Raw genomic sequence first — 223,612 nt, 5'->3', positions numbered from 1 at the left:
TGAAAAGGGGCTCTTCAATAAGCTTTACCCGGTCGCTCCACTTGCGGTGGACCTTATTGAGCGGGCAATAGCTCTCGATCCCCTTTTGCAGGAGAAGCTGGTGTACCTTTTTTTCCCAGCGAGGCCTCGTATATATAGCGTACCATTTGGGGTTCATGTCAGCGGCTTAGGGCAAAGCTTCGCCACCTCAGTCCCATGTTTTTTTAAAAAAAGTGGGGTGGTTGAGGATGATTTCGCGCTGCAAATATAGGCGGGCGGGTGGGACTGACAAACTATTAAAAATTACAGATTATGAATTAGTTACTATTAGGAAACCGTTAAATCGGCCTTAAAAGCATAGCCCTTTGAAAATGAGCGCAATAGGTGAATTTTCGTAGTAAATCGGGCGACAGGGCCCTTGCCGGGCCGTACAGCCGTGGCCGGCAACCGGATTGCCCGGAAAAAACCGAACTTCCCCCCATGAAATCCCCGCGCTTTTATGCCCTCGACGTGTTCCGCGGCGCCACCGTCGCCCTGATGATCCTCGTCAACAACCCCGGCAGCTGGGGGCACATCTACAGCCCCCTCGAGCATGCCGAGTGGAACGGCCTCACCCCTACCGACCTCGTATTCCCCTTTTTCCTATTCGCGGTGGGTAACGCCATGGCCTTCGTAATGCCCCGCTTCGCCGCCGCCGGCGACGGCGCCTTCTGGCGCAAGGTGCTCAAGCGCACGGCCCTCATCTTCCTCATCGGCCTCTTTCTCAACTGGTGGCCCTTCGTGCGCTGGCAGGGCGACGCCCTCCTCCCCAACGGCTGGACCTGGTGGGCCCCCGCCATGGACAACGTGGCCGGGATCAAGACCGGCGGGCAGCAGCTCTTTGGCATCCGCATCCTCGGCGTGCTCCAGCGGATCGCCCTCTGCTACTTCGCCGCCTCCGTGATCGTGTACTACCTGAAGCCCCGCGGCGCCCTCTTCACCGGGCTGGTCATTCTCCTCGTTTACTGGGCGCTCTGCTTTTGCCTCGGCGACTATACCATGCCCGGCTTCTTCGGCAACGGCCTCGACCGCGCCGTGCTGGGCATCCCCCATATGTACAACCGCGAAACCTGGGAGGGCTTCCCGCAGATCTTCGACCCCGAAGGCCTCGCCTCCACCCTCCCGGCCATCACCCAGGTCATCTTCGGCTACCTCGTGGGCCACTATATCGTCAACAGCACGGCCGCCCCGACCACCGACAACGCCGCCGACCGCACGGCCCGCCTCTACCGCACGCTGACGGGCCTCTTCGTCACCGCCGTCGGCCTCCTCGTAGCCGGCTATATGTGGGACCTCGTGTTCCCCGTCAACAAGCGCATCTGGACCTCCTCCTACGTGCTCGCCACCACCGGGATGGCCATCCTCGTGCTTGGCACGCTGCTCTACGCCATCGAGCTCCGCGGCGTCCGTGGCGGCTGGACCCGCTTCTTCGACGTCTTCGGCAAGAACGCCCTCTTCGTGTTCGCCCTCAGCGCCTTCCTCCCCCGCGGCCTGCGCCTCCTCCGCATCCCCAACGGCGTCAACGAAAAGGGCGAGGCCGTCTATACCAACCCCTGGAACTTCCTCTACGACAAAGTATACAAGCTGATCCCCGGCGACCCGCGCATCGGCTCCCTGTTCTTCGCCCTCACCGTCATCCTCTTTATGTGGGCCATCTGCTATTGGATGGATAAGAAGCGGATTTATGTGAAAGTGTAAGGCGAATGGGATGATGAATAGCACACGTCATTGCGAGCGAAGCGAAGCAATCTCTTTCGGGCGGACACTGGTGCAGCAAAGCAACCGGCCTCAGCATACGTCATTGCGAGGAACGAAGCAATCTCTTTCGGGCGGACACCGCAGCTCCTGACAGGGCGGCCAAAGAGTCCGCAGAGTCAACGCGGGTAAGATTGCTTCGCTTCGCTCGCAATGACGCCCCGATGTGGCTATCTTCGTCACCATGAACGCCCCCCTTCAAACCGAGCAGGAAGCCTCCGTAGCGATATTGTTTTCCTGCCTCTTCAGCCAGCAGGCCCAGCCGGGCGAGGCACAGATCGAGCAGCTGTCGCGGATGCTGGTGCTCTGCTCGCGCTTCCGCGGCCACAACCTCAGCGACCTCTCGGCAACGGCCCTTTCCCTTTATACAAAAGAAGGCGCCAAGACCGTCATCGAAAGCGCCGCGCCCCTCGTGGAGCCCGAGTTTCGCGAAACCCTGTTCTGCATGATCTGCGAGCTGATGACGCAGGACGGCCTCCTCCCTGAGTCGAGCTCCGAGCTCCTGGGCCTCTGCGCCCTCAGCCTCGGCATCTCCGTCGAACTGATGCGCGGCATCCTCACCACGTACCTGCTCCGCAACCGGTTCAATGTGCAGATCATCGAGTAGCCCCCCTGCCCCCCGAAGGGGGCACATAGGCTGAAGATTTCTTATTTTATTTGATCGATCCCATCAATGTTGATACAAAAGCCCCGCCGATGGCGGGGCTTTCTACGTCAAATGTTCAATACTCAATGTTCAATAATCAATGCTCAAGTAGGGAGGGAAAAGGTGAAGCGGTACTCCGCTGCCCCTGAAAATTGAGCATTGAGCATTGAAAATTGAGCATTGCTGCTTCGGGACGTCGTCTACAGGTGAAATGCCCGGCCAAACGGGCCGTGCTGTCTCAAAAACGAGATGTCCGGCTGCAGAAACAGGATGTCCGGTTGCAGAAACAGCTTGCCCGGTTGCAGAAACGGCTTGTCCGGTTGCAAAAACGGCTTGTCACGTCGCAAAAACAGCCTGTCGTGTTGTAAAAACAGCCTGTCGTGTTGTAAAAACGGGTCGTCCCGTTGCAGAAACAGCCGGTGCTGTTGCAAAAACAGCTTGTCAGCTAACCAAAACAGCTCGCCTGGTTGGGGGAACGGATCGTCCTCAGACGATATCCATATCGCCGAAGAAGAACCGGTACCGCGTAGCCGCGAGCGTGGCCGTTTCTTCCGGGGTTTTGCCTTTTACGAGGAAGTTGAAGCGGTTTTTGATCCGCTTGTGCAGCCCGCCCGGCACGCCCGTACCCGGGTCATATAACAGCACAAAGGCAGCCAGCGCCTTCGCCCCGTAATAGGGCGCCGCCTTGACGGTTGCGGTGTAGGAGGCCTCGTCGGCGGCCACCACGTCCATCAGCAGCAGGAACGGGATACCCTTTTTCTTTTCTTTCTTGAAGATGAGGAAGCCAGTTACACGGCCGCCCTTTTTCACCTCCACCGCGTGGATGACACCCGGGGGGTAGTTGCTGTAGCGCCATTCGAGGTGCGCGCGGCTTTTTACCAGCGCGTTTTCGGCCTGGAACAGGGTTTCGGGGAAGGCGATATCGGCCACGCCGCCAAGCCTGCGGAAGCGGTAGCCCGAGAAGAGCACGCCGGCGCCGAAGGGATACAGCAGCACGTCGGGGCACTGGCCGCGCGTGTAGCCAAACTTGGCGAGGAAGATCGGGGTGCTGAGCTCGTTGGTGAAGGTCAGGAAGGCATCGACGCCGTGCGCGAGGTTGTCGGCCTCGGTGCGGAAATACAGCTTCCCGAACATCCCCTTGCCGCGCAGGGCCTCGGAAGTGAGCACGTTCTGCGGCATCGCCACCAGCTGCTCGCGGCCGCCGATGCGGAACCGGAAGTTGTTGGTGGTGGCGAATCCCTCGGGCTTGCCGTTGAGGCGCACCACCTGGAACGAAAAGGAGCCCGCCGGGTTGCCGAAATACCAGTGGCGGATAAAGGCGGGCGTCATCCGGTCGTTGCCGCCGTTGGCCAGGGCCAGCTCGTAGAGCGATTCGGCATCTGCCGGTTGTGCAGCCCCGAACTCGGGCTCGAAGCTATTGGGAGACGACATGGTCATTTTTTGTTTGGGGTGCTTGAATGCTGCGGGCGAGGTCGCTCATCGTGATCGACCCGAAGCCGTACTGCTGCTGCAGCGCGCGGTAGTGCTGGAGGATCTTTTCGAGGAAACCGAAGTTCTCGTCCTGGTGGATGCCGAAGTTGTGCGGGTGCCACCACAGGTGGTACACGAGGCCATTTTTGGCGGCGTGTGTCATGCTGTTCTTGATCCGCTTCAGCCGCAGGCCCTCGAGGGGCGCCAGCTTCGGCATAAAGGGCCGCAGGAAGGCCGAGGCAGGGATATTCACCGGGAGCACGGGCGACAGCTCTTTCGGGTCGAAGGCATGGTTGCCGCTCACCGGCAGGTACGAGTCGAGGAGGCGCAGGCTTCGGCGCAGCTTCGTCTGGCCCGAGGCGCTGTCGGCGGCGTAGATCCAGTGCTTTTCGTTGCCGCGGATGGTAATGATGCCGTGCTTTTTGCAGATCTGCAGGTACTCTTCGTTGTACTGGTTGCGCGGGAAGATGAGGCTCGTGATCGTCACGCCTTTTTCGGCGCCCACGCGGATGGCCATCTCGAGGTCGGCCTCGAACTGGGCGGCCGTTTGGCCGGGCTCCAGGCAGTAATAGTGGCAATAGGTATGCGTGCCCACCTCGTGCTCCGGGTGCTCGAGAATAAGGCGCACGAGGTGCGGGCTGAAGTGATACGGGTCCTCGGGGAAGCCGTTGCCGACGTTGTCGAGGTAAGCGCCGTAGGGCGACAGCCTGGGGTTGTCGTAGCCGGGAAGCAGGGCCGGCGTATGCGCCAGCAGGTCGGCCTTCGACTCGAGGAAGAGAAAGCCGACGATGCCCCAGGTGGCGCGGACCTCGTAGCGGCCAAAGAGGTCGAGCAGGCGCGGGATCACCGTCTGCACGCCCTTGATGTTGTTGCCATAGGTCGACAGGGGCAGCGTATCGTGTACGCCCCAGTTCAGTTCGAAGTCGAGAGAGATGACCAGTTTTCCGTTGCTCATAGCTGTGGGCCCTTCCGGGTGCGCTAAATTAGGCATTCCGGGGTAGGGCCGCGCACGGCGTGGCGCCCATTCTCCGCCCGCCAACGGGCTATTTTACAACTGATTCGCAGTCAGAAGCCGCGTATTGGGTTTTACCAATGTCTTAAGAGGTGGCTGGCAGATATTTGCCGCAACTTACCGAAACACTATGGCCGTCCGCCTGCTCGCCTTTCTCTTTGCCTGCCTGGGCTTCGTCCAGCTGCGGGCGCAAACCTGCTCGGCGCCCGGCCAGAATCCCGCCACGGCCTTCCCTGTTTGCGGCACCAGCACCTTCGCCCAAAGTACCGTGCCCCAGTGCGGTGGACGCTCGGTAGGCTACCAGCACTGCGGCGCCGACCTCAGCGACCTCAATCCCTTCTGGTACAAGTTTACCTGCTACCAGTCGGGCACGCTCGCCTTCGTCATCACCCCCGACAACATCTCCGACGACTACGACTGGGCCCTCTACGACGTCACGGGCCGCAACGTGGCCGATGTGTATACCGACGCGGGCCTCACCATCGCCGACAACTGGAGCGCCGACGGCGGCACCACGGGCTGCTCCCCCGCCGGCACGCAGCAGTACGTGTGCGACGGCCCCGGCAAGCCCCGCTTCAGCCGCATGCCCGACCTGGAGCAGGGCCACAACTACCTGCTGCTGGTGAGCCACTTTACGCGCACCACGGTGGGCTACGCGCTTTCCTTCGGAGGCGGCAGCGCTGTCATTACCGACACCACGCCCCCGCGGCTGAAGGCCATCGAGGCTTCCTGCGGCGGCGACGTGCTCCGGGTAAAGCTCAATAAGAAGATGAAATGCAGCTCGCTCACGGCCACGGGCTCCGAGTTCTTCATCACGCCCGCGGTGGCAACGGTTGTCTCCGCCCGCGGCTTCGGCTGCGACAGCGGCTTCGATACCGACTCGCTCGAGCTGCACCTCTCCACCTTCCTCAACCCCGGCAACTACAGCCTCGGCATCCGTGCCGGCAGCGACGGCAACAGCCTCCTCGACATCTGCGACCGCAGCATCCCCGATACCAACAAGCTCGCCTTCGTGCTGCTGCCCCGCGCCCCCACGCCGATGGACAGCCTCGCGCCCCCGACCTGCGCCCCGCAGGAACTGCGGCTCGTGTTCCGCCGCCCGATGCTCTGCTCCTCGGTGGCCGCCGACGGCAGCGACTTCCAGGTAACGGGCACCTACCCCGTAACCGTCACCGGCGCCCGCGGCGACTGCGCCAGCAGCGGCAGCACCGTCAGCAAGGAGATCATCGTCTCTCTGTCGGCGCCGCTCTACACCGAGGGCAGCTTCCGCATCACGCTCCGCCAGGGCTCCGACGGCAACACGGTCTTCGACGAATGCGGCGAGCAGACGCCCGCCGGCCACTTCGTCGACTTTGCCGTAAAGGATACCGTCAACGCGGACTTTAGCTACTCGATCGACTACGGCTGCCAGAAAGACTCGGTGCATTTCAGCCACCTCGGCGGCCACCGCGTGGACAGCTGGCGCTGGATACTCGGCGAAGGACAGACAAGCGCGCTACAGGCGCCGACGGCCTACTACAGCGTGTTCAACGCCCCCAAAGACGTGCAGCTGGCGGTAAGCAACGGCTTCTGCACCGATACGGCCCGTACGCAGGTAGCGCTGATCAACTACCTGAAGGCGGGCTTCAACGTGTTGGAAGACGAATGCCCCAACGAGTCGGTGTTGTTTACCAACAGCTCCATCGGCCGCCAGCTCCGCTACCAGTGGGACTTCGGCAACGGCGACCGCTCCACCGACGAGAACCCGGCGCCCATTTACAACACGCCGCCCCGCGAAATCACCTACACCGTGACGCTTACCGTCACCGACTCGTTCAACTGCACGTCGGTTGCCCGCAAGCGGATCATCCTGTATCAAAGCTGCTTTATCGACGTGCCCACGGCATTTACGCCCAACAACGACGGCCTCAACGACCGCTTCCACGTGCTCAATGCGGTGAAGGCGCTCGACTTCCAGTTCCTGGTGTACAACCGCTGGGGGCAGCTTGTCTTCGAATCGCGCAACTGGAAAGAAGGATGGAACGGCAAGCTCGGGGCGATCGAGCAGGCGTCGGGCGTCTATGTCTGGTACGCCCGCTACGTTGACCGCGATACCGGCAAGCCGGTGTTGCGCAAGGGCACGGTGCTGCTTATACGCTGACGGCGCCGGCAAAAAAAATCGCACGATATTTTTCCACAGGCCACCCGATTCCCCACTTTTTTCGGGGGAGCAGCGCCGGCAGCCATCCCCGGTTAGGCGTCGGGAGGAGGCACAACGTGCCTTCCGCAAGCGCGAAAAAGGGTCAGGATTGAGGGTGCGCCCACGGTCGGTGACAGAATGAGAAATCCCGCCAAAATGCAGGCGGGACGAGGGTTTGCGGCGAAAGCGCGGCCAAATGTTAAGGAAGTGTTAGGCCCTAAAAGAAAAAAGGCCTGCCCTAAAAAGAGCCGGCCGTTGCTAACCTATGAAAAACACCAATTCCAAATATAGAGGAAATTGTCTTTCTGTGCAACAACGGCCTAAAATCTTTTTCCGGTTCCGTCGTGATCGAGGCGATTCTGGAGACGCTCTTCCCGGATCCGCTTCACCTGGTCGACGAAGTCGTGCTCGTAGATGAAGATATCGTTGCTGCGTTTTTCACCCATGATCGGTTTGAACTGCTCGCGGTAGCGGAGGCGCAGGTCGACGATCTTTTGCTGCAGCACGAGGCGGTCGCCGCGGTATTGCTGGTTTACCTGGCGCAGCTCGTTGAAATAATTGATGAAGACGGGGGTAAAGCGCTCGGCCTCGGCGCTCGAAAGATTGAGCCGCTGCTGCAGGTATTCCTGCATCCGGGCGCGCATCTTCATACCGGGGCCTTTGTCGGCATCCTGCGCGCCGGCGCTCAGCGCGAAGCCGAGGAAAAGGGTGATTATGTAGAGAATTCGTTTCATGGTTCTTTCAGGTTTTCGGGTCACACAGGCCGTTCACACACCTATCTGCAAAACTAGTTCCTTTATTAATTGGCATTGGTCATGTCGTCGACGGGCACCTGGTCGAGGAAGGCATCCATCTCGGAGACGGGCATATCCTTCAGCAGCGTGCTGACGTCCTTGCGGGCGCTGTTGCCGGCGGCAACGCTGGCGGCGGGATCGGTCGTCTCGATGAATTCATCGAGGGTCTCGTCGGGTACCGACTTGAGGCCTTTTTCCACCCAGGCCTCGGGGTTGCTCGTCACGGTGCTGTGCCCGCCCTCGTAGAGCCATCCGCCCACAACGAGTACGGCGCCCACAACGGCAGCGGCGGCCAGCTGTACCCAGCGCGGGCGCATCCGAACCACTTTGGCTGCGGGCGGAGCCACGCGGGCGAGGAGCACCTGCGGCAGGGACTCGAAATAGCCGGCAGGAACGGCGTACGGCATTTCGCGGCCGATGCTGTCGAGCAGCGAAGGAAGCACGGCCGTCCGCTCAAAGTAGCCTTCCGGAACGGCAAAGGGCATTTCCTTGGGGATACCGGCCAGGAGCGGGAAGCTTTCCTCCAGCTCGGCGGCGGCCTCCTCGCGGCGGATGCGGGCCAATACCAGCGCGGCAAAACTGTCGAAATAGCCCTCCGGCACCGCGTAGGGCGGCACATGGAGGCCTGCCGGCAGCGTGAGGCCGGCTTCCTTCAGTTCCAATGCTATGTGGCTGCGCGTTTCCATTCGGTGTTTCAGACCGCCAGGCGGCCTCGAAGTTTAATGATTGCGGATATAATCCTCGATTTTGCGGGCGGCGTGGTGGTAGCTCGCCTTGAGCGCTCCCTCGCTGGTTTCGAGCACGCGGCTCATCTCCTCGTAGGGCATTTCGTCGTAGTACCGGAGCGTGAACACGATGCGCTGCTTTTCCGGCAGCTGCTGGATCGCCAGCTGGAGTTTCCACTCGAGCTTGTTGGCGTCGAAGCCTTCCTGGGCGCGGACCTTGTTCTCCAGCCCCGATTCGTCGTCGATGGGAACGGAGGAGCGCTTCTTCTGCCCTTCGAGGTAGGTGAGGCATTCGTTGGTGGCAATGCGGTAGAGCCAGGTGTACAGCTGCGACTCTTCCTTGAAGTTGGCCAGCGCGTTCCAGACGCGGATAAACACGTTCTGGAGCACGTCGTTGGCGTCCTCGTGGTGCAGCACCATCCGGCGCACATGCCAGTAGAGCCGCTCCTGGTACTTGCGGATCAGCGCCGTATAGGCGGCCTCCCGGGTGGCGGGCTCCCGGAACTGCCGCAGCAGCTCAGCATCCTCTTGTGCAGTCGTAGCCATTGGGACGAAGCTAAGGAACCGCAGAACAAGGAACAAGGAATTCTGAATTCGATCGGAAGGCCGTAAAGGAAAAAGGGACGCTCTTTCGAACCTCCCTTCTTAATTCCTTGTTTCTTGTTCCTTGTTCTACTGTTGAATCCTGGGAATCATCCCGCGAATCCCCATATCCTGCACGGTTTCGCCGATGCCGGGTTCCCAGCGGCCATCGCGTACGATCTCGTTCCATTCGAAGCTTTTGTTGGTGGAGAGCGACACTTCCACCACGATGTTGTGGGTTTCGTCGCCGCGCACCACGAGCTTGCCGGGCGCGAAGGAGGCCGTGACCACGCAGGAGCCGGCGGGGATGGGCGATGTGGCGAAGATCGGGTTGACCACGGTGGTGGCGCCGGCCGCCGCCGTGGCGGTATCGACAACGCGGAAGTTATAGCCCTGGTAGCGCACGAGCGACTCGAAGCCCCAGAAGCCCTGCGGGCGGTTCTTGCCGACGTTGATCGACGTATCCTTGATGCGGAAGGAAGAAATGTAGTTGTTGAACCCGAGGAAGCCGGCAACGGTGCCCATGAATTCCTGGCGGATCGGCATGCCGGCGATGGTATCGTTGACGTAATACTTGACGTCGAAGTTCTGGTAGGAGAGCGAGGTGCGGAGCCACTCGTATTCGCCCGGCGGAACTTCGCTCAGCGGCACCGAAAGGAAGACATCGCCGTTCGCCGTGACGCTGGCCTTGCTGAAGTCGATGGCGTTTGCACCGCCCTGCGCGGTTTCATCGGCGCGGTACAGTACCACCCCGCTGCCCAGCGGTGTGTGGGCGGTGGGCGCCAGCTCGAGGTAGTGGGCGCTCATGGCGTTCATCACCGGGCTCTGGGCCGCGTTGTTCATGGCGAGGCCGCTCGGCTGCCCGACGTTGTTGAGGCGAACCTGGGTGCTGTCGAAGCGGAATTTGAAAACGAGCTGGGCCCGCGATTCGGCCGTTTCATTCTTCTTGCAACTGCTGAACGCAACGATGCCGGCTAGCAGCATCCCGGAGAGAAAACGCATGTGGGATTGATGTTTTGGTAGGCTAAAGATAGGAATATCGAATAACGAATACCGGATATCGACTATCGAAGTGGGCGCCGGTGCTGCATTTGCGGCAGTTCACCCGCTTCCGGTATTCGATATTCATCTGGCCGATATCCGATATTCACAGACCTTTGCGGCCATGCGCACCATTCTTTCCTCGCTGGCGGCCATCCTCCTGCTCGTCGGCTGCTCCAGCAACAACGTTACGACCGACAACTCCCTGGAGAAATACTTCCGGGACAATAATGCCGAGGGCTGCTTCGCCCTGCTGAACAACGCCAACGGCGAGTTTACGATGTACAACCTCACGCGCTACCGCGACAGCGCGTTCTCGCCCGCCTCGACCTTCAAGATCGTCAACTCGCTGATCGGGCTGCAGACCGGCAAGATCAGCAACGACTCGATGGTGATCAAATGGAACGGCGTGACAACACCTCGGACCGAGTGCAACGAAGACATGAGCATGTACACGGCCTTCCGCCGTTCCTGCCCCAACTGGTACCAGGAGCTGGCCCGCCGCATCGGCCGCGATACGATGCAGCGCTGGCTCGACTCGCTCTCGTACGGCAACCACAGGATCTCCAGGATCGATACCTTCTGGCTCGACAACAGCCTTAAGGTGCGCCCCGACGAGGAGCTTGGCCTCGTGAAGCGCCTGTATTTCAACCAGCTTCCTTTCTTCAAAACCAACCAGGAGATCGTGAAGCGCGCCATGCTCTTCGAAAGCACCCCGGCCTACCGCCTCGGCTACAAGACCGGCTGGGGTAAAAAAGAGAACGGCCGCGACCTTGCCTGGATGGTCGGCTGGGTCGAGGAGAACAACCACCCCTTCTTCTTCGTGCTCAACTTCGAAACGACAAAGCCCGGTGTCGACATCCCCACGGTGCGCCTGAATATGCTGAAAGGTATATTGAAGCAGCTGGGATATTTGCAGGGGAAAATGTAAACGAGAGTCTGCTAGTCTGCTAATTGGGTAGTCTGCTAATACGTTATCTCTATCAACAAAGTAAAACCCGCTTCCGAGAAGCGGGTTTTACTATTAGCAGACTAGCAGACTACCCAATTAGCAGATTTCTTATTAGCAGACTAGCAGACTAACATATTAGCAGACTATTTATCTGGCCTGATATTTACATTTAGGCCCACAATGACCCTGCCATTCGACATACAGCTGGAGCGACCCGAGGCGCTCGTCCTGCTGGGACTGCTGCCCCTGCTGCTGCTGTTGTACATCATTTACCGGCGCCGGCGCCGCCGCGCGCTCGACCGGATCGCCCCGCCGGAAGCGCGGTACCGGCTCCTGCCCGACGTCGCCCCGGGCCGCGGCACGCTCCGCTTTACCCTCTTTGCGCTTGCCTTTACGCTCGGCGTACTGGCCCTCGCCAACCCGCGCCGCGCCGCCGCCGGCGACCTCGAAGCCCGCTCGGGTATCGACCAGGTATTCCTCCTCGACGTGAGCAACTCGATGCTCGCCACCGACCAGGCGCCCAACCGCCTCGACGCGGCCCGCAACCTGCTGAAGGCCGTGCTCAAGGCCCGCCCCAACGACCGCGTGGCCCTTATCGTCTTTGCCGGTCATGCCTACGCACAGCTTCCCCTCACCTACGACCACGGCGCCGCCACGCTCTTTATCGAAACGGCCAACCCCGACCAGGTGTCGGGACAGGGTACCGCCATCGGCGAGGCGCTGCAGCAGGCCATCCTCACCTTCGGCAACGAAGAGGGCCGCTACCGCACGGTGCTGCTGGTGACCGACGGTGAAACCCACGACGACGAAGCCCTCGACCGCGCCAAGGAGCTCGCCGACCACGGCGTGATGATCAATACCATCGGTATCGGGTCGGATGGCGGCACCAATATCATCGACCCCAAGACCCACGCGCCGCATAAAGACGAGAACGGCAACATCGTGCTCTCGAAGCTCAACGAGCCCCTGCTCCAGCAGCTGGCGGCCATCGGCAAAGGAAAATACCTGCACTTCGAATCCGCATCCAGCACAGCCCCGGCTCTCCTCGGGCAGCTTGCCACGGTGAAGAACACGACGCTGGTCGACAAGACGCAGCTTAGCTACGATACCTTCTATTACTGGCTCGTTGGGCCGATGGTTCTCCTGCTGCTGCTGGAGGCCTTCATCCCCGAACGCAAAAAGATACGCGCATGAAATTCATTCTCCTGATGGTCCTGCTGGCCACCGGCGGCTCCGTCTTCGGCCAGGAAGCCGCGATCCGCGAGGGCAACCGCGCCTACCGCGACGGCGACTGGACCTATGCCGAAACGCAGTACCGCAGCGCCGGCAACCACCCCGTGGCGCAGTATAACCTCGCCAGCGCCCTCATCCGCCAGAACCGCTTCGAGGAGGCCCTGGCCATCCTTTCCCCGCTCACCGCACCCGGCGTGGACCCGGCGCTCCGCTCGAAGGCCTGGTACAATATGGGCGTGGTGTACACGAAGCAAAAGGCACTGGAGCAGAGCATCGAAGCGTATAAATCGGCCCTCCGCCTCGCACCCTACGACAAGGAAGCCCGCGAGAACCTCCAGAAGGCGCTGCTCGAGCTGAAGCAGAACAGCGGCGGCGGTGGCAGCAGCGACAACGACAAGAACAACAGCGACGTCGACCGCAAGCTCAAGCAGCTCCAGGACAAGGAGCGCAAGCTCCAGCAAAGCAAGAAAGCACCCGGGGGCGGCAGCCAGCCGAATAAAGACTGGTAGGTCTTAAGATCGCGGATCTCGTGATCTCGGATCTGGGATTTCAGATTTTTGGGGTTTTTGATTCGGGATATCGGTGACCCCTGGTACCGGATCGGCGCATCGCGCCGGTATGTTTGAGCCCCGGACACCGTCCGGGGGGAAATGACGACGGTAACCCGCGCCGTGACCACCGCCAGCGCGCCCGAGACGACCGCCACCGGCGCCGGGACGATGTTCACCCGAGCAAAGACGACCGCCAGCGGCGCCGAGAAGACCGCCACCGGCGCGGAGACCACCGTCACCCCCACAAAGAGCACCGCCAGTTGGACAAAGAGTCAGGTCAGCGGAGCGGAGAGCGCCGCCAGCGGACCAAAGAGTCAGGTCAGCGGCTCCGGGACGACCGCCAGTGTCGCAAAGAACCCGATCAGGGCGTCGTGAGACGTGTCAGTGTCGCAAAGAACCCGGTCATCCCGCGTTTGCGTCCCCCTACCCATCCATCTCTATTGCCCGAATCCCCGATCCCCGGGTTGACACCCGGGGCCAGTGAACGCTGCCCCTACCGGGGCAGGTTTGGGCCAGTTAACAGAACGGCGCTCCGCAGTTTCCATATCCCCAACGCTCAAAACCAGCAGACCCCCCAAAACCTTCAGAACCTTCAAAACTTCTAGAACCTTCAGAACCCTGAGAACCTTAAGAACCCCAGAACTAAGAACCTTAAGAACCCCGAAGGTTTTCGCTCCGTACTTTTGCCCTGATGCAGTATTACACCGAATCGCTTACCTCTTATAAACGCCTCCGAACCCGCCCCGTGCGTATTGGCGACCTCTGGATCGGCGGCGATCATCCCATCCGCGTGCAGACGATGACCACCACCGATACGATGGACACGCTGGCCACCGTGGAGCAAACGATCCGCTGTATCGAGGCGGGCGCCGAGCTGGTACGCATCACCGCTCCCTCGAAGAAGGAAGCCGAGAACCTCCGGGCCATCCGCGACGAGCTCCGCCGCCGCGGCTATACCACACCGCTGGTTGCCGACATCCACTTCACCCCCAACGCCGCCGAGATCGCGGCCCGCATCGTGGAGAAGGTCCGCGTGAACCCCGGCAACTACGTCGACAAGAAAAAATTCGAGCTGATTGATTATACCGATGCAGAATATGCCGAGGAGATCGACCGCATTCGCGAGCGCTTCACCCCGCTCGTGCGCATCTGCAAGGAGCACGGCACCGCGATGCGCATCGGTACCAATCACGGCTCCCTCTCCGACCGCATCATGAGCCGCTACGGCGACACGCCCATGGGTATGGTGGAAAGCGCGATGGAGTTTCTCCGCATCGCCCGCGCCGAAGACTACCACCAGGTGGTGCTCAGCATGAAAAGCTCCAACCCGCAGGTGATGGTGCAGGCCTACCGCCTCCTCATCAAGCAGATGCACGAGGAGTTCGGCGAATGCTACCCGCTGCACCTGGGCGTAACCGAGGCCGGCGACGGCGAGGACGGACGCATCAAGAGCGCGATCGGTATCGGCGCCCTCCTCGAAGACGGCATCGGCGATACCATCCGCGTGTCGCTCACCGAAGACCCCGAGCTGGAGATACCGGTGTGCAAGGATCTGGTGAAACGCTACGGCCCATCCCCCCAGCCCCCTTCCCGAGGGGAAGGGGGAGAGGCTCCCCTCCCATCGGGAGGGGCCGGGGGTGGGCCTGCCGGGGATTTGCGCCTCAGCTACGACCCGTATTCCTACAAGCGCCGCAACTCCTTTGCCGTCGGCAATATCGGGGGCGGTCAGGTGCCGGTGGTCGTGGCCGACCTGAGCAAGCTGCCGTCGATCGCGCCGGCCGACCTGCAAAGCGTGGGCTACAGCTACAACGAGGCCACCGATAAATGGTCCATCGCCGACACCGCCGCCGACTACCTCTTCACCGGACATCTCACGATCGGTTTCGCGCTGCCGGGCACGCTCCGCGTGATCCAATACCCCGCTGCCTGGGAGCAGACCATCGAGCGGCATGCCATCGACGCGGAGAACGTGCTCGAAAAATACTTTCCCATTTTCGACGATGCGGGCTACGCCACGGCCGCCGCGAAAAGCACGACGCTGAATTTCGTGATGGTCGATGCCTATCCCGCGAAAAACCCTGAGCTGTCGCCCTACCTCGACGCGCTCGCCAACGATCCCGGCGTGGTGCTTTGCGTGAGCAGTACCAACAGAAACGCCGTGCAATCGGTGCGTCGCCTCGTAGTGGCGCTCGATGAAAAGGCCGTGCGCAACCCCATCGTGCTCATCACCGACAGCAACTGGCAAACCGCCGACGAGCACCTTGTGCACTTCGGCGTCGAGGCCGGCGCGCTGCTCCTCGACGGCATCGGCGATGGCCTGTGCCTCGGCATGAGCGCCGCCGCCTACGCCCAGTTCGACCAGTTCAACACGCTCTCGGGGCGCCGCTACAGCAGCGGCGACGACCGCGCCGAGCGCTTCCTCAACCACAGCGCTTTCAGCATCCTGCAGGCCACGCGCACGCGGATCTCCAAAACCGAATACATCTCCTGCCCCTCCTGCGGCCGCACCCTGTTCGACCTGCAGGAGACCACGGCCCGCATCCGCGCCGTGACGCACCACCTCAAGGGCGTCAAGATCGCCATCATGGGCTGCATCGTGAACGGTCCCGGCGAGATGGCCGACGCCGACTTCGGCTACGTAGGCTCCGGCCCCGGCAAGATCACGCTCTACAAAGGCAAGGAAGTGGTCAAGCGCAACGTGCCGAGCGAGGTGGCCGTGGAAGAACTCATCGTGCTGCTGAAGGAATCCGGCGCCTGGGTGGAACCGGCGGTGCCGGCGTAACCGTGTGAGCAGTGAGCGGTGAGCCCTCTTTGTCAACGCTCACTGCTCACCGATGACCGCTCACCTGAACTAAAGACTTTTTGCACATGAAACGACTCTACTGGATCCTCTTCTTCCTGCTGGCCCTCGTTACAGATTGCGTGTTCATTTACATGAACGACGACGGGTTGCGGGTATTCAGTAAACCGCTGCTCCTCCTGCTTCTTGCCGCTATGGTGGTCAGTACCACGCCGCGCTCGGGGAGCTACCTGAAGGGGCTGCTGCTGGCGGCCCTCGGCGCTTCCTGGCTGGGCGATTTACTACTGCTCCGCGACTCGGAGCTGTTCTTCCTGCTCGGCGTCGGCGCTTTCTTTCTCGCACAGGTGGGCTATGCGCTTGCCTTCGTGCAGCTGCGGCGGCAGAAGAACATGCGCTTCCGCCCGCTCATGCTGGTGCCCGTTGTCACGTATTACATCTGTCTCATCGCGCTTCTCTTCGATCACCTCAAGCCCGCGCTCCGCGTGCCGGTACTGGTATACGGCCTTGGCATCAGCGCGATGCTGGCGATGGCGCTGCAGCTGGTACGGCTCAAGAACCGCCGCAGCGCCGGTCTCATCTTCGGCGGCGCCCTGCTCTTCATCGCCTCCGATTCGGTGCTGGCCCTCTCGAAATTCTATTGGAAAGAAAGCAGCACGGGCTCCGGGCTCGTGGTGATGGCCACCTACGGTCTCGCGCAGCTGTTCCTATCTCTGGGACTGCTCAATCATATCAGCACGCCGCGCGTTGTGCGCAAAAGCCCCGAAGCGATGCGGCAGGAGCTGCTGAATTAAGCCCCAGCCCCCTGTCCCCCGAAGGGGAACTTAGGTGGAACCCTCTTTAATACCTGGAATACTCCAAACGTTGCTTGAAATAAAAGCCCCGCCGATGGCGGGGCTTTCTACTACAAATTTTCAATGTTCAATGCTCAATGCTCAATGCTCAGGGAGGGAGGAAGTGAAGCGGTACTCCACTGCCGTTAAACATTGAGTATTGAGCGTTGATTATTGAATATTATCCGGGTGTACGGATTCGCTACGCGGACCGTCGGTACTTTTGATCTACCTCAAGATGAAAGAACAAACAGCAAAGGACAGCCCCAACTTAAGTGTTCCGCCGGCTGGCGGGGGGCAGGAGGCCGACTTCCTCGTCATCGGCTCCGGGATCGCGGGGCTTACCTACGCACTCAAGGTGGCGCAGCAGTTTCCGCAGCGCAGCGTAACGATCATCACGAAGGCGGCGGCCGATGAGACGAACACCAAGTATGCCCAGGGCGGCATCGCGGTGGTGAACGACCTCGAAAACGATTCCTTCGAAAAGCATATCGAGGACACGCTCATCGCGGGCGACGGCCTCTGCAACCGCCATGTGGTGGAGATCGTGGTGAAGGAAGGTCCCGCGCGTGTGCAGGAGATCATCGACTGGGGCGCACAGTTCGACAAGGACTCAGAAGGATCGTACAAGCTGGGACGCGAGGGCGGGCACTCGGAGTACCGCATCCTCCACTACAAGGATGTTACGGGCCGCGAGATGGAGCGCGCGCTGCTCACTGCCGTGGAGAACACGCCCAACATCCGCATCATCAAGCATTGCATCGTCGTCGACATCATCACGCAGCACCACCTCGGCTACCTCGTTACCAAGAGCACGCCCGATATCTGCTGCTACGGCGTGTACCTGCTCAACATGAAAACGAACCGCATCGAGAAGATGCTGTCGAAGCTTACGCTGCTGGCCACCGGCGGCAACGGGCAGGTGTACCGCACCACGACCAATCCCTCTATCGCGACTGGCGATGGCGTGGCGATGGTGTACCGCGCCAAGGGCCGCATCGAAAACATGGAGTTCATCCAGTTTCACCCCACGGCGCTCTACGAGGCCGGCAAGCGTGGGCAGGCCTTTCTTATCACCGAGGCCGTGCGCGGCGATGGCGGCATCCTCCGCAACAGCAAGGGCGAGGCCTTTATGGAGCGCTACGACGACCGCAGGGATCTTGCGCCCCGCGACATCGTGGCCCGCGCCATCGACAACGAGATGAAGATCGGCGGTACCGAGCACGTGTGGCTCGACTGCCGGCATATGGACGGCGAAAAGTTCCGCGAGCACTTCCCCAACATCTACGAGAAATGCCTGTCGATCGGCATCGACGTGGCGAAGGATATGATCCCCGTATCACCGGCCGCGCACTACAGCTGCGGCGGCATCAAGACCGACGAGTGGGGCCATAGCTCCATCGCGAACCTGTATGCCTGCGGCGAATGCGCCTCCACCGGCCTGCACGGCGCCAACCGCCTCGCGAGCAACTCGCTGCTCGAGGCGATGGTGTTTGCGCACCGCTGCTACCTTGATGCCGCACGACGCATTGAAAGCCTTCCCGGGCTGCCCGCCATTCCCGACTGGAATGCCGAAGGCACCTCGGAGCCAAAGGAGATGATCCTCATCACGCAAAGCCTCAAGGAGCTGCAGCAGGTCATGAGCGACTACGTGGGCATCGTGCGCAACACGGTGCGTCTTGCGCGCGCCATGAAGCGCATCGACCTTCTTTTCGACGAGACCGAAGACCTGTACCGCAGCACCGCCGTGTCGCCGCAGCTGCTCGAGCTGCGCAACCTGATCACGGTGGGCTACCTCGTTACAAAGGGCGCCGCCTTCCGCAAGGAAAGCCGCGGGCTGCATTTCAATACCGACTACCCGCAGCACTCGGAGCTGGTGCAGAATATCATCTTGTAAGAAAGTTGCAAAGTTGAAAGTGGAAAGTGCTGTGCCCGAAAGAACGTCATTGCGAGCGAACGCAGTGAAGCGAAGCAATCGGCTCCGGGTAGAGGCCGGTTGCTTCGTTGCCCTCCGGGCGCCTCGCAATGACGGTTAAAACAAAGCATTCCTTCGAACTTCCGACTTCCTACTTCCGACTTTCCTACTTACTACCTTTGCGCCTCCATGTATTACCTCCTGTACGGCTTCCTCTACCTTGTATCGCTCCTGCCCCTGCGGCTGCTGTACCTGTTGTCGGATGCGGCCTATGGGCTTGTGTATTACGTGCTGGGGTACCGCAAGAAAGTGGTGCTCGATAACCTGCGGATCGCTTTCCCGCAAAAGACGGAGGCCGAGCGCATCGCCATCGCGAAGAAGTTTTACCACAACTTCACCGACACCTTCATCGAGACGATCAAATTCATCAGCGCGCCGCCCTCCTTTTTCCGCAAGCATTACCAGGCCGACTTCTCGATCGTGCACGAGATCTACAGGGACGGGCGCCCCGTGCACTTTCACATCGGCCACAACTTCAACTGGGAGCTCGTGAACCTGGCGATGCAGGCCCACCTGCCCGGTCCGCATATCGGCGTGTACCTGCCGCTTACCTCCAAGCCCGTTGACCGCCTTTTTTACAAGATCCGCTCGCGCTTCGGGGTGAAACTCGTGGCCGCCTTCCGGATGGCGCGCGAGATGATGCCCTTCCGCGGGCAGCAATACATCCTTGGACTCCTGGCCGACCAGAGCCCGGCGATCCCCTCGAAAGCCTACTGGACCAGCTTCTTCGGCAAGCCGACCGCCTTTCTGAAAACACCCGACGATGCGGCGCGGCGCAACGACCACCCGGTATTCTTTTACCACAGCACGCGCCCGCGCCGTGGCTATTATGTTGGGCATGTGCAGCTGGCATCGGCACACCCGTCGCAACTGGCGCCCGGCGAGCTCACGATACGCTACGCCGCCTACCTGGAGCGCGTCATGACCGAGCACCCCGAGCTATGGCTCTGGAGTCACCGCCGCTGGAAGCACGAGTGGAAGCCGGAGTATGGAGCGTTGCTCCAGTGACTGATGCCTATGGAACAGTGAATAAGTATCTGTGCCGTCCCTTATTCATTATGCGTTATTCAATAAACATTATTCAATGCCCGCGGCCACGCGGGCCATCCTTTCCCAGTCGCCGGCAGTGGGCACCTGCACCCATTCCTTCATCGGGCGGCCTTTGCCCGAAGGATCAAAGAGCCGGGCGCCGGCAACAGCCAGTGCCGCGGCATGTGCCGGGCCGGTAAGCTTGAAGACCATTTCGTTCTGGAAGAAGCAGGTGAAGGCCTTGCCATTCATCTTGAAGCAAGGCTTGCCGAAAAGCTGGCCTTTTTCGGCGCCGGGTATCGATGCGCCGATATGCTGGAAGCGGGTTTCCTCGGGAGTCATGGCGACGAAACTAAGACCGCCGGCGGTTCAAATGTTAAAAAAAATTGAAGGCAGGTATTGAAAAAGGAAGTATTCTTGTAAAAGAAAAGTCCCCTGTGGAAACAGCGGACGTAACGATTGCTTGCTATATGAAATTTTTGAATTAGGACGTAACGTGTTCAGCTTGCTACCTTGACTATTGCGATTGCTTGCTTTTCTTTTGCTAAAATAGACCTACCCTCTCTCCTCTTCCCACCAATTTACTGTTCGTTACACGATAGCTAACCATTAGGCTCAGCTGTAAAAGCCTTGCCCCTGCTGGCTTTGCGCAGTCCCATCCGCACTATCGCCAACGCCTTTTCCGCATAAAAAAAGCGGTCCGGAGACCGCAAGTTGATGTCAGATGTCAGATCCGAGATCTACAGATCCGAGATCCGAGATTAATAGATCCGGGATCAATTCAGCACACTGCTTTGCTTCTGCGTCGGGATCTTCGTGTCCTTGCGGATCGCGTTCCAGCCACCGACCACGTTGCGGAGGTTGTGAATTCCCTGGCGCTTCAGGAGCGAGGCCGCAATAACGCTGCGGTAGCCACCCTGGCAGTGTACATACAGGTTCTGCTCTTCCTCGAACCGCGCGAGGTGCAGCGGATCGATCATATCGTTGAGGGGCAGGCTGAGCGCATCTTTTACGTGTCCTTCGGCAAACTCGGCCGGCTTGCGCACATCCACCACCACGAGGTTTTCGTCGAAGGGAAGATCCATGGCCAGCTCGTCTGGCTCCACGTCGATGATCATATCGATGGCCTCGCCGGATTTTTTCCAGGCATCGAAGCCACCTTCGAGGTAACCGATCATATTCTGGAAGCCCACACGCGCGAGACGCACCAGCGCTTCGCGCTCCTTGCCGGGCTCGGTTACCAGGATCATCTCGCCTTCGTAAGAAAGCAGCGAGCCGGCCCACTCGGCAAAGCGGCCCTCGAGGCCCACGAATACGGACCCGGGTACGAAGCCCTGTGTGAACTCAGCTGCGGGACGGGTATCCAGAACAAGGGCACCAGCCTCGGAAGCGGCGGCCACTTCGGCTACCGTCAAGGCTTTGAGGCCCCGCTCCAGCACGCTGTCGAGGTCGTCGTAGCCTTCCTTATTGATCCGGGCGTTGATGGGAAAGTATTGCGGGGGCGCGGCGAGGCCGTCCGTTACGGCTTTCACGAACTCGGCTTTTGTTTGCGGCTGCAGGGCATAGTTGCTGGCCTTCTGCTCGCCGATCGTACTGAAGGTTTCGGGACCGAGGCTCTTGCCGCAGGCCGAGCCGGGACCGTGCGCAGGGTATACGATCACGTCGTCGGGGCGCGGGAGAATGTGCTTGTGCAGTGAGTCGTACATCATCGCCGCCAGGTCTTCCATGGTAAGGTCGGCGCCTTTCTGGGCCAGGTCGGGGCGGCCAACGTCGCCCACGAAGAGTGTGTCGCCGGTGAAGATGCAGTGCTCCTTACCGGTGGCGTCCTGCAGGAGGTAGCACGAAGACTCGAGCGTATGGCCCGGGGTGTGCAGCACGGTCATGGTAAGCTCGCCTACGCGGAAGGTTTCGCCGTCGCGGGCAATGTGCACGGGAAGCGGCGTTTCCGTTTGCGGTCCGTAGATGATGGTGGCGCCGGTGGCCTTCGCAAGGTCGATATGGCCCGACACGAAGTCGGCGTGGAAATGCGTTTCGAAAATGTATTTGATCCGCGCCTTACGCTCGGCGGCCAGTTGCAGGTAGGCGTCGATATCGCGAAGCGGGTCCACAATGGCAGCTTCGCCATTGCTCTCTATATAGTACGCGGCTTCGCTGAGGCAGCCCGTATAAAGTTGCTGGATATACATAAGGAGGCTTTGCGACAAAGGTAGGAAGGCAGGGCCGCTCGGTTTGTCACCGGTGCGTCGCAGATGGGTTTCCGGGGCGGCAGGAAGGCTTATTTTAACAATTGCTGGGCAAAGAGGTGGACCTGCGTGAGGCGTTCTTCGTTGACGGAGTAGTAGATGAACTTGCCGTCGCGGTTGGTTTGCACGAAACCGGCCTTGCGGAGGATGGCGAGGTGCTGGGAGGCCACCGACTGCTCCAGGCGGAGCTTTACATAGATCTCGGTGACGGTGATCTCACCCTTTTGCTGGATGAGTTTCAGGATCTGCTGGCGCAGTTTATGGTTGATGGCACGCAGCACGAGTGCGGCCTTTTTGAGGGTCAATACATCGATCTTAAGGTCTGCTTCCGATTTTGCCGGCTTATCCACTAAAAGTTCACTCATAAATATGAATCTTACTTTTTCTTATATATTATTTGGCAAATGTATTAATCACGGCGGTAAAAAACGTGGCTCATAAAAAAAGCCTCATTTCCCGGCCGCTTTTGGGGATACGGGTGTGTAGAACTCTTTTGCATAGAAGGGCTCGCAATAGGCGAGGTCGGCAAAGGTCCCGGCCCGGAACCTTGTAGCGGCGAGGGCCGGCATAAAGCGCGCGGACGCATCGGCCGCGACGAAGCGGGCGTTCGGATGTGTCGTTTGCGCCTGCCACTTGGGGCTGCCGTTACCGAAAAAAGTTAAGGGGCCGTAGGCAAGCTGCGCGGCAAAGGAGCTCTCGTCGAGCACGAGGCTGTGGGCGGGCTGCAGCTCGTCGAGCGCATCATTGTACAGGGCGGTGAACACTTCCTGGCGGCGGGCATCGATCATGGGGCAAAGCAGCCCGCCAGCGCCGGCGTACAGAGCAGCCGCGGCCATTACCTGGAGGGTGGGAAGCGTGATCAGTGGTTTTTGCAGGGCATAGCAAAGTCCTTTTGCCGAGGCCATCCCCACGCGGAGGCCTGTGTAGGAGCCGGGGCCGGCGGTAACCGATATGGCGTCGAGGCGGGAAAGCGGCCGTCCAAGCTCCCGCGTCGCATCACGGATCGCTACCTGCAGCCAGGCGGCACTGTCGCGGGCCTCGCCGGTGCTTTTAAAAAGCAGCAGGGTCCCGTCGTCGGAAAAAGCAATGGAAGCGCCGGTAACCGCGCTGTCGATATGAAGCAGGAAAGCCACGGCGCAAAGCTACGGGAACAGAAGAACAAGGAACAGACGAACAAGGAATAAGGAACAGGGAAGCTTGAAGCATTCAACCTTCCCTTCCTCATTCAACATTCCTTGTTCCTTGTTCTGCTGTTCTACACGTCTGTATCCGTGCGGTACGTTTTCGTTTCGCGGTGCACCACGTGATCGCGGCCGCCGCCCACGGGGTTGCGGGCGTCGTCGGCCGTCGTGCGGATAAGGCCGATGCCGGTAAAGAAGAAGATGGCGCCGAGCACGCCGTATACAATGAGGGTCTTGACCTGTGCGCTCGTTCCCTTGGCGTCCATGAATACCACGGCGGCATAGATAAGGCCGGCAATGCCGAGTATGGTGAGGATGACGCCGAATGTACGCTTGACGTTCATAACAGAGTTTAGGGTGCAGTAAACAAAACACCTGCCATCCTTCGACTTCGCCCAGGATGACAAGGCAGCATCGGAATTATTTTGGCATCTGTCGCCTATGCTCATCCTTCGGCACGCTCAGGAAAGTAGATACGTTTACTGCGTTGCACGCGCAATGACGTTCTCTCAGGGACAGCAGCTCCGACTTCGCTCTTCCCACTTGCCAACCTGATTACTGCAGGAACTTTCGGTAAAGGGTATACAGCACTTTTTTCTCGGGCTCGCTGAGCGAACCCTTTTCTTCACGGCCCAGGTACTTGCGGCGAAAGGTGGTAAAAACGGCGCTGCTGTCGCGCACGTCGTAGCCGATGATGCGCAGGGCGTCGAGCGTGTTGAAGCCGGCGGGCAGCTGCACGCCCGTAGTATCGCTCCACCACAGTCCGTAGCCCGCATCGGCAAAGCGCTTCCAGGGAAAGAGCACGCTGGGGTCGTTCTTGCGCGTCGGCGCCACATCGGCATGACCGATGAAGTTGGCGGCGGGGATATTGTACTTGCGCTTCAGCGTATCGAGCAGCTGCAGCGTGGCTACGATCTGCGCTTCGCTGAAGGGCTCGGTTCCGTTGTTGTCGATCTCGATACCAATCGAGGATGAGTTGACGTCCTGGATATTGCCCCAGCGACCGGCGCCCGCGTGCCAGGCGCGGAAGTAGTCGTTGAGCATGTGGTGCACGATACCCTCGCGGCAAACGACGTAGTGGGCGCTCACCTGCGTGCGCTCCGTGGTGAAGGTGTGGAGCGTGGTATCGCAGCTTCCCTGGGCCGTATGGTGCAGCACCACGATGTTGGGCTTGCGGAGGTTGAAGTTGATGGTGCCCACCCAGGGCTGCGCGGTCGCCATTGTTTGCCCGGCCGGGCTCGCCTGGAGCTCCTTTGCATATTTCTTCGCCGTGCCCCGGTATTGCTTGTTCGTGGCCGAGTAGGGACCCCGGTTGCAATACACAAACACGAGCAGCAGCGGCAGGAGCGACAGGAACAGCGGACGTTTCATGGGCAAATGTTGAAGGGGCCGCGGCCATAGGCACCGGGCGTCCGAAACAAAGATAGGGCGGCTGGCAGTGGCTCCGTTTTTGCGGCAGAAAGGCGGATCAAATTTTTGAGCTATGCCTAAGTTGAATGGAAAAAAAGTAGCCGTGCTTACCGAGAACGGCTTTGAAGAAGTGGAGCTCACGAGCCCTGTTCAGGCGCTCCGCGAGGCCGGCGCCGAAGTGCATATCGTGTCGCCGCAGAAAGGTCATGTGAAAGCCTGGGATACCGACCACTGGAGCATCGAGGTGCCGGTAGACCGTGTGCTCGACGAAACCAACCCCGAGGACTACGACGCCCTGCTGCTGCCTGGCGGCGTAATGAACCCCGACAAGCTGCGGACGAACCAGAAAGCAGTTGACTTTGCGCGACACTTCCTCGAATACGGCAAGCCGCTGGCCGCTATCTGCCACGGCCCGCAACTCCTTATCGAAACCGGTATGATCAGTACGCGCACCCTCACCTCCTATCCGTCCATCCGCACCGACCTGGTGAATGCGGGGGCCCTGTGGGAAGACAAGGAAGTGGTGAGCGATAACGGCCTCGTGAGCAGCCGCAGCCCGAAGGATCTCCCGGCCTTCAATAAAAAGCTGCTCGAAGAAGTGGGTGAAGGCAAGCACGCAACAACGGGGCAGTATACGCAGCACGACTGACCGTCGGTATTATTTCGGTAGCAGGGCGGCCCCGTGCACGCCCTCTTCTTTGCCGGTACAGTCAAATCGCTTACCTTAAGCCTCGCCAACCAAAACCCGCATGAACGATCTTTTCGAGCCCGGGAGTGCCCGCCTTATCCTGGAGCGCCTCAACAGTCTGGAAGCCGGCTGTATACCCCGCTGGGGCAAGATGAACGCTGCCCAAATGGTGGCGCACTGCCAGGCACCCTTCTCTGTCTACTTCGGTGAGCTGCAGCTGAGGCGCAATATCATGGGCCTGCTCTTTGGCCGCATGGCGAAGCGAAAGCTGCTTGCCGACAAGCCCTGGCCGCGCGGGCTTCCCACCGCCCCTGAATTTGTCGTCAGTGACGATCGTTCTTTCGATACGGAGCGCCGCAAGCTGACGAGCCTCATCGAGCGCTTCGCCGGCAGCAGCATCCTGCTGCATCCGCCCCGGCACCCGTTTTTCGGCAAGATGACCGCCCAGGACTGGAGCCGCCTCGCCTGGAAGCACCTCGATCATCACCTGCAGCAGTTTGGCGTGTAGCCCCCTGTCCCCCGAAGGGGCACCCAGGTTGGATCAGTATTTTTTGTCTTGAAGAGTTCTGAACATTTCAAGCAGAAAGCCCCGCTATCAGCGGGGCTTTCTACAATCAATTTTCAATATTCAATACTCAATTTTCAATGCTAAGCAACGAGGAAGTAAAGCGGTACTCGCCTGCACTTGAATATTATCCATCTGGGCAAACGTCGAACGAAAAACATACAGCCCGGCCTAGCTGCCCCCTTCGGGGGTGAGGGGGCCGAACTCGCCCGTGAGCTTGTTCTTGCGCACATTGCCGGCGCGGAAGGCGCGGCCATTCATGGCTACATATACGCCGGGCGGGAGCGTTTGCACAAAGGCAAAGGCGCTGCCGAGGTTGAACAGCCCGTCGGACGAGCCGAACTTGTAGGGAACCATGGCGCCCGTGAGCACGATCGTTTTGCCGGTGACGCGCTGCGCCAGCAGGTCGGCCGTTTCGGCCATGGTATCGGTGCCGTGGGTTATGATGATCTGCTGCTCGTCGGCCTCGATGCAATGGCGCGCCACGAGCTCGCGGTCAAGGTCGCCCATTTCCAGGCTGTCGATCATCATCAGGGTGCGGATATCTACCGGAACGCGGTTGCGCCCGAGCTGGAGCATCTCCGGCAGGTGCGAATCCTTGAAAAAAAGCTGGCCCGTGAGCTCATTGTACTCCTTGTCGAAGGTGCCGCCGGTTACGAGAATGCGAATGGACATGGTTGCGGGAATTGGCGGTAAAAATAAGGAATGCAGCGCCGCCGCTTCTTTTTTGTGGGTAGCGGCCTGGTGCTGATGAGGCCGCTGCCCGGTAGCTAATCCGCTCACTGTCAGCCCTCCGGATCCAATTCATCCGCCGATATGGGCGCGTTAACTGTGAATTAAGGGCTTTCCACAAAAAAAATAAGGATTTATAAAAGGGAATAGTGCACCTTCGTAGCTCTGCTCGAGAAACAGGATGCCTCCTGGCATCTTTCCTTTCTCAACATGCAGTTGGTTTAGGTGACGACTCCTGTTTTTACAGGAGTTTCTTTTTTTATCTATCATCGCGGATTTTTTGTTCCCGGATCCAGAATCCGGATCTGCTTTTCAACAGATCCGGGATCCCGAGATCAGAGATACATCGATCATTCCCCCAGCACTTCCTTCTTCTTCATCCAAGGCTTTGGCGGCGCGCCGTCCATCTGCACGATCCGCGGCTGGAAGGTGCCCACTACGTCTACCAGCGCCGTTTGCGCCTTCATCACCGAGTGGATATCCTTGTAGGCCATCGGCGCCTCGTCGAGCCCGCCACCCAGCAGCGTTACGCCCTGGAGCCGGAGCTGCTCCTGCAGTGCTGCCAGCGTGATCGACTGGAGGGCCGCCGTACGGCTCATCCGCCGGCCCGCGCCATGTGACGCCGAATTGACGGACGCCGACTCGCCTTTGCCCTTCACGATAAAGCCGGGCGCTGTCATCGACCCGGGAATAACACCGAGCACGCCGCTGCCCGCGGGGGTTGCGCCCTTACGGTGCACGATCAGCTCGCGGCCTTCCCACTGCTCCTTCCAGGCGAAGTTGTGGTGGTTCTCCACCATCCGCAGCGGCCGGCGGCCCAGCGCCCGCGCCACCTTGTCGTGGATCACGTGGTGACAGGCCGAGGCATAATCGCCCGCCAGGTTCATCGCGAGCCAGTACTCGGCGCCTTCCTCCTCGTCGAGGCCCAGCCAGGCCAGGTTCGACGCCTCGGAGGGCAAGCGCCGCTTTTGCTTCGCCAGCCTGGTGTAGTGGTTGGCGATATTGGCGCCCAGCGCCCGCGAGCCCGAGTGCGACAGGAGACCGAGGTACGAGCCGGCGGGAACGCCCAGTACCGGGTCGTATTCCGTAACCGTCACCACGCCGAACTCCACGAAGTGGTTGCCCGAGCCTGATGTACCGAGCTGTTTCCAGGCCCGCCCGTGCAGCCCTTTCAGCAGACCGATCTCACGGAACGTATCGCGGTGCAGCACTTCATGATCGGCCACCCGCGCGAACTGCGCGCCCGAGCCGAACAGCGTGTTCTCCTGGATGATCCGCGCGAAGAAACCCGACTTACCCTCCAGGTCTTTGGGTGGCAGGTCGAATACCGAGAGGCACATCCGGCACCCGATATCGACACCTACTCCGTAGGGAATCACGGCGTTGTCGGTAGCCAGCACGCCGCCGATCGGAAGTCCGTAGCCCGAGTGCGCATCCGGCATCAGGGCGCCGGCCACCGCTACGGGGAGCTTTGCGGCCGTATACATCTGGTGCAGCGCGCCGGCTTCGATGCCGTCGCTTCCGAATACCGAGAAGGAGATGCCGTTCTGGTTGAGCGACAATTCCGCGCCATCCGCCGCCGGCTTCGGCAGCAGTTGCGCCGCGATCTTCCCGAGCACCGGGTGCTCAAGGTAATCAGCCGGAGCTGCGCGGATATTCGAAAGGATGGCCAGCGCCTCATCGAGCGTGGAATGCTTGTAGTGCTTTTCCATCAGCCCCATCGCGAGCGAGATGACCGGCGACTCGGGGTAACCGATGCCGCGAAGATCCTTTCCATTGATTTTCAATTTTGCCATACATTCTTTTTTTGGCAGCCTTCCACTGGCTCAGGCTGACAGGCCATCGCTCTAAAACGATTTGTCAGTCCGAGCTTGTCGAGGACCACAATTATTGTACTATTTTATTGGCGCAGCAGGAGCCGGCGAAGGCCTGCGGCTTGGCCCGGAACACGAAGCCCATCCCCATGATATAGCCCATCGCTTCGCGGAAGGCCTCGTTGCTTTTGAACTTCGGATCCGGGTTGATGTCGGCGTGCACCTCGAGGGGAAGGCCGTGCCGCACAAAAATCGGGGCCAGCTCGTAGGCGACCTCGATACTCCGGGTCACCTCGTCGAGCATCCGCTCCTTCACGGTCACGCTTCGCTGCACCCGCTCACTCTGAATGAAGAAGAAGCCGCCCCGGCCCTTCCGTAGAAATACGATCACGGTGGCGAAGACGATCTCGCTCCCCCGCACCTGGCTGTCGGAGCCGATCGAAACCTGCAGCTCGTGGCCATCGGCAGCTTCCCGCAAAAGGGTGCGCCGCACTTCTTCCTCAATAGGCAGCCGGATGGGCCTGCCATCCAGCCGCCGCCATTTCTTTTGTGTCATGTCTTTCGTTTTTTTCGATAAGAAATTTGATGCATGAGGCGCGAGGAGAGAAAGAACGCAGATCTTTTATGATGATTAAGATTAGCGCAGATTGACTTTACCCTGTTTGATCGCTATGATTTTGGGGCCGGTCGATACGTAGCTTAACTCCCCAATATTTTCACGCCTCACGCCTCACGCCTCAGTTCTCCAGCGCCAACGTCCGGAACCCGATCACTTCCACGCGGCGCTCCGGTTGTGCCGGCTCGTGCTGCGCCGAGATCTCCGCCAGCGTCATCGGCTTCGTGATGCTGTTGTGAAACCCGAGGTGGTCGCTGAGGCGCTGCGCCCGCTCCACACCCAGCTTTCCGAACTCGTAGCGGGCAATGAGCCGTCCCTGGCGCAGCAGGGCCGGGTCGATGAGCGCGATCGGGCTGTTGAAGGTGCAAACAAGCTGCACGTTCAGGAAGTCGGCGAGCAGCCCATCGGAGATGTTCAACAGGTTTGACACCCCGGAGTGATTGTTCGCACGGCGATCCATCAGCACGTTCTCCGCGTCCTCGATCACCAGCACGGTATTCGGGTTGTCGACGAGGAGATCGATAAAGTCCGGATCCATCAAGTTGCCCGCAACCGTCGGCGAGAGAAAGAGCACGCGCTTTTTCGTGTTCCCCACGAGGTAACGCAGGTACGTCGTCTTTCCCGTGCCCGGCAAGCCGTGGAGCAGCACGATGCCTTTGTCGTCCTTCTGCGAAAGACGCTTGCGAATCACGGCATCCACCGCGGCAAAGTCTCCCTCGTAATAAAGGCCTACATCGAGCCGCGTACGCTTGATCTCCATCGACTTCAGCGTGAGGCCGTACTCGCCGCGCACAATGAGGTTGATCTCCTGCGGCTGCCGGCGCTGCCGCTCGCGAAAGCGGCCGGCCAGCTTCGTACACTCGTCTACGAATGACGCCTGGGTTCCGTTGTGAAGGATCTCGCAGTAATGCCCGATCTCCACGATGCAGCCGTTGCGGAGCACGAAAAGCGTTTTGTCGATCTCGTAGCGCTTGCGGCGGGCATCGTACCACTGGTTCTGAAACTCGTCGGCCAGCAGGTCCGCGAATCGCTCGCGGAAGGCCGCCAGCAGCTTCTCTCCCGCCAGGCAGGAAATGAAGTGCCGGCTCGGGACACGCCCGAAGTGCGACAGGTAAAATGCGCGGCTGTCGGGAAATATATCGCCGAGGGCCGCATTGGCGCTTACCGTCTTTTGATCAAATATGTTGTCCATCTTACTGTTATTAGGTCCGTATTTATACGGCGTGGAATAATTTGTTTCGTTACTCAATTCATTTTGCCGGACCGGGCAAAGCCGATCGGCGCTTCTTTCGGCGCGTTCCGGAAGGCGGCCAGTGCGCGAATCAGTCCGTTAGCCCAGGCATAGTCGCCGTCGTGGAACAGCTCTACGTAGTTGGGACCGATCTCAACAAGCCGCGCGCCACCAAGCTGCAGTATGCTGCGCGCGAAGGCCACTTCGCCATCCTCGTGGTCGAAAAAGCTGTGCTGCCAGGTTTTGATCACCTCGCCACGCAGTTGCTCCCAGAGCCAAACGGAGGCATTGCTGCCGTCGATATCGCCAATGGCGCTGACGCTTGGCAACCTGTCGAACTCAAGTACAAACAGCGTCCGCACGTCGAAGAACGGGCCGCTGAAGAGGCCTGCCGGTGCGTGAATCCGGCGGCCGAAAAATCTCCGGAACATAAAAACCTCTCTTTTTTTTAGAGGCCGGGGAGCGGGAATCGCCTCCCGGCCTGTTGTGATTATTTCGGAACGAACAGCGCTTTCAATTGCCCGAGCACGTGCCCGAAGCTTCTTTCGCCGCTCCGGCCAGTGCGGGAGCGGTCAGTTTCTTCGGTACTACGCTCCGGCAACAGTCGGCGAAAGAGCGCGGTAAGGGCTAATACGACCAGGAGAAATTTCATGGCTTCGGTTGTTTTGAGCGCGCACAAAAAAGCCCGGTTCCTTGCAGGGACCGGGCGCGCCGAAGCCGTCTGGAGGCTATCGGAATAGGTGCGCTCGTCCCGGGGAGGGGCATAGGTCGGCCGGCCGGCTGCTGCTAGCAGCAACCGTTGGCAGGCACAGGGCCCCAAGGGATATTCGTGTGCGTTGCGGGTTACACAAAATCATTTTTAGCGTTCAGTTGTTTATTTCTGCCGGGCAGGAAAGCGGTATAAAAAAACCCCGCTGGCATGCCGCGGGGTTGAGTATGTTGAATTCTGGTTTGCCTTACCAAAACGCACTACCGGCCCCGCCGAAAAGCTTGCCCAGGGGGCTGAAGCTGTTCATTTCGTTGATATGTAGCTGGTAGCGGCTCATGTTGTTTGCGTTATTTGAATTGCGCTGCAAAGTAGACGTTCTTTTTTCCAACGAGCAAACTATTTCGTGAAAATATTTTTGCAGCATTCCTGCAAAAGAAGATGCCAGACAGTATTTCTACGGTACGCCAATGATTTGCTAAAAACAGGGTATTCCTGGCGGCGCCCCTGTGACCCTCCGGCCGGAAACCCGTACCTTTAGCCAGCACCATGAAAAAGATCTTCTTCCTCCTCCTGCTCGTATCCGGCAGCGCCTCCGCACAGCGCCTTACACTCAGCGACCTGCTCAAGCTGACGGACAGCCGCAAGGACACCGCATCCGTATTTCGCTACATCCGTCAGCGCGGCTTTACCGTGCGTGGCCGCACCGACGACGGCAACGTAGTGCTGATGGGCGACCGCGACAAGACGAAGAAGCGCTTTACCGAAATGGTCTTCGTGAATCTCGCCGGCGACGAGGTGCTGATGATCCAATACGGCACGCGTCTTCCCGACAACTACACAGCTATCCGCCGCCAGATCGCCGAGGACGGTTCGTTCAACACGCTGCCGCCGCAGGCCGATAAGGAAGAAGTGATCGAGACGTACTCCTCGAAGCAATACCTCATTGCCATTGAAACGGTGGCCAACCAATCGCACTACGTCATCAGCATACGACCCAAGGTGCTGCCCCGACTGCGGCAGGGTGATTAATTGCCGGGAACATAACTATAACCGAAGTCAAAATTCAAAAGGCAAAAGCACGGACGCTCCTTTTTGAGTTTTGACTTTTTCATTTCGAGGTCAAAACAATTTCATCTGCTCGCCGGGCCTGCGGAATTGCGTGCAGTCGAGGCCGAGCCGCTCATGCGTCAGCCCGTACTTTTTCGTATACGCTTTGTACTGGTCGGCCACGAGCTGCGCGATATTGCCTTCGCCGCGCATGCGCCGTCCGAACTCGCTGTCGTTTACCTTCCCGTCATGCCCCGACTCGATCAGGTGCCACACCTTATCGGCGCGATCGGGAAAGGTCTTGTACAGCCAGTCGTGAAACAGGAGCTTGACAGCACCATTGAGCCTCACGAACGTGTAGGCCGAAAAGGTCGCGCCGGCCTCGCTGGCGGCCTTCAGGATCGCCGGCATTTCGTGCTCGTTTAGCCCGGGAATCATCGGCCCGAGCATCACACCGGCCTGCACGCCGGCCTTGCTCAGGGCGGCAATGGCGCGGATCCGCTGCGCGCCCGTAGTCGTGCGCGGCTCGAGCACCCGGCGGAGGTCCTCGTCGAGCGAGGTGATGGTCATGATCACCGAGGCGAGTCGTTTTTTCCCGAGCTCCTGCAACAGGTCGAGGTCGCGGAGCACGCCCGCGTTCTTGGTAATGATCCCTACGGGCTGGTTGAACTCGAGGCACACTTCGAGAAGACTGCGGGTAATGCCGAAGCGACGCTCGGCGGGCTGGTAGCAATCCGTATTTCCACTGAGGCTCAGCGGCACGCATTGCCACTTCGGATGCTGCAGAAACTGCCGGAGCAACTGGGCGGCGTTCTTCTTCACATGGATCTTGCTTTCGAAATCAAGGCCCGCGCTGAAGCCAAGGTACTCGAACGAGTTGCGCGCGTAGCAATAGATGCAGCCGTGCTCGCAGCCCTGGTAGGGATTCATACTGTAAAACATCCCCACGTCGGGCGAGTCGACCTTGTTGACCAACGACTTTGCCTGCACCTCGATGAACTGCGTGCGCACATCGGGCTCCACCCACTCATCGATGCCTTCGATATGATCGGTGCTTCGCCAGGTTTTGTCGAAGCGATTAGGCGTATTGAACTGTGCGCCACGGCCCCGCTGGAAAGTTTCTTCTGTCTCTTGCTGCCCGATGCTATGCAGGTTGCTCTTTGTTTTCCGGATGTTATTACTCACTTCGATTGATCTGGTTGACCGGCCGCAAGCGCTGCCGGCGTAATTTTGTTTTATGTGCTTCCGCTATTCGCTTACCCAAAAAGCCGAGCTACTCAACCAGGTTGCGAGCCTGCACTGGGCGCTCGATTTCGAGCCCGTGTACCACGCCAACGGGTTCGAGTTCCCGATCATGCCGGTGATCACCAGCCAGCAGCCCGGAGAGGTACAGGCCTACCACTGGGGACTCATCCCGCACTGGGCGGGCAGCCTGGAGGAAGCGAACAAGCTGCGGGCGCAAACGCTCAATGCGCGGGCGGAAACCGTGTATGAGAAGCCTGCTTTTCGCAGCTACATTCCCAGGCGGCGCTGTCTCGTGCTGGCCGACGGCTTTTTCGAGTGGATGGATTTCAACAAGAAAAAGTACCCGCACTATATCCGCGCCGCCGACAACAGCGTCTTTGCCTTCGCCGGTATCTACAGCCATTGGACCGAGCCGGAAACGGGCGAGCTGTTCCGCACCTTTGCCATCCTCACTACGGTCGCCAACCCGATGATGGCGCGGATCCACAACTCGAAGGAGCGGATGCCCGTCATACTCCAACCGCAGGACTGGACCACCTGGCTGGACCCCGAGCTTCCGAAGGAACGGGTGCAGGAACTGCTGCGGCCCTGCAGCGACGGCTTCCTGCAGGCGCATACGATCGACCGGGGTCTGGCGCGGCCGGGCGCGGATGCCAACCACCCGTCGACCCTGGCACCCGTGCACTACCCCGAGCTCGACTCAGCTTCCGAACAGGCTTCCCTGTTTGAAAGCTGACGGTTGCTGCAGCAACTCCAGGCGCTGCAGCTCCTGCCAAGGACCGCCCTCCTTGCGACGCAGCAGCACGAGCTTGTCGGCCAGGAAGCGCCCGCTGAATTCGCTGTGCTCGCACTCCATCCACATCCCGATAAACTGCATCGGCTTCAGCCGCTGCGCCAGCACCAGGTGTGGCTCGGGAATGAAGTGGGGCTCCTGCCCGGGCACATTCATCAGCCACTTGATCGTACGGAGCTCCTTCACCAGGTCGAGGAAAGGAGTGCGCGTGGACACATGGATATAGATGGTATGCGAAGGATAAGCCGCGAAATTTTCGAGCTCCACTTTGAAAGGCGTCATCGCCATCGTCAGCTGCTGCAGGCGCTCCACGAAGCGGGCCTCCGTGCGCTCGAAGGCATGGCATTGCAGCACCGTCAGCGCGGGCGCGGTCACGAAGAGCGGCTTTACGCGATGCCGCTCGTGGAGGCGATCGCGCAAGCCGCCCACGCGCTCCTGCAGCGCATCGGAGAGGGGCACAACGAGACGGTATTCATGAACACGGTAGCCGGGGAGGGCGGTTGCTGGGGTATCCATAGACGTTGGTTTGCTTTTTGCTAATTTAATTAGCATAAATTTACCCAAATTTTTAGCAAACCAAATTTTTTGTTATGGACGCCAACGATTACTTTCTGCCTTCCGGACACGGCATTGATCTCAACGAGCAACTGGTGCGCAACAAGGCGGCAACGTTCTACCTGCGTGTCAACAGCAATGCAATGAGCGGTGCGGGTATCCAGGAAGGCGATGTGGTGATCGTTGACCGGTCCATCGAGCCGGAGAGCGGGCAGGTGGTGATCGCGACCGTCAACGGCGAGTTGCTCATACGCCGGCTGGAGCGCGAGGGCGCACACAGGGCGCGCCTGCTGCCGGCGTCGAAGCTGGCGCCGATCGCGCTGGAAAACTATTCGGAGAAACTAATCTGGGGCGTGGTGACTTATGTCATCCACCATATGTGAGCGCCCGAAATGACGCTAGTGCGCCACTTCTTCCAGCATCAAGGCATTCGGTGCATAGCGTGGATTCTTACCGGCCAGCGCCTGCAGCAGCGTCGCTACGTTCTTTAATCCAATAATGGCCGCCCACTCGAAGGGACCATGCGGGTAGTTGGTGCCGAGCTTCATGGCCGTGTTGATCTCTTCCTTCGTGCTCACGCCTTCCGACAGGGCATGGTAGGCCTCGTTGATGATCATGGCAATGACCCGCGGGCTCACGAAGCCGGGTGTATCGGGAAGCCATTCGATCGTCTTGCCCAGCGCCGCGGCACCCGCTTCAGCTCCTGCGCGCAGCGATGCTGCGGCCGCGGCCTCGATCAGCGGAGCCGCTTCAAAGCCGCGCCAGCCGTTGATCCGCACGAAGGCATCCATGCCGGCCGTTGCACCGGCCACGTCGCTGACCCAAACGGGCCCCGTATGGGTGCGCAGCTGGCTGATGCGCAGCTCGGTGCCATCGAAGAGAAGGTCGAGCAGCAGAACGCCCGCGGGGGCTTCTTCGGGTGTCTGGATCCAGAGCACTGTGGCCGGGTCGGCCGCCGAAGCGGCCCAGGCGCCGTGGAGCGCGGCCTCGCCGATGATCGCAATTTGCATGGCGCAAACCTAGGCCATCGCCGCAAATTTCTACGCCGGCGGGCCTGATTTATCCGGATATTCGGCACATGGAAAAACAGATCCTTACTACCGGCAACGCGCCGGCGCCCATCGGGCCCTACAACCAGGCGGTGCGCTACGGCGACCTGCTCTTTATCTCAGGCCAGATCTGCCTCGACCCCGCCACCGGCGAGCTCCGCAACAGCACCCTCCAGGAAGAAACGCAGCAGGTGATGAGCAACCTGAAGGCCATCCTCCAGGAAGCGGGCCTCGGCTTCGGCAATGTGCTCAAAACGACGATTTTTCTTACCGACATGAACCGCTTCTCGGATGTCAACGAGATCTATGGCCGCTTTTTCGAAGACGCCTTCCCCGCCCGCGAAACGGTGCAGGTGTCGGCACTTCCGCGGTTTGTCAATGTGGAGATCTCGATGATCGCAGGCCAATAAAGAAGTTTGTAGTTTGTGGTTTGTAGTTTGAAGTTGACCTGCTCGTTCCTACCCCTTAACGACAAACCACAAACCACAAACTACAAACTTGACTCATGCGCTTCCTATTCACCCTTCTCCTTCTCCCTTTGTCTTTGATGGCCCAGAACCTGGAAACTCCCGATCGCCTTTACGGTGTTTTGTTTACCGACGTGCAGCAGAGCGGTCTCTTCCCCGACAGCAAGACCTTCGTGGACGCCATCCCGAAGCGCGACCCGGCGCTCATCGTCCAGGACTACGTGTCGATCAGGAACAACCCGGCGATCCGCTTCAGCCTCGAGCACTTCGTGGAAGAAAACTTCTTTCTCCCGCAGAAGCCCATCTCCGATTATGAATCGAATGAGCCGGATGTGGAAGCGCATATCAACCGACTGTGGCACGTGCTCCACCGGAAAGCCGACAGTGCCGCATCGGGCTCGTCGCTACTGCCCCTGCCCCACTCCTATATCGTGCCGGGCGGCCGCTTCCGCGAGATCTATTACTGGGATTCCTATTTCACGATGCTGGGTCTCCGCGAGAGCGGCGAAGACAGTACCATCGAAAACATGCTGCGCAACTTCGCCTGGCTGATCGACACCTATGGCCACATCCCGAACGGGAACCGCAACTACTACCTGAGCCGATCGCAACCGCCCTTCTTCAGCCTGATGGTGGAGCTGCTTGCCGGCATCAAGGGCGACCGTATTTATACGGAGTACCTTCCGCAGCTGCACAAGGAGTGGCGCTACTGGATGGACAGCAGCGGCGCCACGCAGCACGTGGTAACGATGCCCGACGGGAGCCTGCTCAACCGGTACTGGGACGAGCTCGACATCCCGCGGCAGGAAGCCTGGACCGAAGACATCGAAACGGCCAAGCACCTGGCAGAGCAACAGCGCCCGCGCGTATACCGCGAGCTCCGCTCCGCCGCCGAGAGCGGCTGGGATTTCAGCAGCCGCTGGTTCCGCGACGGCAGGACCATTGAGTCGATCCATACCACCGACCTCGTACCCGTAGACCTTAACTGCCTGCTGCAGCACCTCGAGCTGACCATCGCCAAAGCGGCACGGCTGAAGGGAATCACCGCTACGGCAAAGCGCTTCGAGGCGGCCGCGGCCGCACGAACACGCGCGATCCGCCGCTATTGCTGGTCGGCGCGGCGCGGCTGGTACATGGATTACGACTGCAACACGAAGCGCGCCGGCCATGTGCCCACGCTCGCCGGCCTCTACCCCTTCTTCCTCGGCATCGCCGAAAAGGGGCAGATGCGCGTGGCGAAGAAGCTCCTGCAAACACAGTTTCTAAAACCCGGCGGCGTTGTAACGACGCTGCGCTATACCGGTCAGCAGTGGGACGCGCCGAATGGCTGGGCCCCGCTGCAATGGGTTACGGTCGCCGGCCTCGAGCGCTACGGGGAGTCGGCGCTGGCCCGCAACATCGCCGGTCGCTGGGTGGCCCTCAATTTGCGTGTGTACCGCCAGAACGGCAAGCTTACCGAGAAGTATGACGTGGTGCATGCCAACAAGCCCGGTGGCGGCGGCGAATACCCGACGCAGGACGGCTTCGGCTGGACCAACGGTGTGCTGCTGGCGTTGATGAAAAAGTATCACATTCACTAACGTCATTGCGAGCGAAGCGAAGCAATCTGCTTCATAGCAGGAGATTGCTTCTCCGCCGCTGGCGGATCGCAATGACGATTAGCTCCGCCCTCTACACCCACACTCCAGACTTCAAACCACAAACCACAAACTCCAAACTCCAAACTACAAACCTCCCTATGAAGCAATTGCTTCGCCGAATCTTGTTGAAGCCCGTACTCAAGCTCTCCGCCCGGCTCTCGTCGGCGCCCGACAAGGCGCGCGTATTCGCCGCGCTGACGAAGCTGCTTGGCTGCCTGCGCGAAGGCAACTTCAAAAAGGGACTGGTGCTACCCTTTGCGCCGGCAAGCGGCAAATTCATCATCTTCTCCGACCAGCATAAGGGCACCCGCAACGGTGCCGACGACTTCGCCAACTGCGAGCCAGCCTACCTCGCGGCGCTCGCGCATTACAACAGCGAAGGCTTTCACTACATCGCCCTCGGCGACTGCGAAGAGCTCTGGGAAAACAGCTGGCTTGGCGTTAGCAAGGCACAGGCCCCGTCGTTTGCCGCGGAGCGTGCCTTCCTCGACCGGGGTGCATTTACCAAGATATTCGGCAACCACGACCTGCTCTGGGACAACGATCCACTGGCACCTGTATATCTACGGTCGGCCTTCGGAAGCTCCGTACCGATTTATGAAGGCGTGCTGCTCCGCACCGAAACACCGAAAGGTCCGCTCGAGATCTTCTGCACCCACGGACACCAGGGCGATGAGGTCAGCGACGGCAACTGGTTCAGCAAATTTTTCGTGGCCCGTGTGTGGGCGCCGTTTCAAAGCTGGCTCCAGATCAACCCGAACACACCGGCCTACGACACCACGCTTAAAACGCTCCACAACTCGATGATGTATGAATGGAGCGCCGCCCAGCCCAACCTGCTCCTCATCACCGGCCATACCCACCAGCCCGTGTTCGAATCGCTGACGCATATCGAGCGCCTCTACCGGCAGCTGCTGTACGCCCGCGCCGACAACGACCCGTCCGTTCCCGCGATCGAAGCGGAGATCAAAAAGCGGCAGTTCGAATACAGCCGCGTCTCCGAAGACTACCTGAAGCTGAAGCCTTCGTACTTCAACAGTGGCTGCTGCTGCTTCTCCGACGGCGAGATCACCGGTATCGAGATCAGCGAGGGGCAGCTCCGTCTCGTGAAATGGCGCCGCGAAGGCACGGAGATAAAACGGGATGTACTTGAAGAATCGCCGCTGGAGGAATTGCACCGGGGGTTATGACCGAATCTGCTAATGGGGGTAGTCTGCTAATAAATCTGCTAATGTGCTAGTCTGCTGGTCTGCTAATCGTTGTAGCTACCAATAAAATGATAAAGCCCCCGCCGAATGGCGGGGGCTTTGTGTAGTAGCAGATTAGCAGACTAGCACATTAGCAGACTGCTTACTGCTTGAATGTATTGTTTTTGCGATCTACGTCGGGAAGCTTCTTGTCGGGGTCGATGACAACCTCGGTGATGGGCGACGTGCTCGGAACCGTGAAGCTCCAGTAAGGACCGCGCTGCCATACTTCCACGGGAAGCGTAAGGCGGTAGGTCTTGCCGTTGCTTTCCTTCACCAGCACCGGCACCGGCATAGCCATCTGCTCGCGGTTGACGATCTCGATGGAGGCTCCTTTCTTCGGATCCTTGTCGTTGTACCGGACGCCGGTCACAGCCTGGTCGAGCTTCCAGTTGTCGAACACCCAGCCGCGCCAGAACCAGCCAAGGTCTTCGCCGCTTACGTTCTCCATTGTGTGGAAGAAATCCCAGGGTGTGGGGTGCTTGAAGGCCCAGCGCGCCACGTAGGTACGGAAGGCACGGTCGAAGCGCTCGGGGCCGAGCACCACATCGCGGAGGGCCGTGAGCATCATCCCGGGCTTGAAGTAGGCCGTGATACCCAGGTTCGACTGCTGCACCACGTCGGGGATCGTCCACAGCGGGTCCATATGGCCGCTGAAGATGTATTGATTCATCTCGTCGCCGGAGCCGATGGCCGAGGAGGCGAACTCACCCTTGTTGAAGGCTTTCGTGGAGCCGTCGTTGATGAAGGTGTTGAAGCCCTCGTCCATCCAGGCATACTTGCGCTCGTTGGAGCCCACGATCATCGGGAACCAGGTGTGGCCAAACTCGTGGTCGGTGACGCCCCAGAGATCGCCGCCCGAGTCGCTGGCGCTGCAGAAAACGATGCCCGGGTATTCCATGCCGGCCACGTTGCAGGCCACGTTGGTGGCAACGGGATAGGGAAACTCGAACCACTGCTTCGAGTAGTATTCGATGGATGCTTTGGTGAACTCGGTGCCACGCTGCCAGCCATCTTTCTTGATGCTTTCCACGGGGTAAACGCTTTGGGCGAGGGCCGTCTTGCCCGAAGGGAGGTTGATGCGGGCTGCGTCCCACACAAAGGCGCGGGAGGCGGTCCAGGCGGCGTCGCGGGCGTTGTCGATGCGGAAGCGCCAGGTGAGGTTGGCGCCGGCGGGGCGCGAGTTGCGGTTCGTCACTTCCTGCGCGGAGCGGATCGTAACGGTCTTGTCGGAAGTACGTGCCTGCGCGAGGCGTGCCCGCTGGTCGGCGGTGAGCACCTCGTTTTCGTTAAGCAGGCTGCCCGAGCCGGCGATGATCAGGTTGGCCGGTGCGGTGATGCTGTAGGTGATGTCGCCGTACTCGAGGTAGAACTCACCCGCCCCCAGGTAGGGCAGCGTGTTCCATCCATAAATATCATCGTACACGGCCATGCGCGGAAACCACTGGGCGATGGCGTAGATCCAGCCGTTGCGGGTACGCATCCGTCCCATGCGGTCGGTGCCGCGCTCGGGGATTGTGAAGTTGTAGGCAATGGTCAGCTGCAGCTTCGCGCCTGAAGCGAGGGCGGTGGGCAGGAATACCTGCATCCGCGTATCGGTGATGCGGTACTGCGGCGTTGAGGGCTGACCGTTCATGGTCACCGTAACGTTGAGCAGCGAGTCGCCCGACGTGAAGGCCGGGTTGGCCCAGCGGCCGCCGGCCTCGGTGGTGGTGGCGGTGGCGCGTGAGCCCGACTGGTAGATATTCTGATCGAGCTGCAGCCAGAGGAAGGTGAGCGCGTCGGGGCTGTTGTTGGTATAGGTGATCGTAACCGACCCGGCGACGCTGTGGCGCGCGGTATCCAGCGTTACGTCGACGTTGTAATCGGCGCGGTTCTGCCAGTATTTCGGGCCGGGGGCGCCGGATGCGCTCCGGAGCTCACTGCCGGGCCAGGGATAGAAGTGCGGGGTAAAGACGGCGTGATGGTCATAGTTGGATGGGACCTCAACGGTTGCCGACGTGTCTACCTGGGCCATTGCGGCGGCCGACCAGAGCAGGGCGGCCAGGGCGAGAAAGCGTTTCTTCATATCAAATAAATAGAAACGGAAGGTAGGGAGAAACCAAGCCGGAGATTCCAGATGCCCGATCCGGGCTGCCAGATTTAGCGTTTTCTGTGTGAGCGGTATTCGAGCAGCAACACGGTGGCCACACCGAGCGTGTAAGCCAGCAGGTCGAGCCATTCGAAGCCGGTGCCGATGACCGTGCGCGCAAGGACGTTGTGGGAAAGCCCAAGCCGCTGCACGATGCGGAAATACTGGAGCGTTTCGATGCCGTAGGCAAAGAGCAGCACGGCGAGGGCGATCTTCCAGGGCGCGGCATCGAGAAACGAGCGCACTCCGCAATAAAGAAGTATCACCACGAGGTAGTCGCCGCCATAAGGACGTATGAGCCAGTCGCGGACGTACAGGGCGATCAGTACTTCTACAATGAAGAGCAGGATGGCGAGGAGAAAGTAGCGGCGGTGGAAGCGGAGCATGAAACTGGAAAGTACGTAGGTTCGTTGAGGAAACGATAGTTGGCGGAGTGAGCCAATCCTTGCTATCGTACAACTACAAGTTTTGGTAAACACCGGCGCGCAGCACGAGCGTTTCATATTTCCCGGCAAACCCTTCATCGTCCGTTGCAACAGGAACCAGCAATTTCCTGCCGCCGTTCCTGATTTTGATCGTAGGAACCCGCTGCCGTTCGGTGAACTTGTTTGTATCAAATTCGACAAAGATGTTCGGCGCTTTTCCTGGGAAGAGGCGGGGGCTCAGGAGCCGGTTCCCGCTGATCGAAAAGGCGCGCAGTTCCTGCCAGGGCAACGCCGTAGACCCCTGTCCGAAACCCTGGGCAATGTAAAAGGTCTGCCGGCCATTTCGAACGGCGCACAGCGCGTCGTAATACATCATGGAGTTTGAGCTGGCAGCATCCGGTTCGCCAAGAAGCTTACTGCGTACCGCACCGGACAGCACCTTATAGAAGGCGATCGTGGCGTACTCGATCATCGTTCCACCCATCCGCGTATCCCAGGACAGGAGGCAAAGTTTCTTATCCGGCGACGTAACGATGTACAGCCAGTCGAAGTCGAAGCTGTCCTTCAGCGTAAATACAATGTTCCTGAACCGGTACAATGTCTGCTCCAGCTTTTTGTTTTCGGCGGCTATCAGCTCGGGGTCGATCCTGCGCACGCTGTCTATGTATTGGAAGTGGCGCCGGATAGCCCTCTTGAACTGTTTTAGTTGCTGCGATTTGCTGGTATTTGCTGCCGGGCCCTGTGCTTTTGCAAGGAGGCACGTAAAAACAAACAGCAACACGATTAGTGGCTTCATCGGTTCAGGTACAACAACCCGGATCGCGGGTCGCTGAAGGGAAAGTTAGGAATTCCGGGGCCCTTGGCGATAACATTTCTTTCGCCCAATTATACCGCCCGAATTATTTCTTTAGCTCGACGATCGATTCCATCAGCTCGTTCACGAAGAGGCCTGCCTTTGCAAAATCAGCATCTGCCATGATCGGCGCATTGATGGTAAGGATCTTTCCGCCGATCACGGTTGACGCGAACAGCTGGATGCGCACTGGCTGCTGCACACCGGCTGCCGTGTTGCCGACGCGGAAATACCAGAGGAACCAATAGCGGCCTTTCAGCGGCACCCATTGGTTGTTGGGATTAATGACCCCGATGCCCAGCTCGCTGGCAAAATAATCGAGCTCGTACTTCGAGTAGGCCGCCAGCAACTCCTTTTGCTCCGCTACGCTCAGCACGCGGATGTTCTTCCTCAGCCCGCCGACGGCAAGCGGCGCCACCTGGATCAGCTGCCCGTCAACCAGCGCCAGCTGTCCTTGTAGCGTCACCTCTTTGCGGGCGGTGCAAAGCCTGATATGAAACGAAGGACCATCGCAGAGAATATCAGATGACGTCTTTCCGTTCACTACGCGCAACGTACAGTGGGCGTTTGAAAAGGAGAGCTGGCAGTCGGCACCTGCAAATAGAAAGTTACAGAGTAGTGTAAGGAAGAATGTTCTCACCATAAGCTGTCTAAATATAGGGTTGAAATGGAGTTGGCAGTAACCCGCGAAAAGCGTTGGTAGCAACCTGCCCCGTTAGGTGCGAGGCCAACCGTATGAATGTGCTGCCTCGCGAAGGCGCAGGCCAGCTCATTCGTTGCCTTTTGAAGGAGGTAGCGGCGGGCGGAGCCAGCGCCAGATGATATAGCCGAGCAGCAGCAGCACGAGCACCCGAAGCCAGGGCACGGCGTGGCCGATCGCCGCTGCGGGCCCGGGAGCCGCTCCGGGCCGAATCTCCGCCGGAAGCTGCAGGCGTCCCGAAAGTGCCAGCAGGACGCCGCCGCAGAGACAGATGAACGCCGGGAAGTAGACCGGCATCCCGTGCAGCCTTCCCGCCTTCACGACGCCGAAGAGCAGCACGGCACCGAGGAGCGCGCAAAACGCCAGGAGCCAGTATTGACCGGTGGAAAGCATGCGGGCAAGTTAGGGCTGAAGCGGCGGGAAAAGAAGCAAGCTGCCCTATGAACGAGCCATACATAGCGTAACAGCCCGATACGTAGAAAGGCCGTCCGCAGGAAGCTCAACCATTCGAAATGCCCGTACGCAGCACGCTGCATAGTATGGTGCTGCCAGCCCTTGGCATAAAATTTACTGCCTTCCCACGCCGGCATCGACCGTCAAGGCAGAGCCGGCATTAAAAAAAGAAATATGAAAAAGATTTTCCTGGTTGCCGGCGTGGCACTCCTTGCCGCCTGCAACGACACGTCTACCTCATCTGAAAAGAACGTAGAGGGCAACTCCATGACGGATACGGCCAGAACGACCAACAACGCCATGGGCAATGGCACCGATACGGGAAGCACCTACTCGACCAACGGAACCGGCGCGACCAACACGACCACAACTACCACCAGCACTACGTCTACAAGCAGCAGCCAGGCCTACTCGCCCAGCGAGGGTGACGTTACCCGCCGCAATGGCAAGGTGATGGTGTACCGCAACCATAGCTGGGTTTCGGCCGACCGTGATATGAAGGGCGACAATGGCGTCACGATCACGCACACCGGCACCGTTACCCGCGAGGGCAAATCCGTAGATATACAGGAAGGCGAGACCGTTACCAAAACCGGTAACTTCTTCGACAAGGCCGGCAATGCCGTCTCGAATGCCTGGGATAAAACCAAGGAAGTGGGTAAAGATGTGGGCCATGCCGTGGGCAATGCCGCGAAAAAAGTGGGCAATAAAGTAAAAGACGCCGTCGACAAAGACGACGACAAACACTAGACTGATACGGAAACAACCATAAGAAAGCCGCTCAAAGGAGCGGCTTTCGCCTTTTACCGTATTAAGCTCCCAGTGACGGTTTGAAAGGAGCCAATGGGCCGGCCGGTCACGAAGAAGGGGAAAGACTTTCGAACCGCTCGCGTGTCATCAGCCAGCGCTTTACGGGCTGCTCGAAGTTGAGCGATCCGGGCACGGTGACGTATTCCCGGTCGAAGAGGAAGCCCGCTTTTTCGAGCGTCCGGTTCGGCGCATCGTTGTGCGCATAAGGCTGGCTCCAGAGCCGTTGCAACTGCAGCTTCCCGAAGAAATACGGGAGTGCGCCCCGGACCATCGCGGTGCCGAAGCCCTGCCCGCGCTGCGCCCCTTCCCATAGGTGCAGGTGCATAAATGCTTCGTTGCCGAACCGGGTTGGATTGGTATTGCAATGCCCGATGGGCCGCCCGTCGACCTCGCCGATGAGGCAATAAGCGATCTTCTCTTCGTAAGGTGTTTCGAGCTGGCGCTGCAGGTTGGCCGCGAACGCTTCCGGCGGCGGCACTTTGCTGAGATCGACACCCATCGCGAGCAGGTGCCCGGGCGACGATTCGGTCCAGTAGCGGACGATGAAGGGAATATCGGAAGCGAGCAACTCGCGGACGCGTAACATGCTGAATGTTTGAACAAACATAGGCTCTTTGTCCCAGCGCTGAGTGGTCCACCGTTACCGCGCATTTACTTCCGGGATCGTTCGACGCAACAGCTCAATGGCAGCAAAAAGTATTTTTTGTACCCGCTTTTACCGGGCTTACGCAAAGATCTTCTCGGCCTGCGCCACGCTGTCCGGCTTCCCTACGTCAAGCAGTTTGGAGCCGCTGTGGTCATAGCTGGAGATCTTGTTGTCGTGTGCGAGCTCGAGGTAAAGATCGATGAGCGAAAATTTGCCGGTCAGCTTCGTGAGCGAGAATACCTGCGGCTCAAAGAGGGCAATGCCGCTGTAGGCCTTTTCGAAATACTCCTTCGCGTCCAGCACAAGCTTCTCCTCACCGGTGCTCTTGTTGCGCCAGCCGCAAAGCCGGTCGTACTTGTTGAAGAGCAACTTGCGCGACGAGTCGCGGTCGGTAACAGCAAGGGTGATGACGGCATTGTCCTGCTGGTGCTCCACGAGGAAATCTTTCAGGTTGGCATCGGAGAGAATGTCTGCGTTGAGCGTAAGGAAGGTGCCCGACTCCAGCCACTGCTTCGCCTTCAGCATCCCGCCACCGGTGTCGAGCAGCTCGTCGCGCTCATCGGAGATGTGGATATGCGCGCCCCAGCCGCCGGCCTTGCTGATCGCACCCTCCACCTGGTCGGCAAAGTGATGCACGTTGACGACGATCTCGTTGATGCCGTACTGCTGCAGGTACTCCACGGAGCGCTGCAGGAGCGTCTTTCCGTTGACAACGGCCAGGGCTTTCGGCTGCGTATCGGTCCAGGGCTTGAAGCGTGTGCCGAGCCCGGCGGCGAAGATCATTCCTTTCATAGAATAGGTTTCAATTTATAAGCTGCAGGACTCGTGAATCGTCAATCGGCAATCGTGAAGGCCCTCCGCAGCGCTTCCCATAGGGAAGCGAAACCGTCCCCCCTAATGCTGTTCATTTGGTATACCGCATTACCGATTCACGATTGACGATTCCCGACCGCTAGAGTTCTTTTTTATTAATCCAGTTCTTGGCTTCCTGCACCGTGTGGCACAGTTCCACCTTGACGTTGTACTTGTTGCGCAAATGCCTTGCCAGCGCGTCGGCGGCATAGACGCTGCGGTGCTGGCCGCCCGTGCAGCCAAAGCTCACCGAGAGATGGGCAAAGCCGCGCTTGATATAATCTTCCACGGAAATATCGACGATGTCGAACACCGAGTTGAGAAACTCGGGCATTTTGGTGCGCTGCTCGAGAAACTCCATCACCGGCTTGTCGCGGCCATGGATCTCCTTGTACTCGTCGAAGCGGCCCGGGTTGAGAATGCCTCGGCAGTCAAACACGTAGCCGCCGCCATTGCCGCTGTTGTCGGCCGGGTAGCCTTTTTTGTACGAGAACGAGCAGACGCTGACCACGAGCGGGGTTTCGTCGGTTGCCCGCAGTGGCGTGAACTGCGCGAGCACGCTGTCGGCAACGCACAGGTCGAGCACCCGGCGCAGCTCGGGCAGCACGATCCCCGGTGACGAATCGCTAAGGAAGTCGCGCAGGTTTTGCAGCGCCAGTGGAATCGATGTAAGGAAGTGCGCCTTGCGCTCAAAGAGGCCGCGGAAGCCGTAGGCGCCGAGCACCTGGAGCAACCGTATTAATACGTATCCGTTGTACTGGCTGCGAAACATGGCGCGGTCGGGCTCCGTGGGCAACAGCGCGCCGAAGGCATCAAGGTAGTCCTCGAGCAGGCGATCCTTCCAGTCGGCCGGCAGCGCGGCTTTCGCCTGCCAGAGCAGCGAAGCCACGTCGTATTGCGGGGCACCCTTCATCCCGCCCTGGAAATCGATGAACCCGACACCGCCATCCTCACGTACAAGGATGTTGCGGCTCTGGAAGTCTCGGTACAGGAAGAAGCGGTACTCGGTATGCGTGAGGTAGTTGGCCAGCGCCTCGAAGTCGTCGATCAGCTGCTGCTTGTCGTAAGGCTGGCGGAGGGCATCGAGAAAATAGTATTTGAAATAAAGCAGGTCGGCCATGATCGCCTGCTTGCCGAACTCGCGGTTGGTGAGGCAGCGGCTGTAGTCGAGGCCTTCATCGCCCCGCACCTGCAGCCGTGCGAGCTGGCGGAGGCTTTCGCGGAAGAGGCTGTAGACGGCATCGCTGTAGCCTTCCTCCTCGAGCACCTGGAGCAGCGAGCGGTCGCCGAAATCCTGCTGGAGGTAGGTCGTTTTGTCCGCACTCATGTGCAGCAGCGCCGGCACGGCAATGCCCCGGTCGTGAAAATGCTCCGCGAAGTAGGCGAAGGTCTCGTTCTCGCGCACATTGGCGCCCCAGGTACCGATAACGCTGCGGTCGTCTTCGGCGGTGAGGCGGAAGTAGCGGCGCTCGGAACCGGCCTGCGGCAGCACGTCGACACGGGCCGGCGGCTTGCCCGCCCATTGCGTGTAGAGCTCGGTAATGGTATCGATCAGGGTTTGCATCAAACGAAGGTAAGAAGCGGTGACCGGCAATCGGCGACCGGCCCGTCAGGGAAGGGACCGTGACTTTCCGGATATGGTTTTTGGAATGAACGGATAGGGAAAAAAACTTCTGCGTCAATCACAGAATCCTGAAAGATCTGCGTTCTTTCGCTTCATGAACCCCGCCTCGATCGCCGACATCAAATCCGCGCTGAAGAACTGCGACAGCAAGGAGCTCACGGAGCTTGTGCTGCGCCTCGCCCGCTACAAGAAAGACAATAAGGAGCTCCTCTCCTACCTGATCTTTCATGGCGACGACCTGCCGGCCTACCTGCGCGAGGTAAAGGAGGAGATGGACGAGGGCTTTTCGGAGATGAGCAAAAGCAGCGTGTACCTCGCCAAGAAAACGATCCGCAAGGTGCTGCGCCTCGCCAACAAGCATATCCGCTATACGGGTTCTAAGGAGGCCGAGATCGAGCTGCTGCTGCACTTCTGCCTCTCGCTGAAGGGCTCCAAGCTGGCGCTCAACAAAAGCACCGTGCTGATGAACCTGTACAACGGGCAGCTGAAAAAGATCCGCGCCGCCATCGCATCGTTGCACGAAGACCTGCAGTATGAGTACCTGCGGGAGCTGGAACGGCTGGAATAATGGGGCGCTTCGGCCAGGCTCAGCGTGACAGCGAACAATGCAACATTTATCGGAGCCCGCAACCGAACCATACATTTGCGCCATGATCCAACCCGCAGAGATCCGCTGGGGCAACAGCCTGCTACATAAGCGCAACGGAAAGGTGCAGCAGGTAGCCTGCGGCGCCGACCAATTCAGCCTGATCGCGCAGGGCCGGCTGGCCGACCTCTACCCCGTGCTGCTGAAAGCCGAAGTGCTGCTGGCAAACGGCTTCACCGAAAACAAGGACTACGCGCTGTACCCGCAGGCCCGCGAGTTCCGACGCGTGCTGGTCGTCAAAAGCGGGGCGCAGCACGAGCTGCTGGCCTACGTCAAAAGCAACGGCGAATGCCTTGCCTGGGCGACCGCTAACGGCCTGCAATCTTCCAACGCGGTATTCCAGCTGCACCAGTTGCAGAACCTGCACTTCGCGCTAACTGGCTTGGAACTGTAAGAAAGGTTCAGGAGGTTCAGCAAGGTTTAGATAAGGTTAGAAGTAGCGAATAAGAAAGCCCCGCAAGTTTGCGGGGCTTTCGTTGATTTTGGTTGAGACCCGATCAGGGCTGTGCAAAAGCGGCGCGGGGGCCACCGGAGCTGAAGATCGCCAGCGAGCGGCTCTTCTGGCCACTGGTGAACAGGTACATGCACCGATCGTACGTATAGTCCATGTAGTTCATGGTCATTTCGTTGTGGGTACCGCCGGTGCTGCAGCTGCTTACTTTCGGGTAAGCGGGGCAACCGCCGTTCGACGTTTGTGCCGTGGGAGTATCGCCTACGAGGTCATCGCCGCAGGTAGCATCACCCCAGATGTGGCGCAGGTTGAGCCAGTGGCCGATCTCGTGGGTAGCCGTGCGGCCCAGGTCGTAGTTGGAGATGTAGGTTCCGCTGGGGCACTTCGTGCGCGAGCCGAAAGAGGAATACAGGATCACGACGCCGTCGGTAGCAGGGTTGCCACCGGGGAACTGGGCGTAACCAAGGAGGCTTTGACCCAGGTTGCAGGACCACATATTAAGCTTCGTAGCGGGGCTCGTGGGATCGATGCCACCGAGGCTGCTTTTCTTCACAGCATCGTTGGTGCCCCAGCTTTTCTTGTTGGATTTCTTGCGGTTCACGGCATCCAGCACGAAGCGGATACCGTAGTTGGCGCGGATACCATTCCACTCGGCGGGCGTCTGGCTTCCGTCGGCATTCGTGTTGTTATAGTCCTCGTTCAACACGTCGATCTGCGACTGGATCTGGGCGAGGGAAATGTTTTCGGCAGCAGCATTGTACACTACGTTCACCACTACCGGGATCTCGATCACCCCGTTCACGAGGCGACCCGTCTGGATCGTGGTTTCGGTAAAGCGCTCGATGTCGGCCATGCGCTGACGCATACCCGGATCTTCCTGCAACTGGCGGTCCAGCACTTCCTGTGCGCCGCAGTGGCGGATGCTGTTTTCTTCAATGATTTGCGAAGCCTGCGGCTCCGAAGCAATCTTTTTCTGGCAGGAGACGGCAAGCAATACGGCACAAAAGCCAAAGAGGAACTTCTTCATGTTGTCGAAATGGTTTGTGTGTGTTAAGAGGTTGACACCCGTAAGTTAACGAAATGTTATCGGAACCGGCGTGGCTTTTTTCGTCCCTGTACCGGTTTCCCTTTACAAGCCCGGCCGTACGGGGCGCGGGTTTCCGCTCAGAGGTTGCGCATCCGGATGGTCACCTGGAGCACTGTGTGGTTGGCCAGCGTGAGCTTGTTGTCGTCGAAGGTCGGGGCCGCGGCAAAGGGCAGGTTGTTGCGGGAAGCGCCATAGCCTTCGCGCGGGATGCCAAGAAAGTTCGTGTCGAATTTGCGGTTCCTGTTGGCATCGTGAAAGACAAACACCGCGTAGGTGCCCGGCTGAAGGTTGCTGAAGGTCGCCTGCGCCCTGCGTTTCGAAATGGCCACCTGCTGGCATTGCAGCGGCGCGCCTTCTTTGCCCCGGAAGGCTTCGGCCTTGTCGAACAGGCATACCTGGCAAACCCCGTTGTCGTTGCGCAGGTTCACGAGTTGCGCCACGATGCTGCTTTGCGCAGAGGCGCGCGCGGCAATGGCCAGGCACAGGAAAAGCGTCAGGAGTCGACTCATGGTGGTTCGCCTGCAAGTTAAGGTCCTCCTTTGACAAGCTCCCCCTCCGACAGGCCCAGGCTGACAATGAACTCCTGTCACTGACCATGGCCCCACTATCTTTGCGCCCCTATGTCGACAATGGAGCTCAACACCGCGGTGTTGAAAAAGATGGCCCTGCATTTTGTGGGGAGTAAGAATAACCTGGACCCGCTGCTGATCGCCGATAAAGAACTGCCGATCGAGGAAGGCGCAAAGGAGGTGCTCGAAAGCGGCCTGCTGGCGCGGTTCCGCAACGTGGGCGAGCAGTTTGCCTTTCACCACGATTCGTCGCTGCAATACAACGAGGTATATAATTACTGCCGCGGCATCTTTCACAATCCCGATGATTTCGTGGCGCTGTCGGGGCAGATCGCAAGGCACCTCTATGCCGCGTCGACGCACCCGCGCGTCAAGGGAGGCGAGCTGTATGTGACCCTCTTCGAAGGCCTGCCCATCGAGAGCCGCATGCACAAGGCCATCGGGCTGTTCAAGACGGAAAGCAAATCCTTCTTCCTCGATGCCCGCCAGGAAAGCCAGGAGCTGAGCCTCGACCTGCGCGAAGGCGTGGAGCTGGGCAAGATCGACAAGGGCTGCCTCATTATCAACCGCGGCGAAGACGAAGGCTACGACGTGCTGCTGTACGACAACCAGAACCGCGGCGAGGAAGCGCTGTACTGGAAGGAAAGCTTCCTGGGCGTGCAGCCGCAGCGCAACGAGTTTCACCACACGCAGCAATTCCTTTCGCTGACGAAGCAGTTCATCACCGAGCAACTCGAAGGCGAACACGGTGTGACAAAGCAGGGGCAGGTGGAGCTGCTGCACAAGTCGATCGGCTACTTCAAGGAGAAAGAATCCTTCGACATCGACGAGTTCCAGCAGGAAGTATTCGGCGAGGATGAAGGAGTGATCGAATCGTTCCGCAACTTCGGCTCGCGCTATACCGAGCAGCACGACTACGATATCGCCGCGCAGTTCGACATCGCCCACGACGCGGTAAAGAAGCAGGCCCGCATTTTCAAGAGCGTGCTGAAGCTGGATCGGAACTTTCACATCTACATCCACGGCCGCACCGACCTCATCGAAAAAGGCGTGGACCTTGACGGGCGCAAGTATTACAAGATCTATTACCAGGATGAAGCCTGAGCTTGCATTAAAATTTTACTATATTTGACCCCTCGAAAAACGACTACCGCCTTATGGATATGATGGACCCCATGCACACAACCGAAGAACAGGACCTTTTTACCGACATGCAGCCTGAGCTGGTGCAGGCCGATTCGGGCAAGCGCCTGCTCAACCTGATCATCGACCGCGTAGCTTTTTACGGGTTCCTCTTTGTCGTTGGTATGGTACTCGGCCTGATCACGCCGCGCGCCGTTGGATTTTTCCAATCGATCGCAGACAACCCCATCGTCGACGCGCTGCTGACGATGCTGCTCTACGCGCTGTATATGGGCGCGCAGGAGGCGCTTTTCAAAGGCAAGACACTGGGCAAGCTCATCACGGGTACACGCGCCGTGTACCAGGACGGAGGCAGCATCAATGCCAGCACTGCTTTCACGCGTGGCCTCAGCCGGATCGTTCCCTTTGAGCCCTTCAGCGCACTCGGTTCCCCCACGTACCCCTGGCACGACAAGTGGACCGACACCTTCGTCATCGATGAAAAGAAGTCGCGCTACTTCGCCGAAGAGCAGCCTTACTAATCAAAAAGACAACCTAACGATATGCCGGGCCCAGCGCCCGGCATTCTTTTTTCCGGGAAAGGTGCTATGGAGCTGCCTGCGCATACTGCTGCCTTTCAATTCCTGGGTCGCCTCAGCACTCTTCCCGGCTGCAGGGCTGAGCAGTTGTACCGCTTCAACGGGCAACCGTCGCTGAAAGACGCCATCGAGGCGCAGGGTGTGCCGCACGTAGAGGTTGGCCCGCTGCTGCTCAACGGCGCGGCGGCAACGCTGTCATCAGGACTGTTTCCCGGCAGCAGCGTCGTGGTCGGCCCCGACGAGCAGCCCTGGCCGGAGGCGCGCTTCGTGCTCGACGTACACCTCGGCAAGCTCGCCCGGGCCCTGCGTCTCCTCGGCTTCGACAGCGCCTACCAAAACGATTACAGCGACCCGCAGCTGGTGGCCATTGCCGTTGCCGACGACCGGGCGCTCCTTACCCGCGATGTGGGCCTCCTCAAGCACCGCGTACTGACGCGCGGCTACTGGCTCCGCTCGCAGCAGGCGGAGGAGCAGGTACACGAGTTGCTGCTGCGCTATGGGCTCCGCGGGCAGGTCCGGCCCTTTGCGCGCTGCCTCGCCTGCAACGGCGTCATCGCGCCTGTATCCGAAGCCGACGTACGCGATAAGATACCACCGAAGGTGCTCGGCTTCCGGCAGGAATTCTTTCGTTGCCCCGACTGCCTCCGTGTATACTGGAAGGGCACGCACTACGAACGAATGCAGCAGTTCATACAGCGCATCACAGGGCATCAATGATGTCTGATGTAGGATCTCGGATGTCTGATGTACTATCTTTATTGCGACTGATATCAGATGTAATTCCATTAAGAAAAAAAGCTTCCATCAGGAAGCTTTTCTCTACTAATTACATCCGGTCCGAGATCCTACATCCGAGATCTGAGATCTCCTACATATTCCTCCTGTATTGCCCGCCTACCTCGTACAGCGCATGCGTGATCTGTCCGAGCGAGCAGTACTTCACGGTTTCCATCAGCTCGGCGAAGAGGTTGCCGTTCTGCACGGCCACATCCTTCAGCCGTTGCAACGCTTCGGCGCTCCGGCTCTCGTTGCGCTTCCAGAAGGCCTGGACGTTCTGTATCTGCTGCTCTTTTTCTTCCTTGGTGGAGCGGATCACCTCGCCGGGCAGTACCGTGGGCGAGCCATTCTTGCCGAGGAACGTATTGACACCGATCAGCGGCAGCTCGCCGGTGTGCTTCAGGTGCTCGTAGTGGAGGCTTTCTTCCTGGATCTTGTTGCGCTGGTACATACGCTCCATGGCGCCGAGCACACCACCGCGCTCGGTGATGCGGTCGAACTCGCTGAGCACGGCTTCCTCCACGAGGCTGGTGAGCTCCTCGATCGCAAAAGAGCCCTGCGTGAAGTTCTCCACCTTGGCCGAGCCGAGCTCGCGGTTGATGATCAGCTGGATGGCCATCGCGCGGCGCACGCTTTCCTCGGTGGGCGTAGTGATCGCCTCATCGTAGGCATTTGTATGGAGCGAGTTGCAGTTGTCGTAAATGGCGTAGAGTGCCTGCAATGTCGTGCGGATATCGTTGAAGTCGATCTCCTGCGCATGCAGCGAGCGGCCCGAGGTCTGGATATGGTACTTCAGTTTCTGCGAGCGGTCGTTGCCCTTGTACTTGTTCTTCATGGCCTTCGCCCAGATACGGCGCGCCACGCGGCCGATAACGCTGTACTCGGGGTCCATGCCGTTGGAGAAGAAGAAGGAAAGATTGGGCGCGAAGTCGTCGATATGCATCCCGCGGCTCAGGTAATACTCCACGTAGGTAAAGCCGTTGGCCAGTGTGAACGCGAGCTGCGTGATGGGATTGGCACCGGCTTCGGCGATATGGTAGCCCGAGATCGATACGCTGTAGAAGTTGCGCACCTTCTGCTCGATGAAATACTGCTGCACGTCGCCCATCAGCTTGAGCGCAAACTCGGTGGAGAAGATGCAGGTGTTCTGCGCCTGGTCTTCTTTCAGGATGTCGGCCTGCACCGTGCCGCGCACCTGCGAGAGGGCGTAGGCTTTGATCTCTTCGTACACGTCTTTCGGCAGCACTTCCTCACCGCTCATGCCGAGCAGCTTGAGACCAAGACCGTTGTTGCCATGCGGCAGGCGCTCCGGCGATGAAGGGTTGTAGTAAACCGGTGCGTTACCGCTTTTGAATTTTGCTTGTTGCTTTTCGAGAACGGTATCCCACAGTCCGTTCTTCTCGATGTATTTCTCGCATTCCTGGTCGATGGCGGCATTCATGAAGAAAGCCAGCAGCATCGGCGCGGGACCGTTGATGGTCATCGAGACGGAGGTCTTCGGGTCGCAGAGGTCGAAGCCGGAATACAATTTCTTCGCATCATCTACGGTGGCGATGCTCACGCCGGAGTTGCCGATCTTGCCGTAGATGTCGGGGCGGTAGGCCGGGTCTTCGCCGTAAAGCGTTACCGAGTCGAAGGCCGTGGAGAGGCGCTTCGCGGGCTGCCCTTCGGACACGTAGTGAAAGCGCTTGTTGGTGCGCTCGGGGCCGCCCTCGCCGGCAAACATCCGCGTAGGATCCTCGCCCTGGCGCTTCAGCTCAAACACACCGGCGGTATAAGGGAACTCTCCCGGCAGGTTCTCCTGCAGCTGCCAGCGGAGGATGTCGCCCCAGTCGTTGTATTTGGGCAGCACCACCTTCGGGATGCGCGTGCCGCTGAGCGACTTCGTAGCCATCTCCTGGCGGATCACCTTGCCCCGAACCTCGTATTCAAAATAGTCGGCGCTGTACTTACGTACCACCTCGGGCCAGCCGGCCACCAGCTTTTTGCATTCGGGATGGAGGCTTTCCTCGTAGCGGGCCCTGAGCTGCTGCAGCTCGGGAACGCCGCTTACTTCTTTCTCACCAATGATGCCCGTGATCTTATAAAGCTGCGAGGCGATGGCGCACTGCTCGTCGACCCAGCTGTCGTAGCCGCGGTTGTTCTCGGAGATCTCGGAGAGATAGCGCACGCGCGCCGGCGGGATCACCTGGGTCTTCGAGCTCAGGGTTTCAGCGACTTCTCCTTCTTTTTGGGCGGGAGCCAGGGGATGAGCCTGGCCGGCTGCGGAAGTCTTGTTCACAACCGCTTCCATCAGCTTGCTGAAAAGCGTGTTGACACCGGGATCGTTGAACTGCGCGGCGATGGTGCCCACGATCGGCAGCTCGGCATCCTTTGCCATCCACAGCTGGTGGTTGCGCTTGTATTGCTTGCGTACATCGGCGAGCGCATCGAGCGCACCGGCCTTGTCGAATTTATTGATGGCGACCACGTCGGCGTAGTCGAGCATGTTGATCTTTTCGAGCTGCGAGGCGGCGCCGTACTCGGGCGTCATCACGTAGAGGCTTACATCGCAATAGTCGAGGATGGAGGCATCGCTCTGGCCCACACCGGCCGATTCGAGGATGATAAAGTCGAAGCCCGCGGCGCGGCAGATATCGAGCGCATCCTGCACGTGGGCGCTGAGCGCCACCTCGGAGTCGCGCGTGGCCAGCGAGCGCATGTAGGCGCGGGGCGAGGAAATACTGTTCATCCGGATACGGTCGCCGAGCAGGGCGCCGCCGGTTTTCTTTTTGGACGGATCGACGGAGATCACCGCGATCGTCTTGTCGGTATAGGTTGCGAGGTAGCGTCGTACGATCTCGTCGGTGACGGAGCTTTTGCCCGCACCTCCGGTACCCGTGATTCCAAGCACGGGAGCCTTTGCCGTTTCTGTGCTCACTGCTGACCGCTCACTGCTTACTCCATTCTCCGCATTGGTGATCAGCCGCGCTACCTGGCGCACATCCTTCAGCTCGCCAAGCGTCATCGGCTTTTTGTACTCACCGTTGCCATTCAGCGTAAAGTCGCACTGCCTGATAACGTCTTCGATCATCCCTTCGAGGCCCATCTTGCGGCCGTCGTCGGGGCTGTAGATGCGGGTGATGCCGTATTGCTGCAGCTCGGCGATCTCCTGCGGGAGGATGGTACCACCGCCGCCGCCGAAGATCTTGATATGGCCGCAGCCGTTCTCCTCGAGCAGGTCTTTCATGTATTTGAAAAACTCCACGTGCCCACCCTGGTACGAGGTGATGGCAATGCCCTGGGCATCTTCCTCGATGGCGCACTCCACGATCTCGTGCACGGAGCGGTTATGACCGAGGTGAATGATCTCCGCACCCTTGCTTTGCAGGATGCGGCGCATGATATTGATGGCTGCGTCGTGACCGTCGAAAAGAGAGGCGGCCGTAACGATACGGATCTTGTTGTTGGGTTGATAGCTCATAGATGCAAGTAATCAGGCGCAAAGGTACGACGGAAAAGGTGAGCGGTGAGCGGGTCAGCGGTGAGCAACTGCCACGAAAAAGGCGGATCGCATTGCGATCCGCCTTAGCTCACTTACTCACTGTTCACCCGCTCACCTTACCGGCTCAAGTACATGCTCCGGTCCTTATACAGCTGGCGGAAGTACGGGTCGCGGAGGTCCTTGATAAAGCGGATGGCCTCGCCGGTGCTTTTCATCTCGGGGCCGAGCTCCTTGTTCACGTTGGGGAACTTGTTGAACGAGAACACCGGCTCCTTGATGGCGTAGCCCTGGAGCTTTTTCTCGTACGTGAAGTCGGTGAGCTTGTTGGCGCCGAGCATGATGCGCGTGGCGATATTGAGGTAGGGAATTTCGTAGGCCTTCGCGATGAACGGCGTCGTGCGCGAGGCACGCGGGTTGGCTTCGATCACGAACACGTTGCCGTCCTTGATGGCAAACTGGATGTTGATGAGACCCTCGATGTTGAGAGCGCGCGCGATCTTCTCCGCGTAGCTTTCCATCGTGGCCACCGTCAGCGGTGTCAGGTTGAAGGCGGGCAGCACGGCGTTGGAGTCTCCGGAGTGGATCCCCGCGGGCTCGATGTGCTCCATCACGCCCATCACGTGGAAGTTCTCGCCGTCGAATAGGGCGTCGATCTCGGCTTCCTGGCAGCGGTCGAGGAAGTGGTCGATCAGGATCTTGTTGCCGGGGATATGCTTCAGCAGCGAGATCACCGCCTTTTCCACTTCCTCATCGTTGATCACGATCCGCATCCGCTGGCCGCCAAGCACGTAGCTGGGACGCACCAGAACGGGGTAGCCCACCTGGTTGGCCACGGCAATCGCCTCGTCAACATCTGTGGCGGTTCCGTACTGAGGGTAAGGGATCTCGAGCTCTTTCAGCAGGTCGGAGAAGCGGCCGCGGTCTTCAGCGATATCCATGTTGTCGTAGGAGGTGCCGATGATCGGGATGCCGTGTTCCTGCAGCTTCTTCGCGAGCTTGAGGGCCGTCTGTCCGCCAAGCTGCACGATAACGCCGACGGGCTTTTCGTACTCGATGATCTCGCGGAGGTGCTCCCAGAACACGGGCTCGAAGTAAAGTTTATCGGCGATGTCGAAGTCGGTGGACACGGTCTCGGGGTTGCAGTTGACCATGATCGATTCGTAGCCGCACTCGCGGATGGCGAGCAGGCCGTGGACGCAGCAGTAGTCGAACTCGATGCCCTGCCCGATGCGGTTGGGACCCGAGCCGAGCACGATCACCTTCTTCTTGTCGCTGCGCTTGCTTTCGTTGCTATGGCCTTCCTCGAAGGTGCTGTAGAAATACGGGGTCTGCGCCTCGAACTCGGCAGCGCAGGTATCGACCATCTTCCACACGCGGGTCATGCCGAGCTCCTTGCGGCGCTCGTACACTTCGTCTTCCGATCCGTCGGTGATGATCTTCGCGATCTGGTCGTCGGAGAAGCCGTGCGCCTTGGCGCGGCGCAGCAGGTCTTCGGGAAGCTCGTGGAGCCAGTAGTTCTCGAGCTCCTTTTCGATAGCCACGATCTTCTGGATCTCGTAGAGGAACCACTTGTCGATCCGCGTTGCCTTGGCGATGGTGTTGACCGACACGCCTAGCATCAGCGCGTCCTTGATGCGGAAGATGCGGTCCCACTTCGGGGTCTTGATGTATTCGAGGAGTTCCTCGGCGCGCATGCCGCTTTTGCCGTAGTAGCCAAGGCCGACGGCATTGTTCTCGAGGCTCTGGCAGGCCTTCTGGATGGCCTCGGTAAAGGAGCGGCCGATGGCCATCACCTCGCCTACCGATTTCATCTGCAGGCCGAGTGTGTCGTCGGCGCCCTTGAACTTGTCGAAGTTCCAGCGCGGGATCTTAACGATCACGTAGTCGAGCGCGGGCTCGAAGTAGGCGGACGTTGTTTTGATGATGGGGTTCTGCAGCTCGTCGAGCGTATAGCCGATGGCGAGCTTGGCGGCGATCTTGGCGATCGGGTAACCCGTGGCCTTGGAGGCAAGTGCCGACGATCGGCTCACACGCGGGTTGATCTCGATGGCGATGATGCTTTCGGTTTCGGGGTCGAGGGCAAACTGCACGTTGCAGCCGCCGGCGAAGTTGCCCAGGTCGCGCATCATCATGATGGCGGTATTGCGCATCAGCTGGAAGGCCGTATCAGAAAGGGTCATGGCCGGCGCCACGGTGATGGAGTCGCCGGTGTGCACGCCCATGGGGTCGAAGTTTTCGACGGTGCAGATGATCACGACGTTGTCGTTGGCGTCGCGGAGGAGCTCGAGCTCGTATTCTTTCCAACCGAGCACGGCCTGCTCCACGAGCACTTCGTGGATGGGCGAAGCCTGAAGGCCGCGCTGCAGGGCCTCGTCAAGGTCGTCGGGGCCGTGTACGAAGCCGCCACCGGTTCCGCCGAGTGTAAACGAGGGGCGGATGACGAGCGGGAAGCCGATCTGCTGGGCAAATTCTTTTCCTTCGAGGAAGGAGTTGGCCGTTTTGGCCGGCGCCACCGGTACACCGAGGCGCAGCATCCACTGGCGGAACTGCTCGCGGTCTTCGGCCTTGTCGATGGCCTTGATGTCGACACCGATCAGGCGCACGCCGTATTTTTCCCACACGCCGAGGTCTTCGGCTTCCTTCGCGAGGTTGAGGGCCGTTTGCCCGCCCATGGTGGGGAGCACGGCGTCGATCTCGTTTTCCTCGAGTATCTGCTCGAGGCTTTCCACAGTAAGGGGCAGGAGATACACCCGGTCGGCCATCATGGGGTCGGTCATGATGGTGGCGGGGTTCGAGTTGATTAGGATGACCCGGATGCCTTCTTCGGCGAGGCTGCGGGCGGCCTGGGTTCCGGAGTAATCGAATTCAGCGGCTTGTCCGATGATGATGGGGCCTGATCCGATGATCAGGACGGTTTTGATCGAGGGGTCCTTGGGCATTTTTTGTAATAGGCGGGACCGCCGTTTTCCGGCCCTTCGCTACGCCCGGCTCACTCAAAAAAAGTCATCCGGACGCTTAAAAGATCCCGCGATTGGCGCGGGATGACAACCGGGCGGCGGCCCGGGGGGCAAAACTAAAGCAATGCATGTTAGGGTACCCATAAAAAAACCGCCCGAAGGCGGTGAGGGAAATGTCTGATGTAGGATGTCGGATGTCGGATCTGATCACATCAGAGATCCGAGATCCTAAATCCGGGATTACAGTCCGGCTTTGCCGAGGGCACCCGTCATCTTATCGAGCGGGAGCTTGCTGGCGAGGGCGCGGCCCTTATCAACGAGCTGCTGCTTCTGCTCGGGGGTCAGTTTCGAATAAGCGTAATATCCGGCGGCAGCAAGGCCTGCCAGTGTGAGTAAGCGTACCATAGTTCTTATTTGAGTGTTTTACAAAATAGGTTACGCCCTACACTTCAAAATAGCATGCCAGAAAACAATCTGCTAATCTGCTGGTCTGCTAATCTGCTAATGATTTTTCTCTGCCAACAACGCAAATGCCTGTTTGAGAGAACGCATTCGTTACTTAGAAAACTATCTAATCAGCAGACTAGCAGACTATTTTATTAGCAGACTACTCACCCATGTTCCCCGTCTGGCCGCCCGCAGCGCCAGCGGCGCCGGAGGGGGAGGGCTGTGTACCGTCGACGCCCTTGCCTTTGCCAAAGAGGTTCTCGAAGAACTCCTCCACCTTGGGCATGTGCTCCTTGAAGGCGTCCACACCTTTCGTCTTGAGCTCGTTGAAGTAGTCAGCGGCCTTGTCTTCGGCATCGAGGGCCGTATCCTTAAGCATGTTGGCCTTCTCTTTCAGGGAAGCGGCGAGCTTCTCTTTTTCCTCGTCGGTCATGTTGGCGTACTTGTAGGCACCAAAGGCCGCGGCGGCGCCGAGCAGGAAGGTAGCGAGCTGCTTGTTGCTGAGTGACATAGTTGTTTTTTGGCAAAGCGCTGCAATAATTATTCCCTGATTCCCTGCAGTTTTGCCGGTACGAAGATTGTTTTACCGCAAGCCCAATAGTTTCTCCTGATGATCCGAACGACCCTGTCCGTACTCTCCTTGGCCTCCGCTCTTGTTGCCGGCGCCCAGGAATACCCGCAAGATTACTTCCGCAACCCGCTCGATATCCCGATGCAGCTCGTGGCCAACTTCGGCGAGATCCGGACCAACCACTGGCATATGGGTCTCGACATCCGCACGCAGCAGCGCGTGAACCTGCCCGTATACGCGGCCGCCGAGGGCTACGTGACCCGCGTCGTGGTGGAGCCCGGCGGCTTCGGGCAGGCCATCTACATCGCGCATCCCAACGGCTTCACAACCCTTTACGCGCACCTCAACGCCTTTTACCCCGAGTTGGCGCAATGGGTCAAAAGCGAGCAATATGCCCGCGAAAGCTGGGCCGGCGAGTTCATCCCGAAGGAAGGCCAGTTCCCCCTGAAGAAGGGACAGTACATCGCGCTGAGCGGCTCCACGGGCGGCTCGCAGGGGCCGCATGTGCACTTCGAGATCCGCGATACAAAGACGGAGGCCTGCCTCAACCCGCTGCTCTTCGGGATGCCCATCGCCGACGCCGTGCCGCCCACAGTAGGGCGGATCGCGCTGTACGACCGCACGCGGAGCACCTGGACACAGGCACCGCAGTTCGTCACCGCCGGCAGCACCGTGCGCGTCGGCGCGCGGCGCATCTCCTTTGCCGTGAGCGCCACCGATCGCTTCAGCGGCTCCAACAATCCCAACGGCATTTTCAGCGGCCGACTGCTGGTGGACGGTCAGCCCGTTTCCGGGTTCCGCCTCAACAACATCAGCTACGACGAAACCCGCGCCATCAACGCGCAGCTCGATTATCCCTACAAGCAGCGCGGCGGCGCCGACCTGCAACAACTTACGCCGCTTCCCGGCGCCACGCAGGTGGCCTACAAAGTGTACAACGGCGACGGCTCCGTGCACCTCGACGACGAAGCGCCGCACCAGGTGCTGATCGAGATCGCCGATGCGGCCGGGAATATTACGCGGCGAAGCCTGCAGGCGCAATACGATCCGGCGCTGGCGCGCCCGCGGGCCGACTACGGTGCCGAGCCCTTCCTTCCCAACAACGTCAACGTCTTCGAGCGGCCCGACTTTGAGCTCTATACCGGCGAGCATACGGTGTACGATACGGTGCCGGCTGCCTATTCGGTCAGCGAAGGCGCCGCGGGTCGCGTATATACGGTGCTCCCGTCCTCCATCCCGGCGCATGATTCGGTGACGGTACGGATTGCCGCCGGCGCCGGTATGGCCGCCGCCGACCGCGACCGCTGCATCATCCGCAACCGCTGCGGAAGCAAGACCTACGTGGAGCGCGCCCGCTGGAACGGCGCCTGGGCCATGGCCCGCTTCCGGCAGTTCGGAACCTACGAGCTCCTCGTCGACCGCGAGCCGCCGACCGTCAACGCGCCGCCCACGAACCTCCGCGGCCGTGGGGCGCTGGTCTTCATACCGCGCGACAACCACGAAACGATCCGCTCCTTCCGCCTCGAGGTCGACGGCCAGTGGCTCCGCTGCTCCAACGACAAAGGCAAAAGCTGGATCTACAGCTTCGACGAGCACTTCCCGGCAGGCACCCACCAGCTGAAGGCAACCGTGGAGGATGAGGCGGGGAATAAGACGGTCAGGGAGTGGACGGTGACGCGCTAGCGTCATTGCGAGCATAGCGAAGCAAACTCGTCGCTAGCAGGACAGTTTCACACAAAAGGAAAACTTCATCGGGTATCGTGCAGGGCTAAGCCTTCCGCGTAACGCACGGGCTTGCTTCGCTGCGCTCGCAATGACGGCCCCGGTTCGCTACGCGAACTGCGGCCGTGTTACCTTCGCCCGCGAACGTCAAACTCCAAACTCCAAACTACAAACTGTTCTCATGCCTACGCACCTCAAAGCCGGCGACAAAGCCCCCGCCTTTTCGGGTATCGACCAGGACGGCAATAAAGTTTCGCTTTCCGATTTCAAGGGCCAGAAGGTCGTGCTCTACTTCTACCCCGCCGACGACACGCCGGTATGCACGGTGCAAAGCTGCAACCTGCGCGACAACTACGGGCTATTGAAAAAAGCCGGCTACGTGGTGCTCGGCGTAAGCCCCGACGACAGCGCCTCGCACAAGAAGTTCGAGCAGAAATTCAGCCTGCCCTTCCCGCTCATTGCCGACCCGAAGCGGAGCATCATTGAAAAGTATGGTGTATGGGGCGAAAAGAATATGTACGGCAACAAGGTGATCGGCCTGCACCGCACCACGTTCGTGATCGATGAAAAAGGCAACATCAGCAAGATCTTCCTCCGCCCCCGCAACAAGCAGCACGCCGAGGAAATCCTTAAATCAGCGTAGTACAAAACCCCAGGACCCGCGCTCCTGCGGGCGCTGCAGCTCCTCGTGGAGGAATTCGCCGAAGTGCGCCCAGCTATTGGCAAGCGCGTAGGCTCGCAGCGTTTCCGGGTCGACTTGGCGCTCCTCCTGCTGCAGGCGGCCGGGCAGCGCGGCCAGCTCGGTGAGGTCGCGGTAGGTGTAGATCAATCCTTTCTGCGCCAGTGCGCGGAAGGCGCCGCGGTCGGGACCGATCACGGTCTTGCCGTAGGAAAGCGTTTTGCTCAGGGCACCCGAGCCCAGCACGGACGGCGAATGGTAGGCGAAGAGCACGTAGCGCGCCTCGGCCAGCAGCCCCGGCATTTCGGCTTCGGGGATCATCCGGTTCCGGATCGTTACGTTGGCGTCGGCGGCGGCCGTCACCGCTTCATACAACTCCTGCGACGCAAAGCGGCCGGCGATCAGCACCTTAAGCCGGCGTAGCTCCGGGCGCTCCGCATGGAGCCGCACAAATTCCAGCACCCCTTTGTAAGGACTTACGGAGCCCCAGAGCACCAGGTCGAAGGCCGGCTCGACTTCGGGCATCGGAACGGGCTCCGGCACCGGGTGATCGAAAATGGCCACCGGCCGGTCGCCGGCAACGGCTTCCGCGCCCGGCGCATGGGCCAGCACGGTATCGGCAAAGCGGCGCATCAGGGCCGTGGTGAGGCGCTTGGCCGCCCGGTTGCGGGGATAGTGCGAGAGCACATTGTGCACAAACCATACAACCTGCTTGCCCGTCAGCCGGCAATAAAGCAGGATGAATACGAGCAGCAGCAGCTGCACATAGCCGTGACGCTTGTCGGCCACGTCTTCGATCCAGTTGAAATAGACGATATCGGTATGCGGGAGCTTTCGCGCGAGGTCGAAAAGACCCAGCGTCGTGGGCTGGTTGATGACGTCAAAAGGCCCGCTCAGCGCGGCGCGGAGACGCTGCAGGTAATCGTTGGCGCCCTCCTGGCGCCCGAACGGGGTTTCTGGGTAGAGATATACGCGGTAAACGTCGGACATAAGGGGCTTCGGGCAATAGGCCGGGACCGTTGTTGCTGCAAAATCTGCGCCTCTTTTAAACAGGAAAACGGCGCAGCGCAGAGCTGGCGGCCATTTCTCACACAGTTTTTGTTTGGGGAAGGTTAGCTATAAACGTAATCCTATGCGTAAACTATTTTTCCCGGTCCTATTTGTGGCCGCAGTCGGGTGCTCGAAGAAATCGGCACTCAACGATATGAACGCCGCGCAGCCGGCAGAAACAACGACGAGCACAACCGTAAATACAACCGGCAGGGTCGGGGCGTACAGCCCGGTGGAAGGCTCCTGGCGCCGTATTGAAACCCGCTACAACCAGGGCGACGGCAACCACTACTGGGTGCAGCAACCCGCCGACCAACAGTTCGTCGTCACCTTCATGGAGGGCAAGCTGATTTCCGGCGGACATCCGTACCTCGGCCAGTTCAGCCAATACAGGGAGTCGCGCCCCGGCACCCTCACGTTCATGAACGATGGCGGTATGTCGGTCGACGCGCCCTACACCCTCAACGGTAACATCCTCGAGATCACCTATCGCCAGCGCGAGGAGGTGGTTGACCGCTTCGTGAAGCAATAAGCCGGTAGTTGGCGAAGGTTCAGACGGTTGGGTCTTTGTACAGCAGCTTCCGCGCTACCTCGGTAAGGCGGAGGCGCTGCCAGCCGCTGCGCTCCAGCAAGGAGCGGCGGCGTAGCGAGCTTACCAGCTTGCAGGCTCCGCTCTCGCTTAGGTGAAGGCTGCGGCTGATGTCGGCGTACGTGATGGGCTCGGGTCTTCCCGCTACCCAAAGCAGGAGCCGGGCCGCCCGGAGCACGCCGTCGTTGGGCACATTACCGAGGCCGGCCTTCTTCAGCGTTCGTACGAGGTCTTCCTCGGCGGGGAGCGGTGCCAGCAGCATCCGCCCCGGCGCAACCGCTTGTGCATCCATCCGCGCCGGTATTACCGTGGCTATATGAATGCGATCGATACGCCCATGCTGATTTTGCGCAGGAGCCTGGATCCGGTTTTTCCACCCGGCTGAATTTTGCAGCGGCGCAGGAATTTCATTTGTACGCCCCTCCAAATTGAACACAGGCGCAGGAACTCCGTTCGCACTCCCAGCCCAGATTTCCATCGGCGCCGGAACCGGTTCCGTACGCCTAGCTGCAATTCCGGGAGGCACCCCGCTGTCAATGGATGTGAGGGCCGCCAATTGCGACTCGAGCTCTAGGTTGCGGTCGGCCAGGATCCGAACGACAGCATTGAGCCGCCGGATCTCTTCGTGGAGTAGTTGGGTTTCAGTTGCCATGCGGATGGGTTCAGTGGGGTTAAGATACGAAAAGAGGCCCGGCCCCGGAAGGCCCATCCCCCCGCCCCCTTCCCGAGGGGAAGGGGGAGATGGTTTCAGTTACAGCCTTACTCGAAGGAAACTCCCCTCCCTTCGGGAGGGGCTGGGGGTGGGCCGGGGTGGGCCGGGAAAAATCCCGCAAAACCCTGAGGTTTTTCACCGGGAATTGAAGCGGGGCGCCGATAGGTTTGGTTCATGTACTTCAATCCCAACCGATTCGAATATTACCGGGCTGACCCCAAGGTATATGCCCGGTTGCAGGAGTTTGCCCGTCACAACCGGCAGCATCCCACCCCCGCCGAAAGGCGGCTCTGGAAGGCCCTGAGAGGGAAGCGGCTCGAAAGCTACAAGTTTCGCCGCCAATACATCATCCAGCGATACATCGTTGACTTTGCCTGCCTGCAGCACGCGCTGATCGTGGAAGTGGATGGCTCCATTCACCTGGAGCGCGATCAGCAGGAAACCGACGCCGAACGCAGCAAAAAGCTGGAAGCAATGGGCTTCCGGGTCATCCGCTTTTCAAATGAAGACGTGCTGCAGCGCCCCCGTTGGGTGGAGGAGCGGATCCTGGAGGCGTTGGGCGGTTAGGCCCGGCCCACCCCCGACCCCTCCCGAAGGAGGGGGGCTTCAGTGGAGTAAGTTGGGACCGACTCCATCTCCCCCTTCCCCTCGGGAAGGGGGCAGGGGGGATGGGCCTTCCTGGGCTGGGGCTGGGCCTTCCGGGGCTGAGCCCAGCACCCACTCCACCTCTCCTACCGCAAATTCTTCTTCAACACCATGCCGCACCCGGAGGCGGCCCGTGCTGGTAACGCCGAGCACCTCGGCCTCGAACACGCGCCCGCCCTTGCGGAAGCGCACGGTCTCCCCGAGCCGGTACAGCACACGGTGGTAGTCGCTGAGCACCGAGTCGCGGTCGAGGGCGAGCTGCTCGAGAGCCGCTTCGATCGAACCGCACAGCTCGAGGGCAAGGCTGCGGATGTCGCGTTCGCGGCCGGTGATCTGGCGCAGCGAAACCGCACGGCCGGCGAGGTCGCCGAAGTCGGCCTGGTTGATATTGATGCCGGTTCCGACGACGGCCCACTTCCAGTCGGAACCCGCGAAGATGTTCTCAATGAGGATACCGCCTGCCTTTCTGTCACGCCAGTAGAGGTCGTTGGGCCATTTAACAAAAGTTTCTTCGCCGGCGTACGCGGCAAAAAAGCGCTGTACGCCGAGGGCGGCGGCGGCGCTGAGGTAAAAGGCATCGCCGATCGACAGGGGTGCGCCGTCGGGTCCGGGCAGCAGAAAGGGCCGCAGCAGGAGGCTCATGGTGATGTTGGCTCCAGGCTCGGCAGTCCAGCCCTTGTGGCGCTGTCCCTTGCCTGCCGTCTGCGCCTTTGCCAGCACCGCCGTACCATGCTCCGCCAACCCCGCATGCGCCAGGGCGGTGGCATAGTTGTTGGTGCTGTCAACCTGTTGCAGTTCGATAAATGGAGCGCCGAGGCGTTTCGGAGCGGGTAGCAAATTGTACTTATTTTTGGCAAAACTATTCCACTTCACCGGCGTACCTTCCGGACAAGCAGCATTTTTATTAACACAAAAAGGATTCGTATTTGGAACAAATAGCAGCTCTGGCAAACCGGAAAAAGAACGTGACGCGACTGACCCGGAACTCGAAACTCTTTAAAACCATACTCAAGGCCATCCAGGAGAAGAAAGGTGAAAACATAGTATCCCTCGACCTGCGGAAGATCGACGAGGCCGTAGCTGATTTTTTCATCATCTGCGAAGCGCCCAGCGGTCCCCAGGTACGGGCTATCGCCGACAACGTGGAAGACCTCGTCAAGCGCGAGTGCGGTGAGAGCGTTTACCACCAGGAAGGCAAGCAGAACCTCCAATGGGTGCTGCTCGACTTCGTCAACATCGTGGTACACGTGATGCACCCCGAGTCGCGGAAGTTCTATCGCCTCGAAGAAATGTGGAGCGACGCCGTGCTGCAGGAGCACCAGGACTGAGGAAAGGGCCCGATGAGGGCCTTTGCTGCAGAAGATACCGATTCAACAGAAGATCTATTACAACCAACATGGCACAAGAACCGTACAACAAGGACAGCAAGAACCGCATTCCCCGGATTCCGGGTCGCCCGGGCGGCGATAACTCGCCCCGCAAAGGCCCCCGCTTCAGCATCTACTGGGTCTACGTGATCATTTTCGCCGTTATTATCGGCTTCCAGTTCTTCGGCCCCTCCTTCTCCACCAACGGGAAGATCTCGCTGGACCGCTTCAAGACGATGATCGCCGACGGGGAAGTATCGAAATACGTTATCGTCGACAACCGCGACATGGTCCGCGTGTACCTGCGTCCCGACGCGGTGCCCAAATACCAGAAGCTCAATAACAATCACCTCTCCGACGAGGGCCCGCAGTTTTACTTCAAGATCTCCTCCAACGAAGACGTGCGCAAGGAGCTCAACGACTACTACACGCAGGCCAAGATCCCCGCGCCCAACCAGCCCTCCTCCGACGTGGAGAACGAGACGAACTGGTTCCAGCCCCTTACCAGCATCGTTCTCCCGGTGCTTTTCTTCATCGCCATCTGGGTACTCCTGATGCGCAAGATGGGCGGCGGCGCCGGAGGCGGATCGGGGCCGGGCGGCATTTTCAACATCGGCAAATCCAAGGCAACGCTCTTCGATAAAGGCACCCGCGTCAACATCACCTTTGCCGACGTGGCCGGCCTCGACGAAGCCAAGGTGGAAGTGATGGAGATCGTCGACTTCCTCCGCAATCCCAAAAAATACACCTCCCTCGGCGGCAAGATCCCCAAGGGCGCCCTGCTGGTAGGCCCTCCGGGCACCGGTAAGACGCTGCTGGCAAAAGCCATGGCCGGCGAGGCACAGGTTCCCTTCTTCTCGCTGTCGGGCTCCGACTTCGTGGAAATGTTCGTCGGCGTGGGCGCTTCCCGCGTGCGTGACCTCTTCCGCCAGGCCCGTGAGAAAGCACCCTGCGTCATCTTCATCGACGAGATCGACGCCATCGGTCGCGCCCGTGGCAAGAACATGATGATGAGCAACGACGAGCGCGAGTCGACCCTCAACCAGCTGCTGGTGGAGATGGACGGCTTCGGTACCGACTCCGGCATCATCGTGCTGGCCGCCACCAACCGCCCCGACGTACTCGACACGGCCCTGCTCCGCCCCGGCCGCTTCGACCGCCAGATCACCATCGACAAGCCCGACCTGAAAGGCCGCGAGGCCATCTTCAAGGTGCACCTGAAGCCCATTAAAGTTTCGGAGAAAGTGGACATCCACAAGATCGCCGAGCAAACGCCGGGCTTCGCAGGCGCCGATATCGCCAACGTGTGCAACGAGGCCGCCCTCATTGCCGCCCGTAAAGGCAAGACTGCCGTCGACATGAGCGACTTCCAGGACGCCGTCGACCGCGTGATCGGTGGCCTCGAGAAAAAGAACAAGATCATCTCCCCCGAGGAAAAGAAAATCATCGCCTACCACGAGGCCGGCCACGCCATCTGCGGCTGGTACCTCGAGCACGCCTACCCGCTGCTGAAGGTGACGATCGTTCCCCGCGGCACCGCGGCCCTCGGCTACGCCCAGTATACCCCCAAGGAGCAGTATCTCTACAACACCGACCAGCTCGGCGACCAGATCTGCATGACCCTCGGCGGCCGCGCAGCCGAAGAGATCTTCTTCGGAAAGATCTCCACCGGCGCCCAGAACGACCTGCAACAGATCACCCGCATCGCCTACTCGATGGTGACGATCTACGGCATGAACGACAAGGTGGGCAACATCTCCTACTACGACCCGCAGGCCGACAACTCGTTCCAGAAGCCTTATTCGGATGAGACCGCCAAGATCATCGACGAGGAAGTGCGCAAGCTGATCGACGAGGCGTATGTCCGCACCAAGAAGCTTCTCACCGACAAGCGCGGCGACGTGGAAAAGCTCGCCGAGGCGCTGCTCGAGAAGGAAGTGCTCTTCCAGAGCGACGTGGAAGCCCTCATCGGCGCCCGCCCCTTCGGTACGCACAAGCCCCTTGCCGAAGACGGTATCGAAGCCACGCCCGATGGTGGCATTTCCGAAGGCGTTCCGCCCTACGATCCGGGTATTATGAACCAGCAACCGACCAGCAAATGAGTGGTTCCAAGAACAACATATTCAAGAAAATCAGGATGGCGTTGACACAATCAACGCCAATTCCTTTTCCGAAAAGCGAAGGATCGGACTCCGTGGTGCAGCCCCAGGCCGAAGACGACATCGTGGTTGTTTTCGCCGAGGAGTTCACCAAGCTCCAGGGAAAATTCGCCTTCTGCCTCAACGAGGAGGAGCTCGCAGCCGGCTTCGAAGCCCTGCGCGCCGGGCAGGAATGGACGAAGATCTATGTGCCCGAAGGAAGCTTCCCGGGTCTCGTGCCGGAGCGCTGGCGCAGCAGCGACATCGTCAGCTGCGACGCTTCGGTAACCAACTGCGAGGCCCTCGTGGCGCGTACCGGCTCCATCGTGCTCAGCGCGAAGAACGGCGGCCGCGTGGCCTCGGTGTATGCGCCGGTGCACGTGTGCGTGGCCTATGCCTCGCAGCTGGTGTACGACCTGGGCGATGCCCTCAAGCTCCTCCAGCAGCGCTACGGCGGCCGACTCCCCTCGCAGATATCCTTCGCCACCGGCCCGAGCCGCACCGCCGACATCGAGAAAACGCTCGTTACCGGCGTGCACGGCCCCAAGGAAGTGTACCTGTTTTTAGTTGACGATCTTACCGCAACAACGTAACCTTGCGCATGCAACTGCCCCCCGGAAAAAAAGTCTATTTTCTTTCCGATTTCCACCTGGGCGCGCCCAACCACGAGAAAAGCCTCGAACGTGAGCGCCTCATTGTGCGCTTCCTCGAGGAAGCCCGGAAAGACGCCGCCGCCATCTTCATCGTGGGCGATGTGTTCGACTTCTGGTACGAATACAGGCACGTGGTGCCGAAAGGCTATGTGCGCCTCCTCGGCAAATGGGCCGAGATCAGCGACAGCGGCATCCCCGTACACTTCTTCGTGGGCAACCACGACATGTGGATGAAGGACTACCTGCAGAAGGAGCTCAATACGCCGGTATACTACGAAGCCCAGGAGTTCACCTTCAACGGCAAGCTCTTTCACGTGGCCCACGGCGACGGCCTCGGCCCCGGCGACCACGGCTACAAGGCGCTCAAGAAGCTGTTCCGCAACCCGCTTGCCCGCTGGAGCTTCGGCGTACTGCCGCCCCGCATGGGCATCGGCCTCGCCGATTACTTCAGCCGCAAAAGCCGCGGCGGCGAGCACAGCGAGGAGGTCTTCCACGGCGCCGACAACGAATGGCTCATCACCTACTCGAAGGAAGTGCTGGCCCAGAAAAAAGTCGACTATTTCATCTTCGGGCATAGACACCTGCCCATCGATTTTCGTCTATCCGATGAGAGCCGCTACATCAACCTCGGCGACTGGGTGATCTACTTCACCTACGCCGTGTTCGACGGAACGGAGCTCGAGCTCAAATCGTATACGGGCATGGATGATAAAATTGTAAGAGGATGACGGGAATATCGAACAAGGAACAAGGAATCAGGAAAGCTGAAGCGAAGTCAGAATTCGAAATTCCCTTCGTGATTCCTTGTTCCTTGTTCCTTGTTCTGCTGTTCTGTTGTTCCCGCCTCAGCGCACAGGACTCAACATTCCAGCTTCTCCGCACTATCCGCGTCGAGGCAACCGACTTCGCCGTCGACGGGCTCGACAACCTGTACCTCGTAACGCCTACGGGGCTGCTGAAGAAATACGGTCCCGCCGGAGACTCCGTGGCCGTGTTCAACAACGTGCGGCGCTTCGGGCGGCTCCATGCCATCGACGTCAGCAACCCGCTGCGGCCCTTGCTGTTCTACAAGGATTTTTCGAGCATCGTGCTCCTCGACCGCCTGCTGGCGCAGAAGTCCGTGATCGACCTTCGCCGCGTGCGTATTGCGCAGGCCTCGGCGGCGGCCACCGCTTTCGACAACAATATCTGGGTCTTCGACGCCGTCGAAAGCAAGCTCCGGAAGATCGATGAGTCGGGGCGCTGGCTGCTCGAAACGCCCGACTTCCGCCAGCTGTTCAACTTCAGCTTCGTACCCGAGAAGATCGTGGACCAGGATAAATCCGTGTACCTCTTCGACCCGAAAGCCGGGGTGCTCGTGTTCGATTATTACGGGACGTTCCAGCGCAAGTACCCGGTGGAGAGCTGGGCCTACTTCGGCCTCCTCGACCGGCAGCTCGTGGGCGTGCAGGGCTCGGCGCTTGTGCTGCTCAATACCGGCACGCTGCTGCAGCGGCAATACCAGTTCCCCTCCTCCTTCGGTTCCTTCCGCCGCTACCTCGTGAGCAACAGCAAGCTCTTTGCGCTGGGCAAGGATTCGGTGTCGGTGTACCGGGTTGGGTTCTGATTTCTGAAGTTTTACGTTTTAGGTTTTACGTTTGGGGTTTTACGTTTTGTGTTATTGGAAGCGCCCCTGCACCGTCATTCCGACGGAGCGGAGCGGACGAAGCAATCTTTTGCGCTATCTGGGCACTGCCTGACCTGCCGCTTCACCCCCCAATGCTTCGTCAGCCGGCGCTGCACGCTGCCTCGCAACGACGGCGGCGCCGGGCTTCGCTTATCTTTGACGACCCATGCGCGAATTCTTTCACTACGTCATCGGAAACAATACGGTCGGCGCTTACCTCTGGGCCATCGGCATCATCCTGCTGGTCTTTTTCCTGAAGCGGGCACTTTCGCGGGGACTGGCGGCGATCGCCTGCCGGGCCTTCGGCCGCGTCTGGAAAAACTTCGACGCCCGCACCTTCGCCGACCTCGTGGTGCACCCGCTCGGCATCTTCCTGGTCATCACCGTATCGATCGTAACGCTGTACCGCCTGCACTTCCCGCAGGAGCTCAACGTCGAGATCTACAGGTACGACCTCAAGCAGGTGCTGCTTTCGCTCGGCATCCTCCTGCAGATCGGTGCGCTCGTGTGGCTCATCCTCCGCAGCATCGACTTCATCGCCGTTTTGCTCCAGCAACAGCGCGATGGAAAGCCCGCGCAGAGCGAGTACCAGCTGATCGTCTTTTTCCGCGACTTCCTCAAGGTGATCGTGGGGATAATCGGCGTTCTCCTTATTCTGCGTTTCGCCTTTGGCTACAACATCAGCACGCTGCTCACGGGCCTCAGCATCGTTGGCGCGGCCATCGCGCTCGCCCTTCGCGAAAGCCTCGAGAACCTTATCGCCTCCTTCGTCATCTTCTTCGACAAGCCCTTCACCATCGGCGACTTCGTGAAGGTTCAGACCGTATCGGGCAACGTGGAGAAGATCGGCCTCCGCAGCACGCGGATCCGCACCTCCGACAAAAGCTACGTGACGGTGCCCAACAAGCAGATGGTCGATTCGATCCTCGACAACGTATCGCGGCGCACCCAGCTCCGCGGCTTTCTCGAGCTGACCCTGCACGTACAAACGCCACCCGACCGAATAGAGCAATTGCTGCAGGAAGTGCGCGCATTCCTGAAAGAAAAGAAAGACATCCAGTCGACCACGGTTGCCCTCTCCGACATCCGTACCAACAGCATCGTGGTTACCATCGAATATTATACACGGAGCATCGAGAATGCGCTGTTCGTAGCGCTGAAGCAGGAGATCAACTTCTATGTGCTGCAGCGGATGGCGCAACTCGACATAAAGATCGCGGTCACGCCGTAAGCGCATCGCGCAGTAGCACATAAAAAAAGTCCCGGCAGGTTGCCGGGACTTTTTATGGTATTTGCAGTGATTAAAGCTTCACAAAACGGATCGTCGTTGCCTTGCCTTTGTCGCTATAGCCAAGCAACTGGTAAGCTCCGGGGGGAATTCCGTTCAGGGAGATGCGGAGGCTTCCGTTTCCGTTTGCCACTGCCTGCGTAAAGCGACGAAGGATGCGGCCGTTGCCATCAACCAGCGTCCAGCTGATGGTCATGGAGCGGTTAGCGCTGACGCGGATCGTTGCATTGTCGCGCACGGCTGTGGGCAGCAGGTTCGCTTCCGAAATACCCGCCTGCAGGTTGCTAACCGCAGTGGTGCAACCAATCGAAACCACCCTTGTAATGGTGTCGGAGCAGTTGAACGAACTGGTGCTGATCAGCTGCACGTTGTAGGTGCCTGCTGTGGCATAGGTGTTGGAAGGATTCTGTACCTGCGCCGTGTGTCCATCTCCGAACTGGTAGAAGTAAGAGCTAATGGTACCCGAAGAAATTGTGCTGGTGCCGGTGAAGGTTACCGTAGCGGGCGCACAGCCGGGAACCGAATTGCTGAAGTTGGAAACCGGTCGGGGGAAAACGGTCAGCGAACCGAGGGCGGAAGAGTCGATCCCGCAGGCGTTATACACGACGAGATAATAGTAGCCCGCATTGGCGGCCGTGATCGAGGGAAGGTCCAGGCCGTTCGTGGTTGCTCCGGCTATCGGACCCACGCCCTGCTTTTTCCACTGGTAAGTAAGGGGAGCCGTGCCGGTAACGTTGGCCAGGAAGGAAGCATTCGCGCCCGGGCAGCCAGCTTGGTCAACCTGCGTCAGGGTAACGCTGGGTGGGGTGCAGGCAGCGGCAGCAGTGAACTCGTCTGCGCCCATGTCCGGTGTAGTCGTGCTGCGGGTTTGCACATCAATGTCCGTTGTTACCGATGCGATGGCGACGCCTTTGTTATCGAGCGCGGAGTTAGCGGCAATCGGCTGCACGTGAAGGTCGGTTGCCGAAACGAAGGTCGGGTTGACGCTGATGGAGTTGGGATCGGCACCCGTGGCCTGCCAGTTGGCAAGAGTCAGGTAATCGGTTCCGCTGCCTGAATTCGATACACTCGCCACGTAGTTGTTGCTGTTGCCGGTGCTCACCAGGTTATTGTAGTTCGTACCGATCGCTACGTTAGTCGCGCCGCCCGAGGTATTCAGCAGCGCATATTGCCGGCCGGTGCCCGACGAAACGCGCGTATTGATGAACATGTTGTTGCGCACGTCGTCGGTGGTGCTGGTATAGTTCTTCAGGTAGGCAAACGAGGAGCCGTTGTTGGACGTGCTGCCGCTAAGCAGGATCGTGTTATAGTAGATCCGGATCGGGTTGCCTGCGGTTTCCTGCGCAATGCCGCGGAGCGAGGTTGCGCCCGAGTTGCTCAGCCGGATAAAGTTGTTCACCACGGTTGCGGAGACTGCATCATACAGGTCGATGCCCATGACGAACAGCGACGTGGAGCCTGCCGCCATTGTATTGTTCAGGTCATGAATGTTGTTTCGGCTGATCGTTACATTGCTGATACCCGTGGGATGATTGATGCGGATACCGATTACAGTACCGGTGGAAGCGACGACCTGGTACACCTCGTTGCTGTCAATGACGGAACCGCTGGTATAGCCTACCGTTCCGTTTCCTTCCATGATGCCATAGGTACTGAAGTTGAATACGCGGTTGCCGCGGTAGATATTGCCCGTGTTCGGCAGGTTGACCGTTCCGGTGCTGTAGATGCACACGATCGGAAGCTTCGCGACCTGGCTGTTACTGATGTCGTTGTTTTCGATCCGGTTATTGTTGTTGCCCGCTGCGCCCGCGCCGCCGAACCAGATTACGCCCGTCGTCTGCGGAGCGCCCTTGATGCTGCAGTTGCGGATGATGTTGTTGGACGCCCCGTTGCTGAAGCGGATCGTATTGGAAAGCGTGTCATTGTTGCTGATGGTCAGGTCTTTCGTAGTGCCGTTAACCGTGTTGGAGCCGTCGATGGTGACATTGCTGGCACCGGCCAGGTCGATCAGCGGCGTGGAAAAGGTAGCCGCCGAGGCGATCGTTGCCGTGACGCCGGTTGCTGGCTTCACCAGGACCGATGTATACGAAGCAGCACCGCTGCTGGGACCCAGGCTGTCTTTGGCGGACTCGGTCGTATTGCCGGTAATTCGTACGGTGATGGCTCCCTTGTGCGTTCCGGCGTTGATGGCATCGAAGGCCCCCTTGAGGGTCGTATAAGAGGTCGGCCCCAGGGTGCCGGCCGTTGCGGTCACCTGTACCTGCCCGGAAGCCGTAAAGCCGGCGGCGAGCAACAGAAGTCCAAAAATGAGTTTTGTGTAGAGACGGTTCATACGGTTGTTATTAGGATGATAAAATTCACCTTTTAATTTCAACTGTGGGCATTAAAAAAGCGTCCTTTCGAACGCTTCCTTCTAAAACCGGTATTTTCTAATTGCGGAATCCGTGCGTGACCAGCGCCCCGATCTCCCTCTCCGGGAGGCCCGTGGTTCCATACTCCACGATGCGACCTACTTCCTTGCCGTTGCGCAGCACGATGAAGGTGGGTACATTGGTGATATGAAAGGCCTCGGAAAGATGCTGGATGGTTTGCTTCTGGCGGTCAACACCAAGTATGGTCACATGGTCGGCGGGGATGCCCGCGGCCTGGAAGGTGGCCATCATCTTGGGAAGCACCTGCTTGGTATCGTCGCACCAGGTGCCGCCAAAAGCAAGGATGTATACGGAATCCTTATGGGCGCGCAGGGCGGCCAGCGCCTCGGCGTTGGGAGTAAAGTTTTTCAGGCCGGTTCCGTACCAGGCAAAGGCCGTATCGGTGGCGAGGGTTTGCGCCGGGATAAATCCCTTCAGCACCTTCGAGCCGTTCTCGGCATCACGGCTTACCTCGGGGTCCTGGGCAAAAACGGCCGTCGTGGCCAGCAGGGACAGGGCAAAGAATAGTTTCTTCATGGATCGTTCGCTGATTTTTTCAAATGTAGGACGGGAAAGCACTTCCCGCAGTTGCACTGCGTGAAGAATGTGGTAATGTGGTGATGGGGTGATGGGGTGATGCAAATACAGAACTACGTTCTTACGAATTACCACGTTACCATATTACCACATCCGCAAATTATAAATGCGCTTTCAGCTCCAGCATGAACTTCCGGAGCTTCTGCAGCGACTGTATCATCTCGTAGCGCTGGTCGGCGCCTTTGTTTTTCTTGAGGAAGTCGCGCGCGCCGTCGATGGTGAACTTGCGGCGGCGGAGCAGGTCGTGAATGAGTTGGACGGTCTTGATGTCCTGCGGGGTAAAGAAGCGGTCGCCCTTGCGGTTCTTGCGCAACTGCAGCCCGAATTCCCCTTCCCAGTGACGCAGCAGCGACGGGTTGACGGCAAACATTCCGCAGACCTCGCGGATGCCGTAGTACTGCTTCCGGAAAAGCTCCTCGTCGGGCGGCACCTGCACGAGGCCTACTTCTTCGGCCATTGCCTTCTGGCTCTTGCGGCCACGCTTGCTCTTGGGCTTTCCCGGTGGCGGCTCCAGGGGCGCGCCCGACAGGTATTCGCTCAGCCCCGTGCTGGGCTGAGGGGCGAGCGGATCGGGGAAGTATACCTCCAGCGGCTCGTCGTGGGCCGGAGCATCGGGCAGTACCTCCTCAGGGGCTTCATCCGGCTCGTCAGCCTGGGCTTCATCCGCCTTCAACTCCGGCGCAGCCTCTTTCGAAGCCTCATCGGGCTTTTCGGGCTCGCCGAAAAAATCAAAAGCAAACTGGAACTGCTCTTTGGACATGAGCGACAAAGCTACGGAAAGTGAGCGGTGAGCAAGTCAGCGCTGCGCATTGTGCTCTCATGGCTTCCGGTGCGCAAATCGCTCACCGGTCACCGCTCACTTGCCCACCTTAATCGAAGCTCTGGTTGCTCGCCTGGGCGCGCTTCAGCAGGGCGTCGAATTGCTGCGGGGTGAGGTCGGTATAGAAGAAGTAAACCGGGTCGAGCTTGCGGCCGTTCTTGTGCACCTCGTAGTGGCAGTGCGGGCCCGTGCTCTTGCCCGTGGAGCCCACGTAGCCGATGATCTCGCCGCGCTTCACCAGCTGGCCGCGGTGGGCCTTGACCCGCACCATGTGGCCATAGAGCGTTTCGTACCCGTAGCCGTGGTTGATCTCCACATGGTTACCGTAGCCGTCGTTCTCGTTGCCGGCAACCGTTACGCGGCCGTCGGCGGTGGCATAGATGGGTGTGCCCTGCGGCGCCGTGAAGTCGAGACCGGCGTGCATCTTGGGCGTTTTGTAGATGGGGTCGATCCGGACGCCGAAGCCGGAAGCGATGCGGTCGAGGTCCTTATTGCTTACGGGCTGGATCGCCGGGGTGGCCGCCAGTAGCTTTTCCTTGTTCTGCACCAGCACCTGCAGCTCGCTGTACGACTTGCCCTGCACGGCGATCCGGTGCCGGAGGCCCTCCATGCTCGAGCGGATGGAGGCCATCAGTTCGGCGTTGTCCATCTTCTCGACGCGGGCCACCTCCTGCTGCTGCTCCAGCGCCTGGGTGCGGGCGCTATCGTGGATGGGCGTTGCCTCGAAGATCGACCGGTATACATTGTTATCGCGCTTCTCGAGCTCCTTCATCTGGGCCCGCAGGTCGTCGAGCTGCTGGTCGACAGCGACAAAGCGGTCGCGGAGGCTGCGGTTCTCCGATTGCAGCAGCTTCTCCCCCGGTGAGCCGAGGAAGCGGAAGGCCGCCCAGGCCAGCAGGCCACCGGTAACGAGCGACACGCCCATGAAGCTGAACACACGAAGCAGCTTCACACGCAGGGGTGTTACGAGCTTCTCGTAGCGGAGGGTGTGGGTGTTATAGTAGTACTTAATCTTCTTCATGGAGCTGCAGGACCCGGGCATCGGTAATCGTCAATCGTCAATCCTGATCCCAAAATTTCAGCGTTTGCGGTCGCTCACCCTTCCCTCAGGGAAGGGCCGGGATGGGTCTTCGCGGCGGACGATTCATTACCTTTGGCCTCCCTTGTCACAAGGCAAGGCCAACAAATTTACCTTTCCGGCAGGAAAAACCTCAACAATCTTGTTTCGCTCATGATGACCAGTGCCCAGATACGCCAGGCCTTCCTGGATTTTTTTGCGCAGAAAGGCCACCAGATCGTGCCTTCTGCTCCCGTAGTTGTGAAGAATGACCCGACGCTCATGTTCACCAATGCGGGCATGAACCAGTTCAAGGATTACTTTCTCGGCAACAAGGTCGCGCCCCACCCGCGCGTGGCCGACACGCAGAAGTGCCTCCGCGTGAGCGGCAAGCACAACGACCTCGAGGAAGTGGGTGTCGATACCTATCACCACACGCTCTTCGAAATGCTGGGCAACTGGAGCTTTGGCGACTACTTCAAGAAAGAGGCGATCGAGTGGAGCTGGGAGCTGCTGACGAAGGTGCTCGGCATCCCCGAAGACCGCATGTACGTGACGGTGTTCGAAGGCGACGCTTCCGAAGGTCTGCCCAAAGACGAGGAGGCCGCCGCCGAGTGGCGCAAGTGGGTGGCCGAAGACCGCATCCTGCTGGGCAATAAGAAAGACAATTTCTGGGAGATGGGCGATACCGGCCCCTGCGGACCCTGCACCGAGATCCACGTCGACACGCGCCCTGATGCCGAACGCTCGGGCATCGACGGCAAGAGCCTGGTGAATGCCGACCACCCGCAGGTGATCGAGATCTGGAACAACGTATTCATCCAATACAACCGCACCAAGGACGGCTCGCTGCAGCCGCTTCCCGCCCGCCATGTGGATACGGGGATGGGCTTTGAGCGCCTCGTGCGCGTGCTCCAGGGCAAGCAGAGCAACTACGACACCGACGTGTTCACGGGCACTATCGCCGCTATCGAAAAGATCACGGGTAAGAAATATGAAGGCTCCGACGCCGGCAAGAGCGACATCGCCTTCCGGGTGTTGAGCGACCATATCCGCGCGGTTTCCTTTGCCATCGCCGACGGGCAGCTGCCCTCGAACACGGGCGCCGGCTACGTCATCCGCCGCATCCTGCGCCGCGCCGTACGCTACTACTTCTCCTACCTCGACTACAAGCAGCCGCTGCTCCACCAGCTGGTACCGGTCATCGCCGAGCAGTTCCGCACCGTATTCCCCGAGCTCGACGGGCAGCTGCAGTTTGTCGCCCGCGTTATCCGCGAGGAGGAAGAGTCTTTCCTCCGCACGCTCGACAAGGGCCTGCGCCGCATCGACGACCTGCTTGCAAAGGGCCATATATCGGGTGCAGAAGCCTTCGAGCTTTACGACACCTACGGCTTCCCGCTCGACCTTTCGCAGCTGATCGCTTCCGAGCGCAAGCTCTCCATCGACGAGGCCGAGTTCCGCGCCGAGATGGACAAGCAGCGCCAGCGCGGCCGCGAGGACCGCGTGGTGGATGCTTCCGATTGGGTAACCGTCAACGACGGCTTCAACAACTCGCTGTTTGTCGGCTATGACCAGCTCGAAACGCAAAGCAATATCCTCCGCTACCGCCACGTGAAGGCCAAGGGTAAGGAAAGCTACCAGATCGTGCTCGACCGCACACCCTTCTACGCCGAAAGTGGCGGCCAGGTGGGCGATACGGGCCTGCTTGTAATGGGCGACCAGCGCATCCGCATCCTCGACACCAAGAAAGAGAACGACCTCATTGTACACTACGCCGAGCGGCTTCCCGAGCAACTGTCGGGTGAGTTCACGGCAACGGTCGATAGCAAGCGCCGCACCCACACAGCGGTGCACCACAGCGCCACGCACCTGCTGCACGCGGCGCTGCGCGAGGTGCTGGGGCAGCACGTGGCCCAGAAAGGCTCGCTCGTCAACGCCGAGTACCTCCGCTTCGACTTCTCGCACTTTGCGAAGATGACCGACGAGGAGCTCGCCCGCGTGGAGCATATTGTCAACGAAAAGATCCGGGAGAATATTCCCGTTGTTATCAAACAGATGCCGAAGGAGGAAGCGCTCCAGCTGGGCGCCATGGCGCTTTTCGGCGAAAAGTACGGCGACACCGTTCGCGTGGTGACGATGGATCCCGGGTATTCCGTGGAGCTTTGCGGCGGTACGCACGTGGGCGCTACCGGCGAGCTCGGCTACTTCAAGATCACGTCGGAAGCCTCGTCGCAGGCCGGTGTGCGTCGTATCGAAGCCGTGTGCGGCTATGCGGCCGAGCTGTTCCTCAACGAGCAGCTGCGGCAGCTGCAGGCGATCAAAGAAGCGCTGCAGCCAGCCAAGGAGCCGCTGAAGGGAATCGCCACGCTGCGGGAAGAAAACGCATCGCTCGGAAAGCAGGTGGAGAAATTCCAGCAGGCGCAGGTCAACAGCCTCCGCGACAGCCTCCTGCAGAAGCAGGAACAGGTCAACGGGACAGCCTTTATCGGTGCTGTGGTATCGATCGGAACGGCCGATTCGCTGAAGAAGCTCGCCTTCGACCTCAAGACGCAACTGGCCAACGCGGCGCTCGTGCTCGCAGCGAATATCGACGGCAAGGCGTCCGTAGCGATTGCTTTCGACGACGCGCTCGTGAGCGGCAAAGGCCTCGATGCCGGCGCGCTGATCAAGCAGGTCGTTGCCCCGCTCATCAAAGGCGGTGGTGGTGGCCAGAAGGGCCTCGCTACAGCCGGCGGCCAGGAAACGGGTAATCTCCAGGCAGTGATCGATGCGGTAAAGGCAAAGATCTAGCACGCAGATAATAGTGAAAAGGCAAAAGGCGTCGCATTGCGACGCCTTTTGCGTCATTGCGAGCGCAGCGAAGCAACCTCCTCCACATGAGGACTTTTTGCGAATGAAAGCGACACTACGTTTACATGCCGTTGTCTACTGTTTGCCGGCAATTCGCTTAAGGCACGAGTTTGCTTCGCTGCGCTCGCAATGACGGCTTGCGCCGTTCCGTCCAACCACAAAAAACAGCCGCCCATAGCGCCTTTCAGCTCATTTACGAAGAATTTCGGGGATTAGGGGATTTTAACACTGCGAAAAGTTTCGTAATTCAAAATGCCATCCTATATTTGATCTACGAAATTCAACGTAGCCAAATAAAAAACTTATGAAACGGTATCTTCTTCAGGGACTAGTGGTGGCCGGGGCGCTGGTGGCGCTGCCCGCCTTTGCGCAGAAAGACAAAACGAAGGACAAGGACAAGCAGGTGCAGACGATCGTCATCACCCGCGATGGCAACATCGACGAAAAGACGGTGATCGAGATCAAGGGCAACCAGGTGCTCGTCAATGGCAAGGAAGCCGATAAAAGTCCTGATGTGAATGTGAACGTCACCACTGTAAAGCGGGGCGGCCATGTGAGCATCAACGGCATCGGCGGCCGCAATACCTGGGTATATAACGACAACGATGAAGGCCCCAACTTCTTCACCGAAGACGAGCACCGCGCCATGCTTGGTGTGGTAACCGACCTCGTGGAAAAAGGCGCGCAGATCTCCTCTGTCACGAAAGGCAGCGCCGCTGAAAAAGCCGGCCTGAAAAAAGACGATATCATCACGAGCATCGACAACGTGCAGATCAAGGAAGATGGCGACGTCAGCAAAGCCATCCGCTCGCACAAGCCCGGCGACAAGGTTAAGATCACGTTCCTCCGCGATGGCAAGGAGCAAACGGTCAACGCCGAGCTCAGCACCTGGAAAGGCCTCAACACCTTCAACCTGCGGGTTCCGAGCTTCCACATGGAAGTGCCTGTTCCCCCGGCAACACCCGGCGGCAGCTACTACTACCGCTCGGCCGACCGCCCGCGTCTCGGTGTTTCCATCCAGGATACCGAAGATGGCAAGGGTGTGAAGGTGACCGACGTCGATGAAGAGACACCTGCTGCCAAGGCCGGCATCCAGGAGAACGACATCATCATCAAGGTCGACGACCAGGCCATCGACGGCACCGACGACCTCCGCCGCATTACCCAGCGCGCGCGCCAGGGAAGCACCTTCACCTTTACCATCCTGCGTGGCGGCAAGGAGCAAAAGGTGGACGTGAAATATCCCCGCGAGCTGAAGAGCGCCAACCTCTGATAAGCGATCTTATGTGCATATGCCTCACGGCCCCGGCTTCTGCCGGGGCCTTTTCGTGCAGAGGCCGGCCGTACCTTTGCCGCATGAAACGAATGCTTCCCGGGGCCCTGGGCGCCCTGCTGTTGCTGGCAGCCTGCCAGTCGAAAAACACGGCGGGCTTTACCGTCGACGGCTCCTACAAGGGCGCGCATGGCGCCACCATCTACCTCGAAGAAACCAGCTTCAACAGCAGCAACCCGGTCATTGTCGACTCGGCAAAAGCCGATGCGAAGGACCGCTTTACGCTGCAGGGCAAACGCGGCGAGGAAGCCCTCTACCTGCTCCGCGTTGCCGGGAGCCCCGCCCCTTTTGCAACGCTTATCAACGATGCCGACGGCATCCGCGTTACCGCCGACCCGAATAACGCCGATCGTCCCTTTACGGTCGAAGGCTCGCAGGCGAGCCGCGCGCTGACCGACTATATCGACGCCAACAACAACCACCTGTCGACCCTCGTGGCCTTCGCCCGCCAGCGCGACAGCCTCGTGCGCACCGGAGTGGCCGACAGCCAGCTGCACGGATTATTCGCGCAACAACAAGCCGCGGCGGCCTCCTTCAAGACTTATACGCGCAACGTCATCCAACAAAGCAAAAGCGCCACCCTGTCGATCTTCGCCCTGGGCAGTTACCAGAGCTATGCCGCCAACCCGGCGCTCGGCGTGGACCCTTTTTCGCGCGAAGAATTCAACGGCCTCCTCAGCGAAACAGCTGCGCGCTTCCCCAAGAACAGCAGTCTCGCGCAGCTGAAGACCACCGTGACCCAACAGCAGCGTGAGCAGGACCAGCGCGCTGCCGCGCAACCGGCAACGCCCGAAGGCGTAAGCGCCGCATCCGCCGCGCTGCTCGGCAAACCCGCGCCGGACCTTGCCCTCAGCGACCCCTCCGGTAAAACCGTGTCGGTATCGTCCTTTCGGGGCAAATGGGTACTGGTTGATTTCTGGGCCTCCTGGTGCAACCCCTGCCGCCAGGAAAATCCCAACGTAGTCCGCGCCTACGAGAAATACAAGAACAAGAACTTCACGGTACTGGGTGTATCGCTCGACCGCGAAAAAAGCGCCTGGCTCGAAGCCATCCGCCAGGACGGTCTCGCCTGGACGCATATGAGCGACCTCCAGTTCTGGAACAGCAAGGCCGTCAGCACGTACGGTTTTGAAGGAATTCCTTTCAATGTGCTCATCAACCCGCAGGGAACGATCGTGGCAATGGGCCTCCGCGGCGAAGCGCTGGACGCCCGGCTTGCGCAGGAGCTCAAATAAATTTTCCGCACAACGCATAAAAAAAGTCCCGTCTTGCGACGGGACTTTTTTTTCGGTCGATAGTGAGTATTTAAGGTAATAACACACGGTCGATTACGTGCAGCACACCAGCGCGATAGAGGATATCGCTCATGCCGATATTGGCTGCCGTTGTGTTGCTCGTGCCTTTTACGGTGGTACCGCCGGCGCCGATCGTCACGTTGGTTCCCTGTACGGTAGCCACGCTCATCGTAGCGTAGCGGGCCAGGTCGGGCGAGAAGGCGATGCGGTTAGAGGCCACGAGCGAGCCGCCGGGAAGCGCGTGATACTTGAGCAGGTTGCCCAGTGTCGTGGGGTCGGCGGCGTTGATGGCGGCGAGGTCGGCATAGCCGGCAGCCTGGAAGGCGGCGTTGGTCGGTGCAAACACCGTCCAGCGGTTGCCTACGGCGTTAAACGTGTTGGCCAGGCCGGCACGGTTAACGGCAGCTACGAAGAAGCTCAGGTTGGGGATTGCGCCTGCGGTCGTCATGAAATTGCCCATTGCAGGAGCGAGCACACCGTTGATCTTGTGGATCACACCGTTGTTGGCGGTGATGTCGGTCTGGAGCACCTTACGTCCGTTGACGTAGAAGACGCCGTTCACACCGGTTACAAACAAGGAGTCGCGGTTCAGGTTCGTGTACACGGCGTTCGGGCCAGGCAGGAACGAAAGCTGGGTGGTGCGACCGGACAGGATGTGGTTGCGGAGGAGCGTGCGGAGTGTTTCCACGGGCACGCTGCTGACGGTCGATGCCGTGATACCGGCGGCGTTGAAGGCCGAATCGGTCGGGGCAAAGATCGTGTACTGGCCCAGGTAGGCGAAGGTCGAGTCCATACCAGCACGCTGCAGGGCGCTGGCGAAGATCGTCAGGCCGTTGCTGGCTGCTACGGTCGACACGTTGGCCGTGATACCGGGTTCGTAGGCGATGTTCTGCTCGCGCTTGTCGCAGCTGGCGAGACTAAGTCCCGCTACGGCCACGGCGGCGGCGAGGAAGAGTTTATTCAACTTCATTTTCATTGCTTTTGAGTGTCAAAGAATGGCGGGATCAGCGAATGTCGATATTCCAGCCGATGTACTGATAGTTTTCCGAGGCGGCGACTTCGCTGTTGCCATTGAGCTTGAACACCACGTTGACCGTCGGGATCGAACCCGCGACGAAGGCGCCGGGGTTGAGCACGCGCCAGCGAACATAGCCGAAGCTCGAGTTGGCGGGGATCGTGAAGGTGCGGTCGAGCAGCATGAAGTGCGTGCCTTCAACAGCGGTCGAGAAGTTGGGCTCCACGCCTACGCTGAAGGTCTGGGCATGGTCCATCTGGGGACCTACCAGGTTCACGCGCATCGTGATGGTGTCGCCCGAAGTGGCAGGTGCCGGCGGAACGTATGTACGCGTCAGCGCGGGATCGGCGGGGGCGCCGTAGGCCGTAGCAGAGGTAAAGACGTTGCGGCCGTAAGCCTGGGGCACACGGGTGAGCAGCGGGAAGGGATAGCCCGAAGTACGGGCGTTGTAGGTTGCCGCATCCCACTCTACCAGCGGCTGGGCGTCGTAAACTTTATCCTTGTTCTTGATGCAGGAGCTGAACGTGGCCAGAACCAGCAGCAAGGGAAGTAATGCTTTGATCTTTTTCATGAGAAATCAACTTTAGAGATTAATAACCGAAGTTTTGCACCAGGCCGGGGTTAATGTCCGTTTCACGCGTCGGGATGGGTGCCAGCACCTTGAAATCCGAGTAGCCCGTGTAGTTCGAACCGGCTTTCGGCATGGTCAGGCCGAGACGCTTGAAGTCGAACCAGCGGTGACCTTCAAAGGCGAACTCGAGACGACGCTGCTTCAGGATCTCGCCGTAGATCGTGTTGGCGGCCGGAGGATTCGGCAGCACGATGGGCAGACCGGTGCTGGTGAGACCGTTGTCGAAGGTCTGCTGCGTGGTAGCGTAGTTGGCGTAGCGGGCCTGCTTCACTTTCACGAGGTCGGCGAGGGCGCCGGCAGTGTTACCGAGGTTGAGGCGGGCTTCGGCGCGGATCAGGTATACTTCGGGGATGCGGATCACCGGAACGTTGTCCAGGTTGGCCACACCGTTCTTACCGATAAACTTGGTGCACTCGATGCGGGCCGTACCACGACCGGCAGTGCCGGACTCGAACAGCAGGTTACGGACATCGTCGGAGCGACCGGTGAAGGTGCCACCAGCGCCGTTGGCGTTGATGCCGGAGAAGCCGAGTGCCTGGAGCATGGCCGTGTTGGGAACGAGGTCGCCGAAGCCGGCGGTCAGCGAGGAGTTGCCACGGATCGACAGCGTCGTGTAGGAAGTCTGCAGCGACGTGTTCACACCGATGTTCTCGGCCTGGTTGGCAAAGCGTACTTCAAACAGCGATTCGGGGTTGGTCTGCGAAGTCCAGCTGGAAACGTAGCCGGATGTGTTTGCCAGGCGGTTTACGTTGGCAGCAACAGCCAGCACGGAGTCGGACCAGCGGGCGGCATTCGTCCAGTCGCCACGGTACAGGGCAACACGGGCGTAGAGCGCCTGTGCGGCTGCCTTGGTAGCAGTGAACGGAAGACCGCTGTTGCTGGAGGGCAGGCGCTTGTTGGCCGAGTCGAGGTCGGCGTAGATGCGGCGGTAAACGGAGTCGGCCGACTGGCGGTTCTGCAGGTTGGCCGTGGCGCCTTCTACGGTAAGAGGCGTCGACGTTACTACAGGAACACCACCGCGGTCCTGGCCCTGAACACCCATACCGGGCTCGTAAGCGTACGAGCGGGCGAGGTCATGGTAGTAGAGGGCGCGGAGGAAGTACAGTTGCCCTTCCCAGCTGTTGCGCTCCGACGTCGTAACGGCAGGCGAAGCGTTCACCGAAGGGATGGCAGCGAGCACCAGGTTGATCTGGGCGATCGCGTAGTAGCTGTTCTGCCAGTGGGCGAAGTGGGCGCCGGAAACGTTCAGGTTCTCGTTAACGAGGCGGCCCGACTTGTTGGTGTAGATCGAGTTGTCCGAAAGAGCCTCCGATACGGCGAGCATGTCGCGACCGTAGTTCGTGGTCGACTTCAGGCGGGAGTACACACCCGTGATGGCGGCGTTGATGCCTTCCCGCGACGTAAGGGCGTCTTCGGTGGCGATGGACTGGCGCGGATCGACCTCGAGTTGCTTCTTGCAGGAAGCGGCCGAAACCAGCAGTGCCAGGCCAAATGTTATTTTATAAAAAGAATGTTTCATGTTGTTCGTGCATTAAGAAGTTAGAAACCGAGTTGGATACCGATGTTGTAGTTCTTCGTCTGCGGGATGATACCGGTCGAGGTGCCTACGAATTCCGGATCGTAACCCCACCAGTCGCTCGAAGTCCACAGGTTCTGGCCCTGAACATACAGGCGGGCCTGGGACAGGTGCAGGCGGCGGGTCAGCGACTGCGACAGATCGTAGGAGATACGCAGGTCGCGGAGGCGGATGTAGTCCGCTTTGCGCCACAGGCGGTCCGAGGCCGAAGCATGGTTTACACCACCCGGCTCGATGCCACCGTCGAAGATGCGCGGGTACGACGTGATGTCGCCCGGCTTCTGCCAGCGGTTGTCATAAGCATACTGCCAGCTGTTGATGGTGCGGTTGGCGTCTTCGATCATGAAGTTCATCTGGCCGTCGGTAGCGAGGCGTCCGAACTCATAGGTCAGGAGGGCGTCCACCGTGAAGCCTTTGAACGAAACGCTCGGCGTCAGGCCACCCCAGTAGTCAGGCTCCTGGTCGCCGATGTAGCGGCGGTCGCGGGTCTGCGGCGAGTAGGTGATGTGACCGAAGGTGTCGAGGAACATCGGGCGGCCGGTAGCGGGGTTAACACCCATGTATACCTGCGTGAACACGCTGTTGATCGAGCGGCCGACACGTACCGTCGGATCGCCGGGAAGTACCTGGAAGCCGTTGTACAGTTTCGATACCTTGTTGTAGTTGTAGGCAAAGGTGAAGCCCAGGTTCACGCGGAGGCCATCGGGCGTACGCGGACGGAGGAGCTCACCATTGAGCGTAACCTCGGTACCCTTGATGCTGATCTCACCAACGTTAGCCTGGTAATCGGCAACGCCGTTTACGTAGGGAACCTGGGGCGACAGCAGCACGTCCTTGCTCTTACGGTCGTAGTATTCAACAGAACCCGTAATGCGGTTGCGGAAGAAGCCGAAGTCGATACCGTAGTTGGTCGTTTCGTTGGTCTCCCAGCTCAGGTTGGGGTTGCCCAGCTGCGCATACTGGATACCGGCGTTGCCGTTATACTGGATGGCGGAGCCGCTGAACAGGCTGCGGGAGGCGAAGTTGCCGATCTGGTCGTTACCGGTCTGGCCCCACGATACGCGGAGACGCAGCGAGGAGATCCAGTCAGCACGCTTCATGAAGCTTTCGCGGTCAACCACCCAGGTGCCGATCACACCGGGGAACATGCCGAAGCGCTTGTTCTCACCGAAGCGGGACGAACCGTCGCGGCGGGTGATGAGCGAGAGCAGGTAGCGCTGGTTGTAACCCAGGTTCACGCGGCCGAAGACCGACACGCGCTTGTAGCCCGTCCAGCTCGACGAAGCGTACACGGGGGTAGCGCCGGCGTCTACGGTCTGGAAGTAGGGCGAGGGGAAGCCGATGGCTTCGGTTCCGATCAGCTCGCGGTTGTCGCGGCGTGCTTCGTAACCAACAAAACCATCCAGCTTGAAGCGGTTGAACGCTTTGTCGAAGTTCAGCGTGTGCGTGGTGAGCAGGTTGGTGCCCCAGTTGCTTTCCACGGTTCCGCGGCCTTTAACGGCGAAGCCGTCGTTGGTGCGGGGATCGCGGTAGTTGTTACCCTGAACAAGGCGGTAGTCGAGGCTCACGAAGCCACGATAAGACAGCCAGCTCAGAAGCTTGTAATCGAGGTTGAACGAACCAACAAACTGGTTGGTGCGCTGCGTACCCGAGTTGTAGTCGTTAACGGCGATGATGTTCTGGTTCAGGGCACCAGCCAGCGACTGGCCGTTGCCAAGGAGACCGAAGTACGTGCCGTCGGCGTTGTACACGCGGTTGACGTTGAGGATGGTTGCGGCCGAGAAGGCGGGGTTGCCGAGGAAGGAACCGTTCGTAGCGAAAGGAACTTTCTGCTCGAAGGTGCTCAGGTTCAGCTTCACGCCAACCGTCATGCGGTCGGTTGCCTTGTGGCTGAAGTTGGCGTTGAGACCATAACGCTTGAAGTCCACCTTGTTGAAGATGGTGCTTTGGTACGTATAGCCGCCACCCAGGTAGAAGGTCGTCTTATCGTTACCACCCGACATGGAGAGGTCGTAGTTCTGGATCGAGCCTTTGCGCATCGATTCGTCCTGCCAGTCCACGTTGGGAAGCGTGGCGATCAGCGAATCAAGCTGCTTGTCGGTGTAGTTATAAACGCTGTTACCCAGGCCGGTAGCGTTGTTCAGCTCGGAGAGAGCATCACCGCGGGCGTCATGGAAGGTATAGCCACCGGGAGGGATCTGGGGGCTGTAGCGGTTGTAATACGCTTCGGCACGGGCGTTCACCCAGTCCTTCGTATCGAGGTTGTCGATCTTCTTCATACGCTCCGAGGTACCGGTGTAGGCGTTGAAGTTGAAGCGGGTTTTACCGGCGCGGCCACGCTTGGTAGTGATGATCACTACACCGTTGGAGGCCTGGGCACCGTAGATCGAGGCGGAGGCGGCATCTTTCAGCACGTCGATCGACTCGATGTCGTTGGGGTTGAGGAATGCGAGCGGGTTGGCTTCCGTGAAGCTGGCGAGACCCGAGGTGCTCATTTGCACACCGTCTACCACGTAGAGCGGCTGGTTGCCGGCGTTGATGGAGCCGGTACCGCGCACGCGCACGTTGATGCCGCCGCCCGGGATACCGCTGTTCGACTGCACCAGCACACCGGCGGCGCGGCCCTGGAGGGCGCGGTCAACGGATACGTTGGGCAGGTTGGCGATGGCCTTGCCGGACACGGAGGAAACGGCGCCGCCTTCTTCTTTCTTGCGGCGTACCTGGTAGCCGACCACCACTACTTCCTCCATGCTGCGGTCAGCATTGCGGAGGGAGATGTTGACGGTGGGAGCATTGCTGATCGCGCGGTCGGAAGCCTGGTACTCGGCAGACGAGAAGGTCAGGGCCTTCGTTCCGCTCGGTACTGTAATGGTGTAATTACCGTTGGCGTCGGTAACCGTACCGCGATTGGTGCCCTTGATCTGGACGGACACACTCGGTATCGGTTGCCCGTTTTCGTCAGTGACCCGGCCCGAAATGGTCCGGTCCTGAGCAAGCAGGGACAGGCTGAATAGCTGCATCCCTACTCCGAGGAGTAGCATTTTTCTCATGTGCATACGTATTTAAAAAAACAGTTTAAGCAGTCATCACCGGCGCGCCCCGCAACAGGTGCGGAGGGGACAGGGCGTCCAACAGTTAGTCAGTTAGTGTGGTCGATCCGTTCTATCGCGTCGGTATCGGATAAGACAATGCATGTCTCCCGAAAGTTGCACGAATTTAACCTTCTCGTTAAAAATTTGTTACACTGCTTCGTATTTTTTTTTCGGTTAGGTGTTTTTACCGGTTCAACGCCGCCCTTTACCCGTCAGGTCCAGCAGCAAAGCCGGCAGCAGTGTGAGGTTGGCCACGGTGGCCACTACGAGCGTCAGCGAGGTAAGCCAGCCAAGCGACTGCGTTCCGCCGAAACCGCTGAAGCAAAAGATCACGAAGCCGGCGATCAGCACGCCCGACGTATAGATGATCGAAAGACCCGTGGAATGGATGCTGCTCACGACGTTTTCCTCCACCGACAACCCGTTCTTCGCCTGCTGCTTGTAGTTGACCAGGAAGCGGATGGTGATGTCGATGGCGATGCCGAGCGTAACGCTGAAAACGAGTACCGTGGAGGGTTTCAGCGGAACGCCCACCCAGCCCATCACACCCGCCGTGATCACCAGCGGGATCACGTTGGGGAGCAGCGAGCAAAGCAGGATACGGAAGGAGCGGAACAGGTACAGCATGCACAGGGCGATGAGCAGGAAGGCCCAGAAGATGCTTTCCTTGAGGCCGTTGATGATGAAGCGGCTGCCCTCGAGGAAGGTCACCGAGCCGCCCGTGATCGTAACATGGTATTTGGAGCTGTCGAAGATCTGGCCGGCGCGCTGCTGCACCGAGTCGAGGATCGCGGGAAGGCGGGCCGAGCCGACGTCCATCATGGCGGAGGAGATCCGCGTTTGCTGGTTGGCCGAGTCCACGAGGCTCCGGCGAAGACGGTCAACGCCGGTAGCAGGCGCTGCCGCGCCGCCTTCTTTCTTCGCGGAGAGGTAGTCTTTGAGCGCCGGAAGCTCGTAGTCCGATGGCAGTGCGTACATGGCGCTGTCGCCCTCGTAGAAGGCCTGGCGGATAAACTTGGAGATCTCGGTGAGCGAGAGCGTGCGGCCCACGTAGGGTTTCGACTTGAGGTACTGCGTGAGCGAGTCGATCCGTTGGAGGTTGCCCGAGATATCGCGGCGGAGGCCCTGCGGCTTGCGCGTGTCGACGATAATCTCCAGTGGCATCACCCCGCGGAACTGGCTTTCGAACCATTTGAGGTCGGCGTAGATCTTATCGGTCTTCGGCAGGTCGTCGACGATGTAGCCGACGCTGCGGAGGCGCATCGTACCGGCAATGGCGCCCGCGAGGAGCACGAGCGTCACGAGGTAGATGATGCGGCGGTGGTGCAGCGACCAGCGCTCCAGACCCCCAAGGGAGCGTGCGAGCAAGCGGTTGTCGAGGTAGCGGAGGTGCCGCGGCTTCGGCGCGCCGCTGTAGGAAAGCGCCGGCGGAATGAGCAACAGCGAAATGATGAAGAGCAGGCCAATGGCGATACCGGCTACAGCGCCGAACTCGCGGAGTACCGTGCTGCGTGTGAGGGCGAACACCGCAAAGCCGATGGCGGCGGCGATGTTGCAGAACAGCGTTACGATCCCCATCTTGGCGATCATCTGCACCAGGGCCGTTTGCTTGTCGGCATACTCGCGCCAGGCCGTATGGTATTTGTTGAGGAAGTAGATACAGTTGGGAATACCGATCACCACCACCAGTGGGGGGATGAGCGCCGTGAGCAGCGTGATCTTGTAGCCAAGGAGCTGCAGGGTGCCGAAGCTCCACACAACGCCTACGGCAACCACCGCCAGCGAGAGCGCGGTGGCCGACAGCGAGCGGAAGAACAGCAGGAGGATCAGCGCCGACAGCGCGAAGGAGCCGATGGTGAACCAGCGCATCTCGCGCTGGATCTTGAGGGCCACCTGCGTGCGGATCAGCGGGAGGCCGCTCAGGTGCACGTCGCTGTGCTGGCGGCTGCCGAAGTCGTTGGCGAGCTTCGCGATGGCGCCGATGGCATCGGCGCGCTGCGGTGTCTGGAGCAGCGGCCCGTTGATCGTGACCCCGATCAGGTAGGCGTGCGTCGCTTCGTTATAAAGAAGTCCCTTGTAGAAGGGCAGGGTGCCGAAGCGGGCGGCGGCGGAATCAAGATCGGCCTGTGTGCGCATCGTATCGGGGAAAACGGGCAGGGCCTGTAGCGTGCCGAGCGAATCGTTCTTGACGAGGGCCACTGCGTTGGGTACCGAGAGAACGCCCTCGACGCCCTTTACCTTCTTCAGGTCCTGCTGCAGCTGGCGGAAGTCGTCGAAAAAGGATTTCTGGAAGAAGCGGTCGCTTTGTACGCCGATGACGAGCAGGTTGCCGTCTTCGCCGAACTGGCGCCGGAAGGCCTGGTAGGCGATGTACTTGGGGTTATCCGTGGGAATAGCATTGGCAAACTCGTAATTGATCCGCACCTTGCTGGCCTGCCAGCCCATTACGCCGGTGATGGCCAGCAGTAGCAGCAGGAAGAAGGCACGGTAGCGCAGAATGATCTTTCCCAGGGATTCCCACATGATCGGAAGGGTTTTGTGGGGCAAAGAAAGGAAAGAAGTGGGTTGGTCCCGGCGATGGGGCGGTTAACAGCCAATAACGCCGGTGACAGCAGCGAAAGGAAGAGCACGTGCCAGGACCTTCATTAACGAAAAAGAGTTCGCTACAAGAAGTAGCACCGCGCCCCTTCGGGGCGCCGTGTCCCCGGCCCCGGATGCAATCCGGGGTCATCGGAGTTTGCTGTGAAAAAACAAACCGCCCGAACAGGGCGCCGTATCACTGGCCCGGGAAATCCGGGGGCATCGGAGGTCGCTGTGCAAGAACAAACCGCCCGGACAGGGCGCCGTATCACTGGCCCGGATGCAATCCGGGGGCATCGGAGGTCGCTGTGCAAGAACAAACCGCCCGGACAGGGCGCCGTGTCACTGGCCCGGATGCAATCCGGGGGCATCGGAGGTCGCTGTGCAAGAACAAACCGCCCGGACAGGGCGCCGTGTCACTGGCCCCGGATGCAATCCGGGGTTACGTGTGCAAAGAGGCTGCTGATGCACCCCGAAGGGGTGCCGTGCGTGGCGTGGCCGGAAAAACAACAGAAACGCCGGGGAATAATACAGCGCTCGAATGAGGGAATACACCGGGCCGGGTGCCGGGGCTGCAGCAATTTGCGTCCATGTCTACTTACACCCAGATCTATTACCACATCATTTTCTCGGTGAAATACCGCCGCGCGCTGCTGGCCGATGCCTGGCGCGAGGAGCTGCATCGCTACGACACGGGGCTGGTGCAGGGCCGCGGTCACAAGGTGCTGGCCATTAACTCGGTGGAAGATCACCTGCACCTGCTCGCCGGCTGCAAGCCGCGCGACCCGCTGCCCGACCTGATGCGCGAGCTCAAAAGCAACTCGTCGGCCTGGATCAACGCACGCGGGTTTACCGAGCGTCCGTTTGCATGGCAGGAAGGCTATACGGCGATCAGTGTGAGTCCTTCAGTGGTTTCTGCTGTATGCGGCTACATAGCCCGGCAGCAGGAGCATCATCGCGGCCGAAGCCATCGCAACGAAATGATCGAGCTGCTGAACGCTTCAGGGATCGCCTGGGAACCCAAGTACCTGCTTACCGACCCGGTTGATTGATTGGGGGAATTCTTTTCGTCGCGGGCACGGCGCCCCGCCGGGGCGCATGGATTGTTCGTTAGCTTCCCAATCCCCCGGGCTTGCGCCCGGGGCCAGTCACACGGCGCCCCGAAAGGGGCGGTTCGCAGTTGCTTTTTATCGGGCATCCATGTTACGGAAATGACGATACGTCGCCCGAAGGGGGCGCAGGGATTGCTTCTTCACTCCGCGATCCCGAAGCTTTGCTCCCGGGGCTAATCACACGATGCCTCGAAGGGGCGCGGCAAATGCGTTTTCGTCGCCAAGTTCTCACATAGACGCTAAACACTGTCGCCGATTGACAGCGCCCCGAGTGCTGGAACCTGCCATTGAGGTCACACTTGGCATTTGACTGCAAAGAGGCACTACCCGTAGTACAAACTTGACTACAATAAATTACCGATGTAATTGGTCTTCTTTACCTACCTACAGCACGACTCACATGTATCCGACTCGGTGTTGCTGACGATAAAAAAGGGGCTGTGGGGCTACGACGTTTTCACGAATATTCGCCTGCAAAAGCGCTCCGCAACAAAACAAAACAAAGACCCGCAATAAGCGCGCAAAGCACTCCCTTGTATCTTAGTGCCCCGCAACACGCATGCACCGAAACAATCTGTCATGAAGAACTTTCTCCTCGCCCTGGCGGCCTCGCTCCTGTCGCTCCTGGCCAACGCTCAGGATAAGAATCAACAGCTCTATAAAGCCATCACGCAAAATGATTCGGCGGCGGTGGCGCAGCTGCTGGAGAATGGCGCCGACGCCAACTATACATTCGGTCCCGGCGGCTTTAAAATGAGCTTCCTGATCACGGCGATCAATGTTGCCAAAAGCAAGGGAATCGCGGAGCTGCTTCTCCGCCACAAAGCCGACGTCAACTGGAAGGATGGCTTCGGCAGCACGGCGCTGATGTATGCGGCCTCCGCCGGCAACGGCGCGCTGGTGGAACTCCTTCTTGCCAACGGCGCCGACGTTCGCGCGAGCGACGGCCAGGGAAATACGGTTCTTACCGCGGCGAAGGAAAGCAGGAACGCCGCGGTCATTGCACTCATCGAGCAAAAGCTTGCGAACCAGGCAACCCCGTCGAATTAACCTCTTACAAAAACGGCTAATCTTGGGTCTGCCGCCAACTTTCAAGTGCACCTTATGCGCCCCATTTCCACACGAGCCATTTTTTATGCAAGCGTCTTCCTGCTTGGCTGCCAGGAGGCAACGAAGAAACAACCGCAACACGCAGCGCAGTCCGACACACACCGGAAAGCCGCTTCGCGCCCGCCCCAACTGCCGGATAGCGGCGCCCTGCATGTGAGCGCGTACCTGCTTTACAACGACAGCAGCACATCGGCTTTCAACGTGCTCAATAATGATACGATCGCCCTTTGGAATACCATCATCGGCGCAGGCGATGCGGGCAAGCCCTCCGACCGCGTAAAGCTTGTTTTTTCGGGCAAGCTCGATGGAATGGCCGCGACGATTCAGAACGGCAAGCGGAAGTTGATTCACAAGAATCTTCCCGAGGGGCGCCACTATTACGAGCTTATCCTCGACGATACGGGCTGCGACGAAGTCGTGCTTCGTGTTACAAAAAGCGGCCACACTGCGTTCACCGGAACCATCGCATTTGCCTGCGGCGAATAAGGTGGATTCGCTTCCTTCTCTTGCGCGCCAAAAAACCTATCTTGGCTGCGCCGAAACGCTGCATGAAACGATTCCTGCCTACGCTGCTCTGGGGCGCCGCCCTGCTCGCGCTCTTCTTGCTCGACCCCACACAGGACGGCCCTTCGCTGTGCCTGTTCAGGTGGGTGGGGTTGCGTAGCTGCCCGGGCTGCGGGCTTGGACACGCCGTGCATTACGCGCTCCGCGGGCAGTGGAGCGAATCGCTCCGGGCCCACTGGCTCGGCATCCCCGTTGCAGCGGCACTCTTCTACCAGGCCATTCAACCACTCATTCCACATAACAGTCAAAACCACCTACAATGGACCAGCAACAAATGATGATGATGTTCCCGGGCATGCAGCCCGACGAGCTGATGATGATTCAATCGCTCACCAAGGACTTCAGCGAGCAGCAGCTCCGCCAGTTTTATTCCATCTATTCGGGCAAGCGCAAGGAGCCGCAGCAGCTCCTGATCATGACGCTCATCGGCTTTCTCGGCATCGCCGGCATCCAGCGCTTCGTGATCGGCGAAGCCGGCATGGGCATTCTCTACTTCCTCACCGCTGGCTTCTGCGGCATCGGCACCATCATCGACCTCGTGAACAACAACAAGCTCGCTTCCAACTATAACCAGCGGCAGGCGATCGAGTCGAGCCAGATGGTGAAGATGATGACGCGACAGTAAGCGATTCGTGTTTGTCGTTAGCAGGCAATATCTTGATGGCACTAAAACCTGCTTTTATGAACCAACGGCATTTATGCGCAGCGATCGCCTGCACCCTGGCCCTGTCGGCCTGCACCACGTACCAGGAGTACGAAAAGGAAACCAAATCAATGCGCGACAAAAGCTCCGAATACGTTGTGCAGCGCAGCGATGGCCAGCGACTGACGGGCTCGAAGCTGCACTGGTCGCGCGATAACGCGGGGCGCCAAATGATCGCAGTGGATGGCAAGGCAGTACCTGAAGACAGCGTATCGAGCTACCAGGACAAAGTAGCCGTATACGAGAAAATGGCCAGCGGGAAATGGGTGCGGCTCCTCCGCAGCGGCAGGATCCGCTTGTTTCACTACGACGAGCGTGTAACAACGGGCTACCACACCGGCGCGGGCGGCTCACGGATGGCCGATGAGACCGACAAGGACCATTATTGTTTCGCCAAGGGCGCCAACCCGCCCGCGGAACTCAACCGCCAACAGATCGCCGATCTCCTGCGCGACAACGCCGAGGCCTACAAGCTGTTCGTAGCTAACTGGCGCCCGAGCGACAAATACCTGCCAACCGCCTATGCGCTCCACCAGATCATCAAAGTGGTGGACCTGTATAATCGCTGACCGTATTTACCCAGGCACTATCCACTCACCCTGAGCGTGGATGGTGCCGGGTTCATACTTCCCTCCTTTAACAGATCGCCGCAGCGCCTGGGATCCCGGGATGGGTCAGCTTTTCCTAACTTCACCCCGTGAGACTCCTGGCCCCTTTCCTCCTGCTAACCGTTGCCGCCGCGGCGCAGAACAGCTTCCCCGCCATCGGCGGCTGGCGCGAGCACCTGCCCTACGGCAGCGCCATCGACCTCGCCGTAACGCCAGACCGTATTTATACGGCCACCCCCTACAGCCTCTTCAGCGTCGATCGCGCAACAGGCGAGATGACGCGCTTCAGCAAAGTGGGCGGTCTCTCCGAAACCGGCATTTCCACGATCGCTTACGACGGCGGCAGCGAAAAGCTTTTTGTCGGGTACAGCAACAGCAACATCGACGTACTTACCAACAATGGTATCCGCAACATCCCCGACCTGCTGCGCGAGCAGGTGTCGGGCGATAAGACGATCTACGACTTCTTCCCCTTCGGCACATCGTGCTACGTAAGTACCGGCCTCGGCGTATGGGTGCTCGATGCGGAGCGCTACGAAACAAAAGACTCCTGGTTCATCGGCGCCGGCGGCGCCTACGTGCCCACCTACATGGTCACGCGCGACAACAGCTACTTCTACGCCGCCACTGCCGAAGGTCTCAAGCGCACGCCCGTAACCAACCCGACGCCCTCCGACTTCAGGAGCTGGCAAAACCTCTCGGGAAGCGGCGGACTTTCTGCCTCCCCGTGCAAGGGCGTCGTCAATACCGGCGGCCGGATCGTGGCCTGGCAAAACGACTCGCTCTTCGTGCAGAACGGCAGCAGCTGGTCGCTCTTTTACAGCAACGGCTATCCCATCGTACACATCAACGGCACCGACGACAAGCTGGCGCTGACGCAATCCTTCCTGAATGGCGGTCCGACGCATGCCCTCGTGCTCAACCCCGACGGCAGCATCTTCCGCTCCGCCACGCAGGCGCCGCCCCTCTCCTTCCCGCAGCATGCCCGCCTCGCCGGCAGCACCCTCTGGGTGGCCGACCGCTACGCCGGCCTCTCCGCCTGGGGTGGCGGCGCGCCCGAATTCTTCAAGCCCAATGGCCCCGAAGGCCTCGCCAGCGGCAACCTCACAGCATACAACGGGGTCGTTTATGCCGCCGCGGGCACCGTCAACGCCTCCTGGAATTACCAGTACAACCGCGACGGCATCTACCAATTCAAAGACGGAAGCTGGACCAACTACAACCAGTTTCGCCTCCCGGCTCTCGACACCGTTCTCGACATGCTCGATGTGGCCGTCGACCCGCGTGATGAAAGCTTCTGGGGCGCTTCCTACGGTGGCGGCCTCGTGCACTATACCGGCGCCAACAGCTTTACGATCTACAAGCAGAATTCTCCTATCGGGCCCACCATCGGCGACCCGACAAGCTACCGCGTGTCGGGCCTCGCCTTCGATGCGTCGGGCAACCTGTGGATCGCCAACTACGGCGCGGCCAACTTCCTCCACGTACTCAAGGCCGACGGCAGCTGGGTTTCGTTTGCGCCGCCCTTTGCCCTCAACGAGAATGCCATTGCTTACCCTGTTGTCGACGATGAGGGCACGCTCTGGGCGATCTCTCCAAAAGGCAACGGGCTTATCGCCTTCAACCCCGGCAGCGACCTGGACAACCGCAACGACGACGCCTGGCGCCTCCTGCGAAGCGGCGCCGGCAACGGCAACCTCCCGCTCGGCGAGCCCCTCTGCCTGGCCAAAGACCGCAGCGGCTATATCTGGCTGGGCACTACCGACGGCATTGCCATAATCCAGTGCGGCAGCGGCGTGTTTCGCAACTGCGAGGCCGTGCTTCCCATCGTGAAGGGCGAGAACAACTTTGCCAACTACCTGTTCAAGGGTGAGGAGGTCCGCAGCATCGCCGTCGATGGTGCCGACCGCAAGTGGGTGGCCACGCGCAATGGCCTCTGGCTCATCTCACCCGACGGCGACGCGCGCCTCCAGCATTTCACGGAGGAGAACAGCCCGCTCCTGAGCAACGATGTGCAGCGGCTCGCCATTGATGGCGCCAGCGGCGAAGTGTTTGTTTCCACTGCGAAGGGAGTTTGCTCCTTTCGCGGCAGCGCCAGCAGCGGCGCCGACGATTACAGCAGCCTGCAGGTGTTTCCCAACCCGGTGCCGCCCGGCTATAGTGGCCCGATCGCCATCCGAGGCCTCAGGGAAGGCAGCATCGTCAAGATCACCGAGCTCAATGGCCGCCTCGTGTTCCAGGCCCGATCCCTCGGCGGGCATGCCGTCTGGAACGGCAGCGACTACCGCGGCAAAGGCATCTCCAGCGGCGTGTACCTCGTGCTCGTAACCGACGGAGGACAGCAGGAGCATGCGGCGGGTAAGATCGTCTTCATCGCCAGGTAGAGAAAGAACGCAGATCCACCTGCGGTGGATGCGCAGATTATTAAGATTAGTTATGATTGGCTGACGCACGGCCTTTGGCTGCGCTCGCCCGACGCCAAAGCTTTGGGCGTCGGCGTCAGGCCGGCAATTGTCATGGTGAGCTTGTCGAACCATACGTCCATCTTAACAATCCTAAAAAATCTGCGTTCTTTCTCTCCTTCCGAATGCCCGTTTTTAACCCGGGCACAACAGCAAAAACGCCCGTTTTTCGGTACCTTTATCGATGCTTCACAAGACAAAAGGCATCGTGCTCCGCACCGTGAAGTACGGGGAGACCAGCCTTATCGTAACGGCGTTTACGGAGCTGTTCGGACTGCAATCCTACATCGTCAACGGCGTGCGCCAGGCCTCTTCGAAGGGCACGGCCAAAGCCGCCTATTTTCAACCCGCCTCCCAGCTCGATCTCGTGGTGTACCATCAGCATGTGCGCAACCTGAACCGGATCCGCGAATACAAATGGAGCTTCCTGTACCAGTCGGTGCTGTCGGACGTTTTCAAGAACGCCGTTGCGCAGTTCATGATCGAGCTGCTTCAGCGAAGTCTCAAGGAGCCCGAGCCGAATAATGAATTGTATGATTTTACGGAAGACGCGCTGCAGCGTCTCGACGGAGCCTCCGCAACCGTGACGGCCAACTTCCCGCTATTCTTTGCCCTGCACCTGCCGGTGTTCTTCGGCTTCCGCATCCCCGACGAGTGGAGCCCCGAAACACCCTACCTCGACCTGAAAGAAGGCCTCTTCAGCGCGCATCACCCCGATCACCCGCACTACCTCGATGGCCGTGCCGCCGAAGCCGTGGCCCACATTCTCAAAGTGCTCCAGCCCGACGACCTTGCCGAAGTACGCCTCACCGGCGAGTTGCGCCGCGAGATCCTGCAACAGCTGGAGCACTACTATGCGCACCACCTCCCGGATTTCGGAACACTCCGCACGCTTCCGGTATTAAAGGAAATTACCGCCTAGCAGGAGGTATGGCGCAGCAAGTAGCCGAAGACTGCTATTTACTCTTTCAACAAAGATTAGAATGCCCTTTGTCAGCCTGAGCGTAGCCGAAGGCTGCGCTCTTTCTCCGCGGCAGGTCACACAATTCGCCGCACGCTCCAATCAGACTCCCGGAGCAGCACCACACCCGGCTTCTTCCCCTTTTCAAACGAGCCCAGCTCGTCGTCCATCTGGAGGGCTTTGGCGCCATTGAGCGTCGCCCACTGCAGCAGCTCTTCGAGCGGCACGTCGGGGAAGTGTGTATGCACGGCTTTCATTTCATCATGAATACCGAGCTGCCAGTTGGAGGCAAGCGAGTCGGTGCCCAGCACGATCGGTGCACGGAGACGGCGCAGCAGGTCAACGGGTGGCACGCGGTCTTCGATATACAGGTTGGCGTTGATGCAAAGGCAGAAGAACGTGCTGCCCGCGGGACTATTGCCAAGCGCGTAGCGCACATCGCTTTCGGTAGTGAACGTATTGTGGATGAGGAGCCGCCGCTCCGCGGCGGCGAGGCGGTCGAAATAGCTTTGCAGGCTGCTCCTGCCGGTTGGCTCGTGATGGCTGTTGTCGATCTTCATCTGCGCATACATTTCCGGGAAAAGACCGCCGCCCGAAAGAAAGAACTCGTCTTCGGAAGGCGTTTCCTGGTTGTGGATGGAGATCGTGCGGCCGGCAAAATGCGGCGCAATGCGTTGCCAGAGCTCGGAGGAAACGGTGTAGGAGGCATGCGGCACGATCGCAACGGGGCCGCAGTCGCGGAAGGACTCCTGCACGGCAAGAGCCCGTTCGAAGCTCCCCGATGCGCTTTGCGGCATCCAGCCCAGCACTTCCACGAAGTTGTAAAACCGCAGACGCCCACTACGCTTCTCATCGGCCGTATCGGCCGTGTTGGAGATGTCGCCGACGGCCACGATGCCGTTGCGCTCCATTTCAGCCGCGGCCTGTTCAATCGATTGGGCGATAAAGGCAGGGTCCTGCGCGCGCTGCGAAATAATGCGGAGCACGAAGTCGACTAGCCCCGTGCGCTCGGGGAGCTGCCCCTTCATATGCGACAGCTCGAGGTGGCAGTGGCAGTTGATAAAGCCGGGCGTGAGGATGCCCTCGAGCACTTCGGCATCGGGCGCTTCGGCGGTTGGAACAAGGGCTTCGACGGTACCGTCCTCTTCCAGGAGCAGCACATGATCTTCCAGGAAACGGGTGCCATCGAAAATGCGGGTGGCTTTGAGCTTACGGAGCGACATACAACGAAGATAGGTTGCAGCAGTACCTTGTTGCCGGTTTGGATAGAAGTCGACGGTTTGCTTCGCTGCGCTCGCAATGACGGCCTCCGGCCTTCGCTGGCGGAGCATTCACGATTGACGATTCACGATTCACGAGTACCTTTGCCGCCCTATGCTCGACAAACTCGAAGCCATCCACGCGCGCTTCCAGGACATCGGTGTCGCGCTGACCAACCCGGAGATCATTGCTGACGGCAGGAAGTTCGGGGCGCTCAGCAAGGAATACCGCAGCCTGGAAAAGATCGTCAACGCCTACAACGAGTACCGCAAGGTGCTGGAAGATATTTCCTTTTACCGCGAGGCCCTCAACGGCTCCGATGAGGAGCTGCGCGAGCTGGCCAAGGTGGAGCTCCCGGCCACCGAGGAGCGCCAGCAGCAGATGGAAACAGCCATCCGCCAGATGCTCATCCCCAAAGACCCGCAGGACGAGAAGAACGCCATCATCGAGATCCGCGCCGGCACCGGCGGCGACGAGGCCTCCCTCTTTGCCGGCGACCTCACCCGCATGTACCTCAAGTATTGCGAGCAGCGCGGCTTCAGGACGTCCATCCTCTCCGAAACGGAGGGCACGATGGGCGGCTACAAGGAAATCCAGATCGAAGTCACCGGCGACGATGTGTACGGCACCCTTAAGTTCGAGAGCGGCGTGCACCGCGTGCAGCGCGTGCCGGCCACCGAAACGCAGGGCCGCGTGCATACCTCGGCGGCTACCGTAGCGGTGATGCCCGAAGCCGAGGAGATTGACTTTGAGCTCCGCGAAAGCGATGTGAAGATGGAAACGGCCCGCTCGGGCGGCGCCGGTGGCCAGAACGTAAACAAGGTGGAGACCAAGGTGCTCCTGACACACGTTCCGACAGGAACGGTGGTGATCTGCCAGACCGAGCGTACACAGCTTGGCAACCGCGAGAAGGCGATGCAGATGCTCCGCACAAAGCTCTACGAAGAGCAGGTGCGCAAGCAGGAAGAAGAGATCGCGCGGCACCGGAAGAGCCTTGTCAGCAGCGGCGACCGGTCGGCCAAGATCCGCACCTATAATTTCCCGCAGGGCCGGGTTACCGACCACCGGATCGGGCTCACCCTGTACAACCTCCAGGAGGTGCTCAACGGCGGCATCCAGGAGCTCATCGACAAGCTCCAGTTTACCGAGAACGCCGAGAAGATGGTGAACAGTAATTAACCCCTAAGTAATTGTACTGAAGCACTCTATAAAGATGGGCTTTCGTGGAAACACGGGCCCATTTTTCGTTTTATTTGTAGAGCAGGGTACACAGGAAGCCTTTAACAATTCGATTGGAAATACCGGAAGATTCTGGCACCATATTTTCTTATATCCCGATGTCGGTTGATGAATGATTTCGATAGCTCATCCGGATTAGAAAGAGATTGGAATTAGCGGTTTTAGAAAGGATTAACACGAAAGAAAAAACAACTGGCAACAATTTTGCGTTAGATATCACGACGACTTTCTCACATAAGCAGTCAATTTTCTCATAAGCAGTTAGTTTTGGTTGCGACCCCGGTTTCTACCGGGGTTTATTTTTTTCCCCCAGCGCCACCAGCCATAGATACCGGCTCCCACGCCGAATGAATCTGCCAGAAAGTCCCAGGGATCTGCCGATCGGTTCGGCACCCAAAAGCCCTGCACTATTTCCACCAGCAATCCATAGACGATACAGGCCAGCCCGGCGCGCAGCAGTCCCTTCGGACCGGCAATGTTCCAGCTCCAGCACAGGAGCAGCACCAGCACGGCGAACAGGCCGATGTGTACCCACTTGTCAAAAAAGATCCGGTCGAGCCAGTCTTCCTTCGGCAGCTCGTCGCCGGGCAGGAGGAACAGGTAGCAGCACGCAAGAAAATACAGGAAGCTGAGGGTTAGACGTACCGGGCGGGAAGGGCGCATGGCCGCAAGCTAACAGAAAAGGGCTTTAGAAAAAGCCCTCGATTTAAACCAACTATGAGATCACTCCATTCGCCACAGAGGGATGATCAGGAGTAAATACGGGAAAGGAGAGGGATTGGTTTGCTCCGGAAGTAATTAAGTGGGAAGTCAGAATTCTGAAGCTGTTCGGGGCGTCATTAGGGGCGTTCTGGACTCCTCGCAATGACTGATACAGGGAAGATCTTACTTCCAGCTTCCCACTTCCGACTTAGTATTTTGATTAAAGCTCTCCGTACACATACATGTTCTGCAGCGTCGGGGAAGGGCTACCGCCCTTGGGCTCCAGGGTGATGGCGAAGGCCTGGGCGTTCTGCACGTTCTTCATCTTGACCATGAGGCGGTCCTGGCGGAGCTCGAACACACCGAGGTCGACGGGCTTTTTGTCGATAAGCGCCCAGAGCTGGTACTGCTGGTTTTGTGCGGGGGCCGGCAGGTTCTGGATCATGAGGTAAACGTCCTTGGAGGTGGTATCCCAGAAAACCGTCACGTGCGACTTGGTCGGCGCGCTGGGGACGCTCTGGAGCGCCGTCATTTTCATGTTGGGATTGCGCAGCGCCTCGGCTTCGTTCTGGATCCTGGCGAGCTGCGAGCGGGTATCGGCCAGCTGCTGCCGGAGGCTGTCGTTGCGGGCAATGGAGCGCTCGAGGCTGTTAAGGCGGCTGTTGTTGCTTAGCGCCCACCAGATGGCGCCGGCGGCGAGGAGGGCGCAGGCCGCGGCGGCCCACTTCCACGAGTTGATGGGGCGCACCTGTGCCGGGCGGGCCACGCCGTCGGCAGCGCTGGGTTCCGCCGGTGTGCTGAGCGCGCCCAGTACCCGCTCCTTCAGGAATACGGGCGGCGCCGGGGCGTCGGCCAGCATCTGCCCCTCGAGCTCCTGCTCGAAACGGTCGCGGGCCGCAACCAGCTCGGGGTATTGACGACACAGTGCTTCGAACTCCTGCCTTTCCGCGTCGGTGGCGAGTCCCAGCACGTAGCTTTCAATGATTCCGCTCGATATGTATTCCTTTATGTTCACGGTTCTTTTACTAGGTTGCGCAGTTGAGACAGCGCGCTGCGCAGGCGCGTTTTGACAGTGCCCAACGGGATGTTGAGCGCTTTGGCGATCTGGTCGTGGGTGAAGCCCTGGTAGTACGACAGGTCGATGAGCTGGCGCTGTTCGTCCTTCAGGCGGAGCAGCACCTTGCGGAGGCCGTAGTCGTCGGTTGCGGGCCGCACTACCGGGTGGTTGAGCCCTGCCTCGTCGATCGGCTGCTGCCGCAGGCTTTGCTGGTAGCCCTTGGACCGCACCTTGTCGATAGCGGCGTTCCGGGCTATGTTCAGCATCCAGGTAAAGAGCCGTCCTTTCTCCGCATCGTAGCTGTCGATCTTTCGCCAGATGCTTACGAACACTTCCTGAACCACATCCAGCGAAAGCTCCTCATCAGTGACAATCTGCTTGACGATACCCTGCAGGGCACCCGCATAATGGTCGTAGAGGTAGCTGAAACCCGCGTTGTCTTTCGCACGCAGCAGGCTTACCAGCTCACTTTCGGAGTATGTGGTCTTGACGCTCAAAAGTTGGTTACCGGGATGAATTGTGTGTGTTTGTAACAAGACACCCGGGTCATATACGAGCCCGGGTGTAATCTGGATTTATCAGTGAACGAGCGACTGGTACGCATTGGCGTCCATGAGGCTCGCAGCGGCCGCCGGATCGTCGAGACGGAGGCGCACCATCCAGCCTTCGCCGTAGGGGTCAGTGTTGACCAGCTCCGGGTTGGCAGCGAGTTTGGGGTTGAGCTCGAGAATGGTACCGTTCACGGGCAGGTAAAGGTCAGACACGGTCTTTACCGCTTCAACGGTTCCGAATACGGTGCCTTCCGTCATAGCCTGGCCTACCGTTTCCACTTCCACATACACGATGTCGCCCAGCTCACGCTGCGCAAAATCGGTGATGCCTACGGTCGCCTCGTCTCCTTCAATCCGGATCCACTCGTGGTCCTTCGTGTAACGTACATTCTCGGGAAAATTCATATGGAAAGATTATGGCTGCAAGATAACAGTTTACTGTTTACAGTTTGGCGTTTGCCGTTGAACAGCTACGCGTGTCCGTAAACCAGGATGAACACACAATCCGCTCAAAAGTTCAAGGACGCAGCACTTCCAAAAAACCGGAAACCGGAAACCCCAAACCGGAAACCCAAAACTGGAAACGCTATCTCCGCCGCACGAGCCGGGCCCGGATGATCCGGACGTCCTGGACGGGACGGTTGGGAGGGTCGGTGCTGACGGCCGCCGACGCAATGCGGTCGACGATGTCGAGGCCTTCGACGACCTCCCCGAAAACGGTGTAGTTGCCATCGAGCTGCGGCGTTCCGCCGACCGACTTGTAGATGGCGCGGCGCTCCGGGCTGATCTTCCGTCCCTGCAGGCGGGCCACCTCGATCGAATCGAGCTCCCGGTCGGTAAAGGTCCGGCCCTGCACGAGGTAAAATTGGCTCGCGCTCGAGTAGCGGAGCGGGTTGATGGCATCGCCCTCGCGGGCGGCAGCCAGTACGCCCTTCCGGTGAAACAGCGTGACACGCAACTCCGCGGGCACGCCGTAGCCCGGGCCACCTTCGCCCAGCTTCTGCCCGGCCACGGCCCGCCGGCTGTCGGGGTCGCCGCCCTGGATCATAAAGCCACGAATGACCCGGTGAAAAAGCGTGCTGTCGAAGTAGCCGGTCCTGACGAGGCGAAGAAAGTTGTCGCGGTGCAGGGGCGTGGAGTCACTGAGGCGGAGTCGGATGATGCCTTCGGTGGTCACGAGCTCAATGTCGCGGCGGTAGTCGCGCGGGCGCAGCTTCACCGGCCGCTGCGCGGCTGTTGCAACCGAAAGCAAAAGGAGGAGCAGGATTCGGGAAGCGTGAAGCGTCAATCGTGAATGCATCCCCCAATATATCAATGTTTGGGTTACGGCCGCCTTCCGTCGGGAAGCGGCCGGAGATAGCCTAATCGAGGATTCCCTGGGTCTGGAAATACAGCAGTATATGATCCTTGAGAAAGTTTTCCTGCTCGTGGGGCATCAGGTTGGGCATGGGTTTGAGCTGGCTGAAATGCGGCCAGCCCTCGGCATCGACGCCGGCAAGCTCAAAGTAGCCGCTCGGGCCCAGCACGGTGCAGATCGCTACGTGCATCAGGTCCTGTTTCTGCTCCTTCGAAAACTTCTTGCGGATGTCGCCCAGCTCCTGGATGCCGATCAGGAAGAGGATGCTCTCCACGTCGGGCTTTTTCTCAAAGCGGCTCATCAGCTTCTCCTCCAACTTCCACCAGCGTACCTGCAGGTCGTCTTTCATCTCCATGAAGCAAAGTTAAGTTAAGGGGCACAAGGTTCGGAACCGCGAAGAGAATAAGAAAAGAAGTTGATACGCGAAGCAATAGTCTTAGCGAATAGCTTATTCACTTCTTTCCTTAGCGGTTCCGAACCTTCTTTACCGCCCTCCACCTTTTTTCAGCCCTTATCTTTGGAGCCTTCAAAAAAACAGAACATGCTGCAACTGGCCGTACTGCGCAACGACCCGGCAAAGGTGAAAGAGCGCCTCGCCGTCAAACATTTTAAAGACCTCGACCTTGTCGACAGCGCCATCGCCCTCGACGACGAGCGCCGCCGTCTTACCGCCCAGTACGACGACACCAAATCCAAGGTGAACGCCGCCTCCAAGGAGATCGGCGCGCTCATGGCCAAGGGCCAGAAGGAGGAAGCCGACAGCCGGAAGAAGGACGTGGAGCAGTTCAAGGCAACACTCGGACCGATCGAGCAGCAACTGGCCGATACCGAGGCGCGGCTCAACGAGCTGATGCTCCGCTTTCCCAACCTGCCCTCCGAGCTGGTGCCGCCCGGCAAGACTCCCGAAGAAAACGTGACCGTGCGCGAAGGCGGCTCGAAGCCCGTGCTCCCCGCAGGCGCCCTGCCCCACTGGGAACTGACAAAGCGCTACGACCTCATCGACTTCGAGCTCGGGGTAAAGATCACCGGCTCCGGTTTTCCCGTCTATAAAGGCAAGGGTGCCAAGCTGCAGCGCGCGCTTATCCAGTATTTCCTCGACTTCAATACAGCCGCCGGCTACACCGAATACCTGCCGCCCCACATGGTGAACGAGGCTTCGGCGCTCGGCACCGGCCAGCTTCCCGACAAGGAAGGCCAGATGTACCATGCCACGGCCGACAACCTGTACCTCATTCCCACGGCCGAAGTGCCCGTGACCAATATCTACCGCGACACGATCCTCAAGGATTCCGACCTGCCGGTAAAGATGACAGCTTACACACCCTGCTTCCGCCGCGAGGCCGGCTCTTACGGTAAAGACGTCCGCGGTCTCAACCGCCTCCACCAGTTCGACAAGGTCGAAGTGGTGCAGCTCGCCCATCCCTCGAAAAGCTACGAGGTGCTCGACGAGATGGTCGCCCACGTGGAGCGGCTCGTGCAATCGCTCGGACTCCCCTACCGCATTCTCCGGCTTTGCGGTGGCGATATGAGCTTTGCTTCGGCCCTCACCTACGACTTCGAGGTATGGAGCGCGGCGCAGGAAAAATGGCTCGAGGTAAGCTCGGTATCGAATTTCGAAAGCTACCAGACGAACCGGATGAAGGCGCGCTTCAAGGAAGACGGCAAGACGCAGCTGCTCCACTCGCTCAACGGGTCGTCGCTGGCGCTGCCCCGCATCCTGGCGGCCCTGCTCGAAAACAACCAGGACGAGAACGGCATCAAGCTGCCACCCGTGCTGCATTCGTACTTCGGCGGCGAGATGATTTAGTCTGCTAATTAAGCAGTCTGCTAATGGGCTAGTCTGCTAGTCTGCTAATAAAGCAGTCTGCAAATTGGATAGTCTGCTAGTCTGCTAATTAAGCAGGCTGGAGATATGCTAGTGAGAAAGCGATGTTGGTATCAAACCTGCAATAGCAGACCAGCAGATCAGCAGACTCGCAGATTTCCTGGTATCGAACCTGGATTTGCAGACTATTTCTTTATATTTAATGCCACAACATTGATTTTATGAAGCAACTTCTTTTCGCCTGTACCCTTGCCGCTGTCCTGGCAGCCTGCGCCCATAAAGTAACCCCTACTTCGAGCACGCCTGCTTCCTCCTCGGGCAGCAGCACATCCGGCACTACTCCTGCCAGCAGCAGCACCGCTGCCGCGAAGGTCGAAGCCGGCCACCAGGTGTATACCGCCAAGTGCGGCCGCTGCCATGGGCTGAAAGAACCTTCCAACTATACGGCCGAACGCTGGGTACCGATCCTTGCCAGCATGGCTCCAAAGGCGCGCCTTTCCGAAGAAGAGACTGCGCAGGTGGCTGCCTACGTGCAGGCCAATGCGAAAAAATAAGCTACCGTAGTTCTACGGATAATGGAAGCCGGCCCTGCGCCGGCTTTTTTATTGCGGTGCCGTGCAAACGAAAAACGTCGTGTTAAGGCGAAGGCAATTATTTGTTAAGCCGCATTATCTTGGGCCGCGAAACCGGGAGACCGGTTGTCTGTTTACTCCTAAATCGACTACATGAAAAAACGGGTTTTACTGATCCCCCTCTTTCTCGCGGCCAGCAGTGGCTACGCGCAATGGACGAAAGGCCGCTACGTTGCCGGCGCCGGCGGCTCCTTCAACCAAACCGACAATGCGGGTGCTTCGTCGGGCAACACAGGCAGCAGCCATTATCATGGCGGCAGCATGGGCCTGAGCGTAGGCAAACTGCTGCGCGACAACCTGGCCGCCGGTGTCGAAATCAGCTATGGCTGGTCGAAAGGGAGCACCGACACCGATCGCGACCGCGGCTCCAATATCGGGGGCGGCTTCTTCCTGAAGCGCTATCTGCCGATCGCCGGACGATTCAGCTTCGACGTTGCCGGTGGGCTTCAATACAACCACGGCGCCGGCGACTCCTGGGTGAACGACGTAAAATTCAGCAGCTGGCGGAGCAACAATGTCGGCATCGCCGTGAGCCCCGGCCTGAACTTCCGGATGTCGCGGCACCTGTTCCTCTCCGGCAGGCTCGCGCAGCTATTCCGGCTGAACTATTCCGCGAGCCGCTACCACGATTTCGGGCCGATCGGCGGGACCAGCCGCAGCCGCGACTTCACAGCCGTGATCGGCGCGGGTGGCGCAATTCCTTTCCAGTTCGGCCTGACCGCACTTTTCTAACCGTATTCAGCATCTACAAAACACAATCATGAAACGAATTGTACTAGTCGCAATCGCACTCCTGTCACTGAACCTGTGCGAGGCACAGCTGCAAAAAGGCCGCGTGCTCCTCGGCGGCACCGTAAGCTTCAGCAACACCGAAAGTCGCTCGAGCATCCCCAACAACGCCTCGTATACAAAAGCATCTACTACCTATATTTCTCCCCTTGCCGGTGTATTTATCCGTCCCAACCTGCTGGCCGGCGTGTCGTTGCTATATGGAAAAAGCAAAACGACAAATGGCGATGCGGCCAATCCCCAATCGTACAACAGCGACACCTACGGCGGCGGCTTCCTGCTGCGCCGCTACTTTCCGCTCGGCGCCAATTTTTACTTCTACGTCGATGGCGGGCTCGGCTACCGCCAGAGCAACGCAACCTCCACGGTTAATTCCTTTCCCGTGAGCACAACGACAATGGAGCAGCATAACGGGTCGCTGTCCGTCAACCCCGGCGTGGCCTTCAATTTCGGCAAGCGCATCGTACTGGAAACGAGCCTGAGCAACTTTCTCAGCCTGAATTATTTCCGGTCGAGGAACCGCTCGGGCTCACAGGATTACCGGCAAAAAACATTCAGCGGCGGTATCGGCGCCGGCGGATCGATCCCGCTGAACATCGGCTTCAACATCCTGCTGGGCAAATAAGCTATCACCATCAATCGCTCCTCATGACTAAAATACTCATGCTCCTCGCCGGCATGCTCGCACTCGGAACGGCGCAGGCGCAGCTTACAAAAGGCCGCGTACTCCTCGGCGGAACCGTTGCCTTTACCGACTCCAGGTCATCGAATCACTACGCCACGCAGCAACTCGGACTGACGGCAGGCATCTTCCCTACGGACAACCTGCTCGTGGCCGCCACCGGTAGCTACTCGAACGCCCCGGGCTCGTACAGCATCGACAATGTCAATATATCGGTATCCAAAAGCTACTCGCTGGGCCTGCTGCTGCGTCGCTACTACCCGCTGGGCAAACAGTTTTACCTGACTCTCGAAGGGAGCGCCGTGTACGATCATAATTCGGGTTACTGGCAATCGGGAACATACGTGTTGCCACAGCGCAGCAACGGGTTCACGGTAGCGGCCGGGCCGGGCATCAGCTACAGCTTCGGCCGCAGGCTGCTGCTCGACCTCAACCTCGGCCAGCTGCTCTCGGTAACCAGCTACCGCCAGATTGCCCAGGATGCAACTGGCGTTGAGAAAGTACGCAGCACGCAGACAAGCGCGGGCTTCGGGCGGACGGGTACTATTCCCTTCAACATCGGCTTCAACTTTCTACTAGGACGGTAAGGTTTCAGGACGTTACGGTAGCCGGCTCTCGTGAGCCGGCTATTTTTTTGACCCGTGGGTTCATCACGGCAAACCAGGCCGGGGGCAGCAACGACAGAAGCATCATCCCGGGATAGCCCGTCGGCATCTGCGGTGCGTTCTCGTGGTGCCGCAGCACTTGATATTTGCGCGAGGCGAGGTAGTGGTGGTCGCTGTGGCGGCTAAGCTCAAAGAGCATCACGCGGCCGATAACATGGTTGGAGTTCCAGCTGTGTACCGGCTGCGCCCGCTCGTAGCCACCGGCGCTGGCGCGACGCTGCAGCCCGTAGTGCTCGATGTAGTTGACCGTTTCGAGAAGCAGTATGCCGAGCAGTGCGGCTGCGCAAAAAAGCAGCAGCGCCTTTGCGCCGAACAGCAGGCAAATGATTGCGAGCAGGCCTGCTTCGATTGCCAGGAACTGCAGCAGCTCATTGTGCACCGAAAGAGCCGCGAATCCCTTCCTGCGGGCTTCGCGCGCTGCGATCCCAGCGGCACTCCGAAGCGACCCCGTGATGGAGCGCACCCAGAAGGCATAGAGCGGCTCGCCGTAGCGGGCGCTGCTCGGGTCTTCGGGTGTGGCGACGCGCTTGTGGTGACCGCGGTTGTGCTCGATATAAAAGTGCATATAGAGCGATGACAGCAGCGAAGCCTTGGCGAGGAAGCGCTCGGCCCGGTTGCTCCGGTGCCCCAGCTCGTGGCCGACGTTGATACCGAAGGTGCCGCACAGGAGTTCCATCACGGCCGTCTTGCCCGCGATGTCGAATGCTGACCAGGGCAGACGCAGCTGCCAGAGAAACAGCAGCACGGCGCCCCATTGCAGCGGCACGATGATATAGAGCAGCGCGTCGTACAGGCGGTTGCGCCGCGCGAGTTCCTCCTCTGCGTCCGACAGGTTGCCGGCATCGGCGGGCAGCACGAGCTCGAGCAGCGGTATCAGCACCCACGCATAGAGCAGGGGCAGCAGCACCACGAAGCCGGAACCGAGGAAGGCTTGCAGCGCGCCGGCATACAGCAGCAGCGGCGAGGCATATTTGAAAGCACGGAGCGACATACTTTCTTAAAGTTACAAACGTTAACCGAGGGTGCCGGAACTTCGGGGCAACCCTTTCCGGCGGCACCACCGTCTCACTACCACGAAGCAACGCCAATGACCCTACAGCAAAAGAACCAGCACCTCCTGTGGCGCGCCGCCTTCGGCCCCGCGGGCCGCGATTGGGAAGCCCTCCTCCACCGACGCACCGAGGACTGGTACAGCAGCCTGCGCCACGACAGCGCCGCCGCGCCTGAGTACCTCAACGTGGTCGACGAGGAGCTGATGCGCTCCTATACGATCTCCGGCTGGTCGCGGTCGGTGGATGCTGCCACCCAGAAACGCGTGCAGGTAAAAAACAATAACGCCATCCGCGCCCTTAACCTTGGGTGGCTGCGCGAGATGGCCGAAAGCAAGGCGCAGCTGCGTGAGAAGATGGCCTTCTTCTGGCATGGCCACTTCTGCACCTACACGCTCAACATCCATTACGCGCAGCAGCTGCTCCATGTGCTGCGCACGAATGCGCTCGGCAACTTCCGCACACTGCTCGGCGCGGTATCGCGCTCGGCGGCGATGATGCTGTACCTCAGCGCGCAGAACAACCGAAAAGATCATCCCAACGAAAATTTCGCGCGCGAGCTGATGGAGCTGTTCACGCTCGGCCGCGGACATTACTCCGAAAACGATATCAAGGAAGCGGCCCGCGCCTTCACCGGCTGGTGGGTGGAAACCGACGGCACCTTTGCCGTACGCAACGCGGGGCATGATGGGGGTGAGAAAACCATTTTCGGGCATACGGGCAACTGGGACGGCGACGCCGTGCTCGACTTCCTGCTCGCGCAAAAGGAGACCGCCCGCCACATCAGCCGCAAGATCTACCGCTTTCTCGTAAGCGACAGTCCCGACGAAAAGCGCGTGGCCTGGCTCGCAGACCGCTTCTATAAAAACCGGTACGATATCGGCGCCCTCGTCGACGACATCTTTACCGCCACCTGGTTTTACGACAAGTCGGTGCCGGGTGCGCGGATCAAGAGCCCGGTGGAGCTGTTTACCGGCATCCGCCGCACGCTTTCCGTATCGCTCGAAAATGAAGAACAATACCTCATGCTGCAGCGGGTGCTGGGCCAGGTTCTTTTTTTTCCGCCCAACGTAGCCGGCTGGCCCGGTGGCCGCAGCTGGATCGACAGCACGACACTGATGCTCCGCATGCGCCTGCCGCAGATGCTCAACGAAAGGGATGCGCTCAACGTGCAGGTAAAACCCAATAACGACATGCAGCCGCAAAGCAACGTGGTGAACGCCGTGTTCTCCAACGCCAAGACGCATACGTTAGAAAAGGATACCCGCATCGATGCGCGTATCGACTGGGACACACAGCTGCGGCGCTTTGCGTCGGTACCGCGCGCGGAGCTCGTGCCGGCCATCGCGACGGCCCTGCTCCCTTCGGGCCTGCAGGTGCCGCCCGCGCTGATCACGTCATACGCCAGCGATGCCACGCGCGAGTCGTTCGTCAGGAGCGCCATCCTGCAGGTGATGAGCCTGCCGGAGTACCAGCTTTGTTGATGTCGGTAATTGACGGCTGACGGATTCGTGAATCGCGAATCGGCAATCGGCAATGACGACGAGTTCTTATCATCACGCCCGACCTTGCCCCCCTTCCCTTTGGGAAGGGGCCGGGGGATGGGTCCTCACTTGCTCACCGCTCACATTTTCTGCCATGCTCATCAAACGACGCACTTTTCTCCAGACCAGCTCTCTCGCCACGGCGGCGCTCTTTGTGCCCAAGTTCCTGAAAGCCTTCGAGGCGCCCAGGCGCGTGCCGGCGGGCAACAAGGTGCTCGTGGTGCTGCAGCTCACGGGCGGCAACGACGGCCTCAACACCATAGTGCCGCTGCGCAACGACCTGTATTACCGGGCCCGCCCGACGCTGGCGCTGCCGCGAGAAAAGACCATCGCCCTCCGCGACGACGTGGGCCTGCACCCGGCGCTTCCGGCTTTTGCCGATGCCTGGCACGACGGCTCGCTGGGTATCCTCAACAGCGTTGGGTATCCAAACCCCGACCGCTCGCACTTCCGCTCCATGGACATCTGGCACAGCGCATCCGACAGCAACGAATACCGCAACACGGGCTGGATCGGCCGCTACCTCGACAGCCGCGGCGATGGCTCTGCACAGGCCCTCGAGCTCGACGACACCCTGAGCCTTGCACTCAAGGGAGCACAGACGAACGGCATGGCGATGCGTGACCCCCGGCTCCTGTTTGGGCTGGCCAACGAAAAGTTTTTCCGCGATGCGTCTGCCAGCCACATCGGGCACCAGCACGAGCATGCCGACTATCTTTATAAAACGATGGCCGCCACGCTTTCGGGCGTCGACCATATTGCGCAGAAGACCGGCGTGCGCAGCAGTGCGCCGGCCTATCCCAACTCGCCGATGGGCAAAGCCTTCGGCACCATCGCCTCGCTTATCCTGGCCGACCTCGATACGAAAGTGTATTACGTGTCGCACTCCGGCTACGACACCCATGTAAACCAGGAGATGTACCAGCAGCGCGCGCTCAAGGAAGTGAACGATGCCGTGGCGGTTTTCTGCAAAGACCTCCGCGACAACCACCGCTTCGACGACGTGCTCCTCGTTACCTTCTCCGAGTTCGGGCGCCGCGTGGGCGAGAACGCATCCAAGGGCACCGACCATGGCTGCGCCAACAACCTCTTTGTACTGGGTGGCGCACTCAAGGAGAAGGGCCTGCTCAACGCGCTCCCCGACCTCGCCGACCTCGACGAGGGCGACATCCGCCACCGCGTCGACTTCCGGCAGGTGTATGCGACGCTGCTGCGCAACTGGCTCGGGAGCGATGCCACCGAGGTACTGGGCGGCCGCTTCGACACGCTCAAATTCATATGAGGCCCGGTTAAACGACCGGTGCCGCGGCCGGTCATACGTCGGCAAAACCGTCCCATGCCCCATCAGTTACGAAACCAGCACCTCCTCTGGCGCGCCGGCTTCGGCCCTTCCGCCGACCAGCTCGGGCGGCTCTCCGAGGCGGCTCCCGCCGATACCTACGCCGCCCTACGCGCCCTTTCGCAAAAGGAGCCGGCTTATATCGATGCCCTCGACGACAACCTCAAAAGCCTCATCGCTAGCAGCACCGAGGGAGGCACGATGGCGCCCCCTGCCGATCCCGAAACACGGCGGATGCTCCGCGAACAAAGCCGCATCGGTATCCGCACGCTCAACCTTACCTGGCTGGCGCAGCTCGTAGCGAGCCCGCAGCAACTCCGCGAGAAGATGGCCTTCTTCTGGCATGGCCATTTTGCTTCGCGCAACCTCAACGTAGTTTACCAGCAGCAGCTGCTTGATGTCATCCGCCGCAACGCGCTCGGCTCCTTCCGCAACCTGCTGCTCGAGGTGTCGAAGTCGGCCTCGATGCTCAACTTCCTCAACGCGCAGCAAAACCGCAAGGATCACCCCAACGAAAACTTCGCCCGCGAGCTGATGGAGCTCTTCACGCTCGGGCGCGGCCATTACACGGAGACGGATGTAAAGGAGGCCGCCCGCGCCTTCACCGGCTGGGGCGCAACTTTCCGCGGCGAGTACCAGTTCCGCCGCTTCCAGCACGATGACGGTGTCAAGACGGTCCTGTCCAAATCGGGCAACCTTTCCGGAGAGGACGTGCTCAACCTGCTGCTGGAGCAGAAGCAAACCGCGCGCTTCATCAGCCAGAAGATCTACCGCTTCCTGGTGAACGAAGACGTGGACACGAAAAAGACCGAGTGGCTCAGCGACCGGTTTTACAGGAGCGATTACAACATACAGGGTTTATTGGATGACATCTTTACATCGAGTTGGTTTTACGATCCGAAAAACATCGGCACGCGCATCAAGTCGCCGATCGAGTTGCTGGCGGGCATGCAGCGCCTGCTGCCGATGAAGCTGGCCAACGAGGAAGCCCTGTTGCTGGTACAACGCCTGCTGGGGCAGCAATTGTTTTACCCACCGAATGTAGCCGGCTGGCCCGGTGGCCGCAGCTGGATCGACTCGTCGACGCTCATGATGCGCATGCGGATCCCGATGCTGCTCAACGAGCAGGACGACCTCAACGTGCGCCCCAAGACCGACGACGACGTCAGCGGCGGAAAGACGGAAGCCCAGCCCGCGGCCCTGCGCAATGGCGGGCGCGTCCTCAATACCCATATCGAGTGGGACCGCTACACGAAGCAGTACGGCGACGTTCCGCGGGCGCAGCTCCTCGACGTCATTTCGGGTCACCTCCTGCAAACGCCCCTGCGCGTGCCGGCATCGGCCATCGCGGCCTTCGCCGACGACAGCAGCCGCGAGGCCTATGTGAAGAGCGCAACGCTCAAGCTGATGAGCCTGCCGGAGTACCAGCTTTGTTGATCGCAGTAATGGCCGACTGACGGGTTCGTGAATCGCGAATCGGCAATCGGCAATGACAAACGAGTTCTTATCATCACACCCGACCCTGCCCCCCTTCCCTTTGGGAAGGGGCCGGGGGATGGGTCCTCACCGCTCACATTTTTGCCATGCTTATCCAACGACGCACCTTCCTCCAGACCGGCTCGCTCGCCACCGCGGCGCTGTTCGTGCCCAAGTTCCTGAAAGCTTTCGAAGCGCCCAGGCGCGTGCCAGCGGGCAACAAAGTAGTTGTGGTGCTGCAACTAAGCGGCGGCAACGACGGCCTCAACACCGTGGTTCCGGTGCGCAACGATATCTATTACCGCACGCGGCCGAAGCTCGCGATCGACCGTGCGAAGGCCCTTTCGTTGAGCGATGACGCAGGCCTGCATCCCGCGCTCACGGCTTTTGCCGATGCCTGGCACGACGGCTCGCTCGGCATCCTCAACAGCGTCGGCTACCCAAATCCCGACCGCTCGCACTTCCGCTCGATGGACATCTGGCACAGCGCTTCCGCCGCAACCGACTACTGGAACAGCGGCTGGCTTGGCCGCTACCTCGATGCCCAGTGCCACGGCTGCGGGCAACCGACGCAGGCCCTCGAGATCGACGACACCCTCAGCCTCGCGCTGAAGGGCAAGGACTTCAACGGGCTTGCGCTGAAAGACCCGCGCCGCCTCTACGGCACCAGCAACGAGCGCTTCTTCCGCGAAGTGTCGAAGCAGTACACGCACGACGCACACGACGAGCAGCCCGTAGACTACCTCTATAAAACGATGTCGGGCACGCTGTCGTCGGCCGACTATATCTTCCAGCAGTCGCGGCTGCACCCCACGGGCGCCCAGTATCCCAACAGCAACCTGGGTAAGGACCTGAAGACGATCGCCTCGCTTATTTACTCCGAGATCAACACCAAGGTGTATTATGTGTCGCTCGGCTCGTTTGATACCCATGTGAACCAGGAGGCGCAGCAGCAGCGGCTTTTCCAGGAACTCAACGACGCCGTGGGCGCCTTCAGCAAAGACATGAAAGCGGGTGGACGCTGGAACGACGTGCTGCTCTTTACCTTCTCCGAATTCGGGCGCCGCGTGGCGCAGAACGCCTCGGGCGGCACCGACCACGGCACGGCCAACAGCATGTTTCTCCTCGGCGGCGGCCTGAAGCAACAAGGACTTCTCAACGCCCTCCCCGACCTCTCCGATCTCGACGACGGCGACCTGAAGCACAAGGTTGATTTCAAGCAGGTGTATGCCACCATCCTCAACAAGTGGCTCGGCGCGGATGATCAGGAGATACTGGCGAAGAAGTATGAGTACCTCGGGTTCCTTTAGCGGCACGCAGATCGCGCAGATAACGCAGATAATGAAAAGCCCCGTCGCATTGCGACGGGGCTTTTCAACGAAAAAATTCAATCTGCGTTATCCGCGTTATCTGCGTGCGGTTACTTCACGCCATGCATCATCTTCCGCAGCTTGAACGACAGCAGGAACAGGATGACGGCAGCAGCGCCGGCAAAGCCCACGAAGATCATGAAGTAGGTATGCAGGTTGTCGATGGTCACACCGAGGAATACGGGGCGCGGGCCGGTGGCCTTCGGATCGGGGTAGAGCGAGCTCATGGTGCCGGCCAGCTTGTTGCCGGTGGCGATCGCCAGGAACCAGATTCCCATCATCAGCGAGGTAAAGCGGCCGGGCGTCAGCTTGTTTACCATCGACAGGCCGATGGGGCTCAGGAACAGCTCACCAACGGTGTGCAGGAAGTAGAGACCGGTGAGCCACCAGATGCTCACTTTCACGAGCGGGTCGGCGGGTGTACCAAAGGAGATGTAGAGGAATCCGAGGGCCAGGAGGCCGAGGCCGATGGCCTGCTTCATCGGGGCGGGCGGGTTGATGCCGCGCTTGCCGAGGTAGCTCCACAGGGCTGCGAAAATGGGCGCCAGCAACACGATAAAGCCGGCGTTGAAGCTCTGGAAGTACGAGGCCGGCATTTCCCAGTTGCCCAGGTGGCGGTCGGTTTGCTCGGCGGCGAAGAACGTCAGCGAGGCACCTGCCTGCTCAAAACACATCCAGAAGAAGATCACGAAGATCATGATGATCACGATCACCCAGAGGCGGTCTTTTTCCACCTTCGTGAGCGAGCGATCGGTGAGGATCGCGAAAGGTCCGACGGCCGTCATCGCGTAGATGGCCGAGCCCCAGAAGTCGACACCCAGCACTTTCCAAATGATGAGGAAGGCGGCGATGATGGCGCCGATCAGCAGCATGATCTGCGTGTTGCTGAAGCCGGTAACGGCGGCTGTTTCCACCACGTCGCCTTTGGCGGGCGCCACGAGGTCGCGCGATTTGTTGGCGGTGACACCCAGCGGGCGACCGTCGTGCGACACCACGTATTTGTCTTTCGTAAAGTAGAATATCACGAGGCTCACGAGCATGCCCACGCCGGCGGCGAAGAAGCCCCACTTGAAGTCGACGTTCTCACCGAGGTAGCCGCAGATGAGCGGAGCAAAGAAGGCGCCCGCGTTGATACCCATGTAGAAGATGGTGTAGGCCGCGTCTTTCTTGCCGGCGCCGGCCTCGGTCTCGGGGTACAGCTGGCCAACCATCGTGGAGATGTTGGGCTTGAAGAAGCCGTTGCCGAAGATGAGGAAGGCAAGACCCGTCCACAGCAGCGTGGTGGTAAAGCCCGATGCGCCTTTATCGGTTGCGGAGGCGCAGAAGAAGAGGATGAACTGCCCGATGGCCATCAGCAGGCCTCCCGCGAAGATCGAGCGGCGGTTGCCCCAGTAGCGGTCGGCCACGTAGCCGCCGATAAGCGGCGTGAGGTACACAAGGCCCGTGTAGGAGCCGTAGATATTGGACGCATAAGCCTTGTCGAACAACAGCTTGTTGGTCATGAACAGTACGAAAATGGCGCGCATGCCATAGTAGCTGAAGCGCTCCCAGAACTCGGTGGCGAATAAAACATACAGGCCGGCAGGATGGCCTTTCTTATCGGCTACAGGCGGCTGCTCCATCAAGATCTGGTCTTCGGGTAAAACATTCATACGGACAGGTAATTAATGATAAACTGTGGTTTTTTGTTCGGGAATAGACTGCCTAAAATAGGGATTTTTTGATACCTCGTTTCGAAAGCAGTTCTTCTTTAACAAAGCCGGCAGCAGGCAGGGAGCAAAGTAGGTGGCCGCGTCGCTTCCTTCTTTATTCAACTGGTCCTTGTTCCTTGTTCCGCGGTTGCCTTTCTTTGTTGTCATGAACATCCTTCTCCTCGGATCGGGTGGCCGCGAGCACGCCCTCGCCTGGAAGCTGCGCCAGAGCACTCTTTGCGACCAGCTGTTTATCGCCCCCGGCAACCCCGGCACCGCCCGCGAAGGCGTCAACCTTTCCTTTGCCGCCAGCGACTTCGAAGCCGTCCGCGCCGCCTGCCTCGAGCGCGCCATCGACCTGCTCGTGATCGGCCCCGAGGAGCCGCTGGTAAAAGGCCTGGTTGATTTCCTGAAAGCGGATCCGAAGCTGTCTTCGCTGGCCATCATCGGCCCGTCGAAAGAAGCCGCGCAGCTCGAAGGCTCCAAGGCCTACGCCAAGTCGTTTATGGCGCGTCACGGGATCCCCACCGCCGGCTACCGCGAATTCACCATCGACAACCTCGACGAAGGCATCGCCTACGTGCGGCGCCACACGCTCCCCGTGGTGCTGAAGGCCGACGGCCTTGCCGCGGGCAAGGGCGTGCTGATCTGCACGTCGCACGAAGAGGCTGCCACCGAGCTCGAAGCCATGATCCGCGCGGCCAAGTTCGGCGCCGCATCCGCCAAAGTGGTGGTGGAGCAATTCCTCGATGGCATCGAGCTGTCGGTGTTCGTGCTTACCGACGGCCACAGCTACGTGCTGCTCCCCGAGGCCAAGGACTACAAGCGCGTGGGCACCGGCGACAGCGGGCTCAACACGGGCGGTATGGGCGCTGTATCGCCCGTTCCCTTTGCCGACGACGACTTTATGAAGAAGGTGCGCACGGAGATCATTGCACCCACGGTGCGCGGCTTCGAAGCCGAAGGCCTCGACTACAAAGGCTTTGTGTTCTTCGGACTCATCAAGGTCGACGACGACCCCTTTGTGATCGAATACAACTGCCGCCTCGGCGACCCCGAAACCGAGGTCGTACTCCCCCGCACCCGCGGCGACCTCGCCGCAGCGCTCCTCGCCACGGCGCAGGGCCGCCTCGCCGACGTGCAGCTGGGTGTCGACCCGCACGCGGCGGCCACCGTTATGGCAGTATCGGGTGGCTATCCCGGCGCCTACAAACAGGGCTTCGCCATCGAAGGCCTCGCGGCACGCCCCGCCGAAGGCAGCCACGTATTCCACGCCGGCACCGCCGAGCGCGACGGCCACATCGTTACCGCCGGCGGCCGCGTACTCTGCGCCACTACCCTGGCCCCCACCCTGGCCGAAGCCGTCGCTGGCGCGCAAAAAACGCTCGAAGGCATTTCGTTCGAAGGCATGTATTACCGGCCCGACATCGGCTACGAGTTTCTCTAACGAGGGCGGCCTGTTTACGTCCGGCTTGCCGGATGATGCCCCCGCGACGCAGCCGGCTTCGGATAACAACCTATCTCCACGGGGACCCTGAATCCCCGCGTGCCGCGGGGCCTATCCTCCTTTTTCCCGGGCGTGCCGCCCGGCTACCAAACGTGCATCCCTGCGGGATGCGGGTCCGATGAGGCATTTTGATAAAACACGGCGCATGCGTTAGGAATACCGAGCCGACGCGCCTTTTCTCCATCGCCGCATCCCGCAGGGATGCCCGCTCGGTTGTTCGCTATCCACCATCCCGCAACGATGCCTAACCAATTATCACATCATGCCCGCTGGGTTGTTCCATTTCCCCATACACCTTCCCTTATCGACGCCCAGCCAATTCCCATTTCACCCCACCGCATCCCGCAGGGATGCCCGCTTGGTGGCCCAATGGATGGACAACGAAAACCGGCACCCCGGAGGGGTGCTACCTCCGCGACCTGCCGCCCCGATGCTGCGGGAAGGGCTGCCAACGGCCCCGCTGACCAATGTCACCCCACCCTTCCGGAATGATTCGTTACTTCGCAGTTTAACGACTTGCCATGAACCCCAGCGAAACTTCCAACAGCGGCGGCTGCCCCTTCGGCGCGGGCGCCGGCTCCACCCCGGCGGCCTCCGGCGCACCCGATGCCGTTCACTACCACGATTACCTCCAGCTCGATAAGATCCTCTCGGCGCAAACCCTCGAGAGCGATAAAAAGGGCGCGACGGCCCACGACGAGATGCTCTTCATCGTCATCCACCAGACCTACGAGCTCTGGTTCAAGCAGCTCCATTGGGAGGCCGACTCCCTCGTCGACATCATGGCCCGCCCGGCCCTCAACGACAACTCGCCCGAACTGCAGACCGTCGTGCACCGCCTCGACCGCATGGCCGTCATCCTCCGCGTGCTCGTGCACCAGATCGACATCCTCGAAACGATGACGCCGATGGACTTCCTCGACTTCCGCGACCTGCTGCGCCCCGCATCGGGCTTTCAAAGCTGGCAGTTCAAACTCCTGGAAGCCAAGCTGGGCCTCAAATTCGAGCAACGCCACGGCAAGGAATACTACACCGCCTTCCTCCGCAGCGAGCACGTTAACCTGATCAAAGCGGCCGAAAACCAACACTCCTTCCTGCAGCTGGTGAACAGCTGGCTGGAGCGGATGCCTTTCTTCGACAGCCCCGAACTGTGGCAGGAATATGCAGCCTCCTACGGCGCCCCCGACTTCTGGGAAGCCTACAAGTCGGTGTACAGCGGCTCGCTCGCCGAGGCCGAAAAGAACAACCTCGACCTCTTCGAAGAAGTGTTTGGGCGGCAGCAGGAAACGCACTACACGCTGTCGGCCCGCGCCAACCGGGCGGCCCTCTTTATCATGCTCTACCGCGGCTACCCGCTGCTGCAGCAGCCGTTCCAGCTGCTCAACGGCCTCCTCGAGATCGACGAGCAACTGAGCACCTGGCGCCACCGGCACATGAACATGGTGCACCGCATGATCGGCACCCGCATCGGCACCGGCGGCTCCACCGGCAAAGAATACCTCAAAGCCGCTGCCGACAAGCATTACATCTTCAAGGAGATCGCCCAGCTCACGAGTTTCCTCATCGAGCGCCGGAAGCTCCCGGCCCTGCCCAAGGCTGTGGAGCGTAAGCTCGGCTTCTCGGCATAGCGCCCCCCTCCCGACGCAGCCCAGCCGTAACCCGACGGGCAAGACACCGCGTTCGGCGAGTTTGATGGTCCCCGGGCCCAAGCTGGCACCGAAGTTGTCGGCTTGGGCCCGTCCGTCTTTTGGCCCCGGAAGCGAAGCAGGGCCGTGGCGGGCGCAACGAAAGGATGGTTTGTAGTTTGCAGTTAAATGAAAAAGCAAGTAAAAACCGGTACAAACGATAAACTACAAACGACAAACACTCTTTCAGACACTACATTTGCAGCAACATTTCTTAATAACAGAGTAGCATGGGACTTTTTAACTGGTTTACCCAGGAAATAGCGATCGATCTGGGCACGGCGAATACACTGATCATCCATAACGACGAAGTGGTGGTGAACGAGCCCTCCATCGTTGCCCTTAACCGCAACAACCCCAAGGAAGTGCTGGCGGTCGGGAAGCGCGCTCTGATGATGCATGAAAAGACCCACGAGAGCATCAAGACGATCCGTCCCCTCAAGGATGGCGTGATCGCCGACTTCAACGCGGCCGAGCTGATGCTCCGCGAAATGATCAAGTTGGTTTATCCCAAGAAGCCCCTCTTCCCGCCCTCCTGGCGCATGATGATCTGCATTCCCTCCTCGATCACCGAGGTGGAGAAGCGTGCCGTGCGCGACTCCGCCGAGCAGGCCGGCGCCAAGGAAGTATACCTCATTCATGAGCCCATGGCCGCTGCCCTCGGTATCGGCATCGACGTCGAAGAGCCCGTCGGCAACATGATCATCGATATCGGCGGCGGTACCACCGGCATCACGGTGATCGCCCTGGCCGGTATCGTGTGCGACCAGTCGATCCGCATCGCCGGCGACGAATTCACCGCCGATATCATGGAAGCCCTCCGCCGCTACCACTCGCTGCTGATCGGTGAGCGCACCGCCGAGCAGATCAAGATCCAGATCGGCGCCGCCATGAAAGACCTCGACAACCCGCCCGACGACCTCCCGGTCAACGGCCGCGACCTCGTAACCGGTATCCCCAAGCAGATCTACGTGGGCTACCAGGAGATCGCCGAAGCACTCGACAAAAGCATCTTCAAAATAGAAGAGGCCATCCTGAAGGCACTCGAGCAAACGCCTCCCGAGCTTGCCGCCGATATCTACCGCCGCGGCATCTACATCACCGGCGGCGGCGCCCTGCTCCGCGGCCTCGACAAGCGCCTCTCCCAGAAGATCAAGCTCCCGGTTCATGTAGCCGACGACCCGCTGAAGAGCGTCGTGCGCGGCACCGGCCTGGCGCTGAAGAACTACGAGCGCTACCCCTTTGTCATGAGATAACATCTTAGGATCTCGGATCTCCGGATCTCGGATCTTAGGGCCCGGGAAACAGATCCGAGATTAAGAGATCCGAGATAACCAGATTTTCCCTTTGCGTAACATTTTCGCTTTCATCCGCCGCCACTTTGTCTTCCTGGCCTTTGTGCTCCTGGAGATCCTGTCGCTGTGGATGCTCTTTTCGTACAACAGCCACCACCGCACCGTCTTCCTAGGCGTCGCCAACGAAGTAACGGGCTCCATCAACAAGCAGGTAGACAAGGTCGACGACTACTTCCACCTCGTGGAGGAGAACCGTCGCGTGCACCGGATGAACGACTCGCTCCTCAACCTGCTCCGCGCCAACTACAATGTGCCCGACACCCTGCAGCAGGTGCGCACCGACTCGGTTCGCCAGGATTCGCTCTGGAAATACCGGCGCTGGGTGTACCGCGATGCCAAGGTGGTGTACAACTCCGTCAACTTCGACAACAACTACATCCAGCTGAACCGCGGCTCGGCCCAGGGCATCCGCGACAATATGGCCGTCATCTCCTCCGATGGCGCCGTGGTGGGCGTCGTGGTCAACACAAGTCCCAACTTCAGCCAGGTGCTGAGCCTCCTGCACAGCAAAAGCAATGTACCCGCGGCACTCAAGAAGACCGGCACCATCGGCACCGTGCGCTGGGATGGCAAAGACCCGCGCTTCGTGGTGCTCCAGGGCATCAGCAAGGATGTGGAGGTGACGCGCGGCGACTCCGTGCTCACCAGCCCCTATGCCTACAACTATCCCCCCGGGTTTTATATCGGCCGCGTGGCCTCCGTTGCCGTCAACAAGGCAACAGGCTTTTACGAGCTCCGCGTGCAGACCGCGGTTAACTTCGCCACCGTGCAGCAGGTGTTCGTGATCGAGAACCTCCAGCGCGCCGAGCAGCAGCAGCTGGAGCAGGACACCGAGAAAAAGATTGAACAGGAAAAACCCAAGACCCATTGAGCGACCTCGTCAAAAATATCTTCCGCCTTATCCTGTTCCTGCTGGTACAGGTGTACGTGTTCGATAAGATCCCGCACCTGCACCGCTACATCGTTCCCTATATCTACTTCCTGTTCCTGCTTTGGCTGCCTTTCAACATGCCCCGACTGGGCCTGCTGCTGACGGGCTTCGTTACGGGCCTGGCGCTCGACTACTTCACGATGTCGCCGGGCTGGCATGCCGCGGCCTGCGTGCTGATCGCCTATGTGCGCCCCTTCGTCATCTTCCTGCTGATCCCGAAGGAAAGCAGCGAGTTTACCTACCATGAGCCCTCGCCGCGCGGCATGGGCTGGGGCCCCTACATGGTGTACGCCCTTATCCTCACCGTGCTCCACCACGCCTTCCTCACGATCCTTAACTGGCTGCAAACCGGTCCCTTCCTCGATTTTCTCATCCGCACCGCCTCCTTCACCGCCATCAGCATGCTGCTGATCCTGATCGTGGAGCTGCTGTTTCCGCGAAAGCTCAAATACCGCACGAATACCGCATAGGATCTTTAGCTCCCGGATCTCGGATCCGGGAGCTCGATTCAGCGCCGTCATTGCGAGCGCAGCGAAGCAATCCCCCGACGTTTACTCAGGAGGTACATCAGTGCCAGCCATCATGAGATTGCTTCGGGACGCCCGCTTCCGGCGGTCGCCGCCTCGCAATGACGGTCCACCGGGGCTTCCGTCCTGCACTTCCGACTTCTCCACTTCCGACTTAGCAACTTCCACTTCTGCCACTATGTCTGTCATTCCGGCCCGGCCCTATTATTGACCTGTCCCGGGTTCCACCTCTAATAGCTTTTATGGAAATTGAAATCTTCACGCTGGCCGATCACGCGCAGGACGTAGGCGGCAAGCTCTTTATCAGCGGCACCTTCGACACGATCCAGGCACCGCAGTTCCCGCTCACCTACCCCGCGTTCTCGCTGGCGATGCGTCTTCGCTTCTCCGCCAAGGAAGCCGGCAACTACCAGCTTAAGCTCCGTGCCCTCGACCCGAAGGGCAACGACCTCATCAAGGCCATGGAAGGCGACCTGCCCGTGGCCGCACCGGTGGCGCCCGCTTCGTACAGCGCCATCAACTTCACCGTAAACCTGTACCAGATCCAGTTTCCCGAGCCGGGCATCTACACCTTCGAGCTGCTTCTCGACGGCGAATGGCGCACGGGTCTCAAGCTGAATGTGGTGCCGCGGACGGCATAGCGATAGCGAATATCGATTTTAACCTATCGAATAGCGATGGCAACGGCGCCGCCAAAAGAATAAGTCCGGTTTTTGCACTTTCCTTATTCGTTATTCGATATTCGATATTCGATATTTGCACTCTCTATGTCGGTATTCAACGGCTCTCGGAGCTATATCATACGGCTCATTTTCCTGGGTGTTTTCCTGCTGATCATCGCCCAGCTGCTCAACCTCCAGGTTTTTTCCACCAAGTACAACGAGCTCGCGCTGCAAAACGCGGTGTTCCGCAAGGTGGTGTACCCGCCGCGCGGGATCATCTTCGACCGGAAGAACCGCGCCATCCTGAACAACACCCTCATGTACGACCTGATGGTGGTTCCCTCGGAGGCGCGCGGCGTCGACACGGCCTACCTGTGCCAGCTGCTCGACATCGATACGGCGACGTTCCGCCAGCGGATGACGGAGGTGGTGGTGCGCAACGGCCGCTTCCGCCCCTCGGCATTTGAAGAGCTGCTGTCGCCCGAAAAATATGCGCGCCTCGAGGAAAACCTGTGGCGCTTCAATGCCGGCTTTTACCTGCAGCAGCGCCCCGTGCGCGGCTATCCCTACAACGCAGCGGCTCATATCATGGGCTATGTAGGCGAGGCCGACTCGGGTATCATCGCCCGCTCGGGAGGCTTCTACCAGCCCGGCGACTACGTGGGCCGCTCCGGCCTCGAGGCCTACTACGAGCGCGTGCTCATGGGACAGCGCGGTGTGAGCTTCCTCATCAAAGACAACAAGAACCGCCTCCAGGGATCGTATGAGAACGGTGCATTCGATACCGCCGCCGAAGCGGGCCGCGGGCTCCGCACCTACCTCGACATCGAGCTGCAGCAACTCGCCGAGAAGCTGCTGCGCAACAAAGTGGGCGCCATCGTGGCCATCGAGCCGCAAACCGGCGGCATCATCGCCATGGTGTCGTCGCCCGACTATAACCCCAACGACCTGACGGGCTCCAACAAGAAAAAGAATTATTCGCGGATGGTGCTCGATGTATCGGCGCCGCTGCTCAACCGCGCCATCAACGGCCGCTACCCCGCGGGCTCCACCTACAAGCCGCTCGGCGCGCTTATCGGCCTCGACGAGGGCGTGCTGACGCCCCGCTCGGGTATTGCCTGCACGGGCGCCTATTACGGCTGCAACCGCAAGGTGGGCTGCACGGAGAAGTGGCCCGGCCATGCCGCCAACCTGCGTCTCGCCATCGCCCACTCCTGCAACTCGTTTTTCTCGAACGCCTACCGGCTTGAAGTCGACAACCGTGCCTACGGCAACGTCAAGAAGGGATACGCCAAATGGCACGAATACCTCAATGCCTTCGGCCTCGGCAACCGCCTCGGTGTAGACCTTCCCAGCGAAAACCCGGGCCTCGTGGCCGACACGGGCTTCTACAACAAGATCTACAACGGCTCCTGGAATTCCTGCACCAACGTTTCGCTCGGCATCGGCCAGGGCGAGATGCTGGTGACGCCGCTGCAGATGGCCAACATGATGGCCATCATCGCCAACAAGGGCTGGTACTACACACCGCACGTGGTGCGCGCCATCGACAGCGAAACGAAGGAAGACACGCTGCTCAATAAGTTCCGCCGGAAGAACATGACCGAGATCCACATCCCCGACTCGCTTTACGAGGTCGTGATCAGCGGGATGCAGGACGTCGTGGATATCGGTACGGCGCAGGCCGCCGCCGTGCCCGGGATCAAGATCTGTGCAAAGACCGGTACGGCGGAGAACTTCCGCATCATCGACCACAAGCGGATCCAGCTGAAAGACAACTCGCTGTTTGCCGCCTTCGCGCCGCGCGAGAACCCGAAGATCGCCATCGCCGTGATCGTCGAGAACGGTGGCTTCGGTGCTACCTGGGCCGCGCCGATGGCGTCGCTGCTGATCGAAAAATACCTGAACGACTCGCTCCGTGCGGAGCGTGTTCCCGAGGTGGACCGCATTGCCAACGCCAACCTGATGCCGAGCTACCTTCCGCGCCTTCAATTCCTGGCCGACTCGGCACGGGGTGAATATTATTTCAACCTGACGAAGGACACCTCGTTCATCAGGAAATTCCGCCGCCGCAGCCAGCTGCCCGGCGCCCCCAACGACCCCGCCGACTCGAGCAACCGCGTCGACAACGGCCTGGCCACCCTCGACAGCGCACAGCGCCAGATGCGTAAACAACAACAGCGAAGAAAGCACTAATGAGCAAGACGAAAAGCAAAGGAACGATCTCCAAAGGCATAGACCCGCTGCTGCTGTGGCTGTACCTTATCCTGGTGGCCATCGGCATCACCGCCATCTTCGGCGTTACCTACCGCGAAGGCGACCCGGTCGTGTCGTCGTTCTTCGGGTTCAAAACCGACTACAGCAAGCAATTGTATTTCTTCGGGATCGCGATGATACTGGGCGTGTTCATCCTGCTCACCGACTCGAAGTTCTTCACCGCCACGGCCAACCTGTGGTATGCCGGAGGCATCGGGTTGCTGCTGCTCGTCTTTCCCTTCCACTCCAATGTAAAGGGCACCGAGTCGATCATACGCTTCGGGGGCTTCCAGTTTCAGCCCGCAGAATTCTGTAAGGTTTGCGTGTGCCTCGCGCTGGCGAAATACTTCTCGCAGGTGGACCTCAACTTCCAGCGGACGCGCTCGCAGCTTATCGCCGCGGCGATCGCCCTGTTGCCGGCGCTGATGTCGATCCTGCAGCACGAAACCGGGCTGGCGCTTGTTTACTTTTCCTTCTTCATCGTGATGTACCGCGAGGGCCTGCCGGCGACCATCCTGGTGGTGGGCTTTTCGTTTGCCGTGCTCGTAGTGGCCACGTTGCTGCTTGAGAAAAACACGCTGGCCATCATCCTGATTGCCATCACCGCGCTGGTGATTTACATCCTGCGCCGCCAGGTGCGCCGCGACCGCGGACTGATGATCAAGATCGCGCTCGTAGGCCTGCTGTGCGTCGGCATCCAGCGCTTTGCCGTTCCCTTTATCTTCAAGCATGTGCTCCAGGCCCACCAGGTGGAGCGCATCTTCAGCACCATTGGCCGCGACCTCCCCGAGGAATACAAGCGGCCCGTTGCAGCGGTCGAAGGCGTTGCGCCGAAGAAGAAAGACGTCGACTACAACGTGAAGCAGTCGAAGATCGCGATCGGCTCCGGCGGATTGCTGGGCAAAGGCCTCCTCCGCGGTACACAAACCCGCTTCGACTTCGTGCCCGAGCAGCGCACCGACTTTATCTTCTGCACCATCGGCGAAGGCTTTGGCTTTGCCGGCACGCTCACGCTGCTGGCCATTTACCTGCTGCTCCTGTTTCGCATCGTCGCCGTGGCCGAGCGGCAGCGGAGCACCTTCAGCCGCGTATATGCCTACGGCGTGGCCTCCGTGTTCTTCTTTCACATCGTGGTCAACGTTTGCATGACGGTGGGCCTCGCTCCCGTGATCGGCATCCCGCTGCCCTTTATCTCCTACGGCGGCACGGCGCTTATCACGTTCACGCTGCTGCTGTTCATCCTGATCCGCCTCGATGCCGACCGGCAGATGGTGCTGCGCTGAGGAGAGAGATTACTTGAGTAATTGAGTACATGATTACTTGAATACTTGAGGGAAGGTGAATGATGAAATAAGACCTGAAACTCACCTCTCCAATCAAGTACTCATGTATTCAAGTAATCTAGTATTCACCCTCATAACTTTGCCCTATGTTGATTTTCCCTCTCTCCGAAGGTTCTTTCACTATCGACCGTACGAAGCAGTTCGTTCCCTTCGACGAGGAGAAGGACATTCTTAACGACCGACCCATCGGCTCGCTGCTTGTAGAAATACAACCCTTTCTCGTTCAGACCTCGAAAGACCTGCTGCTCCTCGACTGCGGCCTTGGGTTTTCTGTTGACGGTGAATTGCAGCTTCATAAGAACATCAAGAACGCCGGCTTCCACCCGCAGCAGGTAACGAAAGTGCTGATGAGCCACCTGCATAAAGACCACGCGGGCGGTGTAGCCTTCGGCCCCGACAATGGCTGGCTCAGCCTTCCCAACGCGACGTACTACGTGCAGCAACGCGAGCTCGAATTTGCCCTCTCTAAAGACAATCCCTCCTACATCCAGGAAGACCTCGAAGCCCTGCGCGACAGCCCGCAGGTCGAGCTGCTCACGCAGGACGAAGGCAACATCGACGGCTATATCAGCTACCGCCACACAGGCGCGCACTCTCCTCATCACCAGGCATTCTGGATCCGCGAGGACGGCGAAACGATCTTCTTCGGCGGCGACGTTGCCCCACAGCTCCAGCAGATGAAGATCCGCTACAAGACGAAGTACGACTTCGATCCCGCGCTCGCCACCGAGCTGCGCCAGCAATGGTGGGAACAGGGCAACAACGAAGGCTGGACCTTTTTGTTTTACCACGACATCAAGACGCCCACGTACCGGCGCGCCTAGAGAAAGAACGCGGATTTTTATGAGCATTACGATTAGCGCAGATATACTTGCCTGCGTCAGCAATATCATAGTAAATCATAATGATCTGCGTGTGCCGCCAGCGGCACCTGCGTTCTTTCTCTCCGTCCGGCGGCTATCTTTAACGGGATGAAGATCATCAACCGAACCGTCCTGCTGCTGTCGCTCGTTTCGATGTTTGCCGACGTGGCGAGCGAGATGCTCTACCCCGTGATCCCGGTGTACCTGCGCGGGATCGGCTTCTCGGTGTTTGCCATCGGTGTGCTCGAAGGAGTCGCGGGCTTTACGGCCGGCCTTACCAAGGGCTACTTCGGCAAGTGGAGCGATGAGATCGGGCGACGCCTTCCCTTTGTACGTGGCGGCTATTTCCTGAGCGCGATCTCAAAGCCGATGATGGGCTTTTTTGTGCTGCCGCTGTGGGTCTTCTTCGTGCGCTGCGTCGACCGCCTCGGCAAGGGCCTGCGCACGGCCCCGCGCGACGCGCTCTTGGCGCAAAACGCCAGGCCCGGCACCAAGGCCCGCGTGTTCGGCTTTCACCGCTCGCTCGATACACTCGGTGCCGCCATCGGCCCCTGCCTCGCGCTCGTGCTGCTGTGGCGCTGGCCGGGGCATTACCAGCTTCTCTTCTGGCTCGCCTTTATACCCGGGCTCATATCCGTTGCCCTTGTATACTTCCTGCGCGAGCAACGCAGCAACCAGGCAACGCTCCGCAAGGGCGGCTTCTTCTCGTTTTTCAATTACTGGAAGATCGCAAAGCCCGAATACCGGCGCATTGTTCCGGCGCTGCTGTTCTTCATGCTGTTCAACAGCTCCGACGTATTTCTACTGCTCAAAACCCGCGAGGTTAGCGGCTCCGATACCACCACGATCACTGCCTACATCTTTTACAACATGGTGTTTGCCGGCGCCTCCTACCCGCTCGGCATCCTCGCCGACCGCATCGGCAAACGCAGCGTGCTCGCGGGCGGCCTGCTGCTGTTCGCGCTTGTCTACAGCCTCTTTGCCCTCGTGCAGGACTCGATCTCCATCCTTTTCCTGGGCTTCCTGCTGTATGGCATCTACGCGGCATCCACCGAGGGGGTGGCCAAGGCCTGGATCGCCTCCCTCGCCCCGACCGATACCGGCACCGCCATCGGGCTCTATACCTCGGGCGAGAGCCTCTGCACCCTTCTCGCCTCCGTACTGACGGGTTTCCTCTGGACGCGTTTTAGCCCTTTTTTAGCATTCGGCGCAACCGTTTTGGCAACGTTATTGGTATTAGGTTACCTGTTGATTATCAAGACAAAGGAAAAGTAGACAGGCTTCTGGCATGGAAATGGCTTTGATTCAAACAGCAAACAACTAACCTACTGATAGTCTAAGTTGTTCTTCGCTAACCTATGCATGAACACAAGGGCGATGATTTTTCATCGCCCTTATTTTTTTGTATCTTCCTTCCATGCGGGTACCACCCTTGCCAGCCTGGAAACACCGGCCCGCGCTGCGTCTTCTACTGCCTTTCGCAGCGGGCATACTTCTGCAGTGGTATGCAGCCCTGCCCCTATGGGCGGACGCCGGCACCTTGGTCGTTGCACTGCTTTTCCTCCTCCTCTTTCGCTTCATACCGCTACGACAGCGCTTCCGATGGCAGTCGTTGCAAGGCCTTGCGCTTCATGCCATGCTGATCGCGATCGGCGCGCTCGCCTGCTACCGCGCCGACGTGCGCAACGATGCCGCATGGGTCGGGCACGGAGGCAGAGGCAACGCCTTTATTGCCGAGATAAGGGGCGAGGTGGTTGCGAAAGCCAATAGCTGGAAAGCAGAAGCAAAGCTGCGCTACTGCTTTCGAAACGGGCGCTGGGAAGAGGTACATGGGGGCGCTGTCCTGTACTTCCGGAAAGACGGCAGCCCCGCGCCCCGGCCCGGTGATCGCATCCAGGCAACGGCCGCACTCCAGGAGATCCGCAACAGCGGCAACCCCGGCTCTTTCGACTACCAGCGCTGGAGCCTCTTCCAGGGCATCACGCACCAGGCGTACCTGCAGCAGTACCAGCTGTTGCCGGGCCGCGCCGTACAGCCACTGCAAACCCTTCTCGGCACAACGCGTGGCTGGGTGCTTCGCTGCCTCCGGCGCTACCTGCCCGACAGCAAGGCGCAGGGGCTTGCCGAGGCCCTGCTCATTGGCTACAAGAATGACCTCGACAAAGAGCTCAATAATACCTACGCGCGCACCGGCGTTGTACACATCATCGCCATCTCGGGTATGCACCTCGCGCTGGTGTACGTGCTGCTCCTCGGTGTTACGATTCCGTTGTCGGCCCCGCGCCGGCGCCTGCTCCGCCTGGTAGTAGTACTGGGCGGACTCTGGGCTTTCAGCCTGCTGGCGGGCGGCGGCCCTTCCGTGCTCCGCTCGGCACTGATGTTCAGCCTGCTGGCCATCGGCGGCCTCATCGGGCGGAAAGGAGATGCGCTCAACAGCCTTCTCCTCGCCGCGCTCCTGCTGCTGGTCATCGATCCGTTCTGGCTGTGGGATGTGGGTTTCCAGCTCTCCTTCACGGCCGTCGGTGGGATCATCCTTTTCTACCGGCCGATCTACCAGCGCTACAGCACCCACAACAAGCTGCTCGATGCCGTATGGAAAGGCGCCGCCGTTTCGCTCGCGGCACAGGTGCTGACCACGCCGCTGAGCCTTTACCAGTTTCACCAGTTCCCGCTTCTTTTTCTTCTCGCCAACCTCGTGGCCGTTCCGCTCTCCGGTATCATCGTGTACGGGTTGATCGCCGTTTGCGCGCTGAGCTTCTGGCCGGCTGCAGCGGCGCTTGCCGGCAGCATCTGCACGCTGCTGATCCGCGCCCTCAATGGCTGGATCGAGCGCATCGATGCGCTGCCTTTCGGACTGTGGGACGGGCTTTCCATAACCGCACTGCAGGCCCTTCTGCTTTATGGATTGATCGGAACCGTGGCCTGGGCACTGCTGCGGCAACGACCGCGGCTGCTGCGTGCCTCGCTGGGCTGCGGGCTGCTCGTCCTCGGATTGCGTGCCTGGTCGTTCTTCGACGCGGGGCGCCAGGAACGGCTGCTCGTGTACCAGGTGCCGCACCTGTCGGCCATCGAGCTGCAGCAGGGCCGACGGTTCTATTACCGTGGTGATGAAGCGCCGCTGACCAGCGCGGCGCTGTACAATTTCCACCTGAAGCCCGCCCATACGCTGGCAAGAAGCAGGGGCGAGGCGGGGGCGCTGCCGGGGCTCTTTCGCTTCGGTGGCCGCACGGTGGCACTCGTGAGCGGCCCGGCGCGGCCTGCCATCCCTATCGACCTGCTCATCGTATCGAAAGGAGCCCGCGCGGGGGAAGTATCGCTGGAAGGCTGCGGCGTAGCCACCGTGGTGCTGGATGCCTCCGTATCGCGTGGCGAAGCCCGGCGCTGGAAGACGCGCTGCGCGGAACTGCACCTTGCCTGTCACGATGTGTCGGAGCAGGGCGCATTCGTGCTCGGGCGGTGACGGTCAGCCAGTTACTTATGACCGAAAAATATATCAAACGACGGCCTCCCGACTTCAGGGGTACCTGCGCTACTTTTGGCGCGCCCAACCACGCAACTTATGGAAAAGAAGATCGCCTCCGCCCTCATCTCGGTATTTTACAAAGATGGCCTGGAGCCGCTCGTGCGGCAGCTGCACGCGCAGGGCTGCACCCTTTATTCCACCGGCGGCACGCAGCAATTCATCGAAGGCCTCGGGCTTCCCGTAGTGTCGGTTGAGCAGCTCACCTCGTACCCGTCGATCCTCGGCGGCCGCGTGAAAACCCTGCACCCACTGGTATTCGGAGGAATCCTCGGCCGTCGGAATGTCGACAGCGACCGCGCCGAAATGGCCCAGTACGGCATCCCCGAGCTCGACCTCGTGGTGGTGGACCTGTATCCCTTCGAGGAAACCGTGAAGCAAACGAGCGAGGAAGCGCTTATCATCGAAAAGGTCGACATCGGTGGGCCGTCGATGATCCGCGCGGCAGCCAAGAACTTCCGCGACGTGGCGGTGCTTGCTTCCAAAGACGACTATGCCGGGCTCGTGGAGCAGCTGCGGGCACAAGGCGGCGCGCTCACGCTGGAGCAACGCAAGGCCTACGCGGCAAAAGCCTTCCGCATCGTGGCCGGCTACGACATCGCGATCTCCAACTACTTCAACAGCGAGGACCCGATCAATACTACCGCCGGCGGCACGGGTACTCCTTTGCGCTACGGCGAGAACCCGCACCAGCAGGCCACCTTCTACGGCGACCTGGGCGCCGTGTTCACACAGCTGCACGGCAAAGAGCTGTCCTACAACAACCTCGTTGATGTGGATGCGGCCGTGGAATTGATCCGCGAATTCGGCGGCGGCGGGACTGATGTTGTGTTCGCCATCATCAAGCACACCAACGTTTGCGGTGTGGCACAGCGCCCCGACGTCTTCTCCGCCTGGACCTATGCCCATGCCGGCGATCCCGAAAGCGCCTTTGGCGGCGTGCTCGTATGCAATGCCCCGATCGACCGGGCGACGGCCGGTGCCATCAACGAGATCTTCTTCGAAGTACTCATCGCACCCGCGTTCGACGCCGATGCGCTGGAGCTGCTGCAGTCGAAGAAGAACCGCATCCTGCTGCAGCTGAAAGAAGCGCCACTGCCGCAGCGCCAGTTCAAAAGCGTGCTCAACGGAACGCTCACGCAGCAGAAAGACGCCGGCAACTTTGAAAAATGGGAGGAAGCGGGCGGCCGTAGTTCTACGGATGCCGAGCGCGCCGATCTTGAATTCGCCAACATCATCTGCAAGCACCTTAAGAGCAATGCCATCGCGCTGGTGAAAGACCGGCAGCTGATCGGCAAGGGCTGCGGGCAAACCAGCCGCATCGACGCCCTCCGGCAGGCCATCGCCAAAGCCCGCCAGTTCAACTTCACCCTCGACGGTGCTGTGCTGGCCTCCGACGCCTTCTTCCCCTTCAACGATTGCGTGCAGCTGGGCTACGAGGCCGGCATCCAGGCCTTTATCCAGCCCGGCGGCTCCATCCGCGACAAAGACAGCATCGCCTATTGCCAGGAGAAGGGGCTCGTGCTGGTGATGACGGGGCAGCGGCATTTCAAGCATTAGGCCCGCAAGCGGGCGGAGAGAAGGAACGAGGATTTATTATGATTGTTGAGATTGACGCGGATTTTCTTCTGGGTGCGTCAGCAAATCATAATGAATCATAATAATCTGCGTATCCACCGCAGGTGGATCTGCGTTCTTTCTCGCCGCCGCGGATCGCGAATTCCCGATTGCCGATTCACGAGTACAGATGTCGTCCCATTCTCCCCAAACTGTTCCGTCGCGGTCTCGTTTGCGGTTGCGACCTTTGTGCCCGACATGGAAAAACACCCCACCTACGATTCCTTTACGCCCGCCGACCCGCAGACGACGCAGGAGCTCGCCTGGTGGCACCCGGCGCGGCTCGATCCTTTCCAGCTGCGCAAGCGCGGACGGCGCTTCAAGGCGCTCTTTGCGCTGGCGCTCATCTGCTTCTTCTGGGGCACCACCTGGATCGCGGCACGACAGGGTGTGAAGTATATGCCGGCCCTGCAGATGGCAGGCCTGCGGCAGCTGTTTGCCGGACTTTGCCTCGTAGGCTACTTCATCGTGAAACGCGCTCCCTGGCCCACCAAAGCGCAGTGGCGCACTATCGCCATGCTCGGCTTCCTGAACTTCTTTTTAAGCAATGCCCTGTCGACCTGGGGCGTACGTTTTATACCGGGCGGCCTCGGCGCCATCATCGGTGCCATCTACCCGATCTGGCTCGTGCTCATCGGGCTCGCCACACGCAGCGCGCGACTGACGCTTCAAACAGGCCTCGGCATGCTGCTTGGCTTTGGCGGCATCTGCATCATTTTCTACGAGCACCTGCACGAGCTCGTCAACCCCGCCTTCCGCTTCGGCATCCTACTATCGGTGGCATCCACCTGGAGCTGGGCCTTCGGCACGCTGTACACCAAGAAGCACGCGGCGAACTTCAACCCCTATTTCAGCTTCGGGCTGCAACTCGTGTTGTCGGGCACCGTGCTGCTGGGCGGCATGCAGGCAACGGGCAACAGCATCCCGCTGGCCGATATTCCCTGGCAATCCTGGACAGCCATCTGGTACCTCGTGTTTTTCGGATCGGTGATCACGTTTGCAGCCTTTATCTACGCCCTGCAAAACCTGCCGACAACACAGGTAAGCCTGTATGCCTACATCAACCCCGTAGTGGCGGTGCTGCTCGGCGCGCTGCTGATCGGCGAGCCGCTGTCGCTGTTTATCGGTGCAGGAACGCTGGTCACGCTCTACGGCGTGTTCCTGGTCAACCGCTCGATCAGCCGGCCGAAGTGATCGTCTCGACGAACAGCTTGTAATAGCGTGCCCAGTTGGCAAACTCGGGCGAGCTTCCCAGCAGCGTGTTGTGCCAGATGCTGATCAAATTGCCGCCCCAGCGGTTTACTTCGTCTTCGTAGGCAAACAACTCACGCTCCATATCGTCGGCGCTTTTCCGCTCCTCGTAATAAGAGTTGGCATCCATAAAACAAAAGGGATGCAGGCGCAGGACCGTCTGCTCCTCGCGCTCAAGGTCGTACCAGTAAAAGGGCACGGCAACGGAAGCGCGGAAACCGTTGATCGATCCATAGCCCATCGAATATTCGTCACGTATGCCCGCTTCGATCAGGCGTCTGTAGGTGTCGGGGAGCGTGAGGCGGATGTAGTGTTGCCGCGAGGCCGTCACGGGGCGCTGCAACACGTCTTCCAGCGATCTTTTTTCTTCAGCAAGTAATGAAGGATCATCGCCGCTGGCCCAGGACGGGTGCAGGCCTATGACACCTTTGGCCGACAGCCGTTGCAGCAGTGCCGCCATCGCCGGATGCCCCGGTGCAATGTTCTTATCGTAGGCATTGCGCCGGTTGCCCGCATGAATGAAATAAAGCGGTTGAAGCCCGGTACGCTCGTGAAGCTCGTCGAGGAAATCGTAGCAATCAAACGGATCGCGGGCGCCGCGGAAGAGCACCGACAGACGCTCGCGGGCCTTGCCGTCGCGGGACAGCAGCGAGCGGAGCAGGCCGCCCGCATTGCGCGCAAAGCCCTTGTGGCGGTAGCTCCAGGCCATGTCGATATCGTAGGTGGGCACAAAGCGAAAGGGCGGCAGCAGCGCCTCTCCAAATAAACGCTCGGAGAAGAAAGCCAGCCATTCGTGGATCAGCGGCCGGTCGAGGAAGCCACCCCGCGCGGCGATGCTTGCGCGGTAGTCGTAGCGGCCATAGCTGTCCGTCGGCCGCTCCCCCCATTCTTCGTACCGCGACAGCAGGTAAAAGACCGCCGAGAAGAGGTCGAATCGGAAAGGGCTGTCGTTAGGAAAAAGAACCGGAAATCCTGCTTCGTGCTGCGCGATTTGCGGCTCAACCCCTTGCGACACGCCGCGTTCGTCCAGCAAGCCCGCGGGCTCGATGGTCACGCGCGCCCCGCCCGCCTTCCCATACACCACATCGGCGTCCGAAGGATCGTCCGTGCGCACAAATTCCCGCCCGAAAAACTCCGACAGAAAGTGCAGCACGTATGCCATGCGGGGCGAAGGGCTGGATGCGAACACGCGAACGGTCATCGGGCGAAAGGTACGAATCGGGATTCGTCAATCGTGAATCGTGCGTGGCTGCCCGAATTCAGTGAGATCCCGATGCACACAAGAAAGCCGCTGTACTCCAGCGGCCTCTTTCGCTATTCGTTATTCGATATTCGATATTCGTTATTCGATATTCGATATTCATTTGCCCTGCCGCTCCGCCCACTGCTGGCTAAAGCTCTTGGCCGGAAACTGGAGCGGGCTGCGGTGCTTCGTCCATTCCTTGACAAACGTATTCACCACCCAGCCCTTCACGCGGCCCGAGGCCATGTTCATCAGCGGGCGCTTCAGCATGGCCATCTTCCAGAACTTCCAGGCGGTGCGCTCGGCGAAGGACGAATTTCCCTCCTCAACGGCTTCGGCGCGGTTCTCGAGCAGCAGCTCGTGCAGGTTGATCTTGACGGCGCACACCTCGGTACAGTTGCCGCACAGCGAAGAGGCATAACTAAGGTGCTTGTACTCGCCGAGGTCTTTGAGGTGTGGCGTGATCACCGAGCCGATGGGACCGCTGTAGGTGGTACCGTAGGCATGGCCGCCGATGTTCTTGTATACGGGGCAGGCGTTGAGGCAGGCGCCGCAGCGGATGCAGTACAGGCTCTCGCGGGTCTTCGGGTTTTTCAGGAGGTTGGTGCGGCCGTTGTCGAGCAGGATCACGTACATCTCGTCGGGGCCGTCCTCTTCATCGCTGCGGCGCGGACCGCTGATGATGGAGTTGTATACGGTGAGGCGCTGCCCGGTACCGTAGGTAGACAGCAGCGGCCAGAAGAGCGCCAGGTCGTTGATCGAGGGAAGCACCTTTTCGATGCCCACGATGGCGATATGCGTTTTGGGCCAGGCACAGGACAGGCGGCCGTTTCCTTCGTTTTCGGTAACGGCGATGGAGCCCGTATCGGCAAGGAGGAAATTGGCTCCCGTGATGCCGACTTCGGCCTCGCGGTATTTTTCGCGGAGCTTCTCGCGGGCTACCTGCGTGAGCTCTTGCGGCGTGAGGTGCGGCGGTGTGCCGAGCTTGTCTGCAAAGAGCTTCGCAACGTCTTCCTTGCTCTTGTGCATCGCCGGTGTTACAATATGGTAGGGCGGCTCATCGTCGAGTTGCTGGATGTATTCGCCCAGGTCGGTCTCGATCGACTCGATGCCGTTCTTCACGAGAAATTTATTGAGGTGCAGCTCCTCGGTCACCATGCTCTTGCTCTTGACGATGGAGCGGCAGCTTTTTTCGCGGCAGATCCTGAGGATAAGCTCGTTGGCTTCGTCGGCGGTTTCGGCCCAGAGAACCTTGCAGCCGTTGCGCGTAGCGGCAGCCTCGAAGTTTTCGAGGGTCTTGTCGAGCTCCTCGATGGCGCGCCACTTGGCGTTCTTGGCGCGCTCGCGGGCGAGGTGCACATTGGTGAACTGCTGCTTGCCCGCGGGCACCACGGCATTGTACCGCGCGATATTGAAGTTGATCTTCCGGCGGTGTTCTTTATCGGCCGCCTTGATGGTGCTTTTGGCCTGGAAGGTGGTTGCTTGTTCGGACATTAGCGGGTTTTGGCGTCGAAGTGAGCGATGGCAATCTGGTGGAGGGTCTCGTAGAATTCTTTTCCGAAGCGGCGCTCGATGGGCTCCTGGAGAAACTGGTACACGGGCATCTTGGCTTTCTTGCCGAGGGCGCAGGCGGGGTTGCAGAGCGTTTCGCGCGGCTCGTAGTTGACCATCGTGTAGGTCTTGCCTTCGTTGATACGGATCGGGAAGAGGTGGCAGGAGATCGGCTTTTTCCACTCCAGCTTTCCTTCGAGGTAGGCCGCTTCGATACCGCACTTGATGATGCTCTGCTCGTCGCGGAAGCCGTAGGCGCAGAGGTTGCCGTCGATGGTCGGTGTTACCCAGCCAAACTCGCGGTCATACACGTAGCGGCCCTGGCGCTTCAGCTCTTCCTTCCCCTCGGGGGTCAGGTAGCTCTCAAAATCGCTGTAGTGCCGGTCGAGCAGGGCCTTTTCCTCCTCGGTCAGCGGCGCGCCGGCGTCGCCGTCTTCACAGCAGCCGCCCTTGCATTTGGCGAGGTCGCAGATAAACTTGGCTTCCACCACGTCGTCGCTCACCAGGATATTATCGATCGCTATCAAATCAGGAATTTTTGCAAAGTTAGTGAATGAGGGCGGCAAGCAGCGGAAGAGAAAGAACGCAGATCTTTTATGATTGTTAAGATGGACGCTGCTTTTTACGCTCATTACCATCGACGCAACGCCTTTGTTTGCTCCCACTTGCAGCGACCTTTCCGTCGGTATGGCTAACTACAACACCCCAGAACCTTCAGAACCGTCAAAACCCTTCTCTCAGCGCCACTGCAGCGTGTTGATGAGGTGCTCCACATCCTTCCGCAGAAAGTCATTCACGGGTTTCAGCGAGTCTTCGTTGGGTGTGGTGGCGAAGTAGAGGGCGCCGCGGAGAAAATGCTTCGTGCTGTCGGTGACGAAGAACTGCGTGGCCGTGGCGGTGTTGCCCCGCAACGAGATGAATACCCCCTCGATACCGTTGGGGGTGGTAAAGGGCTTACGGTCGATGGCGGAGGCCTTGTAGGTGTGCTGTTTGTAGCTCATCTCGTAGGCATCGGCGATGAGCGAGTCGAACTTGTTGCGGCGACCGATCTCCTTGTAGGAGATGTGGATGCGCCCGCCGAACTGCGGGAAGTCGATGTTGATCCAGTACGGGTTCTCGGCCCTGTCTTCGAAGAAGAGCGAATCCTGCAACACCTCGCCGTATACGGGATATTCGAAGGTGTAGGGGTAGCCCGGCCGGTCGAAGCGGCGGTATTCCTTCTTCGGCAGCGCGATGCGGAAGTACCCGCGCGGCTTCACGGTGTAGTCGCTGTTGCAGGCGACGAGGGAGAGCAGGGTCAGTAGGGAAATGAGGATGCGGTTCATCGACAGTGTTTCATTGGCAAGATACGGACTCGTGAATCGTCAATCGTCAATCGTGAAACCGCAATGCGCGGTAAAAAGAAAACGAAAGCTTAAAGCTCGTTTTTTTTGTAAAACGCTGCTGTTTGATGACGCCGGCAAAGCTTCAGGAATGGTGTCTGCGTTCACGATTGACGATTCACGATTGACGAGCCCTATTGCCGGTCGATCGTCACCTTCACACTGGTGATGCGGTTGCGGCTGATCTCGAGCACAGTGAAGAGGAAGTCGCCGGCGCGAACGGTGCTGTTGATCTCCGGGAAAGCCCCGGCAATCTCGAGCACGAGGCCGCCTACCGAGTCGCTTTCGCCTTTTACCGGGTCGAAGGTGTCGAGTGGGAGACGCATGTAGCGGCACATGTCGTGGAGCATCATCTTCGCATCCACGATCCAGGTGTTCTCGTCCACGGCCCGCACGCTTGTTTCTTCTTCATCGAACTCGTCGCGGATATCGCCGATAATTTCTTCCAGGATGTCTTCCATCGTTACGATCCCCGAGGTGCCGCCGAACTCATCGACCACGATGGCGAAGTGAATGCGGCGCGCTTGGAATTCTTTCAGCAGGTCTTTAATGAGCTTGCTCTCGGGTACAAAGTAGGGCGGGCGGATCAGCACATGCCAGTCGAAGTCGCCATCCTGCTTCAGGTGGGCCAGCAGGTCTTTCGTGTTGATGATGCCCACGATGCTGTCCAGGTTTGTCTGGTACACCGGCAGCCGCGAGTAGTGCAGTTCTTCCACGCGGCGCACCACGTCGTGGAATGGCAGCGTATGGTCGAGCCCGTTCACTTCCATCCGGAACTTCATGATCTGCCGCACCGTGATGTTGCCGAATTTGACGATTCCCTTCAGGATATTCTTTTCCTCGATGGTCGTCTCGTTGGCGTTGACGTCGATGGCCTCGTCGAGCTCGCGCATGGAGGCGCTTTGCCGCTCGTTGACACCGGAGCGCTGGTTGATGTTGTCGGCGATGCCCACCATCTGCAGCGATACGCGCCGCAGCAGCAGGTGCAGGGCTTCCACCACGGCGGCCGCGCCATAGGCAAAGCGCAGGTTGTTTTGCGTGGCCCACACCTTGGGCAGGATCTTGCCGATCAGCACGAGCACGAAGGCGATCGAGATGATCTTGATGCCCCACTGGAGCCATACAGGGCGCAGCGGGTCGAGCGGCGCGGTAAGCAGGTAGTTGGCCAGGATGATGATGCTGATATTGAAGAAGGTGCCGGCGATGAGCAGCGAGGTGTACACGGCCTTGCGCTCCTCGAGCAGGCTGATAATGCGGCGCGCGGCATCATGCTGCTTGGTGCGGAGGTTATTGAGCTCGCGGGTGTGCAGGGTAAACAGGGCCACCTCGGAACCCGAAATGATGAAGCTGAGCAGGAGCAGAACGATCAGCAGTATGACCAGGAAAACGGCGCTTTGCGGGATGGCCAGCAGCGTAAAGGCAGATACTTCGAGCAGTGTAGGTGCCGGGAGGTAATCCAAGACAAAGGTTTTGGTGAAAAATCGGCACCGCCGGGGCGGCACGTTTTGAAAGCTACAAAAATACCCGGAAAAACAGTTTTGAAAGGTTTTGGGAAGGTTTTGAGAAGGTTTTGAAGGTTTTGGAGGTTCTGAGGATTCTGGAAGTTGGGACGCCAGAAACTTCATTGCGAGCCGGCCGGCCGACGGGAGCCTAAGTTGCGGTTAGCACACACAGGAGGGCAAGGGCTCTTTTTCCCAAACCTTAAGAACCCTAAAACCATACGAACCTTAAGAACCTTTTCAGAAGGAAAGATCCTCATCATCCCCCACGCCATGATGCGGGGCGCCGCCGATGGGATCGATGCCGCTTTCGCCGCTGTAGCCCGGTCCGCCATGACCGTTGCCCTCGCTGCGCTTGTCGAGCATTATGAGGTTGTCGCCCACCACCTCGGTGGCGAACTTGCGGTTGTTGTCCTTGTCTTCCCAGCTGCGGGTGCGGAGACGCCCCTCGATGTACACGAGCGAGCCTTTGTGCAGGTACTTCTGCGCCAGCTCGGCGAGGCCGCGCCAGAGCACCACGGTATGCCATTCGGTTTGCGACACGAGCTTGCCCGATCTGTCTTTGAACGTTTCGGTGGTGGCGAGCGGGAACTTGGCTACGGCTATGTTCCCCTCCAGAAACTGGATATCAGGATCCTTGCCCAGATTGCCGATCAACATCACGCGGTTTACACCTCGCATACGGGACTGTTTTCAATGATTAATGGTTATCGCTTTCGATCAATACCTGCCTGTCTGAAAACAATCAAATTTGTTGCCAGTACCCTTCTACAGGTTTTTCCGGAGGAAGTCGCCGATGGTTTTCGGGTAGGCGTGGCGCTCGAGCCCGGCTGCGGGCACCCAGTGGAAGCCCGGCAATTCAGGGCGGCGGTTGAGCTCGAGCTGCAAAAAGGTAAAACGGATGTGCTGGTGCGACAGCCGCTGGCTGGCCTGTGCCGCCGCGCTGATGATGCTATAGTCGTTATCGGTAAGCCCGTACTCGCTGTGAAGGGTCTCAAGAAGCTCCGGCTTGCCCAGCGCCCCGCCGGCCTCGATGAGCAGCGGCTCCCAGAGCCCCTGCCAGATGTCTTTCGCGCCCCGCTCGTGCAGGGCCACGTCGCTGCCGTGCTGCAACAGCACGTAGTGGAAGTAACGGTCGCGCAAGGACGCCTTTTTTGCTTTCACCGGCAGCTCGGTCTGGCGGCCATGGCTATAGGCGCCGCAGTGGGTCTTGTAAAAGCAGCGCGCACACTCGGGCAGCGGCTTGCAGAGCGTGGCGCCGAAGTCCATGAGCGCCTGGTTGTATTCGGCTGCCTGTCCTTCGGGGAGAAGCTCCTGGGCTTTCTGTGCAAACCACTTCTTCCCTTCCGTGCTATCGATGGGCAGGTCGCAGTCGAAGATGCGCGCCAGCACGCGGTATACGTTGCCGTCGACCACGGCATGGGGCAGGTTGTAGGCAAAGGAGGCGATGGCCGCCGCGGTGTAGGGACCGACGCCTTTGAGCGACTGTATTTCTACAAGTGTGCGCGGGAACTCTCCGCCGAGCTCGCCGGCAACGCGCTGCGCCGTCGCCATGAGGTTGCGGGCGCGGCTGTAGTAGCCGAGGCCTTCCCAGAGCTTGAAGACATCGGCCTCGGCTGCGCGGGCCAGGTCGGCGACGGTAGGATAGGTGTCCACGAAGCGCTCGTAGTAGGCGCGGCCCTGCTCCACGCGCGTTTGCTGGAGGATGACCTCGCTGAGCCAGATGCGGTACGGATCTTTTTCCCCCTTCCAGGGCATGGCCCGGTCGTTGTCGGTGGCGTTCCAGTGCAGGAGCGCGCGGGCAAAGCGCCCGGCCCCGCCCGCCGCTTTCGGTTTCCGCTCGGCCATAGCTGCTTGATTTTTTGTCAAAATAATTTATATTTACTTGACAATCACAGCTTTTAGTTTTAAATTGACGTTACAAACAGAACCGCTATGAGAAAGGCAGATTTAGTCAACCAGATTTCTGAAAAGACAGGGATCCCAAAGGTGGACGTACTGATGACGCTCGAGGAGATGTTCCGCGAGATCAAGCACTCGCTTTCCAAGGGGGAGAACATCTACATCCGCGGCTTTGGCTCCTTCATTACCAAGAAGCGGGCAGCCAAGATCGGGCGCAACATCAAGAAGAACGTGGCCGTGCATATCCCGGAGCATTTCATCCCGGCCTTCAAGCCCGCCAAAGAATTTGTGGCGGAGGTGAAGAAAACCACCGTCGTGGAATAACTTTGCGCCTTCCCGGCATTTGCCGGGACGTCTTTGATGAAAAAACAGCAATGGACCGTCCTGGGCTTCGCCGCCCTGCTGACGCTCGGCCTCTACATACTTACCCAATCCCAGATCTTCGGCTCCCATGCCGCCAAGGGTGATACCGGCAGCACCGTCCACAGCCCCGATGACGGCCACAACCACGCCGAAGCCCTCAGCACCGATACCCTTCTTGCCCGTGCGCGGCAGCAGCTCACGCCGGAGCGACGCAGCCGCCTCGACCTGCTCGAGCACAGCATCTCGCGGGGCGATGTGCAGGCGCAGAAACTGCACCTTTATCATCAGCTCGCGGGCTTCTGGCGCGACACGGCGCGGCTCTTCGAGCCCTTTGCCTGGTACACGGCCGAAGCCGCCCGGTTGGAAAATTCAGAAAAATCCCTCACCTTTGCAGCCCATTTGTTCCTGAGCAGCCTGCGCGCGGAGGAAAATCCGGAGCTCCAGCAATGGAAAGCCCTCCAGGCAAAAGACCTGTTCGAACGCTCTTTGCAGATCAACCCGTCCAACGATTCCAGCCAGGTTGGCCTGGGCGCCACGATCCTTTTTGGCGGCCTCGGCTCGCCGATGGAAGGTGTCGGTAAGATCCGCTCGGTTGCCGAGCGCGACTCCACCAATGTGTATGCCCAGCAAACGCTTGGAGAGGCCGCCCTGCTTTCCGGGCAAACCGATCGCGCCCTCGGGCGTTTTGAAACGGTAGCCCGCCTGCAGCCCCGCGACCTCAATGCGCAGCTGCGCGCGGCCGACCTCAACGAACGCGCCGGCCACCGCGCCGAAGCCGCAGCCTGGTACCGCAAGTGCCTGCCGCTGCTGGAGCGCGCCGATCAACGCAAGGAAGTCGAAAGCCGGATAAAGGAACTGGAAAAAAAGTAACTAGTTAACCAAAATAATTAAACAATGCCCTGCGGTAAAAAAAGAAAGCGTCATAAGATCGCTACCCACAAGCGTAAAAAACGTCTGCGTAAAAATCGTCACAAGAAGCGTAAGTAAGCTTCGGTGACCCTCATAAACATGCCGGGAAAGCAGCTTGCCTGCCTTTCCCGGCATGTTATTTATCGATTGCTGATTGCTCTCCCGACGTCTCGGGACCGAAGCTTCGGCCCCTTTCCCGGGACGATACTCATACCGTTTGCCAATCGCCCTTATTGCCTTCTTCCGTTTAGATAAGGATCTGCAGCACCCGGCATCAGCGGCGCAATCAGCGTCAATTTCCCCTTTGCACCTAAAGCTGTAGTAATGTGAACAAAGAATTAATCATCAATGCTGCTCCGCATGGAGTGGACATTGCCTTGTTGGAAGACAAGAAGCTGGTAGAACTACACACCGAAAAGGTCGACGCGCGCTTTGCTGTTGGTGACCTGTACCTCGGCAAGGTCAAAAAGCTCATTCCCGGTCTCAATGCTGCCTTCGTAGATGTCGGCCACGAGAAGGACGCCTTCCTCCACTACACCGATCTCAGCCCCTACGCCCGCTCGCTTCTCAAATTCACCTCCGCCGCCATCGCCGACAAGTCGGCCGAAGGCATGGACTTCGCCTCCTTCCCCAATGAGCCCGAAATCGTCAAGACCGGAAAGATCTCCGAGGTCCTCAACGGCAAGCCCAACATCCTGGTGCAGATCCTCAAGGAGCCCATCGCCCAGAAGGGCCCGCGCCTTTCCTGCGAGATCTCCCTGCCGGGCCGCTTCGTGGTGATCACGCCCTTCAACGACATTGTAGCGGTATCCCGCAAGATCCACTCCTCCGAGGAGCGCAAGCGCCTCCAGCGGATCGTCGAATCGATCAAGCCGAAGAACTTCGGCGTCATCGTACGCACCGCCGCCGAAGGCAAGAACACCGCCGAGTTGCATGAAGACATTTCGGAGCTCGTAGCGACCTGGAAGACCATCCAGAAGAACCTGCGTGGCGCCACACCGCCCGCCAAGATCCTCAGCGAGCAGACAAAGACCACCTCGATGCTCCGCGACCTCCTCAGCGCCGACTTCAACAAAGTGGTGATCAACGAGAAGGGACTGTACCAGGAAACGAAGGCCTACATCCAGAAGATCGCGCCCGAAAAGGCCGACATCGTGACCTTCCACTCCAACGGCTCGTCGATCTTCGACACCTATGGCATCACCAAGCAGGTGAAATCCGGCTTCGGCAAGACCGTCAACCTGGAAAGCGGCGCCTACCTGATCATCGAGCACACCGAGGCACTGCACGTCATCGACGTCAACTCCGGCTATAAGAGCGTGAGCAACAACCAGGAGCAGAACGCCCTGGAGACGAACCTCGAGGCCGCCAAAGAAATTGCCCGCCAGCTGCGTCTTCGCGACATCGGCGGTATCATCGTGGTCGACTTCATCGACATGAAGCTTCCCGACAACAAGAAGAAGGTGATCGAGGCGATGGAGCAGCATATGGCCACCGACCGCGCCAAGCACGCCGTGCTGCCCATTTCGAAGTTTGGCCTGATGCAGATCACGCGCCAGCGGATGAAGCCAGAGATGAACATCAAGACCGAGGAAGTTTGCCCCACCTGCCAGGGTACCGGCAAGATCCAGAGCACGATGCTCATCGACGACGATATCGAGAAGAACCTCAACTACCTCATTACCCACAGCCACCGCGACCTGACGGTGGTAGTGGGCCCGATCCTCTACGCCTACCTCACCAAGGGCTTCTTCTGGAACTCGCGCGTGGCCAAGTGGAAGCGCAAGTTCGGCCAGAAGATCAACGTCCGCGAAGACTCGACGTACCACCTCACGGAGTACCATTTCTTTAATAAGGATGGCGAGGAGATCAAGATGTGATCTCGGATCTCTGATCTCGGATGTCTGATGTAACCGAAAGACAAACGGCTGAAGCTTCTCTTCAGCCGTTTGCATTATATCCGACATCCCACATCCGAGATCAGACATTTACTTACCTGCGGTCCCGGGATCCCATGAAGATGGAGATATACTGGAGGAGCATAACCACCGAAGCCAGTGCGGCGACCACGTAGGTCATTGCAGCCCAGGTAAGGGCGTTCTTGGCCTTCGGGTACTCATCGGCCGTGGCGACGTTGGTCTGGCCGAGCCAGGCAAGGGCACGGCGCGAGGCGTCGAACTCCACGGGCAGGGTGATCAGCGAGAAAATGACCGTCAGCGAGAAGAGCGCGATGCCGATGAGCAGCAGTGTTGAATTGCCCGAGGCCGCCAGCATGAGGCCCGCCAGCAGCACCCATTGAACGATGGTGGAGCTGAACTGTACGGCGGGTACCAGCCGGCTCCGGAGGCCCAGCCAGGGGTAGGCGGTAGCATGCTGCACGGCGTGGCCGGTTTCGTGGGCGGCAATGGCGGCGGCGGCTACCGTAGCCGAGTCGAATACGTCCGGGCTCAGGTTGATGGTACGGGAGGCCGGGTTGTAGTGGTCGGCCAGGAACCCTTCCACCGAAACCACCTTTACGTCCAAAATGCCGTTCTCGCGGAGCATCTTTTCCGCCACTTCCCGGCCTGTAAGCCGCGCCCGGAGCGGAATTTTGCTGTACGCCGCAAATCGGCTCTTCAGTATCCCCGACACCAGCATGCTGATCCCGAGGAAGAGCAGTGATAGGAGCATGATGGATGAGTTATGGTAGTAAAACATGGGGCGCGTTTGCCGGAAAGGGGGCAAAAGAAGCTCCAAAAGGCCTCTGCCGTACAGATGGTCGGGAAAATGGGTTTTTGCTAAATTTTTTGGCCAAAAAGGGGCCGATTTGTCGCTTTCTAACTGCCACTTTTACAGCCCGTTAGCGTTCCCGCATCGAAACTGCGCCGCTGTAAGTCGTTGATTTTCAAACGAAAAATGACCATTTGTCGCATGTATTCCCTTTCACAACGGCTTGCTAAAAGTTATACACAGGGTCAAAAAATAATTTTGTTATGTGCCCCCAATTTGTAATTTAGTGTCAGAATTTAATGGGTTAGTAAGTAAAGGGGTTGGTCGCAAGACTGACCCCTTTCTTCATTTTATTATAGCGGATCTCCTGATCCCGGATCTTGATTGCCGCGACAAAACAGAACCGCATTTCCCGACAAAATTTTCATAAGCAGATCGAAAAAAATACAAGCTGCTTCTAACCAGATCCGGGATCGGAAGATCCGCGATCAAAAGATTTTCAGAGCATGTCCAAAGTAAAGACCGCCTACTTCTGCCAGAACTGTGGTTATGAAAGCACCAAGTGGATCGGCAAGTGTCCCTCCTGCCAGCAATGGAACACCTTTGTAGAAGAACTCATTCAGAAGGACGACAAGAAAGCAAAGGGCAACGACTGGCAAGCCTACCATGAAGCGCCGACATCGTCGCGCAAGGTGCAGCCGCTGCATTCGGTGCAGACGCAGGCTACCGAGCGTGTGCTTACTGTTGATGCCGAACTGAACCGCGTGCTCGGTGGCGGCATTGTGCCGGGCTCCATCGTACTCGTTGCCGGCGAGCCGGGCATCGGCAAGTCAACGCTATTTCTGCAGATGGGATTGCAGCTGCAGGGAGTCACTGTCTTGTATATCTCCGGCGAGGAGAGCGAGCAGCAGGTGAAGATGCGCGCCGACCGTCTCGGTATGGCCAACGAGCACTTCTACCTCCTCACGGAGACAAGCACACAGGCCATCTTCAGCGAGATCAAGAAGCTCAAGCCCGAGCTGATTATCGTCGACTCCATCCAGACACTCGAGTCGCCCTTTATCGAGTCATCGCCCGGATCGGTGTCGCAGATCCGCGAATGCGCCGCCGAGTTCCAGCAGTTTGCCAAGGAAACCAACACGCCCGTGTTCCTCATCGGCCACATCACCAAGGAAGGCTCCATCGCCGGTCCGAAGATCCTCGAGCACATGGTCGATACGGTGCTGCAGTTCGAAGGCGACCGCCATTATGTATACCGCATACTCCGCACGCTGAAGAACCGCTTCGGCTCAACATCGGAGCTGGGCATCTACCAGATGAACGAGACGGGCATGGCGCCGGTGCGCAACCCGAGCGAGATCCTTATCACGCAGAAGGACGAGGCCCTCAGCGGCACCGCCATCGCGGCCACCATGGAAGGAGCGCGCCCCCTGCTCATCGAAGTGCAGGCGCTTGTGGCGCAGTCGGTATACGGCACCCCGCAGCGCACCGTCAGCGGCTTCGACCTGCGTCGCCTGCAGCTGCTGCTGGCCGTATTGGAAAAGCGCGGCGGCTTCCACTTCGGCGTGAAGGACGTCTTTCTCAACATGGCCGGCGGCCTCAAGGTCGACGACCCGTCGATCGACCTCGCCGTTCTTGTAGCGCTCCTGTCCTCTTACGAAGACGTGCCCGTGGGGCAGGACATCTGCTTTGCCGGCGAGGTGGGGCTGTCGGGTGAGATCCGCGCCGTGAACCGCATCGAGCAGCGCGTTGCCGAAGCGGAGAAGCTGGGCTTCTCGAAGATCATCGTATCGAAGTACAACCAGAAGGGATTGAATGCGAAGAAGCATGCGATCGAGGTAGTCCAGATGGGGCAGGTGGAGGAGGTGTATCGGTATTTGTTTCAGTAAGCGAGCTTCGGGATTCGTGAATCGTGAATCGTCAATCGTGAATGCACCGGATGATGGGAAAAGCAACAGTGCCGCTGGGGAAAAGCCCCCTGAAATCACGTTGAAAAACCCATGGCTCACTGATCGGGCGCCCATAGCTTCGGCTCAAAAACCATGTTTCTTGAACTGGACCACCAGAAGCTGGATATCTACAAGGCGGCGCGCGCTTTTGTACATGCCTGTTACCGACTCTCCAAGTCCTTTCCGCCCGACGAGAGATTTGCCATGTGCCAGCAATTACGGAGAGCCGCCTTATCAGTTCATCTGAACACGGCCGAAGGTGCCTCCCGTCGAACAGCGCCCGATCGCCGGAGATTTTATGAAATAGCCCGTGGCTCTGTCATTGAAATCGATGCCATCCTGGACATTGCTTCCGACCTGGGGTATTGCCGGAAAGAAGAACTCCCGGAGCTGGGGAGGCTGTTACTCCGATGCTTTCAGATGCTGACCAAACTAATAGGGAACGGCTGAACGTTTCGGAAAAGCATTCACGATTGACGATTCACGATTCACGACCACTGCTGCTCATGGGCATTCTGTACGACCTACGCGACGCGCTCCTCCACCTCGCCTACCCGCACCTCTGCGCCGGTTGCGGGAACGACGCCCTGCCCACCGACGTGCCGCTGTGCCTCCGCTGCCTGTCGGAGCTGCCGCGGACGGGCTTCGAGCGGTATGCGCACAACCCCGTTGATCGCCTCTTCTGGGGCCGGCTGCCGCTGCGGCAGGCAAGTGCCCAATTTTATTTCAGCAAAGACTCCATCATCCAGCGGCTCCTGCACCGCGTAAAGTACGGCGGCGGACAGGAGCTGGCGCAATACCTTGGCCGCCTCATGGGACGGCAGCTTGCCGACGCCCCGCGCTTTGCCGGCATCGACGCCCTCGTGCCCCTGCCCCTGCACCGGAGCCGCGAGAAGAAGCGGGGCTACAACCAGGCCGAGCTCCTGTGCCGCGGCATTACCGAAGCCTGGAACGTGCCCCTGTGGCCCGACGCGGCCCTGCGTCTCAGCGCGACCGAAACGCAAACCAAAATGGGCCGCCTCGCCCGCTGGCAAAACATGGAAGGCCGCTTCGCTCCCTCCGACCCGGCGCGTATCGAAGGCCGCCACCTGCTCCTCGTCGATGATGTCGTTACCACCGGCGCCACCCTTGAAGCCTGCGGGCGTGCCCTCCTCGCCGTCCCCGGCGTGACGCTCAGCATTGCCACCTTATGTATCGCCGCCGGGTAGTCTGCTACTTAAACGAGCACCCTGCAATTAGTTTAGCACCTTTCCGCATTAGCAGATTAGCACATTAGCAGACTAGCAGATTATTTATCTTTCCCCCATGAAACCCGCAGCCCTCCTGCTTTCGCTCCTGCTGCTCCTGGCGGCTTCCTCCTGCCGCAAAGACCGCTTCACCGGCAGCGCCGACGCGCAGCTGCGCACGGGTGCCGACACGCTGCACTTCGACACGGTGTTCGTGAGCGCAGGCTCCACCTCGGGAGTTGTCAAGATCTTCAACGACAACAAGGAAGGCATCCGTATTTCTTCGGTACACCTGGCGGGCGGTGCCTCCTCGCCTTTTCATATCAACGTGGATGGAATCCCAGGCCCCGAAGTGCGCGACCTTGAAGTGGCCGGCGGCGATAGCCTGTACGTTTTTGTCACCGTAACGGTCAACCCGAATGCGGCTACTCTTCCCTTTATCGTGCAGGACAGCTTCGCCGTCGAATGGAATGGCAACCGCCGCTGGGTGCAGCTCGATGCCTTCGGGCAGAACGCCCACTTCCTCCGCAATCATACCGTGCGGGGCAGCGAGACCTGGGACAATATACTGCCCTACGTCATCCTCGATGGGCTTACGGTCGACACAACGGCAACGCTCAATATTACCCAGGGCGCCCGCGTGTACTTCCACGCCAACGCGCCGATGATCGTGCACGGGCGCCTGCTCGCGAGCGGCGACCGCTACGACAGCACCCGCGTGCTTTTCACCGGTGACCGCCTCGATGCGCCCTACCGCGACTTCCCCGCTTCCTGGCCCGGGATCATCTTTTCGCGTGCCAGCAACAACAGCGCGCTCAGCTACAGCACGATCCGCAACGCTTACCAGGGACTCGTAATAAGTGGCCCCGCGGCAATCAGCCAGCTGACGCTCCGCCAATGCATCATCGACAACGCCTACGATGCCGGTATTTATGCCGTCAACGGTGGCATCGACAGCCGTAATCTCCTTGTCAGCAACTGCGGCGCCGGCATCGCGCTGACCGGTGGCGGCAACTACCAGTTTGTACACACAACGGCTGCCGGCTTCAGCAACGCCTTCCAGCAGCACAAGCAACCCGTGCTTTACCTGAGCAACGCCGATGTCTTTGGCGGTAGCGCGCCGCTCAATGCGGTGCTCCGCAACGGGATCTACTGGGGCGAGGCCAACGGTATCGTCAACGATGAAGTAGTGGTCTACAACCGCGCAGGAAGCACGTTCAACGTACATTTTGAAGGAGCCCTGTGGCGTGTGCGGACGGCACCCGCCGGCGTCAGTGCCATGGCGGTGCGCAACAACCTCGACCCGCTTTTCGATTCGGTGGATAATGCAAACCGTATTTATTCGTTCCGCCTGGCCGACGGCTCCCCGGCCATCGACGCGGGGGTTAACAGCGGCACGCCGATCGACCTCGATGGCAAGCCCCGGCCGGTGGGCACCGCGCCCGACCTGGGAGCGTATGAAAAGCAATAAGTAAGGAAGTCGGAAATGTGAAGTGAGAAGCAAAGGATCGGGCAGAGGCTGCAGCGTAGGCTCCATGGGATTGCTTCGAAGCGATTGGTCTTCGACCCCTCACTTCCCGCAATGAGGGACTCAATAGACTCACAATGACGACGCTCTTAACTACCGTCTTCCCACTTCACACTTCCGACTTCCGACTTTCCACTTTCCACTTCCAATTTAACTACTTGCCGTGGTGTATTGCCTTGATCAGCTCATGGTTCGACGGGCTGATGGCGGGATCGAAGTAATGCGTGAGCACGCCTTCTTCATTAACGAGGTATTTCGAGAAATTCCAGCTTGGGCTTTTGCTGTTCCAGCCGTTCAGCTTTTTATCGGTGAGCCAGCGGAACACGGGCTGCTGCCCATCGATGCAGGCAACGGTGGCCTTATGGGCCACAGGAAAGGTGACGCCGTAGTTGGTGGAGCAGAAGCCGGCGATGTCGGCATCGCTGCCCTTTTCCTGGTCCTTGAAATCGTTCGAGGGGAAAGCAATCACCTGGAGGCCATCACCGTAGTGGGCCATCAGCTGCTGCAGCTCCTTGTATTGATCCGTATAAATACAGTCGGAGGCCGTGTTGACCAGGAGCAGCTTGCGCCCGCGAAGCTGCGCGAGCGGCAGCGTACCGCCCGTGGCGAGTGGCACCTCGAGATCGTAGAGCGAGTGCTGCGGGGTTGCGCCGGGGTTGCGGAGCACCGTGCGGTGGCGGCCCGTAAGGCGCATCATCCACAGGTAGATCGGGTACAGGGCCCTGAGCAGGCGTTGGCGTGCGGTTAGCATGGGGCGAAGTTACCGGATGACCTTTTTAAATAGCCGAAGCTTCCCCTTGAAGGGCGGATACTTGAAATTGGGGTCAAACCAGGTGGGCGTTTTCAGCACGGCCTTGCGATGCGAAAACGTATCGAACGAGAAGCGCCCGTGGTAGGCGCCGATGCCGCTGTTGCCGCGGCCGCCGAAGGGCAGGTTGGGGTTGGTGAGGTGCCAGGATGCGTTGTTGACACAACCTCCTCCGAAGGGCAGTCCCTCGATCCAGCGGCGCTCGGCTTCCGCGCTCGATGTAAACACGTAAAAGGCCAGCGGGTCGGCATGGCGGCGGATGAGGTCGCGGGCTTCCTCGAAGCGGCTCCAGGTTAGCACAGGCAGCAGCGGGCCGAAGATCTCCTCGCCCATGATGGCCGATTCCGGGCCGATGCCGCCAATGAGCGTCGGCTCGATATAGAGCGTAGCCGCGTCCGACTTCCCGCCGTACAAAATCTGCCCCTCGCGCAAATAAGCGCTGAGCCGGGTAAAGGCACGTTCGTTGACGATCTTACCATAGTGACCGCTGCCGGCCGCGTTGTCGGTAAAGAACCCGCGTATGGTTTTTCTGAGTTGCTCCAGGAAGGCGTCTTTGACCGATTCGTGCACGAGCAGGTAATCGGGCGCCACGCACATCTGGCCGGCATTGGAAAACTTGGTCATCGCAATTCGGCGGGCAGCCACCTTCAGGTCGGCATCGGGCTCGATCACGCAGGGGCTCTTGCCGCCGAGCTCGAGCGTTACGGGGACAAGCTTTTCGGCGGCGAGGGCGTATATCTTTTTACCGACCACGGTGCTGCCGGTATAAAACACATGGTCGAAGCGGAAGGACTGCATCAGCGGCGGGATCACGTCGGCACCATCGCCTTCAAGCAGCAGCACTTCATGGGGACGGAATGCCTGGCTGATGATCGAATGAATAACCGACGCCGTTGCGGGAGCAAATTCGCTCGGCTTCAGCAGTGCCGCATTGCCGGCAGCGAGCGCGCCCACGAGCGGCGCAAGGAGCAGCTGCAGCGGGTAGTTCCAGGGGCCGATGATCAGCACCACACCGAGCGGCTCGGTATAGATCCGGCTTTTCGAAGGAAGGTTGAGCAGGTTGGTGCGTACCTTCTGCGGGCGCATCCAGCTTTTGAGGTGCTTCAGCGCATGCGAGATCTCGGCAAGCAGGAAGCCCGTTTCCGTCACCCAGGTTTCTTCCACGCTTTTGCCAAGATCGGCCATCAGCGCGTCGTTGATCGCGGCTTCGTGCTGCAGCACGGCCGCCTTTAACCGCGTGAGCGCATCAACACGGGCCTCGTAGCTACGGAGGCCGCCGCCGTCGATGTGCCGGCGCATGGCATCCAGGGAGGAAAGAATTTCCATGCGGAAAAGGTACAAAAGGCGCGCGCAGATCGCGCCCGTAAGGCAAATCAATTTGCGCCCCAACAGAAAACCCATCGCAAGGCGATGGGTTTTCTTAGCTGCGTGATCCGGAAGCCGGGTGCGTTACTTTTCCGTATAGACCGCATAACCCCAGGGCTCGATGCCGAAGCCTTTGTCGACCGGCTCGGAAAGGAAGCCGAAGACGTTGTACCAGGTCTTCTGCGAAGGTCCTTTCGTCCAGTGGAATTTCTGGGGCGTGTTGCTCAGGTTAACGATCACCAGCACTTTGCTGGCACCCTTGCGGCGCTCGAAGGCATAGATGGCCGCATCGCTGTCGGTATGCAGGCGTACAAACTGCGCATCGGAGCCCAGGGCCGCATGGGTGCGGCGCAGCCCGGTAAGCGCCTGGTAGAAAGGCGCGCGGGCATATTGGTGGAAGTTGATGGTGTCCTTATAAAAGAAGCTCAGGCTGTCGAGGAAAGGCTCTTCCTGCCCGCTGTAAATAAGGGGGATGCCGCGCGGGAGCGTAAAGGTGAGCACGGCGAATGGTGCATGCACGGCTCCGGGCATCGTGCCGTAATCGGCCTTGTTCCAGCTGTTCTCGTCGTGGTTGGAGGTAAAGAGCATCCGCCGTGCGTTCTTCACAAACTTGTCGCTCACGCGGTTGAGGAACGTGTCGACATAGGTTGCGTTCTTCTGGCCCGCTGCAATGGACTTCATTGTGGCGAAGTCGTTCCAGCCGTAGGTGGCGTCGAAGCCGGCCTCGTGGAGCCAGGGCTCGTCGGCCTCGGCGAGCATGAACACGTTCTTCACGTTGTGCAGCTCCCTGATGCACCGGGTCCAGAATGCTTTCGGCACTTCCCCGGCCACGTCGCAGCGGTAGCCGTCGATACCGGTGGCCGTGATCCAGTATTTCAGCGTGGCGATCATGCTGTCCACAAGGCGCGGGTTGCTGTAGTCCAGCTTCCGCACATCCGTCCAATCGAATGGCGACAGCGGCTGGCCTGTCTTGGGATCCTTTACGTAGAAATCGGGGTTCGTGCGTAGCCAGTAGTGGTCGCCGCCGGTGTGGTTGGGCACCCAGTCGATGATGACCTTCATTCCGAGGCTGTGGGCCTGCGCCACGAGCCGCTTCCAGTCGGCAAGCGTGCCATAGTCGGGGTTGACGGCGCGGTAGTTGGCCACGGCATAATACGAACCGAGCGTGCCCTTGCGGTCTTTTTTAGAGATGGGATGGATGGGCATGAACCAGAGCGTTTGCACGCCCATGCGCCTGAGGCGCGGGAGGTGCGCGGCAAAGGCGTTGAAGGTGCCTTCGGGTGTGTATTGCCGTACGTTGACCTCGTAGATCGTTCCCTGGTTGATCCAGGCGGGATGACCATCGATGCTGGCGGAGGACTGGGCCGCTGCGCTCAGCGCGAAGAGACCCGAGAGGATAAGGGCGGTAAGGCGGGAAAGCATATGCAAGACTTTGCAGCTAATGTACTACAATGTGTCTGACATACACGATGAATATCGAATATAGAATAACGAATATCGAGGTGGCCTTGGCGTTATACGGCTTTCAGTTGAACGGGAGCGGTGGCCTTGCTGTAAAACCGGGAGATGGCCTCCTGCAGCTCTTCGGCCAGGAGTCGCTGCGTTTCCTCGTCCGAGCGGGTGCCCTCGATGCGGAGATCCTTGATGTTGATGACAAAGGAGGTGCCTTCGTAGCGGCTGAACACAGAGATAAGGGTTTCAAAAGTGGTGTCCTCCACCTGCACTTCGGAACAAAACAGCTTAACCATGGACGGGAAATTTAAGGCAACGTAAAAAGAATCGTGCCACCGGTACAAACCACGCGCAGAGCGGGTTTCCACGGATGTGCTATTTGCGGAGGAAACTGATCTTGCCGGATTTTTCCACAAATACCCGGTCCACCTGGCCCAGATCGTCGGTATTGAGCTGCACCCGCAGCTGCTCGCGGATATCCTGCTCCGTTACCGATGCGCGCCGCAGCTCCTGCTCGAGGAAGGCGCCCCCTGCGAAGAGCGTGCGGTTGCTGCCCTTTACAAGGCGCTCGAAGGCGGGGAAGTGCGACAGCTTGGCCAGCGCCTTGTTGGCCAGGAGGATGGAGATGGCACCGGCGATGCAGGAGAAGAACGGCGTAGCGCCGACCACGCCGCGGCTCAGGATGCCCCCGATCAGGAAGGTGATGATGGTGTCGAAGGTGTTCTCGCGGCCGAAGGGCCGCATCCCCGACAGGCGGAGCAGCACAAGCGATACCAGGAACATGACCAGCGCGCGCGCCGAGAGCTCCAGCGGCCCGATGTTCTCCTTGATCCCCCAGTAGTGATTCAGAAAGTTCATGGCGGTTGGGTACTTTTCGCGTGACCGGTGAGCGGGTGAGCGGTGAGCGCCTTCCTACCTGAAATGCGTTGCGAAGTATGCAGCATTCACCTGCTCACTTTTCACCGTTCACCTGTTTTACTGCTTCCGACGCATGGTATCGTTGCCCGGTGTCGTCGAGCGGGTAGCCGGGTTGGAAGGCGCCGATGAACGCACGTCGGTCTTGCCCGGCGGGTTGGTCGTGTCAGTGGGGTATTGACCGGTGTTCGTGTTCACATGGGCCGCCGTATCATTAACGGCATCCACGGCACCCGTGTCGACCATCAGGCGGGTGGTATCGGTACGTGCATCGCCATCCGTTGCATTGCCGCAGCTCCCCAGGGCCACGGCCAGCAGGGCGCAAAAAATCGTTGTTTTCATATCCGCTTCGTTTGTATTCGGCCATCACCCGTACAATAACTTTGCCGGGCAACTACAGCTCTTCAGGGTTGAGGTCCCGATCCTGCGGATCGGGATGACGAAGGCTTTGAAGGGTTTTGAAGGCCTCGGCTAACTTATTCGGAACAGCTATCAAACAGCCACGCGGCGCTTCATGAGCCAGTCGCGCTGCGTGTCGGTGCCGAGGAGGAAGTCGCACTCGCCGAATTTTTCGAAGCCCCAGCGCTGGTAGAAGCCGATGGCGCGGGCATTATGCTCCCACACACCCAGCCACACCCATTCCTTGCTGCGCTCGGCAGCGACGCGGATTCCTTCGGTCATGAGGGCGGCGCCGACACCTTTCCCGATAAACTCCTTTGCGGCATACAGGCGCGCGATCTCGAGTGCGCTGCCGCTGCCAAGCGCCGGCGGCGGCTTCGCTTCGCGGAGCTTCATGTAGCCGGCCACTTCGTTGCCGATATAGGCCAGCACAAACCGGAGCTCCGGGCGGCCCACTTCGAGCATGAGGCGGCCGCGCGTGAACTGCTGCGTCAGGAAGAGATCCATATCCTCCGTGCTGTTGTCGGCGGCGAAGGTGTCGTAAAAGGTTTTCCGGCTGATGTCGGCGATCAGCTCCGCATCGTGCACAGTAGCGGTACGCAGGCGCAGGGTCATGGCTGCAAGTTAGGATAAGCGGGCAAAGCCGCGGGCAGCGGTAATCGGGAATCGGGAATCGGCAATGGCTGCAACCGAACGCACAAAAATGCCCTATTGCTTGGGGCTTTCTTATTGCCGATTCCCGATTACCGATTCACGACCTACAGGCTGCCGATATTATCGGGATCGGGAGGCGGCACGCCGGCTTCCTGGAGCAGGTAGTCCTTGCGGCGCAGCTCGAAGTTCCGGCCCAGGTACAGACGCTTCACCTGGTCGTCGTCGGAGAGCTCTTCGGCCGTGCCGTGGCGGAAAATCTTTCCTTCGATCAGCAGGTAAGCGCGGTCGCAGATGGAGAGCGTTTCCGTTACGTTGTGGTCGGTGATGAGGATGCCGATGTTCTTGTATTTGAGCCGCGCCACCACCATCTGGATGTCTTCCACCGCGATGGGGTCGATACCGGCAAAGGGTTCATCGAGCAGGATGAACTTGGGGTCGACGGCAAGGGCGCGCGCGATCTCGGTGCGGCGGCGCTCACCGCCGCTCAGCACGTCGCCGTTGCTTTTGCGCACGTGCTGCAGGCGAAACTCCTCGAGCAGCATATCGAGCTTTTCCTTCTGCTCCTTCTTCGGGCGGCCGGTCATCTCGAGCACCGAGGTGATATTCTCTTCCACCGTGAGCTTGCGGAAGATCGAAGCCTCCTGCGGCAGGTAGCCGATGCCGAGCTGCGCACGCTTGTACATCGGCAGCTTGGTGATGTTGAGGTCGTCGAGAAACACCTCGCCTTCATCGGGCTTGATGAGGCCTACGGTCATGTAAAAGGTAGTGGTCTTGCCGGCGCCGTTGGGACCGAGCAGGCCCACGATCTCTCCCTGGCTTACTTCGATGGACACATGGTTCACCACCGTGCGGGTGCGGTAGCGCTTTACGAGGTCGTGGGTATGTATGCGAATGGACAAGCGGAAAGATTTGGCCAAAAGTACCCTAATGGCAACAATATCGCACTTTGTACAAGGGCCTTTTGCCAATCTATTAACGCGGAAACGCCCGGCGGCACTGGTTCGCAATCGTTCCCGCAGCTCGCTTCCCCGGATACATGTTGTAACCTTAGCTTTGCCGTCTAATGAAAGTGACCGAGCACCTGGCCAAAGCCGAAGGCCGCACCCTGGTATCCTTTGAGATCCTGCCGCCCCTGAAGGGCAAAGGCATCAACGCCCTCTGGGAGCACCTCGACCCGCTGATGGAGTATGCGCCTTCGTTCATCAACGTTACGTACCACCGCAGCGAAACGATGTTCAAGCGCACCGCGGCCGGCACCTTCGACAAGGTGGAGGTCCGCAAGCGCCCCGGCACCGTTGGTATCTGCGCGGCCCTGCAAAACCGCTACAAGGTGGACGCCGTCGCGCACCTGATCTGCGGCGGCTTCTCAAAGCAGGAAACCGAGGACGCCCTCATCGACCTGCACTTTCTCGGTATCGACAATGTGCTCGTGCTCCGCGGCGATGCCCCGAAGAACGAAGCGGTATTTGAGCCGGAGCCCGACGGTCATGCTTATGCCATCGAGCTGCTCCAGCAGGTGCAGCGGATGAACAGCGGCATCTACCTCGAGGAAGACCTGAAGAACGCCGTGAAGACCGACTTCTGCATCGGCGTCGCCGGCTACCCCGAAAAGCATTTCGAAGCCCCCAACCTGAAGGCCGATCTTTCCTGGCTGAAGGCCAAGGTCGACGCGGGCGCCTCCTATGTGACCACGCAGATGTTCTTCGACAACCAGAAGTATTTCGATTTCGTTGCCGCCTGCCGCGCCGCCGGGATCAACGTGCCCATCATCCCCGGCCTCAAGCCGCTCACCTCGCGCAAGCAACTCACGATCATCCCGCGCACCTTCCACGTCGACGTGCCGGAAGATCTCTCCAACGCGGTACTCGCCGCCAAAACTGACGCCGATGTGGAACGCGTCGGCACCGAGTGGCTGCTGCAGCAATCCAAAGACCTCAAGGCCGCGGGCGTGCCCGTGCTGCACTACTATACGCTCGGCAAGCCGAAGGTGATCGCGGATGTGTGCCGCGCCATCGGCTAACTCATTTTAAACGTCCTTGCGATCCGCCAGCAGGCGGAGAAGCAATCTGTTTCTTGCGAAGGGGAATGCCGCATTTACGCAAGCCCGTGTCAGATTGCTTCGTTGGCCCGCACTTCGGGACGGCCCGCCTCGCAATGACGGACACGCGTTTCCGCGGCATCAAAAAGTAAAGGCCGCCCTTTCGGACGGCCTTACTCACGTACGTATCATCGATTACTTCTTCTTCATCAGCTCCAGCAGCGCCGGCTGGTTGATGGTCACCGGGTAGCGGGCGCGGAGGCTGTTGACCCATTTTTCTTCCAGCTCCTTCTGGTAGTCGGTGATCACGAGGCCGCGGGCTTCGGCAAAGCTGCGCGGGCCCGAATCGGGCCGGAGGCGAAGCACCACCGCGAAGGTGGCCGAGCCGTCGCCGCTGTTGACCTGCACTGCCGTGACCGTGCCGGCCTTGAGGGGCAGCTTCGTGGGATTCGGGATCTGGTCCAGCTCGAAGCGCGCGGAATCGATGGCGATCCGCTCATCGTAGTTGCTGACGCTGTTGCGCCACGAGAAGGGCTTCTTCGCGACCATCGCCTGCGCCACGTGGGCACTGGCCGAATCGGGTGCGTAGAACAGCACCGCATCGGCGCTCGACTTCCATACATATTTGTCGCGGTGGGCGTTGAAGTAGTTCTGGAGGCCGGCGCTATCGCTCTGGCCGGGGCTCCACACCTCGCGCTGCATGATCTCGAAAAAGAGGTTGCCGTCGCGGAATTCCTCCATCTGTGCGCGGAACTTCGGGTTGTAGGTTTCGAGGTGCGCGCGGTAGAATTCGATGGCCGACGCATCGGTGAATTCGCGCCATAGCTGTGCAAAGGGCTTCGCACCGGTGCCGTCGCTCTTGTAGCGGTTGCTGCCGGCCCAGCGGGTCCAATCGGAGGCGGTAAACGTTTGCGTGCCGATGCGGAGCAGCGGCGTGCTGTCGTTTACGGAAAGGCGACGCGCAGGCTTCACATAATCGAGCAGCGAATCCGTATAAGCACGGAGGTCGGCCTCGGCCACCGGGAGTTCCTGGTAGCCTGCCTGCTTCTTGATGTTCTGCGCCAGCTGTGTTTGCACGATGCTCATGCGGTCGCTGCGCTCCACCTGCTCGCGGATCGCCTGGAGGGCGGCCGTGCTGTCTTTGCCGTAGCGGGGCGTGCGCTTGATGCGCTTTACGATATGCCAGCCGTGCGCCGTTTGAAAAGGTGCCGAAAGAGCGCCGTCCTTCGACAGGCCAAACAGCTTTTCCTCGAAAGCCGGATCGTACTGGCCTACGCCGATGTCGGGCAGCTCGCCGTTGTTGGCGGCCGAGATAACGTCGTTGCTGAATTTGGCCGCGAGCTTTCCGAAGTCATCGCCCTTGAGCAGGCGCGCATACAATGAGTCGGCGCGCTTTTTCAGGGCTGCCTTCTCAGCATCGCTCGCACCGGGCGGGAAGGCCAGGAGTATCTGCGCCGCCTTGACGGTGCCCGGGTCGGGGCGCTCGCCGAGGTTCCTGAAAATATGGTAGCCGGCCTTCGAGCGGTACACGAGCGCCGGTCCGCCGGGCTTTGTGCTCCAGGCGAGGTTCTCGAGCTCATAGGGGAGCACGAAAGGCGTGATCCAGCCGATGTCGCCGCCGTTGGTCTTCACCGAAGGATCCTCGGAGTAGGAACGTGCCACAGTGCTGAACGATTTGCCACCCTTGAGCTCGCCAAGGGCTGCCTTTACTTTGCTCCAGGCCATTGCCGTATCAACGCCTTTGGCGGCGATGAAGATGTGGGCGATGCGGATGTTCTTTTTGGAGCGCTCCGCGGCTTCGCGCACGAGCCCGTCAACACCGGCGAGATCATTGAGGTAGGTGGGCAACAGCTGCTCGCGGAGGTTCTGCAGGTCGGTCACCATCTGCGGCAGCGTGTCGTAGCCGAGGCGGCGAGCTTCCTTCACCTTGAGACGTGAGCTGATGTACAGGTCCAGGTAGTCGTTGATGCCACCGGGTCCTTTCGCGGCGCCGCTGTTCTTGTTGTAGGCAGCCAGGAATTCGGGCACCGATACGCTATCCGTTCCATACGTGAACAGCGTTTGCGCCCCGGCGCCGGCAGAAGCCAGCAATGCCGCGGCGAATAAAATTCGTTTCATCATAAGCACTATTTGGAAGCAGGAGTTTTGAGTTCCTTGAGACGCAGGTCGATGATCTCATCGGCCTGCTTCTCGCTGATCTTCTTCGCCACGATGCGCTTGTCGGCATCGAGGAGCAGGATGGTCGGGAACGATTGTACGTCGAAGAGCTGCGAGTAGCTCGGGATGTTGTTGCTGACGCGCTCTTTCTCGGCCTCCTTGGAGTAGTACACGTTCACCCAGCCGTGCAGACCACGCTTGTTGATGAAGTCGGTCCAGTCCTTGCGCGAGCCCTCGGTTTCCTTCGCCATCGAGAAGATCCGTACGCCCTGGGCCTTCCACTTCGACTGGTACATCGAGTCGATCTTGGGCAGCGTTTCCTTGCAGTGGCTGCAGGTGGGATCCCAGATCACGAGCAGCGTGAGCGGCCCTTTGACGTCGTAGAGGCGGGTCTTCTTTCCGCTCGAATCGGGGAGCTCGATATCGGAGGCCGGCTCGCCCAGCACGTTGCCGTAAAGGCTGTAGGCGCGGTCCTGTACGATCTTCTTGCCCTTGTCGGAGATCCACTCGTAGTCCTTGTCGCGGAAATATCTTTCATACAGGTGGATGAAGACCTTGTCTTCCCACATGTACTTCATGTTGAGGTAGCGGTTGACAAACTTGAGGAGGAAGAATTTTTCCATCTCCTTGTTCACCTGCGCAAAGGCCATGATGTTGTCGATCTCGCGGTTGACGGAGTCGGCGGCGGGGTACACGAGCTGGTCGAAGTAGCGGTCGACCTTGCTTTCGAAGAAGGGCGTGCGGGCGAGGCGCTCGTCGTAGAAGGCGATGCCGTCGAAGAAATGGTTCTTGTAGTAGCGGTAGTTGTAGAGGGAATCGTCTTTCGTTTTCGGCGCCTTGATGGGCATCTCGGGATCTTTCATCGCCTTGAGCAGGGTGGCGAGCAGGCTGTTGGCATCCTGCGTCATGATGCGCGTGCGGTAGGCCTGCACGTTGTTGTTGATGCCGGTGAGAAGACCCGTGAGGCGCACCGAGTCTTCGGGGTGCGCGCTGCGGAGGCGTACCAGCGAGTCGGCTTCGCGGCCGGCGGCGCTCATGGCGGCCTGGTAGGCATGGAAGGCTGTGTTCTCGGGCGAGCCGCCGAACACGAGGCCTGCGGGAACGGTCAGCGTATCGGCGCTGACGGAGAAGCGCTGGTTCTTGTCGATCAGTATCTCGAAGTTGTGGGCGCGGTCGGGGTAGCCGATCAGGTAGATGCCGCCGCCGAGGGTTTTGCTGCCCTTGAAGGTTCCCTCGCTGCGCTCATTGAGCTTCACGGAGTCGATGATGGGGAGCTGCTTGCCGTAGTAGTGACCCAGGTAGATCCACTGGTTCCGGAACGGCTTCAGGGTCACCTTGATCTCGTACCCGGCATCGCCGCTGCCGGTGGCTACGGCACCGCTGGCGGGCCGCTTTGCGGGCGCTTTTGCCGGGGCTTTCCCGGCGGGCTTCGACTGGGCACCGGCATTCAGGGCCAGCGCGAGAAAAAACAGGGAGGCGATACGCTTCATAATCGTTCGGTTCGTTTTCCGCAGTTAAGTCGTAAAAATAACCCAAAAGGGTTGGATGCCGCGGTTAAAAGGATGCAAAGAGAGGGAACAGTTTGGGGTTTGTAGTTTGGAGTTTGTAGTTCAAAAGCCCGAACGCGCATCGCGGATCCGGGATTTTAGATTCCGGATGTGCCGCTTCATTCACAGGTTGTGTAGACGACGCCGAACCGGATTGTATAGGAGGGCACATTCGGATCCGTTTCTTTGCGCCCGCCTGCTCCTAACCAGGCACCCGACCTGTAGTTGTACGTGGCGAGCGGACAGCCTCTCGTCCGCAGCCCTTCCAGCAGGACTCCATAGCGCATGATGACAGAGTCGGTCCCCAGGGTGCTGTCGCGGAAATGGACTGGGTAGCACTCTTTCGGATCCACGAGGTATTCGATTCCGACATACAGCCCGGTCGCGGGGATCGATAGCCGCAGGCTGTCCACGAACACAATCTGCTTACCGTTTTTTTTCGGGTAGTAGATGACCGATTGATCAGACAACGCCTCCCCCGGCAATTGCGTCGCGGGATCGATGGAATAGAAAGTAAAACGCAACGGCGATTTGGGAAATCGCTTGGGGGCGCCGAGGGCTCTCCCGAGCGCAAATTCAATCCGCGACAGGCGGGCGGAAGACGTTGTGAGGAAAACCGGCACGGCTACTTTCGCAGTCGCGATCCCATCCGCCCACCAAACCCCTCCAAAACCGCTGGCGGTGGAAACGGAATCGAAATTCGAATAATGATGCGACACCGGCGATGCGCAGGAGCGCACGACGACCGTCTTAAGTACGGATGCCTTTCGCGCTAGTGATATCGTTCCACCGGCGTTTCTCACTTGCATCACCCGATCCTGATAGCCAACATGCGTGATGCGGATCGAGTCGGCATCGTCCCAGGGAAGGTCGAGTGCGCCCTGTTCATCGGCAAACTGCACGGCCGGGTGCGTGATGTTCACGATCGTGGCAAAGGGCAGTGGCTGGCCGGAGGTTCCATCCACGACCCGGATCTTTCTCTGGGCCCGAACAGTCGGCGACAGCAGCAGTACGGCGACCGTGCAAATAAGGTTTATGCGTTTCATGTGGGATTGGTTGCGCGAAGCTGGTAACGGTTACATCGGCGTGCACAGCTCCACGAGGAAGCCATTGAGGTCGCGCACATAGGCCACCGTCTGCCCCCAGGGCTTCGTCTTCGCGGCGGCGGCCAGGGTCGCGCCGGCAGCGAGCGCGGCGTCGACGGCCGCCGGTACATCGGGCGTCGCAAAGCCGATCTCGATAGCAAAGGGTTTCTCCGCAGGATCGCTGGGCCGGAAGCCAGCAGGCAGGTTCGACTCCGCCAGCGTCAGCGCGGCAAAGGAAAGGGTGGTGCTGCCCGTTTCGAGCTCCCCATAGCTGCCGTCGGGCGCCACGAAGCGCCGGGCAAAGCCAAAAGCCTTTTCGTAAAAGGCGATCGCCCGCTCCACGTCGGGCACATACAGGATGCTGTAGGCGAAGGTCATAGCGATGTTTCGCTGAAGGTACAGATCGTTACTACCCAAACAGCTGCGTTACGCGATGCCGCTGCGGCGCTCCACTTTCTTACAGATGACGTCGTAGCTTCCTTCCGCCACGTCCACGCATTCGGGAAACCCGCGCTCGCTGCTCCAGTACTCGTAGCGTCGCACGCTCCGCGCCTCTTCGGAAGCCAGGAACCAGGCCCGCGCCGCTGTGCTTCCGGGACCGTCGCCGTCGCGGAAGCAGTACAGGAAGCCGCGCTTCATATCGCGCAGCTCGCAGACCGCAGCCGGCAGGCCCCAGCGATCGCGGTACTTCGCAAAAATGGCCTTGCCGTCGAAGCCGGCGCACTGGTCGCGGATAAAGGCCGCGCGCGCCTTGAACTCATGGCCGCTGAGGCGATCGAGCTCCGCGGCCACGGCTTTGTACCGATCGGGTGGCTCGGAGCCATCAGGAAGGCGGGCCGCCAGCAGTGCTTCGTAGGAAGGTATCTTTTCAAACATGGATCGGCAGATGCATAAACGCACCCGGCATCCAAGTTAGCGAATTGCCCTGCGAGGCCGTTCGCACGCTACCTTTAGCAGCAACCCGATACACAATGAACGATAACCAGGCTACCCTGAAGGAACTGTTCGACCGCATCCCGCGACGCCACACGGCCGACAACGTCAAAGAGATCTACGGCATCCTCGATGCCTACGAAGACCTGCTGCAGACGCTCGAGGCCGACGCGCGCTACGAAACGGTCATCGCGCCCTATTTCGACGCACTCGATCCCATCCGCGCCACGGTGAAGAAATCCAACGACCCGAAGGCCTCCAAGAAGGGAAAGGACGTGCTGTTCGACGAGGCGTCGGGACTGCTCAAAGACAGCATGGAAGACCTGATGCGGCTGCTCGAAGGGAGCGCGGCGTAACATTAGTTTCTATTGTACCCAATCAGGCGTCGAGCCGGTAGATGTATTCTTCGATTTCCGCCTGCCGCGCATTGGCAAATCCTTTGTCGCTGCCGATCCGCTGGAATCCGCATTTCTCCAGCACTTTCTGCGAGCCGTAATTGTCGAAGGCGACGTGGCCAAACAAGGGTCTTGTGCGCTCCGTTTCCAGGAACTGTTTGAGCGCGGCGGTCGCGATTCCCCGGCCCCAAAATTTCCGGTCGATCCAGTAGGTGATCCCGGCTTCGTTCCCGATCATAAATTTCGCCAGGCTCCCGGCGATGACCTTGTTCACCCGGATAGTACGCATCCGGATCGTCGGGTCGGAAAGAAAGGGCGTATACTTTTCCAGGTACGCGGCCTTATCAGCCGGGTCTTTCGCAATGAAGGCGGCGAGGTAGCCCGCTTCTTCGTCGCACTGAAATTGAAAAAGCGTTTCGAGGTCCCCGGCTGTTGTTTTGGTTAACGTGATGCCTGGTTGCTGCATGGCGAATCCTGTTGCCGGTTGCTGTTGAAGGTTTCTATTTGGTCGTCTTCGCACCCATTTGGACGCCCATCTTTTCGTAAACGGCATCGTTGGGTTCCCACAGCTCGATCTTGTTTCCCTCGACATCGAGGATGTGTACAAACTTCCCGTAGTCATAGGCCTGGATGGTATCGGTGATGGTCACGCCCTCGCTTCGCAGCGCCGCCACGAGCCGATCGAGGTCGGCTACGCGGTAGTTGATCATGAAGTCTTTCCCGGAAGGCTCGAAGTAGGTCGTTTTCTCGTTGAAGGGGCTCCATTGCGTGAAGCCTTTCTTCGTCGTATCGGCACCCTGCCGCCACTCGAACACGGCGCCGTATTGGTTGGTATTGAGCCCGAGGTGCTCCTGGTACCAGGCGCGGACTTTCTTCGGGTCCTTGCATTTGAAAAAGATGCCGCCGATCCCGGTGACGCGCTTCAGGGCCGGGTCCGGCGACTTCGGGGCCGTTACGGCCTTTACGGCAAAGCCAAGGCAGAAGGAGCTGGCGACGAGCAGGGCCAGCAGGGCCGGCTGCTTCCATCTTCGGGAAAAGTGCTGCTGCATGATTGTTGTTTGAGCTGTTAGCGCAAGCTACGACGGCGGGAGCAAGCCATCAACCGAAACAGGATTTTACTGAAGGAAAGAGGACGCAATGCTACAAGCGCTGAGCCGGCGTACAGGAAAGGCTTTTGAGGGTCCGGCAGTTTTCGTCGAGGTTCCCGAAGGATAGTCGTCCACGCACTAAAACCCCTGTATTGTGCTAGCGGCCGGCAGTGCGGCGCAGCTCCCACAGCCGCTTCGAGCTGCTGTCTACAAACCACAGGTTCCCGGTGGCGGGGTCAGCAACGCAGCGGTCGGATATAAAATAATGAACGCGGCCTGGTGCAGTTCCCAGCCAATCGAGGCGCAGCGTATCGCCGCGCTGGCTGTAGCGACCGGCGTACGTACCCTTCTTCAGCGTCAGTACCAGCCATATCTTTTCGTAATAGGTAAAGTAGCCGTTCTCGCGCAGCTGCAGGTAGCCGTCCTCGAACTCACTTACCATCCCGCTATAGGTGGCCAGCACTTTGGATTTCCGGTACGCGCGCCGGTCCACTCCCCTGGGCGCAGCGCAGGAAAGAAGCAGGATCGAGGCAAGGAAGCAGCATACAGTGCGTCTCAACGGCGATACGTTTTCTTTTTTGTAACCGGCTCATCGCCGTATTCATATTCGATCGTAAATGTTTTCTCCGTCACCCCTAGCAGGCGGATGCGGTTCAGCACCTGCGGCCCATCGAAGATTTCTTTGGGAAACGGGTAGCTCCGCTGCGCCCTGCTTCGCGTATCAAACAAAGTCATGCTGTCGCCCGGTTCGGGCACATCGACGGGAGAATAAAGCAACAGCTGTCGCACCGTATCCACGTCGATCCAGGCGCTGCCATCGGGGATGAGGTTGCGCAACGTTTCCTTTTCGAGGAGCTGGATGTAGTGCGGGTTGCCGCTGCCGAAGGAGTGCGCGAACACAAACGTGTGGTCGAAGTCTTCGGCAACATAGCCCAGGTTTTTGTAGATGAGGCCGAGGGATCCGCCACCGATCGTATCGAGCACACGCTCGCCCTTTTTGTACAGGAGATATTGATCCTCTGTATTGAATCCGTAAGCGATCGAAAAGCCGCCCTTCAGCTTCGTTGGGTAAACCGACTCGTACGGGTTGTCGCGCACGCGCTCGAGCTGCCTGTAGTAGGCCGTGCTGTCGGTGAAGCGCTCAAGGCTGTCGGCAACAGGTGCAGCGCCAACAACAGGCGTGTCGCGCGCAGCAGGCGGCATATGCGAGGGGTGACCCGCACAGCCAACCGCAAAGCCCAGAAGAAGAAGGTGTACCATTCGCATGGAGCCGCGCGTTGCTGTCAGGATTGCTTGCGGATCATCACGCTGCCTGCGGCGAGGTCGTGGATCGCGCGGCGCTCCCTGTTGCTGTGCATCGTAAGAAAGGAGATCCAACCGAGACACATCTTCAGCACATAGCGCAGGAGCGCCGCAAAGAAGTTGATCCGCTTCGAAGGATCGGAGGCGCGGCGCACGCGGATGCCTTTTACGAGGTTGCCGACGGTGAAGCCGAGCGTTGTACAGAGCGGCTCGTAAATGCCCCAGATGCCGAAGAAGAGCGCCATCCGCAACCAGTCGTGGCCATCGTCCTCGAAGCGCTCAAGCGCGTTGGCGGATCCCGACATGAGCACGACGATAAGCACGCCGTCGATGAAGGAGGATTGAATACGGTCGGAGAGGCTCGGGTATTCAACCCGTGGCGCTGCGGCTACTGTTTCCATATGCAGAGGTTTGACCCGGAAGATACGAAACCGGTCCTATCCGCGGAGCGGCCCTGATCAGCGGTCGGCGGCAAGTGGCTGCGCCAGCGCGGTCTGCACCTGGCGCAGGTGATGGGTGGCGTGGTACGTCATCAGGTACAGCAGCTCGCGGATCGACAGGAGCCCGAGGAAGGGATGCGGGAGGGCGAGGCTGTCGAGCTCTGCGTCGGTATAGCCCGCCACATGGCCGCTGATGCTTCGAAGCTCGCTGCGGAGGGCGTCGAGCCATGCTGCCTTGTCCGCAGACGCAACGGGCGGCGGCAGGAAGCGCTCCGGCGCCGTACCGCCGGCTGCGAGGCCGGCCCTGTAGCGGGCCAGCACTTCTTCCTGCGTCCATGTTGTGCGGTCGAGGCGACCGAACTTCTGGTCGATATATTCTTTGGAGGCAAGGGCGGCGGCGATCGGCTTCAGGCAAAGCACGAGGTGCGCGAGCTGCTGCCCCGGGGTCCATTTGCCGGGCGGCGCCGCTTCGAAGGACGCGGGCGGGAGCGCATCGACAAAAGCGGCAAACTCCTCGTGCGTGGCGCCCAGGGCGCCGGTCAGGAAAGGTTGATTCATGGCAATCGTTGTGCCGCCAAGGTACAACAGGCCACCGGTTCGTAGCCGTTAGTCGCGCACGCGGCGCTGGAACAGCAGCCCCACAAAGACCGCCAGCAGCACAAAGCCGGCGGCCACGACCCACAGCAGCCCGAAGCGGTGTCGCGACTGGGCCGCGGCCACGCCGGCCTGCATCGTGTCGGCGGCGGGAATGGCCGAAGCGGAAGCGCTGCCGGCAGTGGGGGCCTGCGTCCGCCGTGCCAGCAGGGGGTCGCGGAAGCCGTAGCGGCCTGCGGCTTCATAGGCTTCGCGGGCTAGCCCGCTGTCGCGCTCCAGAAAGGCAATGTTGCCATAGTCGAAAAGCAGGCGCGCAACGATCGGGTCTTCGTTCCGGATAAAGGTCATGCGCTCATTGAGCTGGAAGAAGAGGGCGGCGGCAAGCTCGTAGCGGGGCATGCCACCTGCCTGCACGGGCAGCGGACCGCTGCCGAAATCGGTGCCGGTGAGCTCCCGGCTCGAAGGATTGCTGCTGCCGGCTACTTTGGCTTCGAGAATGTGCACGTGAATGAACTCTGAGCCGTTGTGCGATGCGGGGTTGATGGCCACGGCGCGGCGGATCCAATACAGGGCCGAGTCGTTGCGGCCCATGAGCTCGTACACGGTGCCGAGGTTGGAGGCCGTGGCGTAGCGCCCCGGCTTCTCGCGCTCGATGCGCCGGTACAGATCGCGGGCCTCGGCGTAGCGCCCCTGGTACACGAGCAGCACGCCGATGTCGGAGAGGTAGGCATAGTCGTGGGTACGATCGAACTCCCGCTGCAGGCTGCGCGCCACCGGTTCGAAGTTGGCGGGCAGGATATGGTGACCCACCGGCAGGCTGCGCCCCGCGATCGTGCTGTCTTCGTAAAGCAATGTGCCGTCTTTAAGCCGGCGGCTTTCCGCGTTGATGCAGGCGTGTACCAGCGTGGAAGCCAGGAGCGCGAGGGGAAGCAGGAGCTTTTTCATGGAGCGGGTTTATTAGGGCGATAAGATGCTGTAGCGCTCCCCGATCCATACGGGGATGAACGCGCCGTTGACGTGATCGATGCGCATGCGGCAGTGGCGGATCTCGGGCCCCGAAAGCAGTCCGCCCATCAGGCCGAAGGCAAGGCCGTTGGCGATCGCCTCACCGGCTTTCAGCGAGGTGCGGGTGAGGCCGGCGAAGAAGTAGTCATCTCCCTGCTTCTCGAGCGCAAAATACCCGAACTCGGTGGAGATCCAGGCGCGTCCCTGGTGCACCACGGCGAAATAATCGGTCGTCTTGATCACCTCGTCCACCTCGCCCATATGGATCTTCACTTCCTTCAGGCTGCCCTTCCGGTTGTAGCGCGGCATCAATTCCAGGATATCCGGCACCTGCTGCGCGAAGGAGGCATAGGTGTAATAAACGCCGTCGCGGTACTGCGTAGTATTATACAGGGGCAGGCGCCGCTTTTCGATCGAGTCGATCCGTGTGATGGACTCAAGGTCGAGCAGCACACTGTCGGCCGCGGGCGTGGCCATATGGAGTTGCACGAAATCGACGAGCGCCTTGCTGCAGCGACGGAACAAGCCGCGGGTAACATCCATGGAGCGGAAATAAATGCTGCTGTCGAGCGTACCGAGCCACGCATAGCGTCCGCCGGTCTCTGCATAAAGGTTGGCCCGCAGCACGCACCAGCCTTCCTCGGTGAAGCCGCCGCCGGTGAGCTCGGCGAAGCGTAAGTCGCGGAGCTGGAAGAGGAGGCTGCCCGCTGCACCGGCGCCGCCCAGCGAGTCGACGACCGACTGCAGCTGCACCGCCAGTGCGGGCTGCGCCTGCACCTGCGCTATTTTGTTGAATGCGCCCAGCTGCACCCGTCCGAAGCCCGATGTATCGGGCCGGCTGTCGAGCAACCGGAGGCGGCCATAGCGAGCGCCGGCCACAGGCGCCGTTTTCGATGGGAAGGCTATCGTGAAATACTCGGTGCGCTGACTATGAGCCGCGACAACCAGCAACAGGAAGGCAAAGAGGTGGAGGGCTCTCATGCAATTGGTTTTGGAAGGCGGAAAATACAACTGTTAAACCCAACCACAAACTCCAAACTCCGTCCGGCAAACTGTTACGGGCCTCGTACTTTTGTGCGGTGAGAAGAAAACAAAAGCCGCGCATCCTCGAAGGCGTTGCCGTGGAGGCCTACGCCGCCGAGGGAAAGAGCCTCGCGCGCATCGAAGGGAAAGTGATCTTTATCGAAGGGGCCGTGCCCGGCGACGTTGTGGACGTCCGCCTCGGCAAGAGCAAGAAGGACTGGGCCGAAGGCGTCGCGGTGCATTTCCATCAATACGCCGCCGAGCGGGTAACGCCCTTCTGCCAGCACTTTGGCGTTTGTGGTGGCTGCCAGTGGCAAATGCTTCCGTATGCAAAACAGCTTCAATACAAGCAACAGCAGGTGGTCGACAACCTGACGCGCATCGGCAAGGTGGCGCTGCCGCCCTTCGAGCCGATCGTGGGCGCTCCGGAAGACCGCTTCTACCGGAATAAATTAGAGTTTACATTCTCGACAAAGGAATTTACGCCCGGGAAGCCCGCTCCGAAGGAACAATCCGCCGAGCACTCTTCCCAAGCGGAAGCGCTCCCTCCCGCCGGCGAATCCTACGACGACCCGCAGCCCGGTGCTGCCGGCTTCCACGCCCGCGGCTTCTTCGACAAGGTGGTCGCCATCGAAAAGTGCTGGCTGCAGGACGATATCTCCAACCGCATCCGCAACGGCATCCGCGACTGGGCCCGCGCCCATGGCATGTCGTTCTACGATATCCGCGCCCATGTGGGCATGCTCCGCACGATGCAGGTACGTCTGTGTACCACGGGCGAGTTGATGGTCAACATCGTCTTTGGCGAGGAGCGCGAAAAGCAGCGGATCGCCCTGCTCGAGTGGGTGAAGGCTTCCTTCCCCGAGATCACGACACTGCTGTATACCATCAACCTGAAATGGAACGACTCGATGTTCGACCTCGAGCCGCAGGTATATACCGGCCCGGGCTATGCCATCGAGGCGCTGGAAGACTTCCGCTTCAAGATCGGTCCCAAGAGCTTTTTCCAGACGAATACAAAACAAGGTGAGCGCCTTTACCAGGTCACGCGCGAGTTCGCTGAGCTCGACGGATCGCAGGTGCTGTATGACCTCTACTGCGGCACCGGTTCCATCGGCATCTTCTGCAGCCGCGGCGCCAAAAAGATCGTGGGCGTGGAGCTCCTCGAAGCCGCCATTGCCGATGCGAAGGAGAATGCCGCGCTCAACAACATCAGCCACAGCTTCTTCACCGCCGGCGATGTGATCGACGTGTGCAACGACGCGTTCTTTGCCGAGCACGGCCGGCCCGATGTGCTCATCACCGACCCGCCGCGCGCGGGGATGCACGAGAAGCTGGTGCACAAGATCCTCGAGATGGAAGCGCCCACGATCGTGTATGTGAGCTGCAACCCCGCCACGCAGGCCCGCGACCTCGCCCTGCTCGATGCGAAGTATGCCGTAACGCGCGTACGCCCCGTCGACATGTTTCCCCACACGCACCACATCGAGAACGTAGTGCAACTGAAACGCCGCAACTCATGAGCCGATTCGATTACTACCGACCCAACCAGATGCCGCCGGTGGTTCGGGGCCTTATCATTGCGAACGCCGTTGTGTTCATCCTCCAGCTGCTCGGCGACAGCTACGGAACTACGGCGCCGATCCCGTTTTCGCTTACCCAGAAGCTCGCGCTCTGGCCCATCGGCGCCGGCTTCGAGGTGTACCAGATCGCCACGCACATGTTTGCCCACGGGAGCTTCCCGCATATCCTGTTCAACATGTTTGCCCTGTGGACCTTCGGCAAGATGCTCGAGTCGATATGGGGACCGAAGCGCTTTCTCAATTTCTACCTGATGTGCGGCGTCGGGGCGGCGCTGGTGCACCTGCTTCTGCAATACCTCACGGGCGGCTACAGCTTCGCGGTGGGCGCCTCGGGTGCCATCATGGGCCTGTTCGCGGCCTTTGCGTTCCTGTTTCCAAACACGCAGCTCTACATCATGTTCCTGCCCTTCCCGATAAAAGCAAAATGGATCGTGCTGCTGCTGACGGCCTATGATCTTTTCGGCGGCCTTGGCTACCTCGGGGGCGACAATATTGCGCACTTCGCCCACCTGGGCGGCGCGCTCACTGGCTTTATAATTGTACTAATCTGGCAGAAGTCGAACCGCCGGAGATTCTACTGACGCGAGCGGTCAGCGGGTGAGCGGTGAACAAGGCCGCTGACCGCTCACCCGCTCACCCGTTCACCGTCCTAACTTTGTACCGCTATGGCCTATTATCCTTCCTCAAACCGAAAAAAGCTCTCCGTGGGCGCCGACGGCAATGCGCTGATGAACCTCATTGCCCTCCTGCTCATCGTGTTCGTCGTGTTTGCCTTCATTCAAGTCATTTATACCTTTTCTTACTATAAAGACGGTTCGGCGCGCTACCACAGCGAGGTGTTCCCGTGGGTGGTGCTACCCGCCGACCTCGGCGCCCTTGCCCGCCGCCCCTGGACCCTGCTGACGCACTTCTTCGTTCACGACGGCGTGTGGGGCATCGTGGCCAACCTGCTCTGGCTCTGGGCCTTTGGCTACATCTACCAGGACCTCACCGGCTACCGCAAGCTGATCCCGCTGTTCCTCTACGGCTCGCTGGCTGGAGCCCTTGTCTTTCTCGCTGCCTATAACCTTATCCCCGGGCTGCGCCCCGACGCGGCCTCCGCGCATCTCTGGGGCGCCGGTCCCGGCGTGATGGCCATCGCCATCGGCACGACCGTGCTTGCTCCCGACTACCGCATTTTCCCGATGCTCAACGGCGGTATCCCGCTGTGGGTGGTGACGCTGCTCTTTGCCATCGTTAACCTCGCGATGATTCCGTTTGGCCACCCGGGCGAGCACCTCGCGCAGCTGGCGGGCGCCGGCATGGGTCTTCTCTTCCAGGTGCAGCAGAACCGCAACCGCGATATGGCCGCCTGGATGAATGCAGTCTGGGACTGGTGGACCAACCTGTTCAACCCCGACCGGCCCGGCAAAGGTCCGTCACCGAAAGAGCAGCTCTATTACAAGGCGACCGTGCCGCCGTTCAAGAAGACCTCCAATTTCACCCAGCAGCGCGTTGACGAGATCCTCGACAAGATTAACCAGAAAGGCTTCAAGAGTCTCACCGAGGAAGAACGGGATATACTGAGAAGAGCGAGCAACGACAAGGATGTCTGATCCCGGATGTAGGATCTCGGATGTAGGATGTAGAATCTCCTGATCCCGGATCTTTTCTTGCCGATCGGTTACCTGTCCGCTCGCCGTATATCAGACATCAGCGATCAGACATCAGACATCTGTCGTATTTTGCGGCCATGGCAGGCAAGGCGCGTCGATTCGTACGGCGGTTCTACCTGGCGCTGAATGGCGTCGTGGTAGCGCTCTTCCTGCTGTCGTGCCTGGCACCCTACATGCACCCGGCGCGCTGGTGGTTCTTCGCGGTGCTGGGTCTTGGCTTCGCCGCCACGCTGGGCACCCTCATCCTCTTCTTCTTTTTCTCGCTTGTCATCAAGCCGCGCTATGCGCTTCTCTCGGCCGCGGCCCTGCTGCTCGGGTTCAAGAGCATTTCGGTGTTTTTCGCCTTCAGCGGCGGCGGCAGCAGCGGCTCCAGTGCCGAAAAAGGAGTGCATAGCCTGCGTGTCGTGCACTGGAACGTGGCGCGCTTTATCGAGCAACGCCGCAACAACAACGAGGGAAGCCAGACCCGCCAGAAAATGCTGGCCCAGCTGCGCCGCACCAACGCCGACATCCTTTGCTTCCAGGAATTCATCCAGGCCAGCGGCGAGGAGTTTTACGACAACATCGGGTACATCCGCGGCGAGCTTGGCTATCCCTATGTGTACTTCCCGCGCGGCAATGGCTTCAAGGAATGGTATGGGCAGGCGATCTTCTCGCGCTACCCGCTGATGGACACAGGCTACGTCACCTTTCCGCAGCCGGGCACGCCTGAGAAGCTGATCTGGGGCGACATCGTACTCGGCAAAAGCATTATCCGTATTTATACAGGACACCTGCAATCGTACAAGCTGCGGCCCGAAGACTACGAGCGGATCGAAAAGATCAAGAATAACGACGATAGCCTGATCAGCAACTCGAGGAGCATCTGGAGCAAGCTGCGGCGCGCCACCACCATCCGCGGCACGCAGGCGGGCATCGTTCGCGGTGAGCTGGAGCGCTGCGCCTACCCGGTCGTCTTCACCGCCGATCTCAACGACGTACCCAACTCCTACGCCTACCACACCGTGCGCGGTCCCTTGCAGGACGCCTTTCTCGAAAAAGGCTTCGGCGTCGGCCGCACGTACAACGCCCTTGCCCCCACGCTCCGCATCGACTACATCTTCACCACGCCCGATTTCGAAGTGCTGCAATTCCAGCGCATCGCCCGCGACCTGAGCGACCACTATATGCTCGTTGCCGACCTGCAGTGGAAGCGGTAAAATAGTTTGGGGTTTGGAGTTTGTGGTTTGTGGTTAGACTTCGCCCACCGAAGGTCATTCGAAGGCTGGAGTTCTTACCTGGCTGACGCCAGGAAGCGTCATTCCGGGCGAGATGAAATGACGTCCCGCCGCCCCTTTTTCAAAACCTCCAAAACCTTCCAAAACCACCCGCCCTAAACCTTTCTAAACCTCCCTAAACCTTATTGCCCCTATCTTTGACCCACATGATCGCCCGGTACCCCCATATCGCCTGTTGTTGTTGCTGAGCCCCGCTCCCCGACCGGTACCGTATTTTCGTATGATCATTCCCCCTCCTGTTATCATGAGCACCCTCAAGGTTTATAATTCGTATACACGCGAGAAAGAAGAATTTCAATCCATAACACCCGGCCACGTGGGCATGTACGTGTGCGGACCCACGGTGAGCGGTGAAAGCCACCTTGGCCACGCGCGCCCCTACATCACGTTCGACGTGGTGTACCGCTACCTCACGCACCTCGGTTATAAAGTGCGCTACGTGCGCAACATCACCGATGCCGGCCACTTCGAAGAGGAAGGCCGCGCTGCCGAAGACAAGATCTCCAAGAAAGCCATCCTCGAAAAGCTCGAGCCGATGGAGCTGGTGCAGAAATACACCAACCTCTTTCATTGGGCGATGGCGCGTTTCAACAACATACCGCCTTCCATCGAGCCGACCGCTACCGGCCATATCGTGGAGCAGATCGGGATGATCCAGGAGTTGATCCGCCAGGGCTACGCCTACGAGGCCAACGGCTCGGTGTATTTCGATGTGAAGAAATACGCTGCGGGCCACGACTACGGCAAGCTCTCGGGCCGCGTGCTCGACGAGTTGCTCAATACCACGCGCGACCTCGAGGGCCAGGAAGAAAAACGCAACAAGGAAGACTTCGCGCTCTGGAAGTCCGCGCCTCCCGAACACATCATGCGCTGGCAAAGCCCCTGGGGCGAAGGGTTCCCGGGCTGGCATATCGAGTGCTCCGCCATGGCGACGAAGTACCTCGGTGCCCGCTTCGACATCCACGGCGGCGGCATGGACCTGCAGTTCCCGCACCACGAGAGCGAGATCGCGCAGAGCACCATCTGCAACCACGTGCCGCCGGTGCGCTACTGGATGCACAACAACATGATCACCATCAACGGGCGGAAGATGGGCAAGAGCTACAACAACGTGATCAAGCTCACCGAGCTGTTCAGCGGCAACCACCCCGAGCTCGAGAAAGCCTATGCGCCGATGACGGTGCGCTTCTTCATCCTGCAAACGCACTACCGCAGCACACTCGACTTTTCGAACGAGGCGCTGCAGGCGGCGGAGAAAGGACTGAAGCGTCTCATGGAGCCCTATAGCTGGTTTCAGCAGCAAACGCTGCCGACCTCAGGCGAAGGCACCGATCCCGACCTCGATAAAAAGATCCGCGGCCTCCTCGTGGAGCTCGACGACTTCATGAACGACGACCTCAACACGGCGCGCGTGCTCGCCAACCTTTTCGAGATCGTACCGGTGCTCAATTCGCTCAAGGATAAGACCATCCCCCTCCAAAGCCTTTCCTATGAAACGCTTCAGTGGATGCAGACAAAGCTGCGGCTCTACGTGGAAGATATCCTCGGGCTCAAAAACGAGGAAGAGGCCGGCTCGGGCAAGCTGAAAAGCGTGCTCGACATCCTCATTGAATTGCGCCAGGATGCCCGCGCCAACAAAGACTGGAAAACATCCGACCGCATCCGCAACCAGCTTGCCGAAGCCGGCATCCAGCTGAAAGATGAAAAGGACGGCGGCATGAGCTGGACGCTCGCGTAGCCGCGAGCTGAACCGCAGAACAAGGAACAAAAAATATTGAATGAGGAAGGAGGTCTGTGGCGGCCTCCTTTCTTATTCAAACATTCTTCTTCAGATGAGCATTCTAAGCTCCTTGTTCCTTGTTCTACTGTTCGCGCTTTTTTAAAGCGCGCACCATCTCCCTCTTCCCCCAGGGCCCCGGCGGCTTCGTTACGCTGAAGCCCGCCTCCATCATCGCTTTGCGCACAACGCTCTTGGAGCAATACGTTACCAGCGCGCCGCCCGGCAGAAGGCGCTCATAGAGCTTGCGAAAGCTGTCCGCTGTCCAGAGCTCGGGCTGCGAGGAAGGCGCGAAGGCATCGTAATAAACGAGGTGATAAAGTCCCGTGATCCCGAGTTCCTGGAGCGCCCCTTCTTCCTTACGGATCGTGAAGTACTCAGACAGCTTCGTCTCCATCTCCCAGGGCGCCGCGTGGAGCTGCTGAAAAAGCTCGCGCGCGGCGAGCAGGGCACCGTAATTCAGTTTCAGCGCTTCCGATGCCGGCACCGGGAACGCTTCGATCGTAACGTATTGAATGAAGCGCTTTCGCTGCTCCGCCTCGATCGCGGTGAGCAGCGCATTCAAACCGCTGCCGAAACCCATCTCGAAAATGGATAGCGGCTCGGCCGGGAACTGCTCCAACGCGTAATAAAGACCCGCCTCGATAAACACGTGCCGCGACTCGCCGAGCGCGCCGTGGCGGGAATGGTAGGTGCCGCGCATGTCGGGGTACTCGAACGTATGTGATCCATCCTTCGTGACCGTGATCTTCCGCTCCATACTGCGAATTTCGGATTTGGCGGCCGCAACTGCCCGACCATCGATGTACAAAATGTTTCTTTGCACAAATGCCCGCATCCATGATCCAGGAACAATTTGCCCGCCACGCCGCCTCCGTTGTTGCGCAGGACGAATCCGCGCTGGGCCTTGCCGTTGCGGGCTCCTGGCTCAGCGGCGAGCTCGACGAGTGGTCCGACCTGGACCTTGTACTCGTAACGCGCGACAAGGTCGCGCCGGACCGGGGCGCCATGCTCCGCTGGGCCGCCCGCTTCGGCAACCTGCTGAGCGGCTTTACCGGCGAGCATGTGGGCGAGCCGCGGCTGCTCATCTGCCTCTATGACGCCCCCCTGCTGCATGTCGACATCAAGTTTGTAACGCTGGAGGAATTCGGAACGGGCCGCATCGAAACACCGGTGCTGCATTTCGACCGCGATAATGTGCTGCAGGCTGCGATCAACAATTCCGACGCACGCTTTCCCGCAGCCAACCTGCAATGGATCGAAGACCGCTTCTGGACCTGGGTACACTATGGCCTGCTCAAGATCGGGCGTGGCGAATATTTCGAAGCACTCGATTTTCTTTCGAGCCTTCGCTTCCTGGCGCTTGGCCCGCTGCTGCAGCAGCGCCGCGGCAAGCTTCCGCGCGGTGTGCGCCGCGTGGAGGAAAGCCTTCCTGCTGAGGACCTCGACAAATTGAAAGAAACGATCGGCAGCCACGACCGCGACACGCTGCTTGCCGCCGTACTCGCCTGCATCCGCCTCTACCGGGAGCTTCGCCGCGAGCTCGAAGGCCCCGGCTTCAACCCGCAAAGCCGCGCCGAGGAAGCCGTGATGCGCTACCTGCACCGCTTTCGCTACGGCGCCTCCTGATTCTTATCTTCACGGAATGGAATACATCGAGCACCTTTCCAAAGACCGCAAGCTCGCCACCGTGCTGCGCGAGCAGGATCCTGTCGAGCTGGCGCCGCGCAAGAACGTTTGCCTGCGTCTTTGCGCATCCATCATGAGCCAGCAGCTGTCGACCAAGGTGGCGAAGGTGCTCTTTCACCGCTTCCTCGACCTGTATGGCGGCAAGGAACCAAAGCCGGAACAGATCGCGGCTACACCCTTCGAGCAACTGCGCGGCATAGGGCTCAGCAACGCCAAAGCCCAGTACGTGCTCAACGTGGCGGAATTCTTTATCGGGCAGAAGATCGACGAGAAGAAGCTACGGAAGATGAGCGATGAGGAAGTGATCGACCTGCTCACGCAGATCAAGGGCGTCGGCCGCTGGACCGTAGAAATGCTGCTCATGTTCACCCTCGGCCGCGGCGATGTGTTTGCCGTCGACGACTACGGCATCCAGGTCGCAATGAAAAAACTTTATAAGCTCGACGACAGCAACAAGAAAGAGTTCAAACTCCGCATGCAACAGATCGCACAGAAATGGTCGCCTTACCGCACCTATGCGTGCCGCCACCTGTGGGATTGGAAAGACGGGGAATAGTCTGCTAATGGGTTAGTCTGCTAGTCTGCTAATGATCGATCGCCCAGCCATTGGCTGGGCGATCCCAATTTGCTGGTAAAGAAATAGTATTAGCAGACTATCCCATTAGCAGACTAGCAGATTAAACTCCCGCTCAGCCATTCTTGTTTCGGCCTCGCACCTAACCCGGGCGTATCACTTACTTCGATCACTCCTTTCGGCGCATAATGGATCCCGCCTTCGATGGGATCTTCGGTAAACATCAGTGGTGTATCGAAATCGCAATACCTGATCGCGTCGTTGGCAAGCGCCAGGTGCGCCGCGGCCGTCATGCCGAGACGGCTCTCCATGAAGCCACCAACCTGCAGCGTGATACCGGCGGCTTCGCCAAGGCGCGCAACTTTCAGTGCCTTGTGCAGGCCACCGGCTTTACCCAGCTTGATGTTGAATTCGGGACAGGCCTTCAGGCGGATGAGTCGCTCCGCGTCGTGCTCGTCGCCGCAGCTTTCGTCGGCCATGATGGGGATAGGGCTTTGCGCGGAGAGTTGCGGAAGATCCAAAAACTGCCAGCGTGGGATCGGCTCCTCGCAGTGCTGGATACCGAAGGGTGCGAGGGCCTTCAATACCTCGAGTGCATAGCCCGCATTGCGCCAGCCCTGGTTGGCATCGGTGCGCAGCGGGTGCGCGTTGCCGATTGCCGCGCGGATGGCGCGGATCCGGGCCACGTCGAGCTCCAGCTCCTGGCCCAGCTTCACCTTGATGGCCGGGAAGCCTTCCGCCACAAAGCGCGCTGCGTCGGCCGCCATCTTTTCGGGCGTACCAATCGATACGGTCATATCGGTTTCGAGCACCTTGTTCTTATGCCCTGCAAGCCAGGCGTAAAGCGGCAGCCCGGCGGCCTGGGCGCAGAGATCGTGCAGCGCCATATCAAAGGCGCTCTTGATGCTGCTGTTGCCGTAGATGAGTCCATCCATCGCCGAAAGCGCGCCGGGTATATCCGTATAAGTACGGCCCTTCAGCAGCTTCGCGAAATATTGGCCAACCACCATGCACGTGTCGAGGCTTTCGCCGTTGATGGTCATATAAGGCGAGCACTCACCCCAGCCCGTTAGGCCGTCTTCTGTTACAAGGCAGACGACAAGATTCTGCACCGCATCGATGGGACCCAGCGAGATCACGAAGGGCTCGGTGAGCGGTACGAGCATACGGTGCAGCGTTACAGATCGGATGGCAGGCATGACTTAAGGTTTTGTGAAACAAACTGGGGAAACAGCTCTTGCGCACGGTTTTGGCTAACCAGCGGCAAATTAGAAATCCAACCATGAAAAACCTAATCGTCCTCGGCGGAGGCCTCTTCTTCCTGGCCAGCTGCAGCAAGAAGCCGGGCGACCTGCCCGAAGCCTCCGCTACCGGTGCCAACACGTTCGGCGCCCGCGTCAACGGCGAGTTATGGGCGCCGCAGGCCAAAGGCATCATACCTCATGCCCCGCTGCTCGAAGCCTCCTTTACCGGCACCGACAGCTACATCATCCATGCCCGCAACTTCAGCAAGAGCCCCACGGAAACCGAATTCGAGATCTACCTCCAAGGAGTAACCGCGCCGGGCACCTACCAACTCAATAGCAACACGGCTCTCTACCCGGGCCCAACGGCTTCTTATGCCTATTTCGTTGAGCGTACAGTGATGCCTGCACACGAATGGATGACGACAACCCAAACCGGCGGCACCGTTGTGATCACGAAGGTGGACAAGGTGAATCACATTCTTGCCGGAACCTTTTCGTTTCGTGGCACTGATAAAAGCAGCAGCGGCGGCGTGCTCGACGTTACCGAAGGCCGTTTCGACGTGGCGATCCAGTAAGAGCTGAGCCTGCATCGCTACGACCACTGGTGCACTCTTGTATTTCTACGGTTATCTATAGACAAACCCTCCATCCGGAGGGTTTATTCGTCGGCACATGCGCGGTTCATGACGGGGGATAGTGCTGCGTGCTGCAACGTTTCAGGCGCCGGCTTTTCGCTTTTGAAGGAGCTCGTCGAGATTGCCGTGCGCCATCGTGAAGCCGCCTTTAAAGCCCATGGCCACGATGCGCTCGAGCGATTCAACATTCGGGAAATCGATAACGATGGTCACCAGGGTGCCGTCGCCCTCGGCGCTGAAGCGGTTGTTCCAGTGCATGTTCGGGAAAGGCTCGGGAGCAAGGCCATGCTCGTCGGTAAAGGCGTCGCGGGCGGTAAAGCTTTCACCGGGTACGATCGTTTCGAAGTCTACGCGGCAGTAGTGACGATCGCCTTCGGGGCTTTCCATGTAATAGCGCCAGGCACCACCGGGACGGAAGTCCATCGCCACGGTGACCGCTTTCCAGGGACGCGGTGCCCACCACTGCTCGAGCAATTCCGGTTCGGTCCAGGCTTTCCATACTTCCTCCGGGGAGGCATCAAAGCGGCGCGTGATGTGGAGCTGGCGATCGCCAGTTTGCGTGATCTCTGTTTGCATGTTATTTCTTTTTGGTTTGCTTCAGCAATTGATCGAGCTGGCCGAACCGGCCTTCCCACAGCGCCCGGAAGGGCTGCAGCCAGCGCTCTACTTCCTTGAGCTTTTTCGGCTCGAGCCGGTAGTACACTTCCCGGCCGCTGGGCTCTGCGCGCAGCAGGCCGCACTCCGACAGGATGCCGAGGTGCTTGGATATCGCCTGCCGGCTGCTGTCGAAGTGGGCGGCGAGCGCGTTGGGCGTCAGCGCACCCAGCGCGAGCAGCGCAAGAATGGCGCGGCGGGTGGGATCAGCAATGGCCTGGAAAACATCACGGCGGGCATCGGGCATCGGGCAACCTTTTGGTAGCACGAATATAGGCAACCTTCTAGTTGCGCTATTTTTATTTTCTGAAACCCTGCCGCCGGTCGCCGCAGCTCATCGTAGCTGCAGGCAGGCGCCGGGAACGGGACCATAAGAATATGGGCGCTGCTCCCGACATTTGCTTTATGCAGCCCGCAGCCGGCCTCTTTCTCGAATGCAGCGATCCAAGCGACCCACAGTTTGGCGGAACGCTTCTGTACCTCGTCGAATACAACGCGGAGGGTGCCGTGGGCGTCATCGTTAACCGCCGCTTCGGACGCGCTCTAAACGAGCTCGAGGAATTCCGCCACAGCCCCTCCTTCCCGCTATATGCGGGCGGCCCGGTGGATAGCGGACACCTGTTCTTTTTACACAAGCGGTCAGACGTTATCCAAGGCGGACAACCGGTGAGCGGCAATATCTTTTGGGGCGGACAATTTGCCGATGCCCTGCGGGGTATCAACAACGGCACACTGACGCAGGACGACCTGAAGATCTTTGTCGGCTATTGCGGCTGGAACAGCGGCGATCTCGAACGCGAGCTCAACGCAGGAGACTGGCTGTTGCGCCCCGGCGATGCAGCGGAAGTATTCGGCACGGGCGGTTAATCGTCAAGACCCTTGCCTGCCAGTATCTGGGGCACATATTTCGCCACCCGCGCCTCGCGCGTTTTTGACTGCTTTGCCCCGGCGAAATAAAGCAGGTAGGCCCGCTGCCGGCCAGGGGTCAGGGCGGCAAATGCTTTTTTCAGGGCCTTGTCCGCCTTCAGCCTCCGCGCAAATTCTTCCGGAACACTGTATTCTTCGGTCTTCTTTTTCGGCACCTTCAGCCCGGCGCGCTCCACTTCGATGGCCTGGTAGATATAGGCTTTGATCGACGCCTCGCGCGAGGTAACTTCACGCACGCTGGTAAAACGCAGCTGCCGCATCGCCTGCACGCGCTCCGTTTGCTGCACCAGCATTCCATCGGCATCTTCCAGCAAGGTTCCTTTGAAAAACAGGATGGCGCAATACTCTTTGAACGTGTGCACGAGGAGCACGTTGCGCCCCTCAAACGTATAGCAGGGTGTGCCCCACTTGAGCTCCTCGGTTAGGCCGCATTCGAGAATAATGCGGCGCAGCTGCGCGATCGCTTCGGTCCATTGGTTCTCGCGGGCGAAATAAAAATCAACCTTGGGATTCATTCCGGCTTCTTTTGGGAAAAGTAAAAACTTTCCGCAAAAGAGCAACGACATTACGGACAACCCGACAACTGTTCATGTACATACTGCAACGCAGCCTTTGTACACCAGGCCTGGTAAGGCACAGTTACCAACGGCCCCAACAGCTTTGTGAGAAAGTTACCAGGCTCCGAGAACGTATGGATCACAAAACGTGCGCGGCCATTCTGCGCCTCTACCGTGAAGATTGATCGCCCTCTTTCGGCGTGACCCTCGAGTGTCTCGTAGGAAAACCCAAGGCGACTTTCTTCACGGATGATGCTGTCGATCCGGACTCCGAAGATCAGCTTCTGCGAGAAGCTGCCGAACGGCGGGATATAGGCCTGCTGCACGATCGTATCGCCCGGCTGCATCGGGCGCCCAGATGCCGTCCACTCACCGTAGCAGCGTAGTATTCGTGACGGAAAGATCCGGTACGAAAACAAAACGTCGGCGGCACGTTGCAGAAGATCGGGTGTAACTGGCAGGTGGATGCTGCTCCGCTTTTCCACGAGGCCGGCGCTGCGATAGGGCGCCACCGGCACTTTCGCAAGCTGTTCCAGGTGCTGCCGGAAACGGGCCTGCTGGTCGGTGAGGAATAGCTTCATGAGAGAAGCAATTATTTCCGGTCTTTCAAAACACCAGCCGCAACATACATCATTCCCTTGTTGTCGACCATCCAGAACCGCTCTACTAGTTTCGCCTCGAACATTTCAAAGCCCCAGATCGCACACCTTTTTGTATCGTACATGGGATCGCAAACCTTTTCAAAGCCCTTCACCCTGCTGAGTCGCCCCGTCTTCTGATCGATGAGGTATAGGTAGTAGTGACGGTTATAACCTTCCACGTTGCGAAATACCAGCAGGTCGCGGATACCGTCACCATTCATGTCAGCAAGCCTGAAGCGGATGTCGGTTATATAGATCGAATCCTTGAGCAGCAGCCCCCCGATCCCGGCCTTGCCGTTGCGCAGGGTCAGCACGGCGTTCTTCTTCGTGTCGTCCTCCTCATCGGGGCGCAGCAGCTGCACGCGCAGCTTCAGGTCGGGATACCAGAAGATGGAGACCGTGCTGTCCAGAACCTTCGCAGGTACAGCAGCGCTTTGCGCATCTGCCTTCATCGCAAAGACAGCCAGCGAAAGAAGGAGGAAAGGGGTGATTGGTTTAGGCATGGGTCCAAGATAAAAAAAGGCCCGCACTAAAAGTGCGGGCCTGAATAGGAAGTGGCAGGAATGTCCTGTCCGGGTGCTTATTTGCGAAGCGTCAGCTCTTTGATGATGTTGCTGGCGCCGCCCACTTTATCAACACACCACAGCACAAAGCGAACGTCCACGCAGATAGTGCGGTTCAGGTCCTTGTCGAAAGCAAGCTTGTGGCTGAGGGCTTCGTAGTTGCCGTCGAAGGCCAGGCCGATCAGCTCGCCGTTGCCGTTGATCACAGGCGAGCCCGAGTTGCCGCCGGTGATGTCGTTGGTGGTGATGAAGCAGGTAACGAGAGAGCCGGTGCGGGCGTCCTTGTATTGACCGAAGTCCTTCGCGCGCGCCTTGTCGAGCACGTTCTGGGGGAGGTCAAACTCGTAGTCGCCGGCCTTGTATTTCTCCAGCATGCCCTTCATCGTGGTCACGTAGTCGTAGTGCACGGCGTCGCGGGGGTTGTAGGCCGCTACCTTGCCGTACGAAACGCGCATCGTGAAGGTGGCGTCGGGATACATCATCTTCGCCTTGGCGGGATTCTGTTCCATGATGCCTTTCAGGTACAGGCGGCCCCACTCGTTGTTCTTCGTGGTGAACTGCTGGTACAGCGGGAGGTATTTCGCCTGCCAGTTGCGCAGGAACGCGTTGGCGAGGCTGTAGGCGAGATCCGTCTGCAGCGTCTGCGCATCGGGGTTCTTCGTAAAGGCAGCCCACTTCTGGTTGTCAAGGAGCATCGTTCCGGAGAAAACGGCGTCGGTATACTTCTCCCAGGTTGAGGCCTTGTCGAGCGAGCCATACTCGTTGCGGATGGCTTCGAACAGGCCCTGCGGCTGCTGGTCTTTCGGAACGTCCTTATAGTACATCTGCAGCACGGTGGCTACGATATTGCGGTCGGAGGGCGTGTTGTGCGCCTCGAGGAAGGCTTTGCGGGCGCGGTCGGCAGCACCTACGAGGCGGCTGATATCGGACGTCGATGTGCCGGGCTTCACCATCGTGTTCTCGAGGTTCTGCAGCGATGCGGCAAAGGCCAGCAGCGGCGAGCCGAGAATACCCTCGTTGATGTACACGCGGTGCAGCGCGTAGGGGCGCCAGGCGTTGTAGGCGGCGTCGAGGTTGCTGAAGATGTCCTTGTACTCCGGCTTGGCAGCGGCCCACTTCGCGAAGTCGGCTTCGGCCTTTTGCTTTTGTCCGTACACGTCATACTTCAGGAGCTGCTTGGTTTCGCCGTCGTAGAACTTCCAGTAGTTGGCGATGGAAGCGTAGTCGGAAGCGAGCTGCAGCTTGATGGCCGGGTCGGTCTTCATCTGCTCGAACATGTAGCGGAGGCGCATGTCGCGCAGCTTCACCAGCGTCGGGTTGTTGATGTCGGTGGCAAGCTTGATACCCTGTGCCGACTCGTAGCGGTTGGTAGAGCCCGGGTAGCCCCAGATCATCGTGAAGTCGCCTTCCTTGATGCCCTTCAGCGATACCGGGAGGTACCACTTGGGTTTCATCGGCATGTTGTCTTTGCTGTAGCGGGCCGCCTTGTTGTCTTTACCGGTGTACACGCGGAAGATCGAGTAGTCGGCGGTGTGGCGGGGCCACTCCCAGTTGTCGGTGTCGCCACCGAACTTGCCAAGGGCCTCGGGCGGGGCGCCTACGAGGCGGATGTCGTTGTAGCGCTGGTAGCGGAAGGCCAGGAACTGGTTGTTCTTGAACATCGGGGAGATGCGCGTTTCAATGAAGTTCGCCGTGTCGCTCATTTCGCGGTTGATGTTGGCGAGAACGGCGGCCTGGCGCGTGAGGCGCTCCTGGCCGCTCAGGCCTTTGAGCGAATCCTGTACGCGGGCGGTAACGTCGTCGATACGCAGCAGGAACTGCACCGACAGGTTTTGCGTAGCCCCGGGGATCTCTTCGCCCATATTCTTGGCGTAGAACCCGTCGCGGAGGTAGTTGTGCTCAACGGTCGAAGCGCCGGCGATGACGCTGTAGCCGCAGTGGTGGTTGGTGAAAATGAGGCCCTGCGAGGAAACGATCTCGCCGGTGCACCCGTTGCCGAAAATCACGATGGCATCTTTGAGGGAGGCCTTGTTGACGTTGTACAGCTGGTCTTTCGAAAGCTTCAGGCCTTTCTTCACCATGTCGTTGTACACTTGCTGGCCCAGCAGCATGGGGAGCCACATTCCTTCGTCGGCAGAAGCTTTGAGGCAAGCTGTGGCCAGGAAGAAAATGGCTAATAGGGTTCTCTTCATATAGAAACGTTTAAGGTGGGCAAACCTACTTAAAGTTCCTTTCAAACCCGTCCGGAAATAAAGCGAGTTAGCCGAGCATCCGGTTGATCCAGAAAAAGAGAAGGGTCAGGATGTTGACGAGGAAAAGGATCGAGGTGAAATAGCGGAAACCGCGGCTGCGGTCGCGGAAGGCGGGGTGCTGTTCCAGCCAGGATTGTACTTCTTTGGTGCTCATACCTCTTCCTGTAAAAATATAGGGCCCGCCCCGATCTGCCAAGAGAAGCTCTGCTTTATTCTATTAGAATCTTCTTAAAATAATTAAGCGTTTCCCTTTAGCGGAATTTTCTGTTGAAGGGATTGACCATCCTTAGCCACTGAATCTCCACGGGTTACATGGATGGGCATAATTGGCAGCGGGGCATATTTTCCCCAAACGGGTATCCGATCAAAAGCCGGAGTCGACACAGCTCAGCGGCAGCCGTCGAAGCTTTTACCGCGTTGGACGATAATGCGGGGCGCGCGGGCGTTTACGGCCCAGCCGGCCCTGTAGGGATGGGGTTGGGGTACAGCCTTTGCCTTTACCCTATTGAACAACGCAGCCATGAACAGCCGAATCCAACGCCTCGAGTTTTTCACGCTCTACGACCTTTACCTGAAAAAGACCGAGGAGTTCCGCCGCGCGGTCCAGGCCCGCCGCGATGAGGCCGAGCTCGACAACCTCCGCGCCAGCCTAGAGGATATCTACCGGCAATTGGCGGAAAAACGCGGCACTACCGGGGGCGAGCGCCATGCAGAGGTGGAGTAGCTTATTCAGACGTCAGTTCCTTCCAGAGTAAATCTTTCAGTTCCTGCAGCCCGCTATGTGTTACCGATGATATGAACAGCTGCGGGATTTCGCCGGGCAGCTCGGCGCGGATCGCTTCCTTCAGCTCGTCGTCGAGCATGTCGCTTTTGCTCACCGCGATCACGAAGCGCTTGTGCAGCAGCTCCGGGTTGTATTCTTCCAGTTCTTTTTTCAGGATCTCGAATTCCTTGCGGTGGTCCTTGCTATCCGCGGGGATGAGGAACAGCAGGATCGAGTTGCGCTCGATATGACGGAGGAACCGGTGCCCGAGGCCCTTTCCTTCCGCAGCGCCCTCAATGATCCCCGGCAGGTCGGCGATGCAGAAGCTTTTACCGTCGCGGTATTCCACCATGCCCAGGTTGGGCGTAAGCGTGGTGAAGGCGTAGTCGGCGATCTTGGGCTTCGCAGCGGTGATCACCGATAGCAGCGTGCTTTTGCCCGCGTTGGGGAAACCTACGAGCCCCACGTCGGCCAGCACCTTCAGCTCCAGCACTTTCCAGCCTTCGAGGCCGGGAAGACCGGGCTGTGCGTATTCGGGCACCTGGTTGGTCGGGCTCTTGAATGCCGCATTGCCCAAACCACCCTTGCCGCCGGGCAGCCACACCACTTCCTGGCCGTCTTCCAGTATTTCCACTTCCTTCTGACCCGTTTCGCCGTCGCGGGCGATGGTACCGAGGGGCACCTCGATGATGATGTCGTTGCCGTCGGCGCCGGTGCTGTTGTTGTCGCCGCCGCGCTCCCCGTTTTCGGCAAGCACGTTCTTGTAGTAGCGCAGGTGCAGGAGCGTCCAGAGGTTGCTGTTGCCCTTGAGGATGATATGGCCGCCGCGGCCGCCGTCGCCGCCGTCGGGGCCGCCCATGGCCGTGAGCTTGTCGCGGCGAAAGTGCTTATAGCCCGCGCCGCCGTGGCCGCTGCGCGCGAAAATCCGTATCTGGTCTACAAAGTTGCTCTTCTCCAATCGTGGGGGTTTGAACGGGCAAAAGTACCGAATTCGCGCTTGCCGGGCAGCGCGGGCCTGTCAGCGCAACAAAAAGGCCGCCCTTTGGGACGGCCTTACTATCGTGGGCTGTGTTGTTACTGAACGAGGATCTTCTGCTCATATACGCCTTTGCCCGTGTTGTCGAGCAGGCGAACGAGGTAGAAGCCTTTACCGCTCACGCGGCCGAGGGCCACCTGCTGCACCTGGCTGTCCATCGTCACCGTGATGCGGCGGGTCTGGATCGTTTTGCCGTTGGCATCGGTCACCTGCAGGCTATAATCGCCGGCGGGCACCTTGGTGAACTGCATCGTGAACACGTTGTTGGTAACCGGGTTGGGGTATACCTGGATGCGGTCGTTGTAGTTCGATACCGGCTTGTTGATCAGGTCGATCGTGTTGGGATTCTTGCGGGTAGCGAGGTAGTTGCTGTTGGCGAGGTCGGAGCTGTGGAACGAGCCGCCCTTGAGCAGCTGGGCGCTCCAGTCTTTGGGGTTCACCACGTAGGAGCCTGAGCCATCGACGGCGCTGCACACTACGAGGTTGCCTTCGTCGTTGACCACGGCACCATTGGTGGTGAAGGAAGCGGGCAGGCCCTGGATGCTGCCTACGAGCGTAGCCACGCGGTTTTCGGGCGACACGCGGAAGATGTAGTTGCGGGCCGAGATCACGAACAGGTTGCCCTCGTTGTCGGCGATCATATCGCCACCAAACGAGCTGCAGCGGTTGTGCACCGACACCGTGCCGTTGGCCGGATCGTCGACCAGCGCGCCGAGCACAGTTACCTGTGTGTTCTTGCCGGTTGTGAAGCGGATGAGGGTATTGCCGTCATTGGAGATGGCGTAGCCCGTACCGTCGGGGGTGATCACCATGCGGGTGATGCACTTGCCTTCCTGGTTGTGCATGTTGCCCAGGCCGGTGAATGCTTTATCAGCCACGTAGTACACCTTCATCGTCTTCAGGTCGATGTAGCGCAGCTGGTCGATGAACATCGGGGTGAAGTAGAGTCGGTCGTGCGTGGGGTCGTAGGCGGCCGCGGCAACGCCGGTGCTGAAGGGAATGTTCAGCGTGTTGCCGAAACGGCTGTCGGGCGAGAGGCTCAGTTGCTTCTTACTAACGGCGTCGAACACGGGCGCGCTGGCATCCACGCCGTTGAACAGCACAGGGCTATACTCACCGGTGTTGAGGTCGATCTTGCGCAGCACGCTCCAGTTGAAGCCTTCCTTCGTGGCATCGGTGATGGCGTAGGCAAAGCGCTCGCTCTGTGCGCTTGCGGAGAAAAAGCTGCCGGCGAGGATGGCAGCGAATACGCCGGTGCGTAAATTTTTGTTCATTTCAGCGGGTTTTAGGTAATGAGTTGAATCAGGTGTTTCGACTCCCTAAATTATAAAGAATTTCTGCGTAGCCACCTACCGATTTCTAACTATTTTTTAAACGGTCGGTAATCGGCGCGTACGAGAGGCTGCTGCTCAACGGGCTCGCGCAGCGGATCGCAGGGCTTCAGCGTATCGGCACACCAGCGGGGCAATTGCTGGTAAAGCCGCGTCCCCTCTGTCTTCCAGGCGATCTGCTCATCGGTCACTTCCCGGATGATCCGGGCCGGGTTGCCCGCTACGAGCGACCGCGCCGGTATACGCTCACCCTGCCGGATAAACGAAAGCGCGCCGACGATACATTCATCGCCGAGCTCCACTTCATCCATCAGCACGGCATTCATACCCACCAAACAATTGCGGCCCACCGTAGCGCCGTGGATGATGGCGCCGTGACCGATATGGGCGCCCGCCCTGAGCAGTACCGTTACCCCTGGAAACATATGCACGGTGCAGTTCTCCTGCACGTTGCAGCCGTCTTCGATCACGATGCGGCCCCAGTCGCCACGCAGCGCGGCGCCGGGCCCGATATACACGTCGCGGCCGATGATCACCTCACCGGTGACGACAGCCTGCGGATGCACAAACGAGCTTTCGTGAACTACGGGGCGGATGCCGTTGAATTCATAGATCATGGCGCAAAGATGCGAACCGGCGCGTTAGCCGCCCGCAGGCGACGGGGCCGGTGCCGGCTTTTTCCGCGGCCCGTTTACGATGCGGCGGATGACGGCCATCACGCCAAACACGATCCCGGCGAGACCAAGGAGCCCGACGATGATGGCCAGCAGCTCGGCGCCGGAGCAGGCCACGTTGCAGGCAAGCGCCACCACGAGCACGGCCAGCAGCAGGCCCAGCACGATCGTCAGCACAATGAGCGCGGCCTTGCCATTGTCGTTCGAGCTCCGGTAGTGGGCACGAAGGCGGCGCGCGAGCCGGCGCAGCAGCTTGCGGCTTTTGGGAGGAGCCGATACCGATGCCGATACCGATGCGGCCTGTGCCGCTGTTGCGGCCAGGGGCAGCGGCCCTTCCTCCGGGCCTGCGCTGAGCAGCAGCACAAGCAGGCAGGTGCAGCCCATGAGCGCACTGTCGAAGCGCTTTCGCACGCGGTACGTTGCGCGCCCGGCCGGGTACGCGAGCAGGAGCAGCGCGGAAAGAAGTGCGACCGGGAAGAGGAGTTCGCCCGGGGCCTCGGCGCCCGCGGCCGCGAGCCAGTTGCCGGCGATCCAGGCGGTGCCGTTGAGCGCGGCAAGCGCTACAAACAGGAGGATGCGGGCGGCAGCCTTGTGGCCCCTGGCCCAGACGCTGATCGAATACATAAGGGTTGCTATTGGTTCCGGTAAGGTACGCCGTTACCGGGGGCGCCGCAACCGCTGCAGTAGCACGGCAAGGAGCGCCAGCGCCACCACGGCCAGAATGATCTTGCCGACAACACCAAAGCGCGTGACCTCGTACACCGACCAGGCTTCGAGCAGCAGCGCCGGCACCTTGCCAAGGCTGCTTGCCCAGAAAAAGGTGATCGTGCGTACCCGTCCGACGGCAGCCGCAAAAGTCACGAGGCCCGAGGGAACGAAAGGCAGCAGCCGCAGCGAGAAGACGAGCCCGAAAGCTTCGGCTCCATCGGCTTCAAGCAGGCGCTGCAGGCGCGGATGGCGCGCGATGCCACCCGACACGCGGCGGCGGAAGCCCTTGCGGTACAGCACAAACGAAACCAGCGCTCCGAGTGCCTCGCCGGCAAAGGAAACGGCGGTCCCTTCCCAGAATCCGAAGAAGGCTATGTTGGCGGCCGTCACAAAAACGCTGGGCACAAGACCGAGCACCGCAACGAGCACGCTCACGGCAAGGCTGATAAAGAGGGCGAGCCCTGCGTGTTGCTCGAAGAAACGGAGCAGTACCTCCTGCATGTCAGAGCGAATTGGGCGGCGTAACGAGCGGCTTGTTGGTGCGGAAGCAGGTGCCTTTGAAGTGGGCCACCGTTTCGCCCGCGTCGTTGCTGATAAGAATGTGGTAGAGGCCCGTGCTGCGCCCGTTGTGCAATTCCTTCGCCTCGGCGCTGATGGTTTCGCCCGGCTTCAGCGGCTTGGTGAAGGTGATGCTCGTGTCGAGCGCCACGGAGAGGTTGTTGCGGTTGTTGCAGGCAAAGGCAAAGGCGCTGTCGGCGAGCGAGAAGGCGATACCGCCGTGGATGATCCCGAAGCCGTTGAGCATATCGTCGCGAAGCGTCGCACGGATGCGGCTGTAGCCCTCGCGCACTTCCAGTATTTCTACACCCAGCCACTGGCTGAAGCGGTCGTTCAGCATCATATGGTCCACTACCTGCCGGGCGAATTCGTCGTTCATAGCGTGTGCTTATTTTCCGGTGAAGTTCGGCTTTCGTTTTTCGAGAAACGCCTGTACGCCTTCCTTGTAGTCGGAAGTGGCGCCGGCGCGCTGCTGGAGGATCTCTTCGTCCTGCAGCTGGTCTTCGAAGTGGTGGCCTACCGACAGGTTGAGCGCCATCTTGGTGAGGGCGAGACCGCGGGTCGGCAGCGCGGCCAGCGTGGCTGCGAGTTGCTTTGATTCGTCGGCGAAGCTTGCGTCGGGAAGAACCTTGTAGATCATCCCGAGGCGCTCCGCTTCTTCGGCCGGCACCTTGTCGCCAAGCATGAACAGCGCGGATGCTTTCTGGAAGCCCACCAGCCGCGGGAGCACGTAGGTGCCGCCGCTGTCGGGGATGAGGCCGATCTTCGAGAAGGCCTGGATAAAGGACGCGCCCTGCGCTGCCACAACCACATCGCAGCAGAGGGCAATATTGGCGCCCGCGCCCGCGGCCACGCCATTGACAGCCGCCACAACCGGCTTCTCAAGCCGGCGGATCCGCACCACGATAGGATTGTAGTGCACGGCAAGAATGGCGTCGATCTTGGGACCTTCGGGGTCGACCACTTCATCGAGGTCCTGCCCGGCGCTGAAGGCCTTGCCTGCGCCCGTGAGGTACACGCAGCGGATCGATTCATCGGCGGCGCATTCGTCGAGGCGCTCCTGCAGCAGCAGGGCCATCTCGCGGTTGAAGGCGTTGTATTTCTCCGGCCGGTTGAGGGTGATATACGCGATGGCGTCGCGCACTTCGAAGAGAATGGAAGACATCGGGGATGATTGTGGGGTCAAATATCGGGCATTCAGGAACGGCAATCGGGAATCGGGAATCGGAAAAAGAGAAAGAACGCAGATCCGCCAGCTGGCGGATACGCAGATTGTTAAGATCTGTTATGATGTTGCTGACGCCCCAGCTATATCGGCGCTAATCTTAACAATCATAATAAATCTGCGTTCTTTCTCTCCGGCCGATTGCCGCCCTTAATGACACTTGAAATGATCGAACGCTTCCTTGCAATCAAGGCAGCGGTACATGCTCTTGCAGGCCGTGGAAGCAAATTGCGAGATGAGCTCCGTGTGCCAGGAGCCGCAGCGGGGGCATTGCACGGCCTCTTCCACGAAGGGATCGGTGCTGCAGAACTGCTGCCTGGGGTTGGGCGGCGCGATGCCGAAGGCGCGGAGCTTTTCCTTACCGGCTTCGGTCATCCAGTCGGTGGTCCAGGCCGGCGACAGCTGCATCGTCACCTTCAGCTTCCGGATGCCGGCCTCGATCAGCTTGAGCCGTATGTCCATCGCGATGACGTCCATCGCGGGGCAGCCCGTGTACGTCGGTGTGATCACGATCTCCACCTCCTCCCCGTCCACCTTCACGGAGCGCACGATGCCCAGGTCGAGCACCGAAAGCACCGGTACTTCCGGGTCTTTCACGGCTTCGAGGAGGGACCAGATCGTTCTTTCATCGAGCATCTGCGTTCAGTTTGGAGTTTGGAGTTTGTGGTTTGTAGTTCCGCGATGCGCGGTAAGTGGTTTCGACAATAACAGCTTGCGCGTGCCAGCCAACCACAAACACCAAACTACAAACCACAAACTTGTTTTCTCCTACCAGGTCATATTCGGGTACGTGCGCTGCAGGTATTGCATTTCGGCAAGCAGGTAGCCGATGTATTCGGTATGGATGCCGCGCTTGCCGCCGCTCTGGTGCCAGGTGGCGGTGGCGGGCACGTCGAGGCCGGCTTCGGCGAAGATGGCGGCCACGCGCGTATCCCAGGCAGCACGGAGCGTGGCGGGGTTGACGGCAGCGCCGATCGTTTCGAAAGGAGCGGTCTCAAAGAGCTCGCCGGTAAAGGGCCACAGCGCCTCGAGGGCCGTGGAGATGCGGCGGCGGCTTTCGCCGGTTCCGTCGGCGAGGCGGATCACCCACTCGCTGCTCCAGCGCAGGTGGTAGGCCGACTCCTTGGCCGACTTTTCGGCGATGGCCGCGAGCGTTGTGTCACTGCTTTGCTGCAGCGCCGTGTATTGTAAGTATTGAAAAGCCGAGAAGAAAAACTGGCGCAGCACGGTCACCGCCCAGTCGCCCTTGGGGAGCTCGGCGAGCAGCACGTTGCGGAATTGCTGCTCCTCGCGGAGAAAGGCCAGGTCGTCTTCCTGGAGCTCGCGGTTGTAGGCTTTCCAGGGGCGCGGCAGCAGCGCATCGACTTCCTGCCGCAGCGCGCCGTCGAAGCCGTTGTATTGCGTCGCGACGTACTCAAAAAAGTTGCGGGCGGCGCCGATCTGGTCGAGCGAGATGTTGGTGATGGCGATGTCCTGCTCCAGCACGGGGCCGTGGCCGCACCACTCGGCGTTGCGTTGCCCGAGGAGAAGTGCGTTGTCGGCGAGGTGGAGGCTGTATTCGAAAAGCTGGATCATGTGAGTAGTAAGATGCATTCCCGGGAAAAAGAACGCAGATTTATTATGATTTTTAAGATTAGCGCAGATAGAACTTTAAAACATCATTTACTATCGTATAGATCTTATAAAATCTGCGTTCTTCCCCTCCTTACATGTGCGTCAGTTCATCCGGCAGGTCGTAGAACGTGGGATGGCGGTATACTTTATCATTCGCGGGCTCGTAGAACGATTCGGCGTCGTCGGGGTTGGAGGCGTGGATGTGGCTGCTTTCCACCACCCAGATCGACACGCCTTCCTGGCGGCGGGTGTAAACGTCGCGGGCGTTCTCGATGGCCATGGCCGCATCGGCGGCATGGAGCGAGCCCACGTGCTTGTGGTCGAGGCCCTGCTTGGAGCGGATGAAGATCTCCCAGAGAGGCCATTCGCGGCTCCCCGACGACCCGCTTTCCGCAGACCCATCTCCCGACCCCTTTCCTACCGGAACGGGAGCGCCGGAACCGGCTTTCTGGATGGCATCATAATCACCGTAGAAATACTTTCGGAATAACTGCATAAGTCAAATTCAAAAGTCAAAAATCAAAAGTCAAAATCCGTACGCGGTAAAAAGCGGCGGCAAAAGCGTTTTTGAATTTTGCCTTTTGCCTTCGCCGCATCACGCAGCCTGCATCTCTTTACGCGTTTTGCGCTTTTCGGCATGCGCCACAGCGGCCTCACGTACCCAGGCGCCTTCATCCCAGGCCTTCTGGCGGGCTTCGAGGCGCTGCTTGTTGCAGGGACCATTGCCGCTCACCACGTTCCAGAATTCCTCCCAGTTGATGGGACCGAAGTCGTAATGCTTGCGCTCGTCGTTCCACTTGAGATCGGGGTCGGGGAGCGTCATGCCCAGCAGCTTTACCTGCTCGGCGATCATGTCTACGAAGCGCTGGCGCAGCTCGTCGTTGGAGAAGCGCTTGATCTTCCACTTCATCGACTGCTGCGAGTGCGGCGAGGCATCGTCGGTGGGACCGAACATCATCAGCGAAGGCCACCACCAGCGGTCGATAGCGTCCTGCACCATCGCGCGCTGCTCGGGTGTGCCCTTGCTCAGCACCAGCAGGCTTTCGAATCCCTGGCGCTGGTGAAAGCTTTCCTCCTTGCACACGCGGATCATGGCGCGGCTGTAGGGGCCGTAGGAGGTGCGGCATAGCGGCACCTGGTTCATGATGGCCGCGCCGTCGACGAGCCAGCCGATGGCGCCCATATCGGCCCAGTTGAGCGTGGGGTAGTTGAAGATGGAGGAGTACTTGGCCTTGCCGCTGAGGAGCTGCTCCGTCATCTCGTCGCGCGAGATGCCGAGGGTTTCGGCGGCGCTGTACAGGTAGAGCCCGTGGCCGGCCTCGTCCTGCACCTTGGCGATGAGGATCAGCTTGCGCTTCAGCGAGGGGGCGCGGGAGATCCAGTTGCCCTCGGGCAGCATGCCCACGATCTCGCTGTGCGCGTGCTGCGAGATCTGGCGGATCAAATTCTGCCGGTACTTCTCCGGCATCCAGTCTTTCGGCTCGATGCGCACTTCGGCGTCGACTTTATCCTGGAAGATCTTCTCTAATTCGGCTACGCTCATATCGAAAGAGTTATATACAAATTTACGTTTTAAAAGGCGGCGGGGCGGGGTTTTAAGGGTCTGTTTGGAGTTTGGGGTTTGGGGTTCTTACCAGCGTCCTTCTCGTGCGCAAGCCAACTTCAAACTACAAACTCCAAACTGTTTTATTTCGCGTCAAAGTCAACAACGATCCGCTCCGTCCTCGGGTGCGACTGGCAGGTGAGGATATAACCCGCGGCGACCTCGTCTGGTTCAAGACCCCAGTTTTCGTCCATAACCACTTCGCCTTCCAGCAGTTTGGCCTTGCAGGTGCAGCAGACGCCTCCCTTGCAGGCATAAGGCAGGTCGGCGCCCTGCTTCAGGGCTGCGTCGAGCACGCTGTGGCCGTCGTAGGCAAGGTCGAAGTCGAAGGCGATGCCATCGAGCTTGACCTGCACCTGGCTCCGCGGTCCGGAGTCGGACACGGCGGCCTTCTCCGTTTCGACATTGGACTTCTTCTGCCCCGGCACGGTAAACAGCTCGAAGTGGATCTTCTTCGGCGCCACGCTCCGCTCCTGGAGGAAGTCGCGGACGCAGAAGATCATCTCCTCGGGGCCGCACACGAAGAAGTGGTCGCAGGAGGCAAGGTCGATCACCTTGTCGAACAGGAGGGCGCACTTGTCGCGGTCGATGCGGCCGTTGTTGAGGGGCGCGTCGCTCTGTTCGCGACTCAGCACATGGTACAGGCGAAAGCGGTCGATGTACCGGTCCTTGAGGCCCTCGAGCTCCTCCTTGAAAATGATCGAGCCCTTGCTGCGGTTGCCGAACACGAGCGTGCAGCGGCTGCGGGGCTCGGTAGCGAGGATCGTCTTGAGCAGCGAGAGCACGGGCGTGATTCCCGAGCCGGCGGCAAAGAACACGTAGTGCTGTTGCTGCGTGCTGTTGATGTCGACGGTGAAGGTGCCCGTGGGCGGCAGCACTTCGAGCACGTCGCCGGCCTTCAGCGACTCGTTGGCCCAGGTGGAAAAGAGGCCGCCCTCAACTTTCTTCACGGCCACGCGCAGCTCCCCGTCGAGGGGCGAGCTGCACAGCGAGTAGTTGCGGCGCAGCTCTTCGCCATTGTGCACGGTGCGGATGGTGAGGTTCTGGCCGGCGCGGAAGCGGAAGGTTTCCTGCAATTCGGCCGGCACGTCAAACGTGATGGAAACACAGTCGTCGGTCTCGCGCTGCACTTTCTTCACGGTCAGGGGATGGAAATGGATCATAGCAAGGGCGCAAAGATAACCTTCCGGGAAGGTTTTGGAGGTTTTGAAGGTTTTGAAGGTTCTGGGGGTTCTTAAGGTTCTTAAGGTTCTGATGGTTTTTAAGGTTCTGGGGGTTCTGAGGGTTCTGAGGGTTCTGAAGGTTGGATGGAGCGAAGTTTGGGGCGATTGAGCATCACGGGTGGGCGCAGGTGGCCGCTGGTAGCTGCGCGTATAGTTCCAGGCAATAGGCAGCCCCCGCATCCTGAAATGTCGTTGGGACAATCCGGGTTTTTCAAGGGGCCCCATTCCCGGATGAAGCCATGGCAGGCAAAGGCCCATATGGGATAATGCGGAGGATGTGCCCGCACGCGTTATCCCGGCCCCGGGAAGCTGCCCGCGTGGGATCCGGGCTGCGTTACGCACAATTCCCGCAACGCAGCGCCGCAGGAGCTCCGGGGCACGGAGCAAACGCTGGTTTACCGGCAACGTTCCATCCCGGCGGGACGGTAAATCTGTAGCCCGGCTGGCAACCCGCGGTCGGCGTTGTGCGGAAAGCTGCGCCCCTTCGGGGCGCCGTGCCAGTGGCCCCGGGTCGAGCCCGGCGGGGCGATGGCCCGGGGAAAAGAGCGCAACTAGCGAAAGCTGCGCCCCTTCGGGGCGCCGTGCCAGTGGCCCCGGGTCGAGCCCGGCGGGGCGATGGCCCGGGGAAAAGAGCGCAACTAGCGAAAGCTGCGCCCCTTCGGGGCGCCGTGCCAGTGGCCCCGGGTCGAGCCCCGGCGGGGCGATGGCCCGGGGAAAATGGCGCAACTAGCGAAAGCAGCGCCCCGAAGGGGCGCCGTGCAGGCTCCGGGGGCCAAGGCCCCCACGATTGATTGCCTGTCCCAGATGGGAGGGCCAGTACGCCAACGGCGCCGCTCGCGCGGCGCCGTTGGTTTGTAAGAACATGGCAAGCGGTCAGGCCTGGGGATTCGCCGTTGCCGCGGCGCGGGCCTGGGCCTGCGTTTGCCGGCTGGCAAGGAGGGCGGCGAATTCCTCGGTGATCGCGTTGGCCGCTGCGATCGCATTGAGCCAGGGGGCGCGGTCCTGCTGCTGGCGGCGGCTGCTGACCTCCCCGGCGTTGAGGAGGGTGGCCACTTCGTCGTAAAGCGGCCGCGCCTCGGTGAGCTTGTCTTTTACGGTATAATCGACCGCCAGCGACTGGGCGGCGCGTTCCTGGCCGCGGGCCACGGACAGCGTATCGTATTCGCTGTTGACCGTTTGCAGGCGGTCGACCCAGCGCTGCAGGCCGAGGCTAGCCACGGCGGCGGCAAGCTCCGGCTTGTCGCGCCAGTCGCGTAGGAACGAGTTGATGCTCGTGGTTTCGGCCTTGACGGTGAGCTTGCTGATCGCCCGCGCCCCGCCATATAAAGACAGGTTGGCGTGCAGCTTCCGGCCGGCGGCCGCGCAGGCCGGGTCGGGATCATTCTGAAAGCCGTCGCAGACCTTGCCGACGCCGATCACAAGGCTGTCGCGTTCTGCCTCAAGACGCTGCAGGGAGGCCGTTTGCGAGGAGCCGGTTGCCTGGCGGAAAGCCAGCGCCGCTTCCTGCAGGCGCGCTTCCAAATCGCCGAGGGTTTCGCTGAGCGCCCCGGAAAGGTTGCCGGCCGCGCGGATCACGCGGATCAATTGTTCCAGGTAACGGATGGCTTCGGCTTGCGGGAGCCGTTCAAAATAGAGGGTTTGCAACATAACAGAGGGTTTTGGTTATCCTAATTTACTCTTTTCCGGAAAAAAAGAAAACCAAGGGCCTTTTTTTTCGCGAAGCTTCCCGCCAAATGGAAACTGCCCTCCGCGGCTGGACGAAGCCAGTTTTCCGATTGGCGGGCGCCTCTTCGACAGGTGCAAACCCCCTTTTCCATTTGGCGGGACCCGGTCTCACTCCGCGAATGCCCTTTTCCGTTTGGCAGCCCGCATTTCCGTTGCGCGGAGGCCGGATTCCATTTGGCGAACCGTATTCCGGTGCTTGCAGAAGCCTCCGCTGGTTGGCGGGCTGCTTCCCGGGCGGCGAAAAGGCCGGTTTCGTTTCGGCCATCAGGCAACGTGCGCCTGCTTCGCGTTCGGCCGGTTAGAAGGGGGCGAGCGGAAGGCGTGGCAGGCAAAGGATGTTTGCCTGTTACCCGGATTGGCTGCGGAGAGTCGTCGATCTTTAAGTACAGGCACAACAGGGTCTCGGAGCAGGCAGGATACTTGCTAACTTCATTCCCGGCGACAGCGTAAAACCCTGGTCGTTCTGTGCGCCTTCGCAGCAGGCAAATGAAAAACTAATTTGATGAACGTTCCAGATGATCAAAGCCCGCAATTGCCAAAGGATGAAGTTGAGCACCTCCGCCCTGCCCCGCTTTATGGAGTTATTTTTTGTGCCCTTATCATCGTTCTTGTTGGTGTCGTGTATACCATAAGACACGAGCTTATCCTGGGCAACTTACCTTCTGGCCGTGGCGCGGGCGCAGGAAGACCGAGCGTCTTCAGCGGTCCTGCTGCGATTGTGTTGGGCGTGCTGTTCGGTGTGTATTCCGTATACCTTCTTTGGAAGCGGCAACGGCGTCGCGGTGACGGCGGTGCATAATAACGACTGTTGCACTGGCGCGGCTTGCCTAAGTGCGTATCTTCAAGTAAGGTCGGCCTGCGAACAGCTCTGAGCGTTGGCTGCATCCTGCATCCTGGCTGCACCCGGCATTTGGATTTTCCCGGCAGCCAAGGGCAGGATCCGGCTATATGAATTCTGGGGTGAGTATTATTACATGCAAAAGGATGCCGTACGCTCCACCTTGACCGGCCGTCGCCTGGCCCCTTCGTTGGAGGCCAAACGGGGAAGACCGATATTTGACACAACCGGTTACCACAAATGCCCACCCGAAACTTCACCGCTTTGCCCATCCTCACAACGGAACGACTTACCCTCCGTCGCCTGTCCATTCAGGACGCCCGGCAGATCTTCAGCCTGCGTTCCGACCGGGAGGTCAATAAATATCTCGACCGGCAAATGGCCGGCAGCCTTGACGATGCAAGGATCTTTATCGACAGGGTGAATGAGAACATGGAAAACAACGCCTCCTTGTATTGGGCGATTACCGTAAAAGAGCAAAACTCCCTGATCGGGACATTTGCCTTTACGGCTTTTCAGACGATTCTGCGGGCTGCGAGATTGGCTACGAGCTGTTGCCGGGTTTCCAGGGCAAGGGAATCATGCGGGAGGCGCTGGAGAAAGTTATCAATTACGCCTTCCATACACTGAACGTTCAAAAGATCGATGCTTTCTTTCACCGGGAGAATAAGCGTTCACAAAAGCTGCTGGAGACGTTTTCGTTTCGTGGCCCGGACAATACCGACGGCACTTCCGACGCAGACGTACTTCATTATCACCTGGACAAGCCAGCTAACCATTCATAGCCCCGGCCGCCGGCCCCGCGCATGAATTCAGCGAACGTTGAACCGCAAAAAAGAATAACCATCACCACAATGAGGCAAGAGATTTCGCCGCTGATACAAGCAAAAGAGCTTCTGGAATTATACGGCAAAGAGCATATCATCCTTGTCGATGCCACGAACGGACCCAATGCAAAAGCGGCCTACCAGCAGCGGCATTTGAAAGGAGCGCTGTTTGTTGACCTGAACGAGCAGCTGGCCGATATCAAAAGCGATGCGGCGCAGGGTGGACGGCACCCGTTGCCGACGCTGGAGCAATTTTCAAAAACACTGTCTGCGCTGGGTATTTCGAAAGAAAGCCACGTCGTGATCTACGACGACAAAAACGGGTCGAACGCGGCTGCCCGTTTTTGGTGGATGCTCCGGGCCGCGGGGCACGAAAAAGTGCAGGTGCTCAATGGCGGGTTCAGGGCGGCCGAAAAAGCGGGCTTCCCGGTAAGCGGCGAAATGGAAAAAGCCGAACCTGTTGGCCCCTACCCCATTGAAAACTGGAAGCTCCCGCTGGCCGATATGTCGGAAGTGGAAGCCGTAGCCAGGAACAGCAACCATCTGGTCATCGATGTTCGCGACAGCGACCGGTACAACGCGAAAACCGAGCCGATCGACCTGATCGCAGGGCATATCCCCGGGGCCGTCAATATTCCTTTTTCGGAAAACCTGGACGCCAATGACCACTTCCTGCCGGCACCGGAATTAAAGGAGAAATACGAAAAGGCTTTCGCGGAGCGAAGCGCGGAAAACATCATCGTTCATTGCGGATCGGGCGTAACGGCCTGCCATACGCTGCTTGCAATCGCGTATGCAGGATTAGCGATCCCGAAACTCTATGTGGGCTCCTGGAGCGAATGGTCGCGAAACGACAAGCCCCTGGCAACCGGGTTGTAAACATTGTTTTGCCAATTCGCGTCGCCCCCTATTTTTACAGCCTTCATCCTCACCTGTAAATCGACGTACATGAACAAAGCAGCAGCGCTCCTCCTGGCGCCCGTATTCCTCACGCTCAGCGCCGGGGCACAGCTCTCCGGAACCGGCAGCAGCGGCGACAGCAAGGAAAAAACCAAGATCAAAACAAACAGCGGCGACACAAAGTCCTGGGCCGTTAAGTGGAATCCCGAAAGCCTGGCCTTCGGCAAGATCGGCCTCAGCGGCGAGTACAGCCTCAAACGCAAGAAGAGCATCACCTTCGGTGTGGGCATCCCCGTGGAGCGCACCTGGACACGTAATACCAGCGATGAAAAGATCGACCTCCATACCAAGACCTTCTCGGTGATGGGCGGCTACCGGATGTACCTCGGCAAAAAGCCGATGACCGGCTTCTACTTCGAGCCCTACCTGAAATACGTCAACCTGAAGGCAAACGGCTTGTACGACAACAAAAGCGTTACCGACCCCGAGTTGTACCAGACCACCGTCAACTACTCGGGCGCGGGCGTCGGCGCGCAGCTGGGTGTGCAGTTCATGATCGCGCGCGTGGTGGTTTTCGACCTCTTCATCCTCGGCCCCGAGGCGAACATATCCAGGTTCGAGGGCGACTTCAAGGATATCAACTCCAACATTCCCTGGACGTTCATCCAGGAGCAGGACGCCCGCCGCGAGATCGAGGACGCCCTCAAAGACATCCCGATCGTGGGCGACAAGACCGAGATCAACGTATACCGCGACCAGCGCCGCGTCAATGCCAAATACAACGGCTTTTTGCCCGGACTCCGCTTTGGCCTTTCGGTAGGCGTTCACTTCTAGCAATCCCCTGGCCGTCCCGGAATATCGGGCCGGAGCGGTAGGGAATCGAAAACACCAGGGCAGAAACCCTGGTGTTTTTTATGGCCGATTGCCGATTCCCGATTGCCGATTCCCCGTATTGGCGTAGGTTTGCACGCCCCTCTATTCGGTCGGGCGATGGCCCCATTCCTGCCATCTTCATCAAACAGACCTTTTTTATGTCGTTAATGGTAGTAGGCTCCATGGCCTTCGACGCTATTGAAACCCCTTTTGGCAAGAGCGACCGCATCATCGGCGGTGCCGCCACCTATATCGCCTGGAGCGCCTCCAATTTCTGCCGCCCCATCAAGCAGCTCTCCGTAGTCGGCTATGACTTCCCCAAGGAAGAACTGCAGGCCCTCGAGAACCGCGGTGTCATCCTCCAGGGTGTGCAGGTAAAAGAAAATGAAAAGACCTTCTTCTGGAGCGGCCGCTACCATATGGATATGAACACGCGCGACACGCTGGATACCCAGCTCAACGTGCTGGCCAACTTCGAGCCCGTAGTGCCCGAATCGTACCAGGGCAGCGAGTTCCTGATGCTCGGCAACCTCGTGCCGGCCGTGCAGCATGCCGTGATCAAGCAAATGAAGCAACGCCCCCGCCTCATCGTGATGGACACGATGAACTTCTGGATGGAAACCGCCCACGCCGACCTCCTCGAGGTACTCAAGGAAGTGGATGTGCTGCTGGTGAACGACTCCGAAGCCCGCGAGCTGAGCCACGAGTTCTCGCTGGTGAAGGCTGCGCGCAAGATCCTCACCATGGGTCCCAAGTACCTTATCATCAAGAAAGGCGAGCACGGCGCGCTCCTCTTTCACGGCGACAACGTGTTCTTCGCCCCGGCACTGCCGCTCGAAGACGTGTTTGACCCCACCGGCGCCGGCGACACCTTTGCCGGCGGCTTTATCGGCCATATCGCCCGCACCAAGGATATCTCCTACGAGAACATGAAGACCGCCATCATTGTCGGCTCGGCCATGGCCTCGTTCTGCGTGGAGAAGTTCGGTACCGAGCGCCTCCGCGAGCTGAAGAAAGAAGACATCGAGGCCCGCATCCGCCAGTTCCAGGAGCTCGTAAACTTCGATATCGAGCTGGTCTGATCGCGTTGATCGGTAATCAGTTTATTAGCCTATTTGTAAAGGGTCGCTTTCTGGCGACCCTTTTTTATTGTTAAGGAAAACCAAAATGCGGCCGGCCTGCAATAACGTTTACCGGTAGCCGTTTCTATTTCCCGGTACCGGTTTTTGTTTTTGGAGAACGCCTGCGCAGGCAACCGGTGCCGAGCCTTTACCGACGTCATCCGGCCTGCTGCCGTTGCGCACCTATGCATCCCATCTTTCCCGTAGTTCTACGGGCGGCAGCCGCTGCCCTGCACGGGTCGTTACCGTAAACCAACAAACCCTCCTACCATGAAACGCGCTTTGTTCCTGGCGATGCCGCTCGTGCTGGCAGCCGCCCTGGTCTTCATCGTCATGCGTCAACCGCAACAACCGGTCATCCCGCGGCCCGGGTTCCCGGTGGAGGCCCGCAGCACGCAGGCCGCAACCGGCACCTGCCCGGAGAATGTTATCCCTACGGAAAACCAGGCAGCCGCCCACCCCCCACTACGTCCGGCAATAATGGGGGTGGCGCTTCCTCTGGCCGCACTCAGCCCGGTACTCGACAACTACACCGAGGCCGAGCTGGACCCGCGCTATGCCGGGTACGTGCAAAGCCGGCAAGGCACCAAACTGAGCTTTCCTCCTTTCGCTTTTGAACTGCCAAACGGCAGTATTCCCACAGGCCCCGTAACGGTGTCGGTACAGGAGTTCTACGAGCCTGCCGATATCGTGCTGGCCGGCCTAAGCACGCAGGCCGGCAGCCGGCTTCTGGAGACCGGTGGCATGCTGTATGTCGACGCGCGCTACAAGGGGCAACAGCTGCGGCTTCGCGACGGGATGCTCTATGGACTCGATATGCCCTATACCGAGAAGAAGCCCGACATGCAACTGTTTCAAGGGCGGCCGCTCGCCGAAGGCATCGACTGGGAGCCGCTGCTCGAAGGGGCTGAGGGCAGCGTCCGCTATTACCGCATGCCTTTTGTGCGGCCCGCCGCCCTGGACTCCCTGCAGCAGCTGCTCCGCGCGGGCCTGCAGTGGCCGCAGGATGTGGAAGGCACCCTTACCTGGTGGGACGCAACCATATCGTTCAGCATCGATGAAACCGGCAAGCCCGCTCGGGTGCAGGTAAAAAACCCGATGTCGCCGGGCTTTATCAGCCTGCTCGACTCGGTGCTGCGCAGCCGCGACAGCGTGGCGCTGGGCTGGGCCGACGGCAAGCCGGCAGCCGTCTCCTTCCGGCAGCAGCTCACCTTTCGCTGGCCCGCCGACAGGCGCAACGCGCGCAACTTCGACATAGAGCGGAGCGACCTGCTTGTCGATTCGGTCTATCGGAAAGGAGGAGCGGGCTACTATACATTCCGTGCGCCCATGCTCGGCTGGATCAACTGCGACCGTTTTCTCAACGATCCGCGCGAAAAGGAAAACCTTTATGTGCAGCTGGCCGATCCATCCGTAGAAGTACGGCTGCTCTTCGGATCGATCAACAGCCTGATGTGCGGCACACGAACCGACAGCGGCTATGTATTCAACAATGTGCCGAAGGGGGAGGCGGTAACCGTGATCGCGATGCGGAAGGAAGGCAATTGCTACGAGCTTGCCCAGCGTGCCCTTCGGGTTGGGGAGGGTGACGTACGCGGCCTGACCTTCGCAACAATGTCGCTCCGGGAGGCGCGGCAGCGACTACAGCCGCTCAACCGGAAAGCCAATGCAGCACTCGCCCAGCGCGGTGCCCTCACTACGAACACACAGCTATGACCTTCCGGCCGATCCTCTTTGTATGCAGCTTCCTGCTGGTCGTTTCCTGCAGCGAGGAACGGCAAAGGAGCAGCGCAGGCACCGTACCAACCGCCGTTTCGACCGTCGACCCGGCGATCCTGAACGCGGACAGCGATATTGTTGAAGCGCAGCGCCAGCCTGTAGTTGGCAATGCGGCGGCGGCAGCGCACCAGTCCCGCTAATGCGACCGGTTGTGGTAAAGAAGGTAGCGGTTTGTTTCCCACCAGCCTTCCACGAAGTCGTCCATGTGCCGCTGCAGCGAATCGTGCGGCTGCGGCAGCGGGGCGCCTGAGAACGTAAGCAGGCGCCGCATCTTCCCATCGATCTCGCGACGGTACAGGTAGTCGCCTTCGAAGTAGCCGATGGTGCCGTCGTTGGGCGAGAACACGAAGCTGCTGTTCCAGCGCTGCGGGTTCGTCCCGGCGCTGTCGAAGAGATTTTTTCCAAGTGCTCCGTAGCGCGCGGGCACCGAGGCCAGCGAAGCGATGCTGGGCATGATGTCGATCTGCGAGCTGAGGGTAACGCGGTCTTCGGGACGCAGGAACTTCGGACCGTAAAAAAGCAGGGGCACGTGGTAGTTTTCGAGCTGCTCGCTGGTCCACGCGGCGGGCATCAGCGCGCCCACCTCGCCGGTCACACCGTGATCGCCCACGAACACGAAGAGCGTGTTGTCGAACCAGGGCTGCCTGCGGGCAGACTCTATGAATTTCTGGTAGCAGAAGTCGGTATAGCGAAACGCATTGTACTCGCCGTTGGAGCTGAAGCCGTTCCTGCGGAGCTCCGCCTCGGGCAGGTCGAGCACTTTAAATTCCGCGCGGTCTTCTTCCGGGATCGTATAGGGCCGGTGGTTATCGGCCGTCTGGATGATGGCGAAGAACGGCTTCGTTTCTTTCGTCAGGCGCGCCGTGGCCTGCAGCAGCAGGTTCTTGTCGGAGATACCCCACACGTCCACCTGCTTCCCGGCAAGCTGCTCCTGCTCCACGAGGTGCAGGTCGCGGATGTTGTTGTTGAGAAGGCCGCGGATGTTGGCCCAGCTGGCGCTGCCGCCGATAAAGTAGTACTTGCTGTAGCCGCTGAAATCGCTCATCAAAATATGCTGGTCGACGGTGGCGATGTTGCGGCTCGAGGAGCCGTTGCGCTCCACGTCGGGCAGACCGGTGAGCACGGCCCATACACCGCGGGCGGTGCTGTACGAATTGGTGAAGCAGTTGCGGAAGAACACGCCGCTGTCGCACAGGCTTTTGAAATAGGGCGTGGCATTGAGCGGGTTGCCCCACATGCTGCTTTTATAGGCGCTGAAGCTCTCGCAGATCACGAGCACGACGTTGACGCCTTTGGGAACCGTATAGCCCGGTGCGGGCCCGATGACGCGCTGGAAGCCCAGGTTCTTTTTATCGATGTCTGTAACGCCAAAGTACGGCGCCATGCGGTCGTACTGCTCGGCCACCTTTTTGGCGTCGTAAGATGACTTGCGGAATTTCAGCGTGCTGACGAGACTTTGAAAGGGGTTGAGCGCCAACTGTCCTTCGAAGGAGTTGGAGAACGAGAACACATCGCTCCAGCGCAGCGCAAACTGGCTGAGGCTGCCCCAGCCGCCGGCGAGCAGCAACAGGAGGAAGCTGCAATAGTACACCCAGCGATGGCGCAGCACGGGCTTCGGTACGGCGGCTATATAGCGCACAAGGCGGCGGAAGAACAGCGTCGACAAAACGAGCAGAACCGCGATGGCGAGCAGCACGCGGAGCACCGGGTAGGTTTCCCAGACCATCTGCGCCGACGTGCCCGTTTCTTTCAGCAGGCTCAGCGAGGCGCCGTTGAGTCGCTGCTGCAGGTAGTCGTAGTGATAGTAGTCGACGATGTAAAGAAACAGCACGAGGAACAGGACAATCACGAGCAGCGGAACCCAGAAGCGCTGCGCGCCGCGCTGGCGCCAGGGGCGCAGGGCTGGTATGGCCGTGAGCAGCAGCACAAGCGCGCTGAGAATCACCGCCACGCGCGCGTCGAACTTGAAGCCCATCCAGAATGCGCCCGCGGGAAAGACCTCGCCGATCGGCTTGAAGGCCCAGTAAAAAAAGAACCGGAACAACGTGAACAGGGCCAGGAACAGGGCACCGATCAGAAAGGACCATTGTATCGAACGGGGAAGTCTCATGGGGAAATCAGGTTTTCAATGGGCTGCTGCCCGAATCTCGGTGTTCGTGAATCGTGAATCGTCAATCGTGAATGAATGGCGCGGCATCCAAAGCATTCATCTGCGTCTGTCTTAAAAATCATAAAAAATCTGCGTTCTTTCTCTCCGCGGCGAAGCCGCCGAATCTGCTCTATCTTCGGCCCCGATGAATGCGCTGCTGCAACTGGACAAGTCGCTTTTCCGCCTGCTCAACGGCCGCTGGCACAACAGCTTTCTCGACGCCGTGCTGCCTTTTGTGCGCAACTCGCTCACCTGGCTTCCGCTGTACATCTTCCTGTTTCTCTTTGTCGTGATCAACCTGCGCCGCCGCGGATGGATCATACTGTATGCGGCCTGCACCGCGGCGCTCACCGACACCTTCAGCAGCACCATCATCAAGAACCTCGTGTTCCGCACGCGTCCCTGCAGCGACCCCGAGATGGCCTCGCAACTGCACTTCATCGTCAACTACTGCCCCATCTCCTCCTCGTTCACCTCCTCACATGCGGCGAACCACTTCGGCATCGCTACGTTTCTCTACTTCCTGCTGCGTCCCATCGTGGGCCGCTGGGCGGCTGCCGGCTTTGCCTGGGCCGGCATCATCGGCTACGCGCAAATATATGTGGGCGTGCACTTTCCGTTCGACGTTTGCGCGGGCGCACTTGTCGGCATCGCCACGGGCTGGGGCATGTACCGCCTGTTTGCCCGGCATACCGGTCCCGTTGATCGCGAGAGCCTGCTGCGCGGAGACGCACTGACGCCGCAAAGTTCCCGTTAAAGTGGCATCCGTGTAAGCAGCGCCGCCTGTTTTAACAAGAAGGCGCAAAACGTTTTGGTCTAAATTGTGTCTTTACAGCGTATGATGAAGCGGATCTTGTTTCTTTCCGGCTGGCTCCTTGCAGCCGGAAGCTCCTTTGCCCAGAAAACCGATAAAGCCGCCCGCACTTGGGTGGAAAACAGCTACAAGCACCTCAGCGCCGACGAGCGCATCGCGCAGCTTTTCGTCATCCGCGCGCACAGCAACCTGGGGCCCGAGCATGTGGCCCACGTGGACAGCCTCATCCGGCAATACAATGTCGGCGGGCTTTGCTTTTTCCAGGGCGGCCCCATGCGCCAGGCGATGCTCACGAATCACTACCAGTCGATCGCGAAAACACCGCTGCTGGTAACGATGGACGCCGAGTTCGGCCTCGGGATGCGCCTCGACAGCGTAACGAGGTACCCCTATCAAAGCACGCTCGGCGCCCTGCAGAACGAAGACCTCGTGTACAAGATGGGCGGCTCCATCGCGCGGCAACTGAAGCGCATCGGCGTGCAGGTCGACTTCGCGCCGGTGGTCGACGTCAACAACAATCCCAACAATCCCGTCATCGGCTACCGCTCCTTCGGCGAGAGCAAGGAAAAAGTGGCCCGCTACGGCATCGCGTATATGAAAGGCCTGCAGGACAACGGCGTACTCGCATCGGCCAAGCACTTTCCCGGCCACGGCGACGTGGAGGTCGACTCGCACCTTGATCTTCCCGTGATCCGCAAGTCGATGGAGAGCCTCGACTCGCTGGAGCTGTATCCCTTCCGGCAGCTATTCAAGGCCGGCGTTGGGAGCGTGATGATCGCGCACCTGTCCATTCCCGCCATCGATACCACGAGCAACCTGCCTACTTCTCTTTCACGCAACAACGTCGGCGGTCTTCTCCGCGAGCAGCTTGGCTACAAGGGTCTCTCGTTTACCGACGGTCTCGAGATGAAGGGGGTAACGAAATACTATAGCCCGGGCGAGATCGCGGTGCGCGCGCTCGAAGCCGGCAACGACCTGTTGCTGCTCCCCGAGGATGTACCGGCCGCGATCGCGGCCATCAAACAGGCGCTCGACGACAAGCGGCTGCGCAGGAAAGACATTGAAGCACACGTTAAGAAAGTGCTCTACGCGAAGTACTCGCTCGGCCTCGCGAAGCTGGCGCCGGTCGATACCACGAACCTGGTCGCCGACCTGAATGCCGAGACCGATGCCTTCCGCGAAGAAGTGGCGCGCAACACTGTAACGATCCTCCGCAACGAGGCCGGGCTGCTGCCCCTGGGCCCGAAGCGCGCGGCCTACGTGGCCATCGGCAACAGCAGCGAACCCTTGCTGGCACGGCGTCTCCGCGCCGAGGGCTCGATGGATGTATTCCATTTCGCCTACAGCCAGGACAGCAGCGCCGCCGACAGCCTCGCGCAGGTTGTGCTGGCAGGCCGCTACGACGTGCTGCTCGTGGGGCTGCACGACTACAGCATCCGCACCGCCAACAACTTCGGCATCTCCGGCTCCGCGCTGGCGCTGTGGAACCGCCTCAACCGGCCTACCACGGCCACGCTGCTTTTTGGCAACGTATATGCCGCGAAGAACTTCTGCGCCGCGCAAACGCTCGTGGGCTTTTACCAGGACGACTCGATCACCGAGCAGACAGCGGCCGTATTTCTACGGGGCGGCCTTCCCGCGAAAGGCCGCCTGCCCGTGACGGTGTGCAGCATTCCGTACGGCAGCGCTGCTACCGTTGGCCGCTTTACGCCGGTCGGCTTTTCAGTGCCCTGGCTGGCTATCGATTCGATCGTGCGTGATGGCATGGCCCGCAAGGCCTTTCCCGGCGCACAGGTGCTGGCAATCCAGAACGGAACGGTGCGCTACCACAAGGCCTTTGGCCGCTACGACAACGATTCGCTGTCTCTGCCCGTGCACCTCGAGAGTGTTTACGATCTCGCTTCGATCACGAAGACAGCGGCCACCACCGTATCGCTGATGAAGCTGTACGACGAAGGCAGGCTTAGCCTCGACGGCACTTTGGGCGACTACCTGCCCACCGCGCGCGGAACCGACAAGGCGGGTCTGAAGATCCGCGACATATTGCTGCACCAGGCCGGTCTTGCCGCGGGCATTCCGCTCTACCCCGAAACGATGGACCCCGCCACGAAGCTGCCCTCGCCGCGCTACTACCGCGCAGCGCCGAGCGACTCGTTCACCATCCCCGTGGCCCGCGACCTCTGGCTGCGCCGCGACTGGCCCGACAGCATGCTGCAGCGCATCCTTGCCAGCCGCCTCGGCACACCGGGCCGCTATGTGTACAGTGACCTGGACTTCATCCTGCTGGGCAAGGTGGTGGAAGCCATCAGCGGGCAGCCGCTCGACGCATACACAAAGAAAAATTTTTACACGCCCCTCGGCATGACGAGCGCCACCTTCGTGCCGGCGCAGCATCCCGGCACCGGGCGCGTGGTGCCTACGGAGTACGATACCTACTTCCGCAAGCAACTGCTCCAAGGCTATGTGCACGATGAGGCCGCGGCCCTCTTCGGTGGCGTTGCGGGCCATGCAGGTCTCTTCGCCAATGCCTGGGACCTGTCGGTGCTGTACCAGATGCTGGTGAACGGTGGCGAATACAATGGAAAGCGATACCTGAAAGAAGAAACGGTGCGGCTCTTTACGGACTATGGCAGCGCCGGCAGTCGCCGTGGTCTTGGCTTCGACAAGCCGGAGCGCGACAACGATACCCGCAAGGAGCCTTACCCGGGAAGCTTTGTGTCGCCCGAAACCTTTGGCCACACCGGCTTTACGGGCACGGCGGTCTGGGCTGATCCGAAGACGAAGCTGGTGTACGTATTCCTCTCCAACCGTGTCAACTCGGGCCGCACGAACCTGCTCGCCTCACTTGATATCCGGGAGAAGATACTGGATGCCATTTACCGGGCGCTGGAGCGGGAAAAAGGCTCGGAAGGTTCCGGAGGGTTCTGAAGGTTCTGGATGGATATGGGTTTTGTGCGGTAAGATCCAGTCCTTCACCCTACCCCAAACTACAAACCCCAAACTACAAACGAAAAGGCCCCGCACTCGCGGGGCCTTTTCGTTATCCTTCTGCTTTCGGCGTATTGTCTGATTTTCCTTCGCCGCCACCGCCCCTGCGGCGCCGGCTGCCTTGTGAGCGCGGGAGGTTGTCGCCGCCCTCGCCTTTTTTCTCACCACCCTGGGCACCGCCACCCTGCTGGCCGCCACCCGGGCGGGGCTGACGCGGGGGACGACCTTCGCCGCCACCCTGCTGCCCTTTGGGCTGCTGGCCTTCGCCACGCGGCGGACGCTGCTGTTGCTGCTTCGGCTGCTGCTGCTGCCCGCCTTCGCCGCCCTGCTGGGAGCGCGGCTCGCGCGGGGGACGGGGCTCACGCTGGAGCTTCGGCTGCTGTTGCTGCCCTTCGGCCTTCGGTTGCTGGCCTTCGCCGCCGGCACGGGGTGGTCGCTGGCGCTGGCCACCACCACCCTGCCCCTGGGCGCCACCGCCTTGCGGGCGGGCGGGCACGGGGAGGTTGGACTTGGCGCCACCGGCTCCACGGCCTTGCTGGGCGCCGCCCCTGGCATCGCCGCCGCCGCCTTTCTGACCGCCGCGTCCGCCCTGTTGCTGCTGGCGGCGCTGGTCGCGGCGTTTCTTGTCGGCCTTCTCGAGGCTGCGGAGGCTGATATGGCCCACCACATCCACGAATTCGGGCTCCACTTCCTTATCCTTGCCGCTCACGATCTCCACTACGCCCAGCTCGTCGGGGATGATGCCCTGCGTGTTGAGGGCCTTGATCTCCTTCACGCGCTCGATGGTAAGCGGATACTGCTTCGACGAGTCGGGCAGCACGTACCACATCAGGTTGCGGAAAATGTCTTTTTTGATGAGCGTGGCCGTACCGCGCTGTACGCGCAGCAGGTCGGCATGCTCGGGGAAGCCCTGGAGGGCATCGAGGTAGGTATCGAGCTCGTAGTTAAGGCAGCACTTTAGTCGGCCGCACTGTCCACTGAGCTTCGTCTGGTTGATCGAAAGATTCTGGTAGCGGGCGGCGGCGGTGTTGACGCTCTTGAACTCCGTGAGCCAGGTGGCGCAGCAGAGCTCGCGGCCGCAGGAGCCGATGCCACCGACCTTTCCCGCTTCCTGGCGAGCACCGATCTGGCGCATCTCTACTTTCACCTTGAACTCACCGGCGAGGATCTTGATCAGCTCGCGGAAGTCGACGCGGTCGTCGGCGATATAGAAGAACGTTGCCTTCTTGCCGTCGGCCTGCATCTCCACCTGGCTCACTTTCATATTGAGCTTCAGCTGGCGGGTGATGGCGCGGGTGCGGATGAGGGCGTCGCGCTCGCGGGCCTTGTTCTGCTTCCACAGCTCCACGTCGCGCTCGGAGGCGCGGCGAAGGATGCGCTTCATGTCGGAAGCCCCTTCCTTGACCCCTTTTTTCTTGAGCTGGAGGCGGACCGTTTCGCCGGTCAGCGATACCTCGCCCACGTCGAAGCCGGAGACGCCTTCGACGGCCACGAGCTCGCCGTGCTCAAAATACTGGAGCGTGCTGTTGCGGTAAAATTCCTTGCGGGCGCCCTGGCTGAAGGTGATCTCCACCACGCGGCAATACGTTTCGGTATCGACGATCGGAAGGTTCACAAGCCAGTCGTAGGCGTTGAGTCGGTTACAGCTGTTGGTACCACAGCTGCCGTTGCTTTTGCAACCGTTGGGTGTGCCTTTGGAGCCACAGTTTCCACATCCCATATGTCGAGATCTGCTCTTTAAAGTTGAATAATGACCGGGGAGGGGACTGCGCACGGAATGGCTACGAAGCTCAATAATGCCTGCTGTTACGGGACTGTTCCGGCGCCGACGCATCGGGCGAAAAAGCCGGGCCTTCAGAGGGCAGAAGCAGGCGGGATAAGGGGCGGCGCCTATACGGGAGCCTCCTTTTATGCTGAGATTTCGATAGCGATGTCATTCGGGCGGCACAAGACCGGACCACGGGATATATGTCGAGGCCCTTGCGGGCTTAAAGCAAATATAGGCTAAATAAAATGCGGAAGACGTCCCTTTCAACCGTCATTGCGAGGTCCTGAGGCGAAGCCGAAGGCCCGAAGCAACCGGCTCCGGTCAGAGCGCGGGCAGGCTCGCTCGAAGCCGATTGCTTCGTTGCCTCCCTCCGGTGGCCGCCTCGCAATGACGTTCAGATGGATCCTAAACGGATACCACCACCCGGTTCTTGATGATGTGAAACAGCTTGATGGTAAGGGCGTGGAAAAGGATCTTGGCGTTGGCGTTGCGCTCGATATGATAAGCCGCGGCGTCGAGCTCGGTGGCGGCGGCCTCCTTTTGGGCGATGTCCATCACCTTGTTGAGCCGCTGCGCGAAGTCGGCCTCGGAGGCCGAGAAGGTCTGGAGCAGGGCTTCCTGCGCGGGGCCACGGAGCACCTCGAGGCGGAGAGCCTGCTCGATGAGGTGGGTGAAGTAGCGGAGCAGCTGCTTTTGCTTTTCGCGGCCGAGGCGGGCGAGCTCCTCGATCACCTTGAGCTGGGCGGCCGGGATGTAGCGGATCGTGGCGCCAAGCCACTCCTTGAGGAGGGCGCCGAAGTCTTCGTCGGCATGCTGGAGCAGGTGCAGGGCTTCGCGGTACGAGCCGCCGGCGGCATTGGCGAGCGTGCGGGCCTGATCGGGCGCCACGGAGGCGCGGACCTTCAGGGCGGCTTCGATCTCGGCGGGCTCGAGGGCCGGCACTTTTACCAGCTGGCAGCGCGAGAGAATGGTATTGAGGATGGCGCTTTCGTTTTCAGCCACCAGGATGAACAGCGTATCGGCCGGCGGCTCCTCGATCAGCTTCAGCAGCTTGTTGCCTTCCTTGCCGAGGTACTCGGGCATCCAGAGCACGAGCACCTTGTAGCCGCTCTCGAAACTTTTCAGATTCAGCTTGCGGATGATCTCGTTGCACTCGTGCGCTGTGATGTTGCCCTGCTTGTTCTCGGCGCCGATAAACTGCAGCCAGTCGTATACGTTGCCGTAGGGCAGCTGCCCGATGAACTCGCGCCACTCGGTGATGTAGTCGGTGGAGACGGGCTTGTCGCCCGACTTGCGGGGTATGACCGGGTAAGCATAGTGAATGTCGGGGTGCACCATGCCCTGCGCTTTCGATGCGGAGGGCTGGCTTTCCATCCAGGCATCGGCCGCCTCGGCGGTGGCGGGGAGCTTTACTTCCACGGGCTCGCCGAAAAGGCCGGCAGGCTCGGCTTCCTTCGTGGGCAGGAGCGCCACGTACTGCGCAAACGCCAGCGCCAGCGGGAGGGCGCCGCTTCCTTCCTTGCCCAGGAACAGGAGCGCGTGGCTAAGCCGGTTCTGGGCCACCATTTCCACCAGATGCTGCTTCACTTCACTTTGGCCGATAACGTCGCGGAACATGGGTGCAAAATACAACGAGGATTTGAGGGTTCTGGAGGTTCTGGAGGTTTTGGAGGTTTTGGAGGTTTTAAAGGTTTTGGAGGAGGCCCGGCGGGTGCAGGGTCCCCGTGGCGGGTGCCGCAGCCTTGCCTGCCGACCCGCGGGGGCAATAGGGAACTGTCCGGGCAACGCGCACCGCACCGCATTGATGCGGCGAAAAGCCGGGGTAATTGTATCTTAACCCCATGAGATACCAACTGCTTACCGGGCTCTTCCTGCTGCTCCTTTCGACGGCGGGCGCCCAGACGAAAAATTTTCTCGATCAGCCTTACATCGAAGTAACCGGTAATGCCGACACGGCCCTGACGCCCGACGAGATCTACATCCGGATCACGCTCTCGGAACGCGACACGCGCGACCGCGTGCCGCTCGAAGAGCTCGAGCAAAAGCTAAGCGGTGCTTTGCAGGCACTGGGCATCGACGTAACGAAAGACCTGGCCGCCTCCGACTTCCTCAGCTCCTACACTTCGTATGCGCTCCGGGGCAAAGAAGTGACGCGAACGAAGCAGTTCTTTCTCAAGGTGAATTCTGCAAGCCGCGCCGGCGCGGTTTTCCAGAAGCTCGACGAGCTGAACCTCGGAACGGCCCTCATCGACCACGTGTACCACAGCGACCTCGAGGCCATCCGCAACCGGATGCGCGGCGCCGCGATGGCCAATGCGCGCGCCCGTGCCCTGGCGCTGACCCGCTCGCTGAACCAGAACGTAGGAAGTGTGCTGTTCATCTCCGACCCTGAAGACTACAATGCCGCTACGATCAGCCAGCCCATTGCCCGGGGGTACTACCGCGCCAAGGGCGACAACAACCCGCGCGTGGATTTCGAAAAGATCCGCGTCAACGTAAGCATTCACGTAAAGTTTGCGTTGAAGTAATGGGCAAGTCTGCTAATCTGCCAGCTGCTAATAGTTTAGACGGAACAACAAAATAGAGAACGCCGCTCCATCGGGGCGGCGTTCTTGTATTAGCAGACCAGCAGACTAATCCATTAGCCAATTACTTCAGGTACGAAGTGATCTCTTCGCTCATCGGCGTCACCTTGCTGGGAAATACCTTGAGCAGCTTGCCGTTCTCGTCGATGAGGAACTTGGTGAAGTTCCACTTGATGGGGTCTTCGACGCCCTGCTTTTTGGCTTCGGCCACGAGGTATTGAAACAGCGGCGCGGTATCGTCGCCTTTCACCGACACCTTGGCGGCCATCGGGAAGGTAACGCCGTAGTTCTTTTTGCAGAAGGCGCCGATCTGCTCGTTGGAGCCCGGCTCCTGTCCGCCGAAGTTGTTGGCGGGGAAACCCACGATCACGAGCTTGCTGCCGTAGGCCTTGTACAGCTGCTCGAGGCCTTCATACTGGGGCGTATAGCCGCACTCGGAAGCCGTGTTGACCACCAGGATTTTCTTTCCTTTGAATTTGGAGAAGTCGATGGTGCCGCCGCTGAGGCCGTCCACCTTGAAATCGTAAATGCTGCTGGCGCTGAGTATCATGGTAATAAAGGTTGCGATGAGTGCAATTTTCATGGTGGATTATTTTGACCAACAACAAAGATAAACGGTAAAGGTTGGCGAACAGCTCGGCGGCAAGCAGTTTGTAGTTTGTAGTTTGAAGTTTGAAGTTGGCTGGCGCACGTGTACCTTTCTTCGGAAGGCTCAGGACGGCGTTGATTCGGTTCATGCGAAGCGCCGCCGAAGTCCCATACCCCATTACCACATTACCACATCACCACATTACCACATTCCTTTGCCTATGGAATTCAATGACTGGATCGGGACCGCCGGCGTATCGCTTGTGCTGATCGCCTACTTTCTGAATGCCTGGGGCAAGCTGTCGCTCAATGCAACCTACTTTTTCCTGAACACGCTGGGAGGGGCGCTTTCCTGCGCGGCGGCGCTGCTCATTCCTTACTGGCCCTTCGTGCTGCTGGAAGGCATCTGGACGGTCGTATCGGCCATTGGCTGGTGGCGTGCTGCGCGGCGGCCAAAGGAAGAAGCCGTCAATCGTTAAAAAAGTCACAAAGCAAGCATCGGCCGTATGCTTTTGCCCGGTGGATCCTGTCTTTCGGGAAAGCCTGTTTATGCAACCCAAACCACACGCACGCCTCTGCGGCCTCCTGCTGCTGGCACTGCCCCTCCTCTTTTCGTTTGCCCCTGACCGATCGCCTGCGAAGCCACCCGCGCCGCGCATACAGATCGCGCTTCTCCTGGATGTCAGCAACAGCATGGACGGTCTTATCGACCAGGCCAAAGCGCAGCTCTGGAACCTCGTGAGCGTACTGGGCCGCGCCGAATGCAACCGCGGCACAGCGCAGATCGAGATCGCCCTGTATGAATACGGCCGGACCGGCAACAACGCTTCCGCCGGCTATGTGAAACAGCTGATGCCCTTTACCCGCAACCTCGACAGCCTTTCCCGGTGCCTGTTTGCCCTCAGCACCGATGGTGGCGAAGAATACTGCGGGCAGGTCATTTATACATCGGTGAAGGATCTTGCCTGGGACAAGGATACCGGCACCTACAAGGCGGTCTTTATCGCCGGTAATGAAAGCTTCCGCCAGGGCTCGCTTCCGTGGACGCAGGCCTGCGCCGCCGCCCGCGCCAGGGGCATCGTGATCAACAGCATTTATTGCGGCGACCGGGCGCAGGGCATCAGCGAGTTCTGGAACCTCGGCTCCGAATGCGCCAGCGGATCGTATACCAGCATCAACAGCGATGCAAAGGTTGAAGACATTTCTACCCCGTACGACAGCGCGCTCTACACACTCAACGAAAAATTCAACGGCACTATGGTCGGCTTCGGTACGCGGGGCGCGGCCGCGATGCAGGAAGTGGTCGTGACAGACGGGCTGAACCTTAGACACAACAAGGCTTCGGCGGCCGCACGCACGGCGGTGAAAGGCAAGAGCGCATTGTACAACAACTCGAGCTGGGAGATGGTGGATGCCTACGAGGCCGATACAGGCTTTTACCGGCGCGTGGACCGCGGCACTCTGCCCGACAGCCTGCGCACCAAGACGGACGCGCAGCTGAAAGTAGTGCTCGAGACGAAGCGTGCCGAGCGCAACAAGGTCCGCGGCGACATTGCCGACATAAGCCGCAAGCGCGAAGAATGGCTGGCCGATGAGCGCAAGCGCCGCGCAGCCCACAGCGCCAGCGAGGCTACCCTCGAAAGCGAAATGGAGAAGATCCTGAAGGCGCAGGTGCAGCGCAACGGCTACACGATCAGGTAAGTCAACCTTTGGTTACGGGGTTGCTGGCCCGCAAGCAGCAGCAGGCCGGGTCCGCACGTGGCATCCCCGCACACCCGGCGAGTGCGTCCGTAGAAATGCGGTAGGCGCTGACACTAACGCTGAGCGGGCAACTGAAGGGCAAGCGTTTCCGGGTAGCGCCCACCTGCAAACTTTGGGGGCATCGACCTAGTCGGCGAGGCGGTGCATCTCGTCCGTATCGGTCCGGTCGCCCTCGCCCGAGTGCCCGGCACGGGCGCGGTCGTCGCAGTGCGCATCGGGCCGCAGCTCGGCATCGCGGCTGTGCTTGCTGTTTTCCACCTTCATGGGCTCCGGTGCCCGCGGCGGCATTTTCGCTTCTTTATCGTGTTCCATATACTCTTTTCCGAAGGTGCGCAAATGCGGTGCCGGGCCCCGCCCATTGCGCTATCTTTATTCAAAGAATCGTGCTATGGAACTCAGCGCCTACTTCGACCTGCTCGCACGCTCCGAAAAGGAAGCCCTTGCGGTGGCCGGCCGCTTCAGCCCGGAAGCCCTGCAGCAACGCGCCGGCGAAGGCTGGAGCCCCCTGCAGGTGCTCGAGCACTGCTGCCTTACCGAGGCCCTGGTGATCGGGCTGCTTGGCCGCCCAACCACCGAGCAGCACGAAGGCGAGACGGTGCACGGCAGCGACAAGATCTATCACCTCGTGGTCAACAAGCGGGCGATCCGCATCAAGGCGCCCGACCGCCTTGTGCCGACCGGTGCCTTTGCCGACAGCGCGGCCTTCGAGGAGCGTTTTCTCGGGCAGCGCCAGGCCCTCCGCGACGCGCTCAGCGGCGGCACGCTGACTATCGACAACCGCCTGTACCCGCACCCGGTGCTGGGCAATATGACGGCGAGCGACTGGCTCTACTTCCTAGTTCACCACACGCAGCGTCACGTCGAGGAGCTGAAGGAACGACTACCCGTAACCGTATAACTACAGTCATGCAATTCGAATACATCGAGACCGAGCGCCTGCGGCTTCGCCTCCTCACGCAGGAGATCTACCGCTACGTGTTTCTTCATTACACAGCCGCACAGCAGGCCGAATTCTTCGGCGTCGACGGCGACGCCCTCGCCATGGAGCGGGCGCGTGGCCTCGGTGGCATGGAAACCTACCGCTCCACGATCCGCTACTTTCAGCTGCTCGACAAGGAAAGCGGCCGCACGCTGGGCAGCTGTGGCTACCACAACTGGTACCCGCAGCACCGCCGTGCCGAGATCGGCTATGCGCTGACGGCAACGGAGCGCCGGGGCGAAGGCCTGATGCGCGAAGCGCTGGCGCGTGTGCTGGCCTATGGCTTCCAGCAGATGAACCTCAATCGCGTCGAAGCGCTGATCGGCCGCGACAACGAGCCCTCCCTCCGCCTGGTGCGGCGCTTTGGATTTACGCAGGAAGGCGTGCTCCGCGAGCACTGGAACGTGGACGGCGTGCTCCACGATTCGGTCCTGTTCGGGCTCCTGAAAAGCGCGTACGCCCCGGCGGGACCCGAGGTCGCGGGAAACAAAGCGGAAAAGGAAGGGTAGGGAGAGCGTTCCCGTTCGGACTTTTCGGGCTATTTTCGTGCTGTGGAGCAGCAGCCCTATTTTTTACCAAAACCTTCCGGGAAATTCCTTGAGCTCGAGCGCCCCCTGGTGTTCTTCGACCTCGAAACAACGGGCACCAGCGTCGCCTCCGACCGCATCGTGGAGATCTGCGCGATAAAGCTCCTCCCCGACGGCAGCCAGGTAGAATTGTACGAGCTGCTCAACCCAACGATCCCGATCCCCGCCGGTGCTTCCGCCGTGCACAACATCACCGACGACATGGTGGCCGACAAGCCCAGCTTTGCCGAGAAGGCTGCCGAGCTTGCTGACTTCTTCTGCAACTGCGACCTCGGTGGCTATAACATCAAGCGCTTCGACGTGCCGATGCTGATGGAAGAATTCGCCCGCCTCGGCAAATACCCGATCAAGGTCAGCGACACACATATGGTGGATGTGATGGCCCTTTACCACCAGCGCGAAAAGCGCGACCTGGCCGCAGCCGTCCGCTTTTATTGCGACCGCGACCACGACAAGGCCCACAGCGCCAAGGCCGACGTGCTGGCCACCATCGATGTGCTCAAGCAGCAGCTGCTCCGCTACGAAGACCTGCAGCCCAATACGAGCTTCCTCCACAACCTTCTCGACGACGGCACCGTAGACCTGAGCCGCCGCTTTATCCGCGACGCATCGGGTGATATCGTTTTCAACTTCGGGAAGCACAAAGGCAAGCGCGCCGAAAGCGAGCCCGACTACCTGGAGTGGATGATGAAAGGCGACTTCTCGGCCGATACCAAGATCGCCATCAAGCGGATCCAGATGAACATTGTCTGGAAGCGGCAGCTCAGCGAATGGCTCGCCGCCAACCGCCTCACCGAGAACAGCGCCGTCGCCTCGGCCCTGTATGCCACGCTTAAATTCGGACAGGACATCTTTCCCTTCAGCACCTACAGCGAAAAGGGCCGCCTGACCATCAACTACCTCAACGAGCCACCGGCTTCCTTCACCTTTGTACACAAGGATGCGCAACTGCTGCTCCTGCAATTGCTCGATGTGCAGCTGGCGCCGCAACGCAACGAAAACGAACCCGCATGACCTCCACCGCCACCACCGTAAACGAATACCTGGCGCACCTGCCCGCCGAGCGCCAGGGCCCGATGCAGCAACTGCTCGATACCATGCAACAGAATCTTCCCGAAGGCTTTGAGCCGCGGATGGCTTACGGCATGGTCACCTGGGTGGTGCCGCACAGCACCTATCCAGCCGGCTACCATTGCGACCCGAAGATGGCCCTCCCCTTTGTGAGCCTCGCGAGCCAAAAGAACTTCATCGCCCTGTACCACATGGGCATGTATATGGACGGCCCGCTGCTCGACTGGTTCGTGGCCGAATACCCGAAGCACAGCAAAACAAAGCTCGATATGGGCAAGAGCTGCATCCGCTTCAAGAAGCCCGACCAGATCCCCTACGCGCTCATCGCGGAGCTGGCAAAGAAGATGACCCCGCAGCAATGGATCGAGCGCTACGAAAGTGTGCTGAAGAAAAAGTAGGAGCAATGGGGCAGTCTGCTAATCTGCTGGTCTGCTAATGCCGTAGACGTACCAACAAAATACAAGAACGCCGCCCAATGGGCGGCGTTCTTTATTAGCAGACTTGCAGATTAGCAGACTATCTAATTAGCAGATTACTAAAACCGGAAGCCCACGCCTACCTTGAATGCCTGGTTGTAGGCGTCCATATTGCGGTTGGCGTCCACCTTCGTGAGACCGCGGTCGTAGGCGGCGCGGATGTTAAAGCCGTTGGCGAACTGGTAGCCGACACCGCCCATCAGGCCCACGTCGACTTTGTTGAACTGGTCGGCCGTGTTGAAGTGATCGTTATACGCGTTGAAGCCAAGGGCACCCGCGGTAACATGCAGATCAGACTTGGCGAGGTACGAAACCTCGGGGCCGCCGAACACTTCAAAGCCGTTGAAGTTTCCTTTGATCAGCACCGGCAGCGAGATATAATGCTGGTTGAGCTGCGCCTTGGCCGAAGGACTCAGTACCGAAGCTATCCCCTTGAAATCGTACGAGCCTTTGAGGAGGTATCCTTTCTGGTCGTAGTAGAGACCGGGCTCCACCGACACAGCGCCGCCAAGCGGGATATTGACGGAGGCGCCGCCATAGAAGCCCATCTTGCTTTGCGTATGGAAGATGCCGCTGGAATAATCGACGAGGCTATTGAGGCTTTCGCTGGCGTTGCCGATGATGGAGGCCGACGTAACACCCGCACGGATGCTGACGGCGGGGCCCGACTTTGCAGCCGCCTGCGAGGAAGCAAAATTGCTGGACTGAGCGAAGGATACAGCCGACGCAAAGAGGCCGGCGGCGAGGAGTACGTGTTGTTTCATAAGTTCGGTTGTGGGGGTTAACGGCCCAATTACCTATTAGAAGGCAAAAGGGTTTGCGGGGTTTGCCGCCCGTCCGTAAGATTTCGTTAAAGGCGCAGAGGTGCCCGATTTGGCCCGTGCCGAAATTCGTAGGTACCAAATAAGGTTACTCATGATGAACTGGAACGATGTACTCGAGCGCTCGAAGACGCCGGCCGCGCCGCCGCGCCGCGTGGAAAAGAAAGACGAGGAATGGAAAGCGCTACTCACGCCCGAGCAATACCGCGTAACGCGCCAGCACGGTACCGAGCGGGCCTTCACGGGCGAATACTGCGAAGCGCACGAGCCCGGGATCTATGCCTGCGTGTGCTGCGGCACCGAGCTTTTCGACTCGACAACCAAGTTTGAATCGGGCACCGGCTGGCCCTCCTTTACCGAGCCGGTGCAGGATAACGTGATCCGCTATAAGCTGGATAACAGCTGGGGAATGGAGCGCGTGGAAGTGTTGTGCAACGTGTGCGATGCGCACCTGGGCCACGTGTTCCCCGACGGCCCGCGCCCCTCGGGACTGCGCTTCTGCATCAACTCGGCTTCCTTAAAAAAAACTGAATCGCAGCAAGGCCAGGCTGCGACCCAAAGCGCCGACCGTAGTTCTACGGAAGCGGAACCCACCGAATCCGGCCACCTGGAAACGGCCGTGGTCGGGGGTGGCTGCTTCTGGTGCATCGAGGCCTACCTCGACCAGCTCCAGGGC

At 59.7% G+C, this 223,612-nt stretch carries 219 protein-coding genes and 1 pseudogene (2 of these 220 running past the window's edge); 106 read left to right on the top strand and 114 right to left on the bottom strand.

The features are described from left to right. Window positions 1-157 carry the beginning of a UpxY family transcription antiterminator gene (locus tag ACYU7Z_RS14625; RefSeq protein WP_460571751.1) on the bottom strand. Its footprint begins 350 nt before the window's first position, so the window shows 157 of its 507 coding nt (coding positions 1-157); it begins with the start codon at window positions 155-157; the stop codon falls past the left edge of the window. A gap of 302 nt (window positions 158-459) precedes the next feature. On the opposite strand from ACYU7Z_RS14625, the gene ACYU7Z_RS14620 reads away from it, so the two are divergent. Both ACYU7Z_RS14620 and ACYU7Z_RS14615 read left to right on the top strand, forming a co-directional pair. Further along, on the top strand, window positions 460-1,716 hold the full coding sequence (locus ACYU7Z_RS14620) for an acyltransferase family protein (RefSeq protein WP_460571749.1): 1,257 nt from the start codon (window positions 460-462) through the stop codon (window positions 1,714-1,716). A 241-nt stretch (window positions 1,717-1,957) separates the two neighbouring features. Beyond that, on the top strand, window positions 1,958-2,380 hold the full coding sequence (locus ACYU7Z_RS14615) for a hypothetical protein (protein ID WP_460571747.1): 423 nt from the start codon (window positions 1,958-1,960) through the stop codon (window positions 2,378-2,380). A 239-nt stretch (window positions 2,381-2,619) separates the two neighbouring features. On the opposite strand, the gene ACYU7Z_RS14610 is transcribed toward ACYU7Z_RS14615, so the two are convergent. From ACYU7Z_RS14610 to ACYU7Z_RS14600, 3 genes are read right to left on the bottom strand one after another with little or no spacing between them, the layout of a single operon-like run. Continuing rightward, a complete protein-coding gene (locus ACYU7Z_RS14610) occupies window positions 2,620-2,850 on the bottom strand; it encodes a hypothetical protein (RefSeq protein ID WP_460571745.1) in 231 nt (76 codons plus the stop codon). Between the two features lie 55 nt (window positions 2,851-2,905). Next, window positions 2,906-3,850, bottom strand: a complete 945-nt coding sequence (locus ACYU7Z_RS14605; protein ID WP_460571743.1) for a GNAT family N-acetyltransferase — start codon at window positions 3,848-3,850, stop codon at window positions 2,906-2,908. Further along, window positions 3,834-4,844 (bottom strand): polysaccharide deacetylase family protein, encoded by a 1,011-nt coding sequence (locus ACYU7Z_RS14600; RefSeq protein WP_460571741.1) that lies wholly within the window; start codon window positions 4,842-4,844, stop codon window positions 3,834-3,836. The genes ACYU7Z_RS14605 and ACYU7Z_RS14600 overlap by 17 nt, the downstream gene beginning before the upstream one ends. Before the next feature lie 187 nt (window positions 4,845-5,031). On the opposite strand from ACYU7Z_RS14600, the gene ACYU7Z_RS14595 reads away from it, so the two are divergent. Continuing rightward, on the top strand, window positions 5,032-7,041 hold the full coding sequence (locus ACYU7Z_RS14595; protein WP_460571739.1) for a T9SS type B sorting domain-containing protein: 2,010 nt from the start codon (window positions 5,032-5,034) through the stop codon (window positions 7,039-7,041). A gap of 359 nt (window positions 7,042-7,400) precedes the next feature. On the opposite strand, the gene ACYU7Z_RS14590 is transcribed toward ACYU7Z_RS14595, so the two are convergent. The 4 genes from ACYU7Z_RS14590 to ACYU7Z_RS14575 all read right to left on the bottom strand — a co-directional run bounded on the left by ACYU7Z_RS14590 (window position 7,401) and on the right by ACYU7Z_RS14575 (window position 10,183). Then, window positions 7,401-7,814, bottom strand: a complete 414-nt coding sequence (locus ACYU7Z_RS14590) for a hypothetical protein (RefSeq protein WP_460571737.1) — start codon at window positions 7,812-7,814, stop codon at window positions 7,401-7,403. 65 nt (window positions 7,815-7,879) lie between these two features. Next, window positions 7,880-8,560, bottom strand: coding sequence for a hypothetical protein (locus tag ACYU7Z_RS14585; RefSeq protein ID WP_460571735.1), 681 nt, complete (start codon window positions 8,558-8,560; stop codon window positions 7,880-7,882). Between the two features lie 33 nt (window positions 8,561-8,593). Then, window positions 8,594-9,145 carry an RNA polymerase sigma factor gene (locus ACYU7Z_RS14580; protein WP_460571733.1) on the bottom strand — a complete coding sequence of 184 codons (552 nt, stop codon included), beginning with the start codon at window positions 9,143-9,145 and terminating at the stop codon, window positions 8,594-8,596. 126 nt (window positions 9,146-9,271) lie between these two features. Further along, window positions 9,272-10,183: a hypothetical protein gene (locus tag ACYU7Z_RS14575; RefSeq protein ID WP_460571731.1), complete on the bottom strand. Its 912-nt coding sequence runs from the start codon at window positions 10,181-10,183 to the stop codon at window positions 9,272-9,274. 163 nt (window positions 10,184-10,346) lie between these two features. On the opposite strand from ACYU7Z_RS14575, the gene ACYU7Z_RS14570 reads away from it, so the two are divergent. The 8 genes from ACYU7Z_RS14570 (at window position 10,347) to ACYU7Z_RS14535 (ending at window position 19,571) form a co-directional block, all read left to right on the top strand. Next, window positions 10,347-11,153, top strand: a complete 807-nt coding sequence (locus ACYU7Z_RS14570) for a penicillin-binding transpeptidase domain-containing protein (protein ID WP_460571729.1) — start codon at window positions 10,347-10,349, stop codon at window positions 11,151-11,153. A gap of 201 nt (window positions 11,154-11,354) precedes the next feature. After that, the gene (locus ACYU7Z_RS14565; RefSeq protein ID WP_460571727.1) at window positions 11,355-12,368 is read left to right on the top strand and encodes a vWA domain-containing protein; all 1,014 of its coding nucleotides are present in this window, start codon (window positions 11,355-11,357) and stop codon (window positions 12,366-12,368) included. Continuing rightward, window positions 12,365-12,916, top strand: a complete 552-nt coding sequence (locus tag ACYU7Z_RS14560; RefSeq protein ID WP_460571725.1) for a tetratricopeptide repeat protein — start codon at window positions 12,365-12,367, stop codon at window positions 12,914-12,916. Before ACYU7Z_RS14565 ends, ACYU7Z_RS14560 begins: the two co-directional genes overlap by 4 nt. Before the next feature lie 141 nt (window positions 12,917-13,057). Beyond that, window positions 13,058-13,333, top strand: a complete 276-nt coding sequence (locus ACYU7Z_RS14555; protein WP_460571723.1) for a hypothetical protein — start codon at window positions 13,058-13,060, stop codon at window positions 13,331-13,333. A gap of 316 nt (window positions 13,334-13,649) precedes the next feature. Continuing rightward, complete coding sequence (gene ispG, locus ACYU7Z_RS14550; protein WP_460571721.1) at window positions 13,650-15,740, top strand: (E)-4-hydroxy-3-methylbut-2-enyl-diphosphate synthase; 2,091 nt, start codon at window positions 13,650-13,652, stop codon at window positions 15,738-15,740. A gap of 86 nt (window positions 15,741-15,826) precedes the next feature. Further along, the gene (locus ACYU7Z_RS14545; RefSeq protein ID WP_460571719.1) at window positions 15,827-16,549 is read left to right on the top strand and encodes a lysoplasmalogenase; all 723 of its coding nucleotides are present in this window, start codon (window positions 15,827-15,829) and stop codon (window positions 16,547-16,549) included. Window positions 16,550-16,826: 277 nt separating this feature from the next. Further along, on the top strand, window positions 16,827-18,485 hold the full coding sequence (nadB, locus tag ACYU7Z_RS14540) for an L-aspartate oxidase (protein ID WP_460571717.1): 1,659 nt from the start codon (window positions 16,827-16,829) through the stop codon (window positions 18,483-18,485). Between the two features lie 207 nt (window positions 18,486-18,692). Next, on the top strand, window positions 18,693-19,571 hold the full coding sequence (locus ACYU7Z_RS14535; RefSeq protein ID WP_460571715.1) for a lysophospholipid acyltransferase family protein: 879 nt from the start codon (window positions 18,693-18,695) through the stop codon (window positions 19,569-19,571). Window positions 19,572-19,640: 69 nt separating this feature from the next. On the opposite strand, the gene ACYU7Z_RS14530 is transcribed toward ACYU7Z_RS14535, so the two are convergent. The 6 genes from ACYU7Z_RS14530 to ACYU7Z_RS14505 all read right to left on the bottom strand — a co-directional run bounded on the left by ACYU7Z_RS14530 (window position 19,641) and on the right by ACYU7Z_RS14505 (window position 24,387). Further along, window positions 19,641-19,934 carry a hypothetical protein gene (locus tag ACYU7Z_RS14530; RefSeq protein WP_460571713.1) on the bottom strand — a complete coding sequence of 98 codons (294 nt, stop codon included), beginning with the start codon at window positions 19,932-19,934 and terminating at the stop codon, window positions 19,641-19,643. A 434-nt stretch (window positions 19,935-20,368) separates the two neighbouring features. Then, the gene (locus tag ACYU7Z_RS14525; RefSeq protein WP_460571711.1) at window positions 20,369-21,778 is read right to left on the bottom strand and encodes an MBL fold metallo-hydrolase; all 1,410 of its coding nucleotides are present in this window, start codon (window positions 21,776-21,778) and stop codon (window positions 20,369-20,371) included. Between the two features lie 89 nt (window positions 21,779-21,867). Continuing rightward, a complete protein-coding gene (locus ACYU7Z_RS14520; protein ID WP_460571709.1) occupies window positions 21,868-22,200 on the bottom strand; it encodes an ArsR/SmtB family transcription factor in 333 nt (110 codons plus the stop codon). Between the two features lie 84 nt (window positions 22,201-22,284). Then, entirely contained in the window at window positions 22,285-22,968 is a 684-nt protein-coding gene (tsaB, locus tag ACYU7Z_RS14515; RefSeq protein ID WP_460571707.1) for a tRNA threonylcarbamoyladenosine biosynthesis protein TsaB, read from the bottom strand. Window positions 22,969-23,090: 122 nt separating this feature from the next. Further along, entirely contained in the window at window positions 23,091-23,360 is a 270-nt protein-coding gene (locus ACYU7Z_RS14510) for a hypothetical protein (RefSeq protein ID WP_460571705.1), read from the bottom strand. A 211-nt stretch (window positions 23,361-23,571) separates the two neighbouring features. Continuing rightward, window positions 23,572-24,387: an N-acetylmuramoyl-L-alanine amidase gene (locus tag ACYU7Z_RS14505; RefSeq protein WP_460571703.1), complete on the bottom strand. Its 816-nt coding sequence runs from the start codon at window positions 24,385-24,387 to the stop codon at window positions 23,572-23,574. 112 nt (window positions 24,388-24,499) lie between these two features. On the opposite strand from ACYU7Z_RS14505, the gene ACYU7Z_RS14500 reads away from it, so the two are divergent. Both ACYU7Z_RS14500 and ACYU7Z_RS14495 read left to right on the top strand, forming a co-directional pair. Beyond that, window positions 24,500-25,075: a type 1 glutamine amidotransferase domain-containing protein gene (locus tag ACYU7Z_RS14500; RefSeq protein ID WP_460571701.1), complete on the top strand. Its 576-nt coding sequence runs from the start codon at window positions 24,500-24,502 to the stop codon at window positions 25,073-25,075. Window positions 25,076-25,175: 100 nt separating this feature from the next. Beyond that, window positions 25,176-25,622, top strand: a complete 447-nt coding sequence (locus ACYU7Z_RS14495; RefSeq protein WP_460571699.1) for a DinB family protein — start codon at window positions 25,176-25,178, stop codon at window positions 25,620-25,622. Between the two features lie 228 nt (window positions 25,623-25,850). Here ACYU7Z_RS14495 and ACYU7Z_RS14490 read toward each other — a convergent pair whose 3' ends face one another. From ACYU7Z_RS14490 to ACYU7Z_RS14470, 5 genes are all read right to left on the bottom strand, one after another. Then, complete coding sequence (locus ACYU7Z_RS14490) at window positions 25,851-26,354, bottom strand: asparaginase domain-containing protein (protein ID WP_460571697.1); 504 nt, start codon at window positions 26,352-26,354, stop codon at window positions 25,851-25,853. Window positions 26,355-26,761: 407 nt separating this feature from the next. After that, window positions 26,762-28,207 (bottom strand): RtcB family protein, encoded by a 1,446-nt coding sequence (locus ACYU7Z_RS14485; protein WP_460571695.1) that lies wholly within the window; start codon window positions 28,205-28,207, stop codon window positions 26,762-26,764. 91 nt (window positions 28,208-28,298) lie between these two features. Beyond that, window positions 28,299-28,781, bottom strand: a complete 483-nt coding sequence (locus tag ACYU7Z_RS14480) for a ribonuclease H-like YkuK family protein (RefSeq protein WP_460571693.1) — start codon at window positions 28,779-28,781, stop codon at window positions 28,299-28,301. Window positions 28,782-28,962: 181 nt separating this feature from the next. After that, window positions 28,963-30,033 carry an AAA family ATPase gene (locus ACYU7Z_RS14475; protein WP_460571691.1) on the bottom strand — a complete coding sequence of 357 codons (1,071 nt, stop codon included), beginning with the start codon at window positions 30,031-30,033 and terminating at the stop codon, window positions 28,963-28,965. A 53-nt stretch (window positions 30,034-30,086) separates the two neighbouring features. Then, window positions 30,087-30,503, bottom strand: a complete 417-nt coding sequence (locus ACYU7Z_RS14470) for a hypothetical protein (protein WP_460571689.1) — start codon at window positions 30,501-30,503, stop codon at window positions 30,087-30,089. 824 nt (window positions 30,504-31,327) lie between these two features. On the opposite strand from ACYU7Z_RS14470, the gene ACYU7Z_RS14465 reads away from it, so the two are divergent. After that, complete coding sequence (locus ACYU7Z_RS14465; protein WP_460571687.1) at window positions 31,328-31,810, top strand: hypothetical protein; 483 nt, start codon at window positions 31,328-31,330, stop codon at window positions 31,808-31,810. A gap of 90 nt (window positions 31,811-31,900) precedes the next feature. Here ACYU7Z_RS14465 and ACYU7Z_RS14460 read toward each other — a convergent pair whose 3' ends face one another. Next, entirely contained in the window at window positions 31,901-33,013 is a 1,113-nt protein-coding gene (locus tag ACYU7Z_RS14460; RefSeq protein WP_460571685.1) for a radical SAM family protein, read from the bottom strand. Between the two features lie 52 nt (window positions 33,014-33,065). On the opposite strand from ACYU7Z_RS14460, the gene ACYU7Z_RS14455 reads away from it, so the two are divergent. Then, complete coding sequence (locus ACYU7Z_RS14455; RefSeq protein ID WP_460571683.1) at window positions 33,066-33,809, top strand: SOS response-associated peptidase; 744 nt, start codon at window positions 33,066-33,068, stop codon at window positions 33,807-33,809. Here ACYU7Z_RS14455 and ACYU7Z_RS14450 read toward each other — a convergent pair. Next, on the bottom strand, window positions 33,774-34,382 hold the full coding sequence (locus ACYU7Z_RS14450) for a 2'-5' RNA ligase family protein (protein ID WP_460571681.1): 609 nt from the start codon (window positions 34,380-34,382) through the stop codon (window positions 33,774-33,776). The genes ACYU7Z_RS14455 and ACYU7Z_RS14450 overlap by 36 nt on opposite strands. 74 nt (window positions 34,383-34,456) lie before the next feature. On the opposite strand from ACYU7Z_RS14450, the gene ACYU7Z_RS14445 reads away from it, so the two are divergent. Beyond that, the gene (locus ACYU7Z_RS14445) at window positions 34,457-34,804 is read left to right on the top strand and encodes a LexA family protein (protein ID WP_460571679.1); all 348 of its coding nucleotides are present in this window, start codon (window positions 34,457-34,459) and stop codon (window positions 34,802-34,804) included. Window positions 34,805-34,819: 15 nt separating this feature from the next. Here ACYU7Z_RS14445 and ACYU7Z_RS14440 read toward each other — a convergent pair whose 3' ends face one another. Then, complete coding sequence (locus ACYU7Z_RS14440) at window positions 34,820-35,431, bottom strand: 3-hydroxyacyl-CoA dehydrogenase family protein (RefSeq protein ID WP_460571677.1); 612 nt, start codon at window positions 35,429-35,431, stop codon at window positions 34,820-34,822. A 68-nt stretch (window positions 35,432-35,499) separates the two neighbouring features. Between ACYU7Z_RS14440 and ACYU7Z_RS14435 the strand changes: the two genes are divergently transcribed. The 3 genes from ACYU7Z_RS14435 to ACYU7Z_RS14425 all read left to right on the top strand — a co-directional run bounded on the left by ACYU7Z_RS14435 (window position 35,500) and on the right by ACYU7Z_RS14425 (window position 38,767). After that, window positions 35,500-35,880 carry a RidA family protein gene (locus ACYU7Z_RS14435; protein WP_460571675.1) on the top strand — a complete coding sequence of 127 codons (381 nt, stop codon included), beginning with the start codon at window positions 35,500-35,502 and terminating at the stop codon, window positions 35,878-35,880. A gap of 95 nt (window positions 35,881-35,975) precedes the next feature. Next, window positions 35,976-37,517 carry an alpha,alpha-trehalase TreA gene (gene treA / locus ACYU7Z_RS14430; protein WP_460571673.1) on the top strand — a complete coding sequence of 514 codons (1,542 nt, stop codon included), beginning with the start codon at window positions 35,976-35,978 and terminating at the stop codon, window positions 37,515-37,517. A 158-nt stretch (window positions 37,518-37,675) separates the two neighbouring features. Next, window positions 37,676-38,767, top strand: a complete 1,092-nt coding sequence (locus tag ACYU7Z_RS14425) for a metallophosphoesterase family protein (RefSeq protein ID WP_460571671.1) — start codon at window positions 37,676-37,678, stop codon at window positions 38,765-38,767. A 160-nt stretch (window positions 38,768-38,927) separates the two neighbouring features. On the opposite strand, the gene ACYU7Z_RS14420 is transcribed toward ACYU7Z_RS14425, so the two are convergent. From ACYU7Z_RS14420 to ACYU7Z_RS14400, 5 genes are all read right to left on the bottom strand, one after another. Then, window positions 38,928-40,892, bottom strand: a complete 1,965-nt coding sequence (locus ACYU7Z_RS14420) for a M1 family metallopeptidase (protein ID WP_460571669.1) — start codon at window positions 40,890-40,892, stop codon at window positions 38,928-38,930. 74 nt (window positions 40,893-40,966) lie between these two features. Then, on the bottom strand, window positions 40,967-41,341 hold the full coding sequence (locus ACYU7Z_RS14415) for a ribosomal maturation YjgA family protein (protein WP_460571667.1): 375 nt from the start codon (window positions 41,339-41,341) through the stop codon (window positions 40,967-40,969). 73 nt (window positions 41,342-41,414) lie between these two features. Then, on the bottom strand, window positions 41,415-42,176 hold the full coding sequence (locus tag ACYU7Z_RS14410) for a hypothetical protein (protein ID WP_460571665.1): 762 nt from the start codon (window positions 42,174-42,176) through the stop codon (window positions 41,415-41,417). 103 nt (window positions 42,177-42,279) lie between these two features. Beyond that, window positions 42,280-42,777, bottom strand: a complete 498-nt coding sequence (locus ACYU7Z_RS14405) for a hypothetical protein (protein ID WP_460571663.1) — start codon at window positions 42,775-42,777, stop codon at window positions 42,280-42,282. A gap of 225 nt (window positions 42,778-43,002) precedes the next feature. Beyond that, window positions 43,003-43,326, bottom strand: coding sequence for a hypothetical protein (locus tag ACYU7Z_RS14400; protein WP_460571661.1), 324 nt, complete (start codon window positions 43,324-43,326; stop codon window positions 43,003-43,005). 234 nt (window positions 43,327-43,560) lie between these two features. On the opposite strand from ACYU7Z_RS14400, the gene ACYU7Z_RS14395 reads away from it, so the two are divergent. After that, window positions 43,561-44,136: a DUF6799 domain-containing protein gene (locus ACYU7Z_RS14395; RefSeq protein WP_460571659.1), complete on the top strand. Its 576-nt coding sequence runs from the start codon at window positions 43,561-43,563 to the stop codon at window positions 44,134-44,136. 106 nt (window positions 44,137-44,242) lie between these two features. On the opposite strand, the gene ACYU7Z_RS14390 is transcribed toward ACYU7Z_RS14395, so the two are convergent. From ACYU7Z_RS14390 to ACYU7Z_RS14380, 3 genes are all read right to left on the bottom strand, one after another. Next, on the bottom strand, window positions 44,243-44,782 hold the full coding sequence (locus ACYU7Z_RS14390; RefSeq protein WP_460571657.1) for a GNAT family N-acetyltransferase: 540 nt from the start codon (window positions 44,780-44,782) through the stop codon (window positions 44,243-44,245). Window positions 44,783-44,920: 138 nt separating this feature from the next. Next, window positions 44,921-45,634 (bottom strand): nucleotidyltransferase family protein, encoded by a 714-nt coding sequence (locus ACYU7Z_RS14385; RefSeq protein ID WP_460571655.1) that lies wholly within the window; start codon window positions 45,632-45,634, stop codon window positions 44,921-44,923. A 160-nt stretch (window positions 45,635-45,794) separates the two neighbouring features. Next, on the bottom strand, window positions 45,795-47,258 hold the full coding sequence (locus tag ACYU7Z_RS14380; protein ID WP_460571653.1) for a RapZ C-terminal domain-containing protein: 1,464 nt from the start codon (window positions 47,256-47,258) through the stop codon (window positions 45,795-45,797). A 154-nt stretch (window positions 47,259-47,412) separates the two neighbouring features. On the opposite strand from ACYU7Z_RS14380, the gene ACYU7Z_RS14375 reads away from it, so the two are divergent. After that, window positions 47,413-47,886: a hypothetical protein gene (locus ACYU7Z_RS14375; protein ID WP_460571651.1), complete on the top strand. Its 474-nt coding sequence runs from the start codon at window positions 47,413-47,415 to the stop codon at window positions 47,884-47,886. Between the two features lie 82 nt (window positions 47,887-47,968). Then, on the top strand, window positions 47,969-48,358 hold the full coding sequence (locus tag ACYU7Z_RS14370; RefSeq protein WP_460571649.1) for a hypothetical protein: 390 nt from the start codon (window positions 47,969-47,971) through the stop codon (window positions 48,356-48,358). Between the two features lie 103 nt (window positions 48,359-48,461). Here the strand turns inward: ACYU7Z_RS14370 and ACYU7Z_RS14365 are convergent, their stop codons facing one another. Continuing rightward, window positions 48,462-49,442, bottom strand: coding sequence for a zinc metalloprotease (locus ACYU7Z_RS14365; protein WP_460571647.1), 981 nt, complete (start codon window positions 49,440-49,442; stop codon window positions 48,462-48,464). A 137-nt stretch (window positions 49,443-49,579) separates the two neighbouring features. Next, window positions 49,580-50,011, bottom strand: coding sequence for a DUF2141 domain-containing protein (locus ACYU7Z_RS14360; RefSeq protein ID WP_460571645.1), 432 nt, complete (start codon window positions 50,009-50,011; stop codon window positions 49,580-49,582). A 111-nt stretch (window positions 50,012-50,122) separates the two neighbouring features. Here ACYU7Z_RS14360 and ACYU7Z_RS14355 point away from each other — a divergent pair, with 111 nt between their 5' ends. The 3 genes from ACYU7Z_RS14355 to ACYU7Z_RS14345 are packed head-to-tail and all read left to right on the top strand — an operon-like array spanning window position 50,123 to window position 52,509. Next, window positions 50,123-51,175, top strand: coding sequence for a nucleoid-associated protein (locus ACYU7Z_RS14355; RefSeq protein ID WP_460571643.1), 1,053 nt, complete (start codon window positions 50,123-50,125; stop codon window positions 51,173-51,175). Between the two features lie 53 nt (window positions 51,176-51,228). Beyond that, entirely contained in the window at window positions 51,229-51,735 is a 507-nt protein-coding gene (locus tag ACYU7Z_RS14350) for an RDD family protein (RefSeq protein ID WP_460571641.1), read from the top strand. Between the two features lie 21 nt (window positions 51,736-51,756). Then, window positions 51,757-52,509, top strand: coding sequence for a Mut7-C RNAse domain-containing protein (locus tag ACYU7Z_RS14345; protein ID WP_460571639.1), 753 nt, complete (start codon window positions 51,757-51,759; stop codon window positions 52,507-52,509). Between the two features lie 151 nt (window positions 52,510-52,660). On the opposite strand, the gene ACYU7Z_RS14340 is transcribed toward ACYU7Z_RS14345, so the two are convergent. From ACYU7Z_RS14340 to ACYU7Z_RS14325, 4 genes are all read right to left on the bottom strand, one after another. Next, on the bottom strand, window positions 52,661-56,032 hold the full coding sequence (locus ACYU7Z_RS14340) for a methylmalonyl-CoA mutase family protein (RefSeq protein WP_460571637.1): 3,372 nt from the start codon (window positions 56,030-56,032) through the stop codon (window positions 52,661-52,663). 137 nt (window positions 56,033-56,169) lie between these two features. Next, window positions 56,170-58,992, bottom strand: coding sequence for a carbamoyl phosphate synthase large subunit (gene carB / locus ACYU7Z_RS14335; protein WP_460571634.1), 2,823 nt, complete (start codon window positions 58,990-58,992; stop codon window positions 56,170-56,172). Window positions 58,993-59,250: 258 nt separating this feature from the next. Beyond that, complete coding sequence (locus ACYU7Z_RS14330; RefSeq protein WP_460571632.1) at window positions 59,251-59,415, bottom strand: hypothetical protein; 165 nt, start codon at window positions 59,413-59,415, stop codon at window positions 59,251-59,253. 202 nt (window positions 59,416-59,617) lie between these two features. Beyond that, window positions 59,618-59,968: a hypothetical protein gene (locus tag ACYU7Z_RS14325; protein WP_460571630.1), complete on the bottom strand. Its 351-nt coding sequence runs from the start codon at window positions 59,966-59,968 to the stop codon at window positions 59,618-59,620. A gap of 99 nt (window positions 59,969-60,067) precedes the next feature. On the opposite strand from ACYU7Z_RS14325, the gene ACYU7Z_RS14320 reads away from it, so the two are divergent. Together ACYU7Z_RS14320 and bcp are read left to right on the top strand one after the other, a co-directional pair. Beyond that, the gene (locus ACYU7Z_RS14320; RefSeq protein WP_460571628.1) at window positions 60,068-61,711 is read left to right on the top strand and encodes a M23 family metallopeptidase; all 1,644 of its coding nucleotides are present in this window, start codon (window positions 60,068-60,070) and stop codon (window positions 61,709-61,711) included. A 220-nt stretch (window positions 61,712-61,931) separates the two neighbouring features. After that, window positions 61,932-62,393 carry a peroxiredoxin gene (gene bcp, locus ACYU7Z_RS14315; protein WP_460571626.1) on the top strand — a complete coding sequence of 154 codons (462 nt, stop codon included), beginning with the start codon at window positions 61,932-61,934 and terminating at the stop codon, window positions 62,391-62,393. Here the strand turns inward: bcp and ACYU7Z_RS14310 are convergent. Further along, window positions 62,385-63,419 carry a glycosyltransferase family protein gene (locus ACYU7Z_RS14310; protein WP_460571624.1) on the bottom strand — a complete coding sequence of 345 codons (1,035 nt, stop codon included), beginning with the start codon at window positions 63,417-63,419 and terminating at the stop codon, window positions 62,385-62,387. The genes bcp and ACYU7Z_RS14310 overlap by 9 nt on opposite strands. 142 nt (window positions 63,420-63,561) lie before the next feature. On the opposite strand from ACYU7Z_RS14310, the gene ACYU7Z_RS14305 reads away from it, so the two are divergent. After that, window positions 63,562-64,011, top strand: a complete 450-nt coding sequence (locus ACYU7Z_RS14305) for a hypothetical protein (protein ID WP_460571622.1) — start codon at window positions 63,562-63,564, stop codon at window positions 64,009-64,011. A 19-nt stretch (window positions 64,012-64,030) separates the two neighbouring features. On the opposite strand, the gene ACYU7Z_RS14300 is transcribed toward ACYU7Z_RS14305, so the two are convergent. Next, window positions 64,031-64,360, bottom strand: coding sequence for a helix-turn-helix domain-containing protein (locus ACYU7Z_RS14300; protein ID WP_460571620.1), 330 nt, complete (start codon window positions 64,358-64,360; stop codon window positions 64,031-64,033). A gap of 594 nt (window positions 64,361-64,954) precedes the next feature. On the opposite strand from ACYU7Z_RS14300, the gene ACYU7Z_RS14295 reads away from it, so the two are divergent. Next, window positions 64,955-65,347 (top strand): endonuclease domain-containing protein, encoded by a 393-nt coding sequence (locus ACYU7Z_RS14295; RefSeq protein ID WP_460571618.1) that lies wholly within the window; start codon window positions 64,955-64,957, stop codon window positions 65,345-65,347. A gap of 39 nt (window positions 65,348-65,386) precedes the next feature. Here the strand turns inward: ACYU7Z_RS14295 and ACYU7Z_RS14290 are convergent, their stop codons facing one another. Beyond that, a complete protein-coding gene (locus ACYU7Z_RS14290; RefSeq protein ID WP_460571616.1) occupies window positions 65,387-66,262 on the bottom strand; it encodes a biotin--[acetyl-CoA-carboxylase] ligase in 876 nt (291 codons plus the stop codon). A gap of 13 nt (window positions 66,263-66,275) precedes the next feature. Here ACYU7Z_RS14290 and ACYU7Z_RS14285 point away from each other — a divergent pair, with 13 nt between their 5' ends. From ACYU7Z_RS14285 to ACYU7Z_RS14255, 7 genes are all read left to right on the top strand, one after another. Then, entirely contained in the window at window positions 66,276-66,425 is a 150-nt protein-coding gene (locus tag ACYU7Z_RS14285) for a hypothetical protein (protein WP_460571614.1), read from the top strand. Beyond that, a complete protein-coding gene (gene rsfS / locus ACYU7Z_RS14280) occupies window positions 66,391-66,753 on the top strand; it encodes a ribosome silencing factor (protein WP_460571612.1) in 363 nt (120 codons plus the stop codon). Before ACYU7Z_RS14285 ends, rsfS begins: the two co-directional genes overlap by 35 nt. Window positions 66,754-66,821: 68 nt before the next feature. Next, window positions 66,822-68,894: an ATP-dependent metallopeptidase FtsH/Yme1/Tma family protein gene (gene ftsH / locus ACYU7Z_RS14275; RefSeq protein ID WP_460571610.1), complete on the top strand. Its 2,073-nt coding sequence runs from the start codon at window positions 66,822-66,824 to the stop codon at window positions 68,892-68,894. A 35-nt stretch (window positions 68,895-68,929) separates the two neighbouring features. Beyond that, the gene (locus ACYU7Z_RS14270) at window positions 68,930-69,523 is read left to right on the top strand and encodes a LutC/YkgG family protein (protein WP_460571608.1); all 594 of its coding nucleotides are present in this window, start codon (window positions 68,930-68,932) and stop codon (window positions 69,521-69,523) included. A gap of 8 nt (window positions 69,524-69,531) precedes the next feature. Further along, entirely contained in the window at window positions 69,532-70,311 is a 780-nt protein-coding gene (locus ACYU7Z_RS14265) for a UDP-2,3-diacylglucosamine diphosphatase (protein ID WP_460571606.1), read from the top strand. 83 nt (window positions 70,312-70,394) lie between these two features. Beyond that, entirely contained in the window at window positions 70,395-71,189 is a 795-nt protein-coding gene (locus tag ACYU7Z_RS14260; protein WP_460571604.1) for a hypothetical protein, read from the top strand. A gap of 226 nt (window positions 71,190-71,415) precedes the next feature. Further along, entirely contained in the window at window positions 71,416-72,480 is a 1,065-nt protein-coding gene (locus tag ACYU7Z_RS14255; protein WP_460571602.1) for a mechanosensitive ion channel family protein, read from the top strand. A gap of 70 nt (window positions 72,481-72,550) precedes the next feature. Here the strand turns inward: ACYU7Z_RS14255 and ACYU7Z_RS14250 are convergent, their stop codons facing one another. The 4 genes from ACYU7Z_RS14250 to ACYU7Z_RS14235 form a co-directional block, all read right to left on the bottom strand. Then, window positions 72,551-74,869 (bottom strand): PKD domain-containing protein, encoded by a 2,319-nt coding sequence (locus ACYU7Z_RS14250; RefSeq protein ID WP_460571600.1) that lies wholly within the window; start codon window positions 74,867-74,869, stop codon window positions 72,551-72,553. A gap of 97 nt (window positions 74,870-74,966) precedes the next feature. Then, the gene (locus ACYU7Z_RS14245) at window positions 74,967-75,485 is read right to left on the bottom strand and encodes a thioredoxin family protein (protein WP_460571598.1); all 519 of its coding nucleotides are present in this window, start codon (window positions 75,483-75,485) and stop codon (window positions 74,967-74,969) included. Window positions 75,486-75,645: 160 nt separating this feature from the next. Next, a complete protein-coding gene (locus ACYU7Z_RS14240) occupies window positions 75,646-76,305 on the bottom strand; it encodes a MerR family transcriptional regulator (RefSeq protein WP_460571596.1) in 660 nt (219 codons plus the stop codon). A 109-nt stretch (window positions 76,306-76,414) separates the two neighbouring features. Then, the gene (locus tag ACYU7Z_RS14235; RefSeq protein ID WP_460571594.1) at window positions 76,415-77,386 is read right to left on the bottom strand and encodes a peptidoglycan DD-metalloendopeptidase family protein; all 972 of its coding nucleotides are present in this window, start codon (window positions 77,384-77,386) and stop codon (window positions 76,415-76,417) included. A gap of 210 nt (window positions 77,387-77,596) precedes the next feature. Between ACYU7Z_RS14235 and alaS the strand changes: the two genes are divergently transcribed. The 3 genes from alaS (at window position 77,597) to ACYU7Z_RS14220 (ending at window position 82,840) form a co-directional block, all read left to right on the top strand. After that, window positions 77,597-80,212 carry an alanine--tRNA ligase gene (gene alaS / locus ACYU7Z_RS14230; protein WP_460571592.1) on the top strand — a complete coding sequence of 872 codons (2,616 nt, stop codon included), beginning with the start codon at window positions 77,597-77,599 and terminating at the stop codon, window positions 80,210-80,212. Window positions 80,213-80,576: 364 nt separating this feature from the next. Continuing rightward, window positions 80,577-81,545: a Do family serine endopeptidase gene (locus ACYU7Z_RS14225; protein ID WP_460571590.1), complete on the top strand. Its 969-nt coding sequence runs from the start codon at window positions 80,577-80,579 to the stop codon at window positions 81,543-81,545. 83 nt (window positions 81,546-81,628) lie between these two features. After that, entirely contained in the window at window positions 81,629-82,840 is a 1,212-nt protein-coding gene (locus ACYU7Z_RS14220) for a TlpA family protein disulfide reductase (RefSeq protein WP_460571588.1), read from the top strand. Window positions 82,841-82,910: 70 nt separating this feature from the next. Here ACYU7Z_RS14220 and ACYU7Z_RS14215 read toward each other — a convergent pair whose 3' ends face one another. The 5 genes from ACYU7Z_RS14215 to ACYU7Z_RS14195 all read right to left on the bottom strand — a co-directional run bounded on the left by ACYU7Z_RS14215 (window position 82,911) and on the right by ACYU7Z_RS14195 (window position 91,737). Continuing rightward, window positions 82,911-83,870 carry a fasciclin domain-containing protein gene (locus tag ACYU7Z_RS14215; protein ID WP_460571586.1) on the bottom strand — a complete coding sequence of 320 codons (960 nt, stop codon included), beginning with the start codon at window positions 83,868-83,870 and terminating at the stop codon, window positions 82,911-82,913. Window positions 83,871-83,904: 34 nt separating this feature from the next. Next, complete coding sequence (locus ACYU7Z_RS14210; RefSeq protein ID WP_460571584.1) at window positions 83,905-84,486, bottom strand: DUF4843 domain-containing protein; 582 nt, start codon at window positions 84,484-84,486, stop codon at window positions 83,905-83,907. 19 nt (window positions 84,487-84,505) lie between these two features. Next, window positions 84,506-86,065 carry a RagB/SusD family nutrient uptake outer membrane protein gene (locus tag ACYU7Z_RS14205; protein WP_460571582.1) on the bottom strand — a complete coding sequence of 520 codons (1,560 nt, stop codon included), beginning with the start codon at window positions 86,063-86,065 and terminating at the stop codon, window positions 84,506-84,508. Between the two features lie 20 nt (window positions 86,066-86,085). Beyond that, complete coding sequence (locus tag ACYU7Z_RS14200; protein WP_460571580.1) at window positions 86,086-89,172, bottom strand: SusC/RagA family TonB-linked outer membrane protein; 3,087 nt, start codon at window positions 89,170-89,172, stop codon at window positions 86,086-86,088. A gap of 234 nt (window positions 89,173-89,406) precedes the next feature. After that, window positions 89,407-91,737 carry an efflux RND transporter permease subunit gene (locus ACYU7Z_RS14195; RefSeq protein WP_460571578.1) on the bottom strand — a complete coding sequence of 777 codons (2,331 nt, stop codon included), beginning with the start codon at window positions 91,735-91,737 and terminating at the stop codon, window positions 89,407-89,409. 647 nt (window positions 91,738-92,384) lie between these two features. Here ACYU7Z_RS14195 and tnpA point away from each other — a divergent pair. From tnpA to recO, 8 genes are all read left to right on the top strand, one after another. Beyond that, the gene (gene tnpA / locus ACYU7Z_RS14190) at window positions 92,385-92,846 is read left to right on the top strand and encodes an IS200/IS605 family transposase (protein WP_460571576.1); all 462 of its coding nucleotides are present in this window, start codon (window positions 92,385-92,387) and stop codon (window positions 92,844-92,846) included. Window positions 92,847-93,485: 639 nt separating this feature from the next. Beyond that, window positions 93,486-93,956 (top strand): ankyrin repeat domain-containing protein, encoded by a 471-nt coding sequence (locus tag ACYU7Z_RS14185; protein WP_460571574.1) that lies wholly within the window; start codon window positions 93,486-93,488, stop codon window positions 93,954-93,956. A gap of 54 nt (window positions 93,957-94,010) precedes the next feature. Further along, a complete protein-coding gene (locus ACYU7Z_RS14180; protein WP_460571572.1) occupies window positions 94,011-94,502 on the top strand; it encodes a hypothetical protein in 492 nt (163 codons plus the stop codon). Between the two features lie 62 nt (window positions 94,503-94,564). Then, a complete protein-coding gene (locus ACYU7Z_RS14175) occupies window positions 94,565-94,858 on the top strand; it encodes a DUF2752 domain-containing protein (RefSeq protein WP_460571570.1) in 294 nt (97 codons plus the stop codon). Continuing rightward, on the top strand, window positions 94,840-95,205 hold the full coding sequence (locus ACYU7Z_RS14170; protein ID WP_460571568.1) for a TM2 domain-containing protein: 366 nt from the start codon (window positions 94,840-94,842) through the stop codon (window positions 95,203-95,205). The genes ACYU7Z_RS14175 and ACYU7Z_RS14170 overlap by 19 nt, the downstream gene beginning before the upstream one ends. A 56-nt stretch (window positions 95,206-95,261) precedes the next feature. Next, entirely contained in the window at window positions 95,262-95,852 is a 591-nt protein-coding gene (locus ACYU7Z_RS14165; protein ID WP_460571566.1) for a hypothetical protein, read from the top strand. Between the two features lie 128 nt (window positions 95,853-95,980). Beyond that, complete coding sequence (gene porZ / locus ACYU7Z_RS14160) at window positions 95,981-98,275, top strand: ligand-binding sensor domain-containing protein (protein WP_460571565.1); 2,295 nt, start codon at window positions 95,981-95,983, stop codon at window positions 98,273-98,275. 262 nt (window positions 98,276-98,537) lie between these two features. After that, window positions 98,538-99,275 carry a DNA repair protein RecO gene (recO, locus tag ACYU7Z_RS14155; RefSeq protein ID WP_460571563.1) on the top strand — a complete coding sequence of 246 codons (738 nt, stop codon included), beginning with the start codon at window positions 98,538-98,540 and terminating at the stop codon, window positions 99,273-99,275. Between the two features lie 116 nt (window positions 99,276-99,391). Here the strand turns inward: recO and ACYU7Z_RS14150 are convergent, their stop codons facing one another. After that, window positions 99,392-100,537, bottom strand: a complete 1,146-nt coding sequence (locus ACYU7Z_RS14150) for an amidohydrolase family protein (RefSeq protein ID WP_460571561.1) — start codon at window positions 100,535-100,537, stop codon at window positions 99,392-99,394. A gap of 151 nt (window positions 100,538-100,688) precedes the next feature. On the opposite strand from ACYU7Z_RS14150, the gene prfA reads away from it, so the two are divergent. Next, window positions 100,689-101,753, top strand: a complete 1,065-nt coding sequence (prfA, locus tag ACYU7Z_RS14145) for a peptide chain release factor 1 (protein ID WP_460571559.1) — start codon at window positions 100,689-100,691, stop codon at window positions 101,751-101,753. A gap of 321 nt (window positions 101,754-102,074) precedes the next feature. On the opposite strand, the gene ACYU7Z_RS14140 is transcribed toward prfA, so the two are convergent. The 6 genes from ACYU7Z_RS14140 to ACYU7Z_RS14115 all read right to left on the bottom strand — a co-directional run bounded on the left by ACYU7Z_RS14140 (window position 102,075) and on the right by ACYU7Z_RS14115 (window position 105,835). Next, on the bottom strand, window positions 102,075-102,476 hold the full coding sequence (locus ACYU7Z_RS14140) for a VanZ family protein (protein ID WP_460571557.1): 402 nt from the start codon (window positions 102,474-102,476) through the stop codon (window positions 102,075-102,077). Between the two features lie 259 nt (window positions 102,477-102,735). Continuing rightward, window positions 102,736-103,530, bottom strand: a complete 795-nt coding sequence (locus ACYU7Z_RS14135; RefSeq protein ID WP_460571555.1) for an anti-sigma factor — start codon at window positions 103,528-103,530, stop codon at window positions 102,736-102,738. Continuing rightward, on the bottom strand, window positions 103,527-104,069 hold the full coding sequence (locus tag ACYU7Z_RS14130) for an RNA polymerase sigma factor (RefSeq protein ID WP_460571553.1): 543 nt from the start codon (window positions 104,067-104,069) through the stop codon (window positions 103,527-103,529). Before ACYU7Z_RS14130 ends, ACYU7Z_RS14135 begins: the two co-directional genes overlap by 4 nt. Window positions 104,070-104,150: 81 nt before the next feature. After that, window positions 104,151-104,528 carry a glycine cleavage system protein H gene (gene gcvH / locus ACYU7Z_RS14125; RefSeq protein ID WP_460571551.1) on the bottom strand — a complete coding sequence of 126 codons (378 nt, stop codon included), beginning with the start codon at window positions 104,526-104,528 and terminating at the stop codon, window positions 104,151-104,153. Window positions 104,529-104,709: 181 nt separating this feature from the next. Beyond that, on the bottom strand, window positions 104,710-105,423 hold the full coding sequence (locus tag ACYU7Z_RS14120; RefSeq protein WP_460571549.1) for a peptidylprolyl isomerase: 714 nt from the start codon (window positions 105,421-105,423) through the stop codon (window positions 104,710-104,712). Window positions 105,424-105,484: 61 nt separating this feature from the next. Further along, window positions 105,485-105,835 (bottom strand): hypothetical protein, encoded by a 351-nt coding sequence (locus ACYU7Z_RS14115; protein ID WP_460571547.1) that lies wholly within the window; start codon window positions 105,833-105,835, stop codon window positions 105,485-105,487. Between the two features lie 186 nt (window positions 105,836-106,021). Between ACYU7Z_RS14115 and serS the strand changes: the two genes are divergently transcribed. From serS to ACYU7Z_RS14090, 5 genes are all read left to right on the top strand, one after another. Continuing rightward, on the top strand, window positions 106,022-107,287 hold the full coding sequence (gene serS / locus ACYU7Z_RS14110) for a serine--tRNA ligase (RefSeq protein ID WP_460571545.1): 1,266 nt from the start codon (window positions 106,022-106,024) through the stop codon (window positions 107,285-107,287). A gap of 239 nt (window positions 107,288-107,526) precedes the next feature. Continuing rightward, a complete protein-coding gene (locus ACYU7Z_RS14105) occupies window positions 107,527-107,859 on the top strand; it encodes a c-type cytochrome (RefSeq protein WP_460571543.1) in 333 nt (110 codons plus the stop codon). A 171-nt stretch (window positions 107,860-108,030) separates the two neighbouring features. Further along, window positions 108,031-108,669 (top strand): outer membrane beta-barrel protein, encoded by a 639-nt coding sequence (locus ACYU7Z_RS14100; RefSeq protein ID WP_460571541.1) that lies wholly within the window; start codon window positions 108,031-108,033, stop codon window positions 108,667-108,669. A gap of 28 nt (window positions 108,670-108,697) precedes the next feature. Continuing rightward, the gene (locus ACYU7Z_RS14095) at window positions 108,698-109,351 is read left to right on the top strand and encodes an autotransporter outer membrane beta-barrel domain-containing protein (RefSeq protein WP_460571539.1); all 654 of its coding nucleotides are present in this window, start codon (window positions 108,698-108,700) and stop codon (window positions 109,349-109,351) included. A gap of 23 nt (window positions 109,352-109,374) precedes the next feature. Continuing rightward, on the top strand, window positions 109,375-109,995 hold the full coding sequence (locus ACYU7Z_RS14090; protein WP_460571537.1) for a hypothetical protein: 621 nt from the start codon (window positions 109,375-109,377) through the stop codon (window positions 109,993-109,995). A 4-nt stretch (window positions 109,996-109,999) separates the two neighbouring features. Here the strand turns inward: ACYU7Z_RS14090 and ACYU7Z_RS14085 are convergent, their stop codons facing one another. Then, window positions 110,000-111,064, bottom strand: a complete 1,065-nt coding sequence (locus ACYU7Z_RS14085; RefSeq protein ID WP_460571535.1) for an alkane 1-monooxygenase — start codon at window positions 111,062-111,064, stop codon at window positions 110,000-110,002. Between the two features lie 96 nt (window positions 111,065-111,160). Here ACYU7Z_RS14085 and ACYU7Z_RS14080 point away from each other — a divergent pair, with 96 nt between their 5' ends. The 4 genes from ACYU7Z_RS14080 (at window position 111,161) to ACYU7Z_RS14065 (ending at window position 116,791) form a co-directional block, all read left to right on the top strand. Beyond that, the gene (locus tag ACYU7Z_RS14080) at window positions 111,161-112,606 is read left to right on the top strand and encodes a DUF1800 domain-containing protein (RefSeq protein WP_460571533.1); all 1,446 of its coding nucleotides are present in this window, start codon (window positions 111,161-111,163) and stop codon (window positions 112,604-112,606) included. Between the two features lie 154 nt (window positions 112,607-112,760). Next, entirely contained in the window at window positions 112,761-113,948 is a 1,188-nt protein-coding gene (locus ACYU7Z_RS14075; RefSeq protein WP_460571531.1) for a DUF1501 domain-containing protein, read from the top strand. Between the two features lie 54 nt (window positions 113,949-114,002). Further along, entirely contained in the window at window positions 114,003-115,442 is a 1,440-nt protein-coding gene (locus tag ACYU7Z_RS14070) for a DUF1800 domain-containing protein (RefSeq protein ID WP_460571529.1), read from the top strand. Between the two features lie 146 nt (window positions 115,443-115,588). Then, window positions 115,589-116,791, top strand: coding sequence for a DUF1501 domain-containing protein (locus tag ACYU7Z_RS14065; protein WP_460571527.1), 1,203 nt, complete (start codon window positions 115,589-115,591; stop codon window positions 116,789-116,791). Between the two features lie 110 nt (window positions 116,792-116,901). Here the strand turns inward: ACYU7Z_RS14065 and ACYU7Z_RS14060 are convergent, their stop codons facing one another. After that, window positions 116,902-118,503, bottom strand: a complete 1,602-nt coding sequence (locus ACYU7Z_RS14060; RefSeq protein WP_460571525.1) for a peptide MFS transporter — start codon at window positions 118,501-118,503, stop codon at window positions 116,902-116,904. A 205-nt stretch (window positions 118,504-118,708) separates the two neighbouring features. Between ACYU7Z_RS14060 and purD the strand changes: the two genes are divergently transcribed. From purD to ACYU7Z_RS13995, 13 genes are all read left to right on the top strand, one after another. Next, window positions 118,709-119,989 carry a phosphoribosylamine--glycine ligase gene (gene purD / locus ACYU7Z_RS14055; protein ID WP_460571523.1) on the top strand — a complete coding sequence of 427 codons (1,281 nt, stop codon included), beginning with the start codon at window positions 118,709-118,711 and terminating at the stop codon, window positions 119,987-119,989. Window positions 119,990-120,570: 581 nt separating this feature from the next. Continuing rightward, window positions 120,571-121,677, top strand: a complete 1,107-nt coding sequence (locus ACYU7Z_RS14050; RefSeq protein WP_460571521.1) for a tryptophan 2,3-dioxygenase — start codon at window positions 120,571-120,573, stop codon at window positions 121,675-121,677. A gap of 287 nt (window positions 121,678-121,964) precedes the next feature. Continuing rightward, on the top strand, window positions 121,965-122,990 hold the full coding sequence (locus ACYU7Z_RS14045; RefSeq protein ID WP_131853580.1) for a rod shape-determining protein: 1,026 nt from the start codon (window positions 121,965-121,967) through the stop codon (window positions 122,988-122,990). Window positions 122,991-123,081: 91 nt separating this feature from the next. Beyond that, window positions 123,082-123,960, top strand: coding sequence for a rod shape-determining protein MreC (gene mreC / locus ACYU7Z_RS14040; protein ID WP_460571518.1), 879 nt, complete (start codon window positions 123,082-123,084; stop codon window positions 123,958-123,960). After that, window positions 123,957-124,490, top strand: coding sequence for a rod shape-determining protein MreD (locus ACYU7Z_RS14035; protein ID WP_460571516.1), 534 nt, complete (start codon window positions 123,957-123,959; stop codon window positions 124,488-124,490). The genes mreC and ACYU7Z_RS14035 overlap by 4 nt, the downstream gene beginning before the upstream one ends. Before the next feature lie 299 nt (window positions 124,491-124,789). Beyond that, the gene (locus tag ACYU7Z_RS14030; protein ID WP_460571514.1) at window positions 124,790-125,188 is read left to right on the top strand and encodes a DUF6941 family protein; all 399 of its coding nucleotides are present in this window, start codon (window positions 124,790-124,792) and stop codon (window positions 125,186-125,188) included. Between the two features lie 126 nt (window positions 125,189-125,314). Next, window positions 125,315-127,405: a penicillin-binding protein 2 gene (gene mrdA / locus ACYU7Z_RS14025; RefSeq protein ID WP_460571512.1), complete on the top strand. Its 2,091-nt coding sequence runs from the start codon at window positions 125,315-125,317 to the stop codon at window positions 127,403-127,405. After that, a complete protein-coding gene (gene rodA, locus ACYU7Z_RS14020) occupies window positions 127,405-128,748 on the top strand; it encodes a putative peptidoglycan glycosyltransferase FtsW/RodA (RefSeq protein ID WP_460571510.1) in 1,344 nt (447 codons plus the stop codon). Before mrdA ends, rodA begins: the two co-directional genes overlap by 1 nt. A gap of 146 nt (window positions 128,749-128,894) precedes the next feature. Next, entirely contained in the window at window positions 128,895-129,632 is a 738-nt protein-coding gene (locus ACYU7Z_RS14015; RefSeq protein WP_460571508.1) for an MBL fold metallo-hydrolase, read from the top strand. A 147-nt stretch (window positions 129,633-129,779) separates the two neighbouring features. Next, window positions 129,780-130,946, top strand: coding sequence for an MFS transporter (locus tag ACYU7Z_RS14010; protein WP_460571506.1), 1,167 nt, complete (start codon window positions 129,780-129,782; stop codon window positions 130,944-130,946). A 142-nt stretch (window positions 130,947-131,088) separates the two neighbouring features. Further along, a complete protein-coding gene (locus ACYU7Z_RS14005) occupies window positions 131,089-133,131 on the top strand; it encodes a ComEC/Rec2 family competence protein (protein ID WP_460571504.1) in 2,043 nt (680 codons plus the stop codon). 99 nt (window positions 133,132-133,230) lie between these two features. Beyond that, window positions 133,231-134,751 carry a bifunctional phosphoribosylaminoimidazolecarboxamide formyltransferase/inosine monophosphate cyclohydrolase gene (gene purH / locus ACYU7Z_RS14000; RefSeq protein ID WP_460571502.1) on the top strand — a complete coding sequence of 507 codons (1,521 nt, stop codon included), beginning with the start codon at window positions 133,231-133,233 and terminating at the stop codon, window positions 134,749-134,751. A gap of 255 nt (window positions 134,752-135,006) precedes the next feature. Next, the gene (locus tag ACYU7Z_RS13995) at window positions 135,007-136,002 is read left to right on the top strand and encodes a DMT family transporter (RefSeq protein WP_460571500.1); all 996 of its coding nucleotides are present in this window, start codon (window positions 135,007-135,009) and stop codon (window positions 136,000-136,002) included. Here the strand turns inward: ACYU7Z_RS13995 and ACYU7Z_RS13990 are convergent. The 7 genes from ACYU7Z_RS13990 to mutY all read right to left on the bottom strand — a co-directional run bounded on the left by ACYU7Z_RS13990 (window position 135,986) and on the right by mutY (window position 143,582). After that, window positions 135,986-137,260 (bottom strand): polysaccharide deacetylase family protein, encoded by a 1,275-nt coding sequence (locus ACYU7Z_RS13990; RefSeq protein WP_460571498.1) that lies wholly within the window; start codon window positions 137,258-137,260, stop codon window positions 135,986-135,988. The two genes, ACYU7Z_RS13995 and ACYU7Z_RS13990, sit on opposite strands and share 17 nt — an antisense overlap. A 159-nt stretch (window positions 137,261-137,419) precedes the next feature. After that, window positions 137,420-138,796: a lactate utilization protein B gene (locus ACYU7Z_RS13985; protein WP_460571496.1), complete on the bottom strand. Its 1,377-nt coding sequence runs from the start codon at window positions 138,794-138,796 to the stop codon at window positions 137,420-137,422. Continuing rightward, on the bottom strand, window positions 138,796-139,380 hold the full coding sequence (locus ACYU7Z_RS13980) for a DUF3109 family protein (RefSeq protein ID WP_460571494.1): 585 nt from the start codon (window positions 139,378-139,380) through the stop codon (window positions 138,796-138,798). Before ACYU7Z_RS13980 ends, ACYU7Z_RS13985 begins: the two co-directional genes overlap by 1 nt. Window positions 139,381-139,590: 210 nt before the next feature. Further along, a complete protein-coding gene (gldD, locus tag ACYU7Z_RS13975) occupies window positions 139,591-140,178 on the bottom strand; it encodes a gliding motility lipoprotein GldD (RefSeq protein WP_460571492.1) in 588 nt (195 codons plus the stop codon). Between the two features lie 191 nt (window positions 140,179-140,369). Next, window positions 140,370-141,695 (bottom strand): gliding motility-associated protein GldE, encoded by a 1,326-nt coding sequence (gldE, locus tag ACYU7Z_RS13970; protein WP_460571490.1) that lies wholly within the window; start codon window positions 141,693-141,695, stop codon window positions 140,370-140,372. 279 nt (window positions 141,696-141,974) lie between these two features. After that, the gene (locus ACYU7Z_RS13965; RefSeq protein ID WP_460571488.1) at window positions 141,975-142,415 is read right to left on the bottom strand and encodes a single-stranded DNA-binding protein; all 441 of its coding nucleotides are present in this window, start codon (window positions 142,413-142,415) and stop codon (window positions 141,975-141,977) included. An 87-nt stretch (window positions 142,416-142,502) separates the two neighbouring features. Then, on the bottom strand, window positions 142,503-143,582 hold the full coding sequence (mutY, locus tag ACYU7Z_RS13960) for an A/G-specific adenine glycosylase (RefSeq protein WP_460571486.1): 1,080 nt from the start codon (window positions 143,580-143,582) through the stop codon (window positions 142,503-142,505). Between the two features lie 87 nt (window positions 143,583-143,669). On the opposite strand from mutY, the gene ACYU7Z_RS13955 reads away from it, so the two are divergent. The 3 genes from ACYU7Z_RS13955 (at window position 143,670) to ACYU7Z_RS13945 (ending at window position 146,788) form a co-directional block, all read left to right on the top strand. Further along, window positions 143,670-143,960 (top strand): HU family DNA-binding protein, encoded by a 291-nt coding sequence (locus ACYU7Z_RS13955; RefSeq protein WP_460571484.1) that lies wholly within the window; start codon window positions 143,670-143,672, stop codon window positions 143,958-143,960. Between the two features lie 36 nt (window positions 143,961-143,996). Continuing rightward, window positions 143,997-144,869, top strand: a complete 873-nt coding sequence (locus ACYU7Z_RS13950) for a tetratricopeptide repeat protein (RefSeq protein ID WP_460571482.1) — start codon at window positions 143,997-143,999, stop codon at window positions 144,867-144,869. Window positions 144,870-145,234: 365 nt separating this feature from the next. Further along, entirely contained in the window at window positions 145,235-146,788 is a 1,554-nt protein-coding gene (locus ACYU7Z_RS13945) for a ribonuclease E/G family protein (protein ID WP_460571480.1), read from the top strand. Between the two features lie 112 nt (window positions 146,789-146,900). On the opposite strand, the gene ACYU7Z_RS13940 is transcribed toward ACYU7Z_RS13945, so the two are convergent. Further along, on the bottom strand, window positions 146,901-147,578 hold the full coding sequence (locus tag ACYU7Z_RS13940; RefSeq protein WP_460571478.1) for a zinc metallopeptidase: 678 nt from the start codon (window positions 147,576-147,578) through the stop codon (window positions 146,901-146,903). A gap of 545 nt (window positions 147,579-148,123) precedes the next feature. Between ACYU7Z_RS13940 and radA the strand changes: the two genes are divergently transcribed. The 4 genes from radA to ACYU7Z_RS13920 all read left to right on the top strand — a co-directional run bounded on the left by radA (window position 148,124) and on the right by ACYU7Z_RS13920 (window position 152,263). Then, a complete protein-coding gene (gene radA, locus ACYU7Z_RS13935; protein WP_460571476.1) occupies window positions 148,124-149,506 on the top strand; it encodes a DNA repair protein RadA in 1,383 nt (460 codons plus the stop codon). A 153-nt stretch (window positions 149,507-149,659) separates the two neighbouring features. Beyond that, entirely contained in the window at window positions 149,660-150,016 is a 357-nt protein-coding gene (locus ACYU7Z_RS13930) for a four helix bundle protein (protein WP_460571474.1), read from the top strand. Between the two features lie 23 nt (window positions 150,017-150,039). Then, a complete protein-coding gene (locus ACYU7Z_RS13925; protein WP_460571472.1) occupies window positions 150,040-150,774 on the top strand; it encodes a ComF family protein in 735 nt (244 codons plus the stop codon). Window positions 150,775-150,871: 97 nt separating this feature from the next. Next, the gene (locus ACYU7Z_RS13920; protein WP_460571470.1) at window positions 150,872-152,263 is read left to right on the top strand and encodes a choice-of-anchor Q domain-containing protein; all 1,392 of its coding nucleotides are present in this window, start codon (window positions 150,872-150,874) and stop codon (window positions 152,261-152,263) included. A gap of 211 nt (window positions 152,264-152,474) precedes the next feature. Here ACYU7Z_RS13920 and ACYU7Z_RS13915 read toward each other — a convergent pair whose 3' ends face one another. The 8 genes from ACYU7Z_RS13915 to lptB form a co-directional block, all read right to left on the bottom strand. After that, window positions 152,475-153,071: a glutathione peroxidase gene (locus ACYU7Z_RS13915; RefSeq protein WP_460571468.1), complete on the bottom strand. Its 597-nt coding sequence runs from the start codon at window positions 153,069-153,071 to the stop codon at window positions 152,475-152,477. A gap of 9 nt (window positions 153,072-153,080) precedes the next feature. After that, complete coding sequence (locus ACYU7Z_RS13910; RefSeq protein WP_460571466.1) at window positions 153,081-154,454, bottom strand: aldehyde dehydrogenase family protein; 1,374 nt, start codon at window positions 154,452-154,454, stop codon at window positions 153,081-153,083. Window positions 154,455-154,577: 123 nt separating this feature from the next. Next, window positions 154,578-155,915 (bottom strand): alpha-amylase family glycosyl hydrolase, encoded by a 1,338-nt coding sequence (locus tag ACYU7Z_RS13905; RefSeq protein ID WP_460571464.1) that lies wholly within the window; start codon window positions 155,913-155,915, stop codon window positions 154,578-154,580. Window positions 155,916-156,007: 92 nt separating this feature from the next. Further along, window positions 156,008-156,241: a hypothetical protein gene (locus ACYU7Z_RS13900; protein WP_460571462.1), complete on the bottom strand. Its 234-nt coding sequence runs from the start codon at window positions 156,239-156,241 to the stop codon at window positions 156,008-156,010. Between the two features lie 79 nt (window positions 156,242-156,320). After that, a complete protein-coding gene (locus ACYU7Z_RS13895; protein WP_460571460.1) occupies window positions 156,321-156,803 on the bottom strand; it encodes a DUF421 domain-containing protein in 483 nt (160 codons plus the stop codon). 117 nt (window positions 156,804-156,920) lie between these two features. Then, the gene (locus ACYU7Z_RS13890) at window positions 156,921-157,202 is read right to left on the bottom strand and encodes a hypothetical protein (RefSeq protein ID WP_460571458.1); all 282 of its coding nucleotides are present in this window, start codon (window positions 157,200-157,202) and stop codon (window positions 156,921-156,923) included. A 150-nt stretch (window positions 157,203-157,352) separates the two neighbouring features. Next, window positions 157,353-157,874 (bottom strand): GNAT family N-acetyltransferase, encoded by a 522-nt coding sequence (locus ACYU7Z_RS13885; RefSeq protein ID WP_460571456.1) that lies wholly within the window; start codon window positions 157,872-157,874, stop codon window positions 157,353-157,355. Between the two features lie 143 nt (window positions 157,875-158,017). Further along, the gene (lptB, locus tag ACYU7Z_RS13880; RefSeq protein WP_460571454.1) at window positions 158,018-158,812 is read right to left on the bottom strand and encodes an LPS export ABC transporter ATP-binding protein; all 795 of its coding nucleotides are present in this window, start codon (window positions 158,810-158,812) and stop codon (window positions 158,018-158,020) included. A gap of 164 nt (window positions 158,813-158,976) precedes the next feature. On the opposite strand from lptB, the gene metF reads away from it, so the two are divergent. Beyond that, complete coding sequence (metF, locus tag ACYU7Z_RS13875; protein ID WP_460571452.1) at window positions 158,977-159,933, top strand: methylenetetrahydrofolate reductase; 957 nt, start codon at window positions 158,977-158,979, stop codon at window positions 159,931-159,933. 213 nt (window positions 159,934-160,146) lie between these two features. Here the strand turns inward: metF and ACYU7Z_RS13870 are convergent, their stop codons facing one another. The 5 genes from ACYU7Z_RS13870 to ACYU7Z_RS13850 all read right to left on the bottom strand — a co-directional run bounded on the left by ACYU7Z_RS13870 (window position 160,147) and on the right by ACYU7Z_RS13850 (window position 165,616). Further along, window positions 160,147-162,069: a peptidylprolyl isomerase gene (locus tag ACYU7Z_RS13870; protein WP_460571450.1), complete on the bottom strand. Its 1,923-nt coding sequence runs from the start codon at window positions 162,067-162,069 to the stop codon at window positions 160,147-160,149. An 8-nt stretch (window positions 162,070-162,077) separates the two neighbouring features. Continuing rightward, on the bottom strand, window positions 162,078-163,598 hold the full coding sequence (locus tag ACYU7Z_RS13865) for a redoxin domain-containing protein (protein ID WP_460571448.1): 1,521 nt from the start codon (window positions 163,596-163,598) through the stop codon (window positions 162,078-162,080). A gap of 176 nt (window positions 163,599-163,774) precedes the next feature. Continuing rightward, window positions 163,775-164,701, bottom strand: a complete 927-nt coding sequence (locus ACYU7Z_RS13860) for a peptidase associated/transthyretin-like domain-containing protein (protein WP_460571446.1) — start codon at window positions 164,699-164,701, stop codon at window positions 163,775-163,777. Between the two features lie 30 nt (window positions 164,702-164,731). Continuing rightward, window positions 164,732-165,118 carry a VOC family protein gene (locus ACYU7Z_RS13855; RefSeq protein WP_460571444.1) on the bottom strand — a complete coding sequence of 129 codons (387 nt, stop codon included), beginning with the start codon at window positions 165,116-165,118 and terminating at the stop codon, window positions 164,732-164,734. A 48-nt stretch (window positions 165,119-165,166) separates the two neighbouring features. After that, a complete protein-coding gene (locus tag ACYU7Z_RS13850) occupies window positions 165,167-165,616 on the bottom strand; it encodes a hypothetical protein (protein WP_460571442.1) in 450 nt (149 codons plus the stop codon). Between the two features lie 95 nt (window positions 165,617-165,711). Between ACYU7Z_RS13850 and ACYU7Z_RS13845 the strand changes: the two genes are divergently transcribed. Next, the gene (locus ACYU7Z_RS13845) at window positions 165,712-166,029 is read left to right on the top strand and encodes a hypothetical protein (RefSeq protein WP_460571440.1); all 318 of its coding nucleotides are present in this window, start codon (window positions 165,712-165,714) and stop codon (window positions 166,027-166,029) included. 22 nt (window positions 166,030-166,051) lie between these two features. On the opposite strand, the gene ACYU7Z_RS13840 is transcribed toward ACYU7Z_RS13845, so the two are convergent. From ACYU7Z_RS13840 to ACYU7Z_RS13805, 8 genes are all read right to left on the bottom strand, one after another. Next, on the bottom strand, window positions 166,052-166,534 hold the full coding sequence (locus ACYU7Z_RS13840) for a GNAT family N-acetyltransferase (protein ID WP_460571438.1): 483 nt from the start codon (window positions 166,532-166,534) through the stop codon (window positions 166,052-166,054). Between the two features lie 34 nt (window positions 166,535-166,568). Next, a complete protein-coding gene (locus ACYU7Z_RS13835; RefSeq protein ID WP_460571436.1) occupies window positions 166,569-167,117 on the bottom strand; it encodes a VOC family protein in 549 nt (182 codons plus the stop codon). A 196-nt stretch (window positions 167,118-167,313) separates the two neighbouring features. Next, window positions 167,314-167,715: a hypothetical protein gene (locus ACYU7Z_RS13830; protein WP_460571434.1), complete on the bottom strand. Its 402-nt coding sequence runs from the start codon at window positions 167,713-167,715 to the stop codon at window positions 167,314-167,316. After that, on the bottom strand, window positions 167,712-168,359 hold the full coding sequence (locus ACYU7Z_RS13825; protein WP_460571432.1) for a hypothetical protein: 648 nt from the start codon (window positions 168,357-168,359) through the stop codon (window positions 167,712-167,714). The genes ACYU7Z_RS13830 and ACYU7Z_RS13825 overlap by 4 nt, the downstream gene beginning before the upstream one ends. An 80-nt stretch (window positions 168,360-168,439) precedes the next feature. Further along, complete coding sequence (locus tag ACYU7Z_RS13820) at window positions 168,440-168,859, bottom strand: RDD family protein (protein WP_460571430.1); 420 nt, start codon at window positions 168,857-168,859, stop codon at window positions 168,440-168,442. A 57-nt stretch (window positions 168,860-168,916) separates the two neighbouring features. Then, window positions 168,917-169,456: a DinB family protein gene (locus tag ACYU7Z_RS13815; protein ID WP_460571428.1), complete on the bottom strand. Its 540-nt coding sequence runs from the start codon at window positions 169,454-169,456 to the stop codon at window positions 168,917-168,919. A gap of 48 nt (window positions 169,457-169,504) precedes the next feature. Then, entirely contained in the window at window positions 169,505-170,437 is a 933-nt protein-coding gene (locus ACYU7Z_RS13810; protein ID WP_460571427.1) for a tetratricopeptide repeat protein, read from the bottom strand. A gap of 12 nt (window positions 170,438-170,449) precedes the next feature. Beyond that, window positions 170,450-171,478 (bottom strand): hypothetical protein, encoded by a 1,029-nt coding sequence (locus ACYU7Z_RS13805; RefSeq protein ID WP_460571425.1) that lies wholly within the window; start codon window positions 171,476-171,478, stop codon window positions 170,450-170,452. A 98-nt stretch (window positions 171,479-171,576) separates the two neighbouring features. On the opposite strand from ACYU7Z_RS13805, the gene rlmD reads away from it, so the two are divergent. The 5 genes from rlmD (at window position 171,577) to cysS (ending at window position 177,773) form a co-directional block, all read left to right on the top strand. Further along, window positions 171,577-173,043: a class I SAM-dependent RNA methyltransferase gene (gene rlmD / locus ACYU7Z_RS13800; protein WP_460571423.1), complete on the top strand. Its 1,467-nt coding sequence runs from the start codon at window positions 171,577-171,579 to the stop codon at window positions 173,041-173,043. Then, complete coding sequence (locus ACYU7Z_RS13795) at window positions 173,040-173,684, top strand: rhomboid family intramembrane serine protease (RefSeq protein WP_460571421.1); 645 nt, start codon at window positions 173,040-173,042, stop codon at window positions 173,682-173,684. Before rlmD ends, ACYU7Z_RS13795 begins: the two co-directional genes overlap by 4 nt. Window positions 173,685-173,768: 84 nt before the next feature. Further along, the gene (locus ACYU7Z_RS13790; RefSeq protein ID WP_460571419.1) at window positions 173,769-174,698 is read left to right on the top strand and encodes a rhomboid family intramembrane serine protease; all 930 of its coding nucleotides are present in this window, start codon (window positions 173,769-173,771) and stop codon (window positions 174,696-174,698) included. Window positions 174,699-174,835: 137 nt separating this feature from the next. Continuing rightward, a complete protein-coding gene (locus tag ACYU7Z_RS13785) occupies window positions 174,836-175,957 on the top strand; it encodes an endonuclease/exonuclease/phosphatase family protein (RefSeq protein WP_460571417.1) in 1,122 nt (373 codons plus the stop codon). Between the two features lie 298 nt (window positions 175,958-176,255). Further along, window positions 176,256-177,773 carry a cysteine--tRNA ligase gene (gene cysS / locus ACYU7Z_RS13780; RefSeq protein ID WP_460571415.1) on the top strand — a complete coding sequence of 506 codons (1,518 nt, stop codon included), beginning with the start codon at window positions 176,256-176,258 and terminating at the stop codon, window positions 177,771-177,773. Between the two features lie 124 nt (window positions 177,774-177,897). On the opposite strand, the gene mnmC2 is transcribed toward cysS, so the two are convergent. After that, entirely contained in the window at window positions 177,898-178,572 is a 675-nt protein-coding gene (gene mnmC2, locus ACYU7Z_RS13775; protein WP_460571413.1) for a tRNA (5-methylaminomethyl-2-thiouridine)(34)-methyltransferase MnmD, read from the bottom strand. Between the two features lie 80 nt (window positions 178,573-178,652). Between mnmC2 and ACYU7Z_RS13770 the strand changes: the two genes are divergently transcribed. Next, a complete protein-coding gene (locus tag ACYU7Z_RS13770) occupies window positions 178,653-179,441 on the top strand; it encodes a nucleotidyltransferase domain-containing protein (RefSeq protein WP_460571411.1) in 789 nt (262 codons plus the stop codon). Window positions 179,442-179,457: 16 nt separating this feature from the next. Then, window positions 179,458-180,057, top strand: a complete 600-nt coding sequence (locus ACYU7Z_RS13765) for a DNA-3-methyladenine glycosylase family protein (protein ID WP_460571409.1) — start codon at window positions 179,458-179,460, stop codon at window positions 180,055-180,057. 113 nt (window positions 180,058-180,170) lie between these two features. Here ACYU7Z_RS13765 and ACYU7Z_RS13760 read toward each other — a convergent pair whose 3' ends face one another. After that, on the bottom strand, window positions 180,171-181,274 hold the full coding sequence (locus tag ACYU7Z_RS13760) for a mandelate racemase/muconate lactonizing enzyme family protein (RefSeq protein ID WP_460571407.1): 1,104 nt from the start codon (window positions 181,272-181,274) through the stop codon (window positions 180,171-180,173). Between the two features lie 83 nt (window positions 181,275-181,357). Between ACYU7Z_RS13760 and ACYU7Z_RS13755 the strand changes: the two genes are divergently transcribed. Further along, window positions 181,358-181,897 carry a Riean_0653 family protein gene (locus ACYU7Z_RS13755; protein WP_460571405.1) on the top strand — a complete coding sequence of 180 codons (540 nt, stop codon included), beginning with the start codon at window positions 181,358-181,360 and terminating at the stop codon, window positions 181,895-181,897. A 141-nt stretch (window positions 181,898-182,038) separates the two neighbouring features. Here ACYU7Z_RS13755 and ACYU7Z_RS13750 read toward each other — a convergent pair whose 3' ends face one another. Beyond that, entirely contained in the window at window positions 182,039-182,533 is a 495-nt protein-coding gene (locus ACYU7Z_RS13750; protein WP_460571403.1) for an SRPBCC family protein, read from the bottom strand. A 1-nt stretch (window position 182,534) separates the two neighbouring features. Next, window positions 182,535-182,858 carry an ArsR/SmtB family transcription factor gene (locus ACYU7Z_RS13745; RefSeq protein WP_460571401.1) on the bottom strand — a complete coding sequence of 108 codons (324 nt, stop codon included), beginning with the start codon at window positions 182,856-182,858 and terminating at the stop codon, window positions 182,535-182,537. A 158-nt stretch (window positions 182,859-183,016) separates the two neighbouring features. On the opposite strand from ACYU7Z_RS13745, the gene ACYU7Z_RS13740 reads away from it, so the two are divergent. Next, a complete protein-coding gene (locus ACYU7Z_RS13740) occupies window positions 183,017-183,478 on the top strand; it encodes a YqgE/AlgH family protein (protein ID WP_460571399.1) in 462 nt (153 codons plus the stop codon). Here ACYU7Z_RS13740 and ACYU7Z_RS13735 read toward each other — a convergent pair. The 5 genes from ACYU7Z_RS13735 to ACYU7Z_RS13715 form a co-directional block, all read right to left on the bottom strand. Beyond that, on the bottom strand, window positions 183,475-184,053 hold the full coding sequence (locus tag ACYU7Z_RS13735; RefSeq protein WP_460571397.1) for a YdeI/OmpD-associated family protein: 579 nt from the start codon (window positions 184,051-184,053) through the stop codon (window positions 183,475-183,477). The genes ACYU7Z_RS13740 and ACYU7Z_RS13735 overlap by 4 nt on opposite strands. Before the next feature lie 50 nt (window positions 184,054-184,103). After that, window positions 184,104-184,676: a DUF1990 domain-containing protein gene (locus ACYU7Z_RS13730; protein ID WP_460571395.1), complete on the bottom strand. Its 573-nt coding sequence runs from the start codon at window positions 184,674-184,676 to the stop codon at window positions 184,104-184,106. Window positions 184,677-184,687: 11 nt separating this feature from the next. Further along, complete coding sequence (locus tag ACYU7Z_RS13725) at window positions 184,688-185,239, bottom strand: XAC2610-related protein (protein ID WP_460571393.1); 552 nt, start codon at window positions 185,237-185,239, stop codon at window positions 184,688-184,690. Window positions 185,240-185,316: 77 nt separating this feature from the next. Next, a complete protein-coding gene (locus tag ACYU7Z_RS13720; RefSeq protein ID WP_460571391.1) occupies window positions 185,317-187,491 on the bottom strand; it encodes a S46 family peptidase in 2,175 nt (724 codons plus the stop codon). A gap of 67 nt (window positions 187,492-187,558) precedes the next feature. Further along, window positions 187,559-187,705, bottom strand: coding sequence for a hypothetical protein (locus tag ACYU7Z_RS13715; RefSeq protein ID WP_460571389.1), 147 nt, complete (start codon window positions 187,703-187,705; stop codon window positions 187,559-187,561). Window positions 187,706-188,071: 366 nt separating this feature from the next. On the opposite strand from ACYU7Z_RS13715, the gene ACYU7Z_RS13710 reads away from it, so the two are divergent. Beyond that, on the top strand, window positions 188,072-188,275 hold the full coding sequence (locus tag ACYU7Z_RS13710) for a hypothetical protein (RefSeq protein ID WP_460571387.1): 204 nt from the start codon (window positions 188,072-188,074) through the stop codon (window positions 188,273-188,275). A gap of 1 nt (window position 188,276) precedes the next feature. On the opposite strand, the gene obgE is transcribed toward ACYU7Z_RS13710, so the two are convergent. The 13 genes from obgE to ACYU7Z_RS13645 form a co-directional block, all read right to left on the bottom strand. Continuing rightward, the gene (obgE, locus tag ACYU7Z_RS13705) at window positions 188,277-189,272 is read right to left on the bottom strand and encodes an Obg family GTPase (protein ID WP_460571385.1); all 996 of its coding nucleotides are present in this window, start codon (window positions 189,270-189,272) and stop codon (window positions 188,277-188,279) included. A gap of 116 nt (window positions 189,273-189,388) precedes the next feature. After that, window positions 189,389-190,624 carry a T9SS type A sorting domain-containing protein gene (locus tag ACYU7Z_RS13700; RefSeq protein ID WP_460571383.1) on the bottom strand — a complete coding sequence of 412 codons (1,236 nt, stop codon included), beginning with the start codon at window positions 190,622-190,624 and terminating at the stop codon, window positions 189,389-189,391. Window positions 190,625-190,713: 89 nt separating this feature from the next. Next, a complete protein-coding gene (locus ACYU7Z_RS13695) occupies window positions 190,714-191,298 on the bottom strand; it encodes an acyltransferase (RefSeq protein ID WP_460571381.1) in 585 nt (194 codons plus the stop codon). 24 nt (window positions 191,299-191,322) lie between these two features. Beyond that, window positions 191,323-191,979, bottom strand: a complete 657-nt coding sequence (locus tag ACYU7Z_RS13690; protein ID WP_460571379.1) for a hypothetical protein — start codon at window positions 191,977-191,979, stop codon at window positions 191,323-191,325. A gap of 33 nt (window positions 191,980-192,012) precedes the next feature. Further along, window positions 192,013-192,564: a TVP38/TMEM64 family protein gene (locus tag ACYU7Z_RS13685; RefSeq protein WP_460571377.1), complete on the bottom strand. Its 552-nt coding sequence runs from the start codon at window positions 192,562-192,564 to the stop codon at window positions 192,013-192,015. A gap of 1 nt (window position 192,565) precedes the next feature. Continuing rightward, the gene (gene paaI, locus ACYU7Z_RS13680) at window positions 192,566-193,000 is read right to left on the bottom strand and encodes a hotdog family protein (protein ID WP_460571375.1); all 435 of its coding nucleotides are present in this window, start codon (window positions 192,998-193,000) and stop codon (window positions 192,566-192,568) included. A 9-nt stretch (window positions 193,001-193,009) separates the two neighbouring features. Continuing rightward, window positions 193,010-193,786 (bottom strand): Clp protease/crotonase-like domain-containing protein, encoded by a 777-nt coding sequence (locus ACYU7Z_RS13675; RefSeq protein WP_460571373.1) that lies wholly within the window; start codon window positions 193,784-193,786, stop codon window positions 193,010-193,012. 210 nt (window positions 193,787-193,996) lie between these two features. Then, complete coding sequence (gene paaD, locus ACYU7Z_RS13670; protein WP_460571371.1) at window positions 193,997-194,482, bottom strand: PaaD family protein; 486 nt, start codon at window positions 194,480-194,482, stop codon at window positions 193,997-193,999. Between the two features lie 132 nt (window positions 194,483-194,614). Next, window positions 194,615-195,421: a 1,2-phenylacetyl-CoA epoxidase subunit PaaC gene (gene paaC / locus ACYU7Z_RS13665; RefSeq protein ID WP_460571369.1), complete on the bottom strand. Its 807-nt coding sequence runs from the start codon at window positions 195,419-195,421 to the stop codon at window positions 194,615-194,617. Between the two features lie 130 nt (window positions 195,422-195,551). After that, on the bottom strand, window positions 195,552-195,956 hold the full coding sequence (paaB, locus tag ACYU7Z_RS13660) for a 1,2-phenylacetyl-CoA epoxidase subunit PaaB (protein WP_460571367.1): 405 nt from the start codon (window positions 195,954-195,956) through the stop codon (window positions 195,552-195,554). A gap of 99 nt (window positions 195,957-196,055) precedes the next feature. Then, the gene (gene paaA / locus ACYU7Z_RS13655; protein ID WP_460571365.1) at window positions 196,056-197,003 is read right to left on the bottom strand and encodes a 1,2-phenylacetyl-CoA epoxidase subunit PaaA; all 948 of its coding nucleotides are present in this window, start codon (window positions 197,001-197,003) and stop codon (window positions 196,056-196,058) included. A gap of 143 nt (window positions 197,004-197,146) precedes the next feature. Beyond that, window positions 197,147-198,226, bottom strand: a complete 1,080-nt coding sequence (gene paaE, locus ACYU7Z_RS13650) for a 1,2-phenylacetyl-CoA epoxidase subunit PaaE (protein WP_460571363.1) — start codon at window positions 198,224-198,226, stop codon at window positions 197,147-197,149. Window positions 198,227-199,159: 933 nt separating this feature from the next. Then, complete coding sequence (locus ACYU7Z_RS13645; RefSeq protein ID WP_460571362.1) at window positions 199,160-199,933, bottom strand: DUF6261 family protein; 774 nt, start codon at window positions 199,931-199,933, stop codon at window positions 199,160-199,162. 580 nt (window positions 199,934-200,513) lie between these two features. Here ACYU7Z_RS13645 and ACYU7Z_RS13640 point away from each other — a divergent pair. The 7 genes and pseudogenes from ACYU7Z_RS13640 to ACYU7Z_RS13610 all read left to right on the top strand — a co-directional run bounded on the left by ACYU7Z_RS13640 (window position 200,514) and on the right by ACYU7Z_RS13610 (window position 206,489). After that, window positions 200,514-200,810, top strand: a complete 297-nt coding sequence (locus tag ACYU7Z_RS13640) for a hypothetical protein (protein ID WP_460571360.1) — start codon at window positions 200,514-200,516, stop codon at window positions 200,808-200,810. Window positions 200,811-201,089: 279 nt separating this feature from the next. Next, window positions 201,090-201,634 (top strand): annotated as a pseudogene (locus ACYU7Z_RS13635) (GNAT family N-acetyltransferase). A gap of 69 nt (window positions 201,635-201,703) precedes the next feature. Next, window positions 201,704-202,555: a sulfurtransferase gene (locus ACYU7Z_RS13630; protein WP_460571358.1), complete on the top strand. Its 852-nt coding sequence runs from the start codon at window positions 201,704-201,706 to the stop codon at window positions 202,553-202,555. A gap of 69 nt (window positions 202,556-202,624) precedes the next feature. After that, window positions 202,625-203,410, top strand: coding sequence for a DUF3575 domain-containing protein (locus ACYU7Z_RS13625; protein WP_460571356.1), 786 nt, complete (start codon window positions 202,625-202,627; stop codon window positions 203,408-203,410). Between the two features lie 197 nt (window positions 203,411-203,607). Next, the gene (locus ACYU7Z_RS13620) at window positions 203,608-204,531 is read left to right on the top strand and encodes a PfkB family carbohydrate kinase (RefSeq protein ID WP_460571354.1); all 924 of its coding nucleotides are present in this window, start codon (window positions 203,608-203,610) and stop codon (window positions 204,529-204,531) included. Between the two features lie 309 nt (window positions 204,532-204,840). After that, window positions 204,841-206,286, top strand: a complete 1,446-nt coding sequence (locus ACYU7Z_RS13615; RefSeq protein WP_460571352.1) for a hypothetical protein — start codon at window positions 204,841-204,843, stop codon at window positions 206,284-206,286. Then, window positions 206,283-206,489: a hypothetical protein gene (locus tag ACYU7Z_RS13610; RefSeq protein WP_460571350.1), complete on the top strand. Its 207-nt coding sequence runs from the start codon at window positions 206,283-206,285 to the stop codon at window positions 206,487-206,489. Before ACYU7Z_RS13615 ends, ACYU7Z_RS13610 begins: the two co-directional genes overlap by 4 nt. Here the strand turns inward: ACYU7Z_RS13610 and ACYU7Z_RS13605 are convergent. Continuing rightward, the gene (locus tag ACYU7Z_RS13605) at window positions 206,486-208,459 is read right to left on the bottom strand and encodes an LTA synthase family protein (protein ID WP_460571348.1); all 1,974 of its coding nucleotides are present in this window, start codon (window positions 208,457-208,459) and stop codon (window positions 206,486-206,488) included. The genes ACYU7Z_RS13610 and ACYU7Z_RS13605 overlap by 4 nt on opposite strands. A 184-nt stretch (window positions 208,460-208,643) precedes the next feature. On the opposite strand from ACYU7Z_RS13605, the gene ACYU7Z_RS13600 reads away from it, so the two are divergent. Together ACYU7Z_RS13600 and ACYU7Z_RS13595 are read left to right on the top strand one after the other, a co-directional pair. Further along, window positions 208,644-209,255 (top strand): phosphatase PAP2 family protein, encoded by a 612-nt coding sequence (locus ACYU7Z_RS13600; protein ID WP_460571346.1) that lies wholly within the window; start codon window positions 208,644-208,646, stop codon window positions 209,253-209,255. Between the two features lie 81 nt (window positions 209,256-209,336). After that, a complete protein-coding gene (locus ACYU7Z_RS13595) occupies window positions 209,337-212,240 on the top strand; it encodes a glycoside hydrolase family 3 N-terminal domain-containing protein (protein WP_460571344.1) in 2,904 nt (967 codons plus the stop codon). A 112-nt stretch (window positions 212,241-212,352) separates the two neighbouring features. Here the strand turns inward: ACYU7Z_RS13595 and ACYU7Z_RS13590 are convergent, their stop codons facing one another. Both ACYU7Z_RS13590 and ACYU7Z_RS13585 read right to left on the bottom strand, forming a co-directional pair. Next, window positions 212,353-214,020, bottom strand: coding sequence for a PSP1 domain-containing protein (locus tag ACYU7Z_RS13590; protein ID WP_460571342.1), 1,668 nt, complete (start codon window positions 214,018-214,020; stop codon window positions 212,353-212,355). A 453-nt stretch (window positions 214,021-214,473) separates the two neighbouring features. Beyond that, window positions 214,474-215,685, bottom strand: a complete 1,212-nt coding sequence (locus ACYU7Z_RS13585) for a DNA polymerase III subunit (protein ID WP_460571340.1) — start codon at window positions 215,683-215,685, stop codon at window positions 214,474-214,476. Between the two features lie 224 nt (window positions 215,686-215,909). On the opposite strand from ACYU7Z_RS13585, the gene ACYU7Z_RS13580 reads away from it, so the two are divergent. Continuing rightward, window positions 215,910-216,596, top strand: coding sequence for an SIMPL domain-containing protein (locus ACYU7Z_RS13580; RefSeq protein ID WP_460571338.1), 687 nt, complete (start codon window positions 215,910-215,912; stop codon window positions 216,594-216,596). A gap of 121 nt (window positions 216,597-216,717) precedes the next feature. On the opposite strand, the gene ACYU7Z_RS13575 is transcribed toward ACYU7Z_RS13580, so the two are convergent. After that, the gene (locus ACYU7Z_RS13575) at window positions 216,718-217,236 is read right to left on the bottom strand and encodes a glutathione peroxidase (protein WP_460571336.1); all 519 of its coding nucleotides are present in this window, start codon (window positions 217,234-217,236) and stop codon (window positions 216,718-216,720) included. Between the two features lie 226 nt (window positions 217,237-217,462). Between ACYU7Z_RS13575 and ACYU7Z_RS13570 the strand changes: the two genes are divergently transcribed. Both ACYU7Z_RS13570 and ACYU7Z_RS13565 read left to right on the top strand, forming a co-directional pair. Continuing rightward, window positions 217,463-217,720: a CBU_0592 family membrane protein gene (locus ACYU7Z_RS13570; protein ID WP_460571334.1), complete on the top strand. Its 258-nt coding sequence runs from the start codon at window positions 217,463-217,465 to the stop codon at window positions 217,718-217,720. Window positions 217,721-217,790: 70 nt separating this feature from the next. Continuing rightward, window positions 217,791-218,942: a vWA domain-containing protein gene (locus ACYU7Z_RS13565; RefSeq protein ID WP_460571332.1), complete on the top strand. Its 1,152-nt coding sequence runs from the start codon at window positions 217,791-217,793 to the stop codon at window positions 218,940-218,942. A gap of 186 nt (window positions 218,943-219,128) precedes the next feature. Here the strand turns inward: ACYU7Z_RS13565 and ACYU7Z_RS13560 are convergent, their stop codons facing one another. Continuing rightward, complete coding sequence (locus tag ACYU7Z_RS13560) at window positions 219,129-219,314, bottom strand: hypothetical protein (protein WP_460571330.1); 186 nt, start codon at window positions 219,312-219,314, stop codon at window positions 219,129-219,131. Between the two features lie 76 nt (window positions 219,315-219,390). On the opposite strand from ACYU7Z_RS13560, the gene ACYU7Z_RS13555 reads away from it, so the two are divergent. Genes ACYU7Z_RS13555 through ACYU7Z_RS13540 form a run of 4 tightly spaced genes read left to right on the top strand, consistent with a single transcriptional unit; the run spans window position 219,391 to window position 222,037 of the window. Continuing rightward, a complete protein-coding gene (locus ACYU7Z_RS13555; protein ID WP_460571328.1) occupies window positions 219,391-219,900 on the top strand; it encodes a DinB family protein in 510 nt (169 codons plus the stop codon). An 8-nt stretch (window positions 219,901-219,908) separates the two neighbouring features. Further along, the gene (locus ACYU7Z_RS13550) at window positions 219,909-220,490 is read left to right on the top strand and encodes a GNAT family N-acetyltransferase (protein WP_460571326.1); all 582 of its coding nucleotides are present in this window, start codon (window positions 219,909-219,911) and stop codon (window positions 220,488-220,490) included. Window positions 220,491-220,532: 42 nt separating this feature from the next. Continuing rightward, complete coding sequence (locus tag ACYU7Z_RS13545) at window positions 220,533-221,582, top strand: exonuclease domain-containing protein (RefSeq protein WP_460571324.1); 1,050 nt, start codon at window positions 220,533-220,535, stop codon at window positions 221,580-221,582. After that, window positions 221,579-222,037: a DUF1801 domain-containing protein gene (locus ACYU7Z_RS13540; protein WP_460571322.1), complete on the top strand. Its 459-nt coding sequence runs from the start codon at window positions 221,579-221,581 to the stop codon at window positions 222,035-222,037. The genes ACYU7Z_RS13545 and ACYU7Z_RS13540 overlap by 4 nt, the downstream gene beginning before the upstream one ends. Window positions 222,038-222,174: 137 nt before the next feature. Here the strand turns inward: ACYU7Z_RS13540 and ACYU7Z_RS13535 are convergent, their stop codons facing one another. Further along, window positions 222,175-222,879, bottom strand: coding sequence for a porin family protein (locus tag ACYU7Z_RS13535; protein WP_460571320.1), 705 nt, complete (start codon window positions 222,877-222,879; stop codon window positions 222,175-222,177). 151 nt (window positions 222,880-223,030) lie between these two features. On the opposite strand from ACYU7Z_RS13535, the gene ACYU7Z_RS13530 reads away from it, so the two are divergent. Beyond that, window positions 223,031-223,612, top strand: partial view of a bifunctional methionine sulfoxide reductase B/A protein gene (locus ACYU7Z_RS13530; protein WP_460571318.1) — the 5' portion only. Its footprint extends 462 nt past the window's final position; the window shows 582 of its 1,044 coding nt (coding positions 1-582); it begins with the start codon at window positions 223,031-223,033; the stop codon falls past the right edge of the window.

The sequence above is a fragment of the Flaviaestuariibacter terrae genome (assembly GCF_054777635.1).
This window is presented reverse-complemented; position numbering and strand designations above follow the sequence as displayed.

Bases quoted from the DNA above. Each gene is read 5' to 3' on its own strand.
- ACYU7Z_RS13560 (WP_460571330.1), bottom strand. From the start codon at position 219,314: ATGGAACACGATAAAGAAGCGAAAATGCCGCCGCGGGCACCGGAGCCC.
- ACYU7Z_RS13630 (WP_460571358.1), top strand. From the start codon at position 201,704: ATGAGGCAAGAGATTTCGCCGCTGATACAAGCAAAAGAGCTTCTGGAA.
- ACYU7Z_RS14255 (WP_460571602.1), top strand. From the start codon at position 71,416: ATGCGCGAATTCTTTCACTACGTCATCGGAAACAATACGGTCGGCGCT.
- carB (WP_460571634.1), bottom strand. From the start codon at position 58,992: ATGCCCAAGGACCCCTCGATCAAAACCGTCCTGATCATCGGATCAGGC.
- ACYU7Z_RS13710 (WP_460571387.1), top strand. From the start codon at position 188,072: ATGAACAGCCGAATCCAACGCCTCGAGTTTTTCACGCTCTACGACCTT.
- ACYU7Z_RS14010 (WP_460571506.1), top strand. From the start codon at position 129,780: ATGAAGATCATCAACCGAACCGTCCTGCTGCTGTCGCTCGTTTCGATG.
- ACYU7Z_RS14545 (WP_460571719.1), top strand. From the start codon at position 15,827: ATGAAACGACTCTACTGGATCCTCTTCTTCCTGCTGGCCCTCGTTACA.
- ACYU7Z_RS13625 (WP_460571356.1), top strand. From the start codon at position 202,625: ATGAACAAAGCAGCAGCGCTCCTCCTGGCGCCCGTATTCCTCACGCTC.
- ACYU7Z_RS14150 (WP_460571561.1), bottom strand. From the start codon at position 100,537: ATGTCGCTCCGTAAGCTCAAAGCCACCCGCATTTTCGATGGCACCCGT.
- ispG (WP_460571721.1), top strand. From the start codon at position 13,650: ATGCAGTATTACACCGAATCGCTTACCTCTTATAAACGCCTCCGAACC.
- ACYU7Z_RS13885 (WP_460571456.1), bottom strand. From the start codon at position 157,874: ATGACCCTGCGCCTGCGTACCGCTACTGTGCACGATGCGGAGCTGATC.
- ACYU7Z_RS14305 (WP_460571622.1), top strand. From the start codon at position 63,562: ATGCGTAAACTATTTTTCCCGGTCCTATTTGTGGCCGCAGTCGGGTGC.
- bcp (WP_460571626.1), top strand. From the start codon at position 61,932: ATGCCTACGCACCTCAAAGCCGGCGACAAAGCCCCCGCCTTTTCGGGT.
- paaB (WP_460571367.1), bottom strand. From the start codon at position 195,956: ATGCAGTTATTCCGAAAGTATTTCTACGGTGATTATGATGCCATCCAG.
- paaI (WP_460571375.1), bottom strand. From the start codon at position 193,000: ATGAACGACGAATTCGCCCGGCAGGTAGTGGACCATATGATGCTGAAC.
- ACYU7Z_RS13590 (WP_460571342.1), bottom strand. From the start codon at position 214,020: ATGGGATGTGGAAACTGTGGCTCCAAAGGCACACCCAACGGTTGCAAA.
- ACYU7Z_RS13860 (WP_460571446.1), bottom strand. From the start codon at position 164,701: ATGAAACGCATAAACCTTATTTGCACGGTCGCCGTACTGCTGCTGTCG.
- ACYU7Z_RS13815 (WP_460571428.1), bottom strand. From the start codon at position 169,456: ATGAATCAACCTTTCCTGACCGGCGCCCTGGGCGCCACGCACGAGGAG.
- ACYU7Z_RS14520 (WP_460571709.1), bottom strand. From the start codon at position 22,200: ATGAGTGAACTTTTAGTGGATAAGCCGGCAAAATCGGAAGCAGACCTT.
- ACYU7Z_RS14165 (WP_460571566.1), top strand. From the start codon at position 95,262: ATGAACCAACGGCATTTATGCGCAGCGATCGCCTGCACCCTGGCCCTG.
- mutY (WP_460571486.1), bottom strand. From the start codon at position 143,582: ATGGCCGAGCGGAAACCGAAAGCGGCGGGCGGGGCCGGGCGCTTTGCC.
- ACYU7Z_RS13890 (WP_460571458.1), bottom strand. From the start codon at position 157,202: ATGAAAACAACGATTTTTTGCGCCCTGCTGGCCGTGGCCCTGGGGAGC.
- ACYU7Z_RS14570 (WP_460571729.1), top strand. From the start codon at position 10,347: ATGCGCACCATTCTTTCCTCGCTGGCGGCCATCCTCCTGCTCGTCGGC.
- ACYU7Z_RS14605 (WP_460571743.1), bottom strand. From the start codon at position 3,850: ATGTCGTCTCCCAATAGCTTCGAGCCCGAGTTCGGGGCTGCACAACCG.
- serS (WP_460571545.1), top strand. From the start codon at position 106,022: ATGCTGCAACTGGCCGTACTGCGCAACGACCCGGCAAAGGTGAAAGAG.
- ACYU7Z_RS14425 (WP_460571671.1), top strand. From the start codon at position 37,676: ATGAAGCAATTGCTTCGCCGAATCTTGTTGAAGCCCGTACTCAAGCTC.
- ACYU7Z_RS14350 (WP_460571641.1), top strand. From the start codon at position 51,229: ATGGATATGATGGACCCCATGCACACAACCGAAGAACAGGACCTTTTT.
- treA (WP_460571673.1), top strand. From the start codon at position 35,976: ATGCGCTTCCTATTCACCCTTCTCCTTCTCCCTTTGTCTTTGATGGCC.
- ACYU7Z_RS13785 (WP_460571417.1), top strand. From the start codon at position 174,836: ATGGCAGGCAAGGCGCGTCGATTCGTACGGCGGTTCTACCTGGCGCTG.
- ACYU7Z_RS13990 (WP_460571498.1), bottom strand. From the start codon at position 137,260: ATGACCGTTCGCGTGTTCGCATCCAGCCCTTCGCCCCGCATGGCATAC.
- ACYU7Z_RS13810 (WP_460571427.1), bottom strand. From the start codon at position 170,437: ATGAAAAAGCTCCTGCTTCCCCTCGCGCTCCTGGCTTCCACGCTGGTA.
- ACYU7Z_RS14265 (WP_460571606.1), top strand. From the start codon at position 69,532: ATGCAACTGCCCCCCGGAAAAAAAGTCTATTTTCTTTCCGATTTCCAC.
- ACYU7Z_RS13955 (WP_460571484.1), top strand. From the start codon at position 143,670: ATGAGAAAGGCAGATTTAGTCAACCAGATTTCTGAAAAGACAGGGATC.
- mnmC2 (WP_460571413.1), bottom strand. From the start codon at position 178,572: ATGGAGCGGAAGATCACGGTCACGAAGGATGGATCACATACGTTCGAG.
- ACYU7Z_RS13795 (WP_460571421.1), top strand. From the start codon at position 173,040: ATGAGCCGATTCGATTACTACCGACCCAACCAGATGCCGCCGGTGGTT.
- ACYU7Z_RS14105 (WP_460571543.1), top strand. From the start codon at position 107,527: ATGAAGCAACTTCTTTTCGCCTGTACCCTTGCCGCTGTCCTGGCAGCC.
- ACYU7Z_RS13685 (WP_460571377.1), bottom strand. From the start codon at position 192,564: ATGCAGGAGGTACTGCTCCGTTTCTTCGAGCAACACGCAGGGCTCGCC.
- ACYU7Z_RS13805 (WP_460571425.1), bottom strand. From the start codon at position 171,478: ATGAGAGCCCTCCACCTCTTTGCCTTCCTGTTGCTGGTTGTCGCGGCT.
- ACYU7Z_RS13765 (WP_460571409.1), top strand. From the start codon at position 179,458: ATGGAATACATCGAGCACCTTTCCAAAGACCGCAAGCTCGCCACCGTG.
- ACYU7Z_RS13600 (WP_460571346.1), top strand. From the start codon at position 208,644: ATGAATGCGCTGCTGCAACTGGACAAGTCGCTTTTCCGCCTGCTCAAC.
- ACYU7Z_RS14505 (WP_460571703.1), bottom strand. From the start codon at position 24,387: ATGAAACGTCCGCTGTTCCTGTCGCTCCTGCCGCTGCTGCTCGTGTTT.
- ACYU7Z_RS14395 (WP_460571659.1), top strand. From the start codon at position 43,561: ATGAAAAAGATTTTCCTGGTTGCCGGCGTGGCACTCCTTGCCGCCTGC.
- ACYU7Z_RS14015 (WP_460571508.1), top strand. From the start codon at position 128,895: ATGTTGATTTTCCCTCTCTCCGAAGGTTCTTTCACTATCGACCGTACG.
- ACYU7Z_RS14180 (WP_460571572.1), top strand. From the start codon at position 94,011: ATGCGCCCCATTTCCACACGAGCCATTTTTTATGCAAGCGTCTTCCTG.
- ACYU7Z_RS13750 (WP_460571403.1), bottom strand. From the start codon at position 182,533: ATGCAAACAGAGATCACGCAAACTGGCGATCGCCAGCTCCACATCACG.
- ACYU7Z_RS13940 (WP_460571478.1), bottom strand. From the start codon at position 147,578: ATGCTCCTATCACTGCTCTTCCTCGGGATCAGCATGCTGGTGTCGGGG.
- ACYU7Z_RS14485 (WP_460571695.1), bottom strand. From the start codon at position 28,207: ATGGCAAAATTGAAAATCAATGGAAAGGATCTTCGCGGCATCGGTTAC.
- ACYU7Z_RS14090 (WP_460571537.1), top strand. From the start codon at position 109,375: ATGACTAAAATACTCATGCTCCTCGCCGGCATGCTCGCACTCGGAACG.
- ACYU7Z_RS13835 (WP_460571436.1), bottom strand. From the start codon at position 167,117: ATGCAGCAGCACTTTTCCCGAAGATGGAAGCAGCCGGCCCTGCTGGCC.
- ACYU7Z_RS13920 (WP_460571470.1), top strand. From the start codon at position 150,872: ATGAAACCCGCAGCCCTCCTGCTTTCGCTCCTGCTGCTCCTGGCGGCT.
- ACYU7Z_RS13850 (WP_460571442.1), bottom strand. From the start codon at position 165,616: ATGTTTGAAAAGATACCTTCCTACGAAGCACTGCTGGCGGCCCGCCTT.
- ACYU7Z_RS14085 (WP_460571535.1), bottom strand. From the start codon at position 111,064: ATGTCGCTCCGTGCTTTCAAATATGCCTCGCCGCTGCTGCTGTATGCC.
- ACYU7Z_RS14580 (WP_460571733.1), bottom strand. From the start codon at position 9,145: ATGGCTACGACTGCACAAGAGGATGCTGAGCTGCTGCGGCAGTTCCGG.
- ACYU7Z_RS14500 (WP_460571701.1), top strand. From the start codon at position 24,500: ATGCCTAAGTTGAATGGAAAAAAAGTAGCCGTGCTTACCGAGAACGGC.
- ACYU7Z_RS13620 (WP_460571354.1), top strand. From the start codon at position 203,608: ATGTCGTTAATGGTAGTAGGCTCCATGGCCTTCGACGCTATTGAAACC.
- purH (WP_460571502.1), top strand. From the start codon at position 133,231: ATGGAAAAGAAGATCGCCTCCGCCCTCATCTCGGTATTTTACAAAGAT.
- ACYU7Z_RS14295 (WP_460571618.1), top strand. From the start codon at position 64,955: ATGTACTTCAATCCCAACCGATTCGAATATTACCGGGCTGACCCCAAG.
- ACYU7Z_RS13745 (WP_460571401.1), bottom strand. From the start codon at position 182,858: ATGCCCGATGCCCGCCGTGATGTTTTCCAGGCCATTGCTGATCCCACC.
- ACYU7Z_RS14590 (WP_460571737.1), bottom strand. From the start codon at position 7,814: ATGAAACGAATTCTCTACATAATCACCCTTTTCCTCGGCTTCGCGCTG.
- ACYU7Z_RS14175 (WP_460571570.1), top strand. From the start codon at position 94,565: ATGAAACGATTCCTGCCTACGCTGCTCTGGGGCGCCGCCCTGCTCGCG.
- rodA (WP_460571510.1), top strand. From the start codon at position 127,405: ATGAGCAAGACGAAAAGCAAAGGAACGATCTCCAAAGGCATAGACCCG.
- ACYU7Z_RS14200 (WP_460571580.1), bottom strand. From the start codon at position 89,172: ATGAGAAAAATGCTACTCCTCGGAGTAGGGATGCAGCTATTCAGCCTG.
- ACYU7Z_RS14355 (WP_460571643.1), top strand. From the start codon at position 50,123: ATGTCGACAATGGAGCTCAACACCGCGGTGTTGAAAAAGATGGCCCTG.
- ACYU7Z_RS14620 (WP_460571749.1), top strand. From the start codon at position 460: ATGAAATCCCCGCGCTTTTATGCCCTCGACGTGTTCCGCGGCGCCACC.
- ACYU7Z_RS13565 (WP_460571332.1), top strand. From the start codon at position 217,791: ATGCAACCCAAACCACACGCACGCCTCTGCGGCCTCCTGCTGCTGGCA.
- ACYU7Z_RS13605 (WP_460571348.1), bottom strand. From the start codon at position 208,459: ATGAGACTTCCCCGTTCGATACAATGGTCCTTTCTGATCGGTGCCCTG.
- ACYU7Z_RS14530 (WP_460571713.1), bottom strand. From the start codon at position 19,934: ATGACTCCCGAGGAAACCCGCTTCCAGCATATCGGCGCATCGATACCC.
- ACYU7Z_RS14565 (WP_460571727.1), top strand. From the start codon at position 11,355: ATGACCCTGCCATTCGACATACAGCTGGAGCGACCCGAGGCGCTCGTC.
- ACYU7Z_RS13930 (WP_460571474.1), top strand. From the start codon at position 149,660: ATGTTTCTTGAACTGGACCACCAGAAGCTGGATATCTACAAGGCGGCG.
- ACYU7Z_RS13715 (WP_460571389.1), bottom strand. From the start codon at position 187,705: ATGAGCACCAAAGAAGTACAATCCTGGCTGGAACAGCACCCCGCCTTC.
- ACYU7Z_RS14320 (WP_460571628.1), top strand. From the start codon at position 60,068: ATGATCCGAACGACCCTGTCCGTACTCTCCTTGGCCTCCGCTCTTGTT.
- purD (WP_460571523.1), top strand. From the start codon at position 118,709: ATGAACATCCTTCTCCTCGGATCGGGTGGCCGCGAGCACGCCCTCGCC.
- ACYU7Z_RS14470 (WP_460571689.1), bottom strand. From the start codon at position 30,503: ATGTTCCGGAGATTTTTCGGCCGCCGGATTCACGCACCGGCAGGCCTC.
- ACYU7Z_RS14050 (WP_460571521.1), top strand. From the start codon at position 120,571: ATGAACCCCAGCGAAACTTCCAACAGCGGCGGCTGCCCCTTCGGCGCG.
- cysS (WP_460571415.1), top strand. From the start codon at position 176,256: ATGATCATTCCCCCTCCTGTTATCATGAGCACCCTCAAGGTTTATAAT.
- ACYU7Z_RS13595 (WP_460571344.1), top strand. From the start codon at position 209,337: ATGATGAAGCGGATCTTGTTTCTTTCCGGCTGGCTCCTTGCAGCCGGA.
- ACYU7Z_RS14240 (WP_460571596.1), bottom strand. From the start codon at position 76,305: ATGTCCAAAGAGCAGTTCCAGTTTGCTTTTGATTTTTTCGGCGAGCCC.
- ACYU7Z_RS14140 (WP_460571557.1), bottom strand. From the start codon at position 102,476: ATGCGCCCTTCCCGCCCGGTACGTCTAACCCTCAGCTTCCTGTATTTT.
- ACYU7Z_RS13555 (WP_460571328.1), top strand. From the start codon at position 219,391: ATGGAACTCAGCGCCTACTTCGACCTGCTCGCACGCTCCGAAAAGGAA.
- ACYU7Z_RS14440 (WP_460571677.1), bottom strand. From the start codon at position 35,431: ATGCAAATTGCGATCATCGGCGAGGCCGCGCTCCACGGCGCCTGGGCC.
- radA (WP_460571476.1), top strand. From the start codon at position 148,124: ATGTCCAAAGTAAAGACCGCCTACTTCTGCCAGAACTGTGGTTATGAA.
- ACYU7Z_RS14615 (WP_460571747.1), top strand. From the start codon at position 1,958: ATGAACGCCCCCCTTCAAACCGAGCAGGAAGCCTCCGTAGCGATATTG.
- ACYU7Z_RS13770 (WP_460571411.1), top strand. From the start codon at position 178,653: ATGATCCAGGAACAATTTGCCCGCCACGCCGCCTCCGTTGTTGCGCAG.
- ACYU7Z_RS14325 (WP_460571630.1), bottom strand. From the start codon at position 59,968: ATGTCACTCAGCAACAAGCAGCTCGCTACCTTCCTGCTCGGCGCCGCC.
- ACYU7Z_RS13690 (WP_460571379.1), bottom strand. From the start codon at position 191,979: ATGTATTCGATCAGCGTCTGGGCCAGGGGCCACAAGGCTGCCGCCCGC.
- ACYU7Z_RS14220 (WP_460571588.1), top strand. From the start codon at position 81,629: ATGAAACGAATGCTTCCCGGGGCCCTGGGCGCCCTGCTGTTGCTGGCA.
- ftsH (WP_460571610.1), top strand. From the start codon at position 66,822: ATGGCACAAGAACCGTACAACAAGGACAGCAAGAACCGCATTCCCCGG.
- ACYU7Z_RS13905 (WP_460571464.1), bottom strand. From the start codon at position 155,915: ATGCTTTCCCGCCTTACCGCCCTTATCCTCTCGGGTCTCTTCGCGCTG.
- ACYU7Z_RS13615 (WP_460571352.1), top strand. From the start codon at position 204,841: ATGAAACGCGCTTTGTTCCTGGCGATGCCGCTCGTGCTGGCAGCCGCC.
- ACYU7Z_RS14475 (WP_460571691.1), bottom strand. From the start codon at position 30,033: ATGGACAACATATTTGATCAAAAGACGGTAAGCGCCAATGCGGCCCTC.
- ACYU7Z_RS13640 (WP_460571360.1), top strand. From the start codon at position 200,514: ATGAACGTTCCAGATGATCAAAGCCCGCAATTGCCAAAGGATGAAGTT.
- ACYU7Z_RS14345 (WP_460571639.1), top strand. From the start codon at position 51,757: ATGCCGGGCCCAGCGCCCGGCATTCTTTTTTCCGGGAAAGGTGCTATG.
- ACYU7Z_RS14235 (WP_460571594.1), bottom strand. From the start codon at position 77,386: ATGAAGAAGATTAAGTACTACTATAACACCCACACCCTCCGCTACGAG.
- ACYU7Z_RS14310 (WP_460571624.1), bottom strand. From the start codon at position 63,419: ATGTCCGACGTTTACCGCGTATATCTCTACCCAGAAACCCCGTTCGGG.
- ACYU7Z_RS14270 (WP_460571608.1), top strand. From the start codon at position 68,930: ATGGCGTTGACACAATCAACGCCAATTCCTTTTCCGAAAAGCGAAGGA.
- paaD (WP_460571371.1), bottom strand. From the start codon at position 194,482: ATGCTCGATGAAAGAACGATCTGGTCCCTCCTCGAAGCCGTGAAAGAC.
- ACYU7Z_RS13550 (WP_460571326.1), top strand. From the start codon at position 219,909: ATGCAATTCGAATACATCGAGACCGAGCGCCTGCGGCTTCGCCTCCTC.
- ACYU7Z_RS14450 (WP_460571681.1), bottom strand. From the start codon at position 34,382: ATGGATACCCCAGCAACCGCCCTCCCCGGCTACCGTGTTCATGAATAC.
- ACYU7Z_RS13855 (WP_460571444.1), bottom strand. From the start codon at position 165,118: ATGACCTTCGCCTACAGCATCCTGTATGTGCCCGACGTGGAGCGGGCG.
- ACYU7Z_RS14245 (WP_460571598.1), bottom strand. From the start codon at position 75,485: ATGAAGAAACTATTCTTTGCCCTGTCCCTGCTGGCCACGACGGCCGTT.
- ACYU7Z_RS13740 (WP_460571399.1), top strand. From the start codon at position 183,017: ATGCAGCCCGCAGCCGGCCTCTTTCTCGAATGCAGCGATCCAAGCGAC.
- gcvH (WP_460571551.1), bottom strand. From the start codon at position 104,528: ATGAATTTTCCCGAGAATGTACGTTACACGAAGGACCACGAGTGGATC.
- ACYU7Z_RS14215 (WP_460571586.1), bottom strand. From the start codon at position 83,870: ATGAAGTTGAATAAACTCTTCCTCGCCGCCGCCGTGGCCGTAGCGGGA.
- ACYU7Z_RS14365 (WP_460571647.1), bottom strand. From the start codon at position 49,442: ATGAAGAAGTTCCTCTTTGGCTTTTGTGCCGTATTGCTTGCCGTCTCC.
- ACYU7Z_RS13695 (WP_460571381.1), bottom strand. From the start codon at position 191,298: ATGATCTATGAATTCAACGGCATCCGCCCCGTAGTTCACGAAAGCTCG.
- ACYU7Z_RS14045 (WP_131853580.1), top strand. From the start codon at position 121,965: ATGGGACTTTTTAACTGGTTTACCCAGGAAATAGCGATCGATCTGGGC.
- paaE (WP_460571363.1), bottom strand. From the start codon at position 198,226: ATGATCCATTTCCATCCCCTGACCGTGAAGAAAGTGCAGCGCGAGACC.
- ACYU7Z_RS14225 (WP_460571590.1), top strand. From the start codon at position 80,577: ATGAAACGGTATCTTCTTCAGGGACTAGTGGTGGCCGGGGCGCTGGTG.
- ACYU7Z_RS14455 (WP_460571683.1), top strand. From the start codon at position 33,066: ATGTGCTTCCGCTATTCGCTTACCCAAAAAGCCGAGCTACTCAACCAG.
- ACYU7Z_RS14185 (WP_460571574.1), top strand. From the start codon at position 93,486: ATGAAGAACTTTCTCCTCGCCCTGGCGGCCTCGCTCCTGTCGCTCCTG.
- ACYU7Z_RS14120 (WP_460571549.1), bottom strand. From the start codon at position 105,423: ATGCATTCACGATTGACGCTTCACGCTTCCCGAATCCTGCTCCTCCTT.
- recO (WP_460571563.1), top strand. From the start codon at position 98,538: ATGCTTCACAAGACAAAAGGCATCGTGCTCCGCACCGTGAAGTACGGG.
- ACYU7Z_RS14410 (WP_460571665.1), bottom strand. From the start codon at position 42,176: ATGAAGCCACTAATCGTGTTGCTGTTTGTTTTTACGTGCCTCCTTGCA.
- ACYU7Z_RS14380 (WP_460571653.1), bottom strand. From the start codon at position 47,258: ATGCAAACCCTGATCGATACCATTACCGAGCTCTACACGCAATGGGCG.
- paaA (WP_460571365.1), bottom strand. From the start codon at position 197,003: ATGAGCGTAGCCGAATTAGAGAAGATCTTCCAGGATAAAGTCGACGCC.
- ACYU7Z_RS13915 (WP_460571468.1), bottom strand. From the start codon at position 153,071: ATGCTAACCGCACGCCAACGCCTGCTCAGGGCCCTGTACCCGATCTAC.
- gldD (WP_460571492.1), bottom strand. From the start codon at position 140,178: ATGAACCGCATCCTCATTTCCCTACTGACCCTGCTCTCCCTCGTCGCC.
- ACYU7Z_RS14435 (WP_460571675.1), top strand. From the start codon at position 35,500: ATGGAAAAACAGATCCTTACTACCGGCAACGCGCCGGCGCCCATCGGG.
- ACYU7Z_RS14375 (WP_460571651.1), top strand. From the start codon at position 47,413: ATGAACCCCGCCTCGATCGCCGACATCAAATCCGCGCTGAAGAACTGC.
- ACYU7Z_RS13950 (WP_460571482.1), top strand. From the start codon at position 143,997: ATGAAAAAACAGCAATGGACCGTCCTGGGCTTCGCCGCCCTGCTGACG.
- ACYU7Z_RS14030 (WP_460571514.1), top strand. From the start codon at position 124,790: ATGGAAATTGAAATCTTCACGCTGGCCGATCACGCGCAGGACGTAGGC.
- ACYU7Z_RS13895 (WP_460571460.1), bottom strand. From the start codon at position 156,803: ATGAACTTTCTGAATCACTACTGGGGGATCAAGGAGAACATCGGGCCG.
- tnpA (WP_460571576.1), top strand. From the start codon at position 92,385: ATGTCTACTTACACCCAGATCTATTACCACATCATTTTCTCGGTGAAA.
- ACYU7Z_RS14555 (WP_460571723.1), top strand. From the start codon at position 13,058: ATGACGACGGTAACCCGCGCCGTGACCACCGCCAGCGCGCCCGAGACG.
- ACYU7Z_RS14465 (WP_460571687.1), top strand. From the start codon at position 31,328: ATGAAAAAGATCTTCTTCCTCCTCCTGCTCGTATCCGGCAGCGCCTCC.
- ACYU7Z_RS13820 (WP_460571430.1), bottom strand. From the start codon at position 168,859: ATGGAAACAGTAGCCGCAGCGCCACGGGTTGAATACCCGAGCCTCTCC.
- ACYU7Z_RS13725 (WP_460571393.1), bottom strand. From the start codon at position 185,239: ATGCCTAAACCAATCACCCCTTTCCTCCTTCTTTCGCTGGCTGTCTTT.
- ACYU7Z_RS13900 (WP_460571462.1), bottom strand. From the start codon at position 156,241: ATGGTTAAGCTGTTTTGTTCCGAAGTGCAGGTGGAGGACACCACTTTT.
- ACYU7Z_RS13535 (WP_460571320.1), bottom strand. From the start codon at position 222,879: ATGAAACAACACGTACTCCTCGCCGCCGGCCTCTTTGCGTCGGCTGTA.
- ACYU7Z_RS14600 (WP_460571741.1), bottom strand. From the start codon at position 4,844: ATGAGCAACGGAAAACTGGTCATCTCTCTCGACTTCGAACTGAACTGG.
- ACYU7Z_RS13995 (WP_460571500.1), top strand. From the start codon at position 135,007: ATGGAAAAACACCCCACCTACGATTCCTTTACGCCCGCCGACCCGCAG.
- ACYU7Z_RS14370 (WP_460571649.1), top strand. From the start codon at position 47,969: ATGATCCAACCCGCAGAGATCCGCTGGGGCAACAGCCTGCTACATAAG.
- ACYU7Z_RS14535 (WP_460571715.1), top strand. From the start codon at position 18,693: ATGTATTACCTCCTGTACGGCTTCCTCTACCTTGTATCGCTCCTGCCC.
- ACYU7Z_RS14095 (WP_460571539.1), top strand. From the start codon at position 108,698: ATGAAACGAATTGTACTAGTCGCAATCGCACTCCTGTCACTGAACCTG.
- ACYU7Z_RS13735 (WP_460571397.1), bottom strand. From the start codon at position 184,053: ATGAATCCCAAGGTTGATTTTTATTTCGCCCGCGAGAACCAATGGACC.
- ACYU7Z_RS14075 (WP_460571531.1), top strand. From the start codon at position 112,761: ATGCTCATCAAACGACGCACTTTTCTCCAGACCAGCTCTCTCGCCACG.
- ACYU7Z_RS14595 (WP_460571739.1), top strand. From the start codon at position 5,032: ATGGCCGTCCGCCTGCTCGCCTTTCTCTTTGCCTGCCTGGGCTTCGTC.
- ACYU7Z_RS14115 (WP_460571547.1), bottom strand. From the start codon at position 105,835: ATGGAGATGAAAGACGACCTGCAGGTACGCTGGTGGAAGTTGGAGGAG.
- ACYU7Z_RS14420 (WP_460571669.1), bottom strand. From the start codon at position 40,892: ATGAAGAAACGCTTTCTCGCCCTGGCCGCCCTGCTCTGGTCGGCCGCC.
- ACYU7Z_RS13845 (WP_460571440.1), top strand. From the start codon at position 165,712: ATGAACGATAACCAGGCTACCCTGAAGGAACTGTTCGACCGCATCCCG.
- ACYU7Z_RS13575 (WP_460571336.1), bottom strand. From the start codon at position 217,236: ATGAAAATTGCACTCATCGCAACCTTTATTACCATGATACTCAGCGCC.
- ACYU7Z_RS13700 (WP_460571383.1), bottom strand. From the start codon at position 190,624: ATGAACAAAAATTTACGCACCGGCGTATTCGCTGCCATCCTCGCCGGC.
- ACYU7Z_RS13540 (WP_460571322.1), top strand. From the start codon at position 221,579: ATGACCTCCACCGCCACCACCGTAAACGAATACCTGGCGCACCTGCCC.
- ACYU7Z_RS14210 (WP_460571584.1), bottom strand. From the start codon at position 84,486: ATGAAAAAGATCAAAGCATTACTTCCCTTGCTGCTGGTTCTGGCCACG.
- ACYU7Z_RS14510 (WP_460571705.1), bottom strand. From the start codon at position 23,360: ATGAACGTCAAGCGTACATTCGGCGTCATCCTCACCATACTCGGCATT.
- ACYU7Z_RS13910 (WP_460571466.1), bottom strand. From the start codon at position 154,454: ATGGAAATTCTTTCCTCCCTGGATGCCATGCGCCGGCACATCGACGGC.
- ACYU7Z_RS13570 (WP_460571334.1), top strand. From the start codon at position 217,463: ATGGAATTCAATGACTGGATCGGGACCGCCGGCGTATCGCTTGTGCTG.
- prfA (WP_460571559.1), top strand. From the start codon at position 100,689: ATGCTCGACAAACTCGAAGCCATCCACGCGCGCTTCCAGGACATCGGT.
- ACYU7Z_RS13645 (WP_460571362.1), bottom strand. From the start codon at position 199,933: ATGTTGCAAACCCTCTATTTTGAACGGCTCCCGCAAGCCGAAGCCATC.
- ACYU7Z_RS14445 (WP_460571679.1), top strand. From the start codon at position 34,457: ATGGACGCCAACGATTACTTTCTGCCTTCCGGACACGGCATTGATCTC.
- ACYU7Z_RS14100 (WP_460571541.1), top strand. From the start codon at position 108,031: ATGAAAAAACGGGTTTTACTGATCCCCCTCTTTCTCGCGGCCAGCAGT.
- ACYU7Z_RS13870 (WP_460571450.1), bottom strand. From the start codon at position 162,069: ATGAAACGAATTTTATTCGCCGCGGCATTGCTGGCTTCTGCCGGCGCC.
- ACYU7Z_RS14170 (WP_460571568.1), top strand. From the start codon at position 94,840: ATGGACCAGCAACAAATGATGATGATGTTCCCGGGCATGCAGCCCGAC.
- mrdA (WP_460571512.1), top strand. From the start codon at position 125,315: ATGTCGGTATTCAACGGCTCTCGGAGCTATATCATACGGCTCATTTTC.
- metF (WP_460571452.1), top strand. From the start codon at position 158,977: ATGAAAGTGACCGAGCACCTGGCCAAAGCCGAAGGCCGCACCCTGGTA.
- ACYU7Z_RS14480 (WP_460571693.1), bottom strand. From the start codon at position 28,781: ATGACACAAAAGAAATGGCGGCGGCTGGATGGCAGGCCCATCCGGCTG.
- nadB (WP_460571717.1), top strand. From the start codon at position 16,827: ATGAAAGAACAAACAGCAAAGGACAGCCCCAACTTAAGTGTTCCGCCG.
- ACYU7Z_RS14005 (WP_460571504.1), top strand. From the start codon at position 131,089: ATGCGGGTACCACCCTTGCCAGCCTGGAAACACCGGCCCGCGCTGCGT.
- ACYU7Z_RS14080 (WP_460571533.1), top strand. From the start codon at position 111,161: ATGACCCTACAGCAAAAGAACCAGCACCTCCTGTGGCGCGCCGCCTTC.
- ACYU7Z_RS13965 (WP_460571488.1), bottom strand. From the start codon at position 142,415: ATGCGAGGTGTAAACCGCGTGATGTTGATCGGCAATCTGGGCAAGGAT.
- ACYU7Z_RS14330 (WP_460571632.1), bottom strand. From the start codon at position 59,415: ATGGTACGCTTACTCACACTGGCAGGCCTTGCTGCCGCCGGATATTAC.
- ACYU7Z_RS14340 (WP_460571637.1), bottom strand. From the start codon at position 56,032: ATGAGCTATCAACCCAACAACAAGATCCGTATCGTTACGGCCGCCTCT.
- ACYU7Z_RS14360 (WP_460571645.1), bottom strand. From the start codon at position 50,011: ATGAGTCGACTCCTGACGCTTTTCCTGTGCCTGGCCATTGCCGCGCGC.
- ACYU7Z_RS14560 (WP_460571725.1), top strand. From the start codon at position 12,365: ATGAAATTCATTCTCCTGATGGTCCTGCTGGCCACCGGCGGCTCCGTC.
- alaS (WP_460571592.1), top strand. From the start codon at position 77,597: ATGATGACCAGTGCCCAGATACGCCAGGCCTTCCTGGATTTTTTTGCG.
- ACYU7Z_RS13760 (WP_460571407.1), bottom strand. From the start codon at position 181,274: ATGCCTGCCATCCGATCTGTAACGCTGCACCGTATGCTCGTACCGCTC.
- ACYU7Z_RS13985 (WP_460571496.1), bottom strand. From the start codon at position 138,796: ATGTCCGAACAAGCAACCACCTTCCAGGCCAAAAGCACCATCAAGGCG.
- ACYU7Z_RS13610 (WP_460571350.1), top strand. From the start codon at position 206,283: ATGACCTTCCGGCCGATCCTCTTTGTATGCAGCTTCCTGCTGGTCGTT.
- ACYU7Z_RS13840 (WP_460571438.1), bottom strand. From the start codon at position 166,534: ATGCAGCAACCAGGCATCACGTTAACCAAAACAACAGCCGGGGACCTC.
- ACYU7Z_RS14250 (WP_460571600.1), bottom strand. From the start codon at position 74,869: ATGAACCGTCTCTACACAAAACTCATTTTTGGACTTCTGTTGCTCGCC.
- ACYU7Z_RS14415 (WP_460571667.1), bottom strand. From the start codon at position 41,341: ATGCTCCGCTTCCACCGCCGCTACTTTCTCCTCGCCATCCTGCTCTTC.
- ACYU7Z_RS13755 (WP_460571405.1), top strand. From the start codon at position 181,358: ATGAAAAACCTAATCGTCCTCGGCGGAGGCCTCTTCTTCCTGGCCAGC.
- ACYU7Z_RS14525 (WP_460571711.1), bottom strand. From the start codon at position 21,778: ATGTATATCCAGCAACTTTATACGGGCTGCCTCAGCGAAGCCGCGTAC.
- ACYU7Z_RS13720 (WP_460571391.1), bottom strand. From the start codon at position 187,491: ATGAAGAGAACCCTATTAGCCATTTTCTTCCTGGCCACAGCTTGCCTC.
- ACYU7Z_RS14400 (WP_460571661.1), bottom strand. From the start codon at position 43,326: ATGCTTTCCACCGGTCAATACTGGCTCCTGGCGTTTTGCGCGCTCCTC.
- ACYU7Z_RS13675 (WP_460571373.1), bottom strand. From the start codon at position 193,786: ATGTCTTCCATTCTCTTCGAAGTGCGCGACGCCATCGCGTATATCACC.
- ACYU7Z_RS13790 (WP_460571419.1), top strand. From the start codon at position 173,769: ATGGCCTATTATCCTTCCTCAAACCGAAAAAAGCTCTCCGTGGGCGCC.
- ACYU7Z_RS14585 (WP_460571735.1), bottom strand. From the start codon at position 8,560: ATGGAAACGCGCAGCCACATAGCATTGGAACTGAAGGAAGCCGGCCTC.
- ACYU7Z_RS14205 (WP_460571582.1), bottom strand. From the start codon at position 86,065: ATGAAACATTCTTTTTATAAAATAACATTTGGCCTGGCACTGCTGGTT.
- ACYU7Z_RS13585 (WP_460571340.1), bottom strand. From the start codon at position 215,685: ATGTTCCGCGACGTTATCGGCCAAAGTGAAGTGAAGCAGCATCTGGTG.
- ACYU7Z_RS14495 (WP_460571699.1), top strand. From the start codon at position 25,176: ATGAACGATCTTTTCGAGCCCGGGAGTGCCCGCCTTATCCTGGAGCGC.
- ACYU7Z_RS14195 (WP_460571578.1), bottom strand. From the start codon at position 91,737: ATGTGGGAATCCCTGGGAAAGATCATTCTGCGCTACCGTGCCTTCTTC.
- ACYU7Z_RS14490 (WP_460571697.1), bottom strand. From the start codon at position 26,354: ATGTCCATTCGCATTCTCGTAACCGGCGGCACCTTCGACAAGGAGTAC.
- ACYU7Z_RS13825 (WP_460571432.1), bottom strand. From the start codon at position 168,359: ATGCCGCCTGCTGCGCGCGACACGCCTGTTGTTGGCGCTGCACCTGTT.
- ACYU7Z_RS14070 (WP_460571529.1), top strand. From the start codon at position 114,003: ATGCCCCATCAGTTACGAAACCAGCACCTCCTCTGGCGCGCCGGCTTC.
- ACYU7Z_RS13580 (WP_460571338.1), top strand. From the start codon at position 215,910: ATGAGATACCAACTGCTTACCGGGCTCTTCCTGCTGCTCCTTTCGACG.
- ACYU7Z_RS13865 (WP_460571448.1), bottom strand. From the start codon at position 163,598: ATGAAGCGTATCGCCTCCCTGTTTTTTCTCGCGCTGGCCCTGAATGCC.
- ACYU7Z_RS14575 (WP_460571731.1), bottom strand. From the start codon at position 10,183: ATGCGTTTTCTCTCCGGGATGCTGCTAGCCGGCATCGTTGCGTTCAGC.
- ACYU7Z_RS14385 (WP_460571655.1), bottom strand. From the start codon at position 45,634: ATGAAAGGAATGATCTTCGCCGCCGGGCTCGGCACACGCTTCAAGCCC.
- ACYU7Z_RS14300 (WP_460571620.1), bottom strand. From the start codon at position 64,360: ATGGATGCACAAGCGGTTGCGCCGGGGCGGATGCTGCTGGCACCGCTC.
- ACYU7Z_RS13730 (WP_460571395.1), bottom strand. From the start codon at position 184,676: ATGAAGCTATTCCTCACCGACCAGCAGGCCCGTTTCCGGCAGCACCTG.
- ACYU7Z_RS14065 (WP_460571527.1), top strand. From the start codon at position 115,589: ATGCTTATCCAACGACGCACCTTCCTCCAGACCGGCTCGCTCGCCACC.
- ACYU7Z_RS14060 (WP_460571525.1), bottom strand. From the start codon at position 118,503: ATGAATGTTTTACCCGAAGACCAGATCTTGATGGAGCAGCCGCCTGTA.
- paaC (WP_460571369.1), bottom strand. From the start codon at position 195,421: ATGATCCAGCTTTTCGAATACAGCCTCCACCTCGCCGACAACGCACTT.
- ACYU7Z_RS14390 (WP_460571657.1), bottom strand. From the start codon at position 44,782: ATGTTACGCGTCCGCGAGTTGCTCGCTTCCGATATTCCCTTCATCGTC.